Raw genomic sequence first — 230,686 nt, 5'->3', positions numbered from 1 at the left:
TCAAACCCAGCAGTCGCTGGTCGTCTTTGGCGCGTACAGATTGCGGCTCAGACAGCCAGGCGTAATAACCGCTGGGATGGACTTTCAGCGTCAGGCAAAGCCGTCGAATCGAATAGTCGCCCGCGCGCTGCTTGATAAAGGCGTACTTCAGCCGCACTCCTTGGCAAAGTACGCGGCGGCCTTTTTTTAATATGTCTCGCTCTTCAGTGACGCGCTTGAGTTCCGCTCGCAGACGACGTAGCTCAGCGTGCTGATCATCATCCTGCTGCCGTTCTTCTTGAGGTTTGCTGTAGCGCTTTATCCAGGCATAGAGGCTATGCGTCGACACGCCGAGACGGGCGGCTACCTCAGCGACAGGCAGCTTCTTTTCGGTCACTTGATTGACTGCTTGGATTTTGAATTCTTCGGGATAACGCGGGTTGCTCATGGCACCTCCTGATTGGCCTCATTTTAAGGCATGGAGGTGTCTACGAAACCCGGGGCGATTCACTGCACTGGATCAGGCATTTGCAGCAAAAGCGTCGGAAAGGGCCAAAGCAGCCGGGAAAGCCAACCGCAAGCCGGGGACAGCGAAGCAAGAGAACACCAAGAAGCTTTTTGAAGAGATAAGCAAATCGGCAATAAAGCAAATCGCTATTGACCCCAAAATATCAGCGGCCGACCTCGTCAAAATACTCGTTAAACAGGGCAAGGGCTCTATACCAACCGTAAGGAAATACCTTAAGAAAGGCGGTTTTCTACCAAGATAATTTTTATGCAGTGGAAGAAAAGCAAACCATGTTTGCTTTTTTTTTGCCTCTTAGTCTGTGCCTGTCTTTCACTTTACAGGCACGACTATGACGAGCTCTATCCCCTCCAAATCCGTACACATCAAAGATCTGGCGCCCGCAACAAGGTTAATCAGAGTTACTGAAGTAATGGCCATTGTAGGCCTCGCCCGCCCCACCATTTACAAGCTCATGAGCCAGCCTGAAAGCGGCTTTCCACAAGCAGTAAAACTCACCGACAGCACCGCTCGGGGGGCGCCCGTCGCATGGGTCCTTTCTGAAGTTTTGGATTGGACTCACGCACGCATCGCTGCTCGCGACAGGGTGGCTGCATGACTCCTATGTTCCTGCCACAAACAACTTCGGACACCGGCGACTTACTCGGCATCGGCCTTCTACCTAACGTTACTGCCAAAGGCCAAGACCGCCTCCGTACATTGCGCGATGACGCCATATCAAAAGGGGCTCACGTAATGCTTCTCGTCTGGCCATCTCGCGAGTGGGTGATGCTCTCAATCGAGCCGCCAGAAGGCGTGCTGGTTGAGGATACCGAACAGCTCATTCCGAGTGTCCAGGCCAACGTGACTGCGCTGGAGTTAATGCTCACAAACTCCCGGCATGGCAATCACCTGTTCTGGATGAACTTGAGTCGTATCGCCTCCCAGCACTAACGAAAACGCCCCCGGCGGCAACCGGAGGCGTTGAGGTAAATCTACATGCCTGTCCAATTTATGCCGCATCAAAAAAAACCGCAAGCCGTCAGCACAGTTGCACTTTCAAAAAACGGACGTTACTCTCTGGCTGTCGCTGCAAATTCAGCGACCGGGTTTGACGGCCCGTTCAGACATTGGCGCACAGGCGCCCCATCACGATTGCAGGCGCTTTTTTTGTGTCTGCACATCCTGTTTATGGCGGCTGTGCGCGGGATACCTTCGGGTATGCCGGGTTCCTTTGTCCCCGGTCCGTCAACCTGCGTACAGCTGCCACCCTTATTCGTTTGACGGCGAACCGTGGTAGCTCCCCAGACAAAGGAGTTTCGCCCAATGCACGCCACCAATCCGTCCAAAATTCGCGCCGCCGCTCATCGAGCAATGGCTCTCGCCGCTTTACACGCCAACTCCAGCCTCGCTACACGCCTCTCCCGTTACAACGCCCATATGTCCAAAGCCCGAGCTCTGGAAGCCGCAGGGGGTGCCCAATGAGCATACTCCCAGGCTTTGCGCTGCCCGAGGATCTGCTCTGCGTCAGCCAAGACGCTGAAGCCGGCCTACCTATCGACGCCATCACCTGCGCGCTCGACCGTGCCGATTCAGTTCTCATGCTTTTGGAAGATCACTTAGACGGCGATAAACCCCTGCTTTCAAACCGCGTGCTGTCGTCCGTTATTTGGGACGTACGCGGCACCTTGGGCCTAATCAAAACGCTCACCATGTACGGTGATGCCTCCTCCGTGCCAATGGGCCAGAAAGGCGGTGCCCTGTGAACACTGCCAATACTCTCGGGCGTGCCGAATTCTCGTGCGTTGCCAGCGGTCCTCAAAAGCTGTTTAGGGTCAATGCTGGCGTGCCGATCGAGGACGCACTTGAGGCCATATCGCTGTTTCAGTACTACGCCAATCAACTGACCCTCGATGCAGCCATGAGTAACGAGGGCGAGCGGTTCAGTTGGCCCGCTTTCTACCTGGGCGAAATGGCAAAAGCGCTGATTGATGACGTCAACGATGCGCTGCATGCAGGGAGTACTGCGCCATGACCCAGCGCATCGGCAACACCTCAAAACGTCCCAGCTTTGCGGACGTAAAAAGCGCCGCCCTGAAGAACATCGACCGCGTCGTTACTCACTGGCTGCCAAACGGCAAACGCGTCGACGGCGGCAAGGAATACACCGCACCGAATCCCACGCGCACGGACAAACGTGCGGGCTCACTCAAGGTCAATTTGAGCAAAGGCACCTGGGCGGATTTTGCCACCGGCGATAAGGGCGGCGACCTGATCGACCTGGTGCGTTACATCGACGGCGGCACGGACGTTGAGGCCTTTAAAAAACTGGCAGATCTGCTCAGCGTTTCCGCAGGATCTGCAACCACCAAAAGCACACCAGCCAAGAGCGCAACACCGGAGTGGATCGCAATTCAGCCGATCCCGGCCGAGGCCATGAACAAATGCCCAGCCAAGCACCGGCAACACGGAGCTCCGTCAAAGGTATGGATCTATCGCGATGCGCAGGGCCAACCGGTCATGGCGCTGTATCGCTTCGACTTGGGCCCCGATGAAGACGGCAAACCAAGAAAGGTCTTTGCGCCGCTAACCTGGTGCAACCGCTCCGATGGACAAACCACACAATGGCGCTGGCAAGGCTTGCCGGAACCTAGGCCATTGCTGCGCCTGGATGAGCTGGTACAGCGTGCAGATGCGCCTGTAGTGCTGTGTGAAGGCGAGAAAGCTGCTGACGCCGCCGCTGAACTGATGCCCGAACACGTGGCCACCTGCTGGCCGAACGGTTCCAACTCTTGGCACAAGGCCGATCTGACGTCACTCAAAGGGCGAAGCGTTGTGCTGTGGCCGGATAACGATGCCAGCGGAAAGACCTGCATGGATGCCGTCGAGCTCAAACTGATTGAGCTGGGCGCCGCGTCAGTGCAGCGAATCTCCCTCGACGTGTTCAAGCTAAAGCCCAGCAGCAAAGGCGGCAAACCGACGCTCGTGAAAGGCGGAAAATGGGCAGACGGCGACGATGCAGCGGATGCAGTAGCCAAAGGCTGGACCGCAGGCCACGTCGCCGAGCTGGTGCACAACGGCGAGTTTTTCGGCAGTGTTGCTGAGCCCACCGAACCTCAAGAACCAAAGACCAAGGCGCCCGCCAAACGCCCTGCGAAATCGAAAAATGACCTGTTGCCGGGCGGCTTTCGCCTGACGCCTGAAGGGGTGTTTTATTCCGGCGATGATGGCGAGGCGCGTCCCGTGTGTTCGCCTCTCGAAATCATCGCTCGCACTCGCGACGACAAGGGCCACAACTGGGGTTTATTGGTCGAGTTCGATGACCCGGACGGCGCCAAAAAACGCTGGAATATTCCAGCCAGGACTATGACCGGCGACTTCGGCAAAGACGTACTCGGCCCCTTAGTAGACATGGGCCTGCGCCTTGCCGGAAGCCGATCAGGGCGCAATGCTCGTAATGACCTGCAGAGCTATCTCGGTGGCTTCGATAGCGCCCAGCGCGCACGATTGGTGACGCGCTTGGGCTGGCACAACAACGCGTTCCTATTGCCCGAACAACAGATCGGCTCGCACGCCGAACACCTGCATTTTTATGAGGCCGGTGCGCAGTTGCCACCGATCAACGAGGCGGGCTCTCTGGAGCAATGGCAGCAGCAAATCGGCGCCCTGTGCGTTGGCAACCACCGCTTGGCGTTTGTCGTCTCTGTGGCCTTTGCGGGCCCTCTGCTGAACATGTTGGGGCATGAGTCGGGCGGCTTCCACCTGTACGGCGACAGTTCCGGGGGCAAGACCACTCACCTGCAAGTCGCTGCTTCGGTCTATGGAGGGCCGCGTCTGGTGCGTTCGTGGCGTTCGACAGATAACGCTCTGGAGTCCATCGCCGCAGCCCACTCAGACGGTCTTCTAGTCCTGGATGAAATCGGCATGTGCGACCCGCGCATTATTGGCGAAACGGTGTACATGCTCGGCAACGGCACCGGTAAGGCCCGTGCCAATGATCGAGGACAGGCGGGCCGACAGGTGCAGGAGTGGCGCTTGCTGTTTCTCTCGACGGGCGAGAAGACGTTGGCGCAGCACATGGCGGATGCCAACAAGGAGCTGAAAGCGGGCATGGAGGTGCGCATGCTTGCGGTGCCAGCGGATGCCAGCAAGGGCCTCGGCATGTTCGATGTACTGAACGGTTTTGAAGACGCTGCCGCCCTCTCCGATGCACTCAAGGTCCGTGTAGCCAAATACTACGGCACGCCCCTCACCACTTTCCTACACGCGCTATGCGCGCCCGGAGAAATGCTCAGGTGGTCGGTGATTGTTCGTCGCACTGTTGAGCAGTTCATCACCCAAAACCTACCCACGTCGGCCAGTGGTCAGGCGCAACGCGCCGCCCTTCGCTTCGGCCTCGCCGCAGCAGCCGGGGAGTTGGCCACCGCCTTCGGCGTCACTGGCTGGCCCGATGGCACGGCCACAACGGCTGCACGCGTCTGCCTGCATGCGTGGCTGGCCGAACGTGGCGGTGCCGGTAACTTCGAGGGTGATGCGATCTTGGCCCGGCTACGGCAGGTGATCGAGCGATTTGGAGAAAGCCGCTTTACTCGTTGGGAATCTGCCGCCGCCAAGATCGATGAGCACGGCCCTCGCACGATTGATCGGTTGGGCTTTCGCAAGACCCTGGAACACGGAATGGGCGACGCCCTGCACACCACCAACACCTACTACGTGCTGCCTGAAGCCTGGAGGGCCGAGATCTTCAAGGGCATGAATATCAGTGCGGTGAATAAGGAGCTGCTGCAACGGGGCGTGCTCGAACCGGGAAGCGACGGCAAGGCGTACAGCTTGATTCGCCTGCCGGGGTTAGGACCTCAACGCTGCTATGTGGTGAAGACAGTTCCTGGAACGGATGAAAGCGAGGCCAAGGCCGCCTGATGGCATGCCTGCTGATCGAGGTAGCGCCGGCTCAATCCCGGCCTCGCCAGCCGTTCGATAACTATCCCTATCAACCGTAGTACCCAGAGACAATACAGATGAACACTATCCAAGAACTGAAAGACCGCCGCGACACTTTGACCGTCGAAATGGAGAGCATTCAGCACGACCTGGCGCCCTTCGAAGAGGCGCTGGAAAGCCCCGAGGTTATCCAGCAGGGCCGTCAACGGGCCGTGCAGGATGAAATCAACGATCACAAAAGGCGCATCGACTCTCGATCTCTTGAGATCTATCACCTGAATCAAAAGATTGATCGCCTCGAGGCACTGGCGAACCGTGAGAGCTTGGCTGCGGACTACATCAACGCCATGGCAACCTGGAAAGCCGACGAGATGGAACTCAACGAAAAGCGCACCAGTATCGAGACCCGGTTGCAGCAGGTCCGCCAGAGCGATCAGGAGGACATGGCAAAAGCTCGACAAGCTGAAACGGACGCAGCCACCGCTTATGCGCAGGCTGTCGCCTGGGGCGATGTGGAGGGCGAGAAAGCGGCCAACGCCGAAGCTCAAAAAGCAGCAAAAAACCTCACGATTGCGGTTGAACATCACCGCCGTCAACAACTGCTCATCAACGCGCTGGAGCAGGAGCTCGTGACGATTGATCAGCACATCACAGAGGCACAAAAAGAACGCGCCAAAATCGAAAACCAAGCGGCTCATCTGGCGAACACAGTGTTAGAAGAACAATGGAATGAGGCCGCGAAAGCACTGCTTGAGACAGGCGGCAAGCTGTGGGCAGCACGCAACCTGATTAGTCGTGACCCGGTCGCACTGATGAAGCTGGATATCCCCGAACAGGGCGAGCACTTTGGAAGCTGGACCTGGCGCGAACTCGTGGATCGCTCGCACCAACACAGCCTGCTTGACCTGCTGGCTGCCTAACCCAAACCTACCCCGAAGTAATCTGCGAGAGCTTGTTGCTTCGGGCCTACCATCGGTCCAATCATGAACAAACCACCACAGAACAGCGCACAGATGCCTGATTACCTGAAGGCCCGAAAGCTTCATTTAAATGGGATAATTGTCGTCCTGGCTGGCATGAAAAAGCGCAACGCTAGAGAAAACAAAGACACCAAGGTTGAGACGCTCACGATTGATGCAATCAAGGCAGAGCTTGATTTCATTGACGTTCAACTCAAAAGAAAGGGAGGGTGAGGAAGAAGCGGAAGCTTAAGCAGTTTCCGCTTTGCTAGATCCTTCCATTACAAAGAATACTCCAGATTTTTCGGCTTTCGGTCTGTGGCGGCTGCGAGCTTATGACCGCTTCCGGCCCAGAGTGTGTAAAAACGCTTCGTCAAAATTGAAGTGTGCGCATCTACGTTGAATCTGAAATTTATCGGCACGTCTGCAGATGTGGATTTCGCGTAGAAACGCGATTTCCAGTCCGGTTTTGAGCACCTGGCGCGCTCAAAAACGTTTTTACACAGCCTCGGCCAAAAGCGGACAGTTATGCAGGGTTAGCAACCCTTCCTTGTAGCTTGATGGCGTCTACGAAACTAGGGGCGATTTAAAGCACGCCGTTTTTCAGCAACCATCTGCATGTTTTGCCCCGTAGGTTGCTTGGTCCACAGTGTATTTTTCTCCAGCACTCGAGGAAAGTTGCTTAATGAGGCCTTTGCACGAGAAGCCCATCATATTGAGATACTGCTTCGCAGACCTCACCGCCTGCTGGTTCCAATCAATGTTCATGCTGTCCACTGCTATCGTAGCGTCAGAAACGTCGAAACCCTCTCCAGCATCAGATGAAAGCTGATGAATAAGCCCATTCCGTGAGAAGCCCGTCATGCTGAGATACTGCTTCGCTGATCTGACTGCATTATTTTGAGGTCCAGTCAAATCTCCAGCCCATGAGGGAGCAGCAGCAAAAAAAGTGACAGCCAATATTACTTTCAAAAAATTCATCGGAATATCTCCAGAACCCATGCAGCGCCTCTAACGGCCTTAAAATTCTTGTCTTACGGCTCAACTTTACATGACACGTCCCGTTGAAGGGGCTGAGCGAATTTCCTCGGCTTTCACTTGGTCAATCAGTGCCTGCAGCTGCGGCAATAGGACAAGAATCACGTTTATTGCGAGAGTCATTTTTTCCTTGATTACTGAGCTACCGGACGACGTTGAACTCAACAGACTCGTGGCTAACTAGACAAGCCGCCTTCTTGTCGACGCCATTTACTTTTAAGTCATAGGTTAGACGTACTGAGCCGTTCGGAGCTTCGTAAAAGCGTTGATTGGCAATTGTAGCGCCGGGCAGTTTTTCAGCCAATTGGCCTGCACAAAGAGGTTCAGCATACGCACGGGAAACCGGCTCACTCGTAGCCGGCGTGCCCATCTCGATCTGTGTCCGAGTGTAGAAGGTGTTGTAAAGCTGGCCGCTTCTCACTTCTTTGCACTGTACATAAAACTTCGGGTCCACTGGGTCAGAGTCGGTATCGGGCATCGCATACTCAACTGAGGAGCACTTCTCCTGCCTGCGGTGCATTTCAACCAGCGGAGCGAGCAGCGGTTGCCACTTAGCAAACTTGTCCAGTTTCTTACAACCTTCCCCGCAGCCACCGATCTTTTCGGGAATAGCACCAGGTGTGATCGGAGCAAGGTGAAGTACAGTTGCTGGCTTGGATTCCTGACCACAGCCGGCCAAGAGCACGGTGACGCTTAAAACGATGAGATATTTCAATGCGGAGTTTCCTTTTTCCGTCAATTAGTATTTTCGAGGCTTCGCTTTGCTGAGTTGACGCAATCGCCGTATCCACTAGCGTCCTCGCTGTCATCGTAAACTTCATCGCAGATCTGCTTCGCTTGCTGCGTCGAGGATGCTGTATGTGCCGGTGGATTGCAGGCTGAAGTATTCGCCGCAATTATCGCGGCGATAATCAAACCTAAAGCTATCAGCGTATGACGGGGCTCCATGCTTCGGTTTCCTCGAACAGTTTGTCAGTCGTTGTCCGTGCCTACCATCACTCCATCCACTGTCAGGGTCAGAAAAACAGGCCAAGTCGAGCCGTTCTTGATATCCCACACATAAAAGTGCTTGCCAGGAGTGCCCATGATCTGTGAGTTGTCCTCGACCTGGCGTCTCGCCTGCTCATCCGGCGCGATTACCTGGACGGCGTAACACGGACGGCCGGTATCTAAGTCATACGGACCAGCCTGTCGCCGAAATCGAGAGCCGGGGGGCAGAGTGATTTTGTGCTCGTTTTCGTCACTGCTCATGATCTTTTCCTCGAACTCGTTGCTGCATTGATAAAGCGTTCATAAGTCCCCGGCCAGGGACGCATCAAGCTAGGCCCAAGCAAGCTTCTTGACGGGCAATATTAAAACACCTGAAGGGCAGCAATCGGCCGAGGCTGTGTAAAAACGTTTTTGAGCGCGTCAGGTGCTCAAAACCGGACTAGAAATCGCGTTTCTACGCGAAATCCACATCTGCAGACGTGCCGATAAATTTCAGATTTAACGTAGACGCGCACACTTCAATTTTGGCGAAGCGTTTTTACACACTCTGGGCCAGAAGCGGCCATTAGAAAGTGACTATTAAACTAGGGGCGATTCAGTATTTGTATTTGAAAGCGCAATGCCATACACCGATCTAACTTTATTTTCGTACCGCATACAGCTTGATCTAACTAACAATCGCTGCACGCTTGCGTCATACAGTCCACCGCTAGGGGAAAGTATTTCTAAACTTACAATCTTGTCATGCTCATAAGCTTGAAGAATTCTCTGCTGCAGCGTAGCAGCTTGATTAGTCAGTCTTGATATTTTTGAGCTGTCGCGATCATCATTCAGGACTAAATTATTCGCGCTTTTCAAAAAATCTCTACACTCCGAGAATAAGCCATTGCTTTTACGAAGATTTTGTAAAAAATCGTAATCAACTGGAAGTGAGCAAAATTGGCCTAGCCCGCTGTTCCATGGGTAGTTAACAATTCCTTGGTCGCGGTGTTGCGCCGTAATTAATTCACGCCATCTTGAACTACTATCCGTGACCAAAATCGAGCCGGTTACTTGAGCTAAGAATAATGCCATTTCGTAGTTCGGCCCCATTCGAAATTGCATGAACTGTCCTCCCTCAGGATAGTCCAGCTTTTGTAACAACATTAGCGGAGAAGATTCCGCTAGTAGCTCTAGTTCAGACACAGCTGTTTCAGCATCCTCGTGCGTCAGCCCGAAATCATGAACCAAAAACTGAACTCTCGCCTCGCTCGGCATCATGGCGGTCGAATTAAGTAGATCGTCCAGTTGCAGTTTATAGCCTACCTTTAAGTCTTCTACGCTCATAGCGTCTTTGGTGCGATTTTTAGACCGGCCTCTCGCCATTTCTAACATTGCGCTCATTAGAGCACTGTCGAAATCAGAGGGGTCGGGAATAAGGTTTACTAATCCATGCGCAATGAGTGGCTCTATATCAAGCATGAAAAGAAATTCTTTTAATGCTTGATACTTGTACTTAGCTGGCGATTGGATTGGGCTGAATTCTGGGCGAATATTATTAGGATTGGTAACAGGCGTTTGTATAAGGAACTCGTCAAAAAAAGATGCAGCTGGTAATGCGTTATCGCTTATGACGCGAACGTCCAATATTCCGCTATAAAGCGCCCGAAATTTACCGTCCGGCTTCGGCAGCATCGCATAAATGTCGGTGCTGCGAGGCCAAAGAATCCCGTAAAATTTATAAATTTCTGAAATTTGTTCGTTGGTCAGCTCTCGACGCACGTCTTGCCAACACTTACCATTGCTGAGTCCTAAAACTTCTCGTATGCAGTTGCAGAATGCTAGGTTTCGCTCTCGAACGCTGGCGACACTCCACGTCGTTCGAAGCTCGATCGGAGTGTTCCGGCAACAGTTTTTATACTTTCGGCCGCTACCACAGCCACAATTCCCGTTCCGGCTAATAGACTCCTCGACAATATTCTTGTTTAGAAACTCATCGTGGGGCTCGGTCCGCCCGAATGCATCTTGGTAGTGAACGGAGCCATCAGCAAAAGAGGCGTACATTTCTCCACCAAACCTGTAAATCATATCTTTTGGCGGAAGTAATAAACTTTTTAACTCCGCCCAGTCAGCAGTTATTTCTAGTTCTGGATAAAGCCACTCTTCTTTCCCAGCAGCCACAGACTCGGCTCTGCTCTTGATAATATAATTTATTTTTTGTAACTTCCTCTGAGGTTAGATTTCGGGAGTTGATGAACTCAATTGTATTTACGAGGCTTTGACGAACACGATTAGCGTTTGTGCGTGGCTCGAGTGGGTCGACCGCATTAGGGTTTTTAGCAAATTCCAAGTTTGTGAGAATTAAACAGCGATTCTTATTTAGGGGGAATATTGTCTGAGATCCTTTCAGTGCTATATCTGGGTCGCTAGGGTACTCGCACATTAGTGAATCGGGCGGGCAAGCGTAGTTATAAATGGTGACCGGATGATCTGAAACAATAAATTTAACGTCAGAGTTTTCCGCGGACACCAACTCGCGGACCCCTTCCGCCCACAGGGTGCAATGTATGGATCGTAGCGATTGCATCTCTGTCATGAGAGAGAGTTGGCTTAGTTCAGGGTATTTGCTTTGAATCCAATCCAGACCTTTCGGCGTTCGCAGTTTTTGAGCATCCAGATACGTAAAAAAACTTTCAAAGTTATTATGCCACTGAGACTGATCGTTTGTTGAAAATGCCCGAATGGCCTTGGAGCCGCTGTCGTCAATGGGGCCAAACAACTTTTGCTCTATGTCGTCGTTAACCTCGTCACCAAAAAATGTAGAGTAAAGATCTTTCCTATAAAATTGTTGAGCTGGGGTGCGCCACTTCTTCGAATATATCGTTTCGTTCTGCCCGTTTCGAACAATATCCCTGCGGGTTAAGTAGCAAAGTTTCTCTCCAGCGTCGATAAAGCCCTTCTGATGCCATTGTGCTACGAAGTGATTATCTCTGGTCTTAGTCATTACGGTGGGCAGTCCTTGGTGGGAGGAGCGGGCAGGCCCCTAAAAGATTGACATCGGCTAGAACGGCGCTCGCCCTGTGGGTTTAGCCCATACTACGTTTTCTGCTATTAAGCGGCACGCCGTCAACAGTTGCCGTATCCAGCGCCGATAACTGCGCATCCAATACGCCGTTCTTCCCATCGCGTGGAGTTACTTGTCTATCTCCAATCTCCTGAGCGAGCACCGCGATTTACGCCGCCAAAATATTCGTTACAAAGCCGAGTGAATCGCCCCGGCTTTCGTAGACACTCAGTGACGGCTTTTGGCCGGAAGCGGATATTCGGGAGTAACCTCTTCCTCATCAATCTTGCATAGCCTTCCACCTGATAGCGGTCATCACTGACAGATAAACGTTGTAGATAAAGGACTTAAGCTGCATCATAAGAAAGAACATGCCTCCATAAAGAAAAACATATGAGATACCTACAAGCCACTCTTCGATATGGCACCCAATCGGCGACATAGAGATCAGCTTGTACAATAGCCCACCCTTAACCCCGAAAACTGTTATCAATAAGCAAGCTATGGTATATACCAAGTAATATATGAAGATCCGTATAAAAAATAAAGAAATTATTCTTCAAATAGGATAAGCCGGATTTCTCGTGACGGTGCCTCGACATAGCAACTAACATATCGGGTTGGCTAATGGTGGCGAAGATTGTGAACCCCGCCAAAAGGAACCCAAGCACAGAGACGACAATCCCCATCGCGATTGACGAAAATTCCTCACTATTTTAAGTTTTTTCATCAAGAGAGATTTCTAAAACGCAGTATTGAGCGGTCACGAGACCCACAACGGCGATTGTTGTCCAAATATTGAAAGAGTTGAAAGGGATCCGGCGAGCCCTGAGATAGACGGCCCACAGGCTTTTCTCCTCCGTCAAAGCCTTGGCCGACAGATCATCGTTATTCATCGTCATTGTCTCGATAGGGAGCTAGTTTCTCACGCGCACGTTTGGGCGGGTTTTCGACTTGAATCAAACCATCACCCAGGAGTTCCAAAAACTTACTAAACATTTTTTTGGCGATACGAACCGGTGTATGACTGGTAACCTCGATCGAGGTTTTGAGCTGGAAATCATTATTGTCACCCCTAACGGTGTTTCCAGATGAATCTTTGCCCACCATCACCACCCGCTGGTTACCCTGAACTGTTGCAGCCTGAACCTCTTCGATCACGGCCTCCTTCTCTAGCCCCTCTGGGCTTGAGTGCTTGATTGTCGTGGTACGACTGCCTACCTCGTCTTTCTGTCTCTGAACTGCCCGGAAAAACCCTTCGTTGTCCAGTTCATCGTTCCTATCTGAAAACTTATAGGTCACGGAGCTGAGCACTTCATACTGCCGAATGAAATCTTCCACATTATGAGCTGATGTCAAAGGAATTATGTCTAGTGTCGGCGGAAAATGCTCAAGCAATAATTTCTTCTTCGTCACTCGGTTTCCCGCCGCCTTACTTTCCTCGGCGAGATTATCAATGTACAGTTTGTGTTTTGCCTTGATGAAACTCTCAATAGTTGATTTAAAATTTTCCAGAGTGGGTGCAAATTTAGTTTCTTTCAAATAGATCAAGCGATGGACATCCAGAACCAGCACAAATATTGCTGACGGAGAGGATTGCATTTCATCGTGATCTTCTACCAAACCCTGTGACTGCTTGTAAATCTGTTCCCGCTCCAGAATCATATCTTTTATGAATCTACCGACCAGTAGAACTCTGCCGTCGATGGTTATCAACTCAACTTTATCAAAAAAGTATTTCGTATCACTGTACTTCCGCAGTAGGCCATCATCAGCAAAAGCTGGATAGACAACAGTCTCAAAATAATCGAGGAGATTTTTGCTGCCGAACTTGCAGACAAAATTACCCAACTCAACGGGGCGCGGTGGCTTTGACATTAGATCCCTCTACGTTCCGGATTACGGATGGCAAACTGATGCCAACCATAGTTGCTCATCAATTTTTTGTCACCTCTGGCAGTGGGCACTGTTCCTGCCGTCTGTCAGGAAACTCAACCCCGCAGCGGCGGCTACCTGCCGCCCGAAAGATCACAGCAAGCGCTACAGCGCCGCGACGTTGCGCAGAACCACTAATGGACAGTCTCCTCATTGCCATGAACACCCAGGGAGGCCGTAATCACCATGTGCGGTATGCCGCACCTGGTGGTTCGGCTGTGTTGTTTTCATCTCGTTTGATGGCATCCGAGCGGATCGCGGGTGTTCTATGAACTGATGCGAATCAAATAAGGAATAGCCGATGGAAAAGCTGAAGTGTCTGGAAAGCGGTATCGAAGGATTCGTTACGCTTTTGAAAGGAGGACTCGTCGCTCGTTCCCTGATTTCGAGAGCAATCACAATCAGCGCGCTGAATTGAGTGGCGTCTGCTTCTGGCCGATTCTGTTGAAAAAGTCGGTTCGCCCAAATAGCCTGAATATTGGCCGGTGAAAACGCCTTTTTTACACGCTGCTACGTGAAATCTGAGCCTGGAAGCCTCTGCCCAAAGTAAAAATTTCAATCTCAGGCGCGTACTTTTCTGCCGTGGCAACCATGGCCGACTTTTTCAACAGAATCGGCCGGTAGCGGCCCTTCTAAACGCAGCCCCTAGGTCGATGGCACCCGCCGCAATCATCACAGTCAGCTCCTGCCAAGGCATTAATTGATGTAACACCTCTTCGCCATGTAACACGCATATCGGCAAACCAGACCCAGCTGTGTAACGCACTATAAATCTATTAAAATCATATAGTTATATACTTTTGTAACACGCGTAACACCGGTAACACGGTTTTATTAGGGTAGCCCCCTAGCCCCTGTGGCATTGCTCCTTCAGCGAAGCGAGGTGGCTCATGCTCTTGGCTTGGGTTCGATGGTGGGGACCCTCGATAATTCTTCTAGGTACGGGGCATAGAACCCGCGCGTTCGTGCTAGCGGATGGATTTTTTAAGTTGGTTGACAGGTTGACGTGGTTGACACCCATCACCATGGTTGACGCCATGCAGGTGTTCACTATCAGCAACAGATACAGCCACCTTTACCGAAGCTGTAACGATGGCCCTTTTTCTTCAAGATCCTTTCAATTTCAACGATTGAAATTTCAGTAACTTCCGGCACCTCCCACTAACTCGATCCCGCGGGTTTCATGCCCCGTGCGATAGAAAATGCTCCAGGGTCCCCGGCAGTTATCTGTCGTAGCTAGCGTCAATAGAATAAATTGCCATCATCTTCACCTCGCAAGGAGCAACAGATATGCCGATATGGGACCTGAAAGAACTTAGATCATCCGTTGAACGGCTTCACGGACGAGACCAGAGGTCAGCAATTACCCCCTCGCTAGACTCAATCCATCAACGCCGAGAGTTTGCCAGATACCACTACCACGAAGCCCAACGCCTCATTAGAGACGTAGCAACTTCAGAAGACAGTGAGATGCAGATCATGCAACTCATAATGGGTGTGGATGAGGAAGCTAGCGCTGTATTCCAGAGGGCGGGCTTTCAAGCCGCTGCCCACATCACAGCATGCCTACAGAGCATGCACACCGTCGCAGATCTGCTAGGTCACACGCTCTACTACGCCTTTGGCATGAACCTAGACCCCGCCAAAACGATAGAGCCGCGCAGGGTAGGAATACACTCAGTGTCTCGCCACCTCCCTGAGGGAGCTCTGAAGCGACATTTGAAAACACTGGTCGAACATGATGACTTCGTTTACTTATCAGCAATCACAAACCATTCAAAGCATCGCAGCATCGTAAAAGCCAACTATTCGCTCGACCTTACCGGTGACAGTCCCACGCCGCACGGGCTCAAATTTTCGCGTTTTGAGTACGAGGGGAAAACCTATCCGGAGCGATGGGTTGGACCCACACTTGAGTCAGAATACAAGCGCCAAGCTGAGATTGTCGTAAGCGTTGGATTAGCTCTCAACAATGCCTTAGACGCAAATATCTGATGATCAATGCCTTACAACATCCAAGGCAGCAGGGTGCTCCGTGTATGCCTGCGTGTATGCCCGCGAAAACAACACGACTAAAAGCTCAATAAATACAGGGCTTATAGCGACGAGTTCAAATGACTGTGTACCACCAAGTACTAAAAACGGCTTACCGAAAGGTAGGCCGTTTTTTTATGCCCGCAGAAATCTTCGAGAGCAAGCCCACGAGCTACTCACGCTCGCGAGCCATGACTTAGCTCCCCCTCAAAAATAAGTGGTCGCCCCGGCAAAGAACGCACGGCCCGGCACATAGAACGTCGTCGAACCATCACGCGCATCTTCATCCAGCAAGTTCTGCACGCCGCCATTCAACGTCAACCACTTGGTCACGGCCAGGTTCGCCGTCAGGTCGTAGGTGGTGTACGACTTGACGAAGTCATTGCCAATACCCCGCTGTTTGCCGACATGCTGCGCCGAAAGTTCGGTGTTGAGCTTGTCGGTGACTTGCCAGTTGAGCGCACTGAAGGCAGACAACTTGGGCGCGCTGATCAGGTCTTCGCCGGTGGACAGGTTTTTGCTCTCCAGCATGTAGGTGGCGTTGGTGCGCCAATCCAGGGAGTCGGTCAGCGGGACGCGAACCGAGCCTTCCCAGCCTCGGGTCCGGGCTTCTTCGACGTTTTCCAGCATGGTCCACCAGCGCCCCTGGAACTGGCCCAGTGGTGCGTACTCGATCTTGTCTTCGAAATCGGTGTGGAAGTAGGTGAGGCTGGCCTCCCAACCGTCACGATCGAACGACACGCCAATCTCCTTGTTGACGCTGGTTTCTGGCGACAGGTTCGGGTTACCGGCCATCCAGCAACTGCCGTTCACATAACCCAAGGGTTTCAACGAACCGCAACCGCGACCACCGGACTCGGTGGCGGCACCGGCGCTCCCCTCTTTCAGGCTTGGCGCACGAAAGCCCTTGGACACACCACCGCGTACGGTCCAGTCCGGATGCGGATGGTAGACCAGGTACGCACGCGGGCTGTTGTGGTTGCCGTAGTCTTGACTGTGGTCGAAACGGTTGCCCAGGGTCAGCGCCAGGTTGTCGAGCAGGTACAACTCATCTTCGATAAACGCGGCCGAATAGTCGCCCTTGAGCGAAGAACCGGAGACTGCAACGCCTTGATAGTCCACGGGCACCGTGCCCAGGGTATCGCTATTGGTCAGTTCTTCACGCTTCCACTGCCCGCCCACGGTCATGCGCTGGCTGAGCAGGAATTCAAACGGAATGTTCAGGCTGCCTTCGGCGATTTTTTCTTCGGCGCTGGACTTGCCCCAGTCGATATCGTTCTTGAACTTGTTCAGGTACAGGTCCACTTTCGAGGTACCGAAGCTCCAGTCCCCGTTGTGGGATACGGAGAAGCTGTCGCGAATCAGACGGCCGGGCCCGAAGCTGCCACCGATGGTTTCGCCCCAGTCACCGAAGGTCTTTTTACTCGACCAGGACCGCTCGACGCCATGCACGGCCTCGAACGACAGACTTTGCTCATCATTGATTTTCCAGTCGAGCAAGGCGTTGACGCTGTGGTCCTTGGCACCGCCCGCGCCGTCGCCGTACATGAACTCGCCATCCTTATCCAGGCGCGCCGTGACCTCATCGGCGGCACGCCGGGTCAGGTTGGCGCCCAGGCGCAGGCCCACGGACTCGGTCAAAGGCCCGGACAGGTTGAGGCTGGTCTGGGTGGTCTGGCCGCGGTCGGAATCTTCGGGAATCGTGGTGTTGACGTTGGCCGAACCGCTCCAGGTGCTCGATACCTTGCGGGTGATGATGTTGATCACCCCGCCCATGGCATCCGAGCCGTACAGCGAAGACATGGGCCCGCGCACGATCTCGATGCGCTCGATCATGTTCGGGGTAATCCAGTTCAGGTCCTGGCGCGCCAGGTCGCGGCGATAGCTCAAATCCCCCGAGCCGCCGAGGCGTTTGCCATCCACCAGGATCAAGGTGTACTTGTCGTCCAAGCCACGCAGTTTGATTTTCGATTGCTCGCCCACCGGACCGAAACCACCGGTGACACCCGGAACACGCCGCAGCAGGGTATTGAGGTCATATACCGGCTGGCGCTCGATTTCTTCGCGGGTAATGACGCTGACGCTGGCCGGCGCATCGCGCAGGTCCGTGGCGCCGCCGGTGGCGGTGACGAACGAGGTGTCGAGTTCTGTGACGGCGTGTTTATCGACCTCGCCAATCTCTTCTGCTTGCAACGCCGGGGCGGCGATCAACATGCCGACGGACAGGAAAAGAGAGCTGAAAAGGTAGGGGGGATTTTTCATTGCAAACAGTCCTTGTTGAGCCGATATGCACCAAGACGGAGCACTAAAGGTCGCGGAGCGTAATGCAAATCCTTATCATTTAGAAAGACCCTTGTGACAACTCAAGCCTAACCCCACATATTTAAAAAGGGTCTAATTTCTTATAAATCCATCGAATAGCGCGCAAAAGAGTCAATACGTCGACATTTTCTAACGTTAAATATTCACTATAAATTCGAATCAATGTGCCGATCACTGCCTTTCATCGGAATCGATAAAGTAGCCCGCAGCCCACCCTCCTCTCGATTGGCAAGGGTGATCCTTCCCCCCCAAACGCGTCGAAATCGCATGCACGATGTTCAGCCCCAGCCCTGCCCCTTCGGGATTGCCAGCGCTATAAAAGCGTTCAAACAAGCGTGCGCGATGCTCCTCATCAATTCCCGGCCCCTGGTCTTCGACGATCAGATGACAAAAACCTTCGGACTGGCTAAGCCTGACGCTGATCACCCCGTGTTCCGGCGAGAAGTTAGCGGCATTGGTGATGAGGTTATTGAGGGCGATATCGATGGAGGCAGCATCTGCGACTACCGAAAAATGGGACTGCGAGTCGTCGAAATCCAACTCCAGCCGCTTGCTCAGCAACCATGGCGTGAGTGTTACCAGGCTGTTGCGCACGGTCTTACCCAAATCAATATGTTGCGATACCGGCGCCATGGCTTTGGGTTCAAGGCGCGCCATCGTCAGCAGTTGGTTGACCAGGCGACTGGTCCGGTCGACACCCGCGATCAGGAACGCCAGTGACTCGCGGCGCTGCTGCTCGGTACCGGCTTCCTGCAGGTTTTGCGCATGCACCCGCAACACCGCCAGCGGGGTGCGCATTTCGTGGGCGGCGTCGGCAATAAATCGGCGTTCGCGGCCGAGCGCTTCCTGAATCTGCCCCAGCATACGGTTAAGCGCCGCCTGCATGGGCTCAAGCTCACTGGGCAGAGGAGTCAGTTGCAGCGGCTCCAGTGAGCCACTGTGGCGCGAGCGCAGAGTCGCCGCCATGTTCGCCAGGGGCTTGAGCCCCCAACCGATGGCGACCCAGACCATTGCGGCCAGGATCAGGCTGCCCAATACGTTCGGCCAAAGGGTGTGACGGACAATACGCCCCACCAGGTCAGCGCGTACGTCGTTACGCTCGCCAACCCAGATACGCACGCCACTCTGTTTGTCTTCAAGCATGAACGCGCGCCACTGCCGGCCTTTAAGGTCGGTGATGTCGCTGAAGCCCGACTGGGTCGGCGGCGCGCTCAATGAGGGCGCGCTGGCGGTGTGAACGAGTACTGCCCCCTCGGGGCTCCAGATCTGAAAGGCGATCTTGCTTTCGTAAGGATGGCCATCGACTCGCGGCACGGCCTCAGCCAGCGCCTCGTTGAACTGCTGGTACAGATCGCGGTGGGCTTGCCCCGTCATCGGCATCCGCATCACGCCCTGCAGCAGGCGAGCATTTTGCGCCAGCTGCGCATCATAGACTTCAGCAATTTCATGGTTACTGTCGTGTAAGTTGAACACACTCAACACCGCCAACCCGGCCAGCATCAAACCGATGATCAGTGTCAGCGTGCGGCGGCGGATTGAGCTCATAGGCTCTCCTCCACCAGGTAACCCACCCCGCGAATCGTGCGGATCAAGTCGGTAGAGAACTTTTTGCGCAAATGGTGGATATGCACTTCCAACGTGTTGCTTTCCGCTTCCTCGTTCCAACCGTAGAGCAGTTGCATCAACTGGTCGCGCGTCATGACCCGGCCCGGTGGCGAGAGCAGTTCGTGGAGCAGTTGGTATTCCTTGGGCGTCAGCGCGACCGGCATGCCTTGATAGCTGACTTGCTGAGTACTGGGGTTGAGGCTGATACCGGCGTGCTCGATCAGCGCTTGGGCGCGCCCGGCACTGCGCCGCAACAAGGCGCGCAGGCGTGCCTTGAGTTCTGCCAGGTCGAACGGTTTGATCAGGTAATCATCGGCACCGGCATCAAGCCCGGCGATGCGGTCCTCTGTGGCATCCCGGGCGGTGAGGATCAGCACGGGCAGGATCGAACCGCTGTCGCGCAGACGACGTAACACTTCAAGCCCATCCATGCGCGGCAGCCCCAGATCAAGCACCGCCAGATCGAAGGTTTCACTGAGCAAGGCATGCAAGGCGCTGCCGCCGTCCTTGAGCCAGTCGACGGTATAGCCTTCACGCCCCAGCGCTTGATGAATGCCTTCACCGAGCGCCTCGTCATCCTCAATCAGTAATAGCCGCACATGGACTCCTGTCATTTGAGTTTCTTGTTCACATCCACCAGTAACGCGGCGATTTCCGCGCGACGGCCGGCATCGGCGCTTTCACGGCCTGGCCGAGGGCGTGCTTGCAGGGCTTTTTGCAGCGCGTCCCGGGCTTGAGCGTAGCGTTTCTGACGGTAGAGGTGATCGCCCCAGAAGTACAGGCTGTCGATGCCTTCAGGATTAAGCTGCAGCGCCTGTTTGAGCAACTGTTCTGCCTGTTCACTATCGCCGAAGCCGATTGGCCAACCCGGAACACGATCATACAGCGCCGCCAAGCTGGTATAGGCCGAGCCTTGAAGGGCTTGAGGGTCAAGGCTCAAGGACTTTTCCAGATCGGCCTTGGCGTCCTTGGCCTTGCCCAGCGCGCCGAGCCCACCCTGCGCACCGGCCCAACTGCTGGTGACAATACCTTTCCAGATCCAGGCTTCGGCGACGGCCGGACGTTCGCGGGTGAATGTGCTGGCTTGCGAGGACAGTTGCTCGAATGCATCGGCGCGCTGGTCCTGCGGTATTTCATACTGGATGTGTGCCCAACGCTGCTGAATATCGCTCAGGCGCTGCTGATCGGCGGCGTCCAGCGCCCACACGCTCTGACTCAATACGCCCAGGAGTAGGCAGGCATAGATTTTTTTCATGATTTTGGCGGCTCGCTGTCAGTTTTTTTGCTCAGGTGTCGGATCAGCGGCAATTGCTTGCGCAAGCCTCGATCCACCAAATGCGGTAGCAGACTGTTGAGGCGCACGAAAAACCGCTCCGGCCACCCCAGGTAGAGATCACGACGGTCGCCGGCAATCGCGTGGATGACCGCCGCAGCCACGGCCTGCGGATCGTCCACACTGGCTTTGAGTGCATCATTGAGGGCTTGTGCCGACTCGCTGTTCATCGACGTGCGCGTGGCGCGGGGTGCCACATACAGGACACTGACCCGGGTGTCTGCCAGTTCCCGACGCAACGCTTCGGAAAAACCACGCAAGGCAAACTTGGTCGCGCAGTAACTCGCATAACCTGGATAACCGATCGAACCGTAAGTGGAGCCCACGTTGACCACCATGGCGCTGTCCGCCTGTTTGAGCAGCGGCAACAACAGTTTGGTCAGGCAGATCGGCGCGCTGATATTCACCGCCAGCATCGCGTTGATCTCGCTGTCATCGAGCTGTTCGATCATGCCGAAGTGATTGACCCCGGCGGCGTTGATCAGCAAGTTGATATCGCCCATGGTCTGTGCCATCGAAAACACCTTACGCCGCTCGCTCAAGACGGTCAGGTCGGCGGATACCCATGCAATCTGCTGCGGATAGCGCTCCAAAAGGGGCGCCAATGCTTCCGAATGCCTGGCCACGGCCAAGACCCGAGCGCCGGCCGCGCACAAGGCGCCGACGATGGCCAGGCCAATGCCACCACTGGCACCGGCCACGACCACCCGCGCGTCATGCAGCTGCATGTTGCCCCTCCACATCGCGGGACAGGCCGCGGAACATATCGGTGTACAAGCGATACACGACTTTCGAGGCGTGAATCACCGCCTCTTGATCGTCCCGATCTTCCAGCTGGTTCATCAGGCGACGATAGGTCTGCATGTGCTCAATATCGAGCGAGCCATGGGAGCTCAGATAACTGAAGGCCGTTTCCGGCAACCCCAGGCGCGTGCGAATGCTGCCCGCTGCGTGGGTTGCCAGTGCAATGCTGGTGCCTTCGAGTACATTGACCATGCCAAACAGGCCGACCGGGTTGCCACGGGCGATCAGGTCATAGAGATAACTGACCATTAACTCAATCGACAGCGACGGCTGGCCATCGCGTACGGCAATGCGGTCGCCACCACAGGCGACAATGTCGTCGAGCACCCACTGTTCATGGCCGTACTCCTCTTCGATGTACTCACACACGGCTTTGCGCAGCCACTCCAGACGGGCGGGCAGACGCGCACCGCATGCCATCATCAGCGGCACCGTATGGCGCACGTGGTAATAAGCCTGGACCAGAAACGCCCGATAGCTCTCAAGGCTCACATCGCCTCGTAGCGCACTGACAATGATGGGCAGGTTGAACAGTTCGTGACGTTCCTGTTGCGTGGCGTCTTGCAGCTCGTCGAAAAAATTCATGACATCGATTCCTGGGAAAGAACGGCTTGAGTGAGTTGTGTGCGGTACTGCGCCACAATGGCATCGCGGCGCGGACGGCCGTTGGCGGTGAGCAGGCCATTGGCAGCCGTGAATGGTTGGGCCAGGCGCGTCCAGCTATGCACCCGGGCGTAATCGGGTAAGGTCTCGTTGGCCTGGGCGACCGCGAAGTCCAACTGCGCATCGCTGCAATCGGGTCGATGAGGCCAGAGCAAGGCGTGGTTGCGCGCCAGCGCCTCGCCGTACACAAAGGCTTGGGCGATGTGATTGCGCTGGGTCAGTTCGGACTCAACCCATTCTGGGTTGACGTTGCGCCCGAAACTGGTGACGAACTGATGTTTCTTGCGCCCCTTGAGGTAGAGAAAGCCCTGGGAATCGAACTCGCCGATATCCCCGCTCGGCCACCACTCTTCGCTGTAGGCGGGCTCACCGAGATAGCCGAGCAAGTTCGTGCCCTTGATCAACACTTCTCCGTCCTCGGCCAGTTTCACTTGCGCATGGGGCAAGGGTTGGCCGACGCTGCCCGGGCGGCACAGACCGGGACGGTTCAGGCAGACCACCGAGGCGCACTCCGATAATCCGTACCCTTCATAGACGGGCACCCCCACGCGCTGCGCACGCTGCAGTAAGTCCTCGCACACCCGCGCCCCACCCACCGCTACAAAGCGCAGGTTCTGCGGATTGAAACCCTTCTGTTCGGCAGCACCGACCAATAGTTGCAGCAGTTGCGGCACCAAAATCAGGCTCTGCGGCTGGCGAGCGGCCAGGCAACCCAGCAGCCGCGGGACATCGACACTGCTGGCGCCTTGAATGCCCAGGACTTCCTGACTCGGCAAGCTCAGCGTCGCCCCCGCGTAGAGCGCGGCGTAGCAACCGAGATTCTCTAGCAGGATCGCCAGCGGCAGCAGCGACAGGTGATGCCGCGAATCGCTGGATTTACTCGCCTGGTCCAACTCCCGTGCAACCCGCAGCAGGCTTTGCGCACTCAGACACACGCCTTTGGGCGTACCGGTGGTGCCGGAGGTGAAGGTCAGCTTGGCGGTACCGGCAGGCATCTGGTTGGGGCCACTAAACGTGCGGCACCAGAACTCGCCCTGCTGTTGATAACCGCCGGCAGTTAACTCGTGCGCAAGCTCCGGCCCTGCGATCACACGTTCGGCCTGACTTTGCTCAAGGCAATGGGCACGCTGCGCCGGGCTGAAAAACGGTGGCAGCGTCACGCAGGTCAGGCCCTCGAACAAAATGGCCAAGTCCCAGAGCATGGCTTCGACGCCGTTGTCCTGGGCCAGCGCAATCACCTCCACATGCTCATCGCGCAAGCGCTCCTGGCGATACAGCACCTCTGCATAGAGGGTGGCGTAATCAAGCTTGAGGGTATCGCCCCACAGCGCGACGCCGCTGGGTTCGCGCTCGGCATGCTGGAGCAAGGTTTGTTTAAATCGTTGCAATTCAAGCGACATGAAAAGCTCCTTCCATCGAGGTCGACAGCCCTAAGCGGTTGAACAGCCCCATGTTGCGCAGATGGACAAAGCCGCTGCGGATATTGCCCACATGTACCCAAGGCTTACTCTCGTAGTAACTGCCCCAACTGTGACGGTCGTCCCCCAGGCGCTCCGGATCGGCAGCGCACAGGGTCACCGGTTTCAAACCCAGGCGGTGGAAGCTGTTGACCAGGCCGATACTGCCGGTAAAGGTCACCCATTCCAGGCCCCCCATGGCCAGCAAATAGGTGATGGCCACGATGCTCAGCCGTGCACTGCCGGTGTCGCTGGCGGCAAGGTTGCCAACCTCGACAATCCCGGCGCGCTCCACATCACGACCCGCCGCCGCACTGATCAGCGGTTCAATGGGTTGATCCAGGTAGCGCTCGAGAAACAGCGGCTCCACTTGCGCGCGGCGTACCCCCGCCACTGCGCACAGCTCGCCATCGCCGTTGTGCATCCCAAACAGCTCAGGCATGAAGTGGCGAATGTCAGCACCGTGGGCTTTTTGAAAACGCTGTTGGATAAACGATTCGAATAACGGGCGCTGAGGGTCATCCGGCAACGCACTTGAGAGTGTCATTTGCGGCACGTGGGCCTGACCAAAGTGCAGGGGCAGGCGGATATTCCAGTCAACAAGGGTCATGGGCAAGACGCCTCCCTTAATAGGTGTGGGAGGAGTATCCAAGCCATTTCTTAACGAAGTCTGAAGGTGAGAAGGCTGCCTTCAGAATGTCTTAAGGCGGGTGTTGCAAAGTGCCCATCGGTTCGACGCAACCGGATCAAGGCCGCCAAACCCATTGGCCGCCACTTACGCTGAGTCAGGAGGCCCTTTATGACCACCAAGAAGGTCGTCACACGTTATGGAAGACTGTCGATCATCATGCACTGGCTGATGCTGGTGCTGTTTGTCTGCGTGTACGCATGCATCGAACTCAAGGGTTTTATGCCCCGAGGAAGCGACGCACGAAGCCTGCTGCTGGGCTTGCACGGGGTGTTCGGCCTGAGCATTTTTGCGTTGGTCTGGGTGCGCCTGTTAGGCCGCCTGACGCCGCGCCCCCCTATCACCCCCCAGCCACCGACCTGGCAATCTGGCTTGTCACACCTGATGCACCTGGCCCTCTATGGCTTAATGATCATCACGCCATTACTGGCTTGGCTGATGCTCACCGCTGGCGGTAAACCGTTCCCGTATTGGGGGTTCCAGATGCCGACACTACTGGCAGTCAATCCCGACCTGGCCAAGCAGTTCAAGTACTGGCACGAGCTGCTCGGCAGCGCCGGCTACTGGCTGATCGGCCTGCACGCTGGCGCCGGATTGCTCCATCACTACTGGCTGCGGGATAACACCCTGACACGCATGTTGCCACGGCGTCACCCGCGCTAATCCTTCAGCCCACCATCATGCTCGCTGTGCAGTGCAGCATGATGGGGGGCGCACATGGGCGTTAAGGCCCAATCGGTAATGAACGCGTCTTGCCCCCATGGGACTTGCGCAATATCGATTCTGTTACCCATCGGTTTTTGACGCTCCTGCATCCCCGCTGTTAGTGTCCGCCCTCCTTCCCCGCAGATATCTGCCAGGTGCGACTTACCCGCAAAGCATCACCCCCAGGGACAACAGATCATTCTCAAAATGAACGGAGTTCAGCGCGTGCTTTTCAACCTACGCTTGCAGCGCCTTACCAGCCTTTCGGTGATCGTCGCCGCCCTCAGCCTCAGCGCCTGCCACAGCACCAGCAGCCCCGACTTGCCGCCCGCCCCGGAGCTGGGTTCGGGCTATCGCACCGATATGACAGTTCGCCACGCCGAGCGCCATATGGCGGCGGCAGCCAACCCGCTGGCAGCCGAAGCCGGGCGCACGATTTTGCGCCAGGGTGGCTCGGCCATCGATGCGGCCATCGCCATGCAGGCGGTGCTGACACTGGTGGAGCCGCAGTCCTCGGGGATCGGCGGTGGCGCCTTTATCATGCTGTGGGATGGCAAGCAGGTTAGGGCCTATGACGGCCGTGAAACCGCACCGGCCGGCGCCACGCCCGATATGCTGCTCAATGCCGACGGCACGCCGATGGCGTTTGCCCAGGCGCAGATCGGTGGTCGGTCGGTCGCCACCCCCGGTGTCCTGCGCGCGCTGAAGATGGCCCACGAACAAAGCGGCCGCCTGCCCTGGGCGCAATTGTTTGCGCCGGCAATCCAGCTCTCCGAGCAGGGCTTTGCGATTTCTGCGCGCCTGCACAGCCTGATCGCCGCCGACCGCTACATCAGCCAGTCACCAGACATGGCGGCGTATTTTCTCAATGCCGACGGCAGCCCGAAAGCCACGGGCACCCTGTTGAAAAACCCGGCGCTGGCCAATGTATTCAAACGTATCGCCAAGGAAGGGCCCGACGCGCTTTACCACGGCCCGATCGCCGAGGAGATTGCACGCAAGGTCCAGGGCCATCACCACACTGGCCGCCTCGCGTTGAACGATCTGCAGGCCTACCGCGCCAAGGAGCGCACGCCGCTGTGTACCGACTACAAGCGCTGGCAGGTGTGCGGCATGCCGCCGCCGTCTTCGGGCGGGGTGGCCATTGCGCAGATCCTCGGCACCTTGCAGGCCCTCGAAGCCCGCGACCCGCGCTGGGCCCTGGCGCCGCTCAAACCTGTGAAGACAACGACTGCCGCTGGCCTGGAACCTGTGCCCACCGCCGTGCACCTGATTGCCGAGGCCGATCGCCTGGCCTACGCCGACCGCGCACAATATGTAGCCGATCAAGACTTCGTCGCCGTGCCGGTCGCGGGCCTGCTCGCCCCCGGCTATCTGGCCAGCCGCGCGGCATTGATTGGCGAGCGCAGCATGGGCGTAGCCAAGCCCGGCCAACCGGCGGGGGTTGAGGTGGCTTACGCGCCGGATCGCTCGCCACTGCGTATTTCCACCTCGCAAGTGGTCGCTGTAGATGACCAGGGCGGCGCGGTGTCGATGACCACCACCATCGAAGCCGCGTTCGGCTCCCACGTGATGGTCCAGGGCTTCCTGCTGAATAATCAGATGACGGACTTTTCCTTTATCCCCGAAGAAAACGGCCAACCAGTGGCCAACCGTATCGAGCCGGGCAAACGCCCGCGTTCGTCCATGGCGCCGACCCTGGTCTTCGACCGCCAAAGCGGCGAGCTGCTGGCCACGGTCGGCTCTCCCGGCGGATCGCAGATCATCGAATACGTGAGCAAATCCCTGGTGGGCATGCTCGACTGGAACCTCGACCCACAAGCCGCCATCAGCCTGCCCAACTTCGGCAGCCGCAACGGCGCGACCGAGCTGGAGCAAGGGCTGTTCAGCGCGCAATTGAAAGCGGCCCTCAAGGACCGTGGGCACGCCTTGAGCGAGATCGATATGACCAGCGGTACCCAGGCCATCGTGCGAGTGCGCGATGCCCAGGGCAAGGCGACCTGGAGTGGCGGCGCAGATCCACGGCGTGAGGGGGAAGCGCTGGGGGATTGAGAACCAACCCTGGTGGCGAGGGGGCTCGTCCCGCTGGGCTGCGCAGCAGTCCCAATAAGGCCCACCGAGTAGTGTCAGGCACACCGAGGTGGCTGGTTTTGGGGCTGCTGCGCAGCCCAGCGGGGGATGAGCCCCCTCGCCACAGTCCTTGGTCTGTCCCTTAGCGGCTGATCTTCAACCCCCTGCGTGCCGTGTGCCGTTCCAGCGCCAGCTCGATCAAGCGGCTGACCAGTTCGCTGTAACTCATCCCCGCCGCCTGCCACAACTTGGGGTACATGCTGATGCGGGTGAAACCGGGCAATGAGTTGACCTCGTTGATCAAGACTTCACCGTCTTCACACAGAAACACATCAACCCGCGCCAGCCCGGCGCAGCCCAGCACTTCAAACGCCTCGACGGCCAGGGCACGGATGCGCTCGCTGGCCTCAACACTGATGTCGGCCGGCACCAGCACTTGTGCGGCCTGGTCGTCGATGTATTTGCTGTCGTAAGAATAGAAGCCGTCACGCACCACGATCTCGCCACAACCGCTGGCGATGGGACGCTCGTTGCCCAGTACCGCGCATTCGATCTCCCGGCCTTTGACAGCGGATTCCACCAACACTTTTTCATCGAAGCCCAACGCCAGCTCAACAGCGGCCAAGTACCCAGCTTCGTCAGCCACCTTGCTCACGCCCACGGAGGAGCCTTGGTTGGCCGGTTTGACGAACAGCGGCAAACCGAGCTTTTGCCGGGCCTGGTCGAAGGTTGTGCGCGCCGCGTTGCCACGGTTGAGGGTGATAAAGGGCGCCACGGCGATACCGGCATCGCGCAGCAGGCGTTTGCTGATGTCCTTGTCCATGCACACCGCCGAACCCAGTACATCGGAACCCACGAACGGCAGGTCCGCCATGCGCAGCAATCCTTGCAGGCAACCGTCTTCGCCGAGGGTGCCGTGGACAATCGGGAAGATCACATCGACATGTTCCAGCAAGCCCTGGCCCGAGGTTTCCACCAGTTGTTGGCTGGCCTTGCCCGGCACTACTGCCAGCTCGCGGTTGGACTGGTTGAGGGCGATCAGCGCAGGGTTTTCCTGGTTGAGCAGGAAGTTCGAGGTGTCATTGAGGTGCCAGTGGCCAGCCTTGTCGATGCCAATCAGCACCGGTTCGAAACGCGTGCGGTCGAGGGCGTCGACGATGTTGCGTGCCGACTGCAACGACACTTCGTGCTCAGCCGAACGGCCACCAAAAATAATCCCTACCCGCAACTGACTCATGACCCGGCCTCACTGTAGAAAGTAAGGCTTATTACCACGGGCCGTCAGCGCTTCGCCACCGTTGCGACCGCGCACAATCGTACAAGACCCCGGCAGACAGCCACCTCAGACTCAGTTAACGTCACTCCATCCGACATCTTTCGAAAAACATCCCATGGGCAAACTCACCGCGAATATCGACTGGCTGCACCGTGCGCCCCATGGCAGTGGCCTGGAGCGGATCGAAGCGTATTTTTCCGGGTTTGGCTTCGACCCTCATCGCCACGACACCTACGCCATTGGCCACACCTTGTTCGGCGTACAGAGTTTTCATTATCGCGGCAGCCAGACCCACAGCCTGCCAGGCACGACCATGGTGATCCATCCTGATGAGGTCCACGATGGCTGGGCTGGCAGCGACGAAGGCTTCAAGTACCGGATGATTTATGTAGAGCCGGCGCTGATCCAGCAGATTCTCGGCGGCAAGCCGTTGCCCTTTATCCACAACGGGCTGTCCAACGACCCATGGCTGCACCGGGCCTGCCAGGCCTTTGTGCAGCAACTCGATTGCCCGCTGGACCCGATGCAAGAGCAAGACGCGCTGTTTGACCTGGCCCACGCCCTGAACAACGCATCGGGTATCAGCGCCAACCGCAAGACCTTTGATTACCAGGCCGCCGAACGGGCCCGGGAATTTATCCACAGCGCCTTGGGGCGCAGCATCACCCTGGATGAAATGGCCGCGCATTGCGGGCGGGATCGCTGGGCCTTGTCGCGGGATTTTCGCCTGTTGTTCGGCACCAGCCCCTACCGCTACCTGACCATGCGCCGCCTGGATCTGGTGCGCAACCTGCTGGGCCAGGGTCAGTCATTGGTGGATGCGGCGCTGATCGCCGGCTTCACCGACCAGAGCCACATGACCCGGCAGTTTCGCAGCACCTTCGGCATACCGCCGTCGCGCTGGGTGAAGATGCTCGGCCGCTAACCTGTAGGAGCGAGCTTGCTCGCGAAAAACCTGAGAACGCCACGTTTATCCAGGATAAACGCAGTACAGTTAAGCTCTTCGCGAGCAAGCTCGCTCCTACACAAACCCTAAGCCGCCTCCAGAACCGGTCCGGGCCGCGATGACCTCAGTCGCAATGCCACCATCGCTCCCACCAACGCAATGCCCGCGCTCCACCACAACGCCAACTCGATCCCCTGAGCTTGACCCGCGCCCGTCGCGCCACCGGCGTTGGCCAGCGACACCAGCACCGCCAACCCCAGCGCGCCGCCGATCTGTTGCGTGGTCGAGGCCATGCCCGCCGCCACGCCCTGCTCTCCCGGCTTGACGCCAAGGCCTGCGGCCACCCACATCGCCGTCCAGGTCATGCCTTGGCCAAGGCTCAAGATAAAGATCCCCGGCAACAACGACCAGAACCCCACCCCTGTGGGCAACGCCAGGCACACCAGGGCAATCCCCAGCGCCCCGGCCAACTGGCCGCTGACCAGGGTGTTGCGCAAGCCGATTTTGACCAGCGCGCGCTCGGCCAACCAGATGCCCAGGGTACACACCAATGTCGCCGGCAAGAACGCCAGCCCGGCCTGCAGCACGCTGTAGCCGTAGACTTGCTGGTAGTACAGGGCGAGGAAGTAGTACTGCACGCCGAAGCTGCTCATAAAGACAGCGGTCAGCACCATGGCCATGCGTAACTCGCGGTAACCCAGCAGGCGCAGTGGCATCAACGGATCGCGGCCACGGTGTTCGATCCAGGCAAACAGCCCGAGCAAGGCCAGCGCCAACAGCATGCAGCCCAGGGTCGCGGGCGCCGTCCAACCCCATTCCGGCCCCTGCACCAGGGCGAACACCAGCAGCGTGCCGCCGACGGTAACGGTCAACGCACCACTCACATCAAAACTGCGACCTCGGCTGCGCTCGCCGTCGGCGGGGATCCAGTAGCGCGCCGCCAGGGCACAGCCGCCCGCCAAGGGCACGTTGACCAGAAACACCGCCTCCCAGCCCCACCATTGGGTCAGCACGCCGCCCAACAACGCACCCAACGCCAACCCGGCGGCCGACGCTGCGCTCCACACCGCAAAGGCCCGGTTGCGCTGCGGCCCTTGCGCATAGTGCGTGTTGATCAACGCCAAGGTCGCCGGAAACAGCAGCGCACCGCCCACCCCTTGTACCGCGCGCGCCAGCACCAGCAACAACGCGCTGCCGCCCAGTACCGCCGCCAACGACGACAGCGCGTACAACGACTGGCCCACCCGGTACAAACGGCGTTTGCCCAGCAGGTCCGTGGCCCGGCCACCGAGCAATAGAAAACCGCCAAACGCCACGGTATACGCGCTGACCACCCACTGTAACTGTTGGGCAGAAAAGCCCAGGTGGCTGCCGATCTGCGGCAAGGCAACAAACACAATGGTCGCGTCCAGGGCGATGATCAGTTGGGCAGTGGCCAGCAACATCAACATCCAGCCCGAGGGACGACTTGAGGGAATGGCGGGCATCACAACATCCTGTCCAAAAAAGAGTGCGGCCAGTGTCTTTCATGCCCAGTAGATGATAAATAGCCATATCACTCTTTCAGTTATGACTTTAATCATGGATCTGAACGCCGTTCGCCTGCTGGTCCGCGTCGCCGAAACCCGCAGTTTCACCCGTGCCGCCGGGGATCTTGGGCTCACCCAATCAGGTTTGTCGCGCGCCATCTCGCGCCTGGAAGCCGAGCTGGGCGTACGCCTGCTGCAACGCAACACCCGTAGCGTCAGCCTGACCCCGGATGGGCAAATGCTGTATGAACGCAGCGCACCGTTGCTGGCCGAACTGGCCGAAACCGAAAAGCTGCTGCTCGACCGTCGCAGCACGCCCTCGGGTTTACTGAAAATCAGCACCCCGTCGCTGTTCGGGCGCAAAGTGGTGATGCCGGTGATTGGTGAGCTGACCTTACGCTACCCCGAGCTGCGCATCGAAGCGGTGATGACCGACCGTCTGGTGGATATCGTCGATGAGGGTTTCGACGCCCTGCTGCGTACCGGCGAGATCCACGACCAGCGCCTGATCGCCCGGGCCTTGACGCCCCTGCGCTGGGTGACCGTCGCCTCCCCTGCCTACCTGGCGCGCTTAGGCACCCCGCAAACCGTCGAAGAACTGCACGACCACAGTTGCCTGACCGTGCGCAACCTGCGCAGCGGGCGGATGGTGGACTGGCAGTTCATGCTCGACGGCAAGGTGCGCGATGTCAGCGTCGAGGGGCGGCTGATCTTCGACATTGGCGATGCCCTGGTGGACGGCGCGGTGGGCGGATTCGGGATTGCCCAAGTGATGGACTTTGCCGTGCGCGACGACCTCGCCGCCGGGCGCTTGGTGCCGATCCTGGAAGACTTCGCCGGGCGCAGCCGCGCAATTTCCCTGGTGTATCCACCCTCGCGCCAGTACTCGCCGAAGCTGATCGCCTTTGCCGAGGCATTGGCACAGGCGCACTGGTAGGCAGCGCTTGAATCCAGCGCCCCGAGTGTGAGAAGAAAGACTGCGCGGCCACCACCAAGAGGTTTTCCAGGGATGAACCTGACATTGACGCCCCCACAGTGGGATGACGTGAACGAGTTATTGGCGTTCGAGCTGGCCAATCGGGACTTTTTCGAAAGTTGGATCAATGCCCGGCCCGAGGCGTACTACAGCGTCGAAGGCGTACAGCGCGCCATCGAGCGCGCGCTGCTGGAGGCCAGCGAAGACCGCGCCTATCAATACTTGATCCGCGAAAACGGCGTGCTGGTGGGGCGGATCAACTTTACCCAAGTGCGCCGCCGCTATTATCACTCGGCGTCCCTGGGCTACCGCATGGGGGCCCAGTTCACCGGTCGCGGCCTGGCGCGACAAGCCGTGGCACTGGGCCTGGAAAAAGCCTTTGGCGAGCATGCCCTCAAGCGCATCGAAGCCACCGTACGCCCGCAGAACCCGGGCTCGCTGCGGGTGTTGCAGCGCAGCGGCTTTACCCAGTATGGGCATTCACGCAAGGCGTTCCTGCTCGATGGGCAATGGTTCGACCTGCTGCTGTTCGAGGTTCATGCCCCATGATCGGTTGGCCTTGCGTCTAGGTGGACAACTGGTTGGCAAACTGGCCAACGGCACTCACCACTTTCTGCGCGCCGTCCTGGATCTCGACGATCACCGTGCCCGCCTCTGCCGCCAGGGACAAACCCTGCTCGGCCTGTAGCCGGCCATCGGTCATCAGCGCCACGGCATCGCGGGCCATGTCCTGGTTCTGACGCACCACGCCGACGATTTCTTCCGTGGCTTTGCTGGTACGCGAGGCCAACTGCCGCACTTCATCGGCCACCACCGCAAACCCGCGACCCTGCTCGCCGGCACGAGCCGCTTCAATCGCAGCGTTGAGCGCCAACAGGTTGGTCTGCTCGGCAATCCCGCTGATGGTCTTGACGATACTGCCAATCACCTGGGACTGGGCGTTGAGCGCCTCGATGCCCTCGCCGGCCTGTTCCATGTGCGTGGCCAGGTCGCGCATCACCTCCACCGCCTGGGTGACCACAGCGGTGCCGCGCTGGGCACTGCTGTCGGTGTGCAATGACGTGCTGTAGGCAATGTTGGCAGCCTCGGCCACCGCGCGTTCCTGATGGATCTGGTCGGTGATCACCGTCGCGAACTTGACCACTTTGTACAGCCGGTCGTTGGCATCCAACACCGGGTTGTAGGAGGCTTCCAGCCAGACTTCGCGGCCATGGGCGTCAACGCGCTTGAAGCGGCCAGCGACATATTCACCGTCGTTCAAACGTTTCCAGAAGGCTTGGTATTCAGCGCTGTTGTAATCCTGGGGCTCACAGAACATACGGTGATGTTTGCCCTGGATCTGCGCCAAGTTGTAACCCATGCCCTGGAGGAAACGCTCGTTGGCAGCCAGCACGTTGCCATTGAGGTCGAACTCGATCACCGCTGTGGAACGCACCAGCGCGGTGATCAGGTTTTCATGCTCACGGGACGCCTCGATGGTGCGGGTCAGGTCGCTGGAGTACACCGAAAACCGTTTGATGCGCCCGTCCGCGCCCCGCACCGGCTGCACGATGGAGCGCAACCACGCTTCCTTGCCATTGCCGCGCAGCAGGCGCACCGTGCCGGCAAAGTGTTCGCCACGGCTCAAGGCGTTGTTGAAGCGCTGCTGGAACTCGTCGCGCTTCACGTGCTCTGGCACAAACCCATGGATGGCATGGCCCAGCAGGTCGCTGGACTTGTAGAGCATTTCGTCGAGGAAGTTCTGGTTGACCGACTCGATCCGGCCTTCGGGGTCGAGGCTCAGGGCCAGCATCTCGCTCTCCAGGCTTTCCTTGACCTGCTGCAGGCTGGACAGTTCTTCGCGAAGAGCGGACAGCTCCTGCTTCAAGCGGGTATTGAACATGGGGAGCACCGGAGGGCAGTCAATAGTGGATTGTCTAACCATCGGCGCTGCTGGCGTTTTCTGAAGAGGACTTGAGCCCCCGACTCAACTATTTTTTCAGTCCCTCAACTGCCGTTGTTACGGCACAAACCCAAGACCTGATACTCAAGGGTCTTGAGTTGACCGCTGGAGTCTTCATAGGTCATGCGCGAGGGCACGACCTTGCAGGTCCGAACCGGCGGCGTGACACTCACCACCCGGGCGATATCCAGCTTCATCCCGTAGCGATAAGCCTGCACTTCAGGCACGGGCTTGCCTTGCTCGGCGGCATAACGCGCCATGGCCTCCTGGTTGTTTTGCATCAATTGCGCCATGGCGCGATCCCCACCGCCTTCGGCCATTGCCCCCATGGACAGAGAAAAAACCAGCACGCCCAAGGCTCGTGTTAAACGCTTCATTAAAGTGTCCTCGTCTGACTTCAAGTGGTTGAAAGTTCAGGATCGAGAGTAACTAACGCTTCCTGTCAGGAGCTTCACGGGCGGATTACGTATCCGTTATAAACCGCTGAACTGGCAAAATTGTAATGCCCATGCCACCTCGGCGTTATTCGCTGTTTGCAACTATGAGCCGGGCTCCCCGCATCAGGGATAGCTCTCCAATAAGAACGCCCCAGGCGACTAAAAAAGCTCATAGCTGCCAACACCGAGGAGCGATACATGCGTACTAACCGCACACTTTCCCTTTCCATCATCGCGGCACTGGCCAGCGCAACACCGCTGGCGGGCATGGCCGCAGAAGACAAGCCCGAAGGGTTTATCGAAGGCAGTACGCTGAACGTACTGGCGCGCAACTTTTACTTCAATCGCGATGACCGCAAAGGCCAGTCCAGCCCCACCGGAAACGGTTATTCAGAAGCGTGGGCCCAGGGCCTGATCGGCAAGTTCGAATCCGGGTTCACCCAGGGCACCGTGGGGTTCGGCCTGGATGCGTTTGCGATGTATGGCCTCAAGCTCGATTCCGGCACAGGGCGCAGCGGCGGCCGGGGCTCATTCGACATGTTGCCGGTAGACAGCGACAACCGCCCCGAAGACGACTACAGCAAGCTCGGCGGTGCAGTAAAAATGCGTCTGCTGGATACCGTGGTCAAAGTCGGCGACGTCTTCCCGCAAACCCCGGTGGTGCACTACGGCGACTCACGCCTGCTGCCGGAAAGCTTCCGTGGCGTCACGCTGGAAAACACCAGCCTGGAAGGCCTGACCTTGCAAGGTGGACGCTTGCACGCCATGAGCCAACCCACCCAAAGCGGTATGCGTGAGGGTTTTGCGACGTTTTACGCAGGCAATGTGAATGCGCCCTGGGTCGGTTACTTCGGCGGCGACTACCAGGCCAATCAGCATTGGAGCCTGAGCCTCTACAGCAGCCGCCTCAAGGACGCGTGGGATCAGTACTACTTCGGTACAGCGGTCAATTATCCGCTGACGGACGAGGTGGCGATGTTTGCCGGCTTCAACTATTACAACGCCCAGGACGAGGGCAAGCGGTTGTTGGGCGAGCTCAACAACAATATCTGGAGCGCCAAGCTTGGGGTCAAGGTCGGCGCCCATCGCCTGGCGCTGTCCCACCAGCGCAACAACGGCAACGATGACTTCGATTACCTGCGCCAGTCAGACTCGATCTTCCTCGACAACTCGATCCAATACAGCGACTTCAACTCGCCCAAGGAACGTTCATGGGCCCTGCGCTATGACCTGGACATGCAGACCCTGGGCATCCCCGGCCTGTCCTTCATGACTCGCTATGGCAAGGGCACTGGCGCTGACTACAGTAACGCCAACTCGGTGTACATGCGCCGCGACGCCTTGGGCGACCCGCTCACCGACCAGCGCCGCTGGGAGCGCGATATCGAGGCCAAGTACGTGTTTCAGGGCGGCACTCTGAAAGACTTGTCGGTACGCATTCGCCAGGCGACGGTACGCTCCAGCGCCTTTGAATCGGACCTGGAAGAATTCCGGCTGATCATGGAATACCCGCTAGCCATCCTCTGATAACACTTAACGGCAAGTGCTTACATTCACTTGCCGTTAACTAGCACTTCTTCACAATTTGCAGTCTGTCAGAACTGTAATATGCGCCTCACGTTCTCGTTAAGTTGGCCTTCATATACTGGCTTCCTCGACCGACCGCGAACTAACGGCACGGGTCTTTTGCGGAGAACGTTTATGAAGCCACTGCACATTTTATTCAGCGTTTTAATCGGTGCGGCATCCACCGCGGCCCTGGCCGATGACGGTGGTGAGCGTTCCCGCCAGTGGCTGGCCGAGTTTCGCCAGCAACAGCAGCAGATCCACGCCAGCCAAGCCGTGGCAGAGCAAAATCCAGCGCCCTCGGATGCATCGGCCCCAACAGCCATCTGAGCGGCGTACCCCGAGCACATTCATCTCTTGAAGCTTTTTTTGTGGAGCTCCTTTGGAAGGAGATGAATTTTTAGCGCCCTCACGGGCGCTTTTTTTTGCCCGCTCGATGCTATCCAACGCCCTCCTTGACCCTGAAGCTACTTCAAGGCTCAGAATTTTCCTACTTTGCGGACTACAGCCGTTATCCCGTGTAGCTCCCGTCACCTATTCGCTTATCAGTAAGAGGTCAATCTGCATGCGTATCCTTGTGGTTGAGGACGAACCAAAAACTGCCGACTACTTGCATCAAGGCTTGAGTGAGAGTGGTTATGTCGTCGATTGCGCTGCCAGCGGCATCGACGGCCTGCACCTGGCCGGGCAGCATCGCTATGAACTGGTGATCCTTGACGTCAACCTGCCCGGCCAGGACGGCTGGCAGGTGCTGGAACAGTTGCGCCGCGACAATACCTTGCGGGTGATGATGCTCACCGCCCGTGGGCGCCTGGCCGATAAGATCAAGGGCCTGGACATGGGCGCCGATGATTACCTGGTCAAGCCTTTCGAATTTCCCGAGTTGCTGGCCAGGGTGCGCTCGTTGCTGCGGCGCAGTGAGCCGATTGCGTTGCCGGAGATATTCCGCGTCGCCGACCTGGAGCTGGACCCGCGCCGCCACCGGGCTTACCGGGGTACGCGGCGCATCGACCTGACCACCAAGGAGTTCGCGCTGTTGCAGGTATTGATGCGCCAGAGCGGCGAGGTGCTGACGCGTACGCAGATTATCTCGCTGGTCTGGGACATGAACTTCGACTGCGACACCAATGTGGTAGAGGTCTCGATCAGCCGGTTGCGGGCCAAGGTCGATGACCAGAGCGACGTCAAGTTGATCCATACCATTCGTGGCGTGGGTTACGTGCTGGAAGCACGCCAATGAGAACCGGCAGTCTATCCATGCGCCTGGGGCTCACCGTCAGCCTGATGGGCGCCGGCCTGGTGTTGTTGCTGGCAAGTCTGGCGTACCTGGCCCTCACCCATGAGCTGGAAAACCTTGCGCGCAAGGGCCTGGAAAGCAAGATGGAGCAGATCCAGCACAGCCTGCTCCAGGACCTCAATACCCGCGACATCAGTGCCCGGCCCCATTCACTGCTGGACCTGGTGATGGGCCATGACAACTTCTACCTGACCATCATCGGCCCGGCGCCCGCCAACGCGGTGCTGCTGAGCGTCGGCGCCAGGCCCCAGGAGCCCTTGCTGCTGGACTTTACCGCCGGGCAAACCCTGGGCTTTCTGAACTGGACCGATGGCCGCGACAACCAGATCCTCAGCGCGTCGAGCCTGATGCGCCTGCACACCGGGGAGAACGTGCGAGTGTTGCTGTCCCTCGATCGCTCTGACGACCAGGCGTTGCTCAGTGCCTACCTGCAATCCACGGTCATCGCCCTGCCTCTGTTGCTGATCTTGATTGGCATGGGTGCGTGGTGGCTGGTGCAGCGCGGGCTCGCCCCGTTGCAGCAATTCAGCCGCGTCGCCGCCAAAGTCACCACCCAGGACCTGAGCCATCGCCTGGCCGTCGAGAATCTGCCCAGGGAACTCAACGAACTGGCCCGGGGCATCAACGTGATGCTCGATCGGCTGGATGCCGGTGTGCAGCAGCTGTCGCAATTCTCCGACGACCTGGCCCACGAACTGCGCGCGCCCTTGACCAACCTGATGGGCAAGGCCCAGGTGACGTTATCTCGCGCCCGGGCGCCCGACGAGTACAAATCGGCACTGGAATCCAGCACCGAAGAACTGGACCGCTTGGCGCGGATCGTCGCCGACATGCTGTTTCTGGCCCAGGTCAGCCATCCGGCGGCGCGGGCTTCGTTCACCACAGTGAACCTGCGGGATGAAACGCTGCGGGTCATGGAACTGTTTGCCTTGAGCGCCGAAGACAAAGCACTGAAGTTGACCCAGGCCGGCGACGCTTGGGTCCTGGGTGATCGGCTGATGATTCAACGGGCCATTTCCAACCTGCTGTCCAATGCAATCCGCCATAGCCCGTACGGCTCTAGGATTTCATTGCAGGTCGACACCCACAACCAGCGTGTAGCGCTGGCCGTGAGCAACCCGGGCCCGGGGATTGAAGCGCAACACCTGCCATACCTGTTCGAGCGCTTTTACCGCGCCGACAACAGCCGCGCCCGGTCCGAGGGCGGCACCGGGCTGGGGCTGGCGATCGTGCGCTCGATCATGAGCTTGCACCAAGGCCAGGCCGAGATCAGCAGCGTACCGGGCGGCGAGACCCAGTTCCGGCTGATATTTCCCGTCCTGGCCACCACCCCGCAAGTCCCGTAGCTACCGACCCCCTTGCCCCAACAACCCCACCCCCTGCCACACCGAGCAAACAGGTTTTAGGGCGGCTCCGCCCCCCAACGGGGGACAAGCCCCCCTCTCCACAAAAATCTATGGTCACCCCCATTTTTGCAATACTGATTAACGGGTGGTGTGGTTGGCTTGCTTAAATCTATCCGGCGTCTGTTTGGGGCATGCCCCAGCGCCACGATGAGAGTCGCGCCTGACGATCCTTAAAAGCCCGTCGGCTTCTGAAGCCGATTTTTGTGTCAGGATCTTCGCCAGGCCGGTGTGCCGTTCACATCATCTGTTGTTCAGCTATCGCAAAACCTGAAGGGTGAATCGTGGTACTGCAACAACCGCAGGGTCAGGCGTTCAATGCGTCTGGCCCTGCTTCATATTGCGTATGGTGGGCGGCTATCGCCCAAGCAATGCGCGCCAATTTGTTAGCCAGGGCACAAGCCACGACATTTGAATGTCGTCGACTCAGCAATGAGCGCACCCAGTCGGCCAAGGCGCCCTTTTGGTGTTCCAGATTCTGCATATAGACCCTGGAACACTGCACCAACAGCTGTCGCAGGTGCTTGTCACCCCGCTTGCTGATCCCCAGCAAATTGGCCTTGCCGCCCGTGCTGTACTGCCTGGGCACTAAGCCAACGGAGGCAGCAAAGTCCCGACTGCATCGATACTGTTTACCATCGCCCATCTCCACAGCCAGCAGGCTGGCGGTGATCGGGCCGACACACGGCATGCTCAGCAAACGACTACCCAGATCATCGTCGGCCAGTTGGCCCGCCAGTTCCTTATCCAAGACCTTGATTTGCTCATCCAAGTAGGCAAAGTGATCGTGCAGACGCTGCAACAAGACCGTCAGACGAACGGGCAACTCATGTTCGGCCAAGACGTTTGCCAAACGCTTCATGATGGCCAATCCCTTGGGCAGGCTAATCCCAAACTCCAGCAGGAAACCGTGCATTTGATTAGCCGTTTTGGTGCGGTCATGTACCCATGATTCGCGCATGCGGTGCAGCACAGACAGGGTTTGCTGGGATTCAGTCTTAGGCGTAACGAAGCGCATGGATGGGCGGGAAGCGGCTTCGCAGATTGCCTCAGCGTCGACAAAGTCGTTTTTGTTACCCTTGACGAAGGGCTTAACGAACTGCGGGGAAATCAGCTTGGCCGTGTGCCCCATTGCCGCCAACTGACGAGCAACATGGTGCGACCCCGCACAGGCTTCCATCACCACGACACAGCTCGGCGAGTTGCCGAAAAACTGCATCATCTGCGCCCGTGAGCATTTTTTGCGAAACACCTCGCGGCCCGACTTATCCTGGCCGTGCAGGTGGAAAGTGTGTTTACCGAGATCGATACCAATCAGTGCTGACTCGCTCATGACGATGGCCTCCGAAAACAAAACACCCCGTGAAAGCGTAGCCCTCACAGGGTGTTGGGGGTGACCATCTCATTAGCCCCCTCTCCACAGTAAGCCGGCAACTCCACATTTCCCGCGCCAACCACCCCACTGTGGCGAGCGGGCTTGCCCCGCGCTGGGCTACAAACCCACCCCAGTTTCGCCAGACACACCGCGCAAGCAGGTTTTAGGGCGGCTTCGCCACCCAACGGGGGACAAGCCCCCTCTCCACAACAAGCCCCCTCTCCACAGCAAGCACCCTCTCCACAGTAAGCCCGTCCAGCGCGAGATCAAGACGCCGGCTCTTCATCGCGCCGATGGGCCCACTGGTAAAGCGCTGGCAGTACCAGCAAGGTCAGTAAGGTCGACGAGATAATCCCGCCAATCACCACCGTCGCCAGTGGCCGTTGCACTTCAGCGCCGGTGCCGGTGGCCAGGGCCATGGGGATAAACCCGAGGGACGCCACTAACGCCGTCATCAACACCGGGCGCAAGCGGGTCAAGGCTCCTTCGTTGATCGCCACCGACAACGAACGCCCCTCCTCACGCAGGTTGCGGATAAACGCAATCATCACCAAGCCATTGAGCACCGCCACCCCCGACAACGCGATAAACCCCACCCCGGCAGAAATCGACAACGGAATATCGCGCAACCACAGCGCCATGATCCCACCGGTCAACGCAAAGGGAATCCCGGTGAATACCAGCAGCCCATCCTTAAGGTTGTTGAACATCATGAACAGCAAGCCGAACACCAGCAGCAACGCCACCGGCACCACGATCTGCAGGCGCTCGGAGGCTTCCTTGAGCTGTTCGAACTGGCCGCCCCAGGTTGTCCAGTAGCCGGCGGGGATCTTCACCTGCGCGGCCATCACGCGTTCGGCTTCTGCGACAAACGAGCCGATGTCCCGCCCGCGCACGTTGGCACTGACAACCACCAGGCGCTTGCCGTTTTCGCGGCTGATCTGGTTCGGGCCCAGCACCAGGTCCAGGCTGGCCACTTGCGACAGGGCGATAAAGCCCAGTTGCCCCGTGGTATTGCCGGCCAGCGCCGGAATCGGGATCAGTAGCCGCGACAAGCCTTCGATATCGGTGCGCAGGGTTTCCGACAGACGCACCACCATGTCAAAACGCCGGTCGCCTTCGTACAGAGTGCCGGCCTGGCGCCCGCCCACGGCGACGGCGATGATGTCTTGCACATCGCCCACATTCAGGCCAAAGCGCGCGGCCTTGTCACGGTCGATATTGATGGTCAGCACCGGCAGGCCGGAGGTCTGTTCTACTTTCACTTCCGAGGCGCCATCGAGCTTGCGCAAGGTTTCGGCAATTTCCCCGGCGGTGGTGTTCAGCACACCCCGATCATCGCCAAAAACCTTCACCGCCACGTCACTGCGCACCCCGGAAATCAGCTCGTTGAAACGCAGCTGGATCGGTTGCGACAGCTCGTACTGGCTGCCCGGCACAATCGCACTGGCGCGCTGGATATCGGCGATCAGCGCTTCGCGGGATTTTTTCGGGTCCGGCCACTGCTCCTTGGGCTTGAGCATCAAGTAGGCGTCGGAAATATTCGGCGGCATCGGGTCGGAGGCAATTTCTGCAGTGCCGGTACGGGCAAATACCCGCTGGATTTCCGGCACCTGCGCCATCAAGGTTTTTTCCAGTTGCTGCTGCATCTGCACCGATTGCGTGAGGCTGGTGCCCGGTACGCGCAAGGCTTGCAGGGCGAAGTCACCTTCGCTGAGGCTGGGGATAAATTCGCTGCCCATGCGGCTGGCCACGGCGCCAGACATCACGATGGTCAACAGCGCCAGGCCAAACGCCCAACTGCGGTGTGCCATCACCCAGTCCAGCACCGGTGCATAACCACGGCGCGCGTTGCGCATCACCCAGTTTTCATCTTCCTTGACCTTGCCGGTGACGAACAGCGCAATCGCCGCCGGCACGAAGGTCACCGACAGGATCATCGCGCCCAACAAGGCCAGGACCACGGTAAACGCCATGGGATGGAACATTTTCCCGGCAACGCCGGTCAGGGCGAAGATCGGCAGGTACACCACCATGATGATCAGTTGCCCGAAGATCAGCGCGCGGCGCGCTTCTTTGGCCGCGGCGAACACTTCGTGCAAGCGCTCGCTGCGGGTCAGCAGGCGGCCGTGGCGTTGCTGCGCATGGGCCAGGCGGCGGATCGCGTTCTCGACGATCACCACCGCGCCATCGACGATAATCCCGAAATCCAGGGCCCCCAGGCTCATGAGGTTGGCGCTGACCTTGTTGGTGAACATCCCGGTAAAGGTGAACAACATGGCCAGCGGGATCACCATCGCGGTGATCAACGCCGCGCGGATGTTGCCCAGGAACAGGAACAGAATCACGATCACCAGCAGCGCACCCTCGAAGAGGTTTTTCTTCACGGTGGCGATGGCTTTTTCTACCAGGTTGGTGCGGTCGTAGACCGTGACCGCCACCACGCCTTCTGGCAGGGAGCGGTTGATCTCTTCGAGTTTTTTCGCCACGGCCTGGGACACGGTGCGGCTGTTTTCGCCGATCAGCATGAAGACCGTACCGAGCACCACTTCGCGGCCATTTTCGGTGGCCGCACCGGTGCGCAACTCGCGGCCGATATCGACCTGGGCCACATTGCGCACGCGGATCGGCGTGCCATCCACGGTGTTGATCACGATATTGGCGATGTCATCGATGGACGCCACTTGCCCCGGCGCGCGGATCAGCAATTGCTCGCCGCTGCGCTCGATGTAACCGGCGCCGACGTTGGCGTTGTTGCGCTCAAGCGCCGTCACCAGGTCGTTCAAGGTCAGGTTGTAGGCGGCCAGGCGCTTGGGGTCCGGGGCGATCTGGTATTCCTTGGCGAAGCCGCCAATCGTGTTGATCTCGGCAACGCCGGGCACGTTGCGCAACTGCGGCTTGATGATCCAGTCCTGGATCACCCGCAGGTCCGTCGGCGTGTAGGCCGAACCGTCTTCCTTGCGTGCGCCGTCTTCAGCTTCCACGGTCCACAGGAAGATTTCCCCAAGCCCCGTGGAAATCGGCCCCATGGCCGTTTCGATACCGTCCGGCAATTGTTCGCGGGCCACCTGCAAGCGCTCGTTGACCAGTTGCCGGGCGAAGAACAGGTCGGTGCCGTCCTTGAAGATCACCGTGACCTGGGACAGCCCCGAACGCGACAGCGAACGAGTCTGCTGCAAGCCCGGCAAACCGGCCATGGCGGTTTCGATAGAAAAGGTGATGCGCTGTTCGGTTTCCAGCGGTGAAAAGCCGGGCGCCGCCGAGTTGATCTGCACCTGGACGTTGGTGATGTCCGGTACCGCGTCGATCGGTAGTTTCTGGTAGCTGGCGATGCCGACACCGGCCATCAACAACACCGCCAGCAGCACGATAATGCGCTGCTCGATGGCAAATTGAATCAGACGTTCAAACATGGGGAATCACTCGCAGGATCAATGGGCGTGCTCGGCCGAAGCCTTGCCCAGCTCGGACTTGAGGACAAAGCTGCCAACGGTCGCCACCTCGGCGCCGGCCTCCAGGCCCTGGCGGACTTCGACAAAGCCGTTTTCACTGACACCCAGTTCAACGTGGCGGGTGACGAAACCTTCGGCGGTGCGCACAAACAGCGACGGTTTGTCTTCCACGGTCTGGATCGCGTCCACCGGCACGGTGACCGCCGCCGGGTAGCTATCCGTCGCCACTTGCACCGCCACGAACAACCCGGGGCGCCACGAGTCATCGGGGTTGGCCACGCTGACCCGCACCGTTGCGGTACGCGTCTGCTCGCCCAGCAAGTTGCCGACATAGGCCACGGCGCCCATCACCTCGGTGCCCATTTCCGCCGAGCTGACCTTCACCGGCCGACCAACCTGGACCTTGTTCAGATCCTTGGGGAATACGCCAAACGTGACCCACACCTGGGACAGGTCCGACAGGGTGAAAGCGGCACTGGTCTCACTCACTACCTCGCCGACGCCCAGGTGTTTTTCCACCACCACACCGGCAAACGGCGCACGCAATTCATAGCGATTGCCGCCGGCCAGGACCGCGCTGCCACTCAGGGCGTTCATCTTTTGCCGCGCGTTGTTCAGGGCAATCTCGGCTTCTTGCAGGGTCTGGCGCGCCAGCAGGTAATCCTGTTCGGCGGAGATCTTGTCCTGCCATAACTGGCGCTCACGCTGGAAGGTGGTGCGGGCCAGTTCGACCCGGCGTTGGCTGGCCGCCAACTCGCTGCGCTGATCCGAAATCTGCTGGCTGGCGATCACCGCCAACAGCTCGCCCTGCTTGACCTTCTGCCCTAGATTGACCTTGACCGACTCCACCACACCCGCCGCACGGGGCACGATATGGGAGGTGCGGTCTTCGTCGAATCGCACCTCGCCGGGCAACGACAGCAGTGTGCTGATTTGTCGGGGTTGGGCCTTGGCCAGTTGAATGCCGGCGGCCTGGATCTGCTGCTCATTGAGCACCAGCACACCCTCTTCCTCTTCTTCTTCCTCCGGCGCTTGGACGCTCGCCACCGGTGCCTGGGGCGCCACGCTGGTGGCCGGCCAAAACGCCATCGCCCCGAGGGCAATGGCCGCTGCAACAGCCAAAGCCAGGCCTTGTTGTTTGTTCATGGGGAACTCCTGAAAGATCAAATGCGGGCGAGGTCGCCGTAAATCCGTTCGATGCGCACCCAGGCATCGGTGGCCTGGGCGCGCGCGGCGAGGTATTGGGTGCGGGCGGCGATCAAGGTGCGCTGAGCGTCGAGCACCTCGAGGAAGTTGAACTTGCCCATCTCAAAGCCACGGGTGGCGCTGTCCACCGCGCTTTGGGCGGCGGGCAGGATCACTTGGTTGAAGGTGCGCACCTCACTGTCGGCGGTCGACCACAGGTCCAGGGCCTGGCGGGTTTCGGTACGCAGGCGCAGCTCGGTAGCGTTGCGCAAGTCCCGCGCCTGGTCAGCTCGGCGGCTGGCGGCCAGCACATTGCCCTGGTTGCGATTGAACAGCGGGATCGGCATCGATACGCCCACCAGATTCACCCGCTCGCGGACGCTGGCGTCGTACTGGCTGCCGATGGAGACATCCAGGTCGGGAATCCGCTGGGCCTTTTCCAGGCCCAGGCCGGCTTCCCGTTGCTGGATTTGCAGCTGCGCCAGGCGCAACTCGGCAGTGCTCTCCAGGCGCGCCAGCAGTTGAGTGGCCGAAGGCAGCGCCGGCGGATTCACCGCACCTGCCTCCACGCGCTCAAAGCCGATAGTGGCGCTGCCGGTGATGGCCGCCAGGCGGCGATAGGCATCACTCACGCCGATCTCGGCGCGGCTGCGTTCCAGGCGGATTTCCGAGACCTGTACCTGGGCGCGAGTGGCTTCGACCGGCGATGCCTTGCCCGCCGTGACCCGGCCATTGGCAATCACCAGGCCGCGCTCGGCCAGTGCCATTGAGCGCTGGGCCAGCTCCAGGCGTTCCTGGGCCCGCAGCGCACCATAAAAGCCATCGATGACTTCGGCCCGCAGCACGTTGCGCCGCTGTTCCAGTTCCTGGGCTGCGGCCTCTTGTGCCCGCGAGGCCACATCAATGCGCGCCCCGCGTTTGCCGCCTAACTCCAGGGTCTGGCTCAGCTTGACGGTGGTAGTGCGGGTGCTGCGGCGGGTGTCTTCGGCATCCCAGGAGGCCACCGGGTTGGGGATCAGCCCGGCCTGCTGACGACCGCCTTGGGCGATGTCGATTTCCCATTGCGCAGCGGCCAGGTCCGGGTTACCGGCAAACGCACTTTGCAGGGCCGATTCGAGGGTCAGGGTCTGTGCGCTTGCCACTTGGGCCATCGCCAATAACCCCACTACGGAGCACACAATAGTTCTTGAAAACATTGGCATAACAAGCGTTCCACACCCATGAGTTGGCGGACAAATCCAAGCAGGGGCAATGTAACTTTCGCTACTTATCAGGGGGGTGGCCAGAACATTACAAATCCGTTAGCAAAGGCTCTGGTCCGGGCTTTTGCTTTAACCTTCGCGGCAATTGCTGCTACTTTCCCCTGCCCCGAGGCACGCTCGACATGCGAATCCTGGTTATCGAAGATGAACTGAAAACCGCCGACTACTTGCAGCAGGGATTAAGCGAAAGTGGCTATGTGGTTGATTGCGCGGCCAGCGGTACCGACGGTTTGCACCTGGCCCGGCAACACGCTTATGAACTGGTGATTCTGGATGTGAACCTACCGCTGATGGACGGCTGGGATGTGTTGCAGCGGATCCGCCAGACCAGCAACACGCGCATCATGATGCTGACCGCCCAAGGCCGCCTGGCCGACAAGATCAAGGGCCTGGAACTGGGCGCCGACGACTACCTGGTCAAGCCTTTCGAGTTTCCCGAACTGCTGGCCAGGGTCCGCACCCTGATGCGCCGCAGTATCGAGGCCGCCGTGCCGGACGTGCTAAGGGTGGGCGATCTGGAGCTGGACCAGGGTCGCCACCGGGCTTTTCGCGGCAGCCAGCGCATTGACCTGACCACCAAGGAGTTCGCCCTGCTGCACCTGCTGATGCGCCAGAGCGGAGTGGTGCTGTCACGCACGCAAATCATCTCGTTTGTGTGGGACATGAACTTCGATTGCGACACTAATGTGGTCGAGGTCTCGATCCGCCGCCTGCGGGCAAAGATCGACGACCCGTTCGAGCGCAAGTTGATCCACACCTTGCGCGGGGTCGGCTACGTGCTGGAGGACCGCGAATAGCGGTCAGTGCGAGAGCGGTTTCTGGCTAAACCCTGGCCTTCGTTATGGACTGCCCCCTGTGGGAGCGGGCTTGCTCGCGAAAGCAGCCTGTCAGTTGATGCATGTGCCGACTGACACACCGCTTTCGCGAGCAAGCCCGCTCCCACAATTATAAGGCGGCGGCTTTAAAAAACAGGTCGTTTGGCAAATCGCACTGCACTGGCCACGCCGACCGCGCCCATCACCACACAATAAAAAACGCAAATCCACGGGCTGGTGGGCATCAAGGCAATCAGCATCAACGGCGTGGTACTCGCCCACAGCGCATAGGCAATGTTGTAGGTAAAGGAAATCCCCGACACGCGCACCGGCGCCGGGAACAGGCTGACCATCACCGATGGCACCGCACCCACCACCCCGCAACTCAATCCGGCAATGGCATAGGCCGCGCCCAGCCACACGCCGCCGGCAATCAGGCTGGCGTAAAGCACGGCGATGCCCACCGGCAGCAGCAGGCTGTAGACCAGCACCGCGCGCCAGGCGCCAATGCGATCCACCAACAGGCCAGCCAATACGCAACCGATATTCAGGAAGACGATGCCCAATGCACTCAATGCGAAGGTGTGGCTGGGGCTCATGCCGAAGGTTTTCTGCATCATGGTTGGCGTGATCACCACCAACACCACCACCGCCGAGGTGAGCACACAGGTCAGCAACATGGCCGGCAACAACGCCTGGCGATGGTCGCGCAATACCGTGCGCAGCGGCAGCTCTGCGTCGGCCTGGCGACGCGCCTGCATGGCCAGGAACACCGGGGTTTCACTGAGCCAGCGGCGCAGCCAGACACCAATCACACCAAACACACCGCCCAACAGAAACGGAAAACGCCAGGCGTAATCGAGGATTTGTTCAGCGGTGAACATCTGCGCCAGCAAGGTCGCCGTCAAGGCCCCCAGCAGGTAACCGAACGTCAGCCCGGCTTGCAGGAACCCCAAGGCATAACCGCGATGGTTGGCCGGCGCGTGCTCGGCGACGAAGACCCAGGCGCTGGGCACTTCGCCGCCCACCGCCGCGCCTTGCAGGACCCGCAGCGCCAGTAGGATCAGCGGCGCGAAATAGCCGATTTGTGCGTAGGTCGGCATGATTCCGATCAACAGGCACGGCAAGGCCATCATCAGGATACTCAGGCTGAATACCCGCTTGCGCCCCAGGTGATCGGCGAAGTGCGCCATCAGGATGCCGCCCAGCGGGCGCGCCAGGTAGCCGGTGACGAAAATCCCGAAACTTTGTAGCAGGCGCAGCCATTCGGGCATTTCCGGGGGGAAGAACAGCTGGCTCAGGGTCAGGGCGAAAAATACGAAAATGATGAAGTCGTAAATTTCCAGGGCACCGCCCAAGGCGGCCAGGCCCAGGGTTTTGTAGTCGGAGCGGGAAAAACGCTGCGCCTGTGGATAAGCGGTGGCAGTCATGGAGAAGCTCGGCAGACAGACAAAATGGCGTGCAGGTTATGAGCTGGGCCGGATCCTGGCAATCGCCGCCGATATATTCGGTTTACTCATTGATCCATGAAAATAACAACATTCCCAAATAAATGGCCGTGGGCCAAGATGCCCTCAATCCGCCCCATAATAAATACAAGAGGTAAATAACGTGGCCGATCCTATCGAAGAAAGCCGCTATGCCCGCTTTGCCCTGCGCTGCTCGAATTTTGCCGAACGCTGGTTTCCTGACTCTTGGGTGTTTGCTGCCCTCGCCGTGATTATTGTCGCCGTGGCCGCCCTGGGTATGGGCGCTGCGCCCACCGACGCCGCCAAGGCCTTTGGCGATGGTTTCTGGAGCCTGATACCGTTCACCATGCAAATGGCCTTCGTGGTGATTGGTGGCTATGTGGTCGCCAGCTCGCCGCCTGCTGTGAAGTTGATCGATCGCCTGGCGCGTATCCCGAAAAACGGCCGCTCGGCCGTGGCGTGGGTAGCGCTGATCTCGATGGTTGCCTCGCTGCTCAACTGGGGCCTGTCCCTGGTGTTCGGCGGGTTGCTGGTGCGGGCGCTGGCCCGGCGCACGGATTTGCGCATGGACTATCGCGCTGCCGGCGCGGCGGCCTATCTGGGCCTGGGTGCCGTGTGGGCGCTGGGGTTGTCGTCTTCGGCCGCGCAATTGCAGGCCAACCCGGCCAGCCTGCCGCCGTCGATCCTGGCGATCACCGGCACCATTCCCTTCACCGACACCATCTTTTTGTGGCAATCGGGCGTGCTGTTGCTGGCGCTGATCGTGGTGTCGCTGGTCATCGCCTACGTCACCGCACCGGGCCCCAACTCTGCGCGTGACGCCAAGGCCTGTGGTGTGGACCCGTCATTCAACCTGCCCAAGCCACAGCCGCCAAGCCGTCCGGGAGAATGGCTGGAACACAGCCCGTTGCTCACCATTTTGCTGGCGCTGCTGGCGGCCGGCTGGTTGTTCCATGAGTTCTCGACTAAACCTGCGATCAGCGCTATCTCGGGGCTCAACACCTATAACTTCCTGTTCATCATGGTCGGCGCCTTGCTGCACTGGCGCCCGCGCAGCTTCCTCGACGCAGTGGCCCGCGCGGTGCCAACCACCACGGGGGTGTTGATCCAGTTTCCGCTGTACGGCTCCATCGCGGCGCTGATGACCGTGGTCAAGGGCGGCGATGGCCAGACCCTGGCCCACCATATCTCGACCTTCTTCACCTCCATCGCTTCACACGACACCTATGCGCTGCTGATGGGCGTGTATTCGGCGGTCCTGGGGTTCTTTATCCCGTCGGGCGGTGGCAAGTGGATCATCGAGGCGCCGTATGTGATGCAGGTGGCCAATGACCTGCAATATCACCTGGGCTGGGCCGTGCAGATCTATAACGCTGCCGAGGCGCTGCCGAACCTGATCAACCCGTTCTACATGCTGCCGTTGCTTGGTGTGCTGGGGCTCAAGGCACGGGACCTGATTGGCTTCTCGTTTGTGCAGTTGCTGGTGCACACGCCGTTGGTGCTGTTTTTGCTGTGGGCGTTGGGGACGACGTTGAAGTACATGCCGCCCGTGATGCCTTAGGGGCCAGTGGTGTCGGGGGATGCAAAAAAGCGCATTTCCCGACGCATTTTCCCGGTCAGCCGCTACTGTGTGAGGGTGGGCATTCATCCCGCGCAGACGGGCTTTAGCTGACAAGGAAACACCTATGTTTAAACTGATCAGGCTGTCCTTCACCTTCGCCGTACTCACCTTGAGCACGGTCCTACACGCTGATGTCGAACTCAATCTGGGCAGCGCGCAACGGGTCACGCAATTGTTCGCCTACCCCAACAATTGCGGGGTGATCTGTTTTCGGCCATGGACGCTGGAGCAGACGGTGGAGCATTACCTGACCCAGAGCCTGCAGCGAGATGGCTACAGCCGCGCCAGGGTCAGCGTGAAAGCCCGACAGGATCAGGTGTTGGCCCACTTTACCGGCGTGCCCGATGGCTATGGCCAACCCCTGACTGCGTTGCTGAACACCGCCGACCTGGCCTATGAGGGCGCCAGCCGGCTCAACCGCGAGGGCAAGTGGCAATTTAGCTGGTACCTGTTCCTGCCGTTGGGCATGGCCCTGGAGAACCGCAAGAGCATCGAGTTGATGCATTTCCCGCCGGATTATTCCCTGACTCATTACCAGGACTATCTGGAGTCCGCCACCACCGATCGCTGGGCTACGTTGCTGACCGCCAACGGGATACCGGCAACCCAGACCCCGGAATACCAGACCATTATCGATATTGCGCCAATTGCCGCGCCCTCGTCGGCGGGCAAGGACCTGGAAGGTGTCTACGGCTATTTCAGCGAGTACCAGACCCGGATTGTCCGGGAACTGAGTTTGCACCCCACAGGCTCATTGCCAATGGTCGCCTTCGGCGCGCCCGTGCGCAGCTGGATCCAGCAACAGTACGGGCAAACCCTCGGGGTATTGGACCTGGCGCAGATCAGCCCGGCCGAAGGCAGCAAAGTCGCAGTACTGGGGGCCAATCACCCCAGTTACATCTGGTACGCCGCCAACCCGGACAGCTACGACGGTGACGACGGTGACGAACAGAAGGCCGACGAGGCCGGTCTGAAAGTCATGGGCCAGGACCTGAGCGCGGCCTGCTGGCAGGCCGGCATGGGCCAGAAGCCGGCCAGCGACCCCAACGTGTTGCTCAAGGGCTGCATGAATACCTGGCAGGTAACACGCAAGGAACAGACTTGCGAGCTGTTCTACACCTCGATTCGCGAACTGTCCGGCGACCAGGCCAGGGAAAAATGCGCCACCGTCACAATGAGGACTCAGCTCAAGCGTCTGAAAAGCCCGCTGCCAGAAGCGTCTGTGCCAGCCCCCGCCCTTTAAGCGTCCTGCTTGTGAGTATTGGCTTACGCAAAAAAACGCCGATATCTACTGTCAGATTTGACAGTAGATATCGGCTGCAACTTGCGTAAATCTTGGATCGTGCCCATTTGCTGCATGACTGGCAGTTACACCAACATCAGGAGGTCGATGCAGCCCGACAAGGAACGCTATGAAAACCCAAGTCATGGAAGATGCGCCAACTGATGCGATCGACTGTATTTATCCCTTCGCCAACCTGCTGGCCAAAAAAGGTTACCCCTCGCCCCGGCAGTTCGAGGTCGTAAGCACCCGCAATGGTCGCGGAACCGGCATCAAGACCCGCGTCGCCTTCGACAGCCGTATACGTATTGCGAAGATCTCCGGGTACGCATTGGGCGAACGGCACTTGCATACGCTGCAGATATCGTCGCGCATCCACTTGTACGACCCGTGGTTCAGCGGCCTGCTCCTGCATTCGTGCGATCCGAATGTGTTTCTCGACATCAGCGAACTGGAGCTATGGTCGATCCAGGCCATTCGCCCCGGCACGCTGCTGACGATGGATTACGCCACCACCGAAGATGTGCTGTTCCGCCAGTTCGCTTGCCGCTGCGGTGCCGGTAACTGCCGCGGCTGGATCACCGGCGCAAAAGAGCCGCTGAACCCGCAAGGCCAACTGTTCATGGAACAGTGGCGCCAACGCAAACGCTATTAAATCGCCTCTATCGGGCGAAGGCGGTACTGCGGCGGCAGTTGCTCGAACCCGGTGATGGTGGCGTTGAGGCTTTTCCAGCGACCGTCCTTGATGCCGTAAATGCAACCGTGGATCGATAGGCTCTGCCCGCGGTGCCAGGCGTTCTGCACAATGCTGGTGTGACCGACATTGGCCACTTGCTGGATGACGTTGAGTTCACACAGGCGATCAACGCGTTCTTCTTCGGTGGGCAACTGGGCCAACACTTCGCGGTTCTCGTAGTACAGGTCGCGGATCGAGCGCAGCCAACCGTCGATCAGGCCAAACTGGCGGTCCTGCATCGAAGCACGCACGCCGCCGCAGCCGTAGTGGCCGGTGACCAGGATATGTTTGACCTTGAGCACATCCACCGCGTACTGGATCACCGACAGGCAGTTGAGGTCGGTGTGCAGCACCACGTTGGCCACGTTGCGGTGTACAAACAGGTCGCCAGGCAGCATGCCGACGATCTCGTTGGCAGGCACCCGGGCGTCCGAACAGCCGATCCACAGATACTCTGGGGTCTGCTGGCGGGCGAGCTTGGCGAAGAATTCGGGATCTTCCTGTTTGATCGCATCCGCCCAGCGTTCGTTGTTATCAAGCAGGTCTTGTAGTTCGTTCATCAGGGAAAGCCTCAGGAATGATGCGCAGTTTTGTGACTGACAACCGCTCGCCCAGGTCACGCCGCACGCAAATTAGCTTGAATCTTTGGAGCGCCGAGCCTGTCCACACACTATAAGCCCCACAGCATGAGGATTGACCATGACGCAATCACGACGTCCGTATGGCGCTACGCAGCCCGAGCCGATAGATGACAACGAAGATCGCATGGGCTCGATGCGAGAGCTGGACTTTGACGAGCAGGAGCCGACGGCGGAAATCGGCGATGAGATCCCCCGTGCTGAGCGCGAGCACCTGATACCCGACGAACGGGTGCGCGAGGCCGGGATGACGGGGGCTTCGACGGCGGATCATGAGCCCACGGATGATGATATGAGCCCCGAAACCCTGATCCATGAAGATGGCGCGCGGGATGCCCGGGAAGAAGGTGACGGCGAACAGGCCGATTGGGACCTGAGTATCGTCGATGAAGATGAGATAGGCGGCGGCAATGGGTTGGATGAGGCTGAGTTGGCCGATATTGACCCGATAGACGGCAACCGCTGATACACCTGGCCCTTGCCAGCGCCTACAGGGGGTCGGGTGTTTAGTCGACTAGGGTGCAAGCCATGACGACTGCGTCTTCGCGACCACCGACGGCAGGGTAGTAATCGCGGCGACGGCCGATTTCGTTGAAACCGTAGCGTTCATACAGGCGGAACGCGCCGGTATTGCTGTCGCGCACTTCCAGGAAGCACTCCCGGGCGTTGGCGGCATAGGCGCGGGACATCAGGTGCTCCAGAAGCGCCAGGCCCAGGCCACGGCCCTGGTTTTCCGGTTTGACGGTAATGTTCAACAAATGCGCTTCATCGAGGATGATCTGCACCACCCCGTGGCCCACCTGTTGCTCGCCTTCGAACATCAACCAGATCTGGTACTTGCCCAGCCCGTCGAGAAAGATGCCACGGGTCCAGGGGTGGCTGAACGCCGCGTATTCGATTTTCAGCACGGCGTCGAGGTCAGCCTCGGTCATCGGGCGGAAGGATAAAGCCTCACTCATCGGTTGTTTTCCAGCGCGCCATCAGCCGGCGCATGGCTTGCCAGACATCAGCCTTACGCTGTGGCTCTTCCATTAATAATTCCAGGCCCGGCAAGGCCCAGACCGAGCCCAGGCCTTCGACCTGCAGTTCGCGGTACCAGGCCTCGGCATTGGCTTCGCCGGCAAATCGCACGGCAGGCAGACCGATCAGCCACAGGCACACGCAGGGTTCATCTTCCAGGCGGGCCGAAACAAAGCCTTGCACGAAGTCACGTGCGGCGTCCGGCCCCTGGTCCATATTGCCGCGCACCAGCAGCGGCCAGCGCACGGGCTCGCCGACGATCTGCGGGCTGTCGGGCAGGCCGGCGGCGCGCAGCATGTCCTTGAGCAGCAGATAGGCAGGATCGCGGGCCTGGAAACGTTCGCCGGTCGGCAACTCCACCAACACCAAACAGCGCCCGGCCCGCAACAGTTGCAAGGCAAAACGCGGTGGCGGTACGACCGGGGCCTTGGCCACCGGGGCCGGGGTATCGTCAGCCGCTGCAACGGGCTTGGGCGCCGTCGAAGGGCGTGGCACTTCGATCTTGACCCGCTCCGATGGCCGCACGGCTGCTTCAGCCGCGGGCTTGACCACCGCAACCGGCGCCGCTGCTTCCTCGCCCGAGGCGTCGAATGGCTCGAACGGTTCCAGCGCTTGCAGCAGTTCGGGCCGCGACGGGGCGGCAAAGGGCAATTCGGTGCGCGGCAGCCAGTTGACCACCTGCATGGCGGTCAAGTAAGCGCGACGTCGGGACTCGATAAGCAAGGCTCGGCCACTTGTGGATAACTAAAGAGCGTGGATTCTACCGCCCTTCGACGATGATCGCCCACCGTTGATGCTTTTCTCTGCATTCCTGACCGCCCATCGCGAAGGCGCCCTGACCGGCTGTGGATAAATCCCGCGTCTGATGCAGTACAATCGCTGCTTTTAATCGCCAACCAGCCGGCCATTCCGATGATCGAACCCAAGCGCGTCTTGCGCGCCCTCGCCGAACACTGGGCCCTGCTTGAGCCACTGTGCGAACACTTCGACCAAGGCACCCTGAGCCTTGGCGAGTTGCGCGCGCAACTGGCCGCCCAACAACTGGACAGCACGCCACAGGACATCACCAGCCTGCTGGACGTGTGGATTCGCCTGGATATCCTGGTGCCTGTGGCCAAGAGCCCGAACCGTTTCGAGCTCAACGCGCAGATCCATGACTTCCTGGCCTATCTTCGCAAGGAGCACCGGCTAGGCCTGTGCCTGGAAATCGAAGCCTACCTGCGCCACCTCGAGCGCCTGGCCGGTTATATCCAGGACGCCTTCGACATCCGCGACGGCCATGACCTGGCCCGCCAACTGCGGCTGCTGGACATGCGCGTGCGCGACGTGCTGAAAAAACTCGCCAACGACGAACAGGCCCTCGCTGCCGTGGCCGACCGCGCCAAGACCAGTGACCGGCAAATCCCGTTGCGCCAGCGCTATGCCGAGGTCCTGGCGACCTGGGACGAGTACGTCGAGCCGATGATTCAACTGGTGAATGCCGACGGCGCCTTCGAACAAGGCGTACGCAAGGTGGAAAACGTGCTGCTGCGCATGCTCACCGAGCAGCAGCGCCTGGGCCACCTGGTGGACGACGATATGTTGTTGCGCACCCACGCGCGCATCCTCGAAATGCAGACCAGCGCCCAGTTGACCTTGCGTCATGCCCGCGAGCTGCTGCTGCCGCTGCGCGAAGAGGCGCGCCGGCACAACGCCGTGACCCGTGGTGCGGCGCTGGCCCTGTCGGCGATCCGACGCAAGGGCCTGGACGCGGTGCCGCAAGCGGCGATGCCGATGTTTACCCGGCCACAAAGCACCTTCCTGGGCAGTGCCAGCCAGGTTGAAGCCTATGTATATGCCCTGGCTAACTTCGAACCTAAACCGGCGCGTTTCCCCAAGGCGCACAAATCCCACAAGGGCGAAGCCCAGCGTGCGCCGCGTACGGTCAAGGAGATGCTGGAGCGTTGCGAAGACGCCCTGCCGATGCCGGACCTGATGACCTGGCTGCTGGAGCAGGAACCGGACGGTGCCACCGACGAGTTGCTGTACTGGTTCTCGCGCCTGTCGCGGGAGAAGCGTTTCAAGCGCGAGCGCCTGGAACGCCGGGATTACCATACTCACGAGCACCAGGTCAGCCTGCGCTCATTCGCCCTGCTCCCGGCCAGCGACGCGGCCGAGCACTCTGCGAGCACACCTCATGCATCTTGATCTATCCGAACTGTCCCAACTGGCGCCGATCTTTCGCGAGTTGTTCAAGGGTTACCACGTCAGCCGCCGCGACCCGGAGTTGTACGCGCAATTGTCGAACTTCCAGGACCAGTACCGCACGCTGTTCAAGGCCCTGGGCTTTGAGCTGGTGTGCGATACCCGGGGGTTCTACTACTTCGTCCCGGACACTGCCGTGGCCGCCGCGCAGGTGAACAAGACCGCGCAGCGCCTGGCGTTGTTTACCTTCATCATCGTCGAGCACCTGGCCGACCAGGGCCGCGACCCGATTGCCGTGCTCGATGGTGGCAGCCTGGGCCGCGATGAATTGCCATCGTTGCTGGAGAAGTACCGTGACCTGTTTATCCAGGCCGAGGTGCAGACCGTTGAGGAGCTGGAAGAAAAAATCATGCGCCGCATGACCCAGCTCGGGTTTGCCAGTGAAGACAACGGTATTTATCGCTTCCTGCCACCGATGCACCGTTTCCTCGACGTGTGCCTATCGGTCCAGGCTGACCGCGACCTGGCAGCCAGCGTGCACAGCGTGCTGCCGTTGCCGGCGCCGGTGATCATCGACGAAGACAGCGATGAAAAACTGCTGCAGACCGATGACCCGCTGGACTTGAGCGAATTTGAAGCACAAAGCGAGGAAGACGCCCTGGCCCGCGCCATTGCCGAAGAACAGGAGACCGATGCATGAGCAAGGAACGCTACGGCATTCGCCGCTTCGCCCTATTGAATACCGCCGGCTACAGCCTGGGCCTGTTCCCGCTGGAAGAGCCGCTGTCGGTGTATGGCGCGAACAACCTCGGTAAATCGGCGTCGATCAACGCTTTGCAGTTCCCGATCCTGGCACGCATGTCGGACATGAGCTTCGGCAAGTACACCCTTGAGCAGTCGCGACGCTTCTACTTTGCCACCGACACCAGCTACATCCTTGTCGAAGTGTCCCTGCCCCACGGCCCACATGTGATCGGCGTGGTCGGTCGCGGCCCGGGTGGCGGCTTCGGTCACCAGTTCTTTGCCTACGCCGGCAAGCTGGACCTGGCCCACTATCAGAAAAACGACACCTGCCTGCGCCAGAAAGAGCTGTTCACCAACCTTGAGCGCGAAGGCCTGAAAGCCTATGAGCTCAAGCCCGATGAACTGCGACGCTTGCTGGTGGGTGGCCATACTTCGATCCCGCTGGACCTGACCCTGATTCCGCTGCGTTCTACCAGCGAGCAGAGCCTGAAGACCTTCCGCGCACTGTTTATCAACCTGCTGCACATGCGCGAAATCACCGCAGCCAAGCTCAAGCAGCTGTTCCTCGATGCGTTCGAGCACAGCCTGCGCTCGGGTAGCGTCGATTACATTGCGGCGTGCGAAGAAGCCTTCCGCGATGTGCGGCGCATGGAGCAGGACTACAACTCCCTGGTCGCCGCCGGCCCCTTGGTCGAAGCCTTGGCCAATGGCGTGAAACAGCGCGATATCCTGCGTGGCAAGCTGCATCGCTTGTCGCCATTGCTCGACTCGTTGCTAGGCACCTGGTCGGACTACGCCAGTGCACGCAAGGAAGAGCTGACAATCCAGGCCGAACACTACCGCAACGAGCAAGACGCGCTGCAGAACGACCAGCGCGGCGGCACCCAGGAGCTGATGCGCCTGGAGCGGGAAATCACTGGTATTCAACGCTGGCTGGGCGAGTTGTCGGTGCTCAAGCATCGCTTTGCCCTGGTGGATGACGTCAAGGTCCTGGAGCAGCAACTGCTGGCGGCCAAGGATGCTCACGATGAACTGGCCGGCGCCCTGGCGCAGTCGCGACAGTTCAGCGCCGAGGATCTGGATGAGCGCCTACGCGATCTGGAAAAACGCCTGAAGTCGGTCAAGCAGCAACTCGATCACGCCGACAACAACAGCTACGCCAAACTGCGGGAAGAATTCTCGCAACAGGACGTCGAACGTCTGATGCGCCTGTTCAACAGTTCGCTGTTCAGCCTGCCATTGGGCGAGCATGGCATCACCCTGGATGAGGACGGCCAGTGGGTCAAATCCCTGGAACTGATCCTCGATGGTTTCAAGGGCGAGCGCTTTGAAGTACCGGGGCTGTCCATCGACATCTCGCATATCGAGCCGCCGGCTCTGCAAGCCCTGGCGGATCGTGCGGCATTGCGCGACCAGAAAGAGCGCCTGGAAAAAGAACTCAAGCAACTCAAAACCCAGCAGGCGGTAGCGTCTGACCGGGCGGCGAGCAAGACCCAGACTGAAGCGCTGTACCAGCAAGTGCTGGATGCGCAGAAAGCCCTGGAAGACTTCCGTCGCAGCCAGACCCTGAGCGCCGAGGAAGGCGAGAAGCTGGAGCACCTGGCGCAGATGGAAGCCGCGCAGGACGAGTTGAAGCGCTCCAGCGATGCGTTTACCGAGCGCGTGCAACAGCTGTCGGCCAAGCTGCAACTGGTCGGGCGGCAGATCGGTGATATGGAAGCCAAGCAACGCACCCTGGATGACGCGCTGCGCCGTCGCCAGTTGTTGCCGGCTGACTTGCCGTTCGGCACGCCGTTCATGGACCCGGTCGACGACTCCATGGACAACCTGCTGCCGCTGCTCAATGACTACCAGGATAGCTGGCAGGGTTTGTTGCGTGCTGATGGGCAGATTGACGCGCTGTATGCACAGGTGCGTCTCAAAGGCGTGGCCAAGTTTGACAGCGAAGACGATATGGAGCGTCGCCTGCACCTGTTGATCAACGCTTACGCGCACCGTACCGACGAAGCCCTGACCCTGGGCAAGGCACGCCGTGCGGCGGTGACGGATATCGCGCGGACCCTGCGCAATATTCGCAGCGACTACGACAGCCTTGAGCATCAGTTGGCGCTGTTCAACCGCGAGATCAACAAGCGCCAGGTGTCCAACCTGCAGAGCTTCCGTATTGTGTTGGCACCGAACAAGGAAGCGCTCAAGCATATCGACCAGATCATTCACAGCGCCGGTCAGTATGAGGAAGGCGAGACCCTGTCGGTGTTCGACCTCAGCCAAAGCGCCGAGCAGGACAACAAGAACGAAGAGGCCAAGGAATACTTGGCGCGCCTGGTCGCCGCCAACCATAACCAGTTGGGGCTCAAGGACCTGTTTGAATTGGCGTTCGAAATTACCAAGGTCAATGGCCAGCCGATCATTCACACCGACATCGATGGCGCCGCGTCCAACGGCACCACCATGACCATCAAGGCGCTGACCAACATGTACTTGTTGCTGCACTTGATGGACCGCGACCAGGCCGGTCGTGTGCGCCTGCCTTACTACCTCGACGAGGCGGCGGATATCGACGAGAAGAACCAGGCAGCCTTGCTGGAAACCAGCTTGCAACTGGGCTTTGTGCCGATCCTGGCCAGTGTGAAGCCGCAGGTTTCCGCCCAGGTGGCGATCGACCTGGAAGGCGGCAGCGGGCCGAACGGGATCTACATTGATGAGGCGGACTGGAAGTACATCCGCCGCCATGATGTGGTGAAGGCGACGGTCAATGTGCAGGCCGATGAGCCGGAGCTGGATGAGGTCTGACCGGCCCCTGTGAAGCAATAAAAAGGCCGCGATCTTTTGGATCGCGGCCTTTTTTGTGGCTCCTGGATTTATTTACCCAGAGGGATCTTCGGCGCCCAGATCAGCCACTCGTCTTCAAACTTGTCGAACAACGGGAAAGTCTGCTCAGGCAGCGCCGGGTTGCCCATGCGCTCGCCGTCTGGCGTGGCAAAGGCGATCCCGCCCTGAATCAGGGTTTCCAAAGATTCGGTGCGTACCGTCGCGCCTTTGAACAGGCCGAAGTCCAGACCAAAGCCACTGCTGTTCCAGAAACGGCTACCACTGCGAACCAACGGTGCGTACTTGGGCTCGATCAGCACATGGATCAGCACGCGATCAGCGGTCTTGCCCAGCTCGTATCCAGTGACCTTGCCCACGGTGACTTCACGGTAGGTGACCGGTACGCCGACTTTCAACGAACCACGACGGGCGGCGCTGAGTACCAGGCTCAAGCCGGCCTCCTGCACGTTGGTCTCTGGTGGCTGGGCCAGGGCCACGAAGTTCTTTTGCGGGCCGGTGCTTTTCACCGGTGGCAGAACTTCGATGTACTGGCCTGTGACCAGGGTTTCCAGGTTGGCGGTTTTCATCAGGCCCAACTCGGGCTTGACCACCCAGAACTGGCTGCCGGCACGGGCGATCCGCTCAGGTACTTCGGTGATGCGTGCAGTGAGCATCACCGACTGCATGTCCGCGCTCAGATCGACGCTTTCAATCTTGCCCACGTCCAGGCCTTTGAAGCGGATCGGCGTATCGGTGCGCAGGCCATCGGCGCGGTCGACCTTGATGGTGATCAGGGTGCCACGCTGGCGGGAGGCTTCGTGATCGGCAAACAGGCGGAAACGCGGGATGCGATTTCTCAGCGGCACATTCGGCTCTGGGGTTTCAAAGGCGATACCTCCAGCCATCAGGCTTTGCAGGGATTCGCTTTTGACCTGGATACCACCGGTGAGTCCACCGGTCAGGGTCACGCCACTGGCGTTCCAGAAACGCGTCGAACCGTTGACCAGGCCTTCGTACTCTTTCTCGATATGCACGCCGATGACCAGTTGTTTGCGCTTGCGCGAGAACTGATAGCTTTGTACCGAACCGACCTTGACCTGCTTGTAGAGGATCGGACTGCCGACTTCCAGGGAGCCAAGGCTCTCGGTGAGCAGGACCAGATGCAAGCCTGGGGAGCGCAGGTCCAACGGTGGCGCCTTGGGCCGGGCGACAAATTCGCGCTGGGGGCTAGCGCCTTTGTCGCCGGGACGGATAGCGATGTAGTTGCCTTTGACCAAGGCTTCCAGACCGGTAATGCCCGCCAGGGAAATGGACGGTTTGACCACCCAGAACTGGGTGCCTTCTACCAAGTAGTCCTCAGCCAACGGGTCGAGGGTCAGGTCGGCGCTGGCGCTGGATAGGTCAGAGTCCACCTTCAGGGCCTTGAGGCTGCCGACCTGGATACCTTTGTACATCACAGGGGTGCGACCTGCCTGCAGGCCCTCGAAGTCACTGAGTTTGACCTTGACCCGGATACCCGCTGCGGCGGCATCGAAGTCTTCGTAAAGGCGGAACGGCAGGCTCGGATCGGTGGGCGGGCTGTCCTTGCGATTTTCCGGCGTGGCGAAGGCGATGCCCCCGGAAACGATGCTGGCCAGGGACTCGCTGCGGACTTTGACCCCGGACAGGTTGGCGTCGATGCTGATACCGCTGGCATTCCAGAAGCGCGTATGTTTGCGCACCAGACTGGCGTAGGTTGGCTCGATGTAGATCTTTACCTCTACGGTGTTTTGATCGGCGGACAGCAGGTAGCTTTTGACCTGGCCGACCTGGATCTGTTTGTAGAACACCGGGCTGCCACGGTCGAGCGAACCGAGCCGTTCGGCCTTGACGGTCAGGTGCAGGCCGGGCTTGGCGTCGGATAATGGCGGCTCTTCGGAGAGCGCCTTGAATTTGCGCGTGGGCTCACCGTCGCCGGGGCTGGCGGCGATATAGTTGCCCGAGACCAGGGTTTCCAAGCCGGTAATGCCAGCCAGGCTAACGCTGGGCTTGACCAGCCAGAAGCGCGTATTGGCCTTGAGATATTGCTCGACATCCTTGTTCATCTCGATGGTGGCAATCACCCCGCGATTGCTGCCCTCGTCATCCAGGGCCAGGGTTTTGACCTTACCCACGGTCATACCTTTGTAGACCACTTCGGTCTTGTTGACCTGAATGCCCTCACCGCTTTCAAAGCGCACCTGAATCTCGATGCCCGTCTGGGTATAGGCACGCCACCCGAGCCAGCCGCCAATCACCAGGGCGATCAACGGCAGCACCCAAATGGCCGACCAGTTCGAAGCGGGGCGGGTTTTAGCCTTTGGCAAATCAGTCATGGTCGTCGTCCGACTCCGTGTTATCCCAAATCAGTCGGGGATCGAAAGTTACTGCAGCAAGCATCGTCAAAATCACCACACTGGCGAATGCCACAGCACCGAGATTGGCCTCGATACTGGCAAGTCGCCCAAAGTTTACGACCGCAACCAGAATAGCGATCACGAAGATATCCAGCATGGACCAGCGGCCGATGAATTCGATAAAGCGGTACATGATAATGCGTTGTCGGGCAGAAAGCGGCTGGTGACGCTGCACCGAGAACAACAGCAGCGCGATGCCTACCAGCTTGAAGGTTGGTACCAGGATACTGGCAATAAACACCACGGCGGCAATCGGGAACATACCGTGCTGAACCAGTTCGATCACGCCGGCCATGATAGTGCTCGGCGCGCCCTGCCCCAGGGAGTTGACCGTCATGATAGGCAACAGGTTAGCCGGGATGTACAGAATTGCCGCAGTAATCAGCAGTGCCCAAGTGCGCATCAGGCTGTTCGGACGGCGAGCGTGGACCAGCGCACCGCAACGGGTACAGGTTTGCTCGTCGGTGTCTGGGTCCTGCCTGTTTAATTCGTGACATTCGGTACAAATCAGAATGCCAGCATCAATCGCCCGCATGTTCGTCCTCCCCGGACAACGCTTGCCAGATCTGATGAGGTGACATGACCACCTCCAACAGTACCTGGACCATCAACAGGCTGACAAAACAGGCCAGTCCCAGGCCGATGCTGAGGGCGGCCATGTCGGCCAATTTTACGATCGCCACCAGTACGCCCATCAGGTAGACCTCAAGCATCCCCCAATCGCGCAGATGGTGATAAATGCGGTACAGCAACAGGCCGTAGTTGCGGCCTACGTTCCAACGAATGCTGAGCAAGACCGCCAGTTGGCACAGTAACTTAAGCAATGGAATGCCCATGCTGCACAGGAACACCACCACGGCGACGCCTTGCATGCCGGTATTAAACAGGGCGACTACGCCGCTCCAGACCGTGTCTTCAGAAGACTGCCCGAGTAGATTGAGCTGCATGATGGGTAGAAAGTTCGCCGGGACGTATAGCAATAAAGCTGCGATCACCAAGGCCAGGCTGCGCTCGACGACATTGTAGCGGTGGGCGTACATCTCATAACCACAGCGGGGGCACAGGGCCTTTTCACCGTGTGCAAGCTCTGGCTTGCGCATCAGCAAGTCGCACTCGTGGCAGGCAACCAGGTCCTCTAGCGGTAGGTCGGACACCTGGGTGATATCAACCGGGTCGGACATATAGGGCTCTAAGTCTAAAATGATCAGGCGTCTATTCTAGTGTTCTGGTTCAGAAATAACTGTGCAAATTTGTCGGGGTGAACAGTAGCGATATGCCATAACCTTTTCGACCGCCCAAAACAAAACCCCAACTGCTTTCGCAATTGGGGTTTCGGAATTTAATCTTGACGATGACCTACTCTCACATGGGGAAACCCCACACTACCATCGGCGATGCATCGTTTCACTACTGAGTTCGGGATGGGATCAGGTGGTTCCAATGCTCTATGGTCGTCAAGAAATTCGGGGACTGAGTCGTGGCAAGAATGCCTCGCTTCAGCAAATTGGGTATGTAATAGAAGTCGGTGTTTGCAAGATCGAACTTTCGGTTCATTTCGTCTTCACACACCGCAATCTGGCCTTTCGACGCAAATTGCTTGGGTGTTATATGGTCAAGCCTCACGGGCAATTAGTATTGGTTAGCTCAACGCCTCACAGCGCTTACACACCCAACCTATCAACGTCGTAGTCTTCGACGGCCCTTCAGGGAACTCAAGGTTCCAGTGAGATCTCATCTTGAGGCTAGTTTCCCGCTTAGATGCTTTCAGCGGTTATCTATTCCGAACATAGCTACCCGGCAATGCCACTGGCGTGACAACCGGAACACCAGAGGTTCGTCCACTCCGGTCCTCTCGTACTAGGAGCAGCCCCTCTCAAATCTCAAACGTCCACGGCAGATAGGGACCGAACTGTCTCACGACGTTCTAAACCCAGCTCGCGTACCACTTTAAATGGCGAACAGCCATACCCTTGGGACCGGCTTCAGCCCCAGGATGTGATGAGCCGACATCGAGGTGCCAAACACCGCCGTCGATATGAACTCTTGGGCGGTATCAGCCTGTTATCCCCGGAGTACCTTTTATCCGTTGAGCGATGGCCCTTCCATACAGAACCACCGGATCACTAAGACCTACTTTCGTACCTGCTCGACGTGTCTGTCTCGCAGTCAAGCGCGCTTTTGCCTTTATACTCTACGACCGATTTCCGACCGGTCTGAGCGCACCTTCGTACTCCTCCGTTACTCTTTAGGAGGAGACCGCCCCAGTCAAACTACCCACCATACACTGTCCTCGATCCGGATAACGGACCTGAGTTAGAACCTCAAAGTTGCCAGGGTGGTATTTCAAGGTTGGCTCCACGCGAACTGGCGTCCACGCTTCAAAGCCTCCCACCTATCCTACACAAGCAAATTCAAAGTCCAGTGCAAAGCTATAGTAAAGGTTCACGGGGTCTTTCCGTCTAGCCGCGGATACACTGCATCTTCACAGCGATTTCAATTTCACTGAGTCTCGGGTGGAGACAGCGCCGCCATCGTTACGCCATTCGTGCAGGTCGGAACTTACCCGACAAGGAATTTCGCTACCTTAGGACCGTTATAGTTACGGCCGCCGTTTACCGGGGCTTCGATCAAGAGCTTCGCGTTAGCTAACCCCATCAATTAACCTTCCGGCACCGGGCAGGCGTCACACCCTATACGTCCACTTTCGTGTTTGCAGAGTGCTGTGTTTTTAATAAACAGTCGCAGCGGCCTGGTATCTTCGACCGGCATGAGCTTACGGAGCAAGTCCTTCACCCTCACCGGCGCACCTTCTCCCGAAGTTACGGTGCCATTTTGCCTAGTTCCTTCACCCGAGTTCTCTCAAGCGCCTTGGTATTCTCTACCCAACCACCTGTGTCGGTTTGGGGTACGGTTCCTGGTTACCTGAAGCTTAGAAGCTTTTCTTGGAAGCATGGCATCAACCACTTCGTCACCCAAAGGGTAACTCGTCATCAGCTCTCGGCCTTAGAATCCCGGATTTACCTAAGATTCCAGCCTACCACCTTAAACTTGGACAACCAACGCCAAGCTGGCCTAGCCTTCTCCGTCCCTCCATCGCAATAACCAGAAGTACAGGAATATTAACCTGTTTTCCATCGACTACGCTTTTCAGCCTCGCCTTAGGGACCGACTAACCCTGCGTCGATTAACGTTGCGCAGGAAACCTTGGTCTTTCGGCGTGGGTGTTTTTCACACCCATTGTCGTTACTCATGTCAGCATTCGCACTTCTGATACCTCCAGCAAGCTTCTCAACTCACCTTCACAGGCTTACAGAACGCTCCTCTACCGCATCATCCGAAGATGATACCCGTAGCTTCGGTGTATGGTTTGAGCCCCGTTACATCTTCCGCGCAGGCCGACTCGACTAGTGAGCTATTACGCTTTCTTTAAAGGGTGGCTGCTTCTAAGCCAACCTCCTAGCTGTCTAAGCCTTCCCACATCGTTTCCCACTTAACCATAACTTTGGGACCTTAGCTGACGGTCTGGGTTGTTTCCCTTTTCACGACGGACGTTAGCACCCGCCGTGTGTCTCCCATGCTCGGCACTTGTAGGTATTCGGAGTTTGCATCGGTTTGGTAAGTCGGGATGACCCCCTAGCCGAAACAGTGCTCTACCCCCCTACAGTGATACATGAGGCGCTACCTAAATAGCTTTCGAGGAGAACCAGCTATCTCCGAGCTTGATTAGCCTTTCACTCCGATCCACAGGTCATCCGCTAACTTTTCAACGGTAGTCGGTTCGGTCCTCCAGTTAGTGTTACCCAACCTTCAACCTGCCCATGGATAGATCGCCCGGTTTCGGGTCTATTCCCAGCGACTAGACGCCCTATTAAGACTCGCTTTCGCTACGCCTCCCCTATTCGGTTAAGCTCGCCACTGAAAATAAGTCGCTGACCCATTATACAAAAGGTACGCAGTCACCCAACAAAGTGGGCTCCCACTGCTTGTACGCATACGGTTTCAGGATCTATTTCACTCCCCTCTCCGGGGTTCTTTTCGCCTTTCCCTCACGGTACTAGTTCACTATCGGTCAGTCAGTAGTATTTAGCCTTGGAGGATGGTCCCCCCATATTCAGACAAAGTTTCTCGTGCTCCGTCCTACTCGATTTCATGACTAAGAGATTTTCGCGTACAGGGCTATCACCCACTATGGCCGCACTTTCCAGAGCGTTCCGCTAATCTCAAAGCCACTTAAGGGCTAGTCCCCGTTCGCTCGCCACTACTAAGGGAATCTCGGTTGATTTCTTTTCCTCAGGGTACTTAGATGTTTCAGTTCCCCTGGTTCGCCTCTTACGCCTATGTATTCAGCGTAAGATAACCATCTTATGATGGCTGGGTTCCCCCATTCAGACATCTCCGGATCAAAGTCTGTTTGCCGACTCCCCGAAGCTTTTCGCAGGCTACCACGTCTTTCATCGCCTCTGACTGCCAAGGCATCCACCGTATGCGCTTCTTCACTTGACCATATAACCCCAAGCAATCTGGTTATACTATGAAGACAACATTCGCCGAAAATTCGATAATACTCAGTTACGAGTAACTCACAAATTTTACCTTAGCCTGATCCGTTACCAGTGAAAGTAACGTTCAGTCTATCTTTCTATCACATACCCAAATTTTTAAAGAACGAACTAGTCAAAGACTAGAAATCAACATTCACCATCACAACGATGGAATGCTCATTTCTAAGCTTTATACAAACAGAAGCAGTAGTGGTGGAGCCAAACGGGATCGAACCGTTGACCTCCTGCGTGCAAGGCAGGCGCTCTCCCAGCTGAGCTATGGCCCCGTATTTCTACAGGCGTTTCCCACACAAAATTGGTGGGTCTGGGCAGATTCGAACTGCCGACCTCACCCTTATCAGGGGTGCGCTCTAACCAACTGAGCTACAGACCCAATTTCGGGCTGCTTCTTTTCGTCTTCTTCAATGAATCAAGCAATTCGTGTGGGAACTTATGGAGCAGCTGATGTCGTCGATTAAGGAGGTGATCCAGCCGCAGGTTCCCCTACGGCTACCTTGTTACGACTTCACCCCAGTCATGAATCACACCGTGGTAACCGTCCTCCCGAAGGTTAGACTAGCTACTTCTGGTGCAACCCACTCCCATGGTGTGACGGGCGGTGTGTACAAGGCCCGGGAACGTATTCACCGCGACATTCTGATTCGCGATTACTAGCGATTCCGACTTCACGCAGTCGAGTTGCAGACTGCGATCCGGACTACGATCGGTTTTGTGGGATTAGCTCCACCTCGCGGCTTGGCAACCCTCTGTACCGACCATTGTAGCACGTGTGTAGCCCAGGCCGTAAGGGCCATGATGACTTGACGTCATCCCCACCTTCCTCCGGTTTGTCACCGGCAGTCTCCTTAGAGTGCCCACCATGACGTGCTGGTAACTAAGGACAAGGGTTGCGCTCGTTACGGGACTTAACCCAACATCTCACGACACGAGCTGACGACAGCCATGCAGCACCTGTCTCAATGTTCCCGAAGGCACCAATCTATCTCTAGAAAGTTCATTGGATGTCAAGGCCTGGTAAGGTTCTTCGCGTTGCTTCGAATTAAACCACATGCTCCACCGCTTGTGCGGGCCCCCCGTCAATTCATTTGAGTTTTTAACCTTGCGGCCGTACTCCCCAGGCGGTCAACTTAATGCGTTAGCTGCGCCACTAAGAGCTCAAGGCTCCCAACGGCTAGTTGACATCGTTTACGGCGTGGACTACCAGGGTATCTAATCCTGTTTGCTCCCCACGCTTTCGCACCTCAGTGTCAGTATCAGTCCAGGTGGTCGCCTTCGCCACTGGTGTTCCTTCCTATATCTACGCATTTCACCGCTACACAGGAAATTCCACCACCCTCTACCATACTCTAGTCAGTCAGTTTTGAATGCAGTTCCCAGGTTGAGCCCGGGGATTTCACATCCAACTTAACTAACCACCTACGCGCGCTTTACGCCCAGTAATTCCGATTAACGCTTGCACCCTCTGTATTACCGCGGCTGCTGGCACAGAGTTAGCCGGTGCTTATTCTGTCGGTAACGTCAAAATTGCAGAGTATTAATCTACAACCCTTCCTCCCAACTTAAAGTGCTTTACAATCCGAAGACCTTCTTCACACACGCGGCATGGCTGGATCAGGCTTTCGCCCATTGTCCAATATTCCCCACTGCTGCCTCCCGTAGGAGTCTGGACCGTGTCTCAGTTCCAGTGTGACTGATCATCCTCTCAGACCAGTTACGGATCGTCGCCTTGGTGAGCCATTACCCCACCAACTAGCTAATCCGACCTAGGCTCATCTGATAGCGCAAGGCCCGAAGGTCCCCTGCTTTCTCCCGTAGGACGTATGCGGTATTAGCGTCCGTTTCCGAACGTTATCCCCCACTACCAGGCAGATTCCTAGGCATTACTCACCCGTCCGCCGCTCTCAAGAGAAGCAAGCTTCTCTCTACCGCTCGACTTGCATGTGTTAGGCCTGCCGCCAGCGTTCAATCTGAGCCATGATCAAACTCTTCAGTTCAAACATCTTTGGGTTTTTAAGAAACCCTAAACTTGGCTCAGCAATCGTTGGTTACATCTTTGATTTCTCGCGGAGTAACTTGTGATGCTGATAATCTTGTTGACTATCAGTCTGACTCCACAAGCACCCACACGAATTGCTTGATTCAGTTGTTAAAGAGCGGTTGGTTAAGATCTTTCGTCTCAACCGAGGCGCGCATTCTACAGCAGCCTCATTTGCTGTCAAGTGGTTATTTTCAGAAGTTTTCGAGGGTTTTCTCAACAACTTCAACCACTTGCGCTTCCGATCTCTCGTCAGCGGGAGGCGAATTCTACAGCGTTACACGCTGCTGTCAACACCTCTTTTTCAACTTCCTTTTGGCTTCGATGAACTGAAGCGACTTGCTGCCTAATTCTGCATAACTCATTGTTTACCAAGGAGTTTTCCGTTTCGACTGCGCCGGAAGTGGGGCGAATTATAGACTTCCTGATTCTGCGGTCAAGGACTAATTACACTTTTGTTGCAGATGGTGCTTTTTTAGCCATAAGACGGGGGATTCGACGCATCACAGGCGGAATCCGCAGGAGCAAGAGCAACGCGCCGATAGAAGCATAGATAGCCCACTCCTTCAGATCAGCCCGTACGATCCAAAGCATATGCAATAAACCAAGCCCCAGAATCACGTACACCAAGCGATGCAGCTTCTTCCAACGGCTACCCAACCGACGCTGGCTGTAACGATTGGAGGTCACCGCCAACGCCAGCAAGCACAGGAAACCCAACGCCCCCACAATAATGTAGGGCCGCTTGCGTAACTCCACGCCCAACTGCGACCAATCCAGCCCCAGGATAAATACGCAGTAAGCCGCGAGATGCAGCACCACGTAAGCAAAGCACCATAACCCCAACTGCCGGCGCACAGCGACCCACCCTGCCCAACCGCTCAGCTTTTGCATAGGCGTCATTCCCAGCGTGATCAGCAACAGGATCAGTGTTCCCAACCCCAAGCGATCAACCAGCACTTTGCCGGGGTCAGGCCCCAAGGCAAAACTCCAGGCCTCATACAACCAGTACAACGGCCACACCGCAGCCGCTATAAAGACGCCAATGCGCCAGATGGGGTAGCGCATCAGTAGTTCTTCCGCAGATCAAGGCCCGTATAGAGAGAGGCAACCTCATCCGAGTAGCCGTTGAACATTTGCGTATCCCGGACATTCGGACTGAATAGACCACTGGGCAGGCGTCGTTCCCGCGCCTGAGTCCAACGCGGATGATCGACCGTGGGATTCACATTTGCATAAAACCCATACTCCTCCGCCGCAATGCTCTGCCATGTGGTCTTCGGCTGCTCACTCACCAAACTGATCCGCACGATGGACTTCACACTCTTGAAACCATACTTCCACGGCACCACCAAACGCAGCGGCGCACCGTTCTGGTTGGGCAACTCACGCCCATACATACCCACTGCCAGGATCGCAAGAGGGTTCATCGCTTCATCCAGACGCAACCCTTCTACATAGGGCCAGTCGATCAGGCCGAAGCTCGAACGCTGGCCCGGCATGCTCTTGGGGTCTTGGAGGGTTTCAAAGCGGATGTACTTGGCCTTGGAGGTCGGTTCAACCTGCTTCAGCAGGGCTGATATGGGGAACCCCATCCAGGGAATGACCATCGACCAAGCCTCGACACAGCGTAGACGATAGATCCGTTCTTCCAACTGATACGGTTTCATGAAGTCTTCCAAGGCATAGCGCCCTGGTTTTGCGACCTCACCATCAATCACGACGCTCCATGGTTCAGTCTTGAGGGAACCAGCATTCGCCGCCGGGTCACCCTTGCCGGTACCGAACTCATAGAAGTTGTTGTAGTGGGTCGCATCTTTGAACGGCGTGATGGCTTCGTCTTTTACGGTCACCGCCTGCCATTGTGTGCCGGGGAGCTTCTCGGCGAACCAACTGGGCGCCTTGCCTGGCTCGACATCGGCATAACGTGCAGCGTCAGCAGCGCTCGCCCAGCGCGGCAGGCTACTGGCAGCAATACCGGCAAGCGCACCACCGAGCAAACTGCGGCGAGAGAAATAGAAGGATTCTGGGGTGACATCCGATTCATGGCAGTCGGACGCTTTGGGTAACTTGATTAACATGGCAACTCCGCAGCATTGGAGAACTGATGCACCAATAGACTGCGGAGTATGGGAGAAATTACATTAAGGCAATGTTTTGTCCCTGCGCAGATGCAACAGGTACTGAACCGGACCCGAAGCCGCATACACCAGGAACGCCAGCAGCAGGATCCTGGGCGGATCACTGAAGACAACTGCGAAAACCAGGACCACTACAAGAATCGCCACGAAAGGCACCCGCCCCTTCAAGTCGAATTCCTTGAAGCTGTTGTACTTGATGTTGCTGACCATCAGCATACCGGCCGCCGCAACCATCAAGGCCACCAGGAACGACATCTTCGACCCCTGGATACCGTAATCACTGAACGCCCAGACAATACCCGCCACCACACCCGCCGCCGCAGGACTGGCGAGGCCAATGAAGTAACGTTTGTCGGCAGTACCCACCTGGGTATTGAAACGCGCCAGTCGCAGTGCAGCTCCCGCCACATAGATGAAGGCAACCATCCAGCCGACCTTGCCCATATCCCCCAGCGCCCAGGCAAATGCCAACAACGCAGGTGCGACACCAAAGGCAACCATATCCGACAGCGAGTCGTACTCGGCACCGAAGGCGCTTTGGGTATTGGTCATCCGCGCCACTCGACCATCAAGACCGTCGAGCACCATGGCCACGAAGATCGCAATGGCGGCAAAACCGAAGTATTTGCTGGCACTCGCTGCATCACCTGCCGCCAATGCGCTCTGGGCACTCATGGAATTGATGATGGAATAGAAGCCGGCAAACAGGTTCGCCGTAGTGAACAGGTTGGGCAGAAGATAGATGCCACGATGCCGGACCTTGCGGCCTTCCGCATCATGCCCTTCTTCGACATGTTCATCGATCGGTAGCAGGCTTTCGGCGTCAGAGGCCTGGTTTGGCTCTTCGGGACGTTCGCTCATGGACTTTACCTTGCAACGGTGTGAAAAAATTCGACAGACACTTGCGGCGAGTGTTCGCCCGCAAACGATGCAGCTTTATACCAGAACCGGCCCTCAAACGAAAAAACGCGGCCTAGGCCGCGTTTTCCGTAGACACGTGCGACTTAGTTCTTGGCTTTGTCGACGATCTTGTTGGCACCGATCCACGGCATCATGGAGCGCAGTTGCTCGCCGATGACTTCGATACCGTGAGCGGCGTTGTTACGACGCTTGGCGGTCATCGAAGGGTAGCCGGTTGCGCCTTCGCTGATGAACATTTTGGCGTATTCGCCGTCCTGAATACGTTTCAGGGCGTTGCGCATGGCCTGACGGGATTCGGCGTTGATCACTTCAGGGCCGGTCACGTACTCGCCGTATTCGGCGTTGTTGGAGATCGAGTAGTTCATGTTGGCGATACCGCCTTCGTACATGAGGTCAACGATCAGCTTCAGTTCGTGCAGGCACTCGAAGTAGGCCATTTCCGGCGCGTAGCCAGCTTCAACCAGGGTTTCGAAACCAGCTTTGACCAGCTCGACGGTACCACCGCACAGAACGGCTTGCTCGCCGAACAGGTCGGTTTCGGTCTCGTCCTTGAAGGTGGTTTCGATGATGCCGGTACGACCGCCACCCACGCCTGCGGCGTAGGACAGTGCAACGTTCTTGGCGTTGCCCGAGGCGTCTTGGTAGATCGCGATCAGGTCAGGGATACCGCCGCCCTTGACGAACTCGGAACGCACGGTGTGGCCCGGTGCTTTCGGCGCGATCATGATCACGTCGAGGTCAGCGCGCGGCACGACCTGGTTGTAGTGGATCGCGAAGCCGTGGGAGAAGGCCAGGGTGGCGCCTTTCTTGATGTTCGGCTCGATTTCGTTCTTGTACAGCGAGGACTGGAACTCGTCCGGAGTCAGGATCATGACCAGGTCGGCAGCCGCAACAGCGGAAGCAACGTCAGTCACTTTCAAGCCATGGGCTTCTGCCTTGGCAACAGTGGCCGAACCTTTACGCAGGCCGACAGTGACGTCTACGCCGGAGTCTTTCAGGTTGCACGCCTGGGCGTGGCCCTGGGAACCGTAGCCGATGATGGCGACTTTTTTGCCCTGGATGATCGACAGGTCACAATCTTTATCGTAATAAACTTTCATGAGGTTCCTCTATATATCCAGGCCGTAAGGCCATTCACTAATTGGGTTAGATGCTGAGTACTTTGTCGCCACGGGCAATCCCGGTGACACCACTGCGTACGGTTTCCAGAATCGAGGCCGTCCCGATCGACTGGATGAAGCTGTCCAGCTTGTCGCTTGTACCGGTCAGTTGCACGGTATAAACGCTGGCGCTCACATCGACGATCTGCCCACGATAAATATCGGTAGTACGCTTGATCTCGGCACGTTGGGCACCCGTGGCCTTGACCTTAACCAGCATCAGCTCGCGCTCGATGTGGGCACTTTCCGACAGATCGACCAGCTTGACCACTTCGATCAGCTTGTTGAGGTTCTTGGTGATCTGCTCGATCACTTCATCATGGCCAACGGTGGTCAACGTCAGGCGCGACAAGGTCGGGTCTTCGGTCGGAGCAACAGTCAGGCTTTCGATGTTGTAGTTGCGCTGCGAAAACAGGCCGACCACACGAGACAGAGCGCCCGGTTCGTTCTCCAGAAGCAGGGAGATAATGTGCCGCATGATTAGGTTCGCTCCGTCTTGTTCAGCCACATATCGCGCATTGAGCCGTCTTTGATCTGCATCGGGTAGACGTGCTCGCTGGTGTCGACCTGAATGTCGATGAACACCAGACGATCCTTCATGGCGAACGCCTCTTCCATTTTCGGCTTGAGGTCCTTCAAGTCGGTGATGCGCATGCCGACATGGCCATAGGCTTCAACCAATTTGACGAAGTCAGGCAACGACTCCATGTAGGAATGGGAGTGACGGCTGTTGTAGCTCATGTCCTGCCACTGGCGAACCATGCCCAACACACCGTTGTTCAGGCAGACGATCTTCACCGGCAAACCATATTGCAGGCAGGTCGACAGCTCCTGGATGTTCATCTGGATACTGCCTTCACCGGTGACGCATGCAACGTCAACGTCCGGGAAGCTCAGTTTCACACCCATTGCAGCTGGAAAACCAAAGCCCATCGTGCCCAGGCCGCCGGAGTTGATCCAACGGTTAGGCTTGTCGAACTTGTAGTACTGCGCGGCAAACATCTGGTGCTGGCCAACATCGGAGGTCACAAAGGCGTCGCCCTTGGTCACTTCGCACAGGGTTTCGATCACTGTCTGTGGCTTGATGATGCTGCCGTCACCCTTGTCGTAAGGGAACAGGCCGCGGTCGCCACGCCATTCGTCGATCTGCTTCCACCAACTGGCAACGGATTCCTTGTTCGGCGTCTCGCCAATGTCCTTGAGCGCGGCGACCATTTCGGTCAACACGCTTTCCACAGGACCTACGATCGGCACGTCGGCCTTGATGGTCTTGGAGATGGAAGCCGGGTCGATGTCGATATGGATGATCTTGGCATTCGGGCAGAACTTGCTCGCGCCGTTGATCACCCGGTCATCGAACCGCGCGCCCACAGCCAGGATCACGTCGGCGTGGTGCATGGTCAGGTTGGCCGTGTAGCTGCCGTGCATGCCGAGCATGCCGACGAACTGACGATCCGAACCCGGGAACGCGCCGAGGCCCATCAAGGTGTTGGTCACCGGCAGGTTGAGCATCTTGGCCAGTTCGGTCAATGGTGCGGAACCACCGCCCAGAATCACGCCACCACCGGAGTACAGCACCGGACGCTTGGCCGCCAGGAGCATTTCTGCGGCCTTGCGGATCTGCCCCGAGTGCCCACGAACGGCCGGGCTGTAGGAACGCAGCTTGGCTTTCTTCGGGAAGATGTATTCGAATTTTTCCGCCGGGTTGGTCATGTCTTTCGGAATATCCACCACCACGGGCCCCGGACGACCGGATTGCGCGAGGTAGAACGCCTTCTTCATGACTTCCGGGATTTCCGAGGCATGCTTGATCATGAAGCTGTGTTTCACGATCGGCCGGGAGATACCGATCATGTCGGTTTCCTGGAATGCATCAGTGCCCACCATGGTGCTCGCCACCTGGCCGGAAATGATCACCATCGGAATAGAGTCCATATACGCAGTCGCGATGCCAGTAATGGCATTGGTTGCGCCAGGGCCGGACGTTACCAGCACCACGCCGGCTTTACCGGTGGCACGGGCATAACCGTCAGCCATATGGGTCGCGGCCTGTTCGTGGCGAACCAGGATGTGGTTGACAGCCGGTTCCTTGAACAGTGCGTCGTAGACATGCAGCAGAGCACCACCCGGGTACCCGTAGATATAGTCGACGCCTTCGTCACGCAAAAAGCGGACGAGCATCTCACCGCCAGATAAAAGCTCCACGTTGTTCACCTCTAAAACGCCAGAATACCGTCCGTTGAAAACCGACGGGTCTTAATAGGTTTACTTCTCAACAGAGCATGAGCGACGGTGGTCGCCGACTACGTCAGCACTGACTGAGCAAGTATTGGGATCGTCCCAAGTGTTGCGGGCTTTTCCCACCCAGCGCGAGGTAACGCGTTGCGGGTGTAACAGGTCGGCGCGGATATGCGCCTCATGATCTGCTGAGTGGGCCTGCTTCTGGCAGTCCCTCTACAGCGGACTTTGGATTCTTCTGTTTCAGCCCCCTCAAGTCAAGCAATAATTGCGCTTTTTTCCAACTAAGCGCATGAGAACGTAGAAGAAAGGGGTTTGAGGAGGGATAAAACTCGCCTGAATGTCGTCAAGCGGTAGAAATGTGCGCAAGACTGCCGGAAAACCCGGCAGTCAGGCAATTAACGAGCGCCGACGATCAATTGGTCGAACTTTTTCAGCGCAGACCTTAGGCCAAGACTCTCTTGGGGGCGATCGGCGTAGACCATCTCGGCCATCTCCAGAATGCCCGATGCATTAGGTAACGGCAGGTCCTGTTCGAGGATCTGTTTCATCCGGACCAGGAAGATCCACTGCAGCCACTGATGAAAATCCAGGGTATCGACTGAAAACGGCTCAACGCTGCTCAGCGCCTCGGCTGTGGGGGACGCTTCATCCCACCAGCCCGCCAGGCGCAATTCACGCTCAATCAGCAATAACTGTTCGGCAATCGCCGGAAAACGAGAATCCATCAGAGACTGACCTTGGCCTTTTGCCGAGCCTGGGCGGCGCCGGCAGCATCACCTTGCGCGGCACGTGCATCACCAATCAAGGCCCACAGGCTGGCTTGCAGATCAGGACGACCGTTGGCCATGGTCAAGCCGCGACGGGCGAACTGTTCAGCTTGTGGCGCATCACCCTGGGCCATGCGCACTTGCGCCAGGCGGTAGAGCACCTGCGGCTCACGTGGTGCGACACGCTGGGCGCGCTCAAGGCTGGATGATGCGCCGTTCAAGTCGCCACCAGCCTGCTGTTGCTGCGCAGTGGTGAGCAACGCCAGGACCGGGCCGTCCAACTGCTCGTCGGCAGACAATCCGCCGGCGCTGGCCGAAGGAGTCCCGCTTGGTGTCGACGGCATGTTGTAGGAACCCTGGTTGATCGGCGCAGTATCAATTGGCGCGGAGTTCGACGGCCCAGGTGTGATAGGGCCCGGCGTCCAAGGCGCGGAGCTGATCGGCGCTGACGTGGTAGCGCCACCACCCGGGACCATCACCACCACCCCGGAATCCTGCGGCACAGCCTGGGTCGTGGCAGGGTTGGGACGGGTGGTCACGGTCTGGCGGAAGCCGCCATTGGCCGAAATCCGGTCATTGTTGGACACGGCCGTGCCGGAATCCACCACCGGGATCGAGCCGCGCTGCACGCTGGAGCAACCACCGAGCAAAGCTAACGTTGTAATAGCCGGAATCAACCACTTGTTCACTTGAAATCCTCTTTGCTTAATTCATCCAGCCCTTGACCCAATCCATCACCGAATCCGCATCCGTGGGCACACCTGTGCCACACGGAGCGCCGGCTGGCGGTTCACTGCCGCGAATATACGGCATCTGCACCGCGCCCGGACAGTTGGCATCGGAGCCCTGCCCGGTATGGGGGTCGATCCAGGCCTGAACAATATTGTCGGGTTGCGGCATGTTCAGTGGCAGCGGGTCGGCCTTGTGCATAAAGCTGGTCCAGACCTGCAAGGCGCCGGTCGCACCGGTAAACGGTGTCTTGCCATTGTCATCGCGCCCCAGCCACACCACCGCAAGCAGGTCCTGGCTGAAACCGGCGAACCAACTGTCACGGGAATCGTTACTGGTACCGGTCTTGCCGGCCAGCGTCAGGTTGGCCGGCAACGAGCTGTACACCGACCGACCGGTACCTTCACGCATAACCCGTTGCATGGCGTTCTGGATCAGATAGATGGAAGCCGGATCAAAACGCTGCTCGATCTGGAACGGATAGCGCTTGAGCGGCTCACCTTCCGCCGTGAGAACACTGCGGATCCCGCGCATCGGTGTATTGAAACCACCGTTGGCGAGGGTCTGGTACATGGTCGCCACTTCCATCGGGCTCAAGCCCCCTGCACCCAGCAACATCGACGGGAACGCCGGAAACTCGCGGCTAACACCCAATCGCGCCAGGGTCTTGAGCACATTCGGCACGCCCAACTCCAGGCCAAGCCGCGCCGTGGACAGGTTGTAGGAATGCGCCAGGCCCTGGTACAGGAACACCGTACCGTGGGAGCGACGATCATAATTCTGCGGCTTCCACACCTGGCCGTCGGCGCCCTTGACCGAAAACGCTTCATCGGAGAGCCAACTGGTCAGGGTGTACTTGCTCGGTTTTTCCAGCGCGGTGAGGTACACCGCCGGCTTGATCAGCGAGCCAATCGGCCGTACGGCATCCAGTGCACGGTTGAAGCCGGCAAAGCTGGCCTGGCGGCTGCCGATCATGGCCTGGACTTCACCCGTTTCCGGATTGGTCACCACCATGGCCGCTTCGACTTCGTCCGAGCCTTTACGCCCGGCCAGGCGCTTGAAGGTATCGCTGACCGAGGCCTCGGCCTTCATCTGCAGGATCGGGTCAAAGCTGGTGAAGATTCGCAGGCCTTCTTCGGTCAAGTCTTCGTCGCGATAGTCTTCGCGCAACTGGCGCTTGACCAGGTCGATAAAGCCGGGGAAGGAACTGTCGGCCAACTTGCCACGGGTGGTGACGCCCAGGGGCATCTTTTTCGCTGCGGCGACCTGTTCTGCTGTGGCTACACCCTGCTGCTCCAAGACATCGAGTACCAGGTTGCGGCGCTCCAGGGCCCGTTCCGGGTTGCGACGCGGGTTGTAATAGGACGGCCCCTTGACCATGCCCACCAGCAACGCCACCTGGTGCAACTTCAGCTCGGACAATGGCTGGCCAAAGAAGAACTGGCTGGCGAGGCCGAAACCGTGCACGGCGCGCTGACCATCCTGGCCGACGAACACCTCGTTGAGGTAGGCCTCCAGAATCTCCTGCTTGCTGTAATGCAACTCCAGCAGCATCGCCATCATGGCTTCGGTGAGTTTACGGGTCAGGCTGCGTTCGCTGGTCAGGTAGAAGTTCTTGACCAACTGTTGCGTCAGCGTACTGCCGCCCTGGGTCATCCGGCCACCCGAGGTGTTGACCCAGATGGCGCGGGCGATGGACTTGGGCGATACGCCCCAATGGCTGTAGAAATCCCGGTCTTCGACCGCAACCAGGGTTTCCAGCAGATACGGCGGCACCTGATCGATCTTGATCAGGATGCGATCCTCAAGGTTCTTCGGGTAAATCCCACCGATCAACAAGGGCTCAAGGCGCACCACTGGCAGCTTGCCGCCATTGAGTGCAGAAAGCTCGGCCACGTAATCCCCGGAGAAGCGTACGCGCACCGGCTGCGCCTTTTCGAGGCCTTCATAGAACTGGAAGCCCCGGGTGTTCAAATCCACGGTGTTGCCGCTGACCGCCGCCGCCCCCGGACCATTGGCCACGGCTTCACGCCGGTAGCCCAACGCATCGAGCTCAGTGAGGAAATCAGCCTTGCTCAACTTCTGGCCGGTAAACAGCTCCAGCGGGCGAGCGTAGACCTTCGCCGGGATGGTCCAGCGCTTGCCAGAGAACTTCTCCTGGACCACGGCATCGAGGTAAACCGCGATGCCTGCGAGCACCACCAGGCCAACCAGGCCGAGCTTGAGCGCCCACCCCAGCCAGGGGCGCAGGCTGCGGGAAGGAGGTTTTTTGCGGGAACGGGGAGATCGGGTACGAGTCATGGCGGCGGATTATACGCATTTTATTGACGATCAACATGAACCGGACGGCGGTTTGCATGACCGACTTGAGCGGCCATAATGCGCTCCATTATTTTCCCAGACTCCGAAGGATCGCCCGTGAGCCAGCCCCTGATTGCCGCCCTGCAAAACCCGGCCCTGTTTCCTCATCCGGTCGAAGCGTTTCAAGTCATCGAAACCCATATTTCCTGGGTCCTGCTCACCGGCCCCTATGCCTACAAGATCAAGAAGCCGGTGAACTTCGGTTTCCTCGACTTTACCCAACTGGACGACCGCGCCCACTTCTGCAACGAAGAGCTGCGCCTGAACCAACGCCTGACGCAAGATTTGTATCTTGAAGTGTTGCCGATCACCGGCAGCGTTGAAGCACCGCAACTGGGAGGCGAAGGTCCCGCTATCGAATATGTGCTGAAAATGCGCCAGTTCCCGCAAAGCCAACTGCTGAGTACCCTGCAGGCCAACGGCGAGCTGACCAGCGGCCACATTGATGAGATGGCTAGCCAGATTGCGCAATTTCACCTGAACGCGCCCAAGGTTCCCGAGGCACATCCGGCCGGCACCCCGAACGAAGTGATGGCGCCGGTGCGGCAGAACTTCGAGCAGATTCTTCCGTTCCTCAGCGACAAGGCCGACCTGGCCCAACTGGAAGCACTGCAAGCCTGGGCCCAGAGCAGCTTCGAACGCCTCAAGCCGCTGCTGGAGCAACGCAAGCTCAATGGTTTTATCCGCGAGTGCCACGGTGATATCCACCTGGGCAACGCGACCATGATCGACGGGCACGTGGTGATCTTCGATTGCATCGAGTTCAACGAACCGTTCCGCTTCACCGACGTGTGCGCCGACACCGGCTTCCTGGCCATGGATCTGGAAGACCGCGGCCTCAAGTCCCTGGCCCGACGCTTTATCAGCCAATACCTGGAGCTGACCGGCGATTACCAGAGCCTGGAGTTGCTGAATTTCTATAAAGCCTACCGCGCGCTGGTCCGCGCCAAGGTCGCGCTGTTCAGCATGCCGGCCGAGGCAACACCAGTCGAACGGGCGACCACCCTGCGCCAATACCGCAACTACGCCAACCTGGCCGAAAGCTACAGCACTATCCCCTCGCGTTTCCTGGCCATTACCCATGGTGTGTCGGCGACCGGCAAAAGCCATGTGGCGATGCGCCTGGTGGACGCGCTGGGAGCCATTCGCCTGCGCTCCGATGTCGAGCGTAAACGCCTGTTCGGCGAGCAGCAGGTCGAAAACACCCCGCAAGCCGGGATCTATGCCTCGGACGCCAGTGCCGCGACCTACGCCCGCCTGAATACCCTCGCCGAAACCGTACTGCGCGCAGGTTTCCCGGTAGTCCTGGACGCAACCTACCTCAAGCGTGAGCAACGAGACGCTGCCGCCAAAGTCGCAGAAGCCACCGGCGCGCCCTTCCTGATCCTGGATTGCAATGCACCGCAGGCCGTTATCGCCAGCTGGCTGGCAAAACGTCAGGCAGATAAAAACGATCCGTCCGACGCCACCCTGGCGGTCATTGAACAGCAGCAAGCCAGCCGTGATCCCCTGGGCGCCGAAGAGCTGCTGCTGAGCAAGCGGGTCGAGACCAATGAGAGCGGGACGCTGGACGCGCTGGTTGCTCATGTTCGCCAGCACCTGCCAGGGTTGTAATAAATATTTCCTGGCCGTGATGCCGTTAACAGCTCACGGCCAGAAATAGTGGCACTATAATGGCATTATAAGTCCAACAGGAGATGCCGCCATGGGCCAGCCGAAGCTGCTTGATACCCCGCTCTACGCGCTGCTGCATAAAGATGACATCCGTGGTTTCAATCAGGAGCGCCCCAAGGATGGCGTCATAGATATGCGTGGCGGCGACTTCCGTGGGCTCGACCTGCGTCACCTGGACGCCGAGGGCATGGATTTTACCGACGCCTATTTCCGTTCTGCCGACCTGCGTGGCCTGGACTTGCGCGACTGCGCGCTGGAAGGCGCGAGCTTGGCCCATGCGCAGATCTCGGGCACTTACTTCCCCCCAGAGCTGAGCGCTGACGAGATCCTTATGTCGGTCAATTTCGGCACTCGCCTGCGTTACCGCACCCGCTGACCGTACACCTTTATCTCCAGCCTCGCGCAATGCGGGCTGGGGGCCGACGCCTGTCACCGTCAAGATCCCAGCGCCAGCCTTAGAAGCATTTACGTCGTTTCTGAGCAAACAACTACGCTTTTCCTACTGAGCGCTACACTCCTTTCAGGCTTGCCTGGTCACGATACCCACCGAACCATTCGGCCGTCGCAAGGAGGCTTGATGAATGATGAGCTGCAACACCTGAAAAACCTTGGCAAGACCTCGGCGCAATGGCTGCATGCGGTGGGCATTCATAGCGCTTCGGACCTGCGTCGCCTGGGCGCGGTAGATGCCTACCGGGCGGTACGCACTCGCGGCTTCCGGGCTTCAAAAGTCCTGCTGTATGCCATCGAAGGCGCATTGATGGACGTGCATTGGAACGATATTCCAACCGAGCGCAAGGAAGCCTTGAATCGCCAACTGGAAGCGTTGTCGCCACGCAATAAGAACTGAGAAGGGCAAAAGCCCAGTGTTTGCGGGGATTCCAAACAAGCGTTTGAGGAAACCCTTCCAGAGCGAGAAAACAAATGTTGACTCACAAATGAGAATCGTTATGATTATCACAACTGGTCGCGAGATCAGCCGATAACTGAAAGACCATTGGTTCGGACTCTCAGATTATCTCCTCATCAGGCTAATCACGGTTATTTGACCCGGCTCTTGCCGGGTCTTTTTTTGCCTGCGTTTTATGGCCCGGGCACATGAATGTATTACTTGCCGGCTCCTACAGGTTTTTAGCGCGCGATGATCAGTGGATGGCCTAGTTCAGGATGGGGCTGCACCAGTACATCCAGGCCAAACACCGCCTTGAGCCGCTCAGGACGCAACACTTGCGCCGGTGTACCCAGGGCGTGGGGGCGACCGTTTTCCAGCAGCAAGATACGATCACAGTAACGCGCCGCCAGGTTCAGGTCGTGAAGGATCACCAGCACCGCCGCGCCACGATCGGCAAAGCTGCGGATGGCCTGCAAGGTCGTATGCTGATGCAACGGGTCAAGCATTGACGTCGGCTCGTCCAGCAATAACGTCTGCCCCGCCTCGCCCGGCCAGAGCTGTGCCAGCACCCGCGCCAGGTGCACGCGCTGGCGCTCACCACCGGACAGGGCCAGGTAACTGCGCCCACTCAAATGGCCTACATCGGCAGCCCGCAAAGCGGCTTCGATGATTTCATCGTCGCGTACCCGCCCGGTCTGGTGGGGCAAGCGCCCCATGCCCACCACTTCCTCGACGCGAAAAGCGAAATCCAGGGTCGACACCTGGGGCAGCACCGCCAGCCGCTGTGCCCGTTGCGCGCCCTGCCAATCCTTGAGCTCGTGGTCGTCCAGCCAGACCCGCCCTTCATCCGGATGCAATTGCGCGCACAACGCACCCAGCAATGTACTTTTACCGGCGCCATTGGGACCCAATACGCCCAATACTTCACCCGGCTTGAGGTCCAGGGTCACATCAGCCAGTACGGTTTTGCGACCGCGACGGATCTGCAGGTTTTCCACTCGCAGCATCAGGCGCGTCCTCGCAGCAGCAGGTAGAGAAAAAACGGCGCACCGATAAAGGCGGTAACAATGCCGATGGGCAACTCAGCCGGCGCCAGCGCCAGGCGAGCCACCAGGTCGGCGAATAGCAACAGACTCGCACCCGCCAGCACCGAGGCCGGCAGGAGCACGCGATGATCAGGGCCCGCCAATAGTCGCACCAAATGCGGCACCACCAACCCGACAAAACCGATCAGCCCTGCAGCAGCGACCGCTGCGCCAACCCCAAGGGCCGTGCAAAATACCAGTTCGCGCTTGAGCCCCTCGACATTGATCCCCAGATGACTGGCTTCCGATTCGCCCAAAAGCAAGGCATTGAGCGCCTTGGCCCGGCGCGGCAGCCACAGCGCCACGCCCGCACTCACCAGCAGTAACGGCCACAAACGCGAGTAGCTGGCGCCATTGAGGCTGCCAAGGTTCCAGAACGTCAGGGTGCGCAAGGTGGCGTCATCCGCCAGGTAGGTGAACAGGCCCACCGCCGAAGCTGCCAGGGCGGTCAAGGCGATGCCGGCCAAGAGCATGGTTGCGACATTGGTCTGGCCGTCGCGCCGTCCCAGGCGATACACCAGCGCAGTCACGCCCAAGCCGCCGAGGAATGCACACAGCGACAGCAGATACGGCCCCACCGCGTCCGGCAGGCCACCGAAAGCCGCGCCGCCGACGATGGCCACTGCTGCCCCCCAGCGCAGCGCCACTGGACACGCCGACCAGCCCCGGGTCGGCCAACGGATTACGGAACAACCCCTGCATGGCAACCCCCCGACAGCGCCAGCACCCCACCCACCGCAAGCCCCAGCAAAGTGCGCGGCAGACGGATCTGGCCGAGAATCAGTTCAGCCTGCTCCAGGCCCTGGGCCTCGATGGGCACGCCCAGCAAGCGCAAGGCGGCGCGCAATGTGTCAAGCAACGGCAGGCTGACCGGCCCAAGGGCCAGGGACAGCCAGATCGCCAATACACACAACAGGCTCAAGCCGATAAACAGCGCGCGCGGTTTAACCAGAGTGGTCATGGGGCGGTTTGGGCATTAGCGGGATAGAACCCGGCGGACAAGGCTTGCAGGCTGGCCGGCAAACGCGGGCCCAGGCCACCGACCAACAACGTGGGGTCCAACTCAAACACCCGGCCGGCCTTGGCCGCCGAGGTGCTCGCCAGAATCGGGTTTTCCTTGAACAAGGCCGCGCGGGCCGCCTCGCCACTCAAGGCGCGGTCGGAGAACACCAGTACTTCAGGGCGCAACCCCGCCAGAGACTCAACCGAAAACGGCTTATAGCCGCTGTGCGTCGCCAGGTTGCGCCCACCGGCTTGTTGCAACACCCAATCGGCGGCCGTGTCCTTGCCGGCGATCAGCGGCTTGCCCCCGGCATGCCCGAGTATCAGCAGCACGCCGGGAGCCTTTTGCCGGGTTTGCGCCTGGGTCACGGCCGTCTTTTGCAGGTTCAGTTGCTGTTGGTAAGTACTGAACAGTGCCGAGGCCTTGTCTTCGGCACCCAACAACTTGCCCAGGTGTTGCAGGTTGTCTTGCAGGGTCGGCAGATCCGCCTGCGCGGAGAACAATTCCACTTGCACCCCCGCATTACGAATCTGCGCCAGCACCGGTGGTGGCCCCATTTCCTCGGTGCCCACCAGGATCTGCGGTCGCAGGCTCAGGATCCCTTCGGCGGAGAGCTGGCGCTGGTAACCGATACTCGGCAGCGCCTTGAGCGACTGCGGATGCTGGCTGGTAGTATCCACGCCCACCAGCTTCGACTCCCCGCCAAGGGCCGTCACCCACTCCGACAACGCCCCCCCGGCGCTGACCCAGCGTTGAGGCAGCTCAGCAGCTTGCGCCACGTGGTTGACCAGCAGTCCAACAACAAGCGCAATAGCGCTGGTACTCAGGCGCATAAAAGGGTTTCCTTCCTGGGGTGAAGCCTGTCATGTGACCGTCTGGGATCGTACTGAGCACGCAGTCAGCCAACGGGCGAAGCCGGCATTTGATAATTGTTTGCATTTGAACGTCAAGCACCGGGCTCACCCGCAAACCTCGGATCACTCCACAACCCTTGAGCCGCGCTACCTGAGAACACTTATGAAGTTTCTGTGCCCATCCCATGAACTGGCCCCAGACAGCAGTCGCGGCTTCGATATCGATGGCCGCAAGCTATTTGCCGTACGCCGCGAAGGCCGCGTGTATTTCTATATCAACCGCTGCCCCCATCGTGGCGTCCCGCTGGAGTGGCAACCTGACCGGTTTCTCGATACCAGCGCGAGCATGATCCAATGCGCCACCCACGGCGCGTTGTTTCTGATCGAAAGCGGTGAATGCGTCGCCGGCCCCTGCGCGGGCCAGAGCCTGACGCCCCTGCCCGGCCGGGAAGACGCACAGGGGTTGTGGGTGCAACTCTAGTCGTTGAGCAATACCAACAAGGGGCGATCGATGCAGATTTGCTGGGCACTCACCTGCACCCCATAAGCCAGGACCTCCACCCCAGCAGCCTTGGCCTCGCGCAGCGCAAGGGCGTACCCCGCGTCGATTTCCTCAGCCGGCCTTACGCCGTCAATGCCGGACAGATTCACACAGTACAACTGCACCGCTCGTACGCCGCTACGGGCCAGGTGCGCCAACTCCCGCAAATGCTTGGCGCCACGCTGAGTCACCGCATCGGGAAACGCCGCGATAGACGTGCCGTCAAACCCCAGGGTGACACTTTTGACTTCGACATAGGCTGCGCCGCCAGGGTAGTCCAGGCGAAAGTCGATACGGCTTTTCTCCTGACCGTAAGGCACTTCGCGCTTCAACGCGGTAAAACCGTTGAGCTCCGTGATCACCCCGGCATTCAGCGCCTCTTCAACCAACTGGTTGGCCCGTGCGGTGTTGACACACGCCAGCCGCCCCTGGGGCGTTTCAGCTATCTCCCAGGTGCCCGGCAGTTTGCGCTTGGGGTCGTTGGAACGACTGAACCAGACCGACCCGCCTTCGACCATGCAGTTGAACATCGAGCCAGTGTTCGGGCAGTGGATGGTGAGCAGTTCGCCGGTAGCGGTTTCGATATCGGCCAGAAAGCGCTTGTAGCGGCGAATCAGCCGCCCTTCTTCGAGGGGAGGATGAAAAAGCATCAGCCTTGCCAGCTCCGCAAACCACGGGCAATCCGCTCCACGGCTTCCTGGAGGCGATCGAGGTTTTGCGTATAGGCAAAACGCACATGGTGACCGGCCTGGAAGCGACCGAAGTCCAACCCCGGCGTGAATGCCACATGCTCGGTTTCAACAAAGTGCCGGCAAAATGCGAAAGCATCGCCGCCAAAGGCGCTGATATCGGCATACAGGTAAAACGCCCCCTCAGGCTCGACCGCAATACCGAAACCCAGCTCACGCAAGGCCGGCAGCAGAAAGTCACGCCGGCGCCCGAACTCGGCCCGTCGTTCTTCAAGAATCGCCAGGGTTTGCGGGGTAAAACAGGCCAATGCCGCATGCTGGGCCATGCTTGGCGCACTGATGTACAGGTTCTGCGCCAGCTTTTCCAAATCACCCACCGCAGCGGGCGGCGCCACCAGCCAGCCCAGGCGCCAACCGGTCATGCCGAAATACTTTGAAAAACTGTTTAGGACAAACGCCTCGTCATCCACTTCCAGCACGCTGGCCGCATCAGTGCCATAGGTCAGGCCATGATAGATCTCATCCACCACCAGATGGCCATTGCGCGCTTTGATCGCACTGGACAGGCCGGCCAGCTCATCGCGTGTCAGGATGGTTCCGGTCGGGTTGGCCGGCGAGGCAACCAATGCCCCCACGCTGTCCTGGTCCCAATAGCGCTCCACCAGGTCGGCAGTCAATTGGTAGCGCACCTCGGGACCGACCGGCACCAGTTGCGCCGCCCCCTCCACCAGTCGCAGGAAATGCCGGTTGCAAGGGTAGCCGGGGTCCGCCAGCAGCCAATGCTTGCCGGGGTCCACCAGCAGGCTGCTGGCCAGGAGCAAGGCACCGGAGCCGCCCGGGGTGATCAGGATGCGCTCGGGGTCGATATTCAAGCCATAACGCTGCTGGTAGAAACCACTGATGGCCTCGCGCAATTCCGGCAGGCCACGGGCGGCGGTGTAGCGGGTCTTGCCATTGGCCAGCGCGGCCTGGCCGGCCTGGATGATCGGCTCGGCGGTGGTGAAGTCCGGCTCGCCGATTTCCAGGTGAATCACATCATGGCCTGCGGCCTGCAGCTCATTGGCTCGCGCCAGCAGAGCCATGACATGAAAAGGTTCGATAGCACGACTGCGAGCACTGTAGGGCTGAGCCATTAGCCTTCCTTAACAATGAGGACAAAATCGGGATTCTACCGAACCCGTGCGGTAAAACATGCTCTATTGCCTGGCTGACCAGGATGATCAACCAAGCAAGCGCCTGCAAAAAGACTAAAATCATCACTCGAGACGGTGCATGCCCGGCCACGGTGGATCGCAACAGTTTGCAACCCCAGCGAGATGGGCCTCGACAACCGGGAGTGGCGCACCCCGAATCTATCTGGTAAGTTCGCCCGCTTGCAGCCGCAGGGCCGGCAGGTGTCGGTGATGTTGCAATCCTGCGCAATGGATTAGAAGAGTGAGAGGCGGTCTATTCATGTCCACCCAAGCAAAGCAACAGAGCATCAGCGGCTTCGAACCCTACATCGAGACGAAGGGCGAGGAGTACATGGGCGAGCCCATGCGCAAGCACTTCACCAAGATCCTGCAGAAATGGAAACAGGACTTGATGCAGGAGGTCGACCGTACCGTTGACCATATGAAGGATGAAGCCGCCAACTTCCCTGACCCGGCCGACCGTGCCAGCCAGGAAGAAGAGTTCAGCCTTGAACTGCGCGCCCGTGATCGCGAGCGCAAACTGATCAAGAAAATCGACAAGACGCTGCAACTGATCGAAGACGAAGAGTATGGCTGGTGCGAATCCTGCGGCGTCGAGATTGGTATTCGCCGCCTGGAAGCCCGTCCTACAGCCGACATGTGCGTAGACTGCAAGACCTTGGCCGAAATCAAGGAAAAACAGGTCGGCAAGTAATCCCTGCCGGGCTGAACGAATGGGGCGTGCAAACGCCCCATTTTTGTTTCTGGAGTTTGGCGGTTTTCCAGTAATATCCAGGCCATGACAGCCTCTCCTTATATCGGGCGTTTCGCCCCCACGCCCAGCGGCCATTTGCACTTCGGCTCCCTGGTTGCAGCCCTCGCTTCCTATCTCGACGCCCGCGCCAATCAAGGCCGCTGGCTAATGCGCATGGAAGACCTCGACCCACCCCGTGAAGAGCCCGGCGCCCAGGCGGCGATCCTGCATGCCCTGGAAAGCTACGGTTTTGAATGGGACGGCGAACTGGTCCGGCAAAGCAAGCGGCATGATGCCTACGCCAAAGTACTGAACGACATGTTCAACCATGGCTTGGCTTACGCCTGCACCTGCTCACGCAAGCAACTCGAACCGTATAACGGCATTTATCCAGGCCTATGCCGCAATGCCGGTCACGACCAGCAGGATGCTGCCATTCGCCTACGGGTTCCCGAGCTGGAATACCATTTCACCGACCGCGTCCAAGGCCAATTCCGACAACACCTGGGCCGCGATGTCGGCGATTTCATCATCCGCCGCCGCGACGGCCTGTACGCCTATCAATTGGCCGTGGTGCTCGACGATGCCTGGCAAGGTGTCACTGATATCGTGCGCGGCGCCGACCTGCTGGACTCCACGCCACGCCAGTTGTACCTGCAGGAGCTGCTGGGCCTGCGCCAGCCGCGCTACCTGCATGTGCCCCTGATCACCCAGCCGGACGGTAACAAGCTGGGCAAATCCTACCGCTCCCCGCCGTTGACGCCCGACCAGGCCACGCCGCTGCTATTAAGGGCCCTGCGCGCACTCGGCCAGACGCCTGGGGATGAACTGCTCCACGCCAGCCCACGGGAACTGCTGGATTGGGGTATCCAGCACTGGGATGCCACCCGGATCCCGCGCACACTGACCCTGGCCGAAGCGCAATTGCACTGAAGGCGCTTGCAGCCTGCCAGCCATCCGTTAACATCGCCGCAGTTTTTCAATCAGAGGCCAACATGTACATCTATCGATTGGTCCTGCTGCTGGTCGTCGGGATCTACCTGTTTTCTCCCGCCATCATGGACTGGTGGATCGACGCCACGGGCGCCTGGTATCGCCCCTATCTGCTGTGGCTGATCCTGATCGTCGTGACCTTCATCCTGCAGAGCCAAAAAGATGCCGATGAGCTTTAGCCTGACCCAGATGCTGCTGATCAGCGCCGCCTACCTGGCCGCGCTGTTCGGGGTGGCCTGGATCAGCGAGCGTGGGATGATCCCGCGGGCGATCATTCGCCACCCACTGACCTACACCTTGTCCCTGGGCGTGTATGCCAGCGCCTGGGCGTTTTATGGCACGGTGGGCCTGGCCTACCAATACGGCTATGGGTTTCTTTCCAGCTACCTCGGGGTGTCCGGGGCCTTCCTGCTGGCGCCGGTATTGCTGTACCCGATCCTGAAGATAACCCGCACTTACCAGTTATCGTCGCTGGCCGACCTGTTTGCCTTCCGCTTTCGCAGCACCTGGGCCGGCGCGCTGACCACGATTTTCATGCTGATCGGCGTGCTGCCGCTGCTGGCCCTGCAAATCCAGGCCGTGGCCGACTCCATCGGCATCCTCACCCATGAACCGGTGCAACATCGGGTGGCCCTGAGCTTTTGCGCGCTGATTACCCTGTTCACGATTTTTTTCGGCTCGCGGCATATCGCTACCCGGGAGAAGCACGAAGGTCTGGTATTTGCGATTGCCTTCGAGTCAGTGATCAAGCTGATCGCCATCGGTGGCGTGGGCCTATACGCACTGTACGGCGTGTTCGACGGCCCGCAACAACTGGAACTGTGGCTGCTGCAAAACCAGACCGCCCTCGCCGCCCTGCACACCCCGCTGCAAGAAGGCCCATGGCGCACGCTGCTGCTGGTGTTCTTTGCCTCTGCCATCGTCATGCCACACATGTATCACATGACCTTTACCGAGAACCTCAACCCGCGCTCGCTGGTCAGCGCCAGCTGGGGCCTGCCGCTGTTCCTGTTGCTGATGAGCCTGGCGGTGCCGCTGATCCTCTGGGCCGGTCTGAAACTGGGGGCCACGACCAATCCGGAATATTTCACCCTCGGTATCGGCATCGCGGCCAACAGTAAATCCCTGGCATTGCTGGCCTACGTCGGCGGGTTATCGGCGGCCAGCGGCTTGATCATTGTCACCACCCTGGCGCTGTCGGGCATGGCCCTCAACCACCTGGTACTGCCGCTGTACCAGCCGCCCGCCGAAGGCAATATCTACCGCTGGCTGAAATGGACACGCCGCGCGCTGATCGTGGCGATCATCATGGCCGGCTATGGCTTCTACCTGCTGATGGCGGCCGAGCAGGACCTGGCCAACCTCGGCATTGTGGCCTTCGTCGCCACCTTGCAGTTCTTGCCGGGCGTTCTGTCGGTGCTGTACTGGCCGACAGCCAATCGACGCGGCTTTATCGCCGGGCTGCTGGCGGGGATCCTGGTGTGGCTTGTCACCATGCTGCTACCGCTGGTCGGTAACCTGCAGGGCTTCTATATCCCGCTGCTGAACATGATCTACGTGCTGGATGACACCAGTTGGCACATGGCGGCCATCGCCTCGCTGGCAGCCAACGTGCTGATGTTCACCCTGATTTCCCTGTTCACCAACGCCAGTCCCGAAGAAACCAGCGCTGCCGAAGCCTGCGCGGTGGATAACGTGCGCCGCCCGCAACGCCGCGAATTGCATGCGGCTTCGCCCCAGGAGTTTGCCACCCAACTGGCCAAGCCCCTGGGCGCCAAGGCCGCGCAAAAAGAAGTAGAGCAGGCGCTGCGCGATCTGTTCCTGCCCTTCGACGAGCGCCGCCCTTATGCCCTGCGCCGCCTGCGCGACCGCATCGAGGCCAACCTGTCGGGGCTGATGGGCCCCAGCGTATCCCAGGACATGGTGGAGACTTTCCTGCCCTACAAGGCCGGCGGCGAAAACTATGTCACCGAAGACATCCACTTTATCGAGAGCCGGCTGGAGGACTACCACTCGCGTCTCACCGGCCTTGCCGCCGAACTCGACGCCCTGCGCCGCTACCACCGCCAGACCCTGCAGGAACTGCCCATGGGTGTCTGCTCCCTGGCCAAGGACCAGGAAATCCTGATGTGGAACAAGGCCATGGAAGAACTGACCGGCATCGCCGCCCAGCGCGTGGTGGGCTCGCGCCTGACCACCATCGCCGATCCTTGGAAAGAACTGCTGCAGGGCTTTATCAACCTGCCGGACGAACACTTGCACAAACAACATCTGGCCCTCGACGGCCAAACCCGCTGGTTGAACCTGCACAAAGCAGCGATCGACGAACCCCTGGCCCCCGGTAACAGTGGCCTGGTATTGCTGGTCGAAGACCTGACCGAAACCCAGATGCTTGAAGACAAGCTGGTGCACTCCGAGCGACTGGCCAGCATCGGACGACTGGCAGCCGGCGTAGCCCACGAGATTGGCAATCCGATCACCGGTATCGCGTGCCTGGCGCAGAACCTGCGCGAAGAGCGCGAAGAAGACGGCGAAATCACCGAAATCAGTGGGCAGATCCTCGAACAGACCAAACGCGTCTCGCGCATCGTGCAATCGCTGATGAGCTTTGCCCATGCCGGTGGCCACCAGAATCACGATGAAGCAGTGTGCCTGGCCGAAGTCGCCCAGGATGCCATTGGGCTGCTGGCCTTGAACCGGCGCAATTTCGAAGTACAGTTCTATAACTTGTGCGATCCGGAACACTGGGTGGTCGGCGACTCACAACGCCTGGCCCAGGTGCTGATCAATCTGCTGTCCAATGCCCGCGACGCGACACCCGCCGGCAGTGCGGTGAGGGTCAAGAGCGAGGCTTTCGAACACACGGTCGACCTGATCGTGGAGGACGAAGGCAGCGGTATTCCACAGAACATCATGGACCGATTGTTCGAACCCTTCTTCACCACCAAGGACCCTGGTGAAGGTACAGGTCTGGGCCTTGCACTGGTCTATTCCATCGTTGAAGAGCATTATGGACAAATCACCATCGACAGCCCGGCTGACACCGAAAGCCAACGCGGCACCCGTATTCGGGTGACCTTGCCGCGTCATGTCGAAGCGACGTCCGCTGTGAACTGAGACCGTCGAGAGAATTGAATCAATGCCGCACATTTTGATCGTCGAAGACGAAACCATTATCCGCTCTGCCTTGCGTCGCCTGCTTGAACGTAATCAGTACCAGGTCAGCGAAGCCGGCTCGGTGCAGGAAGCCCAGGAGCGTTTCAGCATTCCCACATTCGACCTGATCGTCAGTGACCTGCGCCTGCCTGGCGCGCCGGGCACCGAACTGATCAAGCTCGGCCAGGGCACGCCGGTGCTGATCATGACCAGCTACGCCAGCCTGCGCTCCGCCGTCGACTCGATGAAGATGGGCGCGGTGGACTACATCGCCAAGCCTTTCGACCACGACGAAATGCTCCAGGCGGTGGCCCGCATCCTGCGTGATCGTCAATCGGCCAGCAGCGCCCCAGCGGAACGGCCGGCCGGCAAGGCCGCCAGCGATAAGCCCGGTGTCGACAACAGCAATGGCGAGATTGGCATCATCGGTTCCTGCCCGCCCATGCAGGATCTGTACATCAAGATCCGCAAGGTTGCGCCCACCGACTCCAATGTATTGATCCAGGGCGAGTCCGGTACCGGCAAGGAGCTGGTGGCCCGTGCCCTGCACAACCTGTCCAAGCGCGCCAAGGCACCGATGATCTCGGTGAACTGCGCGGCAATTCCCGAATCCCTGATCGAATCCGAACTGTTCGGCCACGAAAAAGGTGCCTTTACCGGCGCCAGCGCCGGACGCGCTGGCCTGGTGGAAGCGGCGGACGGCGGCACGCTGTTCCTCGACGAGATCGGTGAGCTGCCTCTGGAAGCCCAGGCACGCCTGCTGCGGGTACTGCAAGAAGGCGAGATTCGTCGGGTTGGCTCGGTACAGTCGCAAAAAGTCGATGTGCGTTTGATCGCCGCGACTCACCGTGACCTGAAAAGCCTGGCGAAGATCGGCCAGTTCCGCGAAGACCTGTATTACCGCCTGCACGTGATCGCCCTCAAGCTGCCGGCCCTGCGCGAACGCGGTGCCGACGTCAACGAGATTGCCAATGCATTCCTGTTGCGCCAGAGCGCACGGGTGAACCGTACCGACCTGACGTTTGCGGCCGACGCTGAACAGGCCATCCGCCATTATTCGTGGCCAGGTAACGTGCGCGAGCTGGAAAACGCCGTGGAACGGGCGGTGATCCTTTCGGAGAGCCCGCAGATCTCCGCTGAGCTGCTGGGCATCGATATCGAACTGAGCGACCTGGACGATGACGACTTCATTGGCCTGGCACCACAACAGGGCGGCAGTAACTCCAGCCATGAGCCCACGGAAGACTTGTCCCTGGAAGACTACTTCCAGCACTTCGTCCTGGAACACCAGGACCACATGACCGAAACCGAACTGGCGCGCAAACTGGGCGTCAGCCGCAAGTGCCTGTGGGAGCGGCGCCAGCGCCTGGGGATTCCACGGCGCAAGACCGGGGTTGCCAGCGAAAGCTGAGGCCAACTCACATTGGGTAACACCCCAAACGTGAAAAAACTGTTACCTCAGATATTCACGTAACAAAAAGCCGGGGCTTACGGTAACGAAGCCCCGGCTTTTTTTTGCCCGCCAAACACCCGAAAACCGGCCAACCCCCTGATTTTGCTGGCCCTCGCAAAAGTTGGCACGCACCCTGCTATATGCTTAGTACAAGAACAATAAAAAGCACCGTACACCCCACAATAAAAATAAGACGAATCGACTCACGCATAATAAAAACAACACGGCGGAGGCGCAGCTAACTGATTCTTTTGGAGAGGCGTTGCATTTGGGGCTTGCCCCGCAACCAGGCCGAGAACAACAAAAACTGCCCCAAGGCAGAGCCTGAACTGGTTGGATCATTGATCATAGCAACACAGCGACCAAAGCAATCCGTTTGCTCTTGACTCCCGATTGGGAGTGCCATGAAGGTCAAATCTCATGGCGAGGGCGATCAACAAAAACAAGAAGCCCGAAATCAATAATAAAAATAGAGCACGCAACTACTTTCTGGGGGAGCTTCGGCTCCCCTTGTAGTTTCTGCGTTTTGAGCGCCATACCCGCTTATTTAAGCATCTGGCTCAACGCTTGCAGCTAGTTCCTACACCATCCCCTGACTAAATGCTAGAATCCCGGCCCATCATGCGGTCATTCTTCGTTATGGCCGAACATTCCTTCAAACAGTGCATCCCATGCTGAAGAAGTTGTTCCAGTCATTCCGTTCCCCCTTGCGTCGTACGCAACACATTCGCAGCACGCCTGAAGTGCTCAACAGCAATCAACACTCGCTGCAGCGCGCCCAGTTCAGCCGTTATGCGGTGAACATCGTCGAACGCCTGCAGAACGCTGGCTACCAGGCCTATCTGGTCGGCGGTTGCGTGCGCGACATGTTGCTCAACATCACCCCAAAGGATTTCGACGTCGCCACCAGCGCCACGCCTGAACAAGTGCGTGCCGAGTTTCGCAACGCGCGGATCATCGGTCGGCGCTTCAAATTGGTGCATATCCACTTTGGTCGCGAGATCATTGAAGTCGCGACCTTCCGCGCAGGCCACCCGCAAAACGATGAAGAGGAAGACAGCAACCAGTCTTCCCGCAACGAAAGCGGACGCATCCTGCGGGACAATGTGTACGGCACCCTGGAAGAAGACGCGCAACGTCGCGACTTCACCATCAATGCCCTCTATTACGATCCGGTCAGCGAGCGCATCCTCGATTACGCCAACGGCGTGCACGATATCCGCAATCACCTGATCCGACTGATCGGCGACCCCACGCAGCGCTACCAGGAAGACCCGGTACGCATGCTGCGGGCCGTGCGGTTTGCCGCCAAGCTGAACTTCGGCATCGAGAAACACACGGCCGCGCCGATTCGCGAACTGGCTCCGATGCTGCGGGAAATCCCCTCGGCGCGCCTGTTCGAAGAAGTGCTCAAGCTGTTCCTGTCCGGGCATGCCGCCGACACGTTCGAAATGTTGGTGGACCTGCAGTTGTTCGACCCACTGTTCCCGGCCAGCGCCGATGCACTGGAGCACAACCCGACGTACACCCACACGCTGATCAGTGAAGCCTTGATCAACACTGACCTGCGGATCAAACAGAACAAACCGGTGACCCCGGCGTTCCTGTTTGCTGCCCTACTATGGCCTGCGTTGCCGGCCCGGGTGCTGCGCTTGCAGAACCGTGGCATGCCGCCCATTCCGGCGATGCAGGAAGCGGCCCACGAACTGATCGCCGAACAGTGCCAGCGCATCGCGATCCCCAAGCGTTTCACCCTGCCGATCCGCGAGATCTGGGACATGCAGGAGCGCCTGCCCCGCCGCAGTGGCAAACGTGCCGACCTGCTGCTGGACAACCCGCGCTTCCGTGCCGGCTATGACTTCCTGCTGCTGCGCGAAAGCGCCGGCGAGCAGACCGATGGCCTGGGCGAATGGTGGACCGACTACCAGGACGCCAATGACAGCGAACGTCGCGAGATGATCCGTGAGCTCAGCAGCAAAGGCGAAGCCACTGGCGACGGGCCGAAAAAACGCCGCCGCAGCAGTGGCAGCAAACGCAAGCGCAGTGCCGCCGACACCTCTGGCGAATAAGCACGGTGGAGCGTATCTACATCGGCATGGGCAGCAACCTCGCTGCCCCGCAACAGCAATTGCGCAATGCCCTCGAGGCGTTGACGCAGTTGCCGAACACCACATTCGCGGGTGTTTCTGCCTTCTATCAAAGCGATTCCCTGCTTCCCGGCCAACCGCGCTACACCAATGCCGTGGCGGCGCTGGACAGCACCCTCGAGCCGCTGGAACTGCTGGATGCGCTGCAAGCCATCGAGAACGATCAGGGCCGCGAACGCCTTGAACGCTGGGGGCCACGCACCCTGGACCTGGATATCCTGCTGTTTGGTGATCGCCTGATCGACGAGCCGCGCCTCAAGGTGCCTCATTACCAGATGCATTTAAGGGCTTTCGTGCTCTATCCACTTGCCGAATTGGCGCCGCCCACTTTAAAGCTGCCTGACGACCGCCGACTCAGCGACCTGCTCGCCGAATGCCCATTCGTCGGCCTGGAACGCCTGCTCCTGTAGGAGCAAGCTTGCTCGCGAAAATCGTCAATATAAATGCCGGCGGCCTGATTAAACGCGTTGTCTAGATCCTCTTCGCGAGCAAGCTCGCTCCTACAATCGCATCAGTAACAGCGGTAACACCCCGCTCGTAACAATGCGGTAACACATCCAATTGACTTCCAGAGTTCTCCTCACGACTATAGGCGTCCCGCTGCCGCCAACCCGGCGCTGAAGGGCGCAATCCAGGCCTTATAAGCACTGCTCTGAAGAAAGTGCGCCTGTATAAACGAAGACTCACGCGCGTTACTCGCTGTTTCCAAGCGCCTGAACGAGGACCCTTTTCATGCCAGACATTACCCTGACCACCTTGCAGAGCCTCAAACTCAAGGGTGAAAAAATCGCCATGCTGACCTGCTATGACGCCACGTTCGCCCAGGCTTGCTGCCAGGCCGGCGTCGAGGTGCTACTGGTAGGCGACTCCCTGGGCATGGTTCTTCAAGGGAATGACAGCACCCTCCCCGTCACGACCGATGAACTCGCCTACCACACCGCCAGCGTCAAGCGCGGTAACGAGGGCGCATTCATCATCGCCGACCTGCCGTTCATGGGTTACGCAACGCTTGAGCAAACGTTCCAGAACGCCGGCAAGCTGATGCAGGCCGGGGCACATATGATCAAAGTGGAAGGTGCCGTGTGGCTTGCCGAGTCGATCCGCCTGCTGGCTGAACGCGGCGTGCCGGTATGCGCACATATGGGCCTCACGCCACAGTCGGTGAACATCCTCGGTGGTTACAAGGTCCAGGGCCGCAATGAAGCCCAGGCGCGGCAGATGCGTGCCGATGCCATCGCCCTGGAGCAGGCCGGCGCCGCGATGATCGTGCTCGAATGCGTGCCAAGCGAACTGGCGCAAGAGATCACCCAGGCGGTGAAAATCCCGGTGATCGGCATTGGTGCGGGCAGCGCGACTGACGGCCAGGTCCTGGTACTGCACGATATGCTCGGCCTGAACCTCAGCGGCCGCGCACCGAAATTCGTGAAGAACTTCATGGCCGGCCAGGACAGCATCCAGGCCGCGCTGAGCGCCTATGTTGCCGAAGTCAAAGCCGTTACCTTCCCAGGCATCGAACACGGATTCTCTGCATGAACACCGTAAAAACCTTGCGCGAACTGCGGGCCGCCGTCACTCACGCGCGCAGCGCCGGCAAGCGCATCGGCTTCGTGCCCACCATGGGCAACCTGCATGCCGGCCACGCTACGCTTGTGACCCGCGCCGCCGAGCAAGCCGACTTCGTGGTGGCGAGCATTTTCGTCAACCCACTGCAGTTTGGCGCCGGCGAAGACCTGGACAAGTACCCACGCACCCTCGCCGCCGACCAGGAAAAGCTGCTGGTGGCAGGCTGCAACCTGCTATTTGCCCCTACGGTTGACGAGATGTACCCCGGCGGCATGACCGTGCAGACCCGGGTCAGCGTGCCGCAACTGTCCGAAGGCCTGTGCGGCGCCAGCCGTCCGGGTCACTTCGAGGGTGTGGCGACGGTGGTGAGCAAGTTGTTCAACATGGTCCAGCCGGACCTCGCGGTATTCGGGCAAAAGGACTACCAGCAACTGGCGGTGATCCGCGCCATGGTGCGCGACCTGAACATGCCGATCCAGATCATTGGCGAACCCACCGTGCGCGCCGAGGACGGCCTGGCGCTGTCCTCGCGCAACGGTTACCTGAGCGAAGAACAGCGCGCCATTGCCCCGGTGCTGTACCGCAGCCTCAGTCATATCGCCACCGCAATCGAGAACGGCGATCGCGACTTTGCCAAACTGCGTGCCGAGCAGATCCAACACATCGAGGCCGCCGGTCTGCGCATGGACTATCTGGAAGTTCGCCAGGGCCAGCATTTGCGCCCGGCAACCGCCGAGGATCGTGATGTTGTTATCCTCGTTGCCGCTTACCTGGGCGCGACCCGGTTGATCGACAACCTGCACCTCACTCTACCCGCCTGATCCTGGCGATACTCCACTGTAGGAAAGGCTTGCATGGGAGCGGGCTTGCCCGCGATTGCGGTGGGTCAGCGGCAAATGCATCGACTGACAGTCTGCCATCGCGGGCAAGCTGAACTGGCCTAATGATCCCGGACACCTCTTAAGGGCGATATGATTCGCCCAACCAGGAGGTTCCATGCAAGAACGAAAGACCTACACCCGCGAGTTCAAGCAACGTGCTGCAAGCATGGTTCTTGATGATAACTGCTCAGTTCCTGACGTCTGTGCATCGATGGACGTTGGCCCTACGGCTCTGCGCCGCTGGGTTGATCAGGTTCGTAAAGAACGTCAGAAAGGGCAGCCAGTGGCAGGTACCAAAGCAATCAGCGACGAACAGCGAGAGCTTCAACAGCTGCGAGCCAAGGTCAAGCGCCTGGAGACCGAGGCTGAAATCTTAAAAAAGGCTACGGCTCTCTTGATGTCGGATCCCGATCGTTTTTCCTGATCGAGGAGCTGAGGGAGTCGAGCTCATATCCGACCCGTCTGCTTTGTAGTGCGCTGGGCGTTTCCCGCAGCGCGTTTTATGACTGGCTTAAGCGTCGCTCAGCGCCGAATGCCAAGCGTGACGCGCTCAGAGCAAAAGTCGTGCAACTGCATGTCGAAAGCCGGGGAAGTGCAGGCGCGCGGATGATCTCTCAGCACTTGAAGGCCCAGCAGATCAAGGTGGGACGGCATCTGGCCGGAAGACTCATGGCGGAGGCAAACCTGGCCAGCAGACAGCGCCGCCGCCATCAGTATCGCTCTAGAGGCGTCGAAGCATTTGTGGCCAAGAACCTGCTCGAGCGTAACTTCGAGCCAACCGCAATCAATCAGGTCTGGTGCGGCGACGTTACCAGCCTGATGGTTGGGAAGCGCTGGTATCACTTGGCAGCGGTCATTGATCTGTTCGCCCGTCGAATCGTTGGCTGGGCGTTTTCTCTGGTCAATGACGCCAACCTGGTTAGCAGAGCGCTGAGAATGGCGGTGGAGGTTCGAGGCAAACATGCAGGCTTGATGTTTCATTCGGATCAAGGCTGCCAATACACCAGCCAGCTCTTTCAGTCCGCACTGCTGGAGCATGGGATAGCGCAAAGCATGAGCCGTAGGGGGCAGTGCTGGGACAACGCGCCAACAGAGCGTTTCTTCGGGACACTCAAATCAGAGTGGGTGCCCACCAAGGGCTACACAACAGTTGAAGAAGCCAGGCAGGATATGACCAGCTTCTTCATGCGATACAACCGAATCAGGCTCCACAGCTACAACAACTACCTGTCGCCAATAGCCATGGAGCAGCAGTCGGCTTAATTACCGTAGTCGGTGTCCGGAAAAACTTGACCAGAACAAGCCCGCTCCCACACAAAGCGGCTCCCACAGTGGTTTTGTAGCCCCCCCTCAGGCCCCGGTATAAAAAAGTACCGGCCTCTGCACAGACAAAGCCAAGACATATCGACACGCTAGGTTTAATGTAATCGCCCGGCGTTATAGTTAGCGCTGTCTGGAACCCAACCCTTGATCCAAGACTGGACGTTCCGGGTTTAGAAGTGTCCTAAAGGCAGTCCCAGTAATAAAAAGGAAACCCGCAGCGATGGCGTATTACCGCACTCCTCATGACGTTACCGCTCTGCCCGCCTGGCAAGCGCTCAATCAACATCGCCAAGCCATGCAGGATTTCAGCATGCGCGACGCGTTCAATGCCGATCCCCAGCGCTTTACCCAATTCACTTTGAGCAGCTGCGGGCTGTTCCTCGATTACTCGAAAAACCTGATTACCCCTGAAACCCGCGACCTGCTGGTGGGCCTGGCCAACGAAGTCGATCTCAAAGGCGCGATCAAGGCGCTGTTCGACGGCGAGCCGGTCAACTCTTCGGAAGGTCGTCCGGCGCTGCACACTGCACTGCGCCGCCCGGTGGGCGACAAGCTGTCGGTCAACGGCACCAATATCATGCCCGACGTGCACAAGGTGCTGAACCAGATCACCGATCTGGTGGGGCGCATCCATGATGGGCTGTGGCGCGGCTACACCGAGAAGCCGATCACTGACGTGGTCAACATCGGTATCGGTGGTTCGTTCCTCGGCCCGGAGCTGGTCTCTGAAGCGCTGTTGTCCTACGCACACAAAGGCGTGCGCTGCCATTACCTGGCGAATATCGATGGCAGTGAGTTCCACGAACTGACCCAGAAGCTGCGCGCCGAGACCACACTGTTTATTGTCTCGTCGAAATCCTTCAACACCCTCGAAACCCTGAAAAACGCCCAGGCCGCCCGCGCCTGGTACCTGGCCCAGGGTGGCTCGGAAGCCGAGCTGTATCGCCATTTCATCGCCGTGTCGAGCAACAACGCGGCGGCCGTGGCCTTCGGTATCCGTGAAGAGAACATCTTCCCGATGTGGGACTGGGTCGGCGGCCGTTACTCGTTGTGGTCGGCCATCGGCTTGCCAATCGCCCTGGCTATCGGCATGTCCAACTTCAAGGAACTGCTGTCTGGCGCCTACTCCATGGACCAGCACTTCCAGAACGCCCCATTCGAGCAGAACATGCCCGTGCTGCTGGGCCTGCTGGGTGTGTGGTACGGCAACTTCTGGGGCGCGCAGAGCCATGCGATCCTGCCGTACGACCACTATCTGCGTAACATCACCAAGCACCTGCAACAGCTGGACATGGAATCCAACGGCAAAAGCGTGCGCCAGGACGGTAAACCGGTCGCAGTCGACACGGGCCCGGTGATCTGGGGCGGCGTGGGCTGCAACGGCCAGCACGCTTACCACCAGTTGCTGCACCAGGGCACCCAGTTGATCCCGGCCGACTTCATTGTGCCGATCGTCAGCTTCAACCCGGTCTCCGACCATCACCAGTGGCTGTATGCCAACTGCCTGTCCCAGAGCCAAGCGCTGATGCTCGGCAAGACCCGCAGCGAAGCCGAAGCCGAACTGCGTGACAAAGGCATGGCCGAGGAAGAAGTGCAGAAACTGGCGCCACACAAAGTGATTCCAGGCAACCGCCCGAGCAACACCCTGGTGGTCGAACGGATCAGCCCGCGTCGCTTGGGCGCACTGGTGGCGATGTATGAGCACAAGGTGTTCGTGCAGAGCGTCATCTGGGGCATCAACGCCTTTGACCAATGGGGCGTGGAGCTGGGCAAGGAACTGGGCAAGGGCGTCTACAACCGCCTGACAGGCGCTGAGGAAACCTCGGCCGAAGATGCCTCGACCCAGGGCCTGATCAACTACTTCCGTGGGCGTCACCGCGGTTGAAGTGATCGGCACTACAATCAGGGATTGAACCTGCATAAACGGCTCCTATAGGGAGCCGTTTATGCTCTTGTGGCCATAACAAGAATAAGGATCCCTGTATGTTCGATATCAGCCAGTTTCCCCATGCCGATGCCGTGCGCCGTTCGGCGCAACTCAGTCAAGCGGACTACCAGCGCCTCTATCGTCAATCCATCGAACACCCCGATACTTTCTGGGCCGAACAGGCCAAGGCCTTGCTCGACTGGATCACGCCCTGGCAGACCGTCCAACACTGCGATATCAACACCGGCGCCGCACAGTGGTTTGCCGGCGGCCAGTTAAACGTCAGCTACAACTGCATTGACCGACACCTGGCGCAACGTGCCGATCAGCCGGCCTTTATCTGGGAAGGCGACGATCCTGCAAACTCTTCCAAAATCACCTACCGCCAACTTCATCAACACGTCAGCCGCCTGGCCAATGTGCTGAAAAGCCGTGGGGTGAAGAAAGGCGATCGGGTGTGTATCTACATGCCGATGATTCCCGAGGCCGCCTACGCGATGCTGGCCTGTACGCGGATTGGCGCGGTGCACTCGGTGGTGTTTGGCGGGTTCTCACCGGACGCCTTGCGCGACCGCATTCTGGATGCCGACTGCCGCACGGTGATCACTGCCGATGAAGGCGTGCGCGGCGGCAGGCCCGTGGCGCTGAAACAGAATGTCGACAAGGCCTTGGCCAGTTGCCCAAATGTCACGACGGTACTTGTGGTGGAACGCACTGGCGCCGCCGTGGCCTGGACCGAGGGGCGCGACCTCAAGTATCAACAGGCCGTTGACGCGGTCAGCGGCGAATGCCCGCCCGAGCCGATGGATGCCGAAGACCCGCTGTTTATCCTCTATACATCCGGCAGTACCGGCAAGCCCAAGGGCGTGCTGCACACCACCGGCGGCTATCTGTTGCAAGCGGCGATGACCTTCAAGTACGTGCTCGATTATCGCGAGGGCGAAGTGTTCTGGTGCACCGCCGATGTCGGCTGGGTTACCGGCCACAGTTACATCGTGTACGGGCCTCTGGCCAATGGCGCTACCTCCCTGATGTTCGAGGGAGTACCGAGCTATCCGGACAGCTCGCGCTTCTGGCAAGTGATCGACAAACATCAGGTGAATATCTTCTACACCGCGCCCACCGCCCTGCGGGCCCTGATGCGTGAGGGCCATGGCCCGCTGGAGAGCACGTCCAGGGCCAGCCTGAGATTGCTCGGCAGTGTCGGCGAGCCGATCAACCCGGAGGCCTGGGAGTGGTATTTCAATGCCGTCGGCGAACAGCGCTGCCCGATTGTCGATACCTGGTGGCAGACCGAGACCGGCGGCATCATGCTCAGCCCGCTGGTCAGCGCCCAGCGCATCAAGCCTGGCTGTGCGACCCAGCCGATGTTTGGGGTACAGCCGGTCTTGCTCGACGAGCAGGGTAAGGAAATCAACGGCGCCGGCAGTGGCGTCCTGGCGATCAAAGCCAGCTGGCCGGGGCAGATCCGTAGCGTGTATGGCGACCCGCAGCGGATGGTCGACACCTACTTCAAGCCCTACCCCGGCTATTACTTTACCGGCGACGGCGCACGGCGCGACGAGGATGGCGACTATTGGATCACCGGGCGTATCGATGATGTGATCAACGTCTCCGGCCATCGCATCGGCACCGCCGAGGTGGAAAGCGCACTGGTGCTGCATGACAAGGTGGCCGAGGCCGCTGTCGTCGGCTATCCCCACGACCTCAAGGGCCAGGGCATCTATGCCTTTGTCACACCGATGAATGGCGTCGAGCCCAGCGATGAGCTGAAAAAGCACCTGCTGGAACTGGTCAGCAAGGAAATCGGTAGTTTCGCCAAGCCTGAGCTGATCCAATGGGCGCCGGCCTTACCCAAAACCCGCTCAGGCAAGATCATGCGGCGTATCCTGCGCAAGATCGCCTGCAACGAGCTGGACAGCCTGGGCGATACCTCGACCCTGGCCGATCCCAGTGTGGTCGACGGCCTGATCGACAAGCGCCTGAACCGATAGGACCCCCCAAACCGCCATGGAATTTTTGCGCAACCGTATCGAATCCCAGTTGATGAGCCTGACGGGCCTGTCCCTGGGCAACCTGGACCTGGAAAGCCCCAAGGGCGACCCAGGGCTGTTCGGGCCGGGCTCGGTAAGCTGGAAGGTCCATGGCGACTTCAGCAGCATGCTGATCGGTGGCATCAGCGCCTTGATGTTGCAGGCGCTGCACCCCTTGGCGTTGGCCGGCGTGTGGGACCATTCGAATTTTCGCCAGGACATGCTCGGGCGGTTGCGCCGCACTTCGCAGTTTATTTCCGGTACCACCTTTGGCTCACGCCGCGACGCGTTATGGCTGATCGAAAAGGTGCGCACCATCCACCTGCAAGTGGTCGGGCATGCACCTGACGGGCGTCCTTACGCGGCCAGCGATCCCGAATTGCTGACCTGGGTCCACGTCGCCGAAGTCAGCAGCTTTCTCGCGGCGCACCTGCGCTACAAAAACCCGGATTTATCGCCCAGGGATCAGGACCGCTACTACAGCGAAATAGCCCTGGTCGCCGAACAGCTGGGCGCTCGGCATGTGCCGCGCTCACGGCAGGAAATTTCGGATTATCTGCAGCGAATTCGTCCACAACTGCTGTGTGACGAGCGCAGCCGCGAAGTACTGCGCCTGCTGCTCAATGCCCCGGCACCCAGCACCCTGGCCAAGCCGTTCGGCGCGCTGATGATGCAAGCGGGTATCGATCTGCTTCCGGACTGGGCCAACGACATGCTTGGCCAACAACAAAGCCCGCTGCAGCGCCAACTGATTCGCGCCGGGGTCAGGCGCAGCGCGCCACTACTACGCTGGGCGATGCGCAATGGCTCGGTGCAGCGCGCCCACAGGCGCATGGGCCTTTTGTAACACCCCACCTTGGAGCTCGCTTGCCAGCGAAAATCGTCAACGCTGACGCAATACGCCTGAAGAAACGCGGCGATATTGAGTTTTTCGCGGGCAAGCCCGCTCCTACAAAAGCCGGGACCCACGGGAGCTGTTAAACTTGCGCGCTTCAATTCCCCAGCAAGGCGCGCTCCATGTCGTCCCTGAATCAGGCGCTGCGCGCCGCCCTCGATCACCGCCAAGACCTGCTCGCCGAGCTACATGCCCAAGGTACCGATTGCTATCGGCTGTTCCATGGCAGCCAGGAAGGCGCCGGCGGCTTGACCATCGACCGCTACGGCCCGCAATTGATGGTGCAAAGCTTCCACCAGTCCCTGGACGGCGATGCGCTGCTGCAATTGCACCTTATGATCAACCAATTCCTCGGGCTGGAATTGCTGCTGGTCTACAACGACCGATCCCGAGGCAACTCGCGTATCGACCGTGAAGACACGGTGTACCGCGCCGAACCCGCAGCCCTGGAAGACTTGGTTGGCCATGAATGGGGCCTGAACTATCGCGTGCGCGGTCGCCACCCGGGGCAAGACCCGCTGCTGTTCCTGGACCTGCGCAACACCCGCGGCTGGGTCAAGGCCCACAGTGCCGGCAAAAGCGTGCTCAACCTGTTTGCCTACACCTGCGGCGTGGGCCTCAGCGCGGCGGCCGGTGGGGCCCGCGAAGTGTGCAACCTGGACTTTGCCGAGGGTAACCTGGCAGTCGGTCGCGAAAACGGCGAGTTGAACCCACAACTGCCCCCCATGACGTTTGTACAGTCCGATTACTTCCCGGCAATCCGTCAACTGGCCGGGCTGCCGATCACCCAGCGTCGCGGGCAAAAACTGCCGAGCTACCCGCGCCTGGAACAACGTCAATATGACCTGGTGTTGCTCGACCCTCCGGCGTGGGCCAAGAGCGCCTTTGGAACCGTGGACCTGTTGCGTGACTACCAAAGCCTGCTCAAGCCGGCATTGCTGGCCACTGCGGACAATGGCGTACTGATCTGCTGCAACAACCTGGCAAAAGTCAGCATGGACGACTGGCGCGAGCAGGTTTTGCGCTGCGCTGAAAAGGCCGGCCGGCCTGTACGCGACTGGAAAGTGATGACACCCGGCGCTGACTTTCCCTCACAAGACCAACAGCCCCCACTCAAGACCCTGATTCTGCAACTGTAGGATTGTCCTGAAAGGTCTGGCCTGGCGTAATAAAGGTGCGGTTCTTCGGAACCGCAAACCCGTGCCATACTCCAAGGCACTCCGATTGATATAGATGGCGTCACACATGCCCAAAGGATTGATTCGCGCCGCAGGCGCCTTGCTGACCGCCCTTGCACTCTACAGCTTGCTGGGCTTCCTGATTCTGCCCGGTATTGCGCTTCGCGTGGCCAACCAGCAGTTGGCCAACTACGCCACGGTACCGGCCCGTATCGAGCGTATCGAGCTCAACCCGTTCAGCCTGGAGCTGACCCTCTGGGGCCTGAAAATCGGCGAGCCCGGCAAAGAGCAAGTGGGTTTTGAGCGTCTCTACGCCAACCTGCAGATCGACAGCCTCTGGACACGCGCCCTGCACCTGGCCGATGTGCAACTGGACAAGCCCAAGACCGAAATCCTCTTCGACAAAGCCGGCACGCTCAACCTGGCGCAACTGTTCAAAGTGCCGCCGAGCGAGCCGACCCCCGATGACCCCGACAGCAAACCGTTCCCGCTACGTATCGAACGCATCAAGCTGGCCGAAGGCTACGTGCACTTTGAAGACGTGCGCCCCAGCGAGCCTATCGAGTTCCTCTACGACAAACTCGACTTTGAGCTGAAAAACCTCAGCACCCTGCCCGAAGACAATGCCGACATGACCCTGGTCGCTGCCGGCCCCGAAGGCGGCAAGATCGACTGGACCGGCAATTTCAGCCTGGTGCCGGTCGCGTCCGAAGGTAAGCTCAAGGTCACCGATGGCAAAATGAAGGTCTGGTGGCCCTACGTACGGGACGCCCTGCCTCTGGTCCTGGAAGACGGCATCCTCAACTTCAGTACCGACTACAAGCTGAACCTGGCCAAAGAAACCGAACTGAACCTGACCAACCTCTCCGCGAGCATCGCGCCGTTCGCAATCAAGGCCCCGGATGGGCGGCCACTGGCGCGCCTGGAACGCCTGGATGTCAGCGAAACCTCGATCGACCTGGCCAAGCAGCAAGTGGTCGTAGGCAAGGTCCGCAGTAACAAACTCGAAACCTGGGCCGCCCGTGAAGCCGACGGCCAACTGGACTGGCAGAAACTGTTCGCCAGTCAGCCAAGCAAGCCGGCCACCAAGCCTGAGCCAGCAACGGCCCCCGCCACCGCCGACTCGCCCAAACCCGCACCGGCAGCTCCGAGCAAGCCTTGGCAAGTACTGCTCAAGGATGTGCAACTGCGCAACTACCAGGTGCACTTGGCCGATCGCCAGGTAAAACCCGCTGTGGCGCTAGAACTGGGCCCGCTGAATGTCGATGTACAAGACTTCGACAGCCTCAATCAAAGCCCCTTCACATTGAAGATCGACAGTGGCCTGGGCAAGCAGGGCAAGATCCAGGCAAGCGGCCAGGTCAACCTGAACCCAGTCAGCGCCAAGTTGAAAGTCGACACCAAGGATATCGACCTGCGGGTCGCCCAATCCTATATCAGCCCCTTTATCCGCCTGGAACTGCGTAGCGGCATGCTGGGCAGCAACCTCGATGTGAACCTCAAGAGTACCGAGCCCCTCGCGCTGCAGATCACCGGCCGTGCGCAAGTGGATCAACTGCACACCCTCGACACCCTCAAGACTCGCGACTTTCTCAAGTGGCAGCGCCTGGTGGTCGAAGGCTTGAACTACCAGCACGGCAACAGCCTGTCGATCGACAAGATCAACCTGCTGCAACCCTATGCGCGCTTTATGATCAACGATGATCGCACCACCAACGTCGACGACCTGCTGATCCCGCAACCGGCCGACAGCGGTGCCAAATCAGCCGCCAAATCCAGCGCGAGCAACGAAAAGCCCCTGGGCATCCGGATCGGCCAGATCGCGATCAACGATGGCTCGGCAAACTTTGCCGACTTCAGCCTTACGCCGAACTTCGCCACGGCGATCCAGCAGCTCAATGGACAGATCGGCACCATCGACAGCCGCCAGGCCAAGCCGGCCAGTGTCGATATCAAGGGTAAGGTCGACCGCTATGCGCCTGTGACCATCAAGGGCAGCGTGAACCCGTTTGACCCGATGGCCGCGCTGGATATCGCCACCAGCTTCAAACGCGTCGAGCTGACCACCCTGACACCGTATTCCGGCAAGTTCGCCGGGTTCCGCATCCGCAAAGGCCGGCTCAACCTGGATCTGCACTACGTGATCACCAAGGGCCAGTTGAAGGCCGAGAACAAGGTGGTAGTGGAGCAACTGCAGCTGGGTGAGAAGGTCGACAGCGCGGATGCAGTAGACCTGCCGATCCGCTTGGCAATCGCCCTGCTCAAGGACTCCGACGGCAAGATCTCCATCGAGTTGCCAGTGACCGGCGACTTGAACAACCCGCAATTCAGCGTGATGCCGATTGTCTGGCAAACCTTGCGCAACCTGGTAGTGCGTGCGGCGACGGCACCGTTCAAGTTTATTGGCGGGCTGGTAACCGGTGGTGGCGCGCAGGACCTGGGCAACGTGTCGTTCGCCGCAGGCTCCAGCGCACTGAGCAAGGACGCCGAGTCGGCCCTGGACAGCCTTGCGAAGGCCCTCAAGGAGCGCCCTGCGCTGCGCCTGGAGATCGAGGGCACCGCGGCAGCCAGCAGCGACGGTCCGTTCCTGGCGGCCGAGCGGCTTGAGCGCGAGTATCAGTACAACTACTACAAGATTCTCCAGCGTCGTGGCGACAAAGTCCCAGCCCAGGCGTCGTTGCTTGTAGTACCTGAGAAGGAAAAAGCCCCGCTGCTCGAAGGCATCTATCGCACCCGCTTGAAGCAGCAGCCACCGGCTGAGTGGAAAGACCTGGGCAGCGATGAGCGCTCGGCGAAGCTGCGCGACGGCGTGATCAAGTTCTGGAGCGGCAGCGACGTGCTGCTACGCCAACTGGGCCAGGACCGTGCCAGTACTATCAAGGACTATCTGGTCGACAAGGGCCAGTTGGAAGATGACCGGGTGTACTTCATTGATGCCAACCTGGGGCAGGCCGAGAAAGATGGCCGGGTTGTCACACCCATGCATCTGGATGCCGAGTAACTACCAGGCACCAGAGATCTGAATGTGGGAGCTGACTTGCCTGCGATGGCGGTGTATCAGCAGCAAATAGGCTGGCTGAACCACCGCTATCGCAGGCAAGCCAGCTCCCACATTTGCTCTCCATAATCTGCAACCCACAATAAAACGGGCCCCGACACAAGTGCCGGGGCCCGTAGTGACCACATCCCTGTGGTCGGTCGCATGAACCTGTAAGGTGCATCGAGCGGATATCTGCCTCGCTCTCGGCCGCCTGGGTCCAGTCGAGCTGTTACGCGTTACTCTGCTTTCAGGCCGTCGGCCGATACAGCTTTAACGCCCTTGATTTTCTTGGTGATATTCACCGCAGTGGTTTTCTGCGCTTCAGTCACAGCGACCGAAGAGGACAGGGAAACCACGCCCTTGTTGGTTTCGACTTTGATGTCGGTACCAGGAATGCCTTTCTCGGTTACCAGGTCAGCTTTCACCTTGGTGGTGATCCAAGTATCCGAAGTGGTCTCTTTGGCGCCTGCTGCTGCGCTTTTGGTTTTGTCGATGTTGTCTGCCTTGGTAGCGCCGCCAGCCAGCAGGCCGTCAGCAGAAACTGCGGTTACACCTTTGATTTTCTTGGTGATCGCTACTGCGGTTGCTTTCTGCGAATCCGAAATAGCTACAGTCGACGACAGGGAAACCACACCTTTGTTGGTTTCAACCTTGATGTCCGAACCAGGAATGCCTTTTTCGGTCAGCAGATCAGACTTAACTTTGGTGGTAATCCAAGTATCCGAAACACTTTCTTTTGCCTTGGTGGCTTCACCAGCCGCCAGGGTCATTGGAGCTTGGGAAGTCTGGGCAAAGGCCACGTTAGCACCCATGGCCAGGGTCAGAGCGGTAGCAGTAGCGAGAGCGAACTTCTTCATACGAGTAACTCCTGTTTTATTGAAAGTCTGCAGTGTGTGAACCTTGATGCTGCAGCGTTAACAGGAATATTGCAGGCAGTGTGCCAAGTCTAAACACTAAAATAAATCCTTATAAAACAACAAGTTAACAAAATTCGACTTTTTCGGAATCGTGCAACTTGCATGAAGACCTTCAAGCCTGCATGCAAGTTGCGGCTTTTGCCCTTGGCTAAACGGCTGATTTACCGTCACTTTCCCAAAGCCATAAAAAAAGGACTCCGAAGAGTCCTCTTTTTCAGCGTGAAGCCTGGGAGTAATTAAACGCCCGAAGCCTTGGCTGCTGCTACGTCCTTGATGGACAGCTTGATACGGCCGCGGTTGTCCACGTCCAGTACCAGCACTTCCACTTCCTGGCCTTCTTTCAGGATGTCGGTCACTTTCTCAACGCGAGCGTCGCTCAGCATAGAGATGTGAACCAGGCCATCCTTGCCAGGCAGGATGTTGACGAATGCGCCGAAGTCGACGATGCGCTCAACCTTACCGACGTAGATCTTGCCGATCTCGGCTTCCGCGGTGATACCCAGTACGCGCTGACGTGCTGCTTCAGCCGCTTCCTTGGTTTCGCCGAAGATCTTGATCGAACCGTCGTCTTCGATATCGATCGAGGCCTTGGTTTCTTCACAGATCGCACGGATGGTCGCGCCGCCTTTACCGATAACATCACGGATTTTGTCGGTGTCGATTTTCATCGCGATCATGGTCGGAGCATTTTCCGACAGCTCGGTGCGGGACTGACCAATGATCTGGTTCATCTGGCCGAGGATGTTCAGGCGCGCTTCCAGGGCTTGGCCCAGGGCGATCTCCATGATCTCTTCGGTGATGCCTTTGATCTTGATGTCCATCTGCAGCGCGGTCACACCTTTGGCGGTACCGGCTACTTTGAAGTCCATGTCGCCCAGGTGGTCTTCGTCACCCAGGATGTCGGTCAGGACGGCGAACTTCTCGCCTTCTTTAACCAGACCCATGGCGATACCGGCAACCGGCGCCTTCATCGGCACACCAGCGTCCATCAGAGCCAGGGAAGCACCGCAAACGGAAGCCATGGAGCTGGAACCGTTGGACTCGGTGATTTCCGACACAACACGGATGGTGTATGGGAACACGTCAGCGGCAGGCAGCATGGCCTGGACCGAACGACGGGCCAGACGGCCGTGACCGATTTCGCGACGACCAGCACCACCCATGCGACCACACTCGCCCACCGAGAACGGCGGGAAGTTGTAGTGCAGCATGAACGGGTCTTTTTTCTCGCCTTCCAGGGTGTCCAGCAGTTGTGCGTCACGGGCGGTGCCCAGGGTCGCGACTACCAGAGCCTGGGTTTCACCACGGGTGAACAGAGCCGAACCGTGAGTCTTCGGCAGGACGCCGACTTCGATGTTCAGCGGGCGCACGGTGCGGGTGTCACGGCCGTCGATACGTGGCTTGCCGTTAACGATGTTTTCGCGAACGGTGCGGTATTCGATTTCGCCGAATGCAGCCTTGACTTCGCTGGAGGAAGGTTGGCCTTCTTCACCGGACAACTTGGCAACAACCTGGTCCTTCAACTCACCCAGGCGAGCATAACGGTCGGCCTTGATGGTGATGGTATAGGCGTCGGAGATCTGTGCGCCGAACTCGGAGCGGATAGCGCCCAGCAGTTCGGTGGCTTCTGGCTGAGGAGCCCAGGTCCAGGTCGGCTTGGCGGCTTCGGCAGCCAGTTCTTTAACGGCGTTGATCACAACCTGGAACTCGTCGTGAGCAAACAGCACGGCGCCCAGCATCTGGTCTTCGGTCAGCTCTTTGGCTTCCGATTCAACCATCAACACGGCTTCCGAGGTACCGGCAACGACCATGTCCAGGCTCGAAGCTTTCAGTTGCTCGTAAGTCGGGTTCAGCAGGTAGCCGGTGCTTTCGTGGAACGCAACACGAGCTGCGCCGATCGGGCCATCGAACGGAATGCCGGAGATGGCCAGGGCAGCCGAGGTACCGATCATCGCAGCGACGTCCGGATCGGTTTTCTTGCTGGTGGACAGAACGGTGCAGACAACCTGCACTTCGTTCATGAAGCCTTCTGGGAACAGCGGACGGATCGGACGGTCGATCAGTCGGGAAGTCAGGGTTTCCTTCTCGGAAGGACGGCCTTCACGCTTGAAGAAACCGCCAGGGATCTTACCGGCAGCGTAAGTCTTTTCCTGGTAGTGAACAGACAGAGGGAAGAAACCCTTGCCTGGATCGGCTTGCTTGGCACCAACGACGGTCACCAATACGCTGACGTCGTCGTCAACGGTGACCAGCACTGCGCCGGAGGCCTGACGGGCGATACGGCCTGTCTCGAGGGTAACGGTCGACTGACCGAACTGGAATTTTTTGATTACCGGGTTCACGGTGTCCTACCTTCTTTGTGGCTCTTGGGGAACTTGTCTTCTTGCGAAATTCTTGGGCAATGTCGGGAATCGGCCCAACCCTTGTCCTGGGTAAAACGTGTATCCAGATAAAACTTGAGGCTGGGAGCCTGCCATGGGCCAGCGGGAATCCCACTGACACACGGCAAACAACCAACCTCTAGCGCAATCGCTGATTAGCGACGCAGACCCAGGCGACCGATCAGAGCCTGATAACGACCCAGATCCTTGCCTTTCAGGTAGTCCAGCAGCTTACGACGCTGGTTTACCATGCGGATCAGACCACGACGGGAGTGGTGATCTTTACCGTTGGCCTTGAAGTGACCTTGCAGCTTGTTGATGTTGTGGGTCAGCAGTGCAACTTGCACTTCTGGCGAACCAGTGTCACCAACAGCTTGCTGATAGTCAGCTACGATTTGTGCTTTTTCTTGAACGTCGAGAGCCATGAGGCAATCCTTTTTTCAGGAAACCACCCAAAGGGCAGTTTCAACAGGCCAGGGACAAATCCCTGTATCTAAAAATGAGTGTTGACCGTGCCTGTTAACAGCCACACTCGTTCGGTCATTCTGACCGAATCAGCCGACGCGGCGCGATGCGCCCGTCTTCGCTCACTTCACCGATACCGATAAAGCGACCGTTGTGATCTTGTACCCGCACCATGCCGAACTTCGGCGCATCCGGAGCGCGTACCGGTTGGCCGTTAAGCCAGTAGAACGCGCTGTGCTCCGAGAAGTGCAGCAATGGCCAATCCAGCAAACCGCTGTCCGATGGCATCAAGAAGCGATCAACTGCTTCGTTGCCGCCTTCGGCATGCACGGCTTCCAACTCTTCCAGCGTGACCGTCTGGGCCAAGGTGAAAGGACCTGCCTGGGTGCGTCGCAGTTCTGCAACGTACGCGCCGCAACCGAGCTGTTCACCAATATCTTCCACTAGGGTACGGATATAGGTGCCTTTGCTGCAGTCCACGGCCAAACGGGCAGTGTCGCCTTCACAGGCGAGCAATTCCAAGCGCGCAATAGTAACAGAACGCGGTTCACGCTCCACTACTTCGCCCGCACGTGCCAGCTTGTAAAGAGGCTGGCCATCACGCTTGAGAGCCGAGTACATCGGCGGTATCTGACTGATTTGCCCACGAAAAGCGGGTAAGGCGGCCTCAATATCTGCACGACCAACGGTCACGTCGCGAACCTGCAGAACATCACCTTCGGCATCAGCTGTGGTGGTGGTCTTGCCCAGTTGCATCAGGGTTTCGTAACCCTTGTCCGAATCGAGCAGGTATTGGGAGAACTTGGTAGCCTCGCCAAAGCACAATGGCAATACGCCAGTCGCCAAGGGATCGAGGCTACCGGTGTGCCCGGCCTTCTCGGCATTGAGCAGCCAGCGGACCTTCTGCAAAGCGGCATTGGAGGTAAAGCCAATGGGCTTGTCGAGCAGGATGATGCCGCTGACGTTACGACGGATACGTTTGACCTGAGCCACCGCTTACTCCTTGGCGTCTTCAGGTGTGGACGGATGCTGATTGTCTTCAGCCACTGCACGCTCGATCAGGGCCGACAGATGCGCACCACGCACGACGCTTTCGTCGTAGTGGAAGTGCAATTGGGGCACGCTACGCAGCTTCATCTCGCGGGCCAACTGCATACGCAGGAAACCTGCGGCGGAGTTGAGCACCTTGATGCTTTGTGCGATCTCTTCGCTATTGTCCTGGCCCATCACGGTGATGAAGATCTTCGCGTGACCGACGTCACGGCTCACTTCAACAGCAGTGATGGTGACCAGGCCAACGCGCGGGTCTTTGACTTCGCGACGGATCAGTTGGGCCAGCTCGCGCTGCATCTGATCGCCGATACGTTGGGTACGGCTGTATTCTTTTGCCATGTCTTGTTACCTGTTACTGCCACACGGTGAAATCCGTGGGGTCTGAAAGCGGCAAACGCCCGGCCTGACAAAAGTCAGACCGGGCGTTGCGTTTAGAGTCCGGACACAGCGCGGGGCATTTGCATGCCCACACGCGGCGTGGCTCCTGAAGTGCGCGAGTTAGAGGCTGCGAGCAACCTGGACCTTCTCGTAAACTTCGATCTTGTCGCCAGGCTTGACGTCGTTGTAGCTCTTGACGCCAATACCGCATTCCATGCCGGCACGTACTTCAGAAGCGTCATCCTTGAAGCGGCGCAGGGATTCCAGCTCGCCTTCGAAGATAACGATGTCTTCACGCAGTACACGGATTGGACGGTTACGGTGCACAGTACCTTCGATAACCATGCAACCGGCGATCGCGCCGAACTTCGGCGAACGGAACACGTCACGAACTTCGGCGATACCCAGGATATTTTCCCGGACGTCACTGCCAAGCATGCCGGTGAGGGCCTTCTTGACGTCTTCGATGATGTCGTAGATGACGTTGTAGTAACGCATGTCCAGGCCTTCCTGCTCGACGATCTTCCGTGCGCCAGCATCGGCACGCACGTTGAAGCCGAACAGTACAGCGTTGGAAGCCAGTGCCAGGTTGGCGTCGGACTCGGTGATACCACCGACACCGCCACCGACAACACGCACTTGCACTTCGTCGTTACCCAGGCCGTTCAAGGCGCCGTTCAACGCTTCGAGGGAACCACGGACGTCAGATTTGAGGACGATGTTGAGCGTCTTCTTCTCTGCCTGGCCCATGTTCTCGAAGATGTTTTCCAGCTTGCCGGCGTGAGCACGGGCCAGTTTGACTTCGCGGAACTTGCCTTGACGGAACAGAGCCACTTCACGGGCTTTCTTCTCGTCCGACAGAACGCTCATCTCGTCGCCAGCGTCCGGGGTACCGTCCAGGCCGAGGATCTCGACAGGGATGGATGGACCCGCTTCCTTGATTGGCTTGCCGTTCTCGTCGAGCATGGCACGTACACGGCCATAGTTCGAACCGACCAGCACCATGTCGCCTTGGCGCAGGGTACCGTCTTGAACCAGAACGGTAGCAACCGGGCCACGACCTTTGTCGAGACGCGATTCAACCACAACACCACGACCCGGGGCCGATGGGGTTGCTTTGAGTTCCAGGACTTCGGCTTGCAGCAGAACAGCTTCGAGCAGTTCGTCTACGCCAGTACCGACCTTCGCCGAAACCGAAACGAACGGCGTATCACCGCCCCACTCTTCGGAAGTCACACCGTGAACCGACAGTTCGCTACGGATGCGATCAAGATCAGCGCCCGGCTTGTCGATTTTGTTCACGGCAACAACCAGTGGAACACCAGCGGCCTTGGCGTGCTGGACAGCTTCAATGGTCTGCGGCATTACGCCGTCGTCCGCTGCAACTACCAGGATCACGATGTCGGTCGCCTTGGCACCACGGGCACGCATTGCGGTAAACGCGGCGTGACCTGGGGTGTCAAGGAAGGTGACCATGCCGCGCTCGGTTTCAACGTGGTATGCACCGATGTGCTGGGTGATACCACCGGCTTCGCCGGCAGCTACCTTGGCACGACGGATGTAGTCGAGCAGCGAGGTCTTACCATGGTCAACGTGGCCCATTACGGTCACGACTGGCGCACGGGAGAAGGTCTCGCCTTCAAACTTAAGGGACTCGGCCAGGGAGTCTTCCAGGGCGGTGTCGCTGACCAGGGTCACTTTGTGGCCCAGTTCTTCGGCTACCAGTTGAGCAGTTTCCTGGTCAAGCACCTGGTTGATGGTCGCTGGAGTACCCAGTTTGAACATGAACTTGATGATTTCAGCAGCCTTGACCGACATCTGATTGGCCAAATCGCCAACCGTGATGGTCTCACCGATCTGCACATCACGCACGACAGGGCCGGTTGGGCTCTGGAAACCGTGGGCGTTGCGTTTCTTCAGCTTGGCCTTGCCGCGACCACCGCGACGGAAGCCATCGCTTTCTTCGTCGGTAGTACGTGGCGCAACGCGTGGAGCAGGCGCTTTCTCTTTGACCGAGGCACGATGCGGAGCGTTTTTACGCTCGCCATCGCCACCACCACTGCGACGATTGTTATCGTCGGCACGTGGCTTGTCCGGACGACGAGGTTCGTCGCGCTTGCGAGCGTCAGCAGCAGGTGCTGGCGCAGCGGCAACCGGAGCAGCCTCACGCACAGCTTCAACAGGCGCTGCAGGAGCGGCGACTGCATCAGTAGCGGATTGCGCAGCAGCAGGCTGGCGACGCGCTTCTTCTTCGGCGCGACGCTTGGCTTCTTCTTCAGCCTTCTGACGTGCAGCATTTTCTACTGCGCGACGTTCGTCCATCTCGCGTTTGCGCTCGGCTTCGATTTCTTCCGGGCTGCGCTGTACGAAGACTTTCTTCTTACGCACTTCAACGCTGATGCTCTTGCTACCAGCCACCCGCAGGGTGCTGGTTGTTTTGCGCTGCAATGTAATCTTGCGCGGTTCTTCCACTTTCGCCTTGTGGCTGCTTTTCAAGTGAGTCAGCAACGATTGCTTCTCACTGTCGCTCACATGTTCCTCGGCGGCGGTGTGCGGCAGACCTGCCTCACGCATCTGCTGCAACAGGCGCTCTACCGGTGTTTTGACCTCATCGGCCAGTTGTTTCACCGTGACTTGCGTCATGCACTTCTCTCCTCAGGCCGCGCCTAATTACTCGAACCAATGGGCTCGGGCGGCCATGATCAACTTGCCGGCACGATCATCGTCAATGCCGTCGATGTCGAGCAGGTCGTCAATAGACTGCTCGGCCAGGTCTTCGCGGGTAACTACGCCGCGCACCGCCAGTTCCATCGCCAAATCCTTGTCCATACCCTCAAGCGAGAGCAGGTCTTCGGCCGGATGGGCGTCTGCCAGCTTTTCCTCAGTAGCGATGGCTTTAGTCAACAAACGATCCTTGGCCCGAGCGCGAAGCTCGTTGACGGTGTCTTCGTCAAAGCCATCGATGTTGAGCATTTCCTCCACCGGTACGTAGGCAATCTCTTCCAGGCTGGTGAAGCCTTCATCTACCAGCACCTGTGCCAGGTCTTCGTCGACTTCCAACTCGTCGATGAAGTTGCGCAGGATATCGCCGGTTTCTGCTTGCTGCTTAGCCTGGATGTCCGATTCGGTCATGACGTTCAGGGTCCAGCCAGTCAACTGGCTGGCCAGACGCACGTTCTGACCACCACGACCGATGGCCTGGGCCAGATTGTCTGCGCCAACGGCGATGTCCATTGCATGGGCATCTTCGTCAACAATAATTGCCGCAACTTCGGCCGGGGACATGGCGTTGATCACGAACTGCGCAGGGTTATCGTCCCACAGCACGATATCCACGCGCTCACCGCCCAATTCGCCCGACACTGCCTGGACGCGCGAACCGCGCATACCAATGCAAGCGCCTTGCGGGTCGATGCGTTTGTCCTTGGAGCGGACCGCGATCTTGGCACGCGAACCCGGGTCGCGGGACGCAGCCATGACTTCGATCAGGCCTTCGGCAATTTCCGGCACTTCGATACGGAACAGCTCGATCAACATTTCTGGCGCAGTACGCGACAGGATCAGTTGAGGGCCACGGTTCTCAGTGCGGATTTCCTTGAGCAGCGCACGCAAACGCACGCCAACACGGAAGGTTTCGCGGGAAATGATGTCTTCACGGGCCAGCAACGCTTCTGCGTTGTTACCCAGGTCGACGATCACGTTGTCGCGGGTCACTTTTTTCACGGTGCCGGAGATGATTTCCCCCAGGCGCTCGCGATAGGCGTCAACAACTTGGGCGCGCTCGGCTTCGCGGACCTTTTGCACGATGACTTGCTTGGCAGTCTGTGCAGCGATGCGGCCGAACTCGATGGACTCGATCTTTTCCTCGACGACGTCACCAACCTGGGCACCAGGATGCGTTTGCGCAACCTTGCTTGGCCAGGTTTCGATGGCCGGATCATCAAGATCGGCTTCTTCGACGACCGTCCAGCGACGGAAAGTCTCATAGGCTCCGGTGTGGCGGTTGATTTCCACACGCAGATCAACTTCGTCTTCAAACCGCTTTTTGGTAGCAGTGGCCAGGGCCAGCTCCAGCGCTTCAAAAATCACGTTTGCCGGTACGCCCTTTTCATTGGATACCGACTCAACAACCAGCAGTACTTCTTTGCTCATCGTACGCCTCGCCTTTCGCAAGCCATTGGATCCGCGGGATCCGCAGTTTCTGGCACGTCTCAGTCAAAACTGGGAATAATGTTGGCCTTGTCGATCATATCGATCGGCAACAGGAACTCGTGGTCTTCTACCTGCACCACTACATCCTGTTCTTCTACACCGCGCAGAAGGCCCTGAAAGTTGCGTCGCCCTTCGAAAGGAGATCGCAGCTTGATCTTCACTTGTTCACCGGCATATTTAGCAAACTGCTCAATAGTGAACAGTGGGCGTTCCATGCCTGGCGAGGAAACTTCGAGGGTGTATTCAACGGCGATCGGATCTTCAACATCCAGGACACCGCTGATCTGACGGCTGACGATGGCACAATCGTCCACCAGCACACCGCCCTCTTTATCGATATAAACGCGCAACATTGAGTGGCGACCTTGAGCCGAAAACTCAACACCCCAGCATTCATAGCCTAGGGCCACGACCACCGGGGCCAGCAAGGCCTGCAACTCTTCTAGCTTGCTCGACACCTGAACCCCCTCGTGCATGTATGTGCATGCTGTGCAAAATAAAAAAATGGGCGAAACGCCCATCCTTGAAACGCCGTCGAACAGCGGCGTTGAAAGTGTCCAGCTAACAAAAAGCCCCTTAAAAGGGGCTCCGCTAAAACTGGTTGCGGGGGCCGGATTTGAACCGACGACCTTCGGGTTATGAGCCCGACGAGCTACCAGACTGCTCCACCCCGCGACAAAGCTGGGGCGGAAGTATACGACCGATCCCTTACAGGGTCAATGTAACCTTCCACCTACAAGAAAGCCCGCAACAGCGGGCTCTCCTGATAATTGGTACCGAGAAGGGGACTCGAACCCCTACACCCTATGGGCACAACCACCTCAAGGTTGCGTGTCTACCAATTCCACCACCTCGGCAATACAGCGTTTACAACCTTCTTACTTCTGCTCTTGAGCTGGAGGCACGTCAGTCGCTGGAGTAGCCGACTTTTGCTCTTGAAGCACCGGGACATCATCAGAAGCCGGTTTTGCTTTTGGAACTTCCAACACTGCTGGATCTGGCAAACCTGCTTGAGTCAGCACATGAGCTTTCTCTTTAGCAAAGTAACCTAACCCCAGGCTGGTTATGAAGAAACCGGCGGCAAGTATAGCAGTAAACTTACTAAGAAAGGTAGAGGAACCTTGGCTTCCGAACACAGTATTTGAAGCACCTGCCCCGAAAGACGCACCAGCGTCCGCACCTTTACCCTGTTGCAGCAATACCAGGGCAACAACGCCCAGTGCACCCAACAGATGAAAAACGACTACGACTGTTTCCAGCATTTTCTCAGTTTCCCGCGGCGCGACAAATCGCACCGAACTCATCTGCATTCAGGGAAGCTCCACCAATGAGCCCCCCATCGATATCCGGCATGCCGAACAGTTCGACCGCATTGGCCGCCTTCACGCTGCCGCCGTATAGAAGCCGCACACCTTGCGCGACCTCAGAATTCTCTGCCGCCAACTGCGCGCGGATGGCTGCGTGCACATCCTGCGCCTGTTGCGGTGTAGCAGTCAGCCCGGTGCCAATGGCCCAGACCGGCTCGTAAGCAATCACTGCCTTTGCAAAGGCACCGACACCCAGCTCCTCGATGATACTGCCAAGCTGACGCGAGACAACTTCAAGAGTTTTACCCGATTCACGCTGCTCGAGGGTCTCCCCTATGCACAACACTGGAATCAGGCCACAAGCCTGTGCCGCTGCGAACTTGCGATTGAGTGTCCCATCACGCTCGCCCATCATCTGACGGCGCTCGGAGTGCCCAACGAGCACATAGGAACAACCCGCATCAACCAGCTGACTCGGTGCAATCTCACCGGTCAACGCACCCTGCATGGCTTCTACTGCGGAGTTCTGTGCGCCGATCTGGATCGACTTGCCTTTCAAGCCATCAACCACTTGGTTGATATGCAAGCAAGGCGGGAATACCGCAATATCGACACCGCTCGGCAGGGCCAAGTGACGAAGGCCATTGACCAGCTCAGCGACACTGGCGCGGGTACCGTGCATCTTCCAGTTACCAGCTACCATAGTGCGACGCATGCTGTACCTCGTCGGTCAAAGTGGGCGCAGATGTTACCCAACCGCATCAACACTGGCAAGCCGAATTCAGGCGCAAACTTCAGTTACCAGTTTTGCCAGCTCTTCGGCGTAGCCGCGAACCTGTGTTTCGTCATCACCTTCGACCATGACACGCACCAAAGGCTCGGTCCCCGACTTGCGCAACAAGACCCGGCCACGGCCCGCCATCGCGACGGTAACGCGCTCACAGGCTTCCTTGATCGCCGGATGCTCGATAGGGTTTTCACCCCCCGAGAAACGCACATTGAGCAGCACCTGAGGACACTTGCGCAGCGCCTGACGCGCCTGGGCCAGGCTTTCCTCACGGCGACGCAAGGCAAGCAGTACCTGCAACGCGGCGATGATCGCATCACCGGTGGTGGTGTGCTGGAAGCACACGACATGCCCCGAGTTCTCGCCACCGACCACCCAGTTGCGCTCCAGCAGCTCGGCAATCACGTAGCGGTCGCCAACATTGGCGCGCACAAACGGAATCCCCAGGTCTGCCAGGGCCAACTCCAGCCCCAGGTTACTCATCAAGGTACCGACGACGCCGCCTTGCAGCTTGTTACGCTCATGCAGGTCACGAGCGATTATAAACAACAGGTCGTCACCGTCGACGATGGCGCCGGTATGATCGACCATCAGCACGCGGTCACCGTCGCCATCAAAGGCAATACCCAGGTCCGCGTGTTCAGCCAATACCGCCGCCTGCAATTGCCCCATGTGGGTAGAACCGCAGTTATCGTTGATGTTCAGGCCGTTGGGCTGGGCCGACAGTACTGTGACCTCGGCGCCCAATTCCTTGAATACGCTGGGAGCAACCTTGTAGGTCGCACCATGGGCGCAGTCGATGACCACCTTGAGCCCGGCAAAATTGGTGCTGGTAGGCACGCTGCTTTTGCAAAATTCGATATAACGACCCGAAGCGTCGTTGATCCGCGAAACCTTGCCCAGCTTGCTCGACTCGACGACCGTCATTGGCGCATCCAGCAGCTCTTCAATCATGTGCTCGATCTCGTCCGGCAGCTTGGTGCCCTGGCCCGAGAAAAACTTGATGCCGTTGTCATCATGGGGATTGTGCGAAGCGCTGATCACAATCCCAGCCTCAGCGTGAAAGGTACGCGTGAGGTAAGCGATCGCCGGCGTAGGCATCGGCCCCAGCAACATCACGTCAGCCCCGGCAGCGGAAAGACCCGCTTCCAGCGCAGACTCGAACATGTAACCAGAGATCCGAGTGTCCTTGCCGACCAGGATGCGACATGCCCCCATGCTGCGGAAGGCCATCCCGGCCGCCCAGCCCAGTTTGAGCATGAAATCCGGAGTGATCGGGAACTCGCCGACCCGACCACGAATACCGTCGGTGCCAAAATATTTCTTTGTCATAAGTGCTCCATCATTCTTATTCGGCTGATTCTACCGCTTCGATCATCCGCACTACGTCAACAGTCTCGGCCACATCGTGCACCCGCAGAATGCGCGCGCCCTTGGCAACGGCCAAAGCCGCCAGGGCCAGCCCGCCATGCAGGCGCTCGCCCACGGGACGATTCAAGGCCATGCCTATCATGCTCTTGCGCGACACCCCAACCAACAGGGGACGACCAAGGGCATGCAGCGATTGCATATGTTTGAACAGGCTCAAGTTGTGCTGCAGGGTTTTGGCAAAACCAAACCCGGGGTCGAGAATGATCCGCTCAGGCGCAATCCCCGCAGCGGCGCATTGGGCAATGCGAGCTGCAAGAAATTCCGTCACTTCTTCAACAAGGTTGTCGTAGTGCGGGGCGTCCTGCATCGTCCCGGGCTCGCCGAGCATATGCATCAGGCAGACAGGCAGCCCAGTGGCCGCAGCAGCATCCAGCGCGCCGTCACGCTGCAACGAGCGCACGTCGTTGATCAACCCAGCCCCAAGCCGCGCGGTTTCGCGCATGACGGCAGGGGTCGAGGTGTCTACCGAAATGATTACATCCAGTTCGCGATGGATTCGCTCGACAATCGGCGCAACACGCTCCATCTCCTCCAATGGGGAAACAGCGCGCGCTCCTGGCCGAGTCGATTCGCCACCCACATCAATCAGAGTCGCACCGGCAGCTACCATCGCTGCTGCATGGCGCAATGCCGCATCCAGCTGACTGAAGCGGCCACCGTCGGAAAAGGAATCAGGGGTTACATTGAGAATGCCCATAACGTGAGTACGGGCCAAATCAAGAACCCGGCTGCCGCAAGGCAACCGGGTAGAGCGCAACGCAGAAGTCATTTCAAGCCTTAAAGGTCGGCAGCCGGGCCGCCGATTGGGTTTTCCGGGCGCTCGTTCTGTACCACTGGCGGCGTGCCTGAAGTACCCGAACCACCTTCCCAATCACGAGGCTCACGAGGCGTACGACCAGCCATGATGTCGTCGATCTGCTCGGCATCAATGGTCTCGTACTTCATCAGGGCATCAGCCATGGCGTCGAGCTTGTCGCGGTTATCGGTCAGGATCTGCTTGGCCGTGCCGTAGCACTGGTCAATGATGCTGCGCACTTCGGAGTCGATCAGCTTGGCTGTCTCGCCGGAGAAGCTGGCACTTTGACCGCCGCCGCCACGACCCAGGAACACTTCACCTTCTTCCTCGGCATACATCAGCGGGCCGAGTTTTTCCGACAGACCCCACTTGGTGACCATATTCCGCGCAATCTGGCTGGCACGCATGATGTCGTTGGACGCGCCGGTGGTTACACCGTCAAAACCCAAGGTCATCTCTTCAGCGATACGACCGCCGTACAGCGAACAAATCTGGCTGATCAAGGCGCGCTTGGAGAGGCTGTAGCGATCCTCTTCCGGCAGGAACATGGTGACACCTAGCGCCCGACCACGAGGAATGATCGATACTTTGTAGACCGGGTCGTGCTCAGGCACGACGCGACCGACAATGGCGTGACCGGCTTCGTGATAAGCGGTGTTCTGCTTCTCTTTCTCGGACATGACCATGGATTTGCGCTCGGCGCCCATCATGATCTTGTCTTTGGCCAGTTCGAACTCTTTCATCTCGACGATACGCTTGCCGGTACGGGCAGCGAACAGCGAAGCCTCGTTCACTAGGTTAGCCAGGTCGGCACCAGAGAAACCAGGAGTACCACGGGCAATCACGCCCGGAGCCACGTCATCGCCCATTGGCACTTTGCGCATATGGACCTTGAGAATCTGCTCACGGCCACGGATATCTGGCAAGCCAACCACAACCTGACGGTCGAAACGGCCCGGACGCAGCAGCGCCGGGTCAAGTACGTCAGGACGGTTGGTGGCGGCAATCACGATGATGCCATCGTTCATTTCAAAGCCGTCCATCTCCACCAGCAACTGGTTGAGGGTCTGCTCACGCTCGTCGTGACCACCGCCCATGCCAGCACCACGATGACGACCAACAGCGTCGATTTCATCGATGAAGATGATGCAAGGCGCGTGTTTCTTGGCCTGTTCGAACATGTCACGCACACGGCTTGCACCCACGCCGACAAACATCTCGACGAAGTCGGAACCGGAAATGGTGAAGAACGGCACCTTGGCTTCGCCGGCAATCGCCTTGGCAAGCAGGGTCTTACCGGTACCCGGAGGACCGACCATCAGTACACCGCGAGGGATACGGCCGCCCAGGCGCTGGAACTTGCCCGGATCGCGCAGGAACTCGACCAACTCACCGACTTCTTCCTTGGCTTCGTCGCAACCTGCAACGTCAGCCAGGGTCGTTTTCACCTGATCTTCGGAAAGCAGGCGTGCCTTGCTCTTGCCGAAGCTCATCGGCCCGCCCTTGCCCCCCGCGCCGCCTTGCATCTGGCGCATGAAGAACATGAACACGGCGATAATCACCAGGATCGGGAAGCTGGCAACCAGCAACTGGGTCCAGATGCTCTGCTGCTCAGGCTGCTTGCCCTCGACGACGACCTTGTTATCCACCAGGTCGCCGATCAGGCCATTGTCCTGGATCGCCGGACGAATGGTCTTGAAGCTGTCGCCATCGTTGCGCTTGCCAGTGATCACGTAGCCATCAACCGCCACGCGCTCGACCTTGCCATCCTTAACTTGCTGGATGAAGTCGGAATAGTTGAGGGTCTGCGGCTCGTTAGGGCTGGAGAAGTTGTTCATCACCGTCACCAGGACAGCCGCGATGATCAACCACAGGATCAGATTCTTTGCCATATCGTTCAATTAACTACCCTCTGAAGCAAGCTCCGCTACTGGCGCGCGCTTCGCATGATATTCACCGGCCTAACTTACTACATTACCTACAACTCTGGCAGGCGCCGTCTGTAACCCTTTGTGAAACTTTGACTACACAATATTCGTAAAGCTTCATGACGAAAGCGATATAAAAAAACCTATCGCCTACCTCCAATTCCTCAAAAACGCTCTTCGCTCGCAGCGCCCTCGACACCGCGGAAGCCGCGGCACAGCAAATACTGCTCCCTGGACCTGTCCCGGGAAGAGTCAGGCTTGCGCGTCTGCACCTTGTCGAACAACTTGCGGATGTTCTTGTGGTACTCGTCAAACCCTTCGCCCTGGAAGACCTTCACGAGGAAATCTCCACCTGGACGCAAAACCCGACCCGCCAAATCCAGCGCCAATTCACAGAGGAACATAGCGCGCGGCATATCGACGGCCGGTAATCCACTCATATTGGGGGCCATGTCGGAAATCACAAGGTCTACCTGCGAATTTCCTACCGCCTCAAGGATCTGCGCAAGTACGGCGTCCTCGGTGAAGTCACCATGAACAAAGGTCACATCCGGAATGCTGTCCATTTCCAGGATGTCGGACGCGATCAGACGCCCCTGCCCACCAATCAGACGACTGGTCACCTGGGACCAGCCACCCGGGGCGGCGCCTAGGTCAATAACGCTCATGCCCGGGCGGATCAACTTGTCCTTGTCCTGGATCTCCAGCAGCTTGTAACTGGCCCGTGAACGGTAACCGTCCTTCTGCGCCTTTTTGACGTAAGGATCGTTGAAATGCTCTTGAAGCCACTTAAGGCTAGTTTTGGAACGGGCCACGGGCCACCTCGAAAATAAAACGGGTCGTGATTAACTGGGCGGTCCCGGACTCGCTCGGGTAAACTGGCCGCCGCTTTTTACAAGATCAGACGCAGGGGTCAGATTATGCCGCTCACTCAAGAGCAGAAGAAACAGTACAAATCCATTGGCCACCATCTGAAACCAGTTCTGATTGTGGCAGACAACGGTTTGACTGAAGGTGTGTTAGCCGAACTTGAACGCGCATTAGGCGATCACGAGCTGATCAAGATCAAGGTCAATATCCTTGATCGCGAAGCGCGCCTGGCCGCCATTGCAGAACTGTGCAAGGTGGGCAAAGCGGACCTGGTTCAGGTCATCGGCAAGATGGCGCTGCTGTATCGCAAGAATTTCAGCGCCAACAAGCAATTGTCGAACGTTCATCGCTTCAAATGATTCAAGGGTCACGGGCGTGCTTCGCGCGCCCCGCCACTCCACCCTGGCGCCGGCTGTACTACCAGCACCAAGCCAGAAAACCCTAGCACAAGATAGCTGAACAGCTGCCAGCGCAACGCTTGCGGCAGCAATACGTGCACCACGCAATACATTGCGCACGCATACAGCGCCATCAACAGCAACTGCCCACGCATATCCCGCCACAAACTCCCCAAGCCCTCGGCCTTGACCAGCACCAATGCCTGGAGAATCACGCACGCCGCCGCAAAACCCACCAGCAGCGCACTCAATAATCCGCCGATCTCATCAATCAGCAACGGCGCCAGGCCAATCACGCCCAGCACCGGCAATACACCCAGGTGTAACAGCCATAGACCGCCAACCCAGAGCATCTGGGCCAGCTGCCAAAGCATGGCGCCCGCTGGAAGCGGGCGCCGTCTTTCAGATGTGACGAACTTCGACAATCTCGTACTCGATCACGCCACCAGGCGTCTTGACGGCGACCACGTCACCCTCTTCCTTGGCGATCAAGGCACGGGCCAGCGGCGAACCGACGGAGATCTTGCCGAGTTTGAAGTCAGCTTCGTCCTCACCCACGATGTGATAAGTCACGCGCTCATCCGTCTCGACGTTGGCGATTTCCACAGTGGTACCGAAAATCACTTTGCCGGTGTGCGGAATGCTTGTGACATCAATGATGACCTGATTCTGAATCCGCCCTTCAATGTCACGGATCCGCGCCTCGACCATACCCTGCTGCTCACGAGCAGCGTGGTATTCGGCGTTTTCTTTCAAGTCACCCAGCTCACGGGCCGTACCGATGTCCTGGCTCAGCTTTGGACGTACGACCTTGGTCAGGTGGGCGTGCTCCTCTTCCAGGGCCTTGGCGCCCTGGACAGTCATAGGGTATTTGATCATGCCTTCAATCCTGCGTGTAGATCCTGCAAGCGCCGCACGGTCTTTTCCGGACCGAACTTGAGCGCTTCACAGATGGCTTCGCCAGCAGCAATGGTGGTGGTGCAGTAGATCTTGTGCTGCAAGGCGTTACGACGAATGGAGTAGGAATCCGCGATCGACTGGCGACCTTCGGTGGTGTTGATGATCAGGGTGACTTCGTCATTCTTGATCATGTCGACAACGTGCGGACGACCTTCCGTTACCTTGTTCACGCGACGCACTTTCAGGCCAGCCGCTTCAATCAGCTTGGCGGTCCCGGCGGTGGCCACGACTTCGAAGCCCAAGTTGATCAGATCACGGGCCACGCCTGCAACCAGTGGTTTGTCATCGTCACGCACACTGATAAACGCAGTACCGCCGGTCGGCAGCACTTCGCTGGCACCCATCTGGGCCTTGGCGAATGCTTCGCCAAAGGTATCGCCCACGCCCATCACTTCACCGGTGGACTTCATTTCTGGGCCCAGGATCGGGTCCACGCCAGGGAATTTGGCGAATGGGAACACCGCCTCTTTCACACTGTAGAAGTTCGGAATGATTTCCTTGGTGAAGCCGATTTCCTTCAAGGTCTTACCGGCCATCACACGGGCGGCAATCATCGCCAGGGACACGCCGATGCACTTGGAAACAAACGGTACGGTACGCGAAGCACGCGGGTTGACTTCGATGACGTAGATGTCTTCGCCTTGCAGCGCCAACTGTACGTTCATCAGGCCGACCACACCCAGTTCCAGGGCCATTTTCTTGACCTGTTCGCGCATCTCGTCCTGGATGTGCAGCGGCAGCGAGTACGGCGGCAGGGAGCACGCGGAGTCACCGGAGTGAACGCCGGCCTGCTCGATGTGTTGCATGATCGCGCCAATCACCACGTCGGTACCGTCGCAAACCGCATCCACATCCATTTCGATGGCGCAGTTGAGGAAGTGGTCCAGCAGCACCGGGCTGTCATTGGACACTTTCACCGCGTCACGCAGGTAGCGCTTGAGTTCTTCTTCTTCGTAGACAATTTCCATCGCCCGGCCGCCCAGTACGTAGGACGGACGCACCACCAACGGGTAGCCGATCTTGCTGGCTGCGCGGATGGCCTCATCTTCGCTGCGCACGGTCGCGTTTGGTGGCTGGCGCAGGTTCAGGCGCTCGACCATTTGCTGGAAGCGCTCACGGTCTTCGGCACGGTCGATGGCGTCAGGGCTGGTACCGATGATCGGCACGCCGGCAGCTTCCAGGGCACGTGCCAGTTTCAGCGGAGTTTGCCCGCCGTACTGAACGATCACGCCTTTTGGCTTCTCGACGCGACAGATTTCCAGCACGTCTTCCAGCGTTACCGGCTCGAAGTACAGACGGTCGGAAGTGTCGTAGTCAGTGGAAACGGTTTCCGGGTTGCAGTTGACCATGATGGTCTCGTACCCGTCTTCGCGCAGGGCGAGGGCGGCGTGGACGCAGCAGTAGTCGAACTCGATGCCTTGGCCGATACGGTTTGGACCGCCGCCCAGGATGATGATCTTGTCGCGGCCCGACGGCGCGGCTTCGCACTCTTCCTCGTAGGTGGAGTACATGTAGGCGGTGTCGGTGGCGAACTCTGCGGCGCAGGTGTCAACGCGCTTGTAGACCGGGAAGATATCCAGCTTGTGGCGATGGGTGCGCAGGTTCTTCTCAGTCACGCCCAGCAGCTTGGCCAGACGCTGATCAGAGAAGCCTTTGCGCTTGAGGCGGAACATCAGGTCGCGGTCGATAGAGGACAGACCCAGGGTCTTGACCTTCTCTTCTTCCTTGATCAGATCTTCGATCTGCACCAGGAACCACGGATCAATCATGTTCATGCCGAAGATGTCTTCGACGGTCATGCCCGCGCGGAAAGCATCAGCCACGTACCAGATACGCTCGGCACCCGGCACGGTCAGCTCGCGTTTGAGCACGCTCATGCTTTCCGGGTTGCTCAGGTCGAGCTTCTCGTCCAGACCGCAAACGCCCACTTCCAGGCCACGCAGGGCTTTCTGCAGGGACTCTTGGAAGGTCCGGCCGATGGCCATGACCTCACCGACCGACTTCATCTGAGTGGTCAGGCGGGCGTCGGCTTTCGGGAATTTCTCGAAAGCGAAGCGCGGCAGCTTAGTGACGACATAGTCGATCGACGGCTCGAAGGACGCCGGCGTAGCACCGCCAGTGATCTCGTTTTGCAACTCGTCCAAGGTGTAACCGATCGCCAGCTTGGCAGCGATGCGCGCAATCGGGAAGCCAGTAGCTTTTGATGCCAGCGCCGAAGAACGCGATACACGCGGGTTCATCTCGATCACGACCATACGGCCCGTGTTCGGGCAGATACCGAACTGAACGTTGGAGCCGCCGGTTTCAACGCCGATCTCACGCAGTACCGCCAACGAGGCGTTACGCATGATCTGGTATTCCTTGTCCGTCAGGGTCTGTGCCGGAGCAACGGTGATCGAGTCACCGGTGTGCACGCCCATGGGGTCGAAGTTTTCAATCGAGCAGACGATGATGCAGTTGTCCTTTTTGTCGCGGACAACTTCCATCTCGTACTCTTTCCAGCCGATCAGGGATTCGTCGATCAGCAGCTCTTTGGTCGGCGACAGGTCCAGACCGCGGGCACAGATTTCTTCGAACTCTTCACGGTTGTAAGCGATACCGCCGCCGGTGCCGCCCATGGTGAAGGACGGACGGATAATGCACGGGAAACCCAGCTTTTCGAGAACCGCGTTAGCTTCTTCCATGCTGTGGGCGATACCCGAGCGCGGGCAATCAAGACCGATGGACTTCATGGCCTTGTCGAAACGCGAACGGTCTTCAGCCTTGTCGATGGTGTCGGCATTGGCGCCAATCATCTCTACGCCGAACTTTTCCAGGATGCCTTCGCGCTCCAGGTCCAGGGCGCAGTTCAGTGCAGTCTGGCCGCCCATGGTCGGCAGCAGTGCATCTGGACGCTCTTTCTCGATGATCTTGGCAACGGTCTGCCACTTGATCGGTTCGATGTAGGTAGCGTCGGCCATGTCCGGGTCGGTCATGATGGTGGCCGGGTTGGAGTTCACCAGGATGACGCGGTAACCCTCTTCGCGCAGGGCCTTGCAGGCCTGGGCGCCGGAGTAGTCGAATTCGCAGGCCTGGCCGATAACGATCGGGCCAGCGCCGAGAATCAGGATGCTTTTTATGTCTGTACGTTTTGGCATGGGTTTGTCACTCAAATCCGCAGGTCAGTCGGCAAGCCGTCTTGAACAATCTTTGAAGAGCCTGAGGGGGCCGCCGGTTTCCCGGGCCGCCCTCAGGCCACTCATTTAGCGTCGCTTGGCCATCTCATTGATGAAACGGTCGAACAGCGGCGCTACGTCGTTCGGGCCCGGGCTCGCTTCAGGGTGGCCCTGGAAGCTGAACGCGCTCTTGTCGGTGCGCTCGATACCCTGCAGGGAACCGTCGAACAGCGACTTGTGAATGGCACGCACGTTGGCCGGCAAGGTGGCTTCATCCACCGCAAAACCGTGGTTCTGGCTGGTGATCATCACTACGCCAGTGTCCAGGTCTTGTACCGGGTGGTTAGCACCATGATGGCCATGGCCCATTTTCAGGGTCTTGGCGCCGGAGGCCAGGGCCAGCAGTTGGTGACCGAGGCAGATACCGAATACCGGGATCTCGGTATCCAGCACTTCCTTGATGGCCTGGATAGCGTAGTCGCAAGGCTCAGGGTCACCTGGACCGTTGGACAGGAACACACCATCTGGCTGCAAGGCCAATACGTCGGCGGCCGGGGTTTGCGCCGGCACCACGGTCACGCGGCAACCGCGCTCGACCAGCATGCGCAGGATGTTGTACTTCACGCCGTAGTCATAAGCGACCACGTGGTAAGGCAGTTCGCTAGCCTCGATGGTCGCGTGGCTGTCGGTCTTCAAGTCCCAGACAGTGGAGCGCCACTCGTACTGCTCTTTGGTGCTGACGACTTTCGCCAGGTCCATGCCTTTCAGGCCAGGGAAGCCTTGCGCTGCGGCAATCGCCGCTTCTTCGGAAATATTGTCACCGACCATGATGCAGCCATTCTGCGAGCCTTTTTCACGCAGGATGCGCGTGAGGCGGCGCGTATCGATACCCGCGATCGCCACAACGTTGTTGGCTTTCAGGTAATCGGACAGCGACATCGTGTTACGCCAGTTGCTCGCAACCAGTGGTAGATCACGAATCACCAGACCAGCCGACCAGACACGATCAGACTCGACATCTTCCGGTGTAGTACCGGTATTGCCGATGTGCGGATAGGTCAGGGTAACGATCTGTTGGGCGTAGGAAGGATCGGTAAGGATTTCCTGATAGCCGGTCATGGCGGTGTTGAACACCACCTCTCCAACGGTCTGACCGTCGGCTCCAATGGCTTCGCCGCGAAAAATGCTGCCATCAGCAAGGGCGAGTATGGCTGGCTTAGTCAAGAAGACCTCCCGTAAATAAAGCCTGAAAGGGCGATCGCAGGTTGTAAAAAAGCGGAGTGACGTATGGACACGTCACCCCGCTTCTTCACTGAATTATTCTGCGCGCTTTTAGTGGACACACTAAAGCTGTAGCTTACAGAAAAAGGGTTTTTTGGTCCACCGCTAAAGAGCCTAAAAGGCAGGAGAATGCGACAGGACGTCGCTTAGCGGGTAAAAACGGGGCCCTAGAGTAATACCCGGGGCCCGTTTTTGCTACTGATTAACGCAGATCCAGCACGTCTTGCATGTCGTAGAGGCCCGCTTCGCGCCCCTCCAGCCACAATGCCGCACGCACGGCGCCCTTGGCAAAGGTCATGCGGCTGGAGGCCTTGTGGGTAATCTCCAGGCGCTCACCTTCGGCAGCAAACAGCACCGTGTGATCACCCACCACGTCACCGCCGCGTACCGTAGCAAAGCCAATGGTCTCGCGCTCACGCGCGCCGGTATGACCTTCGCGACCATACACCGCGACTTTCGACAAATCGCGCCCCAACGCATCGGCAATCACTTCACCCATGCGCATGGCGGTGCCCGATGGCGCATCTACCTTGTGCCGGTGATGGGCCTCGATGATCTCGATATCCGCCTCATCACCCAGCACCCGCGCGGCCATGTCGAGCAACTTCAGCGACAGGTTGACACCCACACTGAAGTTGGCGGCAAACACGATGGGAATATCCTTACCCGCCGCAACGAGCAACTGCTTCTGCTCGGCATTCAGGCCAGTGGTACCAATAACCATGGCCTTACCCGCCTTGCGGCAGAACGCCAGGTTTTTCAGCATCACTTCGGGCAGGGTGAAGTCGATCAACACATCGAATTCATCAGCCACTTGCTCCAGGCTGCCGGACAACGCCACACCGATCCGCCCCAGCGAAGCCAGCTCGCCAGCATCGGCGCCGATCAGCGTACTGCCCGGACGCACGATCGCCGCAGTCAGCCCCGACAGAGGCGAGCGCTGCTGCACCGCTTCCACCAGGTTCTTGCCCATGCGCCCGGCGGCGCCCATCACTGCTATACGTCGCATATCCACGTCCTTACAGGTCGCCGAAGAAGCGCTTCACGCCTTCGAACCAGCCAGCGGTCTTCGGCGAATGGGAGCCATCACCGTCCAGCGAGCCGCGCAATTCTTCGAGCAACTCACGCTGACGACGATCCAGATTGACCGGAGTTTCAACGGCCACACGGCACATCAAGTCGCCCGCCCCACCGCCACGCACTGGCGCAACGCCCTTGCCACGGATCCGGAACTGCTTGCCGGTCTGCGTCCCCTCAGGGATCTTCAGCTTGACCCGGCCATCGAGGGTCGGAATCTCCAGCTCGCCACCCAGGGCGGCATCGACAAAGCTGATCGGCACTTCACAGAACAGGTGCTTGCCGTCGCGCTGGAAGATCGAGTGCTCGCGCACATTGATCACCACGTACAGATCGCCCGTCGGACCACCCTGCGCACCCGCCTCGCCTTCGCCCGACAAACGGATACGGTCGCCGGTATCGACACCCGCCGGCACTTTCACCGACAGCGTCTTGTACTCTTCGACACGCCCTTCGCCGTGGCAAGAGTCGCACGGATCGGAAATGATCTTGCCCTGGCCATGGCAACGCGGGCAGGTTTGCTGCACGGAGAAGAAGCCCTGCTGCATGCGCACCTGACCAATACCGCCACAGGTCGGGCAGGTAATCGGCGAAGAGCCCTTCTTGGCACCTGAACCGTCACACGGCTTGCAATTGACCAGCGTCGGCACGCGGATGTTGACGCTGGTACCGCGCACGGCTTCTTCCAGATTCAGCTCCAGGGTGTAGCGCAAGTCGCTGCCGCGCTGGGCACCGCCGCGCTGACCGCCGCGACCGCCACCGAAGAAGTCGCTGAACACGTCGCCGAAGATATCGGAGAAGTTCTGCCCGCCAAAACCGGCACCGCCCCCCCCCATGCTCGGATCGACACCCGCGTGGCCGTACTGGTCGTAGGCCGCGCGCTTGTTCGGATCACACAGGCATTCGTAGGCCTCGTTGGCCTCCTTGAACAATTCTTCGGATTCTTTGTTATCCGGATTACGGTCCGGGTGGTGCTTCATCGCCAGGCGACGGTAAGCCTTCTTCAGGTCCGCCTCGCTGGAGCCGCGCTCCACACCCAATACTTCGTAATAGTCACGCTTTGCCATAAGTCTTTGCACTCTTAAGGACGTCCGGCAAAACCCTCCTGAGCCTGCCAAACTCGTTGAGCCCCAATACAGGCCCGGACCCAACTCACGTCAAATTCAACGATCCTGGTCTTTACTGCTCTCAGCCGAGACCCAGCTAAAAACGCGGTGATTGTTGATCGCAAAGCAGGAGCATTCCCGATCACACCGCCAACATCCGAACCTTGTCGCATGTTGTAAAAATTCGCGTACCCCAGACACGCCAACGCGGGAGCAAGCTCCCGCGCGGCGACATCCTACCAGTCACCGCTTGATAGCGGTCAACCGGGCGACCAAGTTACTTCTTCTGGTCTTCTTTTACTTCTTCGAACTCGGCATCGACAACATCATCGTGCTTGGCTTCAGGCTCTGCCTGTTGCGCGGCACCGTCAGCTGGCTGGCCTTGCTCGGCGTACATCTTCTGAGCTACTGGCGCGGAGACTTTCGACAGCTCCTCAACCTTGGCTTCGATAGTGGCCTTGTCATCACCTTTAACGGCGGCTTCCAGGGCAACCACTGCAGCTTCGATTGCAGTCTTCTCTTCAGCAGTCACTTTGTCGCCAGCATCAGCGATCATTTTGCGCGTCGAGTGAACCAGTGCATCACCCTGGTTGCGGGCAGCGGCCAGCTCTTCGAACTTGCGATCTTCCTCGGCGTTCTTTTCAGCATCGTTGATCATCTGCTGAATTTCTTCCTCGGACAGGCCGGAGTTGGCCTTGATCACGATCGACTGAGTCTTGCCAGTAGCCTTGTCCTTGGCGCCTACGTGCAGAATGCCGTTGGCGTCGATGTCGAAGGTCACTTCAATCTGTGGCACGCCACGTGGAGCTGGTGGAATCTCGGCCAGGTCGAACTTGCCCAGGGACTTGTTCTGCGCAGCCTGCTTACGCTCACCTTGCAGCACGTGAATGGTCACTGCGCCCTGATTGTCATCGGCAGTCGAGAACACTTGCGATTTCTTGGTAGGAATCGTGGTGTTTTTCTCGATCAGCGCAGTCATCACGCCGCCCATGGTTTCGATGCCCAGGGTCAGCGGGCTGACGTCCAGCAGCAGCACGTCTTTCACGTCGCCGGCCAATACCGCACCCTGGATGGCAGCACCCATGGCAACGGCTTCGTCCGGGTTGACGTCTTTACGCGCTTCTTTACCGAAGAACTCGGTAACTTTCTGCTGCACCAGCGGCATACGGGTCTGACCACCGACCAGAATCACGTCGTTGATCGAGCCAACATCGATACCCGAGTCTTTCAGGGCGATGCGGCAAGGTTCGATGGTGCGCTGAACCAGGTCTTCAACCAGCGATTCCAGCTTGGCGCGCGAGATTTTCACGTTCAAGTGCTTAGGACCGGTGGCGTCTGCAGTGATGTACGGCAGGTTCACGTCGGTCGAATTGCTCGAAGACAGTTCGATCTTGGCTTTTTCAGCGGCTTCTTTCAGGCGCTGCATCGCCAGCGGGTCACCCTTGAGGTTCATGCCGCTTTCTTTCTTGAATTCGTCTACGAGGTAGTCGATCAGACGGATGTCAAAGTCTTCACCACCCAGGAACGTGTCACCGTTGGTCGCCAACACTTCAAACTGGTGCTCGCCATCGACTTCAGCGATTTCGATCACGGAAACGTCGAAAGTACCGCCACCCAGGTCATAAACGATCACGGTGTGGTCGCCCTTGGCCTTGTCCATGCCATAGGCCAGAGCAGCCGCGGTGGGTTCGTTGATGATACGTTTTACGTCCAGGCCCGCGATACGGCCGGCGTCCTTGGTCGCCTGGCGCTGGCTGTCGTTGAAGTAGGCCGGAACGGTGATCACCGCTTCGGTCACTGCTTCACCGAGGTAATCTTCGGCAGTCTTCTTCATCTTTTTCAAGATTTCAGCCGAGATTTGCGGTGGCGACATTTTCTGGCCGTTCACTTCAACCCAGGCGTCACCGTTGTCGGCCTTGGCGATCTTGTACGGAACCATCTTGATGTCTTTCTGTACGACTTCTTCGTCGAACTTACGACCGATCAAACGCTTCACCGCGTACAGGGTGTTATGCGGATTGGTCACAGCCTGACGCTTGGCGGACTGGCCTACCAGGATTTCGCCGTCGTTGGCGTAAGCCACGATGGAAGGGGTAGTACGTGCGCCTTCGGCGTTCTCAATAACCTTGGATACGCCGTTTTCCAGCACGGAGACGCAGGAGTTGGTAGTCCCCAGGTCGATACCGATAATTTTGCCCATGATTCACTCTCCCGAAACTTTGGATTTGGTTGCCGCAGCAGTGGTGGCTAACTGCGGTAGCACTTAAACGCTTGACTTATAAATGGGGTCGTTACGAACGATTTCAAGCCTGCTCATCAATCGATGGCGAAACCGGTGCGGGAGCCTTGCTCACCACCACCATCGCCGGGCGCAACAGGCGACCATTGAGCTGGTAGCCCTTCTGGAACACTTTCAACACGCTATTGGGCTCAAGGTCAGCATTTTCCTGCATGGCCATGGCCTGGTGATGCTCGGCATTGAACGGCTCGCCGCCTTGTGGATCGATGGCTTCCAACTGATAACGCTTCAGGGTGTCCTGGAACATTTTCAGGGTCAGTTCGATCCCTTCGCGCATGGCACGAATGTTTTCGTCGTCCGGGCTGGACAGTTCCAGGCCGCGCTCCAGGCTGTCGATGATCGGCAACAGATCACCGGCAAACTTCTCCAGCGCGAACTTGTGGGCTTTCTCTACATCCTGCTCGGCGCGGCGGCGGACGTTCTGCAGATCGGCAGCAACACGCAAAGCCTGATCCTGAGCGCCTGCCAGTTGCTCTTCGAGCACTTGCACACGAGCCGCCAGGTCTTCACCCGCTGCCTGCGAGGCCTGGTTGGCGTCTGGGTTTTGCGTATCCAGCGTCTGTTCGTCAGCCATAATTTTCTCCTTTCAGAATCCTGCGCGAACTCAACTCGCGCTTCTGTTCCGGTATATGGGGCCACAATTTCCAGGTTCAAGGGCCGACATGCCCTGACTCATACTTTCCCGCACATTCCACATCGCACTAAAAAATGCCGACATCCAAGCAAATTGAGCTAAACCTCAGGATTGTCAGCGCCAAACAAAACACTGTATAAATAACCAGACCTAAAGCCTGGGAGCAGCCACTATGCTGGTTCACCTGTCCGTACATAACTACGCCATCGTCGAGCATCTGGATCTTGAACTGGATCGCGGGATGAGCGTAATCACAGGCGAAACCGGCGCCGGCAAATCGATCATGCTCGATGCCCTGGGCCTGACCCTGGGCGATCGCGCCGACAGCGGCGTGGTTCGCCCCGGCGCAGACAAGGCCGATATCCTGGCGACTTTTGATTTGGCGGATATCCCGGAAGCCAGCGCCTGGCTTGCCGAACGCGACCTCGATAACGACGGCCCGTGCATTCTGCGCCGCGTGATCACCGCTGAAGGCCGCTCGCGGGGCTATATCAATGGCACGCCCTGCCCCCTTGGCGACCTGAAAGCCCTGGGCGAATTGCTGATCGATATCCACAGCCAGCACGAACATCAATCCCTGCTGAAAACCGACACTCATCGCCGGCTCCTGGATGAATACGCCGGCGCCACCGACCTGGCGCGCCAGGTGCAACTGGCCGCACAGCGCTGGCGCCAGACCCGCCTGGAGCTGGAGCGCCTGTCCAACTCCGGCGACGAGCAGCGGGCCCGCCACCAACTCCTCAGTTATCAGTTGGAAGAGCTGGAAAGCCTGGGCTTGGGCGAAACCGAGCTGGAACAGCTGGAGCAGGAGCACAAGAACCTGACCAATGCCGAAACATTGCTGGGCATTTGTCGCCAGGTTGTCGAGCAATGCAGCGAAAGCGATTCCGGCAATGTGCTGAATGCATTGACGGCAAGCCTTAACCGCCTATCGAGCGTGAACAGCGGCTCTGGCTCGCTGAATGAAGCCACCACCCTGCTGACCAGTGCGCAGATCCAGGTAGAAGAGGCGGTTGGCGAGCTGAACCGCTTCCTTGACCACTTCGATGCCGATCCGGCGCGCCTGCAAGAGATAGAAGAGCGCCTCGACACTATCTATACGCTGGCGCGCAAACATCGGATCCAGCCAACTGAAGTGGCAGCCATGCAGCAAAAACTGCTGGACGAGATCGAAACCCTGAATGCCAACGATGAATCCATCGAGCGCCTGGGCGATGAACTGGCCTCTTTCGCCCGCCACTATCAGGAAAAAGCCCGGGAGCTGAGCGACCTGCGCCAGCAAGCAGCAACCGGCCTGGCCTGCGCCGTGGAACAGGAAATCCAACGCCTGGGCATGCCCGGCGGGCGCTTCACCATCGAGTTGCACGCCAACAGTGGCAACGAGCTGCAGCCTAATGGCCTGGAGCAGGTGGAACTGCTGGTGAGCGCCAACCCCGGCCAACCTCTCAAGGCACTGGCCAAGGTGGCGTCTGGCGGCGAACTGTCACGGATCAGCCTGGCGATCCAGGTCATTACTGCCCAGACTTCGCGCGTACCCACACTGGTATTCGACGAAGTGGACGTGGGGATCGGCGGGCCGACCGCAGAAATCGTCGGCCAATTGTTGCGTCGCCTCGGCGAACGCGGGCAGGTACTGACCGTTACCCACTTGCCCCAAGTGGCAGCCCAGGGGCATCAGCATCTGTTTGTACATAAGGTCAGGGGCAGCGATGCGACACATACTGCTGTGTCCAAGCTGAACAAGACCGAACGGGTCGAAGAAGTCGCGCGCATGCTCGGCGGCATCGATCTGACCAAAGAGTCCCTGGCCCATGCGAAGAAAATGGTGGTGACGGCGAAGGCCTGAGCCCTATTTCACCCTGGGTTTCCCCCCGATAGAAAACACGAAGGCGACCCTAGGGTCGCCTTCGATCGTTTCGCAGAGTGAATCTGCGTAGCTTTCTTACTTTTTCTTACGTATGTACAGAACCAGATTGTGGTCAACCAAATCGAATCCGTGCTCCTCAGCAATCTTGTGCTGCAGCGCCTCGATCTCGGGGCTGGTGAACTCGATAACCTCATTGGTATCCAGGTCAACCATGTGGTCGTGATGACCACCGTCAGCCAGTTCAAATACTGCATGACCGCCGTCGAAATTATGACGAACCACCAGCCCTGCGGCTTCGAACTGGGTCAGTACACGGTAAACCGTGGCCAGGCCGACGTCCTCGTTAGACTCCATCAGCGCCTTGTAGACATCCTCGGCACTCATGTGGCGTTGCTCGGCGGAATCGAGCATTTGTAGAATCTTGACTCGTGGCAGAGTCACTTTAAGACCGGCTTTGCGTAGTTCGCTATTTTCAACCATGGTTAGCTTTCTCGCGGATGCTGCTTCGCAGCTTCTCTTAATACGGGTATGATCGGCGTTTACGTTGTCCCAGCCAAGATAGTGGAAGTCGCCCACCGATGCAAAACACCAAGCTCTTGCTAACCAGTTTCACCCTTGTGGGACTGCTCGCACTCGCCGGTTGTTCATTCCCCGGGGTTTACAAAATCGACATCCAGCAGGGCAATGTCGTCACGCAGGACATGATAGACCAGTTACGCCCGGGAATGACCCGACGGCAAGTACGGTTTATCATGGGCAATCCCCTGCTGACCGACACATTCCATGCCGATCGCTGGGATTATCTCTATAGCCTGCAACCTGGAGGCGGGGAACGCCAACAGGAGCGCGTCAGTGTCATCTTTAATGGCAACGATCAGCTCGTCAGCCTTTCCGGTGACTTCATGCCCGGCGTAAGCCGCGATGAAGCCCTGCTGGGCAAGGACAGCGGGACCAGCGTCACTGCGCCAGCGCAGAATGCTGAACAGCCCAAGTCCGAGGTACCGGCCAAGCCAGGTTCCTTGCTTGACCAGATCCAGAAAGATATCGACGGTGTGCAGACCGTTCCGGTGCCAACTCCAGAACCTCTGGACGCCAGCCCGCAATAATTTGCATCGCTCAACAAAAAGCCCGGCATGCCGGGCTTTTTGTTGCCTGCTGTTTCACAGACTATGGATTTAGCCGCCGGGCTTCGGCTGCTTTTGCCGCTCGCAAGCGTCTTACTTCCTTCGGATCGGCGAGCAAGGGCCTATAGATCTCGATGCGGTCACCGAACTGCACGCTCCGGGTTGCAGCGTCCGCCACAACCTTGCCGAAAATCCCCAATGGGCAACTGTCGATATCCAGCTCGGGAAACTGTGCCGCAATGCCTGACGCCAGCACCGCCGCACGCAGGCTCGTCCCCGGCGCAACCGCCAGGCTCAACAACAATTGGCGATCCACTGCGGCGTAGACCACCTCAATCTCAATCAGTGACTCAGCCATGCAGTTGCTTGGCCCGCTGGCAAAACGCATCCACCAAGGTATTCGCAGCCTGGTTGAACAGCGGCCCCAAGGTCGCCCGCACAATGGAGCCTGCGTAATCAAACGTCAGGTCCAGGCTGATCTTGCACGCCTTCTCCCCCAATGGCTTGAATACCCAGACACCATGCAACTGAGTGAATGGCCCTTCTTCCAGATTCATCTCGATGGACTGCCCAGGAACCAGCACATTACTGGTCACAAACTTCTGGCCAAGCCCGCCCTTGGACACTTCAAGACTCGCACGCATATGCTCAGCGCTGCTCTCCAGCACCGTGGATGAGGAGCACCAGGGCAGGAAATCCGGGTAGCTCGCCACGTCGTTGACCAGGTCATAGAGCGCTTGCGCCGGGTAAGGCAGCAGGGCCGAGCGTTGAATATGCGTCGTCATGGGAGCGTTATTTCCGAAGCTGAGCGGCAAACATCGCGAAAAGACTGCGCGATTCGCGAGAGAAAAAAACCAGAAAACAGGCGGTATTGTCCGGGATTCGTCCAACACGCTCAAGCACGCAGGTTGACCGTAGCCGACACGCTCGCAACTGCCTATAATGCCGCCCCTATGGCTAAACAAAAGAAACACCCAACAGGGACCATCGCGCAGAACAAAAAGGCGCGACACGATTACTTCATCGAACATCGGTTCGAGGCTGGTCTGGTCCTGGCCGGCTGGGAAGTAAAAAGTCTGCGCGCCAGCAAGTTGCAGCTGGTCGACAGTTACGTGCTGCTCAAGGATGGCGAGGCCTGGCTGCTCGGCAGTCATATCACGCCGTTGATGACCGCCAGCACCCACGTGATTGCCGATCCGGTGCGCACGCGCAAACTGTTGCTCAATGCACGCGAACTGGAAAAGCTCGCCGCCGCGGTACAGCAGAAGGGCTACGCCTGCGTCTGCCTGTCGTGGTACTGGAGCAAGCATCTGGTCAAGTGCGAAATCGCACTGGGCAAGGGCAAGAAGGAATACGACAAGCGTGATACCGAGCGCGAGCGCGACTCCAATCGGGAACTGCAGCGCGCCGTACGCAACAAGGGCAAGGAAGACTGACCTTCCCCGCCCCTTGATGCGCGCCCGTGTGGCCAGGGAGCCTGCTCCCTGCGCCGCAACTGCAGACTACATCCCCTTGCGCCGCTCCGCCCGCGCCATGCGCTGCACTTCCTGACGCACCTCCTCCAACACTTCCTGCACATACAGCAGGTGCCGTGTTGAAACTTCCCGCGCCTGTTCCGCTCGCCCTTCGATAATCGCCAGGTACAAGTCCCGATGCTGATTGATCAGCATGTCCCGGGTTTCGCTACGCTGCTGGTACATACCACCGATATTGGTCACCACGTTGCGCTTGAGCAGATCAAACAAGCCGCGAATGGTGTGCAGCAATACCGCGTTGTGGCTGGCTTCGGCGATAGCCAAGTGAAACCTGGCATCGGCCGCGCCTTCTTCGATACGGCTCACCTCATCATCACGCGTATAGCAATCCTGCAAGGCATCAAAAGCGGCAGTCAGACGCTCGCGGTCCACTTCCGTGGCGCGCAGCGCGGCGTAATAAGCACAAGACGCCTCTAACGTCTGGCGAAACTCCAACAGATCACGCTGAGCTTCGGGGTTGTTTTCCAGCAGATGCAACAACGGGTCGCTGAAGGTTGAACCCAGCGTCTCCACCACATAATTACCGCCGCCCTGACGACTGACCAGCAGCCCCTTGGCCGCCAGCTTCTGGATCGCCTCGCGCAACGACGGGCGCGACACACCGAACTGTTCAGCCAGTGCGCGCTCGGCCGGCAATCGCTCGCCCGACTTCAACGTGCCCTCAAGGATCATCCCCTCAAGCTGCTCGACGATATCGTCGGACAAACGGCGCTGACGCACCTGATCAAACGCCATAACTGACTCTCCACCATCCCGGCCACTCGCCGGGCCCTCTATTCTGGCCTATTGCCGCGCTGTCGGCACCTATCAGAACCCCTTTGATTACACCGATCAGACCCCACGCCGCCGACATGCGACCAAAGTTTCTCAGGCGGCAAATTGACACATCACCCCGAAGGCTCTTAACCTAGCCATCAGCGATTGTAAATTGGTCTTACCAATTATCCAAATCAGCTAAGCATGCATGACCAACAACAATTAGGGGCCACCCCATATGCAAACCTGGCAACAGCTCTACAGCCCACTCGGCAGCCTCGGCCTGTCCGCACTGGCCGCCGTTATTCCCATCGTATTTTTCTTCCTGGCCTTGGCGGTGTTTCGCCTTAAAGGTCATGTTGCCGGGAGCATCACCCTGGCGTTGTCGATCCTGGTAGCGATCTTCGCCTTCCAGATGCCTGTCGATATGGCACTCGCTGCCGCCGGCTACGGCTTTGCCTACGGCCTGTGGCCAATCGCCTGGATCATCGTCGCCGCGGTATTCCTCTACAAACTGACGGTCAAGAGCGGCCAGTTCGAAGTGATCCGCAGCTCCGTGCTGTCGATTACCGACGACCAACGCCTGCAAGTGCTGCTGATCGGCTTCTGCTTCGGCGCATTCCTCGAAGGCGCCGCCGGTTTCGGTGCGCCGGTAGCGATTACTGCCGCGCTGCTCGTAGGACTGGGCTTCAACCCCCTGTATGCCGCGGGCCTGTGCCTGATTGCCAACACCGCGCCAGTAGCGTTCGGTGCCTTGGGGATCCCGATCATCGTCGCCGGCCAAGTCACCGGCATCGACGCCTTCAAGATCGGCGCCATGACCGGCCGCCAACTGCCGCTGCTGTCGCTGTTCGTGCCGTTCTGGCTGGTGTTCATGATGGACGGTGTGCGCGGCGTCAAGGAAACCTGGCCTGCCGCACTGGTGGCCGGCTTGAGCTTTGCCATCACCCAGTACTTCACCTCCAACTTTATTGGCCCGGAACTGCCTGACATCACCTCAGCCCTGGCCAGCCTGATTTCCCTGACCCTGTTCCTGAAAGTCTGGCAGCCCAAGCGCACCGCGGGTGCCCAGATTGCCGGCGCGACTTCCAGCGTGTCGGTCACCGGCAGCGTCGGCGGTTTCGGTCAACCACGTACTTCCGTGGCTTCGCCTTACAGCCTGATGGAAATTTTCAAGGCCTGGTCACCGTTCCTGATCCTGACCGTACTGGTCACCATCTGGACCCTCAAGCCGTTCAAAGCCATGTTCGCCGCCGGCGGTTCGATGTACAGCTGGGTGTTCAACTTTGCGATTCCGCACCTGGACCAGATGGTGATCAAGGTTGCACCGATTGTCACCAACCCCACTGCCATTCCAGCGGTGTTTAAGCTGGACCCGATTTCCGCTACCGGCACAGCGATTTTCTTCTCGGCGCTGATCTCCATGCTGGTGCTGAAGATCAATTTCAAAACTGGTCTGACCACTTTGAAAGAGACCTTCTACGAACTGCGCTGGCCGATCCTGTCCATCGGCATGGTGCTGGCGTTCGCGTTCGTCACCAACTACTCCGGCATGTCTTCGACCATGGCGCTGGTACTGGCCGGCACCGGCGCAGCATTCCCGTTCTTCTCGCCGTTCCTGGGCTGGCTGGGTGTGTTCCTCACCGGTTCCGATACCTCGTCCAACGCCCTGTTCAGCTCCCTGCAAGCCACTACCGCACACCAAATCGGCGTCAACGACACCCTGCTGGTCGCGGCGAACACCAGTGGCGGCGTAACTGGCAAGATGATTTCCCCGCAATCGATCGCCGTGGCCTGCGCCGCGACCGGGCTGGTGGGCAAAGAATCCGACCTGTTCCGCTTTACCCTCAAGCACAGCCTGTTTTTCGCCACGATTGTCGGCCTGATCACTTACGCCCAGGCGTACTGGTTCACCGGCATGCTGGTGCATTAAGACCACAGGCCATACCGTTAGAACCGACGCCGCAGCCGCCTTGCGGCGTCAGCTATTCACAACCCAGTCTGCTGGACCTTGGCGCCTAGGCTCCCCAGACTGGGCGCTGCTGATCCTGGAGGACCCATGAGTCTGCCCATCGCGTTCCTTGATGCTGTCGCACGACTGATCCCGAAAGATCGGCGCTTCGACGATCCTCTCTCCACCCTGGCTTTCGGCACCGACGCCAGTTTTTACCGACTGATCCCACAACTGGTGATCCGGGTCGAATCGGAAGATGAAGTCGTCGAACTGCTGCAACTGGCGCAACGCGACCGTGTGCCAGTGACCTTTCGTGCGGCTGGCACCAGCCTCTCCGGCCAGGCCATTAGCGATTCGGTGCTGATCGTACTCGGCGACAACTGGAACGGGCGCGAGATTCGTGGCCAAGGTACGCAAATCCGTCTGCAACCCGGGGTGATCGGGGCCCAGGCCAACGCCTGGCTCGCGCCGTTCGGGCGTAAGATCGGTCCGGATCCGGCGTCGATCAATGCCTGCAAGATCGGCGGAATTGTCGCCAACAATGCCAGCGGCATGTGCTGCGGCACCGCCCAGAACACCTACCACACCCTGGCCGGGATCCGCCTGGTACTGGCCGACGGCAGCCGCCTCGACACCGAGGATGCCGCCAGCGTCGCCGCTTTCCGCGCGCAACACAGCCCGTTGCTGGAACGCCTGGCTACCCTGGGCCGCGAAACTCGGGCCAATGCTGAATTGGCCGCAAAAATTCGCCATAAATACCGTCTGAAAAACACCACCGGCCTGTCACTCAACGCCTTGGTGGATTTCGACGAGCCACTGGATATCCTCAGCCATCTGCTGGTGGGTTCCGAAGGCACCCTGGGTTTTATCAGCGCCGTGACCTACGACACGGTGATCGATCACCCGAACAAAGCTTCGGCCCTGATCGTATTTCCCGATGTAGAAACCTGCTGCAACGCCGTAACGGTGCTGAAAACCCAACCGGTGTCGGCGGTCGAGTTGCTGGACCGGCGCAGCATGCGTTCGGTGCAAGACAAACCCGGCATGCCCGCTTTCGTACAGCAGCTATCGGAAGGTGCCTGCGCGCTATTGATCGAATCCCGCGCAGCTTCCTCGTCACTGCTGCATGAGCAACTGGCGCTGATCATGGCGTCGCTGGCCGACTTCCCGGTCGAGAAACAAGTCGACTTCACCGAAGACCCAGTGGAAAACGCTCGCCTGTGGGCCATCCGCAAAGACACCTTCCCTGCCGTCGGCGCCGTACGCAAAACCGGCACCACGGTGATCATCGAAGACGTGACCTTCCCGGTGGAGCAACTGGCTATCGGCGTGAACCGCTTGATCGAGTTGTTCGACAAACATCACTACGACGAGGCCATCCTTTTCGGACACGCGCTGGAAGGCAATCTGCACTTTGTCTTCACTCAAGGCTTCAATAGTGCGGAAGAAGTCACACGCTACCAGGCGTTCATGGATGACGTGGCGCAACTGGTGGCCGTCGAGTTCGGCGGCTCGCTGAAAGCCGAGCATGGCACCGGTCGCAACATGGCGCCTTTCGTCGAACTGGAATGGGGCAGCGATGCCTATCAGTTGATGTGGCAACTCAAGCGCCTGCTCGACCCCAACGGCATTCTCAACCCGGACGTGGTGTTGAGCGAAGATCCGCAAATCCACCTGAAAAATCTCAAGCCGCTGCCAGCCGCCGACGAGATTGTGGATAAGTGCATCGAGTGCGGCTTCTGCGAGCCCGTCTGCCCATCCAAGGGCCTGACCCTCAGCCCGCGCCAGCGCATCGTGATCTGGCGCGATATCCAGGCACGTAAACGCGCCGGCATCGATACCACCGAGCTGGAAGCGGCGTATCACTACCAAGGCATCGACACCTGCGCCGCCACCGGGTTGTGCGCCCAGCGTTGCCCGGTAGGCATCAATACCGGTGACCTGGTGAAAAAACTGCGTAGCCGCGACGCAGACAGTACGAAAACCGCCGAGTGGCTAGCCAGCCATTTCTCCACCGCATTGCAAGGTGCACGCTTTACCCTGCATGTGGCCAACGGCGCTCGCATGCTACTGGGCGCGCCGCGCCTGGCGAAACTCTCGGCTTCCGTAACCAAGCTGTCCAAGGGCCAAATCCCGCAGTGGACCAGCGCCATGCCACAGCCGGAAAAAGCCATCCGCTTCAGCCCCGCCGTCAACGACGAACGACCACGGGTGGTCTACCTCGCGGCCTGCGTGTCGCGAGCAATGGGGCCCGCGGCTGGGGACAAAGAGCAAATGTCGCTGTACGACAAAACCCGTGGCCTGCTGGAAAAGGCCGGTTACCAGGTAGTCATCCCGGACAACCCGGACAGCCTGTGCTGCGGCCAGCCCTTCGCATCCAAAGGCTACGCCGAACAGGCCGAGCACAAACGCCAGGAACTGATCGGCGCCCTGCTCCACGCCAGCCGTGGCGGCCTCGACCCGATCTATTGCGATACCAGCCCCTGCACCCTGCGCCTGGTCCAGGATCTGGGGCAAACGCGTCTGGACCTCTATGACCCAGTTCGATTTATCCGCACCCACCTGATGGATCGCCTGGACTTCACACCCCAAGATGCACCCATTGCCGTGCATGTCACCTGCAGCACCCAGCACCTGGGCGAAAGCCAGGCCCTGATCGACCTCGCCCGGCGCTGCAGCAACAACGTGGTCATCCCCGAAGGCATCCACTGCTGCGGGTTCGCCGGCGACAAAGGCTTCACCACCCCGGAACTCAACGCCCACTCCCTGCGCTCCCTCAAGGACGCCGTGCAGTACTGCAGCGAAGGCATCTCCACCAGCCGCACCTGTGAGATCGGTCTGACCCAGCACGGTGGGATCGATTACCACGGTCTGGTCTACCTGGTCGACCGGGTGACCCAGGCCCGCGCAATAAAAACGAACCCCTGCACACCGGCGTAGTCACTTGCTTAAGCCCCGGGCAACCGGGGCTGACCAACAACCTCGCCAGCTGCCCGCACGTACCGCGCAGCATCGAGACCTCTTTGCACAAGGAGATACCCATGAAGCGTTCCGTACTGGCTGGCGTATTCGTTACCGCTGCGATGCTGGCCTCCCCCGTGTTTGCCGCAAGCAATGAAGCAGATCTGTGCCAGATCAATCTGGATAAAATCGACAACGGCAAAGCGCTGCTAGCCACTGATACCAGCGGCAAAAGGGGCGAGATCGACACCGCCGTCTCCCAAGCCAAAGCCTCCAAGGCGGCCGGCGATGAAAAGAAGTGTATCGAGATCACGTCCAAGGCCCTGCAAGACCTGCAGAACCTGGACAAAGGCGGCAATCCATAACCCGCCAACCGCTCAAGGCCAACCTTTCGGGTTGGCCTTCTGTGACCGTTTGACGTACACTGCGCAGGCTTGTCGCTCACGATCACATCGAGCAACAAGCACGGGGCCGTTTAGGATTCGACGCCGGTTGCGAACCTTTAGGTGCATGCCGAGTTGGTAACAGAACTCGTAAATCCACTGTTGCAACTTTCTATAGTTGCCAATGACGAAACCTACGGGGAATACGCTCTCGCTGCGTAAGCAGCCTTAGCCCTTCCCTCCTGGTACCTTCGGGTCCAGCAATCATCAGGGGATGTCTGTAAACCCAAAGTGATTGTCATATAGAACAGAATCGCCGTGCAGTACGTTGTGGACGAAGCGGCTAAAACTTACACAACTCGCCCAAAGCACCCTGCCCGTCGGGTCGCTGAGGGTTAACTTAATAGACACGGCTACGCATGTAGTACCGACAGCAGAGTACTGGCGGACGGGGGTTCAAATCCCCCCGGCTCCACCACTTCAACATCTAAAGACGTCCAAGGACGTCTTTTTTTGTGCCTGAAATTCAGTGAATACAGGCTTTGAGCACTTTTGAGGTTTTCTGGCATCCGCCAAGTTCTGACCATTCGGGTATTCCAAATGGTATTCCTGCCCCTCCGGGGCTACATCTCTGGAATATCAAAACAGTGCCTAAGGTAGGTCTCATGCCTGCTCCAGTACTGTGCCTCTGCGGCCAACAATTCTAGGGAGTCAAACCAGCCTCCAAGGAATACGTTCCACCGATGGAGAGCTATACGAGCTTTTCACAGTGAGTAGCCGGAGCGTTGCAGGATAAGGTTATACACGCACCTCGCCTCGTCTGGCATTATGCCCCTATAGCACCACCCCTCTCGGAATGGCTGGTGAGGAACTCAAGGGATGGAACATGGCAGAGAACAGCAACTTCGCCTTTTTCAAAGAACACGACCCGGTTTTTTTCCAACTTGCCAATGCGGCCGAGCGAGTTTTTTCCAGTGACCCCAACACGACGCTGATCAAACTGCGCCAGTTGGGCGAAGCGCTCGCACAGGATCTGGCAGTAAGAGCAGGCATTGAGTTCGACGCCACCACTTCCCAAGGTGATCTGCTGTTCCGCCTGAGTCGTGAAATCCAGCTCGACGGTAACATCCGCAACCTATTTCATACGCTGCGCATCGAAGGCAATAAGGCTACCCACGAATTCCGCACCCAGCATCGTGAGGCACTGGACGGGCTGAGGGTCGCCCGTGCATTGGCGATCTGGTATCACCAGTCGTTTGGCACGGGTGGCAACACCTTCAAGCCTGGGCCTTTCGTGGTTCCGGCCGATCCGAGTGAGCCTCTGCGTGAGCTGCAGGGGCAGATCGAAAAGCTTCGCGCAGAGCTGGGCGACAGTCGCCAGCAATTGGAGAACAACCACCAATTAGCCGAACTACTGGTGCAAGAAAAGCATGAGCAAGCCAGTCTTGTTGGGCAGATGAACGAGGAAGCCCGCGTCTACGAGCAGATTGCCCTTGAACGCGAGGCAGAACTATCGAACGCCCGAATCGATTTCGAGGCGCGGCTGAAAGTGCTGCAACAACAGCTTGAAGATCAGCCGCAAGCTGCCCAGCAGGTCACGCGTAAAACTCAGCAGGCAAGCAGCCAGTTCGACCTCAATGAAGACCTCACCCGTATTCTCATCGATCAACAGTTGAACGATGCCGGCTGGGAAGCCGATTCGCTCGATCTTACCTACAGCAAGGGCGCTCGGCCCGAAAAGGGTAAGAACAAGGCCATCGCCGAATGGCCAACCAGCAAGCCGAAAGAAAACGCTGATTACGCGCTGTTCGCCGGTCTAATCCCAGTCGCCATCGTCGAAGCCAAGCGCAAGCGTATCAACATAGCGGACCGCATTCCCCAAGCCGAGCGCTATTCACGCCAACTGATCGTTACCGAAAATCTACAACCGGCCGGGCAGAACACGGGCTGGGCGGATGGCCAGGGCGGCCACTTCCAAGTCCCGTTTGCCTTTGCCTGCAATGGCCGGCCCTTCATTAAGCAGCTCGCCGAGCTATCTGGCATCTGGTTTCGTGACTTGCGCAGCCCGGCCAACCTACGCCGGCCGCTGCAGGACTTCCACACACCGGGCGGCCTACTCGACCTGCTCAAACGCAGCCGTGAGGACGCCGAGGCGAAGCTACAGCAGGAAGGCTTCGCCTATCTCAAGCTGCGTGACTATCAGGAAAACGCCATCCGCGCCGTCGAGCAGGCCCTAGCCGACAATCGCCGCAACTGTCTGCTGGCCATGGCGACCGGAACCGGCAAAACACGCACTATCATTGGCTTGATGTACCGCCTGCTGAAGGCCGAGCGCTTTCGCCGTATTCTTTTCCTGGTCGATCGCAGCGCCTTGGGGGAACAGGCCATCGAAGCCTTCAATGAGGCAACGCTGGAACAGAACCACACGCTGGCGCAGATCTACGACGTCAAAGAGCTCGGCGACATGGCTGCCGAAGCTGAAACCCGGGTTCAGGTCGCCACTGTGCAGGCCATGGTCAAGCGCATCTTCCAGTCGGACACTCCGCCGCCCATCGATGCCTTCGACTGCATCATCGTCGACGAAGCTCACCGCGGTTACACCCTCGATCAGGAAATGACTGAAGGCGAGTTGGCAGTGCGCGACTTCAACCAGTATCTATCGCAGTATCGTCGCGTGCTCGACTATTTCGACGCCTGCCGCGTCGGGCTCACCGCTACGCCAGCCAAGCACACCAGCGAAGTCTTCGGGGCTCCGATATACACCTACAGCTACCGTGAGGCCGTGGCTGACGACTGGCTGATCGATCACGAACCTCCAATCCGCTACCAGACTCTGCTGAGCCAAAACGGCATCCACTTTGCCAAGGGCGAGAACGTCAGCGTCATCGATACGAACACCGGCGAGGTGGATGTCGCCGAGCTCGAGGATGAACTCGACTTCGAAATCGAGTCCTTCAACCGCCGCGTGATTACGCCCGGTTTCGACAAAGTCATCTGCGAGCAACTGGCACAAGAACTCGACCCGTCGGGCGACGAAAAAACGATGATCTTTTGCGTTAACCAGGCCCATGCCGAGCGGGTCAAAAACCTTCTCGACGATGCCTTCAAGGACGTTCACGGCGAGGATTACAACCAAGCAGCGGTACAGATCATCACCGGGCAAAGTGACAAGGTCAAACAACTGATCCGCCAGTACAAGAACGAGCGCTACCCGAGCATTGCCATCACGGTCGACCTGTTGACCACCGGTATCGACGTACCACGCATTTGCCACTTGGTGTTCATGCGCCGGGTGCGTTCGCGCATTCTCTACGAACAGATGAAGGGCCGCGCGACTCGCCGCTGCGATGAAATCGGCAAGACGGTGTTCAGAATCTACGATCCGGTTGATCTGTACGCTGCCCTCGAGCCAGTAGATACAATGAAGCCGCTAGTGAAAGACCCAAGCATCAGCCTCGAACAGCTGGTCAGCGAGCTAACCAACCCAGCCAGCCTCGATGCTCCTGGTAACCAGCCAGACACTAGCCATGCCCACGACGTCCTGGACCAGCTCAGCCAGCGGGTCATGCGTATTCTGCGCAAGGCCAGCCATAAGGCCGAGCAAAAGCCAACCCTAAAGGCCAAGCTCGCCGAACTGGAGAACACTTGGGGCGTAGCCCCGGACAAACTGCATCAGCACCTGCACCAGCTCGGCCCGCAGCAAGCTGCCCAGTTCATCCGGCAGCATGCCCAATTACTCGATCAACTCGCTACAGTTAATGCCCTACTGGGATCGCTTAACTACCCGGTAATATCCGCCCATACAGACGAACTGAAAGTCCGTGAGCAGAACTACGGCGTTTACCAAAAACCCGCCGACTACCTGGAAAGCTTCAACGACTTCATTAAGAATCAACTGAACCAGTCGGTTGCCCTGGGCGTAGTAGTCAACCGCCCGCAAGACCTGACCCGTGAACAATTGCGCGAAGTGCGTCTGCTGCTCGACGGACATGGCTACAGCGAGGTGAACCTGCAAAGCGCCTGGCGCAACCAAACGAACCAGGAGATCGCTGCCAGTATCGTCGGTTTCATCCGCCGCGCCGCCCTCGGAGAGGCGCTGCTGCCATTCGAGCAGCGCGTATCCAAGGCGATGGAGACTATTTATGCCCTACAGCCGTGGACTCAAGTCCAGCGCAAGTGGCTGGACCGCCTGGCCAAGCAACTGGTGCACGAAGTCGTTATTGACCAGAAGCAGATTGGCGAAGCATTCAAGAACGACGGAGGCAGCACGCGGCTGGACAAAATGCTCGGTGGCAATCTAAGCGTGGTGCTGGACGCTCTGAATGACAACCTGTGGGAACAAACGGGATGAGGTCGATTCTAAGCGCTGGATTGGTCACCGTACTCGTTCATGAGGGATAATGCCCCTTGCTGCACGACTTATCGACCGCCATAGCTAGAGACGCTTAATGACCCTTGCCGAGCTTCATCAGATCCTTGCCCGCGGTGAGGACAGTCGCCATCAGTTCAAGCGCGATTTCAGCAATATCGATGCCTTGGCAGCCGAGTTGGTGGCGTTCGCCAATACATCCGGCGGCCATCTGTTGATTGGCGTAGACGACTCCGGCGCGGTGAGCGGTTTGAGTGGCGCCGACGTTGGGCGGCTCAATCAGTTGCTCTCCAATGCGGCATCGCAGAACGTCCGCCCAGCCATCAATCCGCTGTCCTGCAACCTTCAGACCGAGCACGGGCTGATCATGGTGGTGACAGTTGAACAAGGACTGAATAAACCCTATGTCGACAACCAGGGTCGCATCTGGGTAAAGAACGGCGCCGACAAGCGCCGTGTCACAGCCCGTGAAGAACTGCAGCGTTTGTTCCAGCAGGCCGGGCTGGTGTGCGCCGATGCGGTACCGGTCGCGGGCAGCAGCTTGGCAGATATCGACGCCAAAGCGCTTGGCGTTTACTTCCAAAAACGCTTTCGGCAGAACCCCGAACAGACAGGTTTGGAAACCGCCCGCATCCTGGAAAATCTTGGTCTCGCCAGTAGCGGCACCCCCAATTTGGCCGGTTTGCTGCTCTTCGGCCAAGCGCCACAACGCCTGTGCCCGGCGTTCGATATCAAGGCCGTGGCGTTTCCGGGCACGGTTCTGCATGACCGCCACTATCTAGACAGCGAAGATATCGACGGCAATCTGCAGGAGCAGTACCGACGCAGCCTTGCCTTCATAAAGCGCAACCTACACCACGTGCAGTGCCAGCAGGGCTTCAATAGCCTCGGCCAGTTGGAAGTGCCGGAGGAGGTGTTTGAAGAACTGCTGGTCAATGCCTTGATCCACCGCGACTACTTTGTCAGCGCCTCCATCCGGATCATGATCTTCGCCGATCGCATCGAACTGATCAGCCCCGGGCACCTGCCTGACGTGCTCGACACCGAGAAAATTCGATTTGGCCTGTCCAACCGTCGTAATCCGACGCTCACCTCCCATGCTGTACACATCCTCCCCTATCGCGGCTTGGGTACGGGCATCCCTCGCGCGATCGACGCCTGGCCAATGATCACGCTGGACGATGACCGGCAGGGCAACCAGTTCAGGGTGATTATTCAGCGGGCCGTTGAAAGCGGGACTCTTTCGGGACCCAGCAGGGACCAAGCAGGGACTAAGTCGGGACCAAGTCGGGACCAAGCAGGGATCGAGTCGGCATCCGAAGGAAAAGAAGCCGAAACAGGCCCGCCCTTGCAGGAGGAGCAGGTTATGCTGCTGCTCCGGATGGCAGGCGAACACGCTGCGTCTGAGCTAATGACCTTCGTCGGGCGCAGCAACCGCAGCAAGTTCCGCGAGCAGGTTTTGGCCCCGCTATTGGCGCTTGGCGTGGTAGAGATGACCATTCCAGACAAGCCCAACAGCAGCAAGCAACGCTATCGCCTGACCGCAGTCGGCCGAGGGCTAAAGGCTGAACAACGCTCCTCAGACGATTGAGCCCAGACAACCACGCCTTCGCGCCCAGCACTACTCGGCGCTTTACACATTTTTGCCATAGGTACCCCATGACCAACTCCGACATCGTCCAGAAACTCTGGAACCTCTGCGACGTCCTGCGCGACGACGGCATCAACTACAGCGACTACGTCACCGAGCTCGTGCTGCTGCTGTTCATCAAGATGGAATACGAACAGGTGCAGAACAACGACAGCTTCGGCCACAAGCTGCCCGCAGGCGCGCGATGGCCAGACTTGGCCGGCAAGTCCGGTCTCAACCTGCTCGACCACTACCGGCAGATGCTGCTGGACCTTGGCAAAAACCCTGACCCTCTGATCGCCGCCATCTACGCCGACGCTCAGACTCGCCTCAAGGAACCGCGCCACCTCGAGCAGTTGATCAAGAGCCTCGACGGCATCGACTGGTTCAGCGCCCGCCAAGACGGCCTCGGCGATCTTTATGAAGGCCTGCTGGAAAAAAACGCCAGCGAGACCAAATCCGGGGCCGGCCAGTACTTCACCCCTCGGCCGCTGATCGACAGTATCATCCGCTGCATCAAGCCGCAGCCGGGCGAGACCATACAAGACCCGGCCGCCGGTACTGCGGGCTTTTTGATCGCTGCTGACGCCTATATCAAAAGTCGAACCGACGATTACTACGACCTCGACGCCAAAGCCCAGGCATTCCAGCGCAATCGCGCCTTTGTTGGCGTAGAGTTGGTGCCCGGCACTCGCCGTCTGGCACTAATGAACACACTGCTGCATGGCATGGAAGGCGACGAAGAAGGCGTGGTGCACTTGGGCAACGCCCTAGGTCAGACCGGGGCCAACTTACCCAAGGTCGACGTCATCCTCTCCAACCCACCGTTTGGCACGGCCAAGGGTGGCGGTGGCCCGACTCGTGATGACCTCACGTACCGCACCAGTAACAAACAGTTGGCCTTTCTCCAGCACATCTACCGTGGCCTCAAGCCAGGCGGCCGCGCCGCCGTGGTGCTGCCGGATAACGTGCTGTTCGAGGCCGGCGTTGGTACCGACGTGCGTCGCGACCTGATGGACAAATGCAATCTGCACACCATCCTGCGCCTGCCTACTGGCATCTTCTACGCACAGGGTGTGAAGACCAACGTACTGTTCTTTCAGAAGGGCACCGTAGAAAACCCGCGCCAGGAGGAGGGTTGCACCAAGCGCGTGTGGATCTATGACCTGCGCAGCAACATGCCCAGCTTCGGCAAGCGCACGCCCTTCGGCCCCACGCACCTCAAACCGTTCGAGGACGTCTATGGCGACACCCCCGACGGCGAAAGCCCACGCGCCGAGAACGTCGAAGGTATCGGTGAAACCAGCCGCTTCCGCAGCTTTACCCGGGATTACATCCGCAACGAGCGGAGTGACTCGCTGGACATCAGTTGGCTAAAAGACAACAGCAGCCTGGATGCCGCCGACCTGCCCGCTCCGGAAGTACTGGCGGGTGAGGCGATGGCTGAATTGATCGAGGCACTGCGTGAGCTGGAAGAGCTGATGAAGGCGCTGGGGGCGGGGGATGAAGTGGTGGCGCAGAAGCAGTTGATGGCTGAGGTGATGGGGTTGGCAGTGGCTCAGGAGAATGGGGATGAGTGAATTGCCAAACGGGTGGGCCAAAGCGTGCATTGGTGACTTGGCCGACCTGAACCCAAAGCAAGCATTCGATGATGAAACCGTCGCTGGGTTTGTACCTATGTCCCACGCCCCCACCACCTTTCGCGACAAGCTGCGTTTCGATGAGCGTCCGTGGGGCGAAATTAAGAAGGCTTACACAAACTTTAAAGACGGAGACGTAATTTTTGCCAAGGTCACTCCGTGTTTTGAGAACGGCAAAGCGGCCTTTGTTGACGGTTTGCCTAACGGTGTGGGAGCCGGAAGCAGTGAGTTCTTCGTGCTCCGGCCTTGCTGCGACGGAGTATCGGCCAAGTATCTACTGGCCTTGGTCAAGAGCTACGACTTTCTACGTGGGGGCGCAGAAAACATGACTGGCGCTGTTGGTCTGCGTCGGGTGCCCAAGCAATTTGTAGAGAGTTATTTAGTGCCGGTACCGCCGGCTGCTGAGCAAACCCGCATCACCGCCAAGCTCGACGAACTGCTGGCTCAGGTCGATACCCTGAAAGCCCGTATCGACGGCATCCCTGCACTGCTCAAGCGCTTCCGCCAATCCATTCTCGCCGAGGCGGTTTCCGGGCGTTTGACGGAGGAGTGGCGCGGTAAATACGCAGACTTTAATGTGACAACAATTGGAAAAGTTTGCGCTGTTTCCACAGGAAAAACACCTAAGCGGGGCCAAGCTGAATACTGGGAGGATGGGGATATTCCTTGGATTACTAGCGCACTAACTGGCACCAAATTTTGTAGCGGGGCCGAACAATTTGTGACCAAGCTTGCACTCAAGGATTGCACGCTTAAGCTATATAAACCCGGTACATTATTAATGGCAATGTATGGTGAGGGCAAAACTAGAGGCCAGGTTACGGAGCTAAAAATTGAAGCGACTTGCAATCAAGCATGCGCGGCGATCAGCGTTAATGAAACGCTCGCAAAAAAAGACTTTATAAAAATACGGCTACAAGAAAACTACGAGGAAATCAGGAAGCAGGCTGTAGGCGGTGCTCAACCAAACCTAAATCTGGAAAAGGTGAGAGAGATCACTATTTGCTTGCCATCAATGGAGGAACAAACTGAAATCGTCCGCCGTGTTGAGCAACTCTTCACCCTCGCCGACCAACTGGAAACCAAGGTCAAAATGGCCAAAAGCCATATCAAACACCTAACTCAAAGCATCCTCGCCAAGACATTCCGTGGCGAACTAGTGTCGCAAGACCCGAACGACGAACCGGCCAGCGTATTGCTGGAGCGCATCAAAGCCCAACGCGCCGCCACGCCTAAGGCAGAGCGCGGGCGTCGAGTTGCTACGCCCAGCTAAGCCTTTCATCAGGAAGAAACGAACCATGTCCGTCCCGACCTACGACCAGTTCATCGAGCCCATCCTGCGTTTTCTCGCCGCCCACCCGGAGGGCTCGACGGCAGGTGAGGCCCACGAAGCGGCCGCACAGGCATTAGGCCTGAGCGAGGCACAGCGGCAGGAGACCATCACCAGTGGCCAGGCCACCTACAAGAACCGTTCAGGCTGGGCACATGATCGGCTCAAGCGCGCTGGCTATTCCAGCAGCGCCAAGCGTGGCTACTGGCAGCTAACCGACACCGGCCGCGCATTCGCTCAGGCCAACCCAGCCCCGTTGAGCGCAGAACAGGTCGAGCATCTAGCTGTGAACTTCATGAGCGTGAAGCTGAAAACAGCACCAGATGCCGCCTCGCTGGATGAAAGCAACGACACGTCAACGCCAATTGCCCAGACCGACCTCGCCACTAGCAGCCCGCAGGAACGCCTGAACCAAGCCATCCTCGAACTGCGTACCAGCGTCGCGGGGGACCTGCTGGACAGCCTGCTGCAAGCGAGCCCAACGCGCTTCGAGCATATCGTGCTCGACGTACTGCACAGCTTGGGCTACGGCGCGAACCGTCAGGCGCTGCAGCAGGTTGGCGGTAGTGGCGACGGCGGCATTGACGGCGTGATCTCGCTGGACGCGCTGGGGCTGGAAAAAGTCTACGTGCAGGCCAAACGCTGGCAGAGCACCGTCGGCCGCCCCGACCTGCAAGGGTTTTATGGCGCCCTGGCCGGGCAGAAAGCCAAACGCGGTGTATTCATCACTACTTCCGGCTTCACTGCCCAGGCCGTTGACTTCGCGCGCTCGGTCGAGGGGTTGGTGCTGGTCGACGGCAAGCGCCTGGTCAATCTGATGCTCGACCACGAGGTGGGCATTAGCTCGCAGATTTACAAGGTACCTAGGCTTGATAGCGATTACTTTGACGAATCACTCGGCTAAGCCGTGCTCCATGCCCAAATACCTGAGCACAACTGGGTGTCGGTGGCTATCAAAAGCCGCCCACTACGCATAATGCCAGTCCGTTAAGGCTTTTTTTGTAGGAGCGTCTCCGGGTGGCGTTCCGACGAAAAACTTACAGACGCCGCATTCATTCAGTAAGCACGCGTTATCGTTGACGTTTTTCGCGAGCAAGCTCGCTCCTACAGAAGGGGATGACCGCTTAACTGACTGGCATTACCCACTACGCAGGCCCTTAACTGTCTCACCGCTCCCCCACCCCCAACAACCGCGCCCGCAACTCCGGATTACGTGTCCGAGGATCAAGCCATATAGCAAAAAACGCTTTAGCGAACTCAACATCCCTCACCACATGCTGAAGTCTCTTTCCAACATAAAACCGTGCGCCCTCTCCCGGCATATAAACTCCGGTGATCTGGTCACCCGCACGTACATCGACAAACGCCTGGAACATCTCCGCCTCCCAGCGGGCCATCAGCTCTGAGTTCTGAGTATTGGGCGACAGGCGACGGATTTCTTTGATGCTGGCCTCGACCAGGTCATCGCGACTGATAGCGCGACTATAGGTCAGCTCCAGTGCGAAAGGCGCATCGGCATCCAGCGTTCCATCGGCAGTGAGGCGTGAGCTCCAGAATTGCGCGTTGTAAACGGCAAACCCGAATACGCGCATCTCCCCGTACCCCAGCCGACGAGCATTGGGAACAGCCTCGCGCCAGTCAGCAAATAGTTCTGCGCTCTGGAGCATCAGAACAAAACAGATAGCCTGGCGGATTAAACGGCTCGTCTGCCTGGACATGCGAAGCCCTCAATGTGACTCAATAAGCGTCCTTGAAAGTTATACCAAATACTTATTTTGTACAGTCAATACCTCAAACTCGATTGCCCCCACAAAAAACGGACATCACAGCGCAGGGCAACCTCATCCGAGGTGTACGTGAGAATTTCGCATCTGCACAAAAAGATTGTCGATTCATTGTCAGGTGATTTTTTTCAGCCTATCTTGATTAAAACCTATACAAGACACCTTGCTAGGTATAAGTCTTGGCTATGGATCGGCCCTCACGCACCGCATCGCCGCGAGACACTTGAATGAACCCACTATTAGCCAGCCATTACCGTGAAATTCTCGTTGGCATCGGTGAAAACCCCGAGCGCGAGGGGCTGTTGGATACGCCGAAGCGTGCCGCCAAAGCGATGCAGTATCTGTGCAATGGCTACACGTTGAGCCTGGAAGAGGTCACCAACGGTGCCTTGTTCGAGTGCCAGAGCGATGAAATGGTGATCGTCAGCGACATCGAGCTTTATTCCTTGTGTGAGCACCACATGCTGCCCTTTATCGGCAAAGTGCATGTGGCGTACCTACCCACTGGCAGGGTACTGGGGCTGTCGAAGGTCGCGCGAGTGGTTGACATGTTTGCGCGTCGCCTGCAGATCCAGGAAAACCTCACCCGGCAGATTGCTGAGGCCATCGAGCAGATCACCGGTGCCGCCGGTGTGGCGGTGGTCATTGAAGCCAAGCACATGTGCATGATGATGCGCGGCGTGGAGAAGCAGAACTCGGTCATGACTTCGTCCGTGATGCTGGGCGTGTTCCGTGATAGTTCGACGACGCGGCAAGAGTTCCTGCAGCTCATCGGACGACGATAGCTAGAAACCTCCCCCTCATCACCTGTGTCCTTCAGGGAGTAAGCCAATGACCCGATTTCTGCTGTTACTGGTACTGGTCCTCAGCATCGCGAGCTGCGGCAGTGTGGATGTCGCCCGTTATGCCGATCAGCAACCAACATTGGATCTGGAGCGTTTTTTCAGCCAGCCCGTCAAAGCCTGGGGGATGTTTCAGAAGCATAGCGGTGAGGTTGCCAAGCGTTTCGAGGTCAACATCGTCAGCCGGCGCGAGGGCAACAACCTGATTCTTGACGAGCGCTTCCTGTACAGCGACGGCACCCGCCAACGCCGCGTCTGGGTGCTCACGCCCACGGGCCAAGGGGGTTGGATCGGGCGTGCGGATGATGTGGTCGGTGTCGCTAACGGCCAAGTCGCTGGAAACACGTTGCACTGGCGTTATCGCCTGAACCTACCGGTCGGCGACTCGATCTACGAAATGAGCATGGACGACTGGATGTACTTGATGGACGAGGACACGCTGATCAACCGCACCCGTATGTCCAAGTTCGGGGTCGAGGTCGGCCAGGTGACGTTGTTCTTCCGTCGCCAAGGCGCCGGAGCGGGCCAATGAACCACGCATGGACCATGACCTCCCTCGGCGACGGTTATCGCGCGCTGGTGATCGGCGCCAGTGGAGCCCTGGGCACGGCTTTTTGCGAACAGCTCAAACAGGACCCGCGCTGTGCCGGGGTTCGCGCACTGGGGCGCCATACCGTTCCCGAGTTGGACCTTGAACGACCCGAAACGATTGCCAGCGCCGCCGCCGAACTGGCAGCCGAAGCGCCGTATCAACTGATCGTACACGCTGCCGGCCTGCTCCATCGCGACCGGATCAAGCCAGAAAAAAGCCTCAGCACGATCGAGCCGGAAGCGCTGCAGGCCGTGTTTCAAGTGAACACGTTGGGACCGGCATTGGTGTTGCGTCACTTTCTGCCGCTGCTCGAACCGCGGGGAGCGATGGCGATTCTTTCGGCCAAGGTCGGGAGCATTGGCGACAACCGCTTAGGCGGCTGGTATGCCTATCGCGCCTCCAAGGCTGCGCTGAACATGCTGGTCAAGACCGCCGCCATCGAACTGGCGCGCACTCGCCCGCAGGTCCGCTTGCTCAGTCTGCACCCGGGCACGGTTGTGTCGGGGTTGTCGCAGCCTTTCAGCGCAGCCGCCAATGCCCGGCCGGCAGACATCGCCGCAGCCCAATTGCTGACCTTGATTGACCAGTTGACGCCAGCCGACAGCGGCGGTTTCTTTTCCTACGATGGAGAACGCCTGCCCTGGTAGGCAAGGAGTGACGCATGAACCTGCAAACCCTCACCGAGCATGCGGCCAACAGCGAAATACACGAGCTGGAGCTGCTGTCACTCGAAGGTGGTTTTTACCTGGCAAGGATCCGCCTTGATCACGGCCAGTTCACCTTGCTGGATGATGCGGCCAAGCCGATGCACCTACGTTCAATCACCCACCTGCGGGACTTGCTGCAGACCGTGCCGGCATTTCCTTGCGTGCTGGTGCAGCAATGCGTGCACGACGAAATGTGCGGCCGGGATGCAGGGCCTGTCGAAGAGTTGCGTATTCCGTTTTCACTCACCACGCCTTTATGAGTTGCACAGCGCAGAGCTTCACTGGATGAGCGTCAAGTTCCAGTGGTTCAGCCAGCCTAGTCACACACAGCCTTCAACCCCAAAACAGTGGTCGGCGTGCTGCCAAGATGCGACTGCGTGGCAACCACCATATTGGCCCCAGCGTCACCCTCCAGATGGTAAGGCTTGCCATCACAGGCCTTGGCAGCTTTTTGGTTGATGTTCTCCAACAACCCTTCGCGGGAGTTAAAGATGCTGCCGTGGCTGGTGATCATGTACTGGCCGGGGGCGACTTCGTTGACGCCGGTGAAGGTGCAGCCCGTCAAGACCAGGGCAATGCATGCGGTTAATAGTGCGGCTTTCAAGTGTTCGAACTCCTGTAAGGACCTGGCGATTGCGCAGGCGCCGTGCATTGTCGAGCAATCGGCAGCCGCTGACCATAAGTGAACAGCCTTCAGCTAGCGCCTGACGAATCATCGTTTGTCCGCGCCATAGGCCTGAAATCTAATCCATCGCAAACAACTAACAATAACTGCGATGGAGCAGACCCACCCATGTCCCCTACCTTTTCTCTATTGGTTCTTGGCGCGTCAATCCTGTTGATTGTCGTGCTGATCGGCAAATGTCGTGTCCATCCGTTCCTGGCCCTGATCGCCGCCAGCCTGCTGGTGGGCGTCGGTACGGGAATGACGCCAACCGCCATTGTCTCGGCCTTTGAGAAGGGCATGGGCAGCACGCTCGGCTTTCTTGCCGGCATCATTGGGCTGGGCAGTATCCTCGGCAAGTTGCTGGAAGAATCTGGCGGTGCCAAACGCATTGCGACCACGCTGTTGCGGTTGCTGGGTGAGCAGAACGCTGCGTGGGCGATGATGCTGGTGGGCTTTATTGCCGGGATTCCGGTGTTTTTCGAGGTGGGATTTGTCCTGCTGATCCCGCTGATTTATGTCGTCGCCCGTCAGACTCGGATCAACCTGTTGTACCTGGGCGTGCCGCTGGCGACCTCGCTGATGGTGGTGCACTGCATCCTGCCGCCGCACCCCGCCGCCACGGCCATTACCGGCATGCTCAATGCCGATATCGGCAAGGTGATTCTCTACGGTTTGATCGTCGGCCTGCCCACGGCGGTGATTGCCGGGCCGATCTGGGTCAAGCTCACCTACGCGCGGCAGGCGCCTGCCAGTCAGGCTCAGTTTCTGGCCGAGCGTGGCGAAGGGAATATCGACGACAGCCAAACGCCCAGCTTCGCGATTGCGATGATCACCGTGCTATTGCCCTTGGCGCTGATGGTGGGCAAAACCCTGACCGCCCCGTTGCTGAGCAAAGGCTCGATGGCGTTTGAGTGGGTGTCCTTTATAGGCAACCCGCTGATTGCGCTCGTACTGTCGATTTGCTTTGCCTACTGGTCCCTGGGCCTGCGCCGTGGGCTGGGCATGGGCGACCTGCTTAACCTGACCCACCGCTGCTTCCCGCCGTTGGCCGGCATTCTGCTGGTGATCGGTGCCGGCGGCGCATTCAACGACATGCTGGTCGGCAGCGGCATCGGCAAAGTCCTGGCGGATGTGCTGGGCCAGTCCAACATCAACCCGATCCTCCTCGCGTGGTTGATCGCCGGCTTGATGCACTTCGCCGTCGGCTCGGCCACGGTGGCCATGATCAGCACCGCCGGCATGGTGCTGCCGATCCTCGGACAGAACCCGCAATACAGCCCCGAGATTCTGGTGATCGCCATCGGTGCCGGCGCCATCGGCTGGACCCACGTGACGGACTCGGCGTTCTGGGTCGTAAAAGAGTACCTGGGGATCTCCCTCTCCGAAGCCCTCAAGAAATTCACCGGCGCCACCGTGCTCGCCTCGGTGGCGGCCCTGGTCTTTACCCTGATTCTTTCGCGGTTTGTATGATGAACCCCACCTCAAAGGCAGTTCCCATGATTCAAGGCAAAACCCTAGACGCCTGGTATGCAAGCCATCCCGTTATCCAGCCATTGGTCGCGCTGGAGCAGGTCAGCTGGTTCAACCCCGCAATCGCCCCGGCCGCTCTGGCACTTGGGGATGTGGGCCTGACCCTGGCCGATGTAAAAGATGCCAGCGCACGCCTGCTGCGCTTCGCGCCCTATCTGGCCAAGGTGTTCCCTGAGACTGCGGCAGCGGGCGGTATCATCGAGTCGGCGATCCAACCGCTGAAGGCATTGCAGCAAGCGCTCTTGAACGAGGCCGCCCTGCCCGACAGCGGCGCGCTGTGGCTGAAAAAAGACAGCGACTTGCCGATCTCCGGTTCGATCAAGGCCCGTGGCGGTATCCATGAGGTGCTCAAGCATGCTGAAGACCTGGCCTTGCAAGCGGGTTTGATCACCCTCGACGACAACTACGAGACCTTGGCCAGCGAACGCGCACTGGCGTTTTTCAGCCAGTACAAAATCGCCGTGGGTTCCACCGGCAACCTGGGCCTGTCCATCGGCATCATGAGCGCCATGCTGGGCTTCCAGGCCACGGTGCATATGTCGTCGGATGCCCGCCAATGGAAGAAGGACAAACTGCGCGCCAGCGGCGTGACCGTGGTCGAGTACGCATCCGACTACAGCGTTGCCGTAGAAAGCGGCCGCCTGCAGGCCGAAAACGATCCGGCCTGCTATTTCATCGATGACGAAAATTCGCCCCACCTGTTCCTCGGCTACGCCGTGGCCGCCGAGCGCCTGGCCCGGCAATTTGAAGTCGCGGGCGTGCTGGTGGACACCGAACATCCGCTGTTCGTGTACCTGCCCTGCGGTGTTGGCGGCGGCCCTGGCGGCGTGGCGTTTGGTTTGAAGCTGGCGTTTGGCGATGCCGTGCATTGTGTGTTTGCCGAACCCACCCACTCGCCGTGCATGCTGCTCGGTGTGTATACCGGGCTGCACGACCAGGTGAGTGTGCAGGACTTCGGCATCGATAATGTCACCGCCGCTGACGGCCTGGCCGTGGGCCGCCCCTCTGGTTTCGTCGGGCGGGCGATGCAGCGCCTGATCGATGGTTACTACACCGTCACCGATGAAGAACTCTATCGCCTGATGTTCCTCGCCCACGAACTTGAAGGGGTAAAACTCGAACCTTCGGCCCTGGCCGGCGCACCTGGCATTGTGCGGGTACTCAAGGACGCGCAGTATTTGCAGCGCATTGGCGTCACGCCAGCGCGGTTGGCCAATGCCACCCACTTGATCTGGGGAACCGGCGGCAGCATGGTCCCTACCGAGGAGTACGCCACTTACCTGGACAAGGGGCGTGCGCTGCAAACCACAACCCATCGTTGATCGCCGGCGGTCGACGCGAAGAGGGATAAACACATGGCAGTACCTGGCCTGAGCAAAGCGCCCAAGCTTAACGGCGCCCACCTGTCCAACCTGCATACGTTCCTGGTCGCCGCCCGCCACCTCAGCTTTGCCCGCGCCGCCGACGAGCTGTGCCTGACCGCCAGCGCGGTCAGCCACCGCATCGCCCGCCTTGAAGAGGATCTGTCGCTCAAGCTGTTCCATCGCTTGCCCCGCAAGGTCGACCTGACCGATGACGGCGAGCGGATTTTCAAGGTCATGCAGCACACCATGGATACCCTGTCCGAGGCGGTGCAAGAACGTTCCGACAGCCAGATCGAAGGCCAGCTGTGCTTCTACGCAAGGCCTTCCGTCGCGCAATGCTGGCTGGTGCCCAGGCTGGCCGACTTCACCGCACGCTATCCCGGGATTCAACTGGATGTGCGGGTCGGCAACGAACCCATCGACTATCGCACCCGCCGCATCGACCTGGTGCTGTGCTACTCCAACGGCGAGCATCCGGGCCTGGAAAGTATCCGCCTGATGCCCGAGCGGATTGCCCCGGTGTGCAGCCCGCAATATGCCCAGGCCCATGGCCTGATGGGGCACCCGGAACGCCTGGCACAGTGCACGGTGCTGCACGATGTGGCGGCGTGGGACAACATCTCGTTCGATGCTGAATGGCGTTTATGGCTGGATGCGGTGGGCGACAGCAGCCCATTGCCAGACCGCTTTATGACCTTCGACCGCTCCGACTTGAGCACCCTTGCGGCGATCAACCATGCGGGCGTAGCCATCGGTCGCGAACAGCTGGTGCGCAAACGCGTGCAGGATGGCGAGTTGGTGCTGCCCTTCGGCGGGTTCAGGGAGGCGGTCAACTACGGTTACTACCTGGTCCATCCCGCGCACGAAACCCTGCCCAAACGGCTCAAGGCGCTGATCGACTGGTTGGTGGAGCAAGCCCAGAGCTGATCGCAGGTTCCAAATGGCTTAAGCGTTGTGCGCGGGCTTTTGTGGAGAGGAGGCTTTTTGTGGCGAGGGGGCTTGTCCCCCGTTGGGCTGCGAAGCAGCCCCAGTCAAGCAAGACCACTGAGTTTTTTCAGGGAGACCTAGGGGGCTGGGTTTGGGGCTGCTGCGCAGCCCAACAGGGGGACAAGCCCCCTCGCCACAAAAAGCCCCCTCACCACTAAAGCCATCTCCACTGCCCTCTCCTGGGCCCTGTCACCACGATCAGACCATCAGAAATCCCAGCGCGTGGTCACCATCACATTGCGTGGGTCGCCGTAATACGCCGAGTCGTAGAAGCCGATGTTGGTGTAGTACGCCTTGTCGAACAGGTTGTTCACATTGAGCGTGGCCGATAGGTTTTCCGTCAGTTGGTAGCGAGCCATCAGGTCCACCAACCAGTACGGATCCTGGGTGAATTTCTCGCTCTGACGCGTGCCCGGGTTGTTGACGTTTTGCCAGCCCGCAGCCTGCCAACGCGCGCCACCACCCAGGGTGAGTTTGTCCAGGCGGCCTTGGAGTTTGTAGCTGGTGTAGAAGCTCAGTTGATCTTCCGGCTCCCAGGTGGCGACCTTTTTCTTGTCGGCATCACGGGCAATCTTGTGGGTATAGCCGGCCTGCAGCTGCCAACCGGGGCTGAGTTCACCGGAGATTTCCGCTTCGTAGCCCTTGGTTTTGGTTTTAGTGCCGATGTAGGAATAGTCCACGCCCGGCTGGGAGTTGTAGGCGGTATCGGCAATCGGGCGGTTCTCCTCGTGAACCTCGAAGTAGGCCAGGCTGGCGTTCAGGCGCCCGTCGAAGAATTCGCCCTTGAGGCCCAGCTCGTAGTTCTTGCCTTCGTTGGGATCAAGCATGGTGCGCGTGCGGTCGCGGTATTGGGTTTGCGGCTGGAAGATTTCGGTGTAGCTGGCGTAGGCCGTGAAGTTGTCGTTGAGGTCGTAGGTCAGGCCGGCGTAGGGCACGACTTTTCCGCTTTCCTGGGTGTCGCTGGTGCCGGTGACCTGGTAGTTGGCGATGCGCGTCCCCAACAGCAAGTGCAGGTCATCCATCAGACTGAAACGGCCGGTGATATAGCTGCCGGTCTGGCGCGTGGTTTCGTCGTTGATCTTGGTCGGCTGATTCCACAGTGGCTTGATGGCTTCGCCGTGCCACTTATAGAAGTCGTAGGAGTTGTCGAAATACGTCGCGCTGCCGTAGTCCTTGCCTTTCCATTTGGAGATGGACAACGACTGCCCCACCACCAGTTGGTGCTCACGACCGAACAGGTCAAAGGGCCCGGATGCGTACACATCGAGGCTGTCACTGGTGGTCTCGCCGGTGTATTTACGCGCGAAGATCGAGCTGGCGGTCAGGGAGTCCTGGGAGATGTAGCCCAACGGAGCATCGTAGCCATTGATCTGATGGTTGTACTGACCCTTGGTGACCCAACCATTGTCGAAGTTGTGCTCCAGGGTAGCGAACAGGGTGCGGCTGTACTGTTCCCAACTGCTCCACTTCGGCCCGTTGTTGAACGAGCGCGGCAGGTCCAGCTTGTTGCCGGCCGGATCGAAGATGGTGCGCGTGCCGGTCCAGCTGGAGCCTTTGGGATCGCTGTCCTGATAGTCGGCACCCAGGGTCAGCAAGGTGTCGGGGTCGAGGTCGACTTCGAGGATGCCGTAGTAGACGCCGGTCTTGCGCGAGTAGTGGTCGAGGAATGACTTTTTATCCTGGTAGGCCGCCACGGCCCGGCCGCGCACATTGCCGGTTTCGGTCAACGGGCCGCTGACGTCGATCTGCGAGCGGTAGTTGTCCCAGGAACCAGCGCCCAGTTCGATGCTGCTCTTGAACTCGGAAGTGGGCTTCTTGCGAATCAGGTTGATGGTGCCGCCCGGACCACCCGCGCCGGTCAGCAGGCCGGTGGCACCTTTGAGCACTTCAACGCGGTCATACAGGGCCATATCGGTCAGGGTCTGCCCCGCCGAATACTGGGCGTCGCGCAGGGTGGGAATGCCGTCGTACTGGAAGTTGACGATGGAAAAACCACGGGAATAGTAGTTGGTACGTTCGGTGTCGTAGGTCGACACGGTGATGCCAGGGGTATGGCGCATCACGTCGTCGATGGCATTGAGGCCGAAGTCGTCCATCACCTGGCGCGTGACCACCGAGATCGATTGCGGCGTTTCCCGTGGGGTGAGCACCATGCGCGTGGCCGTGGCAATCGTCCCCGGCGTATACGAGCCCGTGCCTTCGGTGATCGAGCCCAACTGGTTGGCGCTGATCTGCGTGGCCTGCAATTGCACTTGCCCGTCGGCGCCCCGCGCCACCACGCGGTAACTGCCCTGCTCGTACTCGGCCTGCATGCCCAGCGGTGCCAGCAGGCGCTCAAGCCCCTCGGCTACGGCAAAACTGCCGTGCAAGCCCTGGCTTTGCACACCCTTGGCCAGCGCCGAGTCGATGGCGATCATCACCCCTGCCTGATTGCCGAAAGCCCCCAGCACACGGTCCAGGCTACCGGCAGCAATGTCGTAGGACTGGCGCGGGGCTTGTTCGCTGGCAGGCTGCGAGGTGGCGGCCATGGCGGCGTGGCTGGCCGTTGCCACGGTTAAACCGACGATTATGGCGCGCAGGGCGCTGGCAAGCGGAGTGACGCGGCTGTGCATAAAGACTGTCCTGTGGTGAAAGGTTGGCGGGCGCTTTTATTGAGCGTCTTGCCTGTCTTGATGCACGAGATGGCAAATACTGCCGATCCCATGGAAAGTTTTTTAACCTAGGCCGGCACCACTGTCGCCAGGTAGCCGAAGACCCGCTGCACGCGGACCGGCAATACCTTGACCAGTAAATCCAGACTGGCGTCCGGGCGGTCGAGGGAGAACGAACCCGAGACCTGCAGACTGGCGACAGCCGGGTCACAGCGCAGCACACCACGTCGGTAACGGTTGAGTTGATCGATCACCTGGGCCAGCGGCATGCGCTCGGCAATCAGCAGGCCACGGGTCCAGGCATCGGCGGCGGGCGTGAGGGTTTGCAGCGGGCCGCTCTGCTGACGGTCGAAGCTCAACTGCTGGCCGGCGCGAATCGACACCCGGCCACCTTGCTGCGGTTCGACCGATACGTTGCCCGCCAGCACTTGCACCAGGGTCCCGCGCAGGCCCGACAGATCCTCGCTGATGACCAGCCGCGACAGCGCCGTCGGTCGCACCCAGCCATGGGCGGTCTTGATGCCGACGAAGGTATCCGCCGCCGTCGCCAACAGCAGGCGCCCCTGGTTCAGGGTCAACTGCGGGCCGCGCACATCCACTGCCGTCTGGGTGTCCAGTTGCACCGCGCCAGCGCCGACCAACTGCAGGGGGCGCCGCTCGCCGGTGGTGGTGCGGTAATCACTGAACAACTGCGGCAACACCACGCGCTCGCGTACACCCAGGCCCATGGCCGCGGCAATACCCAGGCCGGCGAAGCCCTTGAGCAGTGTGCGGCGCGACGTCAGGCTACGGGTCCGCAACAACTGGCGGGCGGTGGGCGCCGGCAGGGCAGCGGTGCTGCTGCGCAGGTCGCGGCTCAAGCCGGTCAAGCGCTGCCAGGCCAATTCGTGGTGAGGGTTTGCATTACGCCAGGCGGCGCAGGCTTGCTGCTCGACAGCGCCACTGACACCCGATTGCAGGGTGACCATCCACATCAGCGCCTGATCCAGCACATATTCATCCAACAACTGATCGTCGGCGGGCTGGAACATCGTCATGCCTGGTACACCGCCAGGTAACAATGCCGATAGGCCTTGAGCATGGCCTTTTGCACGACATTTACGGTCAGGCCCAGTTGCTCTGCGATCTGTGGATAAGTCAGGCCATCCAACTGCGACAGCAGGAAAATCTCCCGCACCCGGCTCCCCAGCCCGTCCAACACCTGCCCTACCGCATCCAGCGCTTCAAGCACCAGCAAGCGGGTTTCCGGGGATGGCGCGTGTTCCGGTTCGAGGATCGCCAGGGATTGTTCGTACGCACGCTCCAGGGCCTGCCGGCGAAAATACTGGCCGCATAAGCGGCTGGCGACCGTGTTCAGATAGGCCCGTGGTTCACGTAGCGACGGCAATGGCCCACTGCTGAGAATGCGCACAAAGGTATCCTGCGCAAGGTCCAGTGCCTGCTCCTGCCCGCCTAGCTTGCGCCGCAGCAACTGCACCACCCAGCCGTGGTGCTGGGCGTAGAGTTCACCCACCGCGCGGTGGGTGGAAGAGGATGTGGCCATCGGCGAGATATCCAGACTGACAACTGACGGGAGTCGCACATGGTAATACTTCTCATTAGAGACAAGTAGAAGTTTATACTCCCCGCTGTTTTATCTGACCAAAAGGCAAGCCAGGGGACGATGGACCACGCTTGCACACCGTTTTTATGCAGGGAAGCCATTTGAGTTGAGTAAAAAATCTATCCTCTCGCAGTTGCTCGTCGGCACTGCTCTGCTACTTTTTGCGGTCACGATTGTGAACTGGCTGTTCCATATCGACCTGGTGGTGTACTTCAATGCGCTGACCGTAAAGATCTACCAAGTGAGCTCGACTGCGTTGGCCGTGGCGGGGTTTGCGTTGATGGTGTGGCGCAGGAACCCTCGCCTCAAATACACCCCGCTCCACTGGCTGAAGGTCGCGGGCGGCACGTGGGTCCTGTCGTTGCTGCTGGGCGTGGTGGTGTTGTCCTATCTGACTTATTGGTCGAGCACCCTCCCGGTCAGCTATGTCGCACCCTACGAATATGCCTCCAGCGGCAAGCGCAGCTGCACCGGTGCAACGGTCTACGATCAAGAAGTGGCGAAGAAAATCAGGGTTTGCCACCCCGGCGCGCTCAGGGATGGCGGTGAAATACGGGTCGAAAAACTCAGCGGCCCAATGGGGATCGTCGTGCAACAAGGTCATCTCCTCTGACAGAAGTCCCCTGTGGCGAGCGGGCTTGCCCCGCGTTGGGCTGCGAAGCGGCCCCAAAACCAGCCTCCGCGGTGTGTCTGTTACGGCGCATTCGGTTTATTGGGGCTGCTTCGCAGCCCAACGCGGGGCAAGCCCGCTCGCCACAAAAGCCCTATCAGTTGGGATTTATGGGGCTAGGCCAGCGCCCGGCGCCCACCATGAATCACCCCATGCACCAACAACCCCGCCACCAGCCCCCAGAACGCGCCGCCAATCCCCAGTAACGTGACATTGGCCGCCGTCGCCAAAAAGGTGATCAGCGCCGTTTCCCGAGTGCGGGTATCGGCCATTGCATTGGCCAGGCTTGAACCAATGGCGCCGAGCAGCGCCAGGCCCGCCAAGGTGGTGATGAATGCGCGCGGCAGGACCATGAACAAGGTCGCCAACGTCACGCCAAACACCCCGACCAGGATGTACAACGCCCCACACACCAGCCCGGCGATGTAGCGTTTGGAGGGGTCCTGATGGGTATCGCGCCCGGTGCAGATCGCCGCCGTGATTGCCGCGACGTTGAACGCATGAGCCCCGAACGGTGCCATCAGCAAAGAGCCCAGGCCCGTGACGGTGATGATCGGATTGGCACTGGTCTTGAACCCGTCGTTGCGCAGCACCAGCATGCCGGGGATGTATTGCCCGGTCAGGGTGATCACGAACAGCGGCAAGGCCACGCCAAAAAACGCCGCGATGGAAAAATGCGGCATTTCAAACACCGGTGCCGCCAGTTGCAGTTCAAGGCTGTGCAAGTCGAGCCGCTGCTGGGCGAGCAGCAGCCCCAGGCCAATCAACAGAATCCCGACCATCGCATAACGTGAAGTAAAGCGGCGCAGCACCGCGTAGGCCACCACCAGCACGATCACCAACAGCGGGTCTGCACTGGCACCACCAAACGCCGCCACGCCAAACTGCAGGAGAATCCCCGCCAGCAAACCCGCCGCAATGCCACCGGGGATCAGCCGCACCAAGCGCTCAAACGCACCGCTCAGGCCCAGGACGATAAAACCGATGGCGCACATCACGTAGGCGCCAATCACCTCGGCATAGGGAGTAAACGGCATGACTGTCGCCAGAAACGCCACACCCGGCGTCGACCACGCCGTGATGATCGGCTCGCGGTAGCGGTAGCTCAACCACGCACCGGTCACGCCCACGCCAATACTCACCGACCAGACCCACGAAGCGGTTTGTGCCGCGCTCAGTTGCGCCAGGTGCGCGGCCTGGAACACCAGGACGAAGGTGCCGGCGTAATTGACGATGACGGAAATCAGCGCACTGATGCTCGGTGACAGGTAATCGGCGAGGCGCAAGCGTGGGGCGGGTCGGTTCATGGCGCATTCCTTTTGTTAAGGCCGCAAAGGCTAACAAGCACCGGACCGTCCTTTCAGTCCACTTCGCCACCTTGCACCAGACCACCCTTGAGCACCTTGGCCAACTGCCGGCTGGCGCTGTCGATTTCACCGGGCGTCAGCGCCGAGAACCCCAGCAGCCAGCCGCCCCTCGCCGGCGGCTGGGCGTAGAGCCGAGTCAGGCCTGGCAATTGGATACCCACCCGCGCCGCCTGGCGAATGGTCTCCAGCTCCGACCACCCCTCATGCAACACACAAGGCAACTGCAAACCACCGGGCGGCAAGCTGGCGGTGACCACATGGCTCAAATGGCGCTCAACCGCTTCGGCCATGGCATCCCGTCGCTCGCCGTAGATTTTGCGCATCGCGCGTATATGGCTGCCGAAATGTCCATCGTTCATGAAACGCGCCAGGGTCAACTGGGCGATTTGCGGGGTGTGGCCGTCGAGGATGCTGCGGGCGTAGGTCATGGGTTTGACCAACTCCCGGGGCAGCACCATAAAGCCCATGCGCAATCCCGGGTACAGCGACTTACTGAAGGTGCCGAGGTAGAGCGTGCGCTGGTAGTTGTCCAGGCCCTGCACGCAGGCGGTCGGCAAGCCTTCGTAATGAAACTGGCTGTCGTAGTCGTCCTCGATGATCCAGCCTTGGCGTTGCTCGGCCCAGGCGATCAGGTCCAGGCGCCGTTCAAGCGCCAGGGTCGCGCCAGTGGGGTATTGATGGGACGGCGTGACATAGACCGCATTGGCGCCGCTGCGGTCGGCGCGCAAGGCGTCGATGCACAGGCCTTTGGCGTCCACCGCCACCGGTACCACCTTGAGCTGGGCCATTTCAAACGCCTTGCGGGCGCCGAAGTAACCGGGGTCTTCCATCAGGATCGGCTGGCCGCTGTCGACCAGCACCTGCGCACACAGGTACAGGGCCTGACGCGTGCTGGACAGCACCAGCACCTGATCCGGCGTGACCCGCGCACCGCGTTCCAGGTTCAGGTAGTCGGCGATGGCCTGGCGCAGGGGTTCAGCGCCTTGCGGGTCGCCGTGCAACAGCAGGTTCGGGCGGTAGTCCTTCAACGCCTGGCGGTGCAGGCGCTCCCAGATGCCCACGGGAAAGGTGCGCGTTTCCGGCAGCCCCGTGGCAAACGCCTTGACCACCTGCTGGTCGCTGACGCCGCCGCTGGCGAGGATCTGCGCGCCCCTGGCACTCAGCGCCGGGGCCTGGTTCGGCACCAGCGGCTGGCGCTTGCGCGCACCCCGCAGGCTCGGCCCGATTTTCTCGGAGACGAAACTGCCCGAGCCTTCGCGCCGGCTCAGGTAACCGTCCAGTTGCAGTTGGACGTAGGCCATTTCCACGGTATCCCGGGAAATGCCCAGTGACTTGCACAGTGTGCGCGTCGCGGGCAAGCGGCTGCCGGGCGCGAGGACGCCCTCGAGGATCAATTGGCGCAGCACGCGTTGCACCCGCACCCGCAAATCCAGCGAGGCCAGCTTGGGGTCCGTCAGACGGATCTTCAGCGTGTCCAGTTCCAGGTTGTGGGTCATTGACTTGGCCAAGGGCTAAAAAACCATGCATCTTTGTGCGAAGCCGCCGATATGTCCACGACCAATATCGGCGAACTGAGCGGGCGGGCGTTACAGGGCCATGCGGTACTCGATGCAACCCGAGTCTTCGGCGATCCAGTTGTAGAGTTTTTGCGCGCGCTTATTGGTCTGCTGGGTATGCCAGTACAAACGTGCGCAGCCGTGATACTGCGCATAGCGCTGGACCCATTCGATCAGCAACTTGCCGGTACCGCCACCGCGTACCGTGGGGGCGACGTACAGGTCTTCGAGGTAGCAAAAGTCAGCCACCGCCCAGGTCGAACGATGCAACAGCGCGTGCACCAGCCCCACCAGCTCATCGCCCTGTACCGCTACCGCGCAGGCCATGGCTTCATTGGCATCGAGCAAGCGGCTGAAGGCAGTGCGGGTCGTGGTCTCATCCAGGGACACTTGATAAAAGTCCTGGTAGGCCAGCCACAGTTGCAGCCACTGCTCATAGTCCTCGGCTTGCACGGCTCTGACCACGATTGCCTGTGGATCGTTACTCATCGCATTCTCCTATAGGGAATGCCCGTTCCGGTGTGGATCGGGACCCGGCAATGGTAGGTTCCCGAGGCAACGGTAAACCGACCACTTCCAGGCCACCGGGCAGGCCAATCCACAACGGGATCTACGTTCACAATTTGTTAAGGATTGCCTTCGTATACTCCAACGCTGCCCCCTCGCATCCGGTAACCCACCCATGACACGCCCTGCCCCACTGTTGCTGCTGCTTGCCGGTTTGCTGTTCTTCGTTGCCCTGGGCAACCACGAGTTACAAGGCTCCACCGAAGCCCGGGTGGCCGGGATTGCCATGGCCATGCACCTGGACAATGACTGGGTGGTGCCGCGCCTGTTCGGTGAGCCATTCCTGGAAAAACCACCCCTGAGCCTGTGGCTGGATGCCGGGGCGATTCGCCTGTTTGGTGCCAGCACCGGCGCGGTACGGCTGGCCTCGGCGTTTGCCGGCTTGTTCAGTGTGATGCTGCTGTACGGCATGCTGCGCAGGTTCGGGCGGCCCACGTCGCTGGCGTTTTGCGCAGCGCTGGTGCTGGCGACCATGGCCAGTTACTGGAGCAATGTACGCGGCGTGGGTGAGGATGCGTTGCTCAGCCTCGGCGTGACCCTGGCCCTGCTGGCGTTCTACCAGGCCACGCGTCCCGAGTCCCAACACCGCGCCAACGTCGGCAGTTGGCTGCTGTTTACCTTGGGGATGGCGATTGCCACCTTGAGCAAAGGCGTACTGGGGCTGGCGATGCCGGGGATTGTGATTTTTGCCTATCTGGCTTGCACCAGCCTGATGGACAAACGCTTGCAACTCAGCCAGTGGCTAAAACCGGGGGCCTTCACTTTGCTTGCGCTGGTGCCGTTGTTGATCTGGCTGGGCTTTCTTTATCAACGGGGTGGCATGCAGGCGGTCGGTGAGGTGTTGTGGACCAACAGCGTCGGACGCTTTAGCGGCTCCTTCGTCGAAGCCGGGCATTACGAGCCCATCTACTACTACCTCGCCAAATTGCCCGAAGCCTTTTTGCCGTGGAATATTCTGGTGTACCTGGGCCTGTGGCACTTTCGCAAAAGCCTGGCGAGCAATCGTTACCTGCTGTTTTTCAGCCTGTGGCTGGTGGCGCAATTTACCCTGCTGACCTTCGCATCGAGCAAACGCGTGGTGTATCTGATGGCCGTGACACCGGCGGCGGCGGTCCTCGCCACCGAGTATGCCGCGGTTCTGCTCCAGCGCCTGCCCACCTATCGCCGCAGCTTGATCACCGGGGCGTTTGCCCTGGTGATCGCCTGCTACCTGGGTGCAGCAATCTGGTATGCGCCAAAGGCCGACCGGCGTGAATCGTTCGTCCCCCTGACCAGCCAGATCCAGGCACTGCAAGCCCAAGGCCATAGCGTGGTGCTCTACCAACCCAATGAGCGCGTGGCGGGCGCCAGCGTGTTTTACACCCAGAGCCACCTGCCGATCCTGCAGTCGCCAGCGCAACTGCGCGCCTATCTCGATGCCAAGCCGGGCAACGTGGCACTGCTGGACCGTATCGAAGAGTTGACGATCCCGGTCACCACCCGCCAGCAAATCAAAGTGGGCAGCCGCCCCTACTCCTTTGTCGAACAGTAAGGCCTACCAGAGCGCCAGGTCGTACGTCAGGTAGACCCGGTAGTTGTCACGGTCACTGGCATAGGTGGAACGGTAGGTGGCCTTGCGCAACTCAACGCCCAGGCCTTTGAAGGTACTGTCCTGGATCACGTAGCGCAGGTTGGTGTCGGACTCCCACTCGCGGGCTTCGCGCCCTTTGAAGTCGCCGTTCTGGCCCTTGTAGTAACGGGTCATGAAACTCAGGCCCGGCAGCACGGCGGCGAAATCGTAGTCATAGCGCAGCATCCAGGTTTGCTCACCGGCCTGGATGAACTTGCCGACCCCGGCGTTGCTGAACGAGTACACCGTCGACACGCTGGCGTAGGGCAACGCAGTGTCGCCGCTGACTTTCTGGTAGCCAACGCCCAATGCCTGCGGCCCCAGCTTGTAGGTGAACAGGCCGCTGAACATGTCGCTGTCGACCTTGCCGTTGCGCGCCTCGCCGGCTTCATTGCTGATGAAATAACGCAGATCGCTGGTCAGGCTGCCGGGGCCCAACGGCTGCTTGTGCACCAGGCCAAGGAATTGCTGGCGATAGAATTCGCGCATTTCCCCATAGTACCAAGTGCCACTGAGGCTCGGCGTGAAGGCATAGCTGGCGCCGGCGAAATCGAAGTCACTGCCCTTTTTGCCGCTGTAGCCCTGTGGATAAATATCCACGCTGTCGGTGGAGTTACGCAGCTTGAATTGATCCAGGTGCCCGCTGTGCAGGTACAGGTTGCGGATGCCGGTGTATTCGATCTGAGTGCCGCGAAACGTCTGCGGCAACAAGCGACCATCGTTGTGTACCAGTACCGGGATCTTCGGCAGCAACGTGCCCGTTTTCAGCACGGTAGCGCCGATGCGCATTTTTGCGGTCACGCCAAGGCTTGAGAATTCATTGGCGGCGCGCCCGTCATCATGGACCGGCAATAAACCGGTACCGGCGTGGGTGCGGCTGGAGTCGAGCTTGATCCCCGACAACCCCAGGGCATCCAGGCCAAAACCTACGGTGCCTGCGGTATAGCCCGATTGCAGGTTGAGCAAAAAGCCTTGCGCCCATTCCTTGCGGTCTTCGCCACCATCGCGATAACCGTCGTTGAAATAGTAATTGCGCAGGGTCAACTTGCCATGGGAGTCCTCCCAGAAACCCTGGGCCATCAGCGCCGGCGACAGACTCGCCAGCAAGCCTGCGGTGACCACGCCGCCCCTCGTGAAAAGCTCACGCATCAGTGTTTCCTCAATGCCGTATTGTCGATTTTTATGGGCAATTGCTCCGTGTGCCAGGCTGGACGCCAGGTCACATTGGGGCGGACACTAACGGCTTGCCGAACGCCCCACAACGTTATGCGAGAAGCGCATGACGCTATGCGCAAAGCCGCCCTTCGACAGGAAATCCACGGTGAACCTCAAGCAACTCGAAGCCTTCAAGGCGATCATGTCCACCGGCTCGACCATCGGCGCGGCCACGCGCATGGGCTTGTCGCAGTCTGCGGTCAGCCGCCTGTTGAGCCAGTTGGAAGACGCCCTGGGGTTTGCCCTGTTCCTGCGCAAAAAGGGCCGCCTGATGGCCACGCCAGAGGCCGAGGAATTACTCACCGAAGTCGCAGGATTGGTGGACGGCATGCAACGCATCCAGCGCCTGGCCGATGAAATGCGCGTAGGCCGCTCACGCAAAAGCCTGCTCAAGGTCGGCGTGCCTACCAGCATGACCCAGGAGTTGTTGCCGCGTATTGTCGCGGACTTTCTCAAGGACCATGAAGACATCGTGGTCGAACTGCTGACCGGCTCCTACGACATGATCGAGCGCGCCGTACTGGACCGCTCCGCCGACCTGGGCTTTGTGCGCCTGCCCACCGAGATGCCCGACTTCGATGTCGAGCCGGTGCTGCACACCGAAGGCGTGTGCGTGATGCCGGCCGACCATCCACTCAGTCGCCACGAGTTCATTGAGGTGCAGCATCTGCGCAATGTGCCGCTGGTGATGCTGGGCCGGCAGCGGGCGCTGCGTACCGAGTTGAACCAGATGTTCCGCGCCGCCAACCTCACGCCCCAGGTGCGGGTCGAAGTGCACTCGGTGGGCGCCGCCTGCAGCTTTGTCGCCGAAGGTCTGGGGGTGTCGATCGTCAATGGTTTGCTGGCCAGCCACTTCATGCATCTGCCGATTGTCAGCCGCCCGTTTCGCCCGGCGTTGCCCTATGCATTCGGCCTGGCATTTCGTGCCGACGAGCCGCGCTCACAGCTGGTGACGGCCTTTGCCGACCACCTCAAACAGCGGCTAAATCTGAGCACATAGACCCCAGAGTGTTTGTTGTGAAGAGCAGGCTTGTTGTGGCGAGGGGGCTTGCCGGAACGCCGTATCGCCCCCGCTGGGCTGCGCAGCAGCCCCAATAAGATCGCCGCTTTTTTTCAGGTAGACCTTAGCGCCTGGGTTTGGGGCTGCTGCGCAGCCCAGCGGGGGCGATACGGCGTTCCGGCAAGCCCCCTCGCCACAAAAAACCACATTGCCACAACAAGCAACCCTGCTAACCACAACAAAAACGCATACCCCAACCCACCCCACGCATAACGTTGTGGCCGGCAAAACTTTGCCCTAGTGTCCGCCCAACCAAGCGTCACTACCCACAACAATAACAGCGCACGCACCCCGCTCAGACGGGGGCCGCGCCGGGGCCGCCAGCATGACCGAACCGCAGATCCTCCGTACCCCGCCGCCCACCGAGACGGCCGCAGACAAACCCGCGCAACGCAAGCAAATCAACCCGGCAATCATTCTGCTGAGCATCGTCCTGCTCACCGTGGCCTTCACCTATGCGGTCAACGCCGGCAAGTTCCAGCGCCAGAATGGCCTGGTGGTACCCGGCTCGTACCAGGTGCTGGAAAAGCAGGATTCCTTCAGCCAACTGTTCTCCCTGGAACCGCGCAAGGCGGGCGATACAACGGCCCGCCCGGTGTCGCTGGTGGAAGGTTTCATGGCCATTCCCCAAGGCATCGAAAAGCGTGCGGCGCTGATTTTCATGGTGCTGTTCATCGGCGGCATGTTCGGCGTGCTGAACAAGGCCGGGGTGATCGATGCCGGGCTGGAGCGCCTGCTGGGGCTGACCCGGGGCAATATCTACGTGTTGGTACCGAGCCTGATGCTGGTGTTTTCCGCCGGCAGTACCTTTATGGGACTGGCCAAGGAATTCATCCTGATCGTGCCGTTAATGGTAGCCATGGCCAATCGTCTCGGGTTGTCGAACCTGATTGGCCTGGCCATCGTCACGATTTCGGTGAAGATCGGTTACCTCGCCTCCATCTCCAACCCCGTGGCCTTGTCGGTGGCCCAGCCAATGGTCGGCCTGCCGATTTTCAGCGGCTTGAGCATGCGCGTCGCGGCCTATTGCACCTTCCTGCTGGTGGGCATCGCGTTTGTGTTGTGGAGCATTCGCAAGCACGGGTTTGATGCCAGCGCGCAGATCACCTTCGAGAGTAAACCCCTGCCCGTGCGTCATCTGCTGAACCTGCTGGTGCTGGGTGGCGGGATTGGTTTTCTGGTCTATGCCTCGAACCGCTGGGGCTGGAAGTACCATGAGCTGTCGGCGTTCTACCTGCTGCTGACCGTGGTCTTCGCGCTGATCGCCGGCCTGGCCGCCAGCACCGCCGCCAGCGCTTTTGTCGACGGCATGAAAAAGGTCCTGATCGCCGGCGTCCTGATCGGCCTGGCGACCGCCGTGGAAATCATCCTCAGCACCGGCCAGGTGCTGGACACCATCGTCAACAGCCTGGCCAACCTGGTGGGCGATCACGGGCCCGTGGTGTCGGCCTACGGCATGTTCTTCGCGCAACTGGGGCTGGACGTGCTGATCCCCTCCACCTCCGGCCAGGCCGCCGTGACCATGCCGATCTTCGGCCCGCTGGGCCAGTTGTCCGGGGTCAGCCCACAAACCACCGTCTTTGCCTTTTTGATGGGCAACGGCCTGACCAACATGATCACCCCGACCTCCAGCGGCCTGCTGGTACTGCTGGCCACCGCCAACGTCGGCTGGGGCCAATGGGCGCGCTACATCCTGCCGCTGTTCCTGATCTATGCGGTGCTGGCGATGGTGCTGTTGGCCATTGCAGTGCAAACCGGATATTGAGTCGATGAGTGTTTTACCTATGCGAACCCTGCACAACCAGATGATCGCCATGCGCGATGGCATCCACCTGGCCACCGATATCTACCTGCCGGCGGGCGGCGAGGGGCCGTATCCGGTGGTGATCGAACGTACGCCCTATGACAAGAGCAAACCGTCGCGCTCGGAAAAGCAGCTCGACGGCCAGCACATTTCCCGTGAACAAATGGCGGCCCGCTTTACCGCCCAGGGCTTTGTCGCAATCTTCCAGGATTGTCGCGGGCGCTACGCCTCCGAAGGGGTGTTCACCAAATACACAGCCGAGGGCGAAGACGGTTTCGACACCCTGGCCTGGATCGTCCGCCAGCCATGGTGCAACGGCAAGATCGGCAGCATGGGCCTGTCCTACGCGGCGCACACCCAACTGGCGATGGCCTGCCTGCATCCGCCGGGCCTGGGCAGCATGGTGCTCGACAGCGGCGGCTTCGCCAACGCCTACCAATGCGGGATTCGCCAGGGTGGTGCGTTTGAACTCAAGCAGGCCACCTGGGCGTTTCGCCAAGCCAAGGAAAGCCCGGCGGCGCTGGCCGACCCGCAGGTGCGCCAGGCGCTGGAAGACGAGGATATCCACGAGTGGTTCCGCCGCATGCCCTGGCAGGCGGGCCAATCACCGTTGCGTCATGTGCCCGAGTACGAAGCCTATCTGCTGGAGCAGTGGGCCCAGGGCAGTTTCGGCCCCTACTGGCAGAAATCCGGAATTTATGCCGAAGGGCATTACGCCGGCTTGCCGGATATTCCGGTGCTGTTCATGTCCAGTTGGTACGACGCTTATGTCAGCTCGACCCTGGCCAACTACACCGCCTTCAACCGAGCCCGCCGCGCACCGCAGCAATTGATCATGGGCCCGTGGCTGCACGGCGACCGCAATATCAGCCACAGCGGTGATGTCGAGTTCGGTGCCCAGGCGGCCTTTGACGGCCAGGTGGCGCAGGATTGGTTGAGTTGCCGTCTGCAATGGTTCGAGCAGTCCCTCAAGCCTGGGACGCAACCACCGCAGGCCCAAGTGAAAGTGTTCTTGATGGGCGGCGGCAGCGGCACGCCGGATGAAAACGGCCGCCTGCAGCACGGCGGCCGTTGGCTGCAGGGCGAGCAATGGCCGCTGCCCGGCACCCAGTCGCTGACCTTGTACCTGGATGCGCAGCGGCAATTGACCGAGGTTGCGCCCAGCGCGGGCGAGGCCGTCTTGGGTTACTACGCCGACCCGGCCAACCCGGTACCGACCGTGGGAGGGGCATTGACGTCCGGCGCACCGATTTTTGTCGGCGGCGCCTTCGACCAGCGCGAGCGCGCCGACTTTTTTGCCAGCCGGGGCGACAATCGCCCTTTGTCCGAGCGCGACGATGTGCTGAGTTTCCAGACCGCGCCCCTGGACGAAGACCTGGTCGTAGCCGGTCCCGTGCAGATCGAACTGTGGGTCGACAGCGACGCGCCAGACACTGACTTCACCGCCAAGCTGGTAGATGTCTACCCGCCGAGCGCGGCGTATCCGCAGGGCTTTGCGATGAACATCACAGACGGCATCCGCCGCTGCCGTTATCGCGACGATTGGGAGCAGCCCAAACCGCTGGCACCCGGTGAGCGGGTGAAGCTGACTATCGAGCCATTCGCCACCTGCAACCTGTTCAAACAAGGTCATCGCCTGCGCCTGGACATATCCAGTAGCAACTTCCCGCGCTTCGACGTCAACCCCAATAGCGGCGAGGCCGAGGGCCAGGCCCGGCATCCGCGCATTGCTCACAATCGTGTGCACCTGAGCCGGGATGCCGCGTCATGCCTGGTCTTGAGCATCCTGCCGAACGATTGAGCGCCCTGTAGGTGCCGGCTTGCCGGCGCCTACATCGCTATCAATGACCGCTCATCCGCGAATCCGGCATTGATTAAAAAACCGTTTCAGCTCTCGCCCCGCCTGCCGATACCCCCTGTCTATCCATCGGCTGGGCGACCTTCCAGCAACTGATGTACACGCAATCTGTTCCTGGAGGAATTCGATGAATACATGGTTTGGCAACATCAGCGTCAACTTGAAACTGGGCCTGGGCTTCGGCCTGGTGCTGGTGCTCACCTCGATCCTCGCGATCACCGGCTGGACCAGCCTGGGCAGCCTGATCGACCGCAGCAACTGGATGAGCGACATCACCCAACTCAACGCTTCGCTGACCAAACTGCGGATCGTGCGCCTGCAATACATGCTGGCCAACGGCGACGAGGACGTGGCGCAGAATGTCCAGGCCAGCCTCGACAGTTTTGCCGCGCAGCAACAACAGCTGATCAACAGCTTCAAAAGCCCGGAAAACCTCAAGCTGCTCAACGAGCAGAAAGACACCATCACCGCCTACCGGCAGTCGCTGAACAAAATGCGCGAGGCTTACCGTAACGGCAACGCAGCACGCCAAACCATGGGCGAGCGTGCCGACGCCGCAGGCCTGGTGATTGCCGCCCTGGACCGCAGCGTGCGCCAGATGCCCGAAAGCAGCGAGCGCTTCGCCCAGTACGAAGCGATCAACCACGCCAAGGAAGAGTTCCAGGTCGCCCGCTATGAAGTGCGCGGCTATACCGGCAACGTCAACCCGGAAACCGAGGCCCGCGCGGCGGCGCAAATCGAGTCGGCGATCAATGGCCTCAAGGGCTTGAAAGACGTATTCGGTCAGTCCCAGCAAACCGAGCTGACCGCCCTGGAAAACGCTTTGGGCGCTTACCGCAGCGCGGTGCAGGCCTACAAGGCCGCCAATGCCAATATCGTCCTCGCCCGTCAGGAAATGACCGTGCAAGGTGCCGATATCGTGTCGCGCAGCGAAGCGCTGTATGACATCCAACTGCAACGCCGCGATGCAGAAAGCGTCCAGGCCCGTAGCCTGCAACTGATCAGCACCGTGCTGGCCCTGTTGGTGGGCATTATCGCCGCGCTGGTCATCACCCGGCAGATCACCCGCCCACTGCAGGAAACCCTGGCCGTGGTCGAGCGCATCGCGTCTGGCGACCTGAGTCACAACATCCGGGTGACCCGCCGCGATGAACTGGGCGTGCTGCAACAAGGTATCCAGCGCATGGGCACCACCTTGCGCGAGCTGATTTCCGGTATTCGCGACGGCGTCACCCAGATCGCCAGCGCCGCCGAAGAACTGTCGGCCGTGACCGAACAGACCAGCGCCGGGGTCAACAGCCAGAAGATCGAGACCGATCAAGTGGCCACGGCAATGCATGAGATGACGGCCACCGTGCAGGAAGTCGCACGTAATGCCGAGCAAGCGTCCCAGGCCGCCTCCACCGCCGATGGCCAGGCCCGCGAAGGCGACAAGGTGGTGGCCGAAGCCATCGCCCAGATCGAACGCCTGGCCGATGAAGTGGCGCGCTCCACCGACGCCATGGCCCATCTGCAACAAGAGAGCAACAAGATCGGCAGCGTGATGGACGTGATCAAGGCCGTGGCCGAACAGACCAACCTGCTGGCGCTCAACGCCGCGATTGAAGCAGCGCGCGCAGGTGAAGCCGGGCGTGGGTTTGCCGTGGTGGCCGACGAGGTCCGTGGGCTGGCCCAGCGCACGCAGAAATCCACCGAGGAGATCGAAGGCCTGGTCGCCGGTTTGCAAAATGGCACCCAGCAAGTGGCCAATGTGATGAACAACAGCCGCAGCCTGACCGACAGCAGCGTCGAATTGACCCGCAAGGCTGGCGTCTCCCTGGAGAACATCACCCGTACGGTGTCGAACATCCAGTCGATGAACCAGCAAATCGCCGCCGCCGCCGAACAGCAAAGCGCCGTGGCCGAAGAAATCAGCCGCAGCATCGTCAATGTGCGCGATGTGTCGGAGCAGACCGCAACCGCCAGCGACGAGACCGCCAAGTCCAGTGTCGAGTTGGCACGCTTGGGCAGCCAGTTGCAGCAGATGGTCAGCCATTTCCGGGTGTAAACAAAAAGCCGCCCCGGCCAAAACCGGGGCGGCTGCGCTTCTCAGGCCTTAACGGTCATCGAAGCTGTCTCGCAGGAATTTCCAAACGTGATAAACACGCAGGCAATTCACTACGAGGTCCCACGTACGTCGTGCAAACTTGGACATACTCGGCCCTCCTAGAGTTGGGCCTTACCTCCAGCGCACTTACCGGAACACGTGAGCCTTTGGACGCTAGTCGACTGCGTCTTTTGAGGTGGCCGGGAGATTTATTGCAGCCTTTTGCACCTGAAATTGACGCGAAAAAAAGCGCCAGAAACCATCAGCACCGATCATCGCTCAATCTTGCAGGCCGATATGAACAGCGCTAACATCCGCGCGAGTCGATTGCGTCTTTTGAGATAGCAACCCCAGCCACTAACTGGGATTGCAATAAAAAACCGCCCTGCAAAGGCGGTTTTTTATTGCCTGCCATTTGTCGATCAGGCCTGGCCTTCCTCGACAATTCCAACCGAATAGCAAAAAGCCGCCCCGGCCAAAACCGGGGCGGCTGCGCTTCTCAGCGCCTTAACGGTCATCGAAGCTGTCTCGCAGGAATTTCCAGACGTGATAAACACGCAGGCAATTCACTACGAGGTCCCACGTACGTCGTGCAAACTTGGACATACTCGGCCCTCCTAGAGTTGGGCCTTACCTCCAGCGCACTTACCGGAACATGTGAGCCTTGGGATGCACATCACTGCTTCCTTTGAGGCGGCCGGGCTTTGGTTCCTCCCGCGTGAATCCGGCACGGATTACTAGCCCGTGGCGGTCGGTCCAGAATTCGAGCGCATACCCAGCCTCACCTACCAAACGACAAACGCAGAACAGGGGCGATACTAACCAAGATCCCAGCCCAAGGTGTGACGAGCGTTCATCAAACACTCTTTAGTTCCCCAGTGTTTTATTACCATTTTTTGCATCTGTATTTGGATCAAGTCAGGCATCAAAACCGAACCATGCCGATTGTCGCCAAGCCTTGCGAGTTCCCAAAACCATAAGTAGTATTTGTTCGCACGTCACTGCTTCCTTTGAGCACGCAACCCCAGCCACTAACTGGGATTGCAATAAAAAACCGCCCTGCAAAGGCGGTTTTTTATTGCCTGCCATTTGTCGATCAGGCCTGGCCTTCCTCGACAAATACCAGCCGATTGCCAAATGGATCCTTGATGCTCATCTCCCGCGTGCCCCAGGGTGTTTCTTCGATTTGCGGCTTGGCAAAGCGGTAGTCCTTGGCCTGCAATTGCTGCTGGTAAGCGTCCAGCCCCTGGGCCTGGATACGCACCGCGGCGCCTGGTGAGGCATCACCGTGGTGCTCGGACAGGTGCAGTACACAGGCACCGAGCGACACTTGCAGGTACAACGGAAAATTATCTTCGAAGCGGTGCTGCCAATCGACCTTGAAGCCAAGGAAACCGATATAAAACTCCTCAGTCTTGGCCTCATCGAAGGTCCGCAAGATGGGGGTGACTGTTCCTAACTGCATGGCGACGGCTCCCTGTTTTGAAGCAGCCACTATAAGCAAGCACCCCACCTGTGGCGAGCGGGCTTGCCACGTTAGTGCCCTTCGCCCTGAAATCAGAACCCTGCGCGCAAATCCCCGCTGCGCGCCAGAAAACGCCCCGCCCGCTGGCCGTTCGCCTGCCCGTCGAGGTAGCTCAGCACGCCGTTGATCCACACCCCATCTATCCCTTCGGCAGCCCGTTGCGGGTCCTTGAAGTCGGCCACATCCCGCACCCGCAATGGGTCGAACAACACCAGGTCGGCCCAGTGCCCTTCGCGGATTTCACCGCGCCCGGCCAGGCCGAAGCGCGCGGCCGACAGGCCAGTCATTTTGTGTACTGCCGTGTGCAGCGGGAACAAGCCCAGATCGCGGCTGAAATGTCCGAGCACCCGTGGGAAGGCGCCCCACAAGCGCGGATGGGGAAACGGGTCTTCCGGCAAACCATCGGAGCCCACCATCGACAGCGGATGGGCGAGGATGCGCTGCACATCGGCCTCATCCATTCCGTAGTACACCGCCCCCGCCGGTTGCAAGCGGCGGGCGGCGTCCATCAAGGACATGTCCCACGCAGCGGCGATATCCTGCAGATCCCGCCCACCCATTTGCGGGTGCGGTGTCGACCAGGTGATGGTGATACGAAAGGCATCGGTCACTTGCTTGAGGTCCAGGGTCGAGGAACTGGCAGCATAGGGATAGCAATCGCAGCCCACCGGATGGCTCTTCGCCGCCTGCTCCAAAGACGCCAGCAACTGCGGACTGCGCCCCCAATTGCCTGCGCCGGCGCACTTGAGGTGGGAGATGATCACCGGGGCCTTGGCATGGCGGCCGATCAGGAACGCCTCGTCCATGGCCTCCAGCACCGGCTCGAATTCACTGCGCAAATGGGTGGTGTATACCGCACCAAACGCGGTCAGTTCTTCACTCAGTTGCAGCACTTCGTCGGTGTCGGCGTTGAACGCGCTGGCGTAGGCCAGGCCTGTGGATAAACCGAGGGCGCCGGCTTCAAGGCTTTCGTGCAATTGCACGCGCATCAACGCGATTTCAGTCGGCGTGGCGCTGCGCTGCAGGTCGTCCATATGGTTGCTGCGCAGCGCCGTATGACCGATCAACGCAGCGACGTTGACCGCCGGCTGGGCGTGTTCCACGGCGGCGCGGTAATCGGTAAACCGCGGATAGACAAACGCCTGGGCCTTGCCCAGCAGGTTCATCGGGTCCGGTGGGTCGCCGCGCAGGCTGACCGGCGAGGCGCTGATGCCACAGTTACCGACAATCACCGTGGTCACGCCCTGGCTGAGCTTGGGCAGCATCTGCGGCTGGCGGATCACCACGGTGTCGTCGTGGGTGTGCACGTCGATAAAACCCGGCGCCAGTACGCGGCCACTTGCCTCGATCTCATGCTCACCCTGGGCGGCCGACAAATCGCCGATCGTCTCGATACGCCCGTCGCGCAACCCCACGTCAGCGATATACCCCGGCGTGTTGCTACCATCAATGATCAGCGCCTGGCGAATCAGCGTGTGGTACGTCATCTCAATCTCCAAGCGGCAGGCTGTCAGGGCCACCGCGATAGTCGTCCAGGGCCAGCTTGATCCGGCGCAGGCGTTCCTGGTTGTCGTCCGGCCTGGCCAGAGCCAGCTCAGTGGCAAGCACGTCAATGGCCAGCAGCATTCCGTAGCGCGCCGCAGTGGGTTTGTAGATAAAACTGGTTTCGGCCGGTTGCAGCGGCAGCAGTACGTCGGCCAACTGCGCCAGCGGCGAGTCGGCCAGGGTGATCGCGACGATCCGTGCCCCATAGTTGCGCGCCAGCCCCACCACGCCCAGCAGTTCGGGCGTGAGGCCGGTGAGGGAGCAGACAATCAATGCGTGCTCGGCGCTCAATGTGGCGGCTGTGACCCGCATCATCACCGGGTCGCGGCACGCGGCAATTGGGTAGCCCAGGCGTACCAGGCGCACCTGCAATTCTTCGCTGCACAGGCTCGACGGGCCGCCCATGCCAAACGCGTGGATCATCCGCGCCTTGCCCAGCAGGTTCACGGCATCGACAAAACCTGCCTGGTTGAAGCCCGACAGATGCTGGCGCAGGGTCGCTTCGATATCACCGAGGATCTGCCGATGAAACGCCGACTGCTCGGGCAACCCCGCCGGGTCGAGGAAGCGACTGCCCACGCCGCTGGCCTGGGCCAGTTGCAGGCGCAGGTCGCGCAGGTCCCGGCAACCAACGCTGCGGGCAAAGCGCGACAAGGTGGCGGTGCTGACCTCGGCCCGCTGGGACAGCTCTTCCAGGCTGGCGGATGCGGCGAAGCCCACATCATCGAGCATCAGCCGGGCGATTCTCCCTTCGCCAGCGCTGAAGAAATCCTGGCGGGCGCGGATCTGGTAGAGGATGTCCATGGGGGCTCCGGGTTACAGGATCAGGCTCATAAAACAAGAGACAGGCCGTAGGTCAGGCCGAAGGCGACCAACGAAATCAAAGTCTCCAGCACCGTCCAGGTCTTGAAGGTCTGGATCACCGTCATATTGAAGTATTCCTTGATCAGCCAGAAGCCACCGTCGTTGACGTGGGAAAAAATCACCGAGCCTGCACCGGTCGCCAGCACCAACAATTCCGGGTGTGGATAACCCAGGCCCAGGGCCACGGGCGCAACAACGCCGGACGCGGTGGTCATGGCCACAGTGGCCGAGCCGGTGGCAATGCGCATCAGCGCGGCGAACAACCAGCCCATCACCAGCGGCGACAAGTTGAAGGCATTGGCCATGCCGAGGATTTCATGGGTCACGCCGGCGTCCACCAGGATCCGGTTCAAGCCGCCGCCCGCGCCCACTAGCAAGGTGATGCTGGCGGTCGGCGCCAGGCATTCGTTGGTGAACTTGAGGATCGACTCGCGGTTGAAGCCCTGGGCCAGGCCCAGGGTCCAGAAGCTGAGCAGGGTCGCTACCAACAAGGCGATCACCGAGTTGCCGATAAACAACAGGAACTGGTTGAAGCCGCTGCCGGGCGTAGAGATCAGGTTGGCCCAACCGCCGATCATCATCAGCACCACCGGCAACAGAATGGTGCCCATGGTCAGGCCGAAACTGGGCAGGCGGGTACGTGGCTCGCGCTCGATGAACTGGCGCTCCAGGGGGTTCTCGGCAGGCAAGTGGATACGCGGCACGATGAACTTGGCGTACACCGGGCCGGCGATGATCGCGGTGGGGATGCCGATCAAAATCGCATACAACACGGTTTGCCCGACCGAGGCGTTGTAGGCCAGCACCGCCATCATCGCCGCCGGATGCGGCGGCACCAGGGCATGCACTACCGAAAGACCGGCGACCATCGGCAGGCCGACCATCAGAATCGACACCCCCACGCGCCGGGCCACGGTAAAGGCGATCGGCACCAGTAATACAAAACCGACCTCGAAAAACAGCGGCAGCCCCACCAGGAAGGCAATGCACACCATGGCCCAATGGGCATTGCGCTCGCCAAAACGGTTGATCAGGGTACGCGCCACCTGCTCGGCACCGCCGGACTCGGCCATCATCTTGCCGAGCATCGTGCCCAGGGCCACCACCAGCGCGATATGCCCCAGGGTCTTGCCGACCCCGGCCTCATACGACCCCATGATCGTATCCGCCGGCATCCCGGCCAGCAGCGCCAGGCCGATGGACACCAGGGTGATGACGATAAACGGGTTGAGCCGGTAACGTGCAATCAGCACGATCAATGCAATGATGGCGATGGCAGCGTATGCCAACAGCCAGACGCCAGGTGATGTGGCCATGCGGTACTCCTCGGAAAGGGTCACGTCGAATTGGTTGTGAAACTCATAAATCATTACCGATGAGCTTTTTCAAATTTTATGAAAGTAATTTTCGCCCACAGATAAGCGCTGTCGCTTTGGGACATGCCCTCAGACCCGGGATGAAAATCAGGGGATAGTTCTTACATGCGCGCTGCAGGCGGTAAGGGAAACTCGACTGCCCGTGCCCGGTCTCAACTTGCACACCGAATCATCTTCAGGAATGCCGTCATGAACCGTAGAACCCTCGCCATCAGCGCAATACTGCTGGCCTCGTCCGGCACCACGATGGCCGCCGACAGCAGCCCTGCCCTGCAAAAATGCATGGACAGCGCCAACACCACCGCCGCGATGGTCGGCTGCAACGCCCAGGAAACCAAGATCCAGGACAAGCGCCTGAACAGCGCCTACAAAACCGCGCTGCAGGCCCAACAAGGCCCGCGCAAGCAACAATTGCAGGATGTGCAGCGCCTGTGGATCAAGTACCGCGATGCCAATTGCGCCTTCGCTGGCTCCGCGACCGGCGGCAGTATTGACCAGGTCAATGGCTCTGGGTGTGTGCTGGACATGACCCAGACCCGCGCCGAAGAACTGGAAAACCTCGTCGGGCCTTGATCTCTGTGGGAGCGGGCTTGCCCGCGAAAAACCTGAGAGCGCCGCGTGTATCCAGAAAGCCCGCGTTATCGTTGACGCTTTTCGCGAGCAAGCTCGCTCCTACAGGGTGGGGTGATCAGTCGTGTTGCACCCGCGCACGCTTGAGCAGTTTCTTGCAGCGCTCGGACAAATGCAGCACCCGCAGGTGCTTGCCTGCCTTGGCGTAGCGCTCGCGCAGGGTCATCAATGCCGCGATGGCGGAGTAGTCGACAAAGCTCAGGTGCCGGCAGTCCAGCGTGACCTGGGCCGGATCGTTGGCCGGGTCGAACTGGTTCAAGAACGGCGTGGTCGAGGCAAAAAACAGCGTACCGTGCAGCCGATAGAGCTTGCTGCCATCCGCCTCCAGATGTTCATCGGCGTACAGCTCGCGGGCCTGTTGCCAGGCAAAATTGAGCGCGGCAATCACAATCCCGCACAGCACCGCCGTGGCCAGGTCGGTAAAGACGGTGATCACCGTCACCGCCATGATCACCAACACATCATTGAGCGGCACTTTGTTGATGACCCGCAGCGACGCCCAGGCAAACGTCTGCTGGGACACCACGAACATCACCCCCACCAGCGCCGCCAGGGGAATGCGCTCGATCAGCGGCGACAGGAACAAAATAAACAGCAGGATCATCACCCCGGCAAACACCCCGGAAAAACGCCCGCGCCCGCCCGAGCTGAGGTTGATCACCGTCTGCCCGATCATCGCGCAGCCGCCCATGCCGCCAAACACCCCGCTGACCATATTTGCCGCGCCCAGGGCCACGCTTTCACGGTCGGGGTAGCCACGGGTCTCGGTGATTTCATCGGTGAGGTTCAAGGTCAGTAGGGTTTCCAGCAGCCCCACCATCGCCATCAAAAACGCGTAGGGCGCGATGATGCCGAGGGTTTCCAGGGTCCAGGGAATCTGCGGGAGCGCGAAGGTCGGCAGGCCGCCGGCGATATGGGCCATGTCGCCCAGGGTGCGCGTGGGCAAGCCCAGTAGGTACACCGCCAGCCCCACGCCGAGAATCGCCACCAGCGCCGGCGGCACCGCGCGCGTCAGGCGCGGCAACAGGTAGACGATGGCCATGGTCGCTGCCACCAGCCCGCCCATCACATACAACGGCGTGCCGCGCAGCCAGGTCTCACCGCTCTTGAAATGCTCCAGTTGCGCCAGGGCAATGATGATCGCCAGGCCGTTGACGAAGCCGAGCATCACCGGGTGCGGCACCATGCGCACCAGTTTGCCCAGGCGCAGCAAGCCGAAGGCGATCATGATCAAACCGCCGAGCAGCACTGTCGCCAGCAGGTACTCCACGCCGTGTTGCACCACCAGCGCGACGATCACCACCGCCATCGACCCCGCCGCCCCCCGAAACCATCCCCGGCCGGCCGCCGAACAAGGCGGTCAAGGTGCAGATGATAAAGGCGCCATACAGCCCCATCAGCGGGTTGAGGTGGGCCACCAGGGCAAAGGCGATGCATTCGGGCAGCAAGGCAAAAGACGTGGTGAGTCCGGCCAGGGCATCGGCACGCAGACGAAAGAGCTTCATGGGGTTACCGGGGGATTGCGGGGAATGAGGTGGCGATGGTACGCAAATACATCAGATGGAACCACTGTGCTAAGCAGTCGGGTCAACAGGCGTAGCGCGCCAGCTTTTCCTGGATAAAGTCGAGGAAGCACTGGATACGCAGGGCCAGTTGCGAGTTGCGGTAGTACACCGCATTGATCGGCTGGCGATAACCACTGTTGAACGGCGCGAGTACCGTCTGCAAGCGGCCGGCGTTGATGTCTTCGATGGTCATGAAGTGCGACAGGCAGGCGATCCCCTGCCCCTCCAACGCCAGTTGGCGAAGGGTTTCACCGCTGGACGCGGCAATGTCCGGCTCGATCTGCCAACGATCACCCTGCACATGGCGCAGCGGCCAATGATTGAGGGTTTCGGTCTGGGTAAAACCGAGCAAGGTATGGCTGGCCAGGTCTGCCACGCTGGTCGGCGTGCCGTGTTGTTCAAGGTACGCCGGGCTGGCCAGGATATGCAGTGGACTGCAGCCCAGGGAGCGCGCATGCAAGGTCGAATCCGCCAGGGTGCCGATGCGGATCGCAATATCGGTACTCTGCTCCAGCAGGTCGATGATCAGGTCGTTGCTGTTGAGCTCCAATTGGATATCCGGGTACAGGCGGCGAAACTCGGCGACGTACGGCACGATGGCATGCAGCATGAACGGCGACGCCGCGTTGATCCGCAGGCGCCCGGACGGGGTTTTCTGCCGCGACGACAGGCGCTCTTCCAACTCGTCCATCTGCGCCAGGATCAGCTTGGCCTGTTCGAAGAAATACTTGCCCTCTTCGGTCAGGTCCATGCGCCGCGTGGTGCGGTTGATCAGGGTGGTGTCGAGCTTGGCTTCGAGCCGCGACAAGGTGCGGCTGACCGCCGAGGGCGTCTGCCCGACTTGTTCGGCGGCGGCGGAAATCGAACCGCACTCAATCACGCAGACGAAGATCTGTAGCTCATCGGATCGGGCTTTCAACGTGAATCCTCGTGAATACGGCTGCGTGGATACTAGCCGTATTACCGGGGCAGGTTAAACACCTGGGCCAGATGCTCCTCGTAACGCAGCACATCAGCCTCAATGGATGGGCGCTTCATCACGTCCACACAGAGGAACGTCGGCAGGCTGCTCATACCCAGGAACTGGTTGGCCTTGTGGAACGGGAAATACACCGCATCCACGCCCTTGGCCTCAAAGAAGTCGCTCGGATCGTCGAAGGCCGCCTGCGGCGCGTTCCAGGTCAGCGACAACATGTACTGCTTGCCCTGGATCAGGCCACCGCTGCCGTACTTTTGCGAGGCATCGGAACGGGTGCGGCCATCGCTGGCGTACAGGCTGCCGTGGCCTTCGGTGAAGACTTCGTCGATGTACTTCTTGACGATCCACGGGGCGCCCATCCACCAGCCGGGCATTTGATAGATGATCACGTCGGCCCAGAGGAACTTGGCGACTTCTTCGGCCACGTCGTAGCCGGCATCGATGTGGGTGACTTTCACGTCAATACCACCACGATCCAGCACGGCCAGGGCGGCGTCGTGCAGGGTGTCGTTGTAGCGACCGTCCGAGTGGGCGAATTTTTTACCACCGTTGAGCAACAGAACTTTTTTCATGGGGGTTACCTGAAGGTTGAAAATGTATGAGCGCAGGCTACGGGCAACCCCTCGGGTGAGTAAGCCACGGAACGGCAAAACACTTTTGACCTTCAAGCACGAGTAACTATCTGATTGTTGCGCTAGCCGCCAATCAACAGGTGCCCGCCCAGGGCCGCCATGCCGATAAAAAACACGCGCTTGAACAGCACACCGCTGATGCGCTGGCGCAGCTTTTGCCCCAGCCACATGCCCAGCAGCGCCGGTACTAGCGCCAGCAGCGAAGCATTCAATTCGCCGGCACCGAGATTGCCACGCCACAACAGCCCGGCTGCCAGGGCCAGGGTGGACACGGTGAAGGACAGGCCCAGCGCCTGCACCAGTTGGTCACGGTTCAAGCCCAGTGCTTGCAGGTAGGGCACGGCCGGGATCACGAAGACGCCGGTGGCCGAGGTGATGATCCCCGTCAGCAGGCCACACACAGGTCCCAGCCAACGCTCGGAGGCCGCCGGTACGCGCAAGGCGGGTAGAAACAAACCGCACAGCGCATACACCAGCAATGCCCCACCCAGCGCCCGAACCACCCATGGGCCAGCGTCCATGCCCAGCCAAAGTGAGCCGAGCCCGGTGCCGAGGAAAATCAGCAGGAGCATCGGCCACAGGCGTTTGCCTAATGCGCCCAAGTGACCACCGAAGGCCAGTTGCCAGAGGTTGGTGATGGTAGACGGGATGATGAGTAGGGCTGCAGCCTGCGCCGGCAGCATAGCCAGGCCGAGCAGGCCCATGGCGACGGTGGGCAGGCCCAGGCCGATAACGCCCTTGACGGTGCCGGCCAGCAGGAAGGTGCCGATCACCAGCAGCGTCAGGGCTGGGCCGAGGTTTTGGTAGAACGCTAGGAAGGTCGTCATGGCGGGAATTGTGCGGGTTTGGCGAGGGGTTGGAAATTCGCCATATACTGAGGCTGCCTCTTGTTTTGTGTGAGGCTCAGAACGCTATCGCAGGCAAGCCAGCTCCCACATTTTTGAATGTGTTCACAAATCCCAATGTGGGAGCTGGCTTGCCTGCGATGAGGCCCGTCCAGGCACCCGAGATTTCCAGCCATGCACTTTGACCTGATCGACCTGCGCCTCTACCTGCACATCCTCGACACCGGCAACATCACCGCCGGCGCCGCCCGCAGCCATTTATCCCTGGCCGCCGCCAGTGCGCGCATCCGCGCCATGGAGACCTCATTGGGCACCGCGTTCCTGCAGCGTGGCCGCCGTGGCGTGACCCCGACCGCCGCCGGCAACGCCCTGGCCCGGCACGCACGCCTGCTCTTGCAGCAGGCCGAGCGCCTGCAACAAGACCTGGCGGAGTACGCCAACGGCGTCAAAGGCCAGGTGCGTCTGCTGTGCAACACCACCGCCCTCAGCGAATACCTGCCGGAGTTGCTGGCGGATTTTCTCTGCGCCCACCCCAACCTCGATATCGACCTGCAAGAACTGCCCAGCCTGCGCATCACCCACGCCTTGCGCCAGGGCGCGGCGGACCTGGGGATTATTTCCGATGCGGTGGACACCCACGGTTTGCAGACCCGGCCGTTTCGCGATGATCCACTGGTGTTGATCCTGCCGACAGGGCACCCGCTCACCGCCGGCGCAGTGAGTTTTATCGACAGCCTGCCCTACGACTATGTGGGCCTGGCCGCCGACAGTGCATTGTCGGTGTACCTGGAGGAACAGGCCCTGCACGCGGGCTTCCGCTTACAGACCCGGGTACGTGCCGACGGGTTTGATGGGGTGATGCGCATGGTCGCCCGTGGTGCCGGGCTGGGGATTGTGCCGCTGGCGGCATTGCAGCGCTGGCCCCACGCGCAGCCATTTCAGGCCCAGCCCCTGACGGAAGACTGGGCCTGTCGCACACTGCTGTTATGCGCACGTTCGTTTGAGCAGTTGCCGGGTTATGCCACTGCCCTGCTGAACGCACTCACGGTAGGAGCGGGCTTGCCCGCGAAGGTCGTCAACGATAACGCGGGCTTGCAGGTTTAACGTGGCGTGCTCGGGTTTTTCGCGAGCACGCTCGCGCCTACAGGGGTTGCGCGGCGCTTGCGGAAGAACACGTAATACACCGCCGACAGGATCAACAGGAACGGCACGCCAAACACCAGGGTCATCTTGAACGCCTCGGTGAAGTAGGTGGTCACCATCACCGCGCCCATCAGCACCAGCCCCAGCAACGTGCTGTAGGGAAACAGCCGCAGTTGGAACGACAACTTCGGCCCGCCGTGACGCTTGCGGTAACGGCGGAAAAACAGGTGCGTGAGGAAGATCATGAACCAGGTAAAAATCGCGCCAAACATCGAGATGGCCATCATCAAGGTGAAGGAGCTTTCCGGGTACACCACGTTCAACAAGGTCGCCAGGGCGATGCCCGAACTGGAAAACAGCAATGCATTCAGGGGGATGCCGCTTTTACTCAAGGCACCCATGGATTTTGGCGCAAAGCCGCCACGGGACAGGCTGAACATCATGCGTGTGGTGATGTAGAGCTGACTGTTCATCGCCGACAATGCGGCAATCAGAATCACGAAGTTCATCACCCCGGTGGCGCCGGGAATGCCGATGGTCTGCATCACCGTGACAAACGGGCTCTGGCTCTGCCCGGACTGGTTCCACGGCACGATGGCCAGCATCAACGCCAGGGTCAGCAGGTAGAACACCACCAACCGCACAATCGTGGCACGGAAGGCTTTTTTCACCGCCTGCTCCGGGTCGGCCGCTTCACCCGCCGCCACCGCGATCATCTCCACGCTCAGGTAGCTGAAGATCGACACGATCACCGCGATCCACATGCCGCTCAGGCCATTGGGGAAAAAACCGCCATGGGCCGTGTAGTTCTGCACCCCGTAATCCGGGTTGCCAGAGCCGAACACCACATACACCGCAAGGATGATAAAGCCGACGATGGCGCTGATCTTGATCGTCGAGAACCAGTACTCGAAGTTACCGAACGTTTTCACACTGATGGCGTTGAGCACGATCAACACACTGGAGAACGAGACGATCCACACCCATTCCGGCACGTTGGCGAACCAGTACTTCATGTACATCGCCACCGCCGTGACCTCGGCGCCCACCGCCAGCACAATCGCCGCCCAGTAGGCATAGCGCACCAGGAACCCGGCCAATGGGCTGATATAGAACTCGGCGTAGGCGCCAAAGGAGCCGGAGGTGGAATGGGCCACCGTCATCTCCGCCAGGCAGCCCATCAACAACAGGGTGATCAACGCACCGATGGCGTAGCTGACCAGCACGCTGGGGCCGGCATAACCGATGGCATAGGCACTGCCCATGAACAGCCCGGTGCCAATGGCGCCACCGATGGCGATCATGCTCATTTGCCCGGAAGTGAGTTGGCGCCGCAGGCCCAACTCGCGATTGGTGATTGCTGCAAAGCCGTTGTCTGGCGTGGTCACGTGCGTGCCCCTTTTATTATTGTGATGGTTACTGCTGGCCAAGCACCTGTGGGAGCTGGCTGTGGGAGCCAGCTCCTACATGGGTTTTGTGGTGCGCTTAGGTGACGCTGTGGCGCACTTTGAATTGTGGTTGGTCCCAGGTTTTGCCATCGAGGATTTCGCCAAGGATTTCTACTGCATCCCACACCTCGGTGAAGCTGGTGTACAGCGGGGTAAAGCCAAAGCGCATGATCTTCGGCTCGCGGTAGTCACCGATCACGCCACGGGCGATCAGGGCTTGAATGATGGCGTAGCCTTCGGGGTGTTCGAAGCTCACATGACTGCCGCGCTTGGCATGCTCGAGCGGGGTGATCAGTGTCAGGGCGTGGGCGGCGCAGCGGCTTTGCACCAGCTCGATAAACAGGTCGGTCAGCGCCAGGGATTTACGACGCAGGCTGGCCATGTCGGTCTGGGCGAAGATATCCAGGCCGCACTCGACCATCGCCAACGAGGTGATCGGCTGGGTGCCGCACAGGTAGCGGGTGATGCCCTTGCCTGCGACGTAGTTGGACTCCATGGCGAACTGGCGGCTATGGCCGAACCAGCCCGACAGCGGCTGCGTCACCAGCTCTACCAGCGCCGGGTTGACCCAGACAAACGCCTGGGAACCGGGGCCGCCGTTGAGGTATTTGTAGGTGCAACCAATGGCGTAGTCGGCGCCGGCCTGGTGCAGGTCAATCGGCACCGCGCCCGCTGAATGCGCCAGGTCCCAGATCGCCAGCGCACCGCACTCATGGCTCAGGGCGGTCAGCGCCTGCATGTCGTGCATGTAGCCGGTCTTGTAGTTGACGTGGGTGATCATCACCACGGCGGTGTCCTGGTCGATGGCCGCTGGCAGTTCGTCCGGGCTGTTCACCAGGCGCAGGGAGTAGCCCTGTTGCAGCAGCGCAGCCAGGCCTTCGGCGATGTACAGGTCGGTGGGGAAGTTGCTCGCTTCACTGACAATCACTTTGCGTTGCGGCTGGCGTTGGCGCTGCACGGTCAAGGCTGCGCTGAGCACCTTGAACAGGTTGATCGAGGTGGTATCGGTAATCACCACTTCAGCCTCGCCCGCGCCGATCAGCGGCGCCAAGCGGTTGCCCAGGCGCTGAGACAGATCGGCCCAGCCGGCGCTGTTCCAACTGCGGATCAAACCATCGCCCCACTCCTGGGCAATCACCGCTTGCGCCCGCTCCAATGCCGCCACCGGACGTGCGCCGAGGGAGTTGCCGTCGAGGTAGATCACGCCTTCCGGCAGGGCGAATTGATCGCGCAGTGGCGCCAGCGGGTCCTGGGCATCGAGGGTCTGGCAATGGTTTCGGGTGGTCATGGAAAGTCCTGTTTTTATAGGTGACGATGGACCAAATAATGAACGAAGATTTGCAGAATTTTCGTGCAAAGTGCGCTACAACTGGCTTAATAAGCTGTAGGAAATTCGAATTTAACCTCCAAATACGCGGATTAATTCTAAGCATGATTCTCGACGCCACCGACCTGCGCCTCCTGCATTTCCTGCAACAGGATGGCCGTATCAGCAACCAGGAACTGGCGGAGAAAGTCGCCCTGTCGCCGTCCGCCTGCCTGCGCCGTTTGCGCCTTTTGGAGAGTGAAGGGGTGATCAGCGGTTATCGCGCGGTGCTCAATGCCGAGCAGTTGGGGATCGAGTTGGAAGCCATCGTCCACCTGTCATTGCGCCAGGATATGGAGGATTGGCACGAGACCTTTATCAAGAAGGTCCAGGGCTGGCCGGAAGTGGCCAGCGCCTATGTGATCACCGGCGCCAGCAACTATGTGTTGCGGGTACAGGCGCGCAACCTCAAGCACTTCTCCGACTTTATCGTGAACCACCTGAACCGCACGGCGGGGGTGATGGATATCCGCTCGGAGATCGTGCTGCAGAAGATCAAGGACCGGGATGAGGTGCTGGACCTGGTCGTACGCAAGTAACCAGCCCCACCACAAAACCAATGTGGGAGCGGGCTTGCTCGCGAAGGCGGTGTGTCAGTCAATACATCTGGCGACTGACACACCGCTTTCGCGAGCAAGCCCGCTCCCACATTTTTTTACCGCGCTCAGTCTTCGAGAGCGCGTACGCGCTGCAGGCGTTTTTGCTCGACCGCTGCCACCGCTGGCTGCAATTCGAAGTCAAAATCGATCTGCGCAAACTTGCCCTCCACATCAAACTCACGGGCCAGTTGCGGATCCTCGCTGAAGCGAATCTCGGCAATCAGTTCATCCCGGGTGGCGTAGGCAAAGTCATCGTGCAGATACGGATCATCCGACAGGTTGATCTGCGTGGTCAGGTGCCGATGCCCCGGCGCCGAGATAAAGAAGTGGATATGCGCCGGCCGCTGGCCGTGACGGCCCAGTTGATCGAGTAACTGCTGGGTCGGGCCGGTCGGTGGGCAGCCGTAGCCGGACGGCACGATGCTGCGAAAGCGGTAGTTGCCCTGGGCATCGGTCTCGATCCGGCGACGCAGGTTGAACTCCGATTGCGACGGGTCGAACCAGGAGTAAGTACCGCTGGTATTGGCCTGCCACACGTCCACAATCGCCCCGGCCAATGGCTTGCCGTCGACATCACGCACCTGCCCGCGCATGAACAGCGGCACCGCTGCATCCAGGCCATCATCCAGGCGCGCTTCATACTTGGACAGCGGCGCGCCCGCCACATACAACGGCCCTTCGATGGTGCGCGGGGTACCGCCGGACTTGCCGGCTTCCTCGTCGGCCGCGTCCATCAACATATCCAGGTAATGCTCCAGGCCCAGGCCTGCGGCAAGCAACCCGGCTTCCTGGTTCTTGCCCAGCTCATTGAGGTAGTTGACCGCCTTCCAGAACTCTTCCGGGGTCACTTCCAGGTCTTCAATGATGTTCACCGTATCGCGCAGGATCCGGTAGATCAGCGCCTTGGCCCGTGGGTTGCCGGCATCATTGAGGTTGCCGCTGGCTTCTTCGAGGAAGCGCTGGGCGTGGGCAGTCTGGGACAGTCGAATGGACATGGTGCAATCCTCATCTTGTAATTATTAGGGGGCTAGACAGACTCAGCGATCATCCTCATGGATCGACGATGGATGCCGGCACAGGGCATTCACTTCGATGGCCATGTAGGGATAGAGCGGCAGTTGCATCAGCAGGTCATGCAGTTCCTGCACGCTGTCGACATCGAACACGCTGTAGTTGGCGTACAACCCGGCGATACGCCACAGGTGGCGCCACTTGCCCTGCGCTTGCAGGCGTTGGGCCAGGGCTTTCTCGTCGGCCTTGAGGGCCGCTGCGCGCTCGGGGTTCATGTCCACAGGCAGGTTTACGGTCATTTTTACGTGGAACAACATCACAGGCGTCCTCTTAATGTTTGTCGCGACGGAAGAACGCCAGGCGTTCCTCATCGATGGCCAGGCCCAGGCCCGGGGCGGTCGAGACATGCAGGTGGAAATCGCGATACACCAGCGGCTCGCTGAGGATGTCCTCGGTGAGCAGCAGCGGCCCGAACAGCTCGGTGTCCCAGGCCAGTTTATTCAGGGTGAGAAACGCATGGGCCGAGGCCAGGGTGCCGATCCCACCTTCGAGCATGGTGCCGCCATACAGGCCGATCCCCGCCGCCTCGGCAATCGCCGCCGTGCGCAGCACTGCGCGCGGGCCGCCGTTTTTCGCGATCTTCAGGGCGAACACCGAGGCCGCGCCTTCGCGGGCCAGGTTGAAGGCATCTTCGACACATTCAATGGATTCATCCGCCATGATCGGCGCCGGGCTCGACAGGTTGAGACGAGCCATGCCGCCACGGTTGTTGCGCGAGATCGGCTGCTCGATCAGGTCGATACCGTTGTCACCCAGCACCTTGCAAGCGCGCAGGGCCACGGCTTCGTCCCAGGCCTGGTTGACGTCGACCCGCACGCTGGCGCGCTCGCCCAGGGCCTTTTTGATCGCGATCACATGGGCCAGGTCCTGGCTGACTTCACCGGCACCGATCTTTAACTTGAAGATCCGGTGCCGGCGCAGGTCGAGCATCTTCTCGGCCTCTTCGATGTCTTTTGCGGTGTTGCCGCTGGCCAGGGTCCACGCCACCGGCAAGGCATCGCGCACGCGGCCGCCGAGCAGTTCGCTGACGGGCAAACCCAGGCGCTTGCCGAGGGCATCGAGCAAAGCGCTTTCGATACCGGACTTGGCAAAAGTGTTGCCACGGATGCTGCGCTCCAGGCGCAACATGGCTGCATTGATGTTGCTGGCGTCCTGGCCGATCAACAGCGGGGCGAAGTGTTGGTCGATATTGATTTTGATGCTGTCGGGGCTTTCGTTGCCGTAGCTCAGGCCACCGATGGTGGTGGACTCGCCAATCCCTTCGATGCCGTCGGCGCAACGCACGCGGATGATCACCAGGGTCTGGTTCTGCATGGTGTGCATCGCCAGCTTGTGCGGGCGGATGGTGGGGAGGTCGACGATGATGGTCTCGATCGACTCGATGGCGCAAATCGGCATGGCAATACCCGTTGGGTTCTTTATAGGTCTGGCCTGATTCTGTCGCCCATTGTTATTGGCTTCCAATATAGAATTGGTCTCGAACAATACCTTCAAGGTATGAGAGGAATCCGTATGGAACTGCGCCACCTGCGTTACTTCCAGGTGCTGGGGGAAACCCTGAACTTCACCCGCGCCGCCGAACGCCTGCACATTGCCCAGCCGCCGTTGAGCCGGCAGATCCAGCAATTGGAAGATGAGTTGGGCGTGATCCTGCTGGAGCGTGGTCGGCCACTGCGGCTGACCGAAGCCGGGCGCTACTTCTATGAACACGCCAATGTGCTGTTGGAGCAACTGGCCAAGACCTGCGACAACACCCGGCGCATTGGCCTGGGGCAGAAGACCTGGCTGGGCATCGGTTTTGCCCCCTCGACCCTGTATGGCGTGCTGCCAGAGCTGATTCGCCGTCTGCGCAGCCATGACGCCCTGGAGCTGGAATTGGGCCTGGCGGAGATGACGACCCTGCAACAGGTCGAAGCGCTCAAGGCCGGGCGCATCGATGTGGGCTTCGGGCGGATTCGCATTGATGACCCGGCCATCGTCCAGCGCGTGCTGGTGGAGGATCGACTGGTGGCGGTGCTGCCCGCCGGGCACCCGCTGCTGGACGCCCCCGTGACCCTCGCGCAACTGGCCGCCGAGCCGTTGGTGCTCTACCCCGGCAACCCGCGCCCCAGCTATGCCGACCATGTGATCGCCCTGTTCGACACCCACGGCCTGGCGATCAAGGTGGCGCAATGGACCAACGAATTGCAGACCGCTATCGGCCTGGTCGGGGCCGGCATGGGGGTGACGCTGGTGCCGGCGTCGGTGCAGATGCTGCACCGGGCGGATATCGGCTATACGCCGATTATCGAGGCTACGGCGACTTCGCCGATCATTCTCAGCCGGCGGATTAATGATCAGTCGCCGGGGCTGGGTCATTGCCTGCAATTGGTTGAAGAGCTGATCTGAAACAGCCCAAACACCACTGCCCCAATGTAGGAGCGGGCTTGCCTGCTCCCACATTTTGATTTGCAGTGTGTTCAAGCACCGCGCATCCGTCGGGCATCGTTGCGCTGCAAGGTCTGGCTGGGGGACTCGTCGAACAGTTTGCGGTACTCCGCCGAAAACCTTCCCAGGTGGGTAAAGCCCCAGCCCAGGGCAATCTCGGAGATGGTGCGGGTGGCCCCGTGTTCGAGAATTTCCTGGCGCACCGCGCTCAGGCGGTACTTTTTCAAATACGCCATGGGCGACAGGGCAAAGTATTTGCGAAAGGCATCGAACAGCTTGAACCGCGATACGCCGGTAGCCGCCTCCAGGTCTTCCAGGTGCAGCGCTTCGCGGGCGTTGGCGTGAATATACTGGCGGGCGCGGAGCAGATAGTGGGGCAACTTGACCCCCAGCACGTCGCGCAACTCTTCGGAATAGTTGTTCGGCTGGGCCAGGATCAGGCCCTTGATCAGCGAGCTTTCCAGGTCACGGGTAAACGCCGCCTGGTCATACAGCTCGCTGCTGTGCTCCAGCTCCGCAATGAAGTGCCGCGCCATGCGCCACCACGCTGCCGGTGCGCCCTGCACCGCATCCATCACCGATTCAAAGCGCAGCGGCGCATCAATCGGTCGCTGCAACAGACCCTCCAGGGTTTCGCTCATTGCCGCACGGGTAATCACCACTTGCAGCTTGCGACAGTCGCCGGAGATCGCCAGCACCTGGTGTTCATTGGGCGAAATGATCACGCCCTGATCGCGGTTGGAGCTCAGGCGCTGGCCACCCTTGCTCAGTTCTTGCTCGCCCACCAGCGGCAGGCTCAGGCTGTAGCTGCTGAAGTGTTCGGCGTCTTCGATATCGATGGTCACGTCGGTGCCGTACTCGATCACCCCCAGCGTGGTGGCGCGGGACTTGAACACATTGGCACTGTGGTGAAAGCGCAGGCGCTCCGGGGTGGCGGTTTCCAGCCGATGGGGCCCGCAGATGCCAGACATCCAACTGCGGGCGCCTTCAAGGTCGAAACGTTCAATACGAATATCGCGTGTATGGCTACTCATCAGGGTGCACTCACGGCGGTTGTGGCCAGCGCGCTCTGACGGCGCGTCCGGTGGATCAAGGCAAGTTCTGCGCCACGTCGCGCACTTGTCCACTGGGTGGATAACGAGCGTCGACTATGTGGATAAGAAGCCGGCTTTTTCGACCATTGCCTAGCCTGACAGTAGCGCATTCCCCGGCGTCGTTGCACTGAAGTGGGTATTTGCGCCCCAACTATGCGGCCCATCTTCCCCCACTAAGCGGATAGCTGGGCGCCCCCCTGCCCGCCTCTAATGAACCACCGATTAGCTACCCAATAAAAGGTGCCTCCCATGAGTGGTGCAAGAAGCGTCGAGCAGTGGAAAACGTTCATCGAAAGCTGCCTGGACTTTCGTCCGGCCGAGGGTGTGTTCCGCATCGCCCGGGACATGTTTACCGAGCCCGAGCTGTTCGACCTGGAGATGGAACTGATCTTCGAAAAGAACTGGATCTACGCCTGCCACGAAAGCGAACTGGCCAATAACCATGACTTCGTGACCATGCGTGCCGGGCGCCAGCCGATGATCATCACCCGCGACGGTGAAGGCCAGCTCAATGCCTTGATCAACGCCTGCCAGCATCGCGGCACCACCCTGACCCGCGTCGGCAAGGGTAACCAGTCCACCTTCACCTGCCCGTTCCACGCCTGGTGCTACAAGAGCGATGGCCGCCTGGTGAAGGTCAAGGCGCCGGGGGAATACCCGGAAGGTTTCGACAAGGCCACTCGGGGCCTGAAGAAGGCGCGCATCGAAAGCTACAAGGGCTTTGTGTTTATCAGCCTCGACGTGCAGGGCACCGACAGCCTGCAAGACTTCCTCGGCGACGCCAAAGTGTTCTTCGACATGATGGTCGCGCAGTCCGCCACCGGTGAGCTGGAAGTGCTGCCGGGCAAGTCGGCCTATACCTACGACGGCAACTGGAAGCTGCAAAACGAAAACGGCCTGGACGGCTACCACGTCAGCACCGTGCACTATAACTACGTGGCCACGGTGCAGCATCGCCAGCAGGTCAACACCGAAAACGGCAGCGCCTGCGGCAGCACCCTGGACTACAGCAAACTCGGCGCTGGCGATGCCAACACCGATGACGGCTGGTTTGCCTTCAACAACGGCCACAGCGTGTTGTTCAGCGACATGCCCAACCCCAGCGTGCGCTCCGGCTACGCCACCATCATGCCGCGCCTGGTGGCAGAACACGGCCAGCAGAAGGCCGAGTGGATGATGCACCGCCTGCGCAACTTGAACGTCTACCCGAGCCTGTTCTTCCTCGACCAGATCAGCTCGCAACTGCGCATTATCCGCCCGGTGGCGTGGAACAAGACCGAGATCATCAGCCAGTGCCTGGGGGTCAAGCACGAGTCCGACGCCGACCGCGAAAACCGCATCCGCCAGTTTGAAGACTTCTTCAACGTGTCCGGCATGGGCACCCCGGATGACCTGGTGGAATTTCGCGAAGCCCAACGTGGTTTCCAGGGCCGCCTGGAACGCTGGAGCGATATCTCCCGGGGCAGCCACCGCTGGGAAACCGGGTCGACGCCCAACAGCGAGGCCATCGGCATCACACCGGCGATGACTGGCACCGAATTCACCCACGAAGGGCTGTACGTCAACCAGCACCGCAACTGGCAGACATTCCTGCTGGACGGTCTCGACGCACAAGCCCTGAAACTGCACGAGGTGAAATGATGAACGCGCAATTGCAGTACCAGATCGAGCAGTTTTTCTACCGCAAATCCGAGCTGTGCGACGCCCAGGACTGGGATGCCTATGTGCAGTTGTTTGACCCGCAGAGTGAGTTCCATCTGCCGCAGTGGGATTCGGAACACGTCTATACCCGCGACCCCAAGCGCGAGATGTCGCTGATCTACTACGCCAACCGTTCGGGCCTGGAAGACCGGGTATTCCGCCTGCGCACCGGCAAGGCTGCGTCCGCCACACCGATGCCGCGCACCTTGCACCTGATCAACAACGTGCGAGTTACCGAGCTGGCAGACGGCTGCCTGGAGGTGCGCTTGAACTGGCACACGCTGTTTTATCGGTTGGCGATGTCGGAGCAGTTCTATGGCCACGCCACCTATAGCCTCAAGCCCCATGGCGACAGTTGGCTGATCACGCGCAAGCATGCGCTGCTGCTCAACGACACCATCAACTCGGTGCTGGATTTCTACCACCTCTGACGTTGACGTCCCCCCTTCAACTGTAGGAGCGAGCTTGCTCGCGAAAAAACCAAGGGCTGCGCGTGCATTCAGGATGCCCGCGCCATCGTTAACGTTTTTCGCGAGCAAGCTCGCTCCTACAGGTATTACCCAATCCATGGAGAACGGTGGATGAATCACAAAGTGGCCTTCAGTTTTGCCGACGGCAAGACCTTGTTCTTCCCAGTGGGCGCCAACGAGATCCTGCTGGACGCGGCGCTGCGCAACGGGATCAAGATCCCCCTCGATTGCCGCGAAGGTGTCTGCGGCACCTGCCAGGGTCGCTGCGAATCCGGCGACTACAGCCAGGATTATGTGGACGACGAGGCGCTTTCCAGCCTCGACCTGCAACAGCGCAAAATGCTCAGTTGCCAGACCCGGGTGCAATCCGACGCGACGTTTTACTTCGATTTCGATTCAAGCCTGTGTAATGCGCCGGGCCCCGTGCAGATCAGTGCCAAGGTGTGCGAAGTGCAGCACGTGTCGGCCAGCACCGCGATCCTGTCGGTGCAATTGGAACAGTCCCTGGACTTTCTACCGGGCCAATATGCGCGCCTGTCGATTCCAGGCACTCAGCACCAGCGCTCCTACTCCTTCGCCAACCGCCCGGGCAACCGCTTGCAGTTCCTGATCCGCCTGCTGCCGGATGGGGTGATGAGCAACTACATGCGCGAACGCTGCCAGGTCGGCGATGAAATCACCCTGGAAGCGCCGCTGGGTGCGTTTTATCTAAGGCACGTCACCCAGCCATTGGTACTGGTGGCCGGCGGCACCGGCTTGTCGGCGCTGCTGGGAATGCTCGACGAATTGGCCGAGCGTGGCTGCGAGCAACCGGTACACCTGTATTACGGTGTGCGCGGTGCCGAGGATTTGTGCGAGGCCGAGCGCATCAAGGCGTATGCCCAATCCATCCGTGGTTTTCGCTACACCGAAGTGCTCAGCGACCCATCGCCGCAGTGGTTGGGCAAACGCGGTTATTTGACCGAGCATTTCGACCTGGCCGAATTGCGGGATAGATCGGCAGATATGTACGTATGCGGCCCCCCTCCAATGGTCGAATCCATCAAGAACTGGCTGCAAGAACAGGCACTTGATGGCGTTCAGCTGTATTACGAAAAGTTTACCGAGAGTAATATCTGACCCCTCAGCAGTGAGGGGCGGGTCTGGCGTGCAGGATCAACCCTGAAAAAAACAAGTAGAAGGGAATGTTAATGGCGGATGACATGGTTAACCCGGTGGGCCTCAAGCGTGGCCTGAAAAACCGGCATATTCAGTTGATTGCCCTGGGTGGGGCGATTGGTACGGGCTTGTTCCTCGGTTCGGCCGGGGTGCTGAAGTCGGCGGGGCCGTCGATGATCCTGGGCTATGCGATAGCCGGGTTTATCGCGTTCCTGATCATGCGCCAGTTGGGCGAGATGATCGTCGAGGAACCGGTCGCCGGCTCCTTCAGCCACTTCGCCCACAAGTACTGGGGCGGCTACGCAGGCTTCCTCGCCGGCTGGAACTACTGGGTGCTGTATGTGCTGGTGGGCATGGCCGAATTGACGGCGGTGGGCAAGTACATCCAGTTCTGGTGGCCGGAAATACCGACCTGGGTCAGTGCCGTGGTGTTCTTCATTGCGGTGAACCTGATCAATACCCTGAACGTGAAGTTCTTCGGTGAGACCGAGTTCTGGTTCGCGATCATCAAGGTGGTGGCGATCATCGGCATGATCGTGCTCGGCTGCTACCTGCTGTTCAGCGGCACCGGCGGACCACAGGCCTCGATCAGCAACCTGTGGGACCACGGCGGCTTCTTCCCCAATGGCGGCATGGGCCTGCTGATGGCCATGGCCTTCATCATGTTCTCGTTCGGTGGCCTGGAGCTGGTGGGTATTACCGCCGCCGAAGCCAGCGAGCCACGCAAAGTGATCCCCAAGGCGATCAACCAGGTGGTGTACCGGATCCTGATTTTCTACGTCGGCGCCCTCACCGTGCTGCTGTCGCTGTACCCATGGGATCAACTGCTGCAAACCCTCGGTGCCTCAGGCGATGCCTACAGCGCCAGCCCATTCGTGCAGATCTTCTCGCTGATTGGTAACGACACCGCCGCGCACATCCTCAACTTCGTGGTGCTGACTGCGGCGCTGTCGGTGTACAACAGCGGCGTGTACTGCAACAGCCGCATGCTCTTCGGCCTGGCCGAGCAAGGCGACGCGCCCAAGGCGCTGATGAAGCTCAACAAGCAAGGCGTACCGCTGCGCGCCCTGGGCATTTCGGCCCTGGTGACGCTGCTGTGCGTGGTGATCAACTACGTGGCGCCCAAGGATGCCCTGGTACTGTTGTTTGCCCTGGTGGTTGCGTCGCTGATGATCAACTGGGCGCTGATCAGCCTGACCCACATCAAGTTCCGCAAGGCCATGGGTGAACAAGGCGTAGTGCCGACGTTCAAGACTTTCTGGTTCCCGTTCAGCAACTACCTGTGCCTGGCGTTCATGCTGGTGATCGTGGGCGTGATGCTGGCGATTCCGGACATGCGCCCGTCGGTGTATGCGATGCCGGTGTGGGTGGGGATTCTCTTCCTGGCGTACTGGTTGCGCGCCAAGAAGACCAAGGCTGTGGCTGTCGCGCAGTAACCTGTGTTGAGGCCCGCTCATCTGGGAGCGGGCTTGTGTGGGCTTGCTCGCGAAAGCAGTGGGTCAGTCAACATCAATGTTTGCTGAGCCGACGTCTTCGCGAGCAAGCCCGCTCCCACATTTGATCTTCGCTGCTTTGAGCATTGCGTTCGTTTAAGGCTAGCCCGGCGCCCATATGAACAGGGCCACAATAGGAATGTATTGCCAATGAAAAAGCCCCGGAGAACCGGGGCTTTTTTATTACAGCGTTGAACGCACTCGCCACAGCTCGGGGAACAGCACGGTGTCGAGCATCTTGCGCAAGTACCCCACACCTTCGGTGCCGCCGGTGCCCGGCTGGAAACCGATGATTCGCTCTACGGTGGTGACATGGCGGAAGCGCCATTGGCGGAACGAGTCCTCCAGGTCGATAAACTTCTCGGCCAACTGATACAGGTCCCAGTAACGGTTCGGATCGCGATACACCTCGCGCCACGCCGCCTCCACGGATTCGTCATGCACCGTAGGCGCCGTCGGATCGCGTTGCGCGCGCTGCGGGTCAATCGCCAGGCCCGCCTTGATCATCAGGTTGATCGCCTCGTCATACAGCGACGGCGTGGCAATCGCCACTTGCAGCTCCTTGAGCAACTCCGGGCGGTGGGCGTGAGGCCGCAACAGCGCCGCGCTTTTGTTGCCGAGGATGAACTCGATTTCCCGGTACTGGAACGACTGGAAACCCGACGACTGCCCCAGGTACGGGCGGATCGACTTGTATTCCGACGGCGTCATGGTCGCCAGGACCGCCCAGGCGTGCACCAGTTGGTCGAAGATGCGCGACACCCGCGCCAGCATCTTGAACGCCGGCGCCAGCTCACCCAGGCGCACGTGCTCACGGGCGGCCTTGAGTTCGTGGAGCATCAGCTTCATCCACAGCTCGGAAGTCTGGTGCTGGATGATAAACAGCATTTCGTTATGGTCCGGCGACAGCGGGTGCTGGGCCGTGAGCACTTTGCCCAGGTCCAGGTAATCGCCGTAGCTCATGGACTCGGAAAAATTCAGCTCGGCGTTATGCCACTCTTCCGGCGGCTGGTAATCAGGGGAGAAAGGACACTGGCTCATCGCGTGGGCTCCTTGAGCGGGCGCAGGATTGCTCGTACCGGGCTGGCATCGAGGTTGGCAAAACGCAGCGGCAGGGCGATCAACTCGTAATCGCCTTGCGGTACATCGTCGAGCACGATGCCTTCGAGAATCGCCATGCCATGACGGGCGACAGCGTTGTGAGCATCCATGGTCTTGGACTGTTGCGGGTCCAGGGACGGGGTGTCGATGCCAATCAAACGTACGCCCAGGCTGGCCAGCAGCTCGACGGTTTCTTGGGCGACGGCGGTGAAGCTCGAATCCCAATTAGTCAGTGGCGCCTGTTGATAAGTACGCAACAGAACCCGTTCCGGCAGGTTATCCAGGTGGCCTTGCAACTGCTCCGGCTGCACCAGCGCGCCGCCGTCCAGGCAATACACCACCCGGCAGGGGCCCATGTACACCTCCAGCGAGACTTCGCCGATGGGCGCACCGTCGGCGCTGTAGTGCAACGGCGCATCGACATGGGCGCCGGTGTGGGGCGACAGGGTGATGCGCCCAACGTTGACCGGGCATTCGGGGCCGAACTGCCAGACGCGCTCTTCCTGGAACGGCGTATCGCCCGGCCACGTCGGGGTGGCGGTGCTCAAGGGTGGGCTGATATCCCACCACGTTTTTATTGGATTCATACGAGGCTCTCGGTTGTTTCTAAAGTGAATGATACGAGGGCCAGCGGTAAATATTCTTGCGAATTCCAGCGCAAAGGCTGATTTCTTTCGTACTTACTGCGAAGAAATGTCTGATTAGTGAATGGATCCTTCAGCCACCGCAGATCAAATGTGGGAGCGGGCTTGCCCGCGATTGCGCAGTGTCAGGCAATGATTCATCAACTGACCCACCGCTTTCGCGAGCAAGCCCGCTCCCACAGGGGTTTTGTGTATTTTTGCAGAGTGTGTGAGCTGCGCTTCTGGGCATCCCGATGTCGAGTTCAGACCATAGGCATTTGCCCCGGCGCTATAGGGTTCACCTTTCCCTTCCCTGCCTTGGAGCCATCATGTCCCAGCCCATCACCGTATTGCGCGATACCCACCCCCTGCCGGTCCTGGATGCCTGCAAATGGGAGAAGCTCGAAGGCGACCCGCACACCGTCAACCTCAACGCCTATACCAGCGAAGACGGCAGCAAGATCATGGGCACCTGGATCTGCACCCCCGGCAAATGGCGGGTGGAGTATGTGAAGTGGTTGGTCGACCTCAAGGTGTTACAAATCAGTTGACCCCTCCCCGATCCCCTTCTATATTCGCGGCCCTTCCTCTCCTAGGCCGCAAGCGTGACCCTCTCAGCACCACCTCCTTCGCGATTCCAAGATCTTGAACCTACGAGACTGACCGGCGCTCTGGTGCTTGTTGCTCCAAGGCTAAGCCGTCGATGAGGCTCGTTTTTTCAACGGAGAGCTTCAAGGTATTGGGAAGGCCATACCCTAATTTCCCCTTGATCCTCAGTGACAGGATGGTCGTCCTTCAAGAGCCTTTCGAGTTCCTGGTTAATGAATGCATCAAGCGCGGGCGCGTAAAAAGTGAAGGAAGTTGGGACGTTTATGGCTCAGCGCTCTACGACTTTCTCGCGTTCTGTCATGCCAATGAACTCGACTGGAGAGACAACTCAGATCGCGATAACACCATACTTTCAGTTTATCGAGACTGGAGCGTTAAGGATTGCGGACTTGCAACCAGTACCGTCAATGCACGGCTGCGCATCGTTATTAAATTCTATAAATTTGCTTTAAGGAAAGGCTGGGTAAACTCACTTCCATATCAAATCGAAGAAGTTAAAGTTCCAACCTCAAAGGGATTCTTGGCCCACACAGATACCAGCGGCGGTTGGAAGACAACACCGGACGTGCTCCTTTCGACACAAAAAACAAGAATACACGTATTAACTCATGGGCAAGTCAAAGAACTACTGAGCTCAATCAAAAACACTGAGCACAAGCTGATTACAAGGCTTGCTTTAGCCACGGGCCTTCGAAAGCAAGAGCTTTTGACATTCCCAACAAAGTATATAGTTAACCCTGCCGGCCTCAGTGGCTCTAGGTTTCACGTGCGCATTAACTTGAAGCCTGAAGACATGATCTTAAAAGGCAGCAAACCGAGAGGTATAGATGTCCCCATCTCACTAATGGAAGACCTTTGGCGTTATATTCAGCTAGAACGTGGCGCCAGGGCATCACTAAGCGGTGAGTTTCAATCTATCTTATTTCTTAACTCTGAAGGGTTACCTTGGAGCAGCAATGGGCGTGGATTGAATAAGATCTACAACGACCTGGGATTATCTTTTCATGTAAGGCCGCACATTCTACGCCATACTTATGCAACACACTCCCTTTACTTACTACGAAAATTGAATTGTAAGTTTGACCCACTAATGTACATCCGAGACAGGATGGGTCATGCAAGCTTGAGTACAACTGAGAAATACTTACACGTTCTCGACATACTCGAAAGCAACGTCATGGATAGTTACCAAAGCGAACTTGATGAAATGTGCCAAGGCATTGCGCAGTGAAAAAGAAAAATTTCAAGATTACAGATCCATCCTTGGTTTCGGCGCTGAGGGCCCCAAAGAAAGAGACGGCTCCCGACGAGATACCGAAACAAACCTTCATAGCGTTTCCCCCGAGCTCATCCAGCCAACGGATATATGACTTCGGCCCCTTCTATGGAAAGGGCTATGATGATGTTGTAATTAAGTGCCAGTCGACCATAGTTGAACTTCTGGAAAGATCATTAAACAGCAATCAAACTGATCTTTCGGTCGTAACTGTTATCGGGTACTGCAATGCAGGACTCACTAAGCTATTCAAGTTTTGTGAAATCTGGGCGGCAGCAACCTCGCAGAATGAACTTAAGATCGCCGATCTAGACAGAACCTTCATTCTGGCCTACATGCAACACCTTGCTTCAAACTTGAGCTACACTGCGCAGCGCTCGTACTATCTCAAAACCAAGTCTGTGCTAACCGCAATTAAGCATATTGATCTGAAAGTAAGCTTCCCCAAAAAGCCTTATCCAAACATTAATAAAAAGTACAAAGGCGAGACAGCCTACACTCCCGGCGAGAGGAGAAGGTTGGCGCAGGCATTATCAGCCGAAATCCACCGGATAAAAAGCGAAACCGGCCCGCTATCTTCAAGCGAGCTTGGCATGTGTTTGCTATGGATTTCCACTTGTACTGGACTAAACGCTCAGCCCTTGTTCGAATTAAGGGTCGACGCTTTGCAGCCTCATCCATTCCACCCTCACAAGCGGCTATTAGTAACCTATAAGCGCCGAGGTAAGAACACCCAGATCAGCTCGCTTCGTGGAAGCTCAACAGTAGAGAGTGCCCACGAGATGGCACCGCGTGTAGATTCGGTCTTTAGGATGGTCGAGCAGAGGAACCAGGAGCTCAGACTCAAGAGTGATTATCCTGAGTCTCTTTTTATTTTTCGGCAAAGCACCAGGGCCGATCCAAAACCTGCTCGGATAAAGTCGGATGTCGTGCAATACGCAGGAAAGTTGCTGGCAGAGAAATACCTTCTTGAAGATGATAAGGGACAACGTCTGGTAGTTAATATCTCAAAGCTCCGGAAGACATTTTCAAACAGAGTTTTTGAGCTTTCAGGACATGATCCTATAGTGGCCGCCGCCCTCGCCGGGCACTCTGTCAAGGTGAGCGATGATCACTACCTTGCGCCACCTGTAGATGCTGAAAAAGACCATGCTTTCATGGGCGAGGTCAGAAACCGAGAACTGTTGTCGCGTAGCGTTGAGCGGACATCAGTCGCCAGTTGCCAGGACAGTCGCAACGGCCATCGCGCCCCCAAAAATGGAAAAATCTGTCTCGAAGTTTTCGGCTGCTTCAAATGCCAAAGTTTTGTCGTTACCGGGGATGATCTACATAAACTGTTTAGCTTCTACAACCACGTGGTATCTCTGAGATCTGAGTTGGGTGCTAAGCGATGGAATCGCGAGTATTCCTACATTCTTAGAATCATTAATAGAGATATTGCGCCTAAATTTGACGCAGCGAAAATTCAAGGGGCGAAAGAATTGGCAGCAAGCAAGCCACACCTCCTATGGAGATCGCCAATCAAAAACACTGACCTCATCGAAATTGAGGAAGTACAATGAATAGCGCTGACGCAGTTATCGTGCGGAACAATTTAGAAGTAAGCGAGGCACTGATAACCAATGACTTCTCCAAGGTCATCTTTTCTTACACGACCACTCCGAGTGGTAAGCTGTTGGTACTCAGTAGCTTTTTTGATGATGTTTGGATCATTCCTGATTCACAATTTACCACCAGCGTAACAAAGTCGTTCAAACGTCTAAACTTCAAAACCGTGCCATCCAAATTTGTTCATATTCTGAAATTGTGCGTTCTGAAATACTCATTATTTGGCCTCTTTGGACAACCACCTAGAGGGAGCACCATTAAGCTATTTTTCACGAACGCGTTAAGCTTTTTAAACTACATAAGCAAGCACACCGACAGCCTTAACGCGATCAACCCTCTACTGTTCTCCAACTACACGCTGGACACCAAGCTTGTCAAAGGCCGTAAAGAGGCCTTGCTCACTATTGACGCTCTGCGCCTGAGATTTACTGGCGTGGAACAGCTTCACTTGTTGAGTCAAGATACTGTTGATCCCATGCGACATCCTTGGCCGGATTCCTCTGCATCAACACTATCTGGAAAAAATGGAACTGAATGGTATCTCAAGGGTAAAACGCCTGTGATCCCGGATGACATCCTAGCTGTGCTTTTTCAACAGTCAGTAAGTCACATGGAGCGAGCGGAGTATCTTATCGAGCTGAGAGATGCATCCCGCCAGATCATTTCGACGCTGACCTCACGCGGCAACCAAACTTTATATACATCTCCTTTTCTGCAGAGTCAGGGCTTCGACGGTGGGTTAAGAGAAGTTCTTGGTGAACTCAGGAAAACGTATATTGCTTGCGCAGTTATAATTTTGACTACCAGCGGAGTGAGAATCCATGAGCTGCATTCTCTCAAAGAGGATTGTCGTTTTACGACGGAAGACTCTGATGGAAAAACCATCTACTGGATGCGCGGGCGCTCAGAGAAAACCGGAGAAGGTGACACGGAGTGGGTTGTTACCGAGGCTACCCACCAAGCTATTTCAGTTGCAGCCAAGATAACGGCCCCACTACGCGAGGAGCTAAAACAGAAAATAGATGAGCTATTCTCTGTGAACGCTGACTGCCACATTGCCGCACAATTATCGCGCCACAAGGATGTGATCTTCCTAGGGAAACATACCATCACGGGCGAGATAAGCACTCTCGCCAACTTAGGTAACTTATTAACCGGCTATTGCACCGACCTGGGGCTTGACTGGAACCTGACCTCGCACCAGTTCCGAAGAACTTTCGCTGTATATGTTGTTCGGAGTGCTCATGGTGATCTTCGATACTTGAAGAAACACTTCAAGCACTGGAGTCTGGACATGACCGCTCTCTACGCCGCAAATGAGCAAAAGGACTCTGACCTGCTGGACGAGCTCATGCAGGCTTACAGCGAGGCAAAAGAAAGCATCATCGATCATATGCTTGATGAGACTACTCCACTTAGTGGTGGCCTCGCAGATGGCGTAATGAAATTCCGGGCTGCCCAAATCAAGACCTATCAGGATCGTTCGGAGATGGTGAAGACAGTTGCTGATTTTGTTCACATCCGAGCAACCTCCGTTGCTTGGTGCACTAACGACCTTGGAAACTGTGTGGGAGGCTCTGGCCTAGAAGCAACCCGTTGCGGAGACTGTGTTAACTCTCTGATCGACGACACTAAGTTGCCGGTCTGGCAAGGCATCTATGAACAGCAAATTGAGCTGCTTGACCTGACTGATATAGGTGAATCAGGTCTAGAGCGTGTCCGTAGGGATGTAGCAAGATGCGAGAAGGTGCTCAAAGACCTTGGGGCGCCAGTGGAGATGACACATGGATAAAATACTTTCCAAGGGCGAACAGACCAGAAGGTCGATTCGCCTGGCGATTACTGCAATCACGAATGGCCGACCAAAAGTTATAGCGAAAGATCGGAAGATATCCATCAAAGCTGTCGCTGAAGAGGCGGGGGTAAGCAACGCAACTATTCATAACAATTACCCGGATCTCGCAGAGCAGATTCGGTTGCTGGCGAACAACGACGTTAGACAACAGAGAGATGTGACCAGGCAGGCCCTTAGCGAGCAGCGTCAGAAGGCTTCAGAGCTTCGAGCGGAGATTAAGGAGCTACGAGCTCAGTTAGCTGAGATCGCCTCCGTAAACGCCGCCTTGATGCTTCAGAATGCGGAGCTGCATTCAAGGCTCGAAAGCAACAACGTTGTAGACATCAGAAAACGCTGAAACCCCCGATTAGTGTTACTGCCCGGAGAGCCCGAAAATACGGGGCTTGGATGGCAGTAACACTGTTACAAGGTCTACCAAATAAGTGGGAATACTGCCATTTCCAGGAAGGCTACTGCGTGATCACCCCGGACGGCCTGGAACCGATCCATTTGCGCGCAGGGGATATCTTTGTGGTGGAGCCCGGCATGAAGGGCACGTGGGAAGTGGTCGAGACGGTGCGTAAGTATTTCGTGTTTGCCTGATACAGACTTTGGGACAAACCAGCTTGTTGTGGCGAGGGGGCTTGTCCCCCGCTGGGTGGCGAAGCCGCCCCAAAACCTACCGCCTCGGTCTATCTGAAGGAAGTCGGGGGGCCTACTGGGGCGGCTTCGCCGCCCAGCGGGGGACAAGCCCCCTCGCCACAACAAGCCCCCTTGCCACAAGCCGCCTCATCACAACAAGTCGCCTCTTGATCGCGAGCCCTTTGACCTATAGAGGCTTGCGATAGCTGTTGATGATCGCCGAGAAGTCCTTGCCTCCGTCCCCGCGCTGGCTCATCGATTGATACAACTGCTGCGCCACCGCTCCCAGAATCACTGGCTGGTGCGCCTGGCGCGCGGCTTCGGTCGCCAGGCCCAGGTCCTTGAGCATCAGGTCGGCGCCAAATCCGCCGGTGTAACCCCGGGAGGCCGGCGCGGTTTCGATTACGCCCGGCCAAGGGTTGTAGGTGTCGGAACTCCAGCAACGCCCGGTGGAGCTGTTGATGATGCCGGCCAGCACTTGCGTATCGATACCCAGCGCATCGCCCAAAGCCATGGCTTCACTGACACCCACCATGCTGATCCCCAACAGCAGGTTGTTGCAGATCTTGGCGATCTGTCCGGTGCCCACGTCACCGCAATGCACGATGTTGCGGCCCATCTGCGCCAGCACCGGTTGCAAGGTGGCGAACAGTTCCGGGTTGGCGCCGACCATAAAGGTCAACGTCCCGGCCTGGGCACCACCGGTGCCACCGGAAACCGGGGCATCGGCCATCGCCACGCCGTGTTTGGCTGCAGCCGCCGCTACGTCGCGCGCGGTCTGTGGGTCGATGGTGCTGCAATCCACGGCTGGCACGCCTTTGCCGATGCCGGCCAGCACGCCGTCTTCATTGAGCCATACGCTGCGCACATGGGCGGCGGCGGGCAGCATGGTCAATACCAGCTCCGCGCCCTGGGCCGCATCCCGCGGCGAAGCACTGATGGTGCCGCCCAGCGCGGCCAGTTCGTTGAGCACCGTCTGGTTCAGGTCGAACAGGTTCAGCGCATGGCCAGCCTTGATCAGGTTGCGGGCCATGGGCGCGCCCATGTTGCCCAGGCCGATAAATGCAATCTTCATGGTCGTCTCCTTGATCAACGCAGGTTGATGGTGGTGTTGACGCCATCATTGACGCTGTCGTCGTCAAACCAGCGGCTGGTGACGGTTTTGGTCTGGGTGTAGAACTGCACCACTTGCTTGCCGTATGGGCCCAGGTCGCCGAGTTTCGAACCACGGGAACCGGTGAAGCTGAAGATCGGGACTGGCACCGGGATCGGGATGTTGATGCCCACCTGGCCGACGTCGATTTCGCTCTGGAACTTGCGCGCCGCCGCACCGCTCTGGGTGAACAGGCCGGTACCGTTGCCGAACGGGTTGGCGTTGACCAAAGCGATCGCCTCATCGAGGGTATCGACTTCCAGCACCACCAGCACCGGGCCGAAGATTTCCTGGGTGTAGATCTGCATGTCGGTGGTCACGCCCGAGAACAGGGTCGGGCCGACGAAGTTGCCTTGCTCGAAGCCCGGCACCTGGATGTCGCGGCCGTCCAATTCCAACTTGGCGCCTTCTTTCACGCCGCTCTCGATCAGGTCGAGGATACGTGCCTTGGCGCGCTTGGAAATCACTGGGCCCACGTCGGTACCCGCTTCGCTGCCGGCGTTCACTTTGAGTTTCTGCGCCAGAGCCTTGAGGTCAGGCAGCCATTGCTTGGCGGCGCCAACCAGCACCACCACCGAAGTGGCCATGCAGCGCTGACCGGCTGCACCGAAACCGGCGCCGACCAGGGCGTTGAGAGTCTGTTCGCGGTTGGCATCCGGCAGCACCACCGCGTGGTTCTTCGCGCCCATCATCGATTGCACGCGCTTGCCGTGTTTGCCCGCCAGGTCGTAGACGTGGGTGCCGACGGCGGTCGAGCCGACAAAGGACACAGCCTTGATATCTTTGTGGGTGCACAGCGCATCCACCACATCCTTGCCACCGTGAACCACGTTCAGCACGCCCGCTGGCACGCCAGCCTCCAGCGCCAGTTCCACCAGCATCAGGGTCGACAATGGATCCTGTTCCGAAGGCTTGAGCACGAAGGTGTTACCGCAGGCGATGGCCATCGGGAACATCCACAACGGGATCATTGCCGGGAAGTTGAACGGGGTGATCCCGGCACACACGCCGATCGGTTGGCGCAGGGTGTAGGTGTCGACACCGCCGGCGACGTTCTCGGCAAACTCGCCCATTTGCAGGGTACCGATGGAACAGGCGTGTTCGACCACTTCCAGGCCACGGAAAATATCGCCTTCGGCATCGGCAATGGTCTTGCCCTGCTCGGCACTGAGTACTGCGGCAATGCGCTTGGAGTGTTCACGGATCAGCGCCTGCAGCTTGAGCATGATGCGCATGCGCGCGCCGATCGGCGTCAGCTTCCAGGTCTGGAAGGCGCGCTGGGCGGCGTCGATGGCTGCATTGACTTCATCGGCCGTGGCAAAGGGCACACGGGCCAGGACTTGTTGGGTCGCCGGGTTGACGATGTCTTGCCATTGGGTGGTCTTGGACTCGACCCATTCACCGTTGATCAACAGTTTGGCCTGTTTCACGGTGGTATCGGCAGACGTAAGCGATGCGTTCATTGTGGTCTCCAGATCTTGTAGTTATGCAGAGAGCCAAGGCGTGAAGCGCCTTGAGGATGAGGCGTTCGGACGATTTTTGGAGTATAGATGTGCAAACTTCCAATAAGAACCCACATAAAAGCCGGTCCAACATGCAAAAAAACATCACGTCTTTAGGGTCGCTGAACTGGGATGACCTGAAGTTTTTCCTCGAAGTGGCGCGCACCCGCAAGGCCAGCGTCGCCGCCAAGCGCCTGGCGGTGGACTACACCACGGTGTCGCGGCGTATCAGTTCGTTGGAAGGTTCGTTGGGCACCCTGTTGTTCGAAAAATCCCGGACCAGCGGCTTCGTCCTGACCAATGAAGGCCAGCGCTTGCTGGGTTATGCCGAGTCCATCGAAAGCACCCTGCACATGGCCTGCGAACAAGTGTCCGGCTCCGGCGTGGCGCTGTCGGGGCATGTGCGCATGGGCTGCACCGAGGGCTTCGGCAGTTTTTTCGTCACCCCGCAATTGAGCCACTTCGTCGACACCTACCCGGCGATCTCAGTGGATATCCTGCCCCTGCCTCACTTCATCAGCCTGTCCAAGCGTGAAGCCGATATCGTCATCGCCCTGGAACGCCCGGAACACGGGCCCTACGTGTGCTGCAAACTGTGCGACTACAAACTGCAGCTGTACGCGACCCAGGACTACCTCGACCAACACCCGCCCATCCGCCGCCCGGCCGACCTGGCCGACCATCCGTTTATCAGCTACGTGGATGACCTGGCGTTCAGCTCGGAGCTGCTGTACCTGGCCAATGTCGTTCCAGGCGCCAGCGCCAGCCTGCGCAGCACCAGCGTGATTGCGCAATACGTGGCGGCGCAGCAGGGGCGCTCACTGGCGATCCTGCCGTGCTTCCTGGCCGCGCAGGACTCAAGGTTGCTGCCGGTGCTGGGTGAGGAGATCACTATTACGCGGCAGTTCTGGATGTATTGCCGGGAGGATTTGCGCAAGTTGAAGCGGATTACGTTGTTGTGGGATTACATCAGGGAAGTAACGGAGCAAAACCAGGGGCTTTTGATGGGGGAAACGCGGGAGATGGTGTTTGCCGACTGAACCGCTATCACAGTTCAAGCCCGCTCCTACAGATCGACACGAACAACTGTAGGAGCTGGCTTGCCAGCGATCGCGGTGGGTCAGTCAATACATACCTGGCTGAACCAACGCCTTCGCGGGCAAGCCTGCTCCCACAGGTGAAGGTATTTCACAGTTAGACCGAGCTGTCGGCTCAGTCGGCGATGACCACAATCGATACCCGGCGGTTCTCGGTACGGCCCGCGGATGTGCTGTTGGAAGCCACCGGTTCGCTGCTACCCAGGCCGCGCAGTTGCACATTTTCTTCCTTCATACCCACGCTCTGCAGGACCTCGCCCACGCTTTTCGCCCGGCGCAGGGACAGTTGCTGGTTGTAGGACTCCTTGCCCGAGGCGTCGGTGTGGCCGTCTACGCGCACACGTTCGATGCCCACGCCGGTGAGAGCCTTGCCGATGCGTTCGACGATCTCGGTGCTGGCCTGGTTGAGTTTTTCGACGTCGCTGCCAAACAGCACTTTGCCCGACAGGCCAAACGCCCAGCCTTCGTCGGTCAGTTCGAAGCCTTGTTGTTTGAGTACCGCCACTTGTGCCGGTGTCAGGCCCTTGGGCGGAGCGGTCTGGCAGCCGCTCAGCGCCAGCAGGGCGATAAACAAGGTGATAAAGAGAACACGTGTGTTAGCAAACAAGGGATCAACTCCTGTGTTGAACGTTGGCAGCGGGGTGCTCCGACTCCGCCGTATGCTGGCCACCCTGGGAAAGGCGTTTGGCCTGGTACATCGCCGCATCGGCGGCATTGAGCAAGGCGCCGGGAGTGGCGCCATGATCGGGATAAACCGCGATACCGATACTCAGTGAAGTCAAGACTTCGGTGTTGCCCGGCAGCGGGATGGGCAGGTCCATGCTGGCGATGATTTTGTCAGCGATGCGCTGGGCATCTTCAAGCTTGTGCAGAGGTGAGAGCAGGATGGCGAACTCATCGCCGCCCAGGCGCGCCACCAGGTCGCTCTCGCGCAGTTGCGCCCGCACGCGCGCGGCGACGGCTACCAGTACGGCGTCACCGGCGGCATGCCCGAAGTTATCGTTGATATCTTTAAAGCGGTCGCTGTCGAGGAACAGCACCGCCACCCGTTCGTTGAGCTTGGCTGCACTGCGCAACGCGCGGATCAGCCGCCCCTCAAAGAAGGCACGATTGGGCAGCCCGGTGAGGCTGTCATGGCTGGCCTGGTGGGCGAGGGTTTCGTTTTCGCTTTGCAGGTGGGTTTGCCAGGCTTCGAGCTCGTCGAGCAGGGCATTGAAGTCATTGCCCAGGCTGTCGAGCTCGGCGATCTGCGCCGGCGGCACACGGCGGTCGAAGGCCCGCTCGCTGCGCGCGGCGTGGGCGACGTCGGCCAGGCTGTGCAAGGGGCCGGTGATACCACGCAGCATCCGGCGCGCCAGGTAAATCGCGACCCAGCCGCTTAACGCGGTGCAGATAATGATCCCCGCCAGGCCGCTGAGCAAAAAACGCAACAGGCTACCGCCGTGCCCACTCAGCTCAACGGTGCCAATTTTCCTGTCTTGACGCATGATCGGTTGGCTGATGGGCTCTTCCAGCAGCGTGTGGGCCAGTTCCAGCTCCACCTTGGACAATAACCCCGTTTCCGGACGCACCCAGTGAGCCAGGGTATTGCCATTGAGGTCCAGCACCCGGGCCTCAGCCACTTCTTCAGTGGAGGCAATCAACGCCAGGGCTTCGGTGGCCGCCCCGTGGTCGTTGAACACCACCGCAGCTTCCACGGTGTAGTTGATCGAGCGAGCGATCAGGTGCAGGTTGTGGTCGGCATAGACCCGCAGGGCCAGCACGCCCAGCAGGGTCAGGGATACGCTGGCCATGGCGACCGCCACCAGCGCCACACTCAGGTGCCCGCGACCAAGGACCGAACGTAATGTAGGGCGGGTTTTGGCGTTACGCAGCCTCATGGTTCCGGCGCTCGCCGACGGGACAACTGCAAGACGCTGGGATGAATACGCACTCCGCTGCGGGCCACGGAGTCGAGGTTGACCTCGAACGACACCTGATCATCACTCACCCGCAGGCAGAACAGGCTGCCCACGGTGCATTGGTCGCCGCCTTCACTGATGCTCAACACCGGGCGTCCGATCAACGCCGTGAACAAGTGACTGCGCTCGTCAGTGGAGAGCTTGCCGATATACAGGGCGTCGCAGGCATTGACGATATTGGGGTTGTCCGCCAGCAGGCGCTGGACCACTACCGGCCGGCCAGTGGCCTGGGTCGTGCCCTTGACCAGGTCATCGGTGTATTGGGTCGGGCCAACGATGCACAAACGCAGTTGGGTGGGCTCAACCGGCCAACGAGCGTAGCTGAGAATCCCCAGTACCACCTGGGTGACAGCCTGGGCCCGCTGATCGACCGCACTGGCGGCAGACGCCTGGGCAAAAGCCAGAGGCGTGACGAGGCACAGAACGGCCGATAGCAGCAATCGTCTCCAGCTCCAACTACGCTCTGTGGGCGAGACAGCCACGTTCATGCAGCGATTCTCTATGATCTTCTAGGGATAATGTCGCAACGATAGCATATTGGCGGAAACCCCATCGAGGCGGGGCCTAAGTAGATTCAGCCATTTATTGCGAAAAAACCGACATATCGGTCAGGTTTTTCCTACGGCTCACGCACCCAGCTCCAACATCAGCCCGCTTAACCGTTTCACCTTGCGCCGCACCGCTTCCTCGAAAACCCCACTACGGGTTTCGATCAAACTGAAGCGATCCTTCGCGCGAGTGATGCCAGTGTAGATCAGCTCCTTGGTCAGTACCGGGTTCAGCGCATCCGGCAGGATCAGGGCCGTATGCGCGAACTCCGAGCCCTGGGACTTGTGTACGGTCATGGCGTAGACGGTTTCTACATCGTTGAGCCGGCTGGGCAAGACGAAGCGCACCCCGCCCTGGCCATCGTTGCGCGGAAAGGCAACGCGCAGCACCTGCGGCCCGCCGTCACTTTCGGGCAGTTTCAAGGCGATACCGATGTCACCGTTCATCAAGCCCAGGCCGTAGTCATTGCGGGTCATCAGCACCGGGCGGCCTTCGTACCATTGCTGGTCGCTATCGATCAGCCGGGCCTTGAGCAGCGCGGCGGTGATACGTTGGTTGAGGCCCTCCACGCCCCAGGGGCCCTTGCGCACCGCGCACAGCAACTGAAAGGCATCAAAGGCTTGCAACAACTGGCGCGCCCAATCGGTCCAGTGCGGATCGTCCCGTGGGGTCTCGGCTGCCGGACGTGAGGTGCGCAGCAGGTTGAGGTAGTAGCGATAGCCCTGGGCATGGCCGCCTTGCCCGTCCAGCACCAGGCGCTCGAGGGCGCGGTCATGCTCGCCCTTGAGGCGCAGGCAAAACAGGTCGTGGCTGCCGGCGTCCAGCAGTTGGCGAGCCTGTTCGGGGTTTTGCTGGTTGACCCAACGCGCCAGTTGGCCGATGCCACTGCCTTCGCCGAAGCGCCGGGAATAACGCAGCATCACCACTTGTTGCGCCAAGGGATGGCTGGCGTCGAGGTCTTCCTCCAGGCCGCTGCCCGCCAAGGTCTCACCGCTGACACTTTCCAGCCATTGGCGGGTGCCGGGGCTGTACCAGCCCGCCTCGGCATCGCGGCACAAATCGCCGAGCACCGCGCCGGCTTCCACCGAGGCCAACTGGTCCTTGTCCCCCAGCAACACCAGGCGCGCATGGGCTGGCAAGGCATCCAGCAGGTTGGCCATCATTTCCAGGTCGATCATCGAGGCCTCATCCACCACCAGCACATCCAGCGGCAACAAGTTGCCCGCATGATGGCGAAAATGCCGGGTGCCGGGACGGCTGCCCAGCAGGCGATGCACGGTGGTGACCTCGGTGGGGATTTTTTCGCGCACGGTTTCGGGCACTTGCAGCGAGCGCACTTGTTGGCTGATGGACTCGGTCAACCGCGCCGCCGCCTTGCCGGTGGGCGCCGCCAGGCGGATGCGCAAAGCGCTGCCCTGCTCCACCGCTGGCGCTTGCAGCAATGCCAACAGGCGCACCACCGTGGTGGTCTTGCCGGTGCCGGGGCCACCGGTGACGATGCTGAACGCCCCACGCGTGGCCAAGGCACAGGCGAGTTTCTGCCAATCGACCACGCCATTGGGGGGCGGCTGGTCGAACAGGCCGTTCAAGCGTTGGGGCAGGTCCGGCGAGACCGCTTCCTGCACGGCAAGACGCTGACGCAAGGCGCTGTCGATGCGTCGCTCATAGGTCCAGTAGCGCCGCAGATACAGGCGCTTGCCCGACAACACCAAAGGCCGGCTTTGCGCCGCTGCGCTGCCATCCACGGCCAACGCCACCAGCGGGCTCGCGGCCAGGGCATGGCACCAGTGCGCGCCGTCCAGGCCATCGAGCAGTTGCGAAGGCAGCAGCATCACACCGCCTGAAAGATCACCTTCCGGGGGCAGCGACAGGGCGAAATCCGGTGCATTCAGCGTCTCGAACAGATCCAGGCACACATGCCCGTGGCCCAGTTGGTGACTGGTCAAGGCAGCGGCCAGCAGCACCAGGGGATCGGCCTGAGGGTCGAGTTCGTGGAGAAAGCCGACGAACGCCTTGTCCAGCGAGCGCAGCCAGCCGCGCTCGACCCAGCGCTCCAGCAGGTGCATCAGGTCGTCAGCGCGGTCCAGCGGTGCCAGTGCCTCCAGCGGCACAGTCGAGAGGCTCATAGCAGGACTCCTTGTTCCCAGGCCGGTTCGACCTTGGGCGGTTGCGGCTTGCCTTGGAACAACAGGTCCAGGCGTTCGATCAGTTCACGTGGCGGCCGGGTGAAATACGCGCCCTGGCTCACGGCTTGGCTACCGCGCAGGAACAGGTAGAGCGCGCCCCCCACGTGCCGGTCGTAATCGTAATCGGGCAGGCGCGCCTTGAGCTGGCGATGCAGGGCCAGCAGGTAGAGGACGTATTGCAGGTCATAGCGATGGTCGAGAATCGACTGTTCCATGGCCTGTTGGGTGTAGGCCGCGTCGTCGGCGCCGAGCCAGTTGGATTTGTAGTCGGCCACGTAATAGCGACCATCATGTTCGAAGGTCAGGTCGATAAAGCCTTTGAACATGCCGTTAAGCAATACCGGCTCGGCAGCCACCCGTGACACGCCGTCGTGGGTGTATTGGCAGACCAGTTGGTCGAGGGTGAGCACATCGACTTTGTGACTGGCGAACCAGAACTCCATTTCGATCTGATAGTGCTGCAAGTCACTCAGGGTCACCGATTCCGGCCCCTGGCCCAGGCTCAGTGGCGCTTGCAACAGGTGCCCAAGCCAGCCGCTGAGGGTGCCGATCCAGCCTTCCCAGCCGCGCCGGTTGCAGCGCCGTGCGACCGCATCTTCGATGGCTTCGGGCGTTACGTCGAAGCCATCGTTGCCGGCCCATTCCAGCAGGCCGTGGAGAAAGGTCCCGGGATTGGGCCCCCGTGGGAAACGATGAATGTCGCCGCCAGACGCGGCGACTTCGCGCGGTGCGTCCGGGTCCAGCCGTTCGTCGTCGAACAACTTCTGTGCTTGTGGGCTTTCTGGGGCCTCCAGGCTGGCGGTGCTCATGCTTTCGCCGATGCGCAGGGCGCTATAGGAAGCAATCCACCAGTTTTCCGCCGCCTTGCGCTTGGGCAGCAGCGGCGCGAGCAAGGTCGCGTCATTGCGCGGTGGCTGGTAGATGCTGGCCTCGGCCTCAGGCATTTGCCCGTAGGCAATCGCCGCGCAGCCGTCCTGCAAATCCATGAGCCAGCGGGCTAAGGCTGCGGACTCACCCAGGGCTGCGCCACCCCCCAACAGATAGCCCAGCGCCGACAGGTGCAGCACCGAACTGTTGGTATTGCCACGCTTGAGATCGGCCACACCGAGCCAACAGGCATGTTTGGCCCGCGTCAGCGCCACGTAGAACAGGCGCAGGTCTTCGGCCAGGCGTTCGTCATCGGCTTGGGCGATCAGTTCGGCGGTGGGTTTGAGGCTGACCTGGGACTTGCCGTTGGCATCGTGGTAATGCAGCGGCAGGCGACTGCCGTCGACGGGCTTGGCCGAACAGATAAACGGCAGGAACACCAGATCGTATTCCAGGCCCTTGGATTTGTGGATGGTCACCACCTTGACCAGTTGCTCATCACTTTCCAGGCGCAGGATCTGCTCTTCGCCGGCCTGGCCCGAGAGCGCCAGATGTTCCGCTAGATGGCGGATCAGTGCTTGTTCGCCATCAAGTTCAGCAGCGGCCTGTTGCAGTAGTTCGCACAGGTGCAGCAGGTTGGTCAGCACCCTTTCGCCATCGCTGCGGGCGATCAGGGTTTGCGGCAACTTGAAGTCATGCAGCAGGCGTCGCAGCATCGGCAACACGCCCTGGGTCCGCCAGATCACGCGGTAATCGCGAAACTGCATGACCCGCTGTTCCCAGGCCAGTTCGTCCTGGTTCAGTTGCTCCAGTTGCGTCAGCGACAGGTTGAGGGTGACGCAGGCCAGGGCCGCACGCAGCGGGCGTTCTACGTCTGGTTCGGCGCAGGCCTTGAGCCAGGCGAGTACGTCGTGGGCTTCCTGGGAGGCAAACACCGAATCCTTATCGGACAGGTACACGCTGCGCACACCGCGCGCGGCCAGTTCACCGCGCACGGCCTGGGCCTCCTTGCCGTCACGCACAAGAATGGCGATGTTCGACGGTTGCACGGGGGAGAAATCCCCATCCTTGACGAACCCTGCACTGCCTCGCTGGCCGCCATTGAGCAACGCAACGATCTGACTGGCACAAGCACCGGCCAATTGCTGGCGATAAAGTACATTGGAGATCGGCTGGTCGGTGGGCAGGTGCCAGATATTCAGGGCTGGCACTGTGTGGCCATCGACCTGCAAGTGCTCTTTGCGACCTTGGGACGATACCGGCTGGAATGGCACCGGGTTCTCGCCGTCCGGCTCGCGAAACAGAAACGCCCCGCGCCCGGTTTCCGCACGTTCAAACACATGGTTGACTGCCTCGACCATGGCATGGCTGGAGCGAAAGTTGGTGCCCAGGGTGTGCAAGCGCCCGGCGGTGGCTTGCCGGGCACGCAGGTAGGTGTAGATATCGGCGCCGCGAAAGGCGTAGATCGCTTGCTTGGGGTCGCCGATCAGGAACAGGCCGCTGAGCGGGTTGTTGTCTTCAATACGGTAGATGCTCTCGAAGATCCGGTATTGCACCGGGTCGGTGTCCTGGAATTCGTCGATCAGGGCCACCGGGAATTGCTCGCGGATCACACTGGCCAGACGCTCGCCGCCCTCGGCTTGCAGGGCCGCGTCCAAGCGGATGAGCATGTCGTCAAAGCCCATCTCGGCACGCCGGCGCTTCTCATCTTCAAAACGTTTACCGACCCAGGCCGCCGCGTGTTGCAGCACTGCAGCGTCAGGCGTGGGTAAGGCGTCCAGGCTGGCTTTGAGGCCCACCATGGCATCCAGGCCCGGATGATGCGGCGCGTCGCCCTTCCAGGCTTCGGCCATACCCTCCGGGGTCAGGCGGCTGAAGCCGGTGCCGATATCCAGTTGTTCCAGGGTTTCGTCAGCGGCCCAGGCGCTGATTTTCTCGAACCAGGGTTCGAAATAGCGGGCTTGCATCTTACGGCCATCGACAGCCTTGGCCGCGACGGCTTGCAGGCAGATCTCGCGCAACTCGGCGGCCCATTGTTGCCAAGGGGCCTTGAGCGCTACCAGAGCCTCGCGGCGTTCGTGCAGGCAAGCCTCGATCAGCTCGGCGGGCTCCCGCGGTTCGTCACTGGGGCGCTCGCTGCCGAACAATGCGCGCACGCGGGGCAACAGCGCTGCAGGGCCGCCCCAGTTGCTGCGCACCCAGTTCAGGGCATCGCCGTGCATCGGGTAACAGAACAGCCGCCAGTAGTCGCGCAGCACTTCGCCGAGCAGGTCACTGTGGTCGGTTTCCAGGGTCTGGGTAAACAGGCTGCCACTGTCGAAGGCGTGTTCGCGCAGCATGCGCTGGCACCAACTGTGGATGGTCGAGACGGCGGCCTCGTCCATCCATTGCGCGGCAATATCAAGGCGATTGGCGCAACCAGGCCATTGCTCGACGCTGTATTCGTCGCGCAACTGGGCGATCAAGGCGTCAGGCTGCTCGATTTCATCACGAAAGTAGCGCGCCGCTTGGGCCAGGCGGGTACGGATACGCTCGCGCAATTCTTTGGTGGCGGCGTCGGTGAAGGTCACCACAAGGATCTGCGGCGGCAGCAATTCGCGGCCAAAGCCTGCCTCGTCGCCGCCGTGGCCGAGTACCAGGCGCAGGTACAACGCGGAGATGGTGAACGTCTTGCCGGTGCCGGCGCTGGCCTCGATCAGTTGGCTGCCGCGCAGGGGAAAGGCCAGGGCCAGGGGTTTGATGGCGCTCATGGGCGGGCCTCCTCGCTGGTCAGTGATCGCCAGGGTGCGGTTATCAAGGGTCGATAGAGGGTTTCGCACCAGCCTTCGAAATCCTCGCTGGTCACCAGCGCTGCATAATCGGGAAACTGTCGGGTAAGGGCCGGGCTTTCGCGGCGCTCGCCGTCACTGTTGATGCCATCACCTTCGTAGGCTTTGAGGGCCGCAGCCTGGGCCTTGTCCGGATCGGTCTGGCCGAGCCAGGCAAACGCAGTCTTGACCGCGACCGGCAGTGGTTCGCTCATGCCGGCCTGCCAAGCCAGGAGCAGGTTGCCGAGGATATCCTGGGCAAGGTTTTGCTCCAGGGGAGCCAGCAAGAGAGTGTCATCACTGGCCACCAGGCCTGTGCTTAACGGAAGGCCACAGGCGCAGGCCACCAGGTGATTGACCCATGGGCGGATCAGGCGATGCCACTTGCGGGTCTTGATCGAGCCGATGCTGTTGGGAATGGTGGTCACGCTGAGCAAGCCGCCATCACTGCGCCGATGCAAGCCGCTGACCCAGCCGTCGAGTTCAATCCCGCGGTGCGCGAAGCGGACGGGTTCTGCGGTGTTGTGCGGCGTGGGCCAGAGCGCCAGGAGTTGCTGGTAGCGCTGCAACAGGTCAGGCAAAGGCTCGATCAGTTCATTGCGCAGGCATTCGCCAAAACCAACCATTGGCAGCAGGCCACTGCCCTGCAGGCGCTGGGCCTGGGCATCCAGGGCTTGCTCCAGATGATCGGGGTCGCTCAGTGCAGCGGCGAGCAGGCTATCGCTCAAGGTGTAGCGCTGCAGGGCGTCGAGGACAAAGGGCTCTTCATCGGCGAGGGGCACCTCAGCGGCTTCGAAAAATACCTTGAGGCGCTGGCTGAAGAAATGCCTGACGGGGTTACGCAGGAAGTCCTGCAACTGGCCCAGGCTCAGGGGTTCTTCCTGGACGTAGGCTGACAGGCAGGTTGTTTCGAGGGGCAGGTCTTGGGCTTCGTGCAACAACTGCCATTCGCGGGCGTAGCTGAACAGCGGATCACCTTCGTGGAAATAGCGTGCACTGAAAGGTTGCAAAGGGTGTTCCTGGGTTATTGCCTCCAGCAGCGATTGCTCTTGGGCATGTTGCCAGCCGCTGGCGAGGTGATCGCGCAGTTGGCCGATCAGCACGGACGCCGGGCGCTCGCTGTTGTCGCGGATGCTGCGGCCGACCCAGCTTATGTAGAGTTGATCGCGTGCCGAGAGCAGGGCTTCCAGCAACAAGTAACGGTCATCTTCACGGCGAGAACGGTCGCCGGGGCGGTAGTCGCTGCCCATCAGGTCAAAATCCAGCGGCGGTTGCGCGCGCGGATAGTCACCGTCGTTCATGCCCAGCAGGCACACCAGTTTGAACGGAATGGCGCGCATCGGCATCAGGGTGCAGAAATTCACCGCGCCAGCGAGGAAGCGCTGGGACAGGCGGCCCTGGTCGAGGCCTGCAAGCCAAGCCTCACGAACTACGGTCAGCGGTAAATCGTCGTACAGGCCGACGGACTCGCAAGTCTCCAACCAGTCTTCTCGCAGTTGCTCAAGCTGGCCCAGCAGATAGTCATCGTGTTCGTTGCTGGCCAGAAAGAAGCGTTGCATCAGGTCTTGCAGGCGTGCCCCCCAGACTTGTGGTGTTGCGGGCTGTGACAGGGCTTGGTGTGCATCGTGCAATGCGTCAAGCAAGGCGACCAACGGACCGATCAGCGCAGCATCGAGGCCGCCGATTTCATCGTAGGGCTCAATGCCGGCGCAGGCGGCACCACTGCCCACGGCGTAACCCAGCAGCATGCGGCGCAGGCCGAATCGCCAGCTGTTTTGCTCCAACTCACTGGGCAGGCCGAGACCGGCACGCTGCTCGGCGTTTAGACCCCAGCGGATGCCGGCACCTTCTATCCAGCGGTGCAGAGTGGGCAGGTCGCGCTCCAGGATGGCGAAGCGCTCACGCAGGGCGGGAACGTCCAGCAAGTCGAGGATTTCGCTGACCGGAAAACGGCTGTCGGGAAGTTTCAGCAGATGTTCGACGGCGATCAACAGTGGATCGCGGCCCCGTTGACCCTGGTCAGTGAGGGTGAAGGGGATGAAGCGCGGGTCTTTTTTGTCCAGTTGGCCGAATACCGCACGGATATGCGGCGCGTAGCTGTCCACATCCGGGACCATGACGATAACGTCGCGAGGCCGCAACGCGGGGTTTTCGCTGAAGCGCTGCAGCAATTGGTCGTGGAGGATTTCCACTTCCCGCTGGGCGCTATGGGCGATGTGGAAGCGGATCGAGGTGTCGTGCTGCAGATCGACGGCGGGCCAGCGCTCTCGCGTTTCGGGAAGGGGGCGCAGTTCGAGGATGTCATCCTGCAGTTGGTTGAGGATTGTGGTCGGTTCGCTGTCGCTGAACAGGTCGATGCGCCCGTCACGGAAGGCTGATCGGTAACTGTTGGGATCGTCGTAGCTGTCCAGCAGGTTGATGTAGTCACGCCCCTGCTTGCCCCAAGCGGCGAGCAACGGGTGGGCGTGCTGGTGCAGGGTTTGTGGGTCGATGGTGACGGGCATCCCGGTCTTGCGCGCCTGGCGTTTGTACTCGTTTCGCAGTAGGTCTTTGTCGGCAACGATGTCAGACCAATGGTGACGGCAAGGGTTATGCACGCATAGCAGGACCTGGCTAAAACGGGCCAGACCGGCCAGCGCTTCAAGGGCTTGGGCGGGCAAGGAAGAGATGCCAAACACAATGACGCGAGACGGCAGGCCTTGCGGGGCCGTGTCCAGCTTGTTGATACGCTCGATAAAGCGCTGGTGAACTCCGGCACGGCTCTGCGCCATCCCCTCTTCGCCGACATCCAGCAGCAATGCCCGCCATAACTCGGCCTGCCAGCAGTTGGCCGGGCTCAAGGGTTTGGCCTCGCCTCGGCCATTGCGCAGTTGATGTCGACCCGCGGCCCAGTCTTCCAGCCAGTCCGCACGATAAACCTGATATTGGTCGAACAAGTCGGCCAGGCGCTCCGCCAGTTGGTATCGTTTACGCAGGTCGGTGTCATGGGTGAGGAAGCGTTGCAGGGGCTCGAAATGCGGCTGGTCGATCAGCTCGGGCAGCAGGCGCATGAGGCGCCAGGTCAGCGGGGCTTTATCCAGAAGGGACTTGACCGGGATTTCGTCGCGGCCCAGGACCATGCGATAAAGCTGCCACATGAAACTGCCGGGCAGTTGCACGTCGATCGCAGCGGCGATGCCGCAGCCGCCCGTGTCGTCATCCTCTGGATCTTCAGCAAGCGCCAGTTTGAGCCATTGTGCGATGCCGTTGCTTTGCACCAGAGCGATTTCGTTTTCCAGGGGAGCCAATGGATAGCGACGCATCCAACTGACGACCAGGCTGCGCAGTTCATCCAGGCGATTGCCGTGGACGACCATGAATCCAGCACTGAGGGACGTTGCATCCGGCATAACGGCTTCCTTGGGAAAAGCAAAATCGAGGGAGCGACTTTAGCATTGAAGGGCATTCTGGGCGGTGTTGGGCTAATCGCAAAATCCCATCAGCGCTTTTCGACCGCCCAAAACAAAACCCCAACTGCTTTCGCAATTGGGGTTTCGGAATTTAATCTTGACGATGACCTACTCTCACATGGGGAAACCCCACACTACCATCGGCGATGCATCGTTTCACTACTGAGTTCGGGATGGGATCAGGTGGTTCCAATGCTCTATGGTCGTCAAGAAATTCGGGTACTGAGTCGTGGCCAGCTGGCCTCGCTTCAGCAAATTGGGTATGTAATAGAAGTCGGTGTTTGCAAGATCGAACTTTCGGTTCATTTCGTCTTCATACACCGCAATCTGGCCTTTCGACGCAAATTGCTTGGGTGTTATATGGTCAAGCCTCACGGGCAATTAGTATTGGTTAGCTCAACGCCTCACAGCGCTTACACACCCAACCTATCAACGTCGTAGTCTTCGACGGCCCTTCAGGGAACTCAAGGTTCCAGTGAGATCTCATCTTGAGGCTAGTTTCCCGCTTAGATGCTTTCAGCGGTTATCTATTCCGAACATAGCTACCCGGCAATGCCACTGGCGTGACAACCGGAACACCAGAGGTTCGTCCACTCCGGTCCTCTCGTACTAGGAGCAGCCCCTCTCAAATCTCAAACGTCCACGGCAGATAGGGACCGAACTGTCTCACGACGTTCTAAACCCAGCTCGCGTACCACTTTAAATGGCGAACAGCCATACCCTTGGGACCGGCTTCAGCCCCAGGATGTGATGAGCCGACATCGAGGTGCCAAACACCGCCGTCGATATGAACTCTTGGGCGGTATCAGCCTGTTATCCCCGGAGTACCTTTTATCCGTTGAGCGATGGCCCTTCCATACAGAACCACCGGATCACTAAGACCTACTTTCGTACCTGCTCGACGTGTCTGTCTCGCAGTCAAGCGCGCTTTTGCCTTTATACTCTACGACCGATTTCCGACCGGTCTGAGCGCACCTTCGTACTCCTCCGTTACTCTTTAGGAGGAGACCGCCCCAGTCAAACTACCCACCATACACTGTCCTCGATCCGGATAACGGACCTGAGTTAGAACCTCAAAGTTGCCAGGGTGGTATTTCAAGGTTGGCTCCACGCGAACTGGCGTCCACGCTTCAAAGCCTCCCACCTATCCTACACAAGCAAATTCAAAGTCCAGTGCAAAGCTATAGTAAAGGTTCACGGGGTCTTTCCGTCTAGCCGCGGATACACTGCATCTTCACAGCGATTTCAATTTCACTGAGTCTCGGGTGGAGACAGCGCCGCCATCGTTACGCCATTCGTGCAGGTCGGAACTTACCCGACAAGGAATTTCGCTACCTTAGGACCGTTATAGTTACGGCCGCCGTTTACCGGGGCTTCGATCAAGAGCTTCGCGTTAGCTAACCCCATCAATTAACCTTCCGGCACCGGGCAGGCGTCACACCCTATACGTCCACTTTCGTGTTTGCAGAGTGCTGTGTTTTTAATAAACAGTCGCAGCGGCCTGGTATCTTCGACCGGCATGAGCTTACGGAGCAAGTCCTTCACCCTCACCGGCGCACCTTCTCCCGAAGTTACGGTGCCATTTTGCCTAGTTCCTTCACCCGAGTTCTCTCAAGCGCCTTGGTATTCTCTACCCAACCACCTGTGTCGGTTTGGGGGTACGGTTCCTGGTTACCTGAAGCTTAGAAGCTTTTCTTGGAAGCATGGCATCAACCACTTCGTCACCCAAAGGGTAACTCGTCATCAGCTCTCGGCCTTAGAATCCCGGATTTACCTAAGATTCCAGCCTACCACCTTAAACTTGGACAACCAACGCCAAGCTGGCCTAGCCTTCTCCGTCCCTCCATCGCAATAACCAGAAGTACAGGAATATTAACCTGTTTTCCATCGACTACGCTTTTCAGCCTCGCCTTAGGGACCGACTAACCCTGCGTCGATTAACGTTGCGCAGGAAACCTTGGTCTTTCGGCGTGGGTGTTTTTCACACCCATTGTCGTTACTCATGTCAGCATTCGCACTTCTGATACCTCCAGCAAGCTTCTCAACTCACCTTCACAGGCTTACAGAACGCTCCTCTACCGCATCATCCGAAGATGATACCCGTAGCTTCGGTGTATGGTTTGAGCCCCGTTACATCTTCCGCGCAGGCCGACTCGACTAGTGAGCTATTACGCTTTCTTTAAAGGGTGGCTGCTTCTAAGCCAACCTCCTAGCTGTCTAAGCCTTCCCACATCGTTTCCCACTTAACCATAACTTTGGGACCTTAGCTGACGGTCTGGGTTGTTTCCCTTTTCACGACGGACGTTAGCACCCGCCGTGTGTCTCCCATGCTCGGCACTTGTAGGT

General features: G+C 59.1%; 184 protein-coding genes, 4 tRNA genes, 5 rRNA genes, 1 other RNA gene and 8 pseudogenes (2 of these 202 running past the window's edge). 88 read left to right on the top strand and 114 right to left on the bottom strand.

Annotation, left to right across the window (positions count from 1 at the left end; translation table 11 throughout):
- A protein-coding gene (locus JTY93_RS04180; RefSeq protein WP_102063847.1) for an IS3 family transposase crosses the window boundary here: on the bottom strand, positions 1 to 427 show its 5' portion. Its footprint begins 725 nt before the window's first position; only the first 427 of its 1,152 coding nucleotides appear in the window; its start codon is at positions 425 to 427; its stop codon lies off the left edge, out of view.
- Between JTY93_RS04180 and JTY93_RS04175 the strand changes: the two genes are divergently transcribed.
- From JTY93_RS04175 to JTY93_RS04140, 8 genes are all read left to right on the top strand, one after another.
- Positions 426 to 749 (top strand): hypothetical protein, encoded by a 324-nt coding sequence (locus tag JTY93_RS04175; RefSeq protein ID WP_240357268.1) that lies wholly within the window; start codon positions 426 to 428, stop codon positions 747 to 749. The genes JTY93_RS04180 and JTY93_RS04175 overlap by 2 nt on opposite strands.
- 87 nt (positions 750 to 836) lie before the next feature.
- A complete protein-coding gene (locus JTY93_RS04170; RefSeq protein WP_205477996.1) occupies positions 837 to 1,103 on the top strand; it encodes a helix-turn-helix transcriptional regulator in 267 nt (88 codons plus the stop codon).
- A gap of 137 nt (positions 1,104 to 1,240) precedes the next feature.
- Complete coding sequence (locus tag JTY93_RS28865; protein ID WP_240357267.1) at positions 1,241 to 1,438, top strand: hypothetical protein; 198 nt, start codon at positions 1,241 to 1,243, stop codon at positions 1,436 to 1,438.
- 527 nt (positions 1,439 to 1,965) lie between these two features.
- Positions 1,966 to 2,250 carry a hypothetical protein gene (locus JTY93_RS04160; protein WP_205477994.1) on the top strand — a complete coding sequence of 95 codons (285 nt, stop codon included), beginning with the start codon at positions 1,966 to 1,968 and terminating at the stop codon, positions 2,248 to 2,250.
- Complete coding sequence (locus tag JTY93_RS04155) at positions 2,247 to 2,519, top strand: DUF3077 domain-containing protein (RefSeq protein WP_205477993.1); 273 nt, start codon at positions 2,247 to 2,249, stop codon at positions 2,517 to 2,519. The genes JTY93_RS04160 and JTY93_RS04155 overlap by 4 nt, the downstream gene beginning before the upstream one ends.
- Positions 2,516 to 5,404: a DUF927 domain-containing protein gene (locus JTY93_RS04150; protein WP_205477992.1), complete on the top strand. Its 2,889-nt coding sequence runs from the start codon at positions 2,516 to 2,518 to the stop codon at positions 5,402 to 5,404. The genes JTY93_RS04155 and JTY93_RS04150 overlap by 4 nt, the downstream gene beginning before the upstream one ends.
- Before the next feature lie 98 nt (positions 5,405 to 5,502).
- Entirely contained in the window at positions 5,503 to 6,345 is an 843-nt protein-coding gene (locus tag JTY93_RS04145; RefSeq protein WP_205477991.1) for a chromosome segregation protein SMC, read from the top strand.
- Between the two features lie 93 nt (positions 6,346 to 6,438).
- Positions 6,439 to 6,618: a hypothetical protein gene (locus JTY93_RS04140; protein ID WP_191952433.1), complete on the top strand. Its 180-nt coding sequence runs from the start codon at positions 6,439 to 6,441 to the stop codon at positions 6,616 to 6,618.
- A gap of 369 nt (positions 6,619 to 6,987) precedes the next feature.
- On the opposite strand, the gene JTY93_RS04135 is transcribed toward JTY93_RS04140, so the two are convergent.
- The 7 genes from JTY93_RS04135 to JTY93_RS04105 all read right to left on the bottom strand — a co-directional run bounded on the left by JTY93_RS04135 (position 6,988) and on the right by JTY93_RS04105 (position 13,333).
- Entirely contained in the window at positions 6,988 to 7,365 is a 378-nt protein-coding gene (locus JTY93_RS04135) for an Ltp family lipoprotein (protein WP_028237301.1), read from the bottom strand.
- A 199-nt stretch (positions 7,366 to 7,564) separates the two neighbouring features.
- Positions 7,565 to 8,137, bottom strand: coding sequence for a hypothetical protein (locus tag JTY93_RS04130; RefSeq protein ID WP_205477990.1), 573 nt, complete (start codon positions 8,135 to 8,137; stop codon positions 7,565 to 7,567).
- A gap of 257 nt (positions 8,138 to 8,394) precedes the next feature.
- Positions 8,395 to 8,673 carry a hypothetical protein gene (locus JTY93_RS04125; protein ID WP_205477989.1) on the bottom strand — a complete coding sequence of 93 codons (279 nt, stop codon included), beginning with the start codon at positions 8,671 to 8,673 and terminating at the stop codon, positions 8,395 to 8,397.
- Positions 8,674 to 8,991: 318 nt separating this feature from the next.
- Complete coding sequence (locus tag JTY93_RS04120; RefSeq protein WP_205518975.1) at positions 8,992 to 10,572, bottom strand: hypothetical protein; 1,581 nt, start codon at positions 10,570 to 10,572, stop codon at positions 8,992 to 8,994.
- Positions 10,520 to 11,395: a DUF4238 domain-containing protein gene (locus JTY93_RS04115; protein ID WP_205518974.1), complete on the bottom strand. Its 876-nt coding sequence runs from the start codon at positions 11,393 to 11,395 to the stop codon at positions 10,520 to 10,522. Before JTY93_RS04115 ends, JTY93_RS04120 begins: the two co-directional genes overlap by 53 nt.
- A 776-nt stretch (positions 11,396 to 12,171) precedes the next feature.
- Entirely contained in the window at positions 12,172 to 12,351 is a 180-nt protein-coding gene (locus JTY93_RS04110) for a hypothetical protein (protein ID WP_205518973.1), read from the bottom strand.
- Positions 12,344 to 13,333: a hypothetical protein gene (locus tag JTY93_RS04105; RefSeq protein ID WP_205477987.1), complete on the bottom strand. Its 990-nt coding sequence runs from the start codon at positions 13,331 to 13,333 to the stop codon at positions 12,344 to 12,346. The genes JTY93_RS04110 and JTY93_RS04105 overlap by 8 nt, the downstream gene beginning before the upstream one ends.
- Before the next feature lie 1,347 nt (positions 13,334 to 14,680).
- On the opposite strand from JTY93_RS04105, the gene JTY93_RS04100 reads away from it, so the two are divergent.
- Positions 14,681 to 15,385 carry a hypothetical protein gene (locus tag JTY93_RS04100; RefSeq protein WP_205477986.1) on the top strand — a complete coding sequence of 235 codons (705 nt, stop codon included), beginning with the start codon at positions 14,681 to 14,683 and terminating at the stop codon, positions 15,383 to 15,385.
- Positions 15,386 to 15,631: 246 nt separating this feature from the next.
- Here the strand turns inward: JTY93_RS04100 and JTY93_RS04095 are convergent, their stop codons facing one another.
- The 8 genes and pseudogenes from JTY93_RS04095 to JTY93_RS04060 all read right to left on the bottom strand — a co-directional run bounded on the left by JTY93_RS04095 (position 15,632) and on the right by JTY93_RS04060 (position 24,218).
- Positions 15,632 to 17,686 (bottom strand): TonB-dependent receptor domain-containing protein, encoded by a 2,055-nt coding sequence (locus JTY93_RS04095; RefSeq protein ID WP_205477985.1) that lies wholly within the window; start codon positions 17,684 to 17,686, stop codon positions 15,632 to 15,634.
- A 206-nt stretch (positions 17,687 to 17,892) separates the two neighbouring features.
- A pseudogene (locus tag JTY93_RS04090) lies at positions 17,893 to 19,291 on the bottom strand (ATP-binding protein).
- Entirely contained in the window at positions 19,288 to 19,950 is a 663-nt protein-coding gene (locus JTY93_RS04085; RefSeq protein ID WP_205477997.1) for a response regulator, read from the bottom strand. The pseudogene JTY93_RS04090 and the gene JTY93_RS04085 overlap by 4 nt, the downstream one beginning before the upstream one ends.
- An 11-nt stretch (positions 19,951 to 19,961) precedes the next feature.
- Complete coding sequence (locus JTY93_RS04080) at positions 19,962 to 20,606, bottom strand: tetratricopeptide repeat protein (protein WP_205477983.1); 645 nt, start codon at positions 20,604 to 20,606, stop codon at positions 19,962 to 19,964.
- The gene (locus tag JTY93_RS04075) at positions 20,603 to 21,412 is read right to left on the bottom strand and encodes an SDR family oxidoreductase (RefSeq protein ID WP_205477982.1); all 810 of its coding nucleotides are present in this window, start codon (positions 21,410 to 21,412) and stop codon (positions 20,603 to 20,605) included. The genes JTY93_RS04080 and JTY93_RS04075 overlap by 4 nt, the downstream gene beginning before the upstream one ends.
- Complete coding sequence (locus tag JTY93_RS04070; protein ID WP_169996088.1) at positions 21,399 to 22,073, bottom strand: iron-containing redox enzyme family protein; 675 nt, start codon at positions 22,071 to 22,073, stop codon at positions 21,399 to 21,401. The genes JTY93_RS04075 and JTY93_RS04070 overlap by 14 nt, the downstream gene beginning before the upstream one ends.
- Positions 22,070 to 23,551: an AMP-binding protein gene (locus tag JTY93_RS04065; RefSeq protein ID WP_205477981.1), complete on the bottom strand. Its 1,482-nt coding sequence runs from the start codon at positions 23,549 to 23,551 to the stop codon at positions 22,070 to 22,072. Before JTY93_RS04065 ends, JTY93_RS04070 begins: the two co-directional genes overlap by 4 nt.
- On the bottom strand, positions 23,541 to 24,218 hold the full coding sequence (locus JTY93_RS04060; RefSeq protein WP_205477980.1) for a thermostable hemolysin: 678 nt from the start codon (positions 24,216 to 24,218) through the stop codon (positions 23,541 to 23,543). Before JTY93_RS04060 ends, JTY93_RS04065 begins: the two co-directional genes overlap by 11 nt.
- A gap of 189 nt (positions 24,219 to 24,407) precedes the next feature.
- Here JTY93_RS04060 and JTY93_RS04055 point away from each other — a divergent pair, with 189 nt between their 5' ends.
- Entirely contained in the window at positions 24,408 to 24,959 is a 552-nt protein-coding gene (locus JTY93_RS04055) for a cytochrome b (protein WP_205477979.1), read from the top strand.
- A 249-nt stretch (positions 24,960 to 25,208) separates the two neighbouring features.
- Entirely contained in the window at positions 25,209 to 27,053 is a 1,845-nt protein-coding gene (gene ggt, locus JTY93_RS04050) for a gamma-glutamyltransferase (RefSeq protein ID WP_205477978.1), read from the top strand.
- A 160-nt stretch (positions 27,054 to 27,213) separates the two neighbouring features.
- On the opposite strand, the gene ddlA is transcribed toward ggt, so the two are convergent.
- Positions 27,214 to 28,308, bottom strand: a complete 1,095-nt coding sequence (gene ddlA, locus JTY93_RS04045) for a D-alanine--D-alanine ligase (protein WP_205477977.1) — start codon at positions 28,306 to 28,308, stop codon at positions 27,214 to 27,216.
- 154 nt (positions 28,309 to 28,462) lie between these two features.
- Here ddlA and JTY93_RS04040 point away from each other — a divergent pair, with 154 nt between their 5' ends.
- Positions 28,463 to 29,272: an AraC family transcriptional regulator gene (locus tag JTY93_RS04040; protein WP_205477976.1), complete on the top strand. Its 810-nt coding sequence runs from the start codon at positions 28,463 to 28,465 to the stop codon at positions 29,270 to 29,272.
- Positions 29,273 to 29,379: 107 nt separating this feature from the next.
- Here JTY93_RS04040 and JTY93_RS04035 read toward each other — a convergent pair whose 3' ends face one another.
- Positions 29,380 to 30,744, bottom strand: a complete 1,365-nt coding sequence (locus JTY93_RS04035; RefSeq protein WP_375373158.1) for an MFS transporter — start codon at positions 30,742 to 30,744, stop codon at positions 29,380 to 29,382.
- Positions 30,745 to 30,874: 130 nt separating this feature from the next.
- Between JTY93_RS04035 and JTY93_RS04030 the strand changes: the two genes are divergently transcribed.
- Together JTY93_RS04030 and JTY93_RS04025 are read left to right on the top strand one after the other, a co-directional pair.
- Positions 30,875 to 31,759: a LysR family transcriptional regulator gene (locus tag JTY93_RS04030; RefSeq protein WP_205477974.1), complete on the top strand. Its 885-nt coding sequence runs from the start codon at positions 30,875 to 30,877 to the stop codon at positions 31,757 to 31,759.
- Positions 31,760 to 31,831: 72 nt separating this feature from the next.
- Entirely contained in the window at positions 31,832 to 32,347 is a 516-nt protein-coding gene (locus JTY93_RS04025) for a GNAT family N-acetyltransferase (protein WP_205477973.1), read from the top strand.
- A 16-nt stretch (positions 32,348 to 32,363) separates the two neighbouring features.
- On the opposite strand, the pseudogene JTY93_RS29880 reads toward JTY93_RS04025, so the two are convergent.
- From JTY93_RS29880 to JTY93_RS04015, 3 genes and pseudogenes are all read right to left on the bottom strand, one after another.
- Positions 32,364 to 32,792 (bottom strand): annotated as a pseudogene (locus JTY93_RS29880) (methyl-accepting chemotaxis protein); the annotation flags it as partial.
- Positions 32,793 to 32,951: 159 nt separating this feature from the next.
- Positions 32,952 to 33,590, bottom strand: a pseudogene (locus JTY93_RS29875) (PAS domain-containing protein); the annotation flags it as partial.
- A 194-nt stretch (positions 33,591 to 33,784) separates the two neighbouring features.
- Positions 33,785 to 34,117 carry a DUF2790 domain-containing protein gene (locus tag JTY93_RS04015; RefSeq protein ID WP_205477971.1) on the bottom strand — a complete coding sequence of 111 codons (333 nt, stop codon included), beginning with the start codon at positions 34,115 to 34,117 and terminating at the stop codon, positions 33,785 to 33,787.
- Between the two features lie 258 nt (positions 34,118 to 34,375).
- On the opposite strand from JTY93_RS04015, the gene JTY93_RS04010 reads away from it, so the two are divergent.
- The 4 genes from JTY93_RS04010 (at position 34,376) to JTY93_RS03995 (ending at position 38,386) form a co-directional block, all read left to right on the top strand.
- Complete coding sequence (locus JTY93_RS04010; RefSeq protein WP_205477970.1) at positions 34,376 to 35,704, top strand: OprD family porin; 1,329 nt, start codon at positions 34,376 to 34,378, stop codon at positions 35,702 to 35,704.
- 174 nt (positions 35,705 to 35,878) lie between these two features.
- The gene (locus JTY93_RS04005; protein WP_205477969.1) at positions 35,879 to 36,073 is read left to right on the top strand and encodes a hypothetical protein; all 195 of its coding nucleotides are present in this window, start codon (positions 35,879 to 35,881) and stop codon (positions 36,071 to 36,073) included.
- Between the two features lie 235 nt (positions 36,074 to 36,308).
- Positions 36,309 to 36,983, top strand: coding sequence for a heavy metal response regulator transcription factor (locus JTY93_RS04000; RefSeq protein WP_169996061.1), 675 nt, complete (start codon positions 36,309 to 36,311; stop codon positions 36,981 to 36,983).
- The gene (locus tag JTY93_RS03995) at positions 36,980 to 38,386 is read left to right on the top strand and encodes a heavy metal sensor histidine kinase (RefSeq protein ID WP_205477968.1); all 1,407 of its coding nucleotides are present in this window, start codon (positions 36,980 to 36,982) and stop codon (positions 38,384 to 38,386) included. Before JTY93_RS04000 ends, JTY93_RS03995 begins: the two co-directional genes overlap by 4 nt.
- Before the next feature lie 364 nt (positions 38,387 to 38,750).
- Here JTY93_RS03995 and JTY93_RS03990 read toward each other — a convergent pair whose 3' ends face one another.
- From JTY93_RS03990 to JTY93_RS03975, 4 genes are all read right to left on the bottom strand, one after another.
- A complete protein-coding gene (locus JTY93_RS03990; protein ID WP_205478570.1) occupies positions 38,751 to 39,776 on the bottom strand; it encodes an IS110 family RNA-guided transposase in 1,026 nt (341 codons plus the stop codon).
- 308 nt (positions 39,777 to 40,084) lie between these two features.
- Entirely contained in the window at positions 40,085 to 43,231 is a 3,147-nt protein-coding gene (locus JTY93_RS03985; RefSeq protein ID WP_205478572.1) for a CusA/CzcA family heavy metal efflux RND transporter, read from the bottom strand.
- Positions 43,232 to 43,249: 18 nt separating this feature from the next.
- Positions 43,250 to 44,416, bottom strand: coding sequence for an efflux RND transporter periplasmic adaptor subunit (locus JTY93_RS03980; RefSeq protein ID WP_205478573.1), 1,167 nt, complete (start codon positions 44,414 to 44,416; stop codon positions 43,250 to 43,252).
- Between the two features lie 17 nt (positions 44,417 to 44,433).
- Entirely contained in the window at positions 44,434 to 45,657 is a 1,224-nt protein-coding gene (locus JTY93_RS03975) for a TolC family protein (protein ID WP_169996053.1), read from the bottom strand.
- Positions 45,658 to 45,839: 182 nt separating this feature from the next.
- Here JTY93_RS03975 and JTY93_RS03970 point away from each other — a divergent pair, with 182 nt between their 5' ends.
- Complete coding sequence (locus JTY93_RS03970) at positions 45,840 to 46,514, top strand: heavy metal response regulator transcription factor (RefSeq protein ID WP_169996051.1); 675 nt, start codon at positions 45,840 to 45,842, stop codon at positions 46,512 to 46,514.
- A 164-nt stretch (positions 46,515 to 46,678) separates the two neighbouring features.
- Here the strand turns inward: JTY93_RS03970 and JTY93_RS03965 are convergent, their stop codons facing one another.
- Positions 46,679 to 47,962, bottom strand: coding sequence for an MFS transporter (locus JTY93_RS03965; protein WP_205478574.1), 1,284 nt, complete (start codon positions 47,960 to 47,962; stop codon positions 46,679 to 46,681).
- A 181-nt stretch (positions 47,963 to 48,143) separates the two neighbouring features.
- Here JTY93_RS03965 and JTY93_RS03960 point away from each other — a divergent pair, with 181 nt between their 5' ends.
- From JTY93_RS03960 to JTY93_RS03950, 3 genes are all read left to right on the top strand, one after another.
- The gene (locus tag JTY93_RS03960) at positions 48,144 to 49,562 is read left to right on the top strand and encodes a short-chain fatty acid transporter (RefSeq protein WP_169996046.1); all 1,419 of its coding nucleotides are present in this window, start codon (positions 48,144 to 48,146) and stop codon (positions 49,560 to 49,562) included.
- Between the two features lie 124 nt (positions 49,563 to 49,686).
- On the top strand, positions 49,687 to 50,865 hold the full coding sequence (locus JTY93_RS03955) for a hypothetical protein (protein ID WP_205478575.1): 1,179 nt from the start codon (positions 49,687 to 49,689) through the stop codon (positions 50,863 to 50,865).
- Between the two features lie 169 nt (positions 50,866 to 51,034).
- A complete protein-coding gene (locus JTY93_RS03950) occupies positions 51,035 to 51,559 on the top strand; it encodes an SET domain-containing protein (RefSeq protein ID WP_205478576.1) in 525 nt (174 codons plus the stop codon).
- Here JTY93_RS03950 and can read toward each other — a convergent pair.
- The gene (gene can, locus JTY93_RS03945; protein ID WP_029295821.1) at positions 51,556 to 52,200 is read right to left on the bottom strand and encodes a carbonate dehydratase; all 645 of its coding nucleotides are present in this window, start codon (positions 52,198 to 52,200) and stop codon (positions 51,556 to 51,558) included. The genes JTY93_RS03950 and can overlap by 4 nt on opposite strands.
- A 139-nt stretch (positions 52,201 to 52,339) precedes the next feature.
- On the opposite strand from can, the gene JTY93_RS03940 reads away from it, so the two are divergent.
- A complete protein-coding gene (locus JTY93_RS03940) occupies positions 52,340 to 52,744 on the top strand; it encodes a serine kinase/phosphatase (RefSeq protein ID WP_205478581.1) in 405 nt (134 codons plus the stop codon).
- A 40-nt stretch (positions 52,745 to 52,784) separates the two neighbouring features.
- On the opposite strand, the gene rimI is transcribed toward JTY93_RS03940, so the two are convergent.
- Positions 52,785 to 53,237, bottom strand: coding sequence for a ribosomal protein S18-alanine N-acetyltransferase (rimI, locus tag JTY93_RS03935; RefSeq protein WP_003188286.1), 453 nt, complete (start codon positions 53,235 to 53,237; stop codon positions 52,785 to 52,787).
- Positions 53,230 to 53,982, bottom strand: coding sequence for a flagellar biosynthesis protein FlhF (locus tag JTY93_RS03930; RefSeq protein ID WP_205478586.1), 753 nt, complete (start codon positions 53,980 to 53,982; stop codon positions 53,230 to 53,232). The genes rimI and JTY93_RS03930 overlap by 8 nt, the downstream gene beginning before the upstream one ends.
- A gap of 228 nt (positions 53,983 to 54,210) precedes the next feature.
- Between JTY93_RS03930 and mksB the strand changes: the two genes are divergently transcribed.
- Genes mksB through mksF form a run of 3 tightly spaced genes read left to right on the top strand, consistent with a single transcriptional unit; the run spans position 54,211 to position 59,019 of the window.
- Entirely contained in the window at positions 54,211 to 55,485 is a 1,275-nt protein-coding gene (mksB, locus tag JTY93_RS03925; RefSeq protein WP_029295829.1) for an Mks condensin complex protein MksB, read from the top strand.
- The gene (gene mksE / locus JTY93_RS03920; protein ID WP_205478582.1) at positions 55,475 to 56,182 is read left to right on the top strand and encodes an Mks condensin complex protein MksE; all 708 of its coding nucleotides are present in this window, start codon (positions 55,475 to 55,477) and stop codon (positions 56,180 to 56,182) included. The genes mksB and mksE overlap by 11 nt, the downstream gene beginning before the upstream one ends.
- Positions 56,179 to 59,019, top strand: a complete 2,841-nt coding sequence (gene mksF / locus JTY93_RS03915; RefSeq protein ID WP_169996036.1) for an Mks condensin complex protein MksF — start codon at positions 56,179 to 56,181, stop codon at positions 59,017 to 59,019. The genes mksE and mksF overlap by 4 nt, the downstream gene beginning before the upstream one ends.
- Before the next feature lie 68 nt (positions 59,020 to 59,087).
- On the opposite strand, the gene JTY93_RS03910 is transcribed toward mksF, so the two are convergent.
- The 17 genes from JTY93_RS03910 to mrcB all read right to left on the bottom strand — a co-directional run bounded on the left by JTY93_RS03910 (position 59,088) and on the right by mrcB (position 78,329).
- Positions 59,088 to 61,391, bottom strand: coding sequence for a PqiB family protein (locus JTY93_RS03910; protein WP_205478585.1), 2,304 nt, complete (start codon positions 61,389 to 61,391; stop codon positions 59,088 to 59,090).
- Complete coding sequence (locus JTY93_RS03905) at positions 61,384 to 62,007, bottom strand: paraquat-inducible protein A (RefSeq protein WP_029295837.1); 624 nt, start codon at positions 62,005 to 62,007, stop codon at positions 61,384 to 61,386. The genes JTY93_RS03910 and JTY93_RS03905 overlap by 8 nt, the downstream gene beginning before the upstream one ends.
- The gene (locus tag JTY93_RS03900; RefSeq protein WP_169996032.1) at positions 61,994 to 62,653 is read right to left on the bottom strand and encodes a paraquat-inducible protein A; all 660 of its coding nucleotides are present in this window, start codon (positions 62,651 to 62,653) and stop codon (positions 61,994 to 61,996) included. The genes JTY93_RS03905 and JTY93_RS03900 overlap by 14 nt, the downstream gene beginning before the upstream one ends.
- Positions 62,654 to 62,815: 162 nt before the next feature.
- Positions 62,816 to 62,931 (bottom strand): 5S ribosomal RNA (gene rrf, locus JTY93_RS03895).
- A gap of 149 nt (positions 62,932 to 63,080) precedes the next feature.
- Positions 63,081 to 65,975, bottom strand: a 23S ribosomal RNA gene (locus tag JTY93_RS03890).
- 249 nt (positions 65,976 to 66,224) lie between these two features.
- A tRNA-Ala gene (locus tag JTY93_RS03885) sits at positions 66,225 to 66,300 on the bottom strand.
- Between the two features lie 30 nt (positions 66,301 to 66,330).
- Positions 66,331 to 66,407, bottom strand: a tRNA-Ile gene (locus JTY93_RS03880).
- An 82-nt stretch (positions 66,408 to 66,489) separates the two neighbouring features.
- Positions 66,490 to 68,028: ribosomal RNA gene (locus JTY93_RS03875) — 16S ribosomal RNA — on the bottom strand.
- The 16S, 23S and 5S rRNA genes sit together here with 2 tRNA genes alongside, the layout of an rRNA operon.
- 488 nt (positions 68,029 to 68,516) lie before the next feature.
- The gene (gene msrQ, locus JTY93_RS03870; protein WP_205478234.1) at positions 68,517 to 69,137 is read right to left on the bottom strand and encodes a protein-methionine-sulfoxide reductase heme-binding subunit MsrQ; all 621 of its coding nucleotides are present in this window, start codon (positions 69,135 to 69,137) and stop codon (positions 68,517 to 68,519) included.
- Entirely contained in the window at positions 69,137 to 70,150 is a 1,014-nt protein-coding gene (gene msrP / locus JTY93_RS03865) for a protein-methionine-sulfoxide reductase catalytic subunit MsrP (protein ID WP_205478233.1), read from the bottom strand. Before msrP ends, msrQ begins: the two co-directional genes overlap by 1 nt.
- Positions 70,151 to 70,213: 63 nt before the next feature.
- Entirely contained in the window at positions 70,214 to 71,071 is an 858-nt protein-coding gene (gene pssA / locus JTY93_RS03860) for a CDP-diacylglycerol--serine O-phosphatidyltransferase (protein ID WP_029298897.1), read from the bottom strand.
- Positions 71,072 to 71,214: 143 nt separating this feature from the next.
- Positions 71,215 to 72,231 (bottom strand): ketol-acid reductoisomerase, encoded by a 1,017-nt coding sequence (gene ilvC / locus JTY93_RS03855; RefSeq protein WP_003194132.1) that lies wholly within the window; start codon positions 72,229 to 72,231, stop codon positions 71,215 to 71,217.
- Between the two features lie 46 nt (positions 72,232 to 72,277).
- Positions 72,278 to 72,769, bottom strand: a complete 492-nt coding sequence (gene ilvN / locus JTY93_RS03850; RefSeq protein WP_003176102.1) for an acetolactate synthase small subunit — start codon at positions 72,767 to 72,769, stop codon at positions 72,278 to 72,280.
- A gap of 2 nt (positions 72,770 to 72,771) precedes the next feature.
- The gene (locus JTY93_RS03845; RefSeq protein ID WP_169955054.1) at positions 72,772 to 74,496 is read right to left on the bottom strand and encodes an acetolactate synthase 3 large subunit; all 1,725 of its coding nucleotides are present in this window, start codon (positions 74,494 to 74,496) and stop codon (positions 72,772 to 72,774) included.
- A 431-nt stretch (positions 74,497 to 74,927) separates the two neighbouring features.
- Positions 74,928 to 75,257 carry a YqcC family protein gene (locus tag JTY93_RS03840; RefSeq protein WP_205478232.1) on the bottom strand — a complete coding sequence of 110 codons (330 nt, stop codon included), beginning with the start codon at positions 75,255 to 75,257 and terminating at the stop codon, positions 74,928 to 74,930.
- Positions 75,257 to 75,988, bottom strand: coding sequence for a tetratricopeptide repeat protein (locus JTY93_RS03835; RefSeq protein ID WP_205478231.1), 732 nt, complete (start codon positions 75,986 to 75,988; stop codon positions 75,257 to 75,259). Before JTY93_RS03835 ends, JTY93_RS03840 begins: the two co-directional genes overlap by 1 nt.
- Positions 75,989 to 76,004: 16 nt before the next feature.
- Positions 76,005 to 78,329: a penicillin-binding protein 1B gene (gene mrcB / locus JTY93_RS03830; protein WP_169995105.1), complete on the bottom strand. Its 2,325-nt coding sequence runs from the start codon at positions 78,327 to 78,329 to the stop codon at positions 76,005 to 76,007.
- Positions 78,330 to 78,446: 117 nt separating this feature from the next.
- Here mrcB and JTY93_RS03825 point away from each other — a divergent pair, with 117 nt between their 5' ends.
- The 3 genes from JTY93_RS03825 to JTY93_RS03815 all read left to right on the top strand — a co-directional run bounded on the left by JTY93_RS03825 (position 78,447) and on the right by JTY93_RS03815 (position 80,913).
- Entirely contained in the window at positions 78,447 to 80,003 is a 1,557-nt protein-coding gene (locus JTY93_RS03825) for a bifunctional aminoglycoside phosphotransferase/ATP-binding protein (protein WP_205478230.1), read from the top strand.
- 91 nt (positions 80,004 to 80,094) lie between these two features.
- Positions 80,095 to 80,439 carry a pentapeptide repeat-containing protein gene (locus JTY93_RS03820; RefSeq protein WP_205478229.1) on the top strand — a complete coding sequence of 115 codons (345 nt, stop codon included), beginning with the start codon at positions 80,095 to 80,097 and terminating at the stop codon, positions 80,437 to 80,439.
- A gap of 201 nt (positions 80,440 to 80,640) precedes the next feature.
- The gene (locus JTY93_RS03815; protein WP_169909993.1) at positions 80,641 to 80,913 is read left to right on the top strand and encodes a TfoX/Sxy family protein; all 273 of its coding nucleotides are present in this window, start codon (positions 80,641 to 80,643) and stop codon (positions 80,911 to 80,913) included.
- A gap of 281 nt (positions 80,914 to 81,194) precedes the next feature.
- Here JTY93_RS03815 and JTY93_RS03810 read toward each other — a convergent pair whose 3' ends face one another.
- The 3 genes and pseudogenes from JTY93_RS03810 to JTY93_RS03800 all read right to left on the bottom strand — a co-directional run bounded on the left by JTY93_RS03810 (position 81,195) and on the right by JTY93_RS03800 (position 83,876).
- Positions 81,195 to 81,962 (bottom strand): heme ABC transporter ATP-binding protein, encoded by a 768-nt coding sequence (locus tag JTY93_RS03810; RefSeq protein ID WP_205478228.1) that lies wholly within the window; start codon positions 81,960 to 81,962, stop codon positions 81,195 to 81,197.
- Positions 81,962 to 83,001 (bottom strand): annotated as a pseudogene (locus JTY93_RS03805) (FecCD family ABC transporter permease). The gene JTY93_RS03810 and the pseudogene JTY93_RS03805 overlap by 1 nt, the downstream one beginning before the upstream one ends.
- Complete coding sequence (locus JTY93_RS03800; protein WP_205478227.1) at positions 82,998 to 83,876, bottom strand: heme/hemin ABC transporter substrate-binding protein; 879 nt, start codon at positions 83,874 to 83,876, stop codon at positions 82,998 to 83,000. Before JTY93_RS03800 ends, JTY93_RS03805 begins: the two are co-directional and overlap by 4 nt.
- A gap of 184 nt (positions 83,877 to 84,060) precedes the next feature.
- Here JTY93_RS03800 and JTY93_RS03795 point away from each other — a divergent pair, with 184 nt between their 5' ends.
- Positions 84,061 to 84,378: a Rieske (2Fe-2S) protein gene (locus JTY93_RS03795; protein WP_205478226.1), complete on the top strand. Its 318-nt coding sequence runs from the start codon at positions 84,061 to 84,063 to the stop codon at positions 84,376 to 84,378.
- Here the strand turns inward: JTY93_RS03795 and sfsA are convergent.
- Positions 84,375 to 85,088, bottom strand: a complete 714-nt coding sequence (sfsA, locus tag JTY93_RS03790; RefSeq protein WP_205478225.1) for a DNA/RNA nuclease SfsA — start codon at positions 85,086 to 85,088, stop codon at positions 84,375 to 84,377. The genes JTY93_RS03795 and sfsA overlap by 4 nt on opposite strands.
- Complete coding sequence (locus JTY93_RS03785; RefSeq protein WP_205478224.1) at positions 85,088 to 86,260, bottom strand: pyridoxal phosphate-dependent aminotransferase; 1,173 nt, start codon at positions 86,258 to 86,260, stop codon at positions 85,088 to 85,090. The genes sfsA and JTY93_RS03785 overlap by 1 nt, the downstream gene beginning before the upstream one ends.
- A 319-nt stretch (positions 86,261 to 86,579) precedes the next feature.
- Here JTY93_RS03785 and dksA point away from each other — a divergent pair, with 319 nt between their 5' ends.
- From dksA to JTY93_RS03710, 16 genes are all read left to right on the top strand, one after another.
- Complete coding sequence (gene dksA / locus JTY93_RS03780; protein ID WP_029298940.1) at positions 86,580 to 87,014, top strand: RNA polymerase-binding protein DksA; 435 nt, start codon at positions 86,580 to 86,582, stop codon at positions 87,012 to 87,014.
- 84 nt (positions 87,015 to 87,098) lie between these two features.
- Positions 87,099 to 87,986 (top strand): tRNA glutamyl-Q(34) synthetase GluQRS, encoded by an 888-nt coding sequence (gene gluQRS, locus JTY93_RS03775; protein ID WP_205478223.1) that lies wholly within the window; start codon positions 87,099 to 87,101, stop codon positions 87,984 to 87,986.
- A gap of 62 nt (positions 87,987 to 88,048) precedes the next feature.
- Positions 88,049 to 88,225, top strand: coding sequence for a hypothetical protein (locus JTY93_RS03770; RefSeq protein WP_003176118.1), 177 nt, complete (start codon positions 88,049 to 88,051; stop codon positions 88,223 to 88,225).
- Complete coding sequence (locus tag JTY93_RS03765) at positions 88,209 to 91,163, top strand: sensor histidine kinase (RefSeq protein ID WP_169995125.1); 2,955 nt, start codon at positions 88,209 to 88,211, stop codon at positions 91,161 to 91,163. Before JTY93_RS03770 ends, JTY93_RS03765 begins: the two co-directional genes overlap by 17 nt.
- A gap of 22 nt (positions 91,164 to 91,185) precedes the next feature.
- The gene (locus tag JTY93_RS03760) at positions 91,186 to 92,613 is read left to right on the top strand and encodes a sigma-54-dependent transcriptional regulator (protein WP_169995127.1); all 1,428 of its coding nucleotides are present in this window, start codon (positions 91,186 to 91,188) and stop codon (positions 92,611 to 92,613) included.
- A gap of 713 nt (positions 92,614 to 93,326) precedes the next feature.
- Entirely contained in the window at positions 93,327 to 94,724 is a 1,398-nt protein-coding gene (locus JTY93_RS03755; RefSeq protein WP_133715797.1) for a polynucleotide adenylyltransferase PcnB, read from the top strand.
- Positions 94,725 to 94,729: 5 nt separating this feature from the next.
- Positions 94,730 to 95,212: a 2-amino-4-hydroxy-6-hydroxymethyldihydropteridine diphosphokinase gene (gene folK, locus JTY93_RS03750; RefSeq protein WP_205478222.1), complete on the top strand. Its 483-nt coding sequence runs from the start codon at positions 94,730 to 94,732 to the stop codon at positions 95,210 to 95,212.
- A gap of 322 nt (positions 95,213 to 95,534) precedes the next feature.
- On the top strand, positions 95,535 to 96,335 hold the full coding sequence (panB, locus tag JTY93_RS03745; RefSeq protein WP_169995132.1) for a 3-methyl-2-oxobutanoate hydroxymethyltransferase: 801 nt from the start codon (positions 95,535 to 95,537) through the stop codon (positions 96,333 to 96,335).
- The gene (gene panC, locus JTY93_RS03740; RefSeq protein WP_205478221.1) at positions 96,332 to 97,186 is read left to right on the top strand and encodes a pantoate--beta-alanine ligase; all 855 of its coding nucleotides are present in this window, start codon (positions 96,332 to 96,334) and stop codon (positions 97,184 to 97,186) included. The genes panB and panC overlap by 4 nt, the downstream gene beginning before the upstream one ends.
- A 175-nt stretch (positions 97,187 to 97,361) precedes the next feature.
- Positions 97,362 to 97,670, top strand: a complete 309-nt coding sequence (locus JTY93_RS28860; RefSeq protein WP_012723623.1) for a transposase — start codon at positions 97,362 to 97,364, stop codon at positions 97,668 to 97,670.
- Positions 97,667 to 98,509 carry an IS3 family transposase gene (locus tag JTY93_RS03735; protein WP_311136238.1) on the top strand — a complete coding sequence of 281 codons (843 nt, stop codon included), beginning with the start codon at positions 97,667 to 97,669 and terminating at the stop codon, positions 98,507 to 98,509. The genes JTY93_RS28860 and JTY93_RS03735 overlap by 4 nt, the downstream gene beginning before the upstream one ends.
- A gap of 280 nt (positions 98,510 to 98,789) precedes the next feature.
- Positions 98,790 to 100,454, top strand: coding sequence for a glucose-6-phosphate isomerase (gene pgi, locus JTY93_RS03730; protein WP_159906453.1), 1,665 nt, complete (start codon positions 98,790 to 98,792; stop codon positions 100,452 to 100,454).
- A gap of 98 nt (positions 100,455 to 100,552) precedes the next feature.
- Complete coding sequence (gene acs, locus JTY93_RS03725; RefSeq protein ID WP_205476629.1) at positions 100,553 to 102,490, top strand: acetate--CoA ligase; 1,938 nt, start codon at positions 100,553 to 100,555, stop codon at positions 102,488 to 102,490.
- 16 nt (positions 102,491 to 102,506) lie between these two features.
- Positions 102,507 to 103,376, top strand: a complete 870-nt coding sequence (locus JTY93_RS03720) for an oxygenase MpaB family protein (RefSeq protein WP_205476628.1) — start codon at positions 102,507 to 102,509, stop codon at positions 103,374 to 103,376.
- A 170-nt stretch (positions 103,377 to 103,546) separates the two neighbouring features.
- Positions 103,547 to 104,563, top strand: coding sequence for a class I SAM-dependent rRNA methyltransferase (locus JTY93_RS03715; protein WP_205476627.1), 1,017 nt, complete (start codon positions 103,547 to 103,549; stop codon positions 104,561 to 104,563).
- A 106-nt stretch (positions 104,564 to 104,669) separates the two neighbouring features.
- Positions 104,670 to 107,603, top strand: coding sequence for a DUF748 domain-containing protein (locus JTY93_RS03710; RefSeq protein WP_205476626.1), 2,934 nt, complete (start codon positions 104,670 to 104,672; stop codon positions 107,601 to 107,603).
- Positions 107,604 to 107,878: 275 nt separating this feature from the next.
- Here the strand turns inward: JTY93_RS03710 and JTY93_RS03705 are convergent, their stop codons facing one another.
- The 16 genes from JTY93_RS03705 to rlmE form a co-directional block, all read right to left on the bottom strand.
- A complete protein-coding gene (locus JTY93_RS03705; protein ID WP_205476625.1) occupies positions 107,879 to 108,499 on the bottom strand; it encodes a BON domain-containing protein in 621 nt (206 codons plus the stop codon).
- Between the two features lie 296 nt (positions 108,500 to 108,795).
- Positions 108,796 to 110,901 carry a polyribonucleotide nucleotidyltransferase gene (gene pnp, locus JTY93_RS03700; protein ID WP_169995144.1) on the bottom strand — a complete coding sequence of 702 codons (2,106 nt, stop codon included), beginning with the start codon at positions 110,899 to 110,901 and terminating at the stop codon, positions 108,796 to 108,798.
- A gap of 194 nt (positions 110,902 to 111,095) precedes the next feature.
- Positions 111,096 to 111,365 carry a 30S ribosomal protein S15 gene (gene rpsO, locus JTY93_RS03695; RefSeq protein ID WP_003176135.1) on the bottom strand — a complete coding sequence of 90 codons (270 nt, stop codon included), beginning with the start codon at positions 111,363 to 111,365 and terminating at the stop codon, positions 111,096 to 111,098.
- Between the two features lie 115 nt (positions 111,366 to 111,480).
- Positions 111,481 to 112,398: a tRNA pseudouridine(55) synthase TruB gene (gene truB / locus JTY93_RS03690; protein WP_003176136.1), complete on the bottom strand. Its 918-nt coding sequence runs from the start codon at positions 112,396 to 112,398 to the stop codon at positions 111,481 to 111,483.
- Between the two features lie 3 nt (positions 112,399 to 112,401).
- Entirely contained in the window at positions 112,402 to 112,797 is a 396-nt protein-coding gene (rbfA, locus tag JTY93_RS03685) for a 30S ribosome-binding factor RbfA (RefSeq protein WP_029298974.1), read from the bottom strand.
- 159 nt (positions 112,798 to 112,956) lie between these two features.
- Entirely contained in the window at positions 112,957 to 115,479 is a 2,523-nt protein-coding gene (gene infB, locus JTY93_RS03680; RefSeq protein WP_205476624.1) for a translation initiation factor IF-2, read from the bottom strand.
- 27 nt (positions 115,480 to 115,506) lie between these two features.
- Positions 115,507 to 116,988, bottom strand: coding sequence for a transcription termination factor NusA (gene nusA, locus JTY93_RS03675; protein ID WP_169995148.1), 1,482 nt, complete (start codon positions 116,986 to 116,988; stop codon positions 115,507 to 115,509).
- A gap of 59 nt (positions 116,989 to 117,047) precedes the next feature.
- Positions 117,048 to 117,506, bottom strand: a complete 459-nt coding sequence (rimP, locus tag JTY93_RS03670; protein ID WP_169995150.1) for a ribosome maturation factor RimP — start codon at positions 117,504 to 117,506, stop codon at positions 117,048 to 117,050.
- A 140-nt stretch (positions 117,507 to 117,646) separates the two neighbouring features.
- Positions 117,647 to 117,723, bottom strand: a tRNA-Met gene (locus JTY93_RS03665).
- A gap of 96 nt (positions 117,724 to 117,819) precedes the next feature.
- Positions 117,820 to 117,905: transfer RNA gene (locus JTY93_RS03660), tRNA-Leu, on the bottom strand.
- A gap of 21 nt (positions 117,906 to 117,926) precedes the next feature.
- Positions 117,927 to 118,310: a preprotein translocase subunit SecG gene (gene secG / locus JTY93_RS03655; RefSeq protein WP_029298979.1), complete on the bottom strand. Its 384-nt coding sequence runs from the start codon at positions 118,308 to 118,310 to the stop codon at positions 117,927 to 117,929.
- A 4-nt stretch (positions 118,311 to 118,314) separates the two neighbouring features.
- On the bottom strand, positions 118,315 to 119,070 hold the full coding sequence (tpiA, locus tag JTY93_RS03650) for a triose-phosphate isomerase (RefSeq protein ID WP_205476623.1): 756 nt from the start codon (positions 119,068 to 119,070) through the stop codon (positions 118,315 to 118,317).
- A 66-nt stretch (positions 119,071 to 119,136) separates the two neighbouring features.
- Positions 119,137 to 120,474 carry a phosphoglucosamine mutase gene (glmM, locus tag JTY93_RS03645; RefSeq protein ID WP_029298983.1) on the bottom strand — a complete coding sequence of 446 codons (1,338 nt, stop codon included), beginning with the start codon at positions 120,472 to 120,474 and terminating at the stop codon, positions 119,137 to 119,139.
- Between the two features lie 16 nt (positions 120,475 to 120,490).
- On the bottom strand, positions 120,491 to 121,342 hold the full coding sequence (folP, locus tag JTY93_RS03640) for a dihydropteroate synthase (protein ID WP_205476622.1): 852 nt from the start codon (positions 121,340 to 121,342) through the stop codon (positions 120,491 to 120,493).
- 8 nt (positions 121,343 to 121,350) lie between these two features.
- Positions 121,351 to 123,261, bottom strand: coding sequence for an ATP-dependent zinc metalloprotease FtsH (gene ftsH, locus JTY93_RS03635; RefSeq protein WP_029298988.1), 1,911 nt, complete (start codon positions 123,259 to 123,261; stop codon positions 121,351 to 121,353).
- A gap of 200 nt (positions 123,262 to 123,461) precedes the next feature.
- Positions 123,462 to 124,112 carry a 23S rRNA (uridine(2552)-2'-O)-methyltransferase RlmE gene (gene rlmE / locus JTY93_RS03630; RefSeq protein ID WP_029298990.1) on the bottom strand — a complete coding sequence of 217 codons (651 nt, stop codon included), beginning with the start codon at positions 124,110 to 124,112 and terminating at the stop codon, positions 123,462 to 123,464.
- Positions 124,113 to 124,217: 105 nt separating this feature from the next.
- Between rlmE and JTY93_RS03625 the strand changes: the two genes are divergently transcribed.
- Positions 124,218 to 124,526 carry a YhbY family RNA-binding protein gene (locus JTY93_RS03625; RefSeq protein ID WP_029298992.1) on the top strand — a complete coding sequence of 103 codons (309 nt, stop codon included), beginning with the start codon at positions 124,218 to 124,220 and terminating at the stop codon, positions 124,524 to 124,526.
- A gap of 8 nt (positions 124,527 to 124,534) precedes the next feature.
- Here the strand turns inward: JTY93_RS03625 and JTY93_RS03620 are convergent, their stop codons facing one another.
- The 8 genes from JTY93_RS03620 to grpE all read right to left on the bottom strand — a co-directional run bounded on the left by JTY93_RS03620 (position 124,535) and on the right by grpE (position 135,017).
- Entirely contained in the window at positions 124,535 to 124,939 is a 405-nt protein-coding gene (locus JTY93_RS03620) for an MFS transporter (RefSeq protein WP_205476621.1), read from the bottom strand.
- Positions 124,940 to 124,967: 28 nt separating this feature from the next.
- On the bottom strand, positions 124,968 to 125,444 hold the full coding sequence (gene greA, locus JTY93_RS03615; RefSeq protein WP_008029775.1) for a transcription elongation factor GreA: 477 nt from the start codon (positions 125,442 to 125,444) through the stop codon (positions 124,968 to 124,970).
- Positions 125,441 to 128,662, bottom strand: coding sequence for a carbamoyl-phosphate synthase large subunit (gene carB / locus JTY93_RS03610; protein ID WP_205476620.1), 3,222 nt, complete (start codon positions 128,660 to 128,662; stop codon positions 125,441 to 125,443). Before carB ends, greA begins: the two co-directional genes overlap by 4 nt.
- A gap of 105 nt (positions 128,663 to 128,767) precedes the next feature.
- On the bottom strand, positions 128,768 to 129,904 hold the full coding sequence (gene carA / locus JTY93_RS03605; protein ID WP_169995163.1) for a glutamine-hydrolyzing carbamoyl-phosphate synthase small subunit: 1,137 nt from the start codon (positions 129,902 to 129,904) through the stop codon (positions 128,768 to 128,770).
- A gap of 259 nt (positions 129,905 to 130,163) precedes the next feature.
- Positions 130,164 to 130,970, bottom strand: coding sequence for a 4-hydroxy-tetrahydrodipicolinate reductase (gene dapB, locus JTY93_RS03600; protein ID WP_205476619.1), 807 nt, complete (start codon positions 130,968 to 130,970; stop codon positions 130,164 to 130,166).
- Positions 130,971 to 130,980: 10 nt separating this feature from the next.
- Positions 130,981 to 132,105 carry a molecular chaperone DnaJ gene (gene dnaJ, locus JTY93_RS03595; protein WP_205476618.1) on the bottom strand — a complete coding sequence of 375 codons (1,125 nt, stop codon included), beginning with the start codon at positions 132,103 to 132,105 and terminating at the stop codon, positions 130,981 to 130,983.
- 316 nt (positions 132,106 to 132,421) lie between these two features.
- Positions 132,422 to 134,344 (bottom strand): molecular chaperone DnaK, encoded by a 1,923-nt coding sequence (dnaK, locus tag JTY93_RS03590; RefSeq protein WP_029299003.1) that lies wholly within the window; start codon positions 134,342 to 134,344, stop codon positions 132,422 to 132,424.
- A gap of 103 nt (positions 134,345 to 134,447) precedes the next feature.
- Positions 134,448 to 135,017: a nucleotide exchange factor GrpE gene (gene grpE / locus JTY93_RS03585; protein WP_038445951.1), complete on the bottom strand. Its 570-nt coding sequence runs from the start codon at positions 135,015 to 135,017 to the stop codon at positions 134,448 to 134,450.
- A gap of 232 nt (positions 135,018 to 135,249) precedes the next feature.
- Between grpE and recN the strand changes: the two genes are divergently transcribed.
- Complete coding sequence (recN, locus tag JTY93_RS03580) at positions 135,250 to 136,923, top strand: DNA repair protein RecN (protein WP_169995167.1); 1,674 nt, start codon at positions 135,250 to 135,252, stop codon at positions 136,921 to 136,923.
- A gap of 96 nt (positions 136,924 to 137,019) precedes the next feature.
- On the opposite strand, the gene fur is transcribed toward recN, so the two are convergent.
- On the bottom strand, positions 137,020 to 137,424 hold the full coding sequence (gene fur / locus JTY93_RS03575; protein ID WP_003194220.1) for a ferric iron uptake transcriptional regulator: 405 nt from the start codon (positions 137,422 to 137,424) through the stop codon (positions 137,020 to 137,022).
- A gap of 98 nt (positions 137,425 to 137,522) precedes the next feature.
- Here fur and JTY93_RS03570 point away from each other — a divergent pair, with 98 nt between their 5' ends.
- Positions 137,523 to 138,050: an outer membrane protein assembly factor BamE gene (locus tag JTY93_RS03570; protein ID WP_029299006.1), complete on the top strand. Its 528-nt coding sequence runs from the start codon at positions 137,523 to 137,525 to the stop codon at positions 138,048 to 138,050.
- A gap of 61 nt (positions 138,051 to 138,111) precedes the next feature.
- On the opposite strand, the gene JTY93_RS03565 is transcribed toward JTY93_RS03570, so the two are convergent.
- Positions 138,112 to 138,426: an RnfH family protein gene (locus tag JTY93_RS03565; protein ID WP_205476617.1), complete on the bottom strand. Its 315-nt coding sequence runs from the start codon at positions 138,424 to 138,426 to the stop codon at positions 138,112 to 138,114.
- Positions 138,419 to 138,853 (bottom strand): type II toxin-antitoxin system RatA family toxin, encoded by a 435-nt coding sequence (locus tag JTY93_RS03560; protein WP_169995171.1) that lies wholly within the window; start codon positions 138,851 to 138,853, stop codon positions 138,419 to 138,421. Before JTY93_RS03560 ends, JTY93_RS03565 begins: the two co-directional genes overlap by 8 nt.
- Positions 138,854 to 139,021: 168 nt before the next feature.
- Here JTY93_RS03560 and smpB point away from each other — a divergent pair, with 168 nt between their 5' ends.
- Positions 139,022 to 139,504, top strand: coding sequence for an SsrA-binding protein SmpB (gene smpB / locus JTY93_RS03555; RefSeq protein WP_029299012.1), 483 nt, complete (start codon positions 139,022 to 139,024; stop codon positions 139,502 to 139,504).
- A 66-nt stretch (positions 139,505 to 139,570) separates the two neighbouring features.
- On the opposite strand, the gene JTY93_RS03550 is transcribed toward smpB, so the two are convergent.
- Positions 139,571 to 140,338 carry an FCD domain-containing protein gene (locus JTY93_RS03550; protein WP_070994380.1) on the bottom strand — a complete coding sequence of 256 codons (768 nt, stop codon included), beginning with the start codon at positions 140,336 to 140,338 and terminating at the stop codon, positions 139,571 to 139,573.
- Between the two features lie 259 nt (positions 140,339 to 140,597).
- On the opposite strand from JTY93_RS03550, the gene JTY93_RS03545 reads away from it, so the two are divergent.
- From JTY93_RS03545 to JTY93_RS03505, 9 genes are all read left to right on the top strand, one after another.
- Positions 140,598 to 142,292, top strand: coding sequence for a lactate permease LctP family transporter (locus JTY93_RS03545; protein ID WP_205476616.1), 1,695 nt, complete (start codon positions 140,598 to 140,600; stop codon positions 142,290 to 142,292).
- A gap of 126 nt (positions 142,293 to 142,418) precedes the next feature.
- On the top strand, positions 142,419 to 145,253 hold the full coding sequence (locus JTY93_RS03540; RefSeq protein ID WP_205476615.1) for an FAD-binding and (Fe-S)-binding domain-containing protein: 2,835 nt from the start codon (positions 142,419 to 142,421) through the stop codon (positions 145,251 to 145,253).
- 101 nt (positions 145,254 to 145,354) lie between these two features.
- Positions 145,355 to 145,639 (top strand): PA2433 domain-containing protein, encoded by a 285-nt coding sequence (locus JTY93_RS03535; protein WP_205476614.1) that lies wholly within the window; start codon positions 145,355 to 145,357, stop codon positions 145,637 to 145,639.
- A 102-nt stretch (positions 145,640 to 145,741) separates the two neighbouring features.
- Positions 145,742 to 146,135: a transfer-messenger RNA gene (gene ssrA / locus JTY93_RS03530) on the top strand.
- 408 nt (positions 146,136 to 146,543) lie between these two features.
- Positions 146,544 to 150,008: a type I restriction-modification system endonuclease gene (hsdR, locus tag JTY93_RS03525; protein WP_205476613.1), complete on the top strand. Its 3,465-nt coding sequence runs from the start codon at positions 146,544 to 146,546 to the stop codon at positions 150,006 to 150,008.
- 97 nt (positions 150,009 to 150,105) lie between these two features.
- Complete coding sequence (locus JTY93_RS03520) at positions 150,106 to 151,617, top strand: RNA/DNA-binding domain-containing protein (RefSeq protein ID WP_205476612.1); 1,512 nt, start codon at positions 150,106 to 150,108, stop codon at positions 151,615 to 151,617.
- A gap of 68 nt (positions 151,618 to 151,685) precedes the next feature.
- Positions 151,686 to 153,236 carry a class I SAM-dependent DNA methyltransferase gene (locus tag JTY93_RS03515; protein ID WP_205476611.1) on the top strand — a complete coding sequence of 517 codons (1,551 nt, stop codon included), beginning with the start codon at positions 151,686 to 151,688 and terminating at the stop codon, positions 153,234 to 153,236.
- Positions 153,229 to 154,569, top strand: a complete 1,341-nt coding sequence (locus JTY93_RS03510; protein WP_205476610.1) for a restriction endonuclease subunit S — start codon at positions 153,229 to 153,231, stop codon at positions 154,567 to 154,569. Before JTY93_RS03515 ends, JTY93_RS03510 begins: the two co-directional genes overlap by 8 nt.
- A 25-nt stretch (positions 154,570 to 154,594) precedes the next feature.
- The gene (locus JTY93_RS03505) at positions 154,595 to 155,530 is read left to right on the top strand and encodes a restriction endonuclease (protein WP_205476609.1); all 936 of its coding nucleotides are present in this window, start codon (positions 154,595 to 154,597) and stop codon (positions 155,528 to 155,530) included.
- A 262-nt stretch (positions 155,531 to 155,792) separates the two neighbouring features.
- Here JTY93_RS03505 and JTY93_RS03500 read toward each other — a convergent pair whose 3' ends face one another.
- Positions 155,793 to 156,344: a chalcone isomerase family protein gene (locus JTY93_RS03500; RefSeq protein ID WP_205476608.1), complete on the bottom strand. Its 552-nt coding sequence runs from the start codon at positions 156,342 to 156,344 to the stop codon at positions 155,793 to 155,795.
- Positions 156,345 to 156,637: 293 nt separating this feature from the next.
- Between JTY93_RS03500 and folE the strand changes: the two genes are divergently transcribed.
- Genes folE through JTY93_RS03480 form a run of 4 tightly spaced genes read left to right on the top strand, consistent with a single transcriptional unit; the run spans position 156,638 to position 158,811 of the window.
- Positions 156,638 to 157,195 carry a GTP cyclohydrolase I FolE gene (gene folE, locus JTY93_RS03495; RefSeq protein ID WP_205476607.1) on the top strand — a complete coding sequence of 186 codons (558 nt, stop codon included), beginning with the start codon at positions 156,638 to 156,640 and terminating at the stop codon, positions 157,193 to 157,195.
- Between the two features lie 46 nt (positions 157,196 to 157,241).
- On the top strand, positions 157,242 to 157,784 hold the full coding sequence (locus JTY93_RS03490) for a DUF3833 domain-containing protein (protein ID WP_205476606.1): 543 nt from the start codon (positions 157,242 to 157,244) through the stop codon (positions 157,782 to 157,784).
- Entirely contained in the window at positions 157,781 to 158,491 is a 711-nt protein-coding gene (locus JTY93_RS03485) for an SDR family NAD(P)-dependent oxidoreductase (protein WP_205476605.1), read from the top strand. The genes JTY93_RS03490 and JTY93_RS03485 overlap by 4 nt, the downstream gene beginning before the upstream one ends.
- Positions 158,492 to 158,505: 14 nt before the next feature.
- Positions 158,506 to 158,811, top strand: coding sequence for a DUF6482 family protein (locus JTY93_RS03480; protein WP_205476604.1), 306 nt, complete (start codon positions 158,506 to 158,508; stop codon positions 158,809 to 158,811).
- Positions 158,812 to 158,867: 56 nt separating this feature from the next.
- On the opposite strand, the gene JTY93_RS03475 is transcribed toward JTY93_RS03480, so the two are convergent.
- Positions 158,868 to 159,155, bottom strand: coding sequence for a hypothetical protein (locus tag JTY93_RS03475; RefSeq protein WP_205476603.1), 288 nt, complete (start codon positions 159,153 to 159,155; stop codon positions 158,868 to 158,870).
- Between the two features lie 189 nt (positions 159,156 to 159,344).
- Here JTY93_RS03475 and JTY93_RS03470 point away from each other — a divergent pair, with 189 nt between their 5' ends.
- From JTY93_RS03470 to dsdC, 3 genes are read left to right on the top strand one after another with little or no spacing between them, the layout of a single operon-like run.
- Complete coding sequence (locus JTY93_RS03470) at positions 159,345 to 160,688, top strand: GntT/GntP/DsdX family permease (protein WP_205476602.1); 1,344 nt, start codon at positions 159,345 to 159,347, stop codon at positions 160,686 to 160,688.
- A gap of 26 nt (positions 160,689 to 160,714) precedes the next feature.
- Positions 160,715 to 162,070: a D-serine ammonia-lyase gene (dsdA, locus tag JTY93_RS03465; protein WP_205476601.1), complete on the top strand. Its 1,356-nt coding sequence runs from the start codon at positions 160,715 to 160,717 to the stop codon at positions 162,068 to 162,070.
- Positions 162,071 to 162,103: 33 nt separating this feature from the next.
- Positions 162,104 to 163,039: a DNA-binding transcriptional regulator DsdC gene (dsdC, locus tag JTY93_RS03460; protein ID WP_205476600.1), complete on the top strand. Its 936-nt coding sequence runs from the start codon at positions 162,104 to 162,106 to the stop codon at positions 163,037 to 163,039.
- Positions 163,040 to 163,305: 266 nt separating this feature from the next.
- Here dsdC and JTY93_RS03455 read toward each other — a convergent pair whose 3' ends face one another.
- The 3 genes from JTY93_RS03455 to JTY93_RS03445 all read right to left on the bottom strand — a co-directional run bounded on the left by JTY93_RS03455 (position 163,306) and on the right by JTY93_RS03445 (position 167,293).
- Entirely contained in the window at positions 163,306 to 165,711 is a 2,406-nt protein-coding gene (locus JTY93_RS03455) for a TonB-dependent siderophore receptor (protein ID WP_205476599.1), read from the bottom strand.
- Positions 165,712 to 165,818: 107 nt separating this feature from the next.
- Positions 165,819 to 166,787 (bottom strand): DUF4880 domain-containing protein, encoded by a 969-nt coding sequence (locus JTY93_RS03450; protein WP_205476598.1) that lies wholly within the window; start codon positions 166,785 to 166,787, stop codon positions 165,819 to 165,821.
- Positions 166,784 to 167,293 (bottom strand): sigma-70 family RNA polymerase sigma factor, encoded by a 510-nt coding sequence (locus JTY93_RS03445; protein WP_205476597.1) that lies wholly within the window; start codon positions 167,291 to 167,293, stop codon positions 166,784 to 166,786. Before JTY93_RS03445 ends, JTY93_RS03450 begins: the two co-directional genes overlap by 4 nt.
- A gap of 166 nt (positions 167,294 to 167,459) precedes the next feature.
- Between JTY93_RS03445 and JTY93_RS03440 the strand changes: the two genes are divergently transcribed.
- A complete protein-coding gene (locus JTY93_RS03440; protein WP_205476596.1) occupies positions 167,460 to 167,966 on the top strand; it encodes a hypothetical protein in 507 nt (168 codons plus the stop codon).
- A 173-nt stretch (positions 167,967 to 168,139) separates the two neighbouring features.
- Here JTY93_RS03440 and JTY93_RS03435 read toward each other — a convergent pair whose 3' ends face one another.
- From JTY93_RS03435 to JTY93_RS03425, 3 genes are all read right to left on the bottom strand, one after another.
- Positions 168,140 to 169,330: a benzoate/H(+) symporter BenE family transporter gene (locus tag JTY93_RS03435; RefSeq protein WP_070994406.1), complete on the bottom strand. Its 1,191-nt coding sequence runs from the start codon at positions 169,328 to 169,330 to the stop codon at positions 168,140 to 168,142.
- 53 nt (positions 169,331 to 169,383) lie between these two features.
- On the bottom strand, positions 169,384 to 170,886 hold the full coding sequence (gene pdxR / locus JTY93_RS03430; protein WP_205476595.1) for a MocR-like pyridoxine biosynthesis transcription factor PdxR: 1,503 nt from the start codon (positions 170,884 to 170,886) through the stop codon (positions 169,384 to 169,386).
- Positions 170,887 to 170,976: 90 nt separating this feature from the next.
- Positions 170,977 to 171,435, bottom strand: a complete 459-nt coding sequence (locus tag JTY93_RS03425; protein WP_205476594.1) for a GNAT family N-acetyltransferase — start codon at positions 171,433 to 171,435, stop codon at positions 170,977 to 170,979.
- A gap of 193 nt (positions 171,436 to 171,628) precedes the next feature.
- Between JTY93_RS03425 and JTY93_RS03420 the strand changes: the two genes are divergently transcribed.
- Positions 171,629 to 173,044 (top strand): ArnT family glycosyltransferase, encoded by a 1,416-nt coding sequence (locus JTY93_RS03420; protein ID WP_205476593.1) that lies wholly within the window; start codon positions 171,629 to 171,631, stop codon positions 173,042 to 173,044.
- A 3-nt stretch (positions 173,045 to 173,047) separates the two neighbouring features.
- Here the strand turns inward: JTY93_RS03420 and JTY93_RS03415 are convergent, their stop codons facing one another.
- A complete protein-coding gene (locus tag JTY93_RS03415) occupies positions 173,048 to 174,271 on the bottom strand; it encodes an OprD family porin (RefSeq protein WP_205476592.1) in 1,224 nt (407 codons plus the stop codon).
- Positions 174,272 to 174,443: 172 nt separating this feature from the next.
- Here JTY93_RS03415 and JTY93_RS03410 point away from each other — a divergent pair, with 172 nt between their 5' ends.
- The 5 genes and pseudogenes from JTY93_RS03410 (at position 174,444) to JTY93_RS29865 (ending at position 181,106) form a co-directional block, all read left to right on the top strand.
- Positions 174,444 to 175,337 (top strand): LysR family transcriptional regulator, encoded by an 894-nt coding sequence (locus tag JTY93_RS03410; RefSeq protein WP_169995225.1) that lies wholly within the window; start codon positions 174,444 to 174,446, stop codon positions 175,335 to 175,337.
- Between the two features lie 385 nt (positions 175,338 to 175,722).
- A complete protein-coding gene (locus JTY93_RS03405) occupies positions 175,723 to 177,162 on the top strand; it encodes a YfcC family protein (RefSeq protein WP_205478853.1) in 1,440 nt (479 codons plus the stop codon).
- Between the two features lie 19 nt (positions 177,163 to 177,181).
- Entirely contained in the window at positions 177,182 to 179,002 is a 1,821-nt protein-coding gene (locus JTY93_RS03400; protein WP_205478858.1) for a CocE/NonD family hydrolase, read from the top strand.
- 184 nt (positions 179,003 to 179,186) lie between these two features.
- Positions 179,187 to 180,203: pseudogene (locus tag JTY93_RS29870) on the top strand (methyl-accepting chemotaxis protein); the annotation flags it as partial.
- A 39-nt stretch (positions 180,204 to 180,242) separates the two neighbouring features.
- Positions 180,243 to 181,106 (top strand): methyl-accepting chemotaxis protein, encoded by an 864-nt coding sequence (locus JTY93_RS29865; RefSeq protein ID WP_375373165.1) that lies wholly within the window; start codon positions 180,243 to 180,245, stop codon positions 181,104 to 181,106.
- 1,135 nt (positions 181,107 to 182,241) lie between these two features.
- On the opposite strand, the gene JTY93_RS03390 is transcribed toward JTY93_RS29865, so the two are convergent.
- From JTY93_RS03390 to JTY93_RS03375, 4 genes are all read right to left on the bottom strand, one after another.
- Positions 182,242 to 182,610 (bottom strand): glyoxalase superfamily protein, encoded by a 369-nt coding sequence (locus tag JTY93_RS03390; protein WP_205478852.1) that lies wholly within the window; start codon positions 182,608 to 182,610, stop codon positions 182,242 to 182,244.
- Between the two features lie 92 nt (positions 182,611 to 182,702).
- Positions 182,703 to 184,157, bottom strand: a complete 1,455-nt coding sequence (locus JTY93_RS03385; RefSeq protein WP_205478851.1) for an N-acyl-D-amino-acid deacylase family protein — start codon at positions 184,155 to 184,157, stop codon at positions 182,703 to 182,705.
- A 1-nt stretch (position 184,158) separates the two neighbouring features.
- A complete protein-coding gene (locus tag JTY93_RS03380; protein ID WP_205478849.1) occupies positions 184,159 to 185,019 on the bottom strand; it encodes a MurR/RpiR family transcriptional regulator in 861 nt (286 codons plus the stop codon).
- Positions 185,020 to 185,045: 26 nt separating this feature from the next.
- The gene (locus tag JTY93_RS03375) at positions 185,046 to 186,449 is read right to left on the bottom strand and encodes a GntT/GntP/DsdX family permease (RefSeq protein WP_169995238.1); all 1,404 of its coding nucleotides are present in this window, start codon (positions 186,447 to 186,449) and stop codon (positions 185,046 to 185,048) included.
- A gap of 195 nt (positions 186,450 to 186,644) precedes the next feature.
- Here JTY93_RS03375 and JTY93_RS03370 point away from each other — a divergent pair, with 195 nt between their 5' ends.
- Positions 186,645 to 187,028: a lysozyme inhibitor LprI family protein gene (locus tag JTY93_RS03370; protein WP_205478845.1), complete on the top strand. Its 384-nt coding sequence runs from the start codon at positions 186,645 to 186,647 to the stop codon at positions 187,026 to 187,028.
- 115 nt (positions 187,029 to 187,143) lie between these two features.
- Here the strand turns inward: JTY93_RS03370 and JTY93_RS03365 are convergent.
- From JTY93_RS03365 to JTY93_RS03350, 4 genes and pseudogenes are all read right to left on the bottom strand, one after another.
- Positions 187,144 to 188,590: pseudogene (locus tag JTY93_RS03365) on the bottom strand (SulP family inorganic anion transporter).
- Between the two features lie 82 nt (positions 188,591 to 188,672).
- Entirely contained in the window at positions 188,673 to 189,569 is an 897-nt protein-coding gene (locus tag JTY93_RS03360) for a LysR family transcriptional regulator (protein ID WP_205478843.1), read from the bottom strand.
- Between the two features lie 41 nt (positions 189,570 to 189,610).
- A complete protein-coding gene (mdaB, locus tag JTY93_RS03355) occupies positions 189,611 to 190,201 on the bottom strand; it encodes an NADPH:quinone oxidoreductase MdaB (RefSeq protein ID WP_205478841.1) in 591 nt (196 codons plus the stop codon).
- Positions 190,202 to 190,323: 122 nt separating this feature from the next.
- Entirely contained in the window at positions 190,324 to 191,088 is a 765-nt protein-coding gene (locus JTY93_RS03350) for a sulfite exporter TauE/SafE family protein (RefSeq protein ID WP_205478840.1), read from the bottom strand.
- Between the two features lie 192 nt (positions 191,089 to 191,280).
- On the opposite strand from JTY93_RS03350, the gene JTY93_RS03345 reads away from it, so the two are divergent.
- Positions 191,281 to 192,210 (top strand): LysR substrate-binding domain-containing protein, encoded by a 930-nt coding sequence (locus JTY93_RS03345; RefSeq protein WP_205478839.1) that lies wholly within the window; start codon positions 191,281 to 191,283, stop codon positions 192,208 to 192,210.
- Here JTY93_RS03345 and JTY93_RS03340 read toward each other — a convergent pair.
- Together JTY93_RS03340 and kynU are read right to left on the bottom strand one after the other, a co-directional pair.
- Positions 192,207 to 193,637 carry an amino acid permease gene (locus JTY93_RS03340; RefSeq protein WP_205478838.1) on the bottom strand — a complete coding sequence of 477 codons (1,431 nt, stop codon included), beginning with the start codon at positions 193,635 to 193,637 and terminating at the stop codon, positions 192,207 to 192,209. The genes JTY93_RS03345 and JTY93_RS03340 overlap by 4 nt on opposite strands.
- A 97-nt stretch (positions 193,638 to 193,734) precedes the next feature.
- Positions 193,735 to 194,985 carry a kynureninase gene (kynU, locus tag JTY93_RS03335; RefSeq protein WP_205478837.1) on the bottom strand — a complete coding sequence of 417 codons (1,251 nt, stop codon included), beginning with the start codon at positions 194,983 to 194,985 and terminating at the stop codon, positions 193,735 to 193,737.
- Between the two features lie 143 nt (positions 194,986 to 195,128).
- Here kynU and JTY93_RS03330 point away from each other — a divergent pair, with 143 nt between their 5' ends.
- Entirely contained in the window at positions 195,129 to 195,602 is a 474-nt protein-coding gene (locus tag JTY93_RS03330; RefSeq protein WP_029299899.1) for an Lrp/AsnC family transcriptional regulator, read from the top strand.
- A gap of 125 nt (positions 195,603 to 195,727) precedes the next feature.
- Here JTY93_RS03330 and catA read toward each other — a convergent pair whose 3' ends face one another.
- From catA to JTY93_RS03315, 3 genes are read right to left on the bottom strand one after another with little or no spacing between them, the layout of a single operon-like run.
- Positions 195,728 to 196,657 (bottom strand): catechol 1,2-dioxygenase, encoded by a 930-nt coding sequence (gene catA / locus JTY93_RS03325; RefSeq protein WP_205479159.1) that lies wholly within the window; start codon positions 196,655 to 196,657, stop codon positions 195,728 to 195,730.
- A 42-nt stretch (positions 196,658 to 196,699) separates the two neighbouring features.
- Complete coding sequence (catC, locus tag JTY93_RS03320) at positions 196,700 to 196,990, bottom strand: muconolactone Delta-isomerase (protein WP_029299901.1); 291 nt, start codon at positions 196,988 to 196,990, stop codon at positions 196,700 to 196,702.
- A 13-nt stretch (positions 196,991 to 197,003) separates the two neighbouring features.
- Positions 197,004 to 198,131: a muconate cycloisomerase family protein gene (locus JTY93_RS03315; protein WP_205479167.1), complete on the bottom strand. Its 1,128-nt coding sequence runs from the start codon at positions 198,129 to 198,131 to the stop codon at positions 197,004 to 197,006.
- A gap of 114 nt (positions 198,132 to 198,245) precedes the next feature.
- Between JTY93_RS03315 and JTY93_RS03310 the strand changes: the two genes are divergently transcribed.
- Positions 198,246 to 199,121, top strand: a complete 876-nt coding sequence (locus tag JTY93_RS03310) for a LysR family transcriptional regulator (protein WP_205479169.1) — start codon at positions 198,246 to 198,248, stop codon at positions 199,119 to 199,121.
- Between the two features lie 71 nt (positions 199,122 to 199,192).
- On the opposite strand, the gene JTY93_RS03305 is transcribed toward JTY93_RS03310, so the two are convergent.
- Positions 199,193 to 200,194, bottom strand: a complete 1,002-nt coding sequence (locus JTY93_RS03305; protein ID WP_205479172.1) for an AraC family transcriptional regulator — start codon at positions 200,192 to 200,194, stop codon at positions 199,193 to 199,195.
- Positions 200,195 to 200,503: 309 nt separating this feature from the next.
- On the opposite strand from JTY93_RS03305, the gene antA reads away from it, so the two are divergent.
- The 4 genes from antA to JTY93_RS03285 all read left to right on the top strand — a co-directional run bounded on the left by antA (position 200,504) and on the right by JTY93_RS03285 (position 205,019).
- Positions 200,504 to 201,895, top strand: coding sequence for an anthranilate 1,2-dioxygenase large subunit (antA, locus tag JTY93_RS03300; RefSeq protein WP_205479182.1), 1,392 nt, complete (start codon positions 200,504 to 200,506; stop codon positions 201,893 to 201,895).
- Positions 201,895 to 202,386: an anthranilate 1,2-dioxygenase small subunit gene (gene antB, locus JTY93_RS03295; protein WP_029299908.1), complete on the top strand. Its 492-nt coding sequence runs from the start codon at positions 201,895 to 201,897 to the stop codon at positions 202,384 to 202,386. Before antA ends, antB begins: the two co-directional genes overlap by 1 nt.
- 150 nt (positions 202,387 to 202,536) lie before the next feature.
- A complete protein-coding gene (gene antC, locus JTY93_RS03290; RefSeq protein ID WP_205479192.1) occupies positions 202,537 to 203,544 on the top strand; it encodes an anthranilate 1,2-dioxygenase electron transfer component AntC in 1,008 nt (335 codons plus the stop codon).
- A 71-nt stretch (positions 203,545 to 203,615) separates the two neighbouring features.
- Positions 203,616 to 205,019, top strand: coding sequence for an amino acid permease (locus JTY93_RS03285; protein ID WP_205479194.1), 1,404 nt, complete (start codon positions 203,616 to 203,618; stop codon positions 205,017 to 205,019).
- 240 nt (positions 205,020 to 205,259) lie between these two features.
- On the opposite strand, the gene kynA is transcribed toward JTY93_RS03285, so the two are convergent.
- On the bottom strand, positions 205,260 to 206,117 hold the full coding sequence (gene kynA / locus JTY93_RS03280; protein WP_029299913.1) for a tryptophan 2,3-dioxygenase: 858 nt from the start codon (positions 206,115 to 206,117) through the stop codon (positions 205,260 to 205,262).
- On the bottom strand, positions 206,114 to 206,764 hold the full coding sequence (gene kynB / locus JTY93_RS03275) for an arylformamidase (protein ID WP_205479204.1): 651 nt from the start codon (positions 206,762 to 206,764) through the stop codon (positions 206,114 to 206,116). The genes kynA and kynB overlap by 4 nt, the downstream gene beginning before the upstream one ends.
- A gap of 365 nt (positions 206,765 to 207,129) precedes the next feature.
- On the opposite strand from kynB, the pseudogene JTY93_RS03270 reads away from it, so the two are divergent.
- From JTY93_RS03270 to JTY93_RS03245, 6 genes and pseudogenes are all read left to right on the top strand, one after another.
- Positions 207,130 to 207,318 (top strand): annotated as a pseudogene (locus JTY93_RS03270) (cupin domain-containing protein); the annotation flags it as partial.
- Positions 207,319 to 207,584: 266 nt separating this feature from the next.
- Positions 207,585 to 208,640: a tyrosine-type recombinase/integrase gene (locus JTY93_RS03265; protein WP_205479206.1), complete on the top strand. Its 1,056-nt coding sequence runs from the start codon at positions 207,585 to 207,587 to the stop codon at positions 208,638 to 208,640.
- Complete coding sequence (locus JTY93_RS03260; RefSeq protein ID WP_205479208.1) at positions 208,637 to 210,247, top strand: hypothetical protein; 1,611 nt, start codon at positions 208,637 to 208,639, stop codon at positions 210,245 to 210,247. Before JTY93_RS03265 ends, JTY93_RS03260 begins: the two co-directional genes overlap by 4 nt.
- Positions 210,244 to 212,085 (top strand): site-specific integrase, encoded by a 1,842-nt coding sequence (locus tag JTY93_RS03255; protein WP_205479218.1) that lies wholly within the window; start codon positions 210,244 to 210,246, stop codon positions 212,083 to 212,085. The genes JTY93_RS03260 and JTY93_RS03255 overlap by 4 nt, the downstream gene beginning before the upstream one ends.
- Positions 212,078 to 212,485 carry a hypothetical protein gene (locus tag JTY93_RS03250; protein WP_038445787.1) on the top strand — a complete coding sequence of 136 codons (408 nt, stop codon included), beginning with the start codon at positions 212,078 to 212,080 and terminating at the stop codon, positions 212,483 to 212,485. The genes JTY93_RS03255 and JTY93_RS03250 overlap by 8 nt, the downstream gene beginning before the upstream one ends.
- 83 nt (positions 212,486 to 212,568) lie before the next feature.
- Positions 212,569 to 212,730: pseudogene (locus JTY93_RS03245) on the top strand (cupin domain-containing protein); the annotation flags it as partial.
- 226 nt (positions 212,731 to 212,956) lie between these two features.
- Here JTY93_RS03245 and mmsB read toward each other — a convergent pair.
- Positions 212,957 to 213,844, bottom strand: coding sequence for a 3-hydroxyisobutyrate dehydrogenase (mmsB, locus tag JTY93_RS03240; protein ID WP_205479461.1), 888 nt, complete (start codon positions 213,842 to 213,844; stop codon positions 212,957 to 212,959).
- A 14-nt stretch (positions 213,845 to 213,858) separates the two neighbouring features.
- Positions 213,859 to 215,385 (bottom strand): CoA-acylating methylmalonate-semialdehyde dehydrogenase, encoded by a 1,527-nt coding sequence (locus JTY93_RS03235; RefSeq protein WP_205479452.1) that lies wholly within the window; start codon positions 215,383 to 215,385, stop codon positions 213,859 to 213,861.
- Between the two features lie 131 nt (positions 215,386 to 215,516).
- On the opposite strand from JTY93_RS03235, the gene JTY93_RS03230 reads away from it, so the two are divergent.
- A complete protein-coding gene (locus JTY93_RS03230) occupies positions 215,517 to 216,464 on the top strand; it encodes a LysR family transcriptional regulator (RefSeq protein WP_205479450.1) in 948 nt (315 codons plus the stop codon).
- 172 nt (positions 216,465 to 216,636) lie between these two features.
- Here the strand turns inward: JTY93_RS03230 and yfiB are convergent, their stop codons facing one another.
- From yfiB to JTY93_RS03190, 8 genes are all read right to left on the bottom strand, one after another.
- Positions 216,637 to 217,128, bottom strand: coding sequence for an outer membrane lipoprotein YfiB (yfiB, locus tag JTY93_RS03225; RefSeq protein WP_205479448.1), 492 nt, complete (start codon positions 217,126 to 217,128; stop codon positions 216,637 to 216,639).
- A gap of 4 nt (positions 217,129 to 217,132) precedes the next feature.
- Positions 217,133 to 218,401 (bottom strand): diguanylate cyclase DgcN/YfiN, encoded by a 1,269-nt coding sequence (gene dgcN, locus JTY93_RS03220; protein WP_205479446.1) that lies wholly within the window; start codon positions 218,399 to 218,401, stop codon positions 217,133 to 217,135.
- Entirely contained in the window at positions 218,398 to 218,970 is a 573-nt protein-coding gene (gene yfiR / locus JTY93_RS03215) for a regulatory sequestration protein YfiR (protein WP_205479439.1), read from the bottom strand. The genes dgcN and yfiR overlap by 4 nt, the downstream gene beginning before the upstream one ends.
- Before the next feature lie 138 nt (positions 218,971 to 219,108).
- Entirely contained in the window at positions 219,109 to 221,157 is a 2,049-nt protein-coding gene (gene recD / locus JTY93_RS03210; RefSeq protein ID WP_205479437.1) for an exodeoxyribonuclease V subunit alpha, read from the bottom strand.
- Positions 221,154 to 224,834 carry an exodeoxyribonuclease V subunit beta gene (gene recB / locus JTY93_RS03205; RefSeq protein WP_205479436.1) on the bottom strand — a complete coding sequence of 1,227 codons (3,681 nt, stop codon included), beginning with the start codon at positions 224,832 to 224,834 and terminating at the stop codon, positions 221,154 to 221,156. Before recB ends, recD begins: the two co-directional genes overlap by 4 nt.
- Complete coding sequence (gene recC, locus JTY93_RS03200) at positions 224,831 to 228,280, bottom strand: exodeoxyribonuclease V subunit gamma (protein WP_205479426.1); 3,450 nt, start codon at positions 228,278 to 228,280, stop codon at positions 224,831 to 224,833. Before recC ends, recB begins: the two co-directional genes overlap by 4 nt.
- Positions 228,281 to 228,435: 155 nt before the next feature.
- Positions 228,436 to 228,551, bottom strand: a 5S ribosomal RNA gene (gene rrf, locus JTY93_RS03195).
- A gap of 149 nt (positions 228,552 to 228,700) precedes the next feature.
- Positions 228,701 to 230,686, bottom strand: a 23S ribosomal RNA gene (locus tag JTY93_RS03190); it runs 911 nt beyond the window's last position.

The organism is Pseudomonas hygromyciniae, from assembly GCF_016925675.1.
GTDB lineage: Bacteria > Pseudomonadota > Gammaproteobacteria > Pseudomonadales > Pseudomonadaceae > Aquipseudomonas > Aquipseudomonas hygromyciniae.
The sequence above is the reverse complement of the archived record's forward strand: the minus strand, read 5'-3'. Positions and strand labels throughout refer to the sequence as shown.

What these genes read in the sequence shown, in the direction of transcription:
- JTY93_RS04070 (WP_169996088.1), bottom strand. Translation starts at nt 22,073, where the DNA reads ATGAATTTTTTCGACGAGCTGCAAGACGCCACGCAACAGGAACGTCAC.
- JTY93_RS03570 (WP_029299006.1), top strand. Translation starts at nt 137,523, where the DNA reads ATGCAAAACACCAAGCTCTTGCTAACCAGTTTCACCCTTGTGGGACTG.
- JTY93_RS03250 (WP_038445787.1), top strand. Translation starts at nt 212,078, where the DNA reads ATGGATAAAATACTTTCCAAGGGCGAACAGACCAGAAGGTCGATTCGC.
- JTY93_RS03315 (WP_205479167.1), bottom strand. Translation starts at nt 198,131, where the DNA reads ATGCCGATTTGCGCCATCGAGTCGATCGAGACCATCATCGTCGACCTC.
- recC (WP_205479426.1), bottom strand. Translation starts at nt 228,280, where the DNA reads ATGCCGGATGCAACGTCCCTCAGTGCTGGATTCATGGTCGTCCACGGC.
- JTY93_RS03955 (WP_205478575.1), top strand. Translation starts at nt 49,687, where the DNA reads ATGTTTAAACTGATCAGGCTGTCCTTCACCTTCGCCGTACTCACCTTG.
- mksF (WP_169996036.1), top strand. Translation starts at nt 56,179, where the DNA reads ATGAGCAAGGAACGCTACGGCATTCGCCGCTTCGCCCTATTGAATACC.
- JTY93_RS03285 (WP_205479194.1), top strand. Translation starts at nt 203,616, where the DNA reads ATGGCGGATGACATGGTTAACCCGGTGGGCCTCAAGCGTGGCCTGAAA.
- JTY93_RS03815 (WP_169909993.1), top strand. Translation starts at nt 80,641, where the DNA reads ATGAATGATGAGCTGCAACACCTGAAAAACCTTGGCAAGACCTCGGCG.
- JTY93_RS03390 (WP_205478852.1), bottom strand. Translation starts at nt 182,610, where the DNA reads ATGCAGTTAGGAACAGTCACCCCCATCTTGCGGACCTTCGATGAGGCC.
- JTY93_RS03265 (WP_205479206.1), top strand. Translation starts at nt 207,585, where the DNA reads ATGGTCGTCCTTCAAGAGCCTTTCGAGTTCCTGGTTAATGAATGCATC.
- JTY93_RS03485 (WP_205476605.1), top strand. Translation starts at nt 157,781, where the DNA reads ATGAACCACGCATGGACCATGACCTCCCTCGGCGACGGTTATCGCGCG.
- mmsB (WP_205479461.1), bottom strand. Translation starts at nt 213,844, where the DNA reads ATGAAGATTGCATTTATCGGCCTGGGCAACATGGGCGCGCCCATGGCC.
- JTY93_RS03910 (WP_205478585.1), bottom strand. Translation starts at nt 61,391, where the DNA reads ATGACTGATTTGCCAAAGGCTAAAACCCGCCCCGCTTCGAACTGGTCG.
- JTY93_RS04030 (WP_205477974.1), top strand. Translation starts at nt 30,875, where the DNA reads ATGGATCTGAACGCCGTTCGCCTGCTGGTCCGCGTCGCCGAAACCCGC.
- JTY93_RS03905 (WP_029295837.1), bottom strand. Translation starts at nt 62,007, where the DNA reads ATGCGGGCGATTGATGCTGGCATTCTGATTTGTACCGAATGTCACGAA.
- JTY93_RS04105 (WP_205477987.1), bottom strand. Translation starts at nt 13,333, where the DNA reads ATGTCAAAGCCACCGCGCCCCGTTGAGTTGGGTAATTTTGTCTGCAAG.
- JTY93_RS04000 (WP_169996061.1), top strand. Translation starts at nt 36,309, where the DNA reads ATGCGTATCCTTGTGGTTGAGGACGAACCAAAAACTGCCGACTACTTG.
- JTY93_RS03415 (WP_205476592.1), bottom strand. Translation starts at nt 174,271, where the DNA reads ATGCGTGAGCTTTTCACGAGGGGCGGCGTGGTCACCGCAGGCTTGCTG.
- dgcN (WP_205479446.1), bottom strand. Translation starts at nt 218,401, where the DNA reads ATGAGGCTGCGTAACGCCAAAACCCGCCCTACATTACGTTCGGTCCTT.
- mdaB (WP_205478841.1), bottom strand. Translation starts at nt 190,201, where the DNA reads ATGAAAAAAGTTCTGTTGCTCAACGGTGGTAAAAAATTCGCCCACTCG.
- JTY93_RS04135 (WP_028237301.1), bottom strand. Translation starts at nt 7,365, where the DNA reads ATGAATTTTTTGAAAGTAATATTGGCTGTCACTTTTTTTGCTGCTGCT.
- ilvC (WP_003194132.1), bottom strand. Translation starts at nt 72,231, where the DNA reads ATGAAAGTTTATTACGATAAAGATTGTGACCTGTCGATCATCCAGGGC.
- folP (WP_205476622.1), bottom strand. Translation starts at nt 121,342, where the DNA reads ATGACTTCTGCGTTGCGCTCTACCCGGTTGCCTTGCGGCAGCCGGGTT.
- JTY93_RS03965 (WP_205478574.1), bottom strand. Translation starts at nt 47,962, where the DNA reads ATGACTGCCACCGCTTATCCACAGGCGCAGCGTTTTTCCCGCTCCGAC.
- mksE (WP_205478582.1), top strand. Translation starts at nt 55,475, where the DNA reads ATGCATCTTGATCTATCCGAACTGTCCCAACTGGCGCCGATCTTTCGC.
- hsdR (WP_205476613.1), top strand. Translation starts at nt 146,544, where the DNA reads ATGGCAGAGAACAGCAACTTCGCCTTTTTCAAAGAACACGACCCGGTT.
- JTY93_RS03370 (WP_205478845.1), top strand. Translation starts at nt 186,645, where the DNA reads ATGAACCGTAGAACCCTCGCCATCAGCGCAATACTGCTGGCCTCGTCC.
- JTY93_RS04175 (WP_240357268.1), top strand. Translation starts at nt 426, where the DNA reads ATGGCACCTCCTGATTGGCCTCATTTTAAGGCATGGAGGTGTCTACGA.
- JTY93_RS03235 (WP_205479452.1), bottom strand. Translation starts at nt 215,385, where the DNA reads ATGAACGCATCGCTTACGTCTGCCGATACCACCGTGAAACAGGCCAAA.
- panC (WP_205478221.1), top strand. Translation starts at nt 96,332, where the DNA reads ATGAACACCGTAAAAACCTTGCGCGAACTGCGGGCCGCCGTCACTCAC.
- JTY93_RS03710 (WP_205476626.1), top strand. Translation starts at nt 104,670, where the DNA reads ATGCCCAAAGGATTGATTCGCGCCGCAGGCGCCTTGCTGACCGCCCTT.
- grpE (WP_038445951.1), bottom strand. Translation starts at nt 135,017, where the DNA reads ATGGCTGACGAACAGACGCTGGATACGCAAAACCCAGACGCCAACCAG.
- JTY93_RS03535 (WP_205476614.1), top strand. Translation starts at nt 145,355, where the DNA reads ATGAAGCGTTCCGTACTGGCTGGCGTATTCGTTACCGCTGCGATGCTG.
- JTY93_RS03980 (WP_205478573.1), bottom strand. Translation starts at nt 44,416, where the DNA reads ATGAACAAACAACAAGGCCTGGCTTTGGCTGTTGCAGCGGCCATTGCC.
- smpB (WP_029299012.1), top strand. Translation starts at nt 139,022, where the DNA reads ATGGCTAAACAAAAGAAACACCCAACAGGGACCATCGCGCAGAACAAA.
- JTY93_RS04040 (WP_205477976.1), top strand. Translation starts at nt 28,463, where the DNA reads ATGGGCAAACTCACCGCGAATATCGACTGGCTGCACCGTGCGCCCCAT.
- JTY93_RS03560 (WP_169995171.1), bottom strand. Translation starts at nt 138,853, where the DNA reads ATGACGACGCATATTCAACGCTCGGCCCTGCTGCCTTACCCGGCGCAA.
- dsdA (WP_205476601.1), top strand. Translation starts at nt 160,715, where the DNA reads ATGATTCAAGGCAAAACCCTAGACGCCTGGTATGCAAGCCATCCCGTT.
- JTY93_RS03820 (WP_205478229.1), top strand. Translation starts at nt 80,095, where the DNA reads ATGGGCCAGCCGAAGCTGCTTGATACCCCGCTCTACGCGCTGCTGCAT.
- pgi (WP_159906453.1), top strand. Translation starts at nt 98,790, where the DNA reads ATGGCGTATTACCGCACTCCTCATGACGTTACCGCTCTGCCCGCCTGG.
- tpiA (WP_205476623.1), bottom strand. Translation starts at nt 119,070, where the DNA reads ATGCGTCGCACTATGGTAGCTGGTAACTGGAAGATGCACGGTACCCGC.
- JTY93_RS03230 (WP_205479450.1), top strand. Translation starts at nt 215,517, where the DNA reads ATGCAAAAAAACATCACGTCTTTAGGGTCGCTGAACTGGGATGACCTG.
- msrQ (WP_205478234.1), bottom strand. Translation starts at nt 69,137, where the DNA reads ATGCGCTACCCCATCTGGCGCATTGGCGTCTTTATAGCGGCTGCGGTG.
- carB (WP_205476620.1), bottom strand. Translation starts at nt 128,662, where the DNA reads ATGCCAAAACGTACAGACATAAAAAGCATCCTGATTCTCGGCGCTGGC.
- secG (WP_029298979.1), bottom strand. Translation starts at nt 118,310, where the DNA reads ATGCTGGAAACAGTCGTAGTCGTTTTTCATCTGTTGGGTGCACTGGGC.
- JTY93_RS03625 (WP_029298992.1), top strand. Translation starts at nt 124,218, where the DNA reads ATGCCGCTCACTCAAGAGCAGAAGAAACAGTACAAATCCATTGGCCAC.
- JTY93_RS03405 (WP_205478853.1), top strand. Translation starts at nt 175,723, where the DNA reads ATGACCGAACCGCAGATCCTCCGTACCCCGCCGCCCACCGAGACGGCC.
- JTY93_RS03510 (WP_205476610.1), top strand. Translation starts at nt 153,229, where the DNA reads ATGAGTGAATTGCCAAACGGGTGGGCCAAAGCGTGCATTGGTGACTTG.
- JTY93_RS04005 (WP_205477969.1), top strand. Translation starts at nt 35,879, where the DNA reads ATGAAGCCACTGCACATTTTATTCAGCGTTTTAATCGGTGCGGCATCC.
- JTY93_RS03940 (WP_205478581.1), top strand. Translation starts at nt 52,340, where the DNA reads ATGACGCAATCACGACGTCCGTATGGCGCTACGCAGCCCGAGCCGATA.
- rpsO (WP_003176135.1), bottom strand. Translation starts at nt 111,365, where the DNA reads ATGGCTCTCGACGTTCAAGAAAAAGCACAAATCGTAGCTGACTATCAG.
- JTY93_RS29865 (WP_375373165.1), top strand. Translation starts at nt 180,243, where the DNA reads ATGGGCACCACCTTGCGCGAGCTGATTTCCGGTATTCGCGACGGCGTC.
- JTY93_RS03515 (WP_205476611.1), top strand. Translation starts at nt 151,686, where the DNA reads ATGACCAACTCCGACATCGTCCAGAAACTCTGGAACCTCTGCGACGTC.
- JTY93_RS04115 (WP_205518974.1), bottom strand. Translation starts at nt 11,395, where the DNA reads ATGACTAAGACCAGAGATAATCACTTCGTAGCACAATGGCATCAGAAG.
- JTY93_RS03720 (WP_205476628.1), top strand. Translation starts at nt 102,507, where the DNA reads ATGGAATTTTTGCGCAACCGTATCGAATCCCAGTTGATGAGCCTGACG.
- pssA (WP_029298897.1), bottom strand. Translation starts at nt 71,071, where the DNA reads ATGAGCGAACGTCCCGAAGAGCCAAACCAGGCCTCTGACGCCGAAAGC.
- ggt (WP_205477978.1), top strand. Translation starts at nt 25,209, where the DNA reads ATGAACGGAGTTCAGCGCGTGCTTTTCAACCTACGCTTGCAGCGCCTT.
- JTY93_RS03770 (WP_003176118.1), top strand. Translation starts at nt 88,049, where the DNA reads ATGTACATCTATCGATTGGTCCTGCTGCTGGTCGTCGGGATCTACCTG.
- JTY93_RS03715 (WP_205476627.1), top strand. Translation starts at nt 103,547, where the DNA reads ATGTCGTCCCTGAATCAGGCGCTGCGCGCCGCCCTCGATCACCGCCAA.
- JTY93_RS03800 (WP_205478227.1), bottom strand. Translation starts at nt 83,876, where the DNA reads ATGCGCCTGAGTACCAGCGCTATTGCGCTTGTTGTTGGACTGCTGGTC.
- JTY93_RS04160 (WP_205477994.1), top strand. Translation starts at nt 1,966, where the DNA reads ATGAGCATACTCCCAGGCTTTGCGCTGCCCGAGGATCTGCTCTGCGTC.
- JTY93_RS04080 (WP_205477983.1), bottom strand. Translation starts at nt 20,606, where the DNA reads ATGAAAAAAATCTATGCCTGCCTACTCCTGGGCGTATTGAGTCAGAGC.
- JTY93_RS03950 (WP_205478576.1), top strand. Translation starts at nt 51,035, where the DNA reads ATGAAAACCCAAGTCATGGAAGATGCGCCAACTGATGCGATCGACTGT.
- JTY93_RS03760 (WP_169995127.1), top strand. Translation starts at nt 91,186, where the DNA reads ATGCCGCACATTTTGATCGTCGAAGACGAAACCATTATCCGCTCTGCC.
- JTY93_RS28865 (WP_240357267.1), top strand. Translation starts at nt 1,241, where the DNA reads ATGCTTCTCGTCTGGCCATCTCGCGAGTGGGTGATGCTCTCAATCGAG.
- fur (WP_003194220.1), bottom strand. Translation starts at nt 137,424, where the DNA reads ATGGTTGAAAATAGCGAACTACGCAAAGCCGGTCTTAAAGTGACTCTG.
- JTY93_RS03345 (WP_205478839.1), top strand. Translation starts at nt 191,281, where the DNA reads ATGCACTTTGACCTGATCGACCTGCGCCTCTACCTGCACATCCTCGAC.
- JTY93_RS03565 (WP_205476617.1), bottom strand. Translation starts at nt 138,426, where the DNA reads ATGGCTGAGTCACTGATTGAGATTGAGGTGGTCTACGCCGCAGTGGAT.
- JTY93_RS03255 (WP_205479218.1), top strand. Translation starts at nt 210,244, where the DNA reads ATGAATAGCGCTGACGCAGTTATCGTGCGGAACAATTTAGAAGTAAGC.
- gluQRS (WP_205478223.1), top strand. Translation starts at nt 87,099, where the DNA reads ATGACAGCCTCTCCTTATATCGGGCGTTTCGCCCCCACGCCCAGCGGC.
- catA (WP_205479159.1), bottom strand. Translation starts at nt 196,657, where the DNA reads ATGTCCATTCGACTGTCCCAGACTGCCCACGCCCAGCGCTTCCTCGAA.
- dapB (WP_205476619.1), bottom strand. Translation starts at nt 130,970, where the DNA reads ATGCGACGTATAGCAGTGATGGGCGCCGCCGGGCGCATGGGCAAGAAC.
- JTY93_RS04095 (WP_205477985.1), bottom strand. Translation starts at nt 17,686, where the DNA reads ATGAAAAATCCCCCCTACCTTTTCAGCTCTCTTTTCCTGTCCGTCGGC.
- JTY93_RS03450 (WP_205476598.1), bottom strand. Translation starts at nt 166,787, where the DNA reads ATGACGATGTTCCAGCCCGCCGACGATCAGTTGTTGGATGAATATGTG.
- JTY93_RS04035 (WP_375373158.1), bottom strand. Translation starts at nt 30,744, where the DNA reads ATGTTGATGTTGCTGGCCACTGCCCAACTGATCATCGCCCTGGACGCG.
- dnaK (WP_029299003.1), bottom strand. Translation starts at nt 134,344, where the DNA reads ATGGGCAAAATTATCGGTATCGACCTGGGGACTACCAACTCCTGCGTC.
- ftsH (WP_029298988.1), bottom strand. Translation starts at nt 123,261, where the DNA reads ATGGCAAAGAATCTGATCCTGTGGTTGATCATCGCGGCTGTCCTGGTG.
- JTY93_RS03470 (WP_205476602.1), top strand. Translation starts at nt 159,345, where the DNA reads ATGTCCCCTACCTTTTCTCTATTGGTTCTTGGCGCGTCAATCCTGTTG.
- JTY93_RS03765 (WP_169995125.1), top strand. Translation starts at nt 88,209, where the DNA reads ATGCCGATGAGCTTTAGCCTGACCCAGATGCTGCTGATCAGCGCCGCC.
- JTY93_RS04170 (WP_205477996.1), top strand. Translation starts at nt 837, where the DNA reads ATGACGAGCTCTATCCCCTCCAAATCCGTACACATCAAAGATCTGGCG.
- JTY93_RS03420 (WP_205476593.1), top strand. Translation starts at nt 171,629, where the DNA reads ATGACACGCCCTGCCCCACTGTTGCTGCTGCTTGCCGGTTTGCTGTTC.
- kynA (WP_029299913.1), bottom strand. Translation starts at nt 206,117, where the DNA reads ATGAGCCAGTGTCCTTTCTCCCCTGATTACCAGCCGCCGGAAGAGTGG.
- dsdC (WP_205476600.1), top strand. Translation starts at nt 162,104, where the DNA reads ATGGCAGTACCTGGCCTGAGCAAAGCGCCCAAGCTTAACGGCGCCCAC.
- JTY93_RS03985 (WP_205478572.1), bottom strand. Translation starts at nt 43,231, where the DNA reads ATGTTTGAACGTCTGATTCAATTTGCCATCGAGCAGCGCATTATCGTG.
- JTY93_RS03425 (WP_205476594.1), bottom strand. Translation starts at nt 171,435, where the DNA reads ATGAGTAACGATCCACAGGCAATCGTGGTCAGAGCCGTGCAAGCCGAG.
- JTY93_RS03385 (WP_205478851.1), bottom strand. Translation starts at nt 184,157, where the DNA reads ATGACGTACCACACGCTGATTCGCCAGGCGCTGATCATTGATGGTAGC.
- sfsA (WP_205478225.1), bottom strand. Translation starts at nt 85,088, where the DNA reads ATGCTTTTTCATCCTCCCCTCGAAGAAGGGCGGCTGATTCGCCGCTAC.
- JTY93_RS03310 (WP_205479169.1), top strand. Translation starts at nt 198,246, where the DNA reads ATGGAACTGCGCCACCTGCGTTACTTCCAGGTGCTGGGGGAAACCCTG.
- mrcB (WP_169995105.1), bottom strand. Translation starts at nt 78,329, where the DNA reads ATGACTCGTACCCGATCTCCCCGTTCCCGCAAAAAACCTCCTTCCCGC.
- JTY93_RS04025 (WP_205477973.1), top strand. Translation starts at nt 31,832, where the DNA reads ATGAACCTGACATTGACGCCCCCACAGTGGGATGACGTGAACGAGTTA.
- JTY93_RS04015 (WP_205477971.1), bottom strand. Translation starts at nt 34,117, where the DNA reads ATGAAGCGTTTAACACGAGCCTTGGGCGTGCTGGTTTTTTCTCTGTCC.
- recN (WP_169995167.1), top strand. Translation starts at nt 135,250, where the DNA reads ATGCTGGTTCACCTGTCCGTACATAACTACGCCATCGTCGAGCATCTG.
- kynB (WP_205479204.1), bottom strand. Translation starts at nt 206,764, where the DNA reads ATGAATCCAATAAAAACGTGGTGGGATATCAGCCCACCCTTGAGCACC.
- JTY93_RS03545 (WP_205476616.1), top strand. Translation starts at nt 140,598, where the DNA reads ATGCAAACCTGGCAACAGCTCTACAGCCCACTCGGCAGCCTCGGCCTG.
- JTY93_RS03350 (WP_205478840.1), bottom strand. Translation starts at nt 191,088, where the DNA reads ATGACGACCTTCCTAGCGTTCTACCAAAACCTCGGCCCAGCCCTGACG.
- JTY93_RS03490 (WP_205476606.1), top strand. Translation starts at nt 157,242, where the DNA reads ATGACCCGATTTCTGCTGTTACTGGTACTGGTCCTCAGCATCGCGAGC.
- JTY93_RS03445 (WP_205476597.1), bottom strand. Translation starts at nt 167,293, where the DNA reads ATGGCCACATCCTCTTCCACCCACCGCGCGGTGGGTGAACTCTACGCC.
- catC (WP_029299901.1), bottom strand. Translation starts at nt 196,990, where the DNA reads ATGTTGTTCCACGTAAAAATGACCGTAAACCTGCCTGTGGACATGAAC.
- infB (WP_205476624.1), bottom strand. Translation starts at nt 115,479, where the DNA reads ATGACGCAAGTCACGGTGAAACAACTGGCCGATGAGGTCAAAACACCG.
- recB (WP_205479436.1), bottom strand. Translation starts at nt 224,834, where the DNA reads ATGAGCGCCATCAAACCCCTGGCCCTGGCCTTTCCCCTGCGCGGCAGC.
- antA (WP_205479182.1), top strand. Translation starts at nt 200,504, where the DNA reads ATGAGTGGTGCAAGAAGCGTCGAGCAGTGGAAAACGTTCATCGAAAGC.
- JTY93_RS04145 (WP_205477991.1), top strand. Translation starts at nt 5,503, where the DNA reads ATGAACACTATCCAAGAACTGAAAGACCGCCGCGACACTTTGACCGTC.
- JTY93_RS03375 (WP_169995238.1), bottom strand. Translation starts at nt 186,449, where the DNA reads ATGATTTATGAGTTTCACAACCAATTCGACGTGACCCTTTCCGAGGAG.
- JTY93_RS04010 (WP_205477970.1), top strand. Translation starts at nt 34,376, where the DNA reads ATGCGTACTAACCGCACACTTTCCCTTTCCATCATCGCGGCACTGGCC.
- JTY93_RS03455 (WP_205476599.1), bottom strand. Translation starts at nt 165,711, where the DNA reads ATGCACAGCCGCGTCACTCCGCTTGCCAGCGCCCTGCGCGCCATAATC.
- pdxR (WP_205476595.1), bottom strand. Translation starts at nt 170,886, where the DNA reads ATGACCCACAACCTGGAACTGGACACGCTGAAGATCCGTCTGACGGAC.
- panB (WP_169995132.1), top strand. Translation starts at nt 95,535, where the DNA reads ATGCCAGACATTACCCTGACCACCTTGCAGAGCCTCAAACTCAAGGGT.
- JTY93_RS04140 (WP_191952433.1), top strand. Translation starts at nt 6,439, where the DNA reads ATGCCTGATTACCTGAAGGCCCGAAAGCTTCATTTAAATGGGATAATT.
- JTY93_RS04075 (WP_205477982.1), bottom strand. Translation starts at nt 21,412, where the DNA reads ATGCAGCTGCATGACGCGCGGGTGGTCGTGGCCGGTGCCAGTGGTGGC.
- JTY93_RS04110 (WP_205518973.1), bottom strand. Translation starts at nt 12,351, where the DNA reads ATGAATAACGATGATCTGTCGGCCAAGGCTTTGACGGAGGAGAAAAGC.
- msrP (WP_205478233.1), bottom strand. Translation starts at nt 70,150, where the DNA reads ATGTTAATCAAGTTACCCAAAGCGTCCGACTGCCATGAATCGGATGTC.
- dksA (WP_029298940.1), top strand. Translation starts at nt 86,580, where the DNA reads ATGTCCACCCAAGCAAAGCAACAGAGCATCAGCGGCTTCGAACCCTAC.
- JTY93_RS03705 (WP_205476625.1), bottom strand. Translation starts at nt 108,499, where the DNA reads ATGAAGAAGTTCGCTCTCGCTACTGCTACCGCTCTGACCCTGGCCATG.
- JTY93_RS03990 (WP_205478570.1), bottom strand. Translation starts at nt 39,776, where the DNA reads ATGAGCGAGTCAGCACTGATTGGTATCGATCTCGGTAAACACACTTTC.
- JTY93_RS03620 (WP_205476621.1), bottom strand. Translation starts at nt 124,939, where the DNA reads ATGCTTTGGCAGCTGGCCCAGATGCTCTGGGTTGGCGGTCTATGGCTG.
- JTY93_RS03330 (WP_029299899.1), top strand. Translation starts at nt 195,129, where the DNA reads ATGATTCTCGACGCCACCGACCTGCGCCTCCTGCATTTCCTGCAACAG.
- JTY93_RS04065 (WP_205477981.1), bottom strand. Translation starts at nt 23,551, where the DNA reads ATGTCGCTTGAATTGCAACGATTTAAACAAACCTTGCTCCAGCATGCC.
- JTY93_RS03540 (WP_205476615.1), top strand. Translation starts at nt 142,419, where the DNA reads ATGAGTCTGCCCATCGCGTTCCTTGATGCTGTCGCACGACTGATCCCG.
- recD (WP_205479437.1), bottom strand. Translation starts at nt 221,157, where the DNA reads ATGAGCCTCTCGACTGTGCCGCTGGAGGCACTGGCACCGCTGGACCGC.
- antC (WP_205479192.1), top strand. Translation starts at nt 202,537, where the DNA reads ATGAATCACAAAGTGGCCTTCAGTTTTGCCGACGGCAAGACCTTGTTC.
- can (WP_029295821.1), bottom strand. Translation starts at nt 52,200, where the DNA reads ATGAACGAACTACAAGACCTGCTTGATAACAACGAACGCTGGGCGGAT.
- JTY93_RS03500 (WP_205476608.1), bottom strand. Translation starts at nt 156,344, where the DNA reads ATGTCCAGGCAGACGAGCCGTTTAATCCGCCAGGCTATCTGTTTTGTT.
- rimI (WP_003188286.1), bottom strand. Translation starts at nt 53,237, where the DNA reads ATGAGTGAGGCTTTATCCTTCCGCCCGATGACCGAGGCTGACCTCGAC.
- JTY93_RS03400 (WP_205478858.1), top strand. Translation starts at nt 177,182, where the DNA reads ATGCGAACCCTGCACAACCAGATGATCGCCATGCGCGATGGCATCCAC.
- JTY93_RS03520 (WP_205476612.1), top strand. Translation starts at nt 150,106, where the DNA reads ATGACCCTTGCCGAGCTTCATCAGATCCTTGCCCGCGGTGAGGACAGT.
- JTY93_RS03900 (WP_169996032.1), bottom strand. Translation starts at nt 62,653, where the DNA reads ATGTCCGACCCGGTTGATATCACCCAGGTGTCCGACCTACCGCTAGAG.
- JTY93_RS03970 (WP_169996051.1), top strand. Translation starts at nt 45,840, where the DNA reads ATGCGAATCCTGGTTATCGAAGATGAACTGAAAACCGCCGACTACTTG.
- JTY93_RS03785 (WP_205478224.1), bottom strand. Translation starts at nt 86,260, where the DNA reads ATGGCTCAGCCCTACAGTGCTCGCAGTCGTGCTATCGAACCTTTTCAT.
- JTY93_RS03435 (WP_070994406.1), bottom strand. Translation starts at nt 169,330, where the DNA reads ATGAACCGACCCGCCCCACGCTTGCGCCTCGCCGATTACCTGTCACCG.
- JTY93_RS03550 (WP_070994380.1), bottom strand. Translation starts at nt 140,338, where the DNA reads ATGGCGTTTGATCAGGTGCGTCAGCGCCGTTTGTCCGACGATATCGTC.
- JTY93_RS04125 (WP_205477989.1), bottom strand. Translation starts at nt 8,673, where the DNA reads ATGAGCAGTGACGAAAACGAGCACAAAATCACTCTGCCCCCCGGCTCT.
- glmM (WP_029298983.1), bottom strand. Translation starts at nt 120,474, where the DNA reads ATGACAAAGAAATATTTTGGCACCGACGGTATTCGTGGTCGGGTCGGC.
- JTY93_RS03930 (WP_205478586.1), bottom strand. Translation starts at nt 53,982, where the DNA reads ATGCAGGTGGTCAACTGGCTGCCGCGCACCGAATTGCCCTTTGCCGCC.
- JTY93_RS04150 (WP_205477992.1), top strand. Translation starts at nt 2,516, where the DNA reads ATGACCCAGCGCATCGGCAACACCTCAAAACGTCCCAGCTTTGCGGAC.
- JTY93_RS03795 (WP_205478226.1), top strand. Translation starts at nt 84,061, where the DNA reads ATGAAGTTTCTGTGCCCATCCCATGAACTGGCCCCAGACAGCAGTCGC.
- JTY93_RS03975 (WP_169996053.1), bottom strand. Translation starts at nt 45,657, where the DNA reads ATGCCAATGTTTTCAAGAACTATTGTGTGCTCCGTAGTGGGGTTATTG.
- JTY93_RS28860 (WP_012723623.1), top strand. Translation starts at nt 97,362, where the DNA reads ATGCAAGAACGAAAGACCTACACCCGCGAGTTCAAGCAACGTGCTGCA.
- dnaJ (WP_205476618.1), bottom strand. Translation starts at nt 132,105, where the DNA reads ATGGCAAAGCGTGACTATTACGAAGTATTGGGTGTGGAGCGCGGCTCC.
- JTY93_RS03810 (WP_205478228.1), bottom strand. Translation starts at nt 81,962, where the DNA reads ATGCTGCGAGTGGAAAACCTGCAGATCCGTCGCGGTCGCAAAACCGTA.
- JTY93_RS03840 (WP_205478232.1), bottom strand. Translation starts at nt 75,257, where the DNA reads ATGGATTCTCGTTTTCCGGCGATTGCCGAACAGTTATTGCTGATTGAG.
- rbfA (WP_029298974.1), bottom strand. Translation starts at nt 112,797, where the DNA reads ATGGCAAAAGAATACAGCCGTACCCAACGTATCGGCGATCAGATGCAG.
- JTY93_RS03380 (WP_205478849.1), bottom strand. Translation starts at nt 185,019, where the DNA reads ATGGACATCCTCTACCAGATCCGCGCCCGCCAGGATTTCTTCAGCGCT.
- JTY93_RS03755 (WP_133715797.1), top strand. Translation starts at nt 93,327, where the DNA reads ATGCTGAAGAAGTTGTTCCAGTCATTCCGTTCCCCCTTGCGTCGTACG.
- yfiR (WP_205479439.1), bottom strand. Translation starts at nt 218,970, where the DNA reads ATGAACGTGGCTGTCTCGCCCACAGAGCGTAGTTGGAGCTGGAGACGA.
- folE (WP_205476607.1), top strand. Translation starts at nt 156,638, where the DNA reads ATGAACCCACTATTAGCCAGCCATTACCGTGAAATTCTCGTTGGCATC.
- JTY93_RS04060 (WP_205477980.1), bottom strand. Translation starts at nt 24,218, where the DNA reads ATGACCCTTGTTGACTGGAATATCCGCCTGCCCCTGCACTTTGGTCAG.
- JTY93_RS03480 (WP_205476604.1), top strand. Translation starts at nt 158,506, where the DNA reads ATGAACCTGCAAACCCTCACCGAGCATGCGGCCAACAGCGAAATACAC.
- antB (WP_029299908.1), top strand. Translation starts at nt 201,895, where the DNA reads ATGAACGCGCAATTGCAGTACCAGATCGAGCAGTTTTTCTACCGCAAA.
- kynU (WP_205478837.1), bottom strand. Translation starts at nt 194,985, where the DNA reads ATGACCACCCGAAACCATTGCCAGACCCTCGATGCCCAGGACCCGCTG.
- nusA (WP_169995148.1), bottom strand. Translation starts at nt 116,988, where the DNA reads ATGAGCAAAGAAGTACTGCTGGTTGTTGAGTCGGTATCCAATGAAAAG.
- JTY93_RS03505 (WP_205476609.1), top strand. Translation starts at nt 154,595, where the DNA reads ATGTCCGTCCCGACCTACGACCAGTTCATCGAGCCCATCCTGCGTTTT.
- JTY93_RS04055 (WP_205477979.1), top strand. Translation starts at nt 24,408, where the DNA reads ATGACCACCAAGAAGGTCGTCACACGTTATGGAAGACTGTCGATCATC.
- ilvN (WP_003176102.1), bottom strand. Translation starts at nt 72,769, where the DNA reads ATGCGGCACATTATCTCCCTGCTTCTGGAGAACGAACCGGGCGCTCTG.
- mksB (WP_029295829.1), top strand. Translation starts at nt 54,211, where the DNA reads ATGATCGAACCCAAGCGCGTCTTGCGCGCCCTCGCCGAACACTGGGCC.
- acs (WP_205476629.1), top strand. Translation starts at nt 100,553, where the DNA reads ATGTTCGATATCAGCCAGTTTCCCCATGCCGATGCCGTGCGCCGTTCG.
- JTY93_RS03305 (WP_205479172.1), bottom strand. Translation starts at nt 200,194, where the DNA reads ATGAGTAGCCATACACGCGATATTCGTATTGAACGTTTCGACCTTGAA.
- JTY93_RS03995 (WP_205477968.1), top strand. Translation starts at nt 36,980, where the DNA reads ATGAGAACCGGCAGTCTATCCATGCGCCTGGGGCTCACCGTCAGCCTG.
- ddlA (WP_205477977.1), bottom strand. Translation starts at nt 28,308, where the DNA reads ATGAGTCAGTTGCGGGTAGGGATTATTTTTGGTGGCCGTTCGGCTGAG.
- greA (WP_008029775.1), bottom strand. Translation starts at nt 125,444, where the DNA reads ATGATCAAATACCCTATGACTGTCCAGGGCGCCAAGGCCCTGGAAGAG.
- JTY93_RS04100 (WP_205477986.1), top strand. Translation starts at nt 14,681, where the DNA reads ATGCCGATATGGGACCTGAAAGAACTTAGATCATCCGTTGAACGGCTT.